The organism is Arthrobacter zhangbolii (assembly GCF_022869865.1).
Classification (GTDB): Bacteria; Actinomycetota; Actinomycetes; order Actinomycetales; family Micrococcaceae; genus Arthrobacter_B; species Arthrobacter_B zhangbolii.
Window position 1 is genome coordinate 1,434,358 of record NZ_CP094984.1, and the last position, 226,879, is coordinate 1,661,236.

The 226,879-nt window shown below is 65.9% G+C and carries 215 protein-coding genes, 7 tRNA genes, 2 pseudogenes and 1 riboswitch (1 of these 225 cut by a window edge); of the genes and pseudogenes, 122 read left to right on the top strand and 102 right to left on the bottom strand.

Annotated features, from left to right (window positions below):
* From ftsW to nrdR, 15 genes are all read left to right on the top strand, one after another.
* Window positions 1–1,111 carry the 3' portion of a putative lipid II flippase FtsW gene (ftsW, locus tag MUK71_RS06635; protein ID WP_227928044.1) on the top strand. It extends 221 nt beyond the left edge of the window, so only the last 1,111 of its 1,332 coding nucleotides appear in the window; its start codon lies beyond the left edge, outside the window; its stop codon occupies window positions 1,109–1,111.
* Window positions 1,108–2,217, top strand: coding sequence for an undecaprenyldiphospho-muramoylpentapeptide beta-N-acetylglucosaminyltransferase (gene murG, locus MUK71_RS06640; protein WP_227928043.1), 1,110 nt, complete (start codon window positions 1,108–1,110; stop codon window positions 2,215–2,217). Before ftsW ends, murG begins: the two co-directional genes overlap by 4 nt.
* Window positions 2,214–3,656, top strand: a complete 1,443-nt coding sequence (gene murC, locus MUK71_RS06645; RefSeq protein WP_227928042.1) for a UDP-N-acetylmuramate--L-alanine ligase — start codon at window positions 2,214–2,216, stop codon at window positions 3,654–3,656. Before murG ends, murC begins: the two co-directional genes overlap by 4 nt.
* Window positions 3,646–4,794 carry a cell division protein FtsQ/DivIB gene (locus tag MUK71_RS06650; RefSeq protein WP_227928041.1) on the top strand — a complete coding sequence of 383 codons (1,149 nt, stop codon included), beginning with the start codon at window positions 3,646–3,648 and terminating at the stop codon, window positions 4,792–4,794. Before murC ends, MUK71_RS06650 begins: the two co-directional genes overlap by 11 nt.
* A 315-nt stretch (window positions 4,795–5,109) precedes the next feature.
* Entirely contained in the window at window positions 5,110–6,306 is a 1,197-nt protein-coding gene (gene ftsZ / locus MUK71_RS06655; protein WP_227902290.1) for a cell division protein FtsZ, read from the top strand.
* Between the two features lie 32 nt (window positions 6,307–6,338).
* On the top strand, window positions 6,339–7,040 hold the full coding sequence (gene pgeF, locus MUK71_RS06660; RefSeq protein ID WP_227928040.1) for a peptidoglycan editing factor PgeF: 702 nt from the start codon (window positions 6,339–6,341) through the stop codon (window positions 7,038–7,040).
* Between the two features lie 58 nt (window positions 7,041–7,098).
* Window positions 7,099–7,857, top strand: a complete 759-nt coding sequence (locus tag MUK71_RS06665; RefSeq protein WP_227902288.1) for a YggS family pyridoxal phosphate-dependent enzyme — start codon at window positions 7,099–7,101, stop codon at window positions 7,855–7,857.
* Window positions 7,858–7,945: 88 nt separating this feature from the next.
* Window positions 7,946–8,476, top strand: a complete 531-nt coding sequence (locus tag MUK71_RS06670; protein WP_227902287.1) for a cell division protein SepF — start codon at window positions 7,946–7,948, stop codon at window positions 8,474–8,476.
* Window positions 8,477–8,533: 57 nt separating this feature from the next.
* Complete coding sequence (locus MUK71_RS06675; protein ID WP_227902286.1) at window positions 8,534–8,824, top strand: YggT family protein; 291 nt, start codon at window positions 8,534–8,536, stop codon at window positions 8,822–8,824.
* Window positions 8,825–8,979: 155 nt separating this feature from the next.
* On the top strand, window positions 8,980–9,648 hold the full coding sequence (locus MUK71_RS06680; protein WP_227902285.1) for a DivIVA domain-containing protein: 669 nt from the start codon (window positions 8,980–8,982) through the stop codon (window positions 9,646–9,648).
* 139 nt (window positions 9,649–9,787) lie between these two features.
* Window positions 9,788–10,480 carry a signal peptidase II gene (lspA, locus tag MUK71_RS06685; RefSeq protein ID WP_423724595.1) on the top strand — a complete coding sequence of 231 codons (693 nt, stop codon included), beginning with the start codon at window positions 9,788–9,790 and terminating at the stop codon, window positions 10,478–10,480.
* Window positions 10,481–10,485: 5 nt separating this feature from the next.
* Window positions 10,486–11,412, top strand: a complete 927-nt coding sequence (locus MUK71_RS06690; protein ID WP_231709818.1) for an RluA family pseudouridine synthase — start codon at window positions 10,486–10,488, stop codon at window positions 11,410–11,412.
* 71 nt (window positions 11,413–11,483) lie between these two features.
* Window positions 11,484–15,023: a DNA polymerase III subunit alpha gene (gene dnaE, locus MUK71_RS06695; RefSeq protein WP_227902265.1), complete on the top strand. Its 3,540-nt coding sequence runs from the start codon at window positions 11,484–11,486 to the stop codon at window positions 15,021–15,023.
* Between the two features lie 86 nt (window positions 15,024–15,109).
* The gene (gene hisD, locus MUK71_RS06700) at window positions 15,110–16,459 is read left to right on the top strand and encodes a histidinol dehydrogenase (protein WP_423724594.1); all 1,350 of its coding nucleotides are present in this window, start codon (window positions 15,110–15,112) and stop codon (window positions 16,457–16,459) included.
* A gap of 129 nt (window positions 16,460–16,588) precedes the next feature.
* Window positions 16,589–17,089, top strand: coding sequence for a transcriptional regulator NrdR (nrdR, locus tag MUK71_RS06705; RefSeq protein WP_227928039.1), 501 nt, complete (start codon window positions 16,589–16,591; stop codon window positions 17,087–17,089).
* Between the two features lie 132 nt (window positions 17,090–17,221).
* Here the strand turns inward: nrdR and ppgK are convergent, their stop codons facing one another.
* Together ppgK and map (MUK71_RS06715) are read right to left on the bottom strand one after the other, a co-directional pair.
* Window positions 17,222–18,025, bottom strand: a complete 804-nt coding sequence (gene ppgK / locus MUK71_RS06710; protein WP_227902263.1) for a polyphosphate--glucose phosphotransferase — start codon at window positions 18,023–18,025, stop codon at window positions 17,222–17,224.
* Between the two features lie 39 nt (window positions 18,026–18,064).
* Entirely contained in the window at window positions 18,065–18,943 is an 879-nt protein-coding gene (map, locus tag MUK71_RS06715; RefSeq protein ID WP_227902262.1) for a type I methionyl aminopeptidase, read from the bottom strand.
* A 102-nt stretch (window positions 18,944–19,045) separates the two neighbouring features.
* On the opposite strand from map (MUK71_RS06715), the gene MUK71_RS06720 reads away from it, so the two are divergent.
* Window positions 19,046–19,207, top strand: coding sequence for an SPOR domain-containing protein (locus MUK71_RS06720; RefSeq protein ID WP_227902261.1), 162 nt, complete (start codon window positions 19,046–19,048; stop codon window positions 19,205–19,207).
* Here the strand turns inward: MUK71_RS06720 and panB are convergent, their stop codons facing one another.
* Complete coding sequence (panB, locus tag MUK71_RS06725; protein ID WP_227902260.1) at window positions 19,208–20,074, bottom strand: 3-methyl-2-oxobutanoate hydroxymethyltransferase; 867 nt, start codon at window positions 20,072–20,074, stop codon at window positions 19,208–19,210.
* Between the two features lie 165 nt (window positions 20,075–20,239).
* On the opposite strand from panB, the gene MUK71_RS06730 reads away from it, so the two are divergent.
* The 7 genes from MUK71_RS06730 to MUK71_RS06760 all read left to right on the top strand — a co-directional run bounded on the left by MUK71_RS06730 (window position 20,240) and on the right by MUK71_RS06760 (window position 29,479).
* The gene (locus tag MUK71_RS06730) at window positions 20,240–21,580 is read left to right on the top strand and encodes a glutamine synthetase family protein (RefSeq protein WP_227902259.1); all 1,341 of its coding nucleotides are present in this window, start codon (window positions 20,240–20,242) and stop codon (window positions 21,578–21,580) included.
* A gap of 16 nt (window positions 21,581–21,596) precedes the next feature.
* Window positions 21,597–24,611, top strand: a complete 3,015-nt coding sequence (locus tag MUK71_RS06735; RefSeq protein ID WP_227902258.1) for a bifunctional [glutamine synthetase] adenylyltransferase/[glutamine synthetase]-adenylyl-L-tyrosine phosphorylase — start codon at window positions 21,597–21,599, stop codon at window positions 24,609–24,611.
* 149 nt (window positions 24,612–24,760) lie between these two features.
* Complete coding sequence (locus MUK71_RS06740; RefSeq protein WP_227928089.1) at window positions 24,761–26,182, top strand: amino acid ABC transporter substrate-binding protein/permease; 1,422 nt, start codon at window positions 24,761–24,763, stop codon at window positions 26,180–26,182.
* Window positions 26,179–26,907 carry an amino acid ABC transporter ATP-binding protein gene (locus MUK71_RS06745; protein ID WP_227902257.1) on the top strand — a complete coding sequence of 243 codons (729 nt, stop codon included), beginning with the start codon at window positions 26,179–26,181 and terminating at the stop codon, window positions 26,905–26,907. The genes MUK71_RS06740 and MUK71_RS06745 overlap by 4 nt, the downstream gene beginning before the upstream one ends.
* 54 nt (window positions 26,908–26,961) lie before the next feature.
* Window positions 26,962–27,639 carry an NUDIX hydrolase gene (locus MUK71_RS06750; RefSeq protein ID WP_227928038.1) on the top strand — a complete coding sequence of 226 codons (678 nt, stop codon included), beginning with the start codon at window positions 26,962–26,964 and terminating at the stop codon, window positions 27,637–27,639.
* A 166-nt stretch (window positions 27,640–27,805) separates the two neighbouring features.
* Window positions 27,806–29,077 (top strand): FAD-binding protein, encoded by a 1,272-nt coding sequence (locus tag MUK71_RS06755; RefSeq protein ID WP_227928037.1) that lies wholly within the window; start codon window positions 27,806–27,808, stop codon window positions 29,075–29,077.
* Between the two features lie 36 nt (window positions 29,078–29,113).
* Window positions 29,114–29,479, top strand: a complete 366-nt coding sequence (locus MUK71_RS06760) for an SdpI family protein (protein ID WP_227928036.1) — start codon at window positions 29,114–29,116, stop codon at window positions 29,477–29,479.
* Window positions 29,480–29,571: 92 nt separating this feature from the next.
* Here MUK71_RS06760 and MUK71_RS06765 read toward each other — a convergent pair whose 3' ends face one another.
* The 6 genes from MUK71_RS06765 to MUK71_RS06790 all read right to left on the bottom strand — a co-directional run bounded on the left by MUK71_RS06765 (window position 29,572) and on the right by MUK71_RS06790 (window position 36,006).
* Window positions 29,572–30,693, bottom strand: coding sequence for an alpha/beta hydrolase (locus MUK71_RS06765; protein ID WP_227928088.1), 1,122 nt, complete (start codon window positions 30,691–30,693; stop codon window positions 29,572–29,574).
* A 185-nt stretch (window positions 30,694–30,878) separates the two neighbouring features.
* On the bottom strand, window positions 30,879–31,682 hold the full coding sequence (locus MUK71_RS06770; RefSeq protein ID WP_227902253.1) for an ABC transporter ATP-binding protein: 804 nt from the start codon (window positions 31,680–31,682) through the stop codon (window positions 30,879–30,881).
* 29 nt (window positions 31,683–31,711) lie between these two features.
* A complete protein-coding gene (locus MUK71_RS06775) occupies window positions 31,712–32,731 on the bottom strand; it encodes a FecCD family ABC transporter permease (protein ID WP_227928035.1) in 1,020 nt (339 codons plus the stop codon).
* A 26-nt stretch (window positions 32,732–32,757) separates the two neighbouring features.
* Window positions 32,758–33,765 (bottom strand): FecCD family ABC transporter permease, encoded by a 1,008-nt coding sequence (locus MUK71_RS06780; protein WP_227902251.1) that lies wholly within the window; start codon window positions 33,763–33,765, stop codon window positions 32,758–32,760.
* A 12-nt stretch (window positions 33,766–33,777) separates the two neighbouring features.
* On the bottom strand, window positions 33,778–34,857 hold the full coding sequence (gene fepB / locus MUK71_RS06785; protein WP_227902250.1) for a Fe2+-enterobactin ABC transporter substrate-binding protein: 1,080 nt from the start codon (window positions 34,855–34,857) through the stop codon (window positions 33,778–33,780).
* Between the two features lie 201 nt (window positions 34,858–35,058).
* Complete coding sequence (locus tag MUK71_RS06790) at window positions 35,059–36,006, bottom strand: alpha/beta hydrolase (protein WP_227928087.1); 948 nt, start codon at window positions 36,004–36,006, stop codon at window positions 35,059–35,061.
* Between the two features lie 138 nt (window positions 36,007–36,144).
* Here MUK71_RS06790 and MUK71_RS06795 point away from each other — a divergent pair, with 138 nt between their 5' ends.
* Window positions 36,145–36,696, top strand: coding sequence for a dihydrofolate reductase family protein (locus MUK71_RS06795; protein ID WP_227902249.1), 552 nt, complete (start codon window positions 36,145–36,147; stop codon window positions 36,694–36,696).
* On the opposite strand, the gene MUK71_RS06800 is transcribed toward MUK71_RS06795, so the two are convergent.
* Window positions 36,671–37,351 (bottom strand): alpha/beta hydrolase family protein, encoded by a 681-nt coding sequence (locus MUK71_RS06800; RefSeq protein WP_227928034.1) that lies wholly within the window; start codon window positions 37,349–37,351, stop codon window positions 36,671–36,673. The genes MUK71_RS06795 and MUK71_RS06800 overlap by 26 nt on opposite strands.
* A gap of 319 nt (window positions 37,352–37,670) precedes the next feature.
* Between MUK71_RS06800 and MUK71_RS16235 the strand changes: the two genes are divergently transcribed.
* Together MUK71_RS16235 and MUK71_RS06805 are read left to right on the top strand one after the other, a co-directional pair.
* The gene (locus MUK71_RS16235) at window positions 37,671–37,799 is read left to right on the top strand and encodes a hypothetical protein (protein WP_269436293.1); all 129 of its coding nucleotides are present in this window, start codon (window positions 37,671–37,673) and stop codon (window positions 37,797–37,799) included.
* Window positions 37,800–37,934: 135 nt separating this feature from the next.
* Window positions 37,935–38,588 (top strand): hypothetical protein, encoded by a 654-nt coding sequence (locus tag MUK71_RS06805; RefSeq protein ID WP_227928033.1) that lies wholly within the window; start codon window positions 37,935–37,937, stop codon window positions 38,586–38,588.
* Between the two features lie 95 nt (window positions 38,589–38,683).
* Here MUK71_RS06805 and glnA read toward each other — a convergent pair whose 3' ends face one another.
* Window positions 38,684–40,108: a type I glutamate--ammonia ligase gene (gene glnA, locus MUK71_RS06810; RefSeq protein WP_227902244.1), complete on the bottom strand. Its 1,425-nt coding sequence runs from the start codon at window positions 40,106–40,108 to the stop codon at window positions 38,684–38,686.
* A 248-nt stretch (window positions 40,109–40,356) separates the two neighbouring features.
* On the opposite strand from glnA, the gene MUK71_RS06815 reads away from it, so the two are divergent.
* Together MUK71_RS06815 and MUK71_RS06820 are read left to right on the top strand one after the other, a co-directional pair.
* Complete coding sequence (locus MUK71_RS06815; RefSeq protein ID WP_227928032.1) at window positions 40,357–40,797, top strand: RDD family protein; 441 nt, start codon at window positions 40,357–40,359, stop codon at window positions 40,795–40,797.
* Window positions 40,798–41,027: 230 nt separating this feature from the next.
* Window positions 41,028–41,939: an NAD-dependent epimerase/dehydratase family protein gene (locus MUK71_RS06820; protein ID WP_227928031.1), complete on the top strand. Its 912-nt coding sequence runs from the start codon at window positions 41,028–41,030 to the stop codon at window positions 41,937–41,939.
* Here MUK71_RS06820 and MUK71_RS06825 read toward each other — a convergent pair.
* The 3 genes from MUK71_RS06825 to lipB all read right to left on the bottom strand — a co-directional run bounded on the left by MUK71_RS06825 (window position 41,936) and on the right by lipB (window position 44,594).
* Window positions 41,936–42,688, bottom strand: a complete 753-nt coding sequence (locus MUK71_RS06825) for a DUF4191 domain-containing protein (RefSeq protein WP_227902241.1) — start codon at window positions 42,686–42,688, stop codon at window positions 41,936–41,938. The two genes, MUK71_RS06820 and MUK71_RS06825, sit on opposite strands and share 4 nt — an antisense overlap.
* Window positions 42,689–42,864: 176 nt before the next feature.
* On the bottom strand, window positions 42,865–43,869 hold the full coding sequence (lipA, locus tag MUK71_RS06830; RefSeq protein WP_227928030.1) for a lipoyl synthase: 1,005 nt from the start codon (window positions 43,867–43,869) through the stop codon (window positions 42,865–42,867).
* Window positions 43,866–44,594 carry a lipoyl(octanoyl) transferase LipB gene (gene lipB / locus MUK71_RS06835; protein WP_227928029.1) on the bottom strand — a complete coding sequence of 243 codons (729 nt, stop codon included), beginning with the start codon at window positions 44,592–44,594 and terminating at the stop codon, window positions 43,866–43,868. Before lipB ends, lipA begins: the two co-directional genes overlap by 4 nt.
* A gap of 123 nt (window positions 44,595–44,717) precedes the next feature.
* Between lipB and MUK71_RS06840 the strand changes: the two genes are divergently transcribed.
* The 4 genes from MUK71_RS06840 (at window position 44,718) to crcB (ending at window position 51,347) form a co-directional block, all read left to right on the top strand.
* Entirely contained in the window at window positions 44,718–46,688 is a 1,971-nt protein-coding gene (locus MUK71_RS06840; RefSeq protein ID WP_227928028.1) for a serine/threonine-protein kinase, read from the top strand.
* 9 nt (window positions 46,689–46,697) lie between these two features.
* Entirely contained in the window at window positions 46,698–50,264 is a 3,567-nt protein-coding gene (locus MUK71_RS06845; protein ID WP_227928027.1) for a S41 family peptidase, read from the top strand.
* Between the two features lie 256 nt (window positions 50,265–50,520).
* On the top strand, window positions 50,521–50,973 hold the full coding sequence (locus MUK71_RS06850; protein ID WP_227928026.1) for a fluoride efflux transporter FluC: 453 nt from the start codon (window positions 50,521–50,523) through the stop codon (window positions 50,971–50,973).
* Window positions 50,970–51,347, top strand: coding sequence for a fluoride efflux transporter CrcB (gene crcB, locus MUK71_RS06855; protein WP_227902235.1), 378 nt, complete (start codon window positions 50,970–50,972; stop codon window positions 51,345–51,347). Before MUK71_RS06850 ends, crcB begins: the two co-directional genes overlap by 4 nt.
* A 39-nt stretch (window positions 51,348–51,386) precedes the next feature.
* On the opposite strand, the gene MUK71_RS06860 is transcribed toward crcB, so the two are convergent.
* The 14 genes from MUK71_RS06860 to MUK71_RS06925 all read right to left on the bottom strand — a co-directional run bounded on the left by MUK71_RS06860 (window position 51,387) and on the right by MUK71_RS06925 (window position 65,752).
* Window positions 51,387–52,319, bottom strand: a complete 933-nt coding sequence (locus tag MUK71_RS06860; protein WP_227928025.1) for an urea transporter — start codon at window positions 52,317–52,319, stop codon at window positions 51,387–51,389.
* Window positions 52,316–53,509 carry a HoxN/HupN/NixA family nickel/cobalt transporter gene (locus MUK71_RS06865; RefSeq protein ID WP_227928024.1) on the bottom strand — a complete coding sequence of 398 codons (1,194 nt, stop codon included), beginning with the start codon at window positions 53,507–53,509 and terminating at the stop codon, window positions 52,316–52,318. Before MUK71_RS06865 ends, MUK71_RS06860 begins: the two co-directional genes overlap by 4 nt.
* Window positions 53,510–53,523: 14 nt before the next feature.
* Window positions 53,524–54,606 carry an urease accessory protein UreD gene (locus MUK71_RS06870; protein WP_244802838.1) on the bottom strand — a complete coding sequence of 361 codons (1,083 nt, stop codon included), beginning with the start codon at window positions 54,604–54,606 and terminating at the stop codon, window positions 53,524–53,526.
* Between the two features lie 2 nt (window positions 54,607–54,608).
* Entirely contained in the window at window positions 54,609–55,241 is a 633-nt protein-coding gene (ureG, locus tag MUK71_RS06875) for an urease accessory protein UreG (RefSeq protein WP_227902231.1), read from the bottom strand.
* Between the two features lie 95 nt (window positions 55,242–55,336).
* Window positions 55,337–56,026: an urease accessory protein UreF gene (locus tag MUK71_RS06880; protein WP_227928022.1), complete on the bottom strand. Its 690-nt coding sequence runs from the start codon at window positions 56,024–56,026 to the stop codon at window positions 55,337–55,339.
* 9 nt (window positions 56,027–56,035) lie between these two features.
* Entirely contained in the window at window positions 56,036–57,760 is a 1,725-nt protein-coding gene (gene ureC, locus MUK71_RS06885; RefSeq protein ID WP_227928021.1) for an urease subunit alpha, read from the bottom strand.
* The gene (locus MUK71_RS06890) at window positions 57,760–58,206 is read right to left on the bottom strand and encodes an urease subunit beta (protein WP_227902228.1); all 447 of its coding nucleotides are present in this window, start codon (window positions 58,204–58,206) and stop codon (window positions 57,760–57,762) included. Before MUK71_RS06890 ends, ureC begins: the two co-directional genes overlap by 1 nt.
* A gap of 64 nt (window positions 58,207–58,270) precedes the next feature.
* Window positions 58,271–59,164 carry a sirohydrochlorin chelatase family protein gene (locus tag MUK71_RS06895; protein WP_227928020.1) on the bottom strand — a complete coding sequence of 298 codons (894 nt, stop codon included), beginning with the start codon at window positions 59,162–59,164 and terminating at the stop codon, window positions 58,271–58,273.
* Between the two features lies 1 nt (window position 59,165).
* Window positions 59,166–59,471, bottom strand: a complete 306-nt coding sequence (locus tag MUK71_RS06900; protein ID WP_227902226.1) for an urease subunit gamma — start codon at window positions 59,469–59,471, stop codon at window positions 59,166–59,168.
* A 233-nt stretch (window positions 59,472–59,704) separates the two neighbouring features.
* Entirely contained in the window at window positions 59,705–60,133 is a 429-nt protein-coding gene (locus tag MUK71_RS06905; RefSeq protein WP_227902225.1) for an OsmC family protein, read from the bottom strand.
* An 80-nt stretch (window positions 60,134–60,213) separates the two neighbouring features.
* Entirely contained in the window at window positions 60,214–60,561 is a 348-nt protein-coding gene (locus tag MUK71_RS06910; protein ID WP_227902224.1) for a hypothetical protein, read from the bottom strand.
* Window positions 60,562–60,725: 164 nt separating this feature from the next.
* Complete coding sequence (gene sucB, locus MUK71_RS06915; protein ID WP_227928019.1) at window positions 60,726–62,534, bottom strand: 2-oxoglutarate dehydrogenase, E2 component, dihydrolipoamide succinyltransferase; 1,809 nt, start codon at window positions 62,532–62,534, stop codon at window positions 60,726–60,728.
* 116 nt (window positions 62,535–62,650) lie between these two features.
* Window positions 62,651–64,033 carry a dihydrolipoyl dehydrogenase gene (gene lpdA, locus MUK71_RS06920; RefSeq protein ID WP_227902222.1) on the bottom strand — a complete coding sequence of 461 codons (1,383 nt, stop codon included), beginning with the start codon at window positions 64,031–64,033 and terminating at the stop codon, window positions 62,651–62,653.
* A gap of 189 nt (window positions 64,034–64,222) precedes the next feature.
* A complete protein-coding gene (locus MUK71_RS06925) occupies window positions 64,223–65,752 on the bottom strand; it encodes a leucyl aminopeptidase (protein WP_227902221.1) in 1,530 nt (509 codons plus the stop codon).
* A 256-nt stretch (window positions 65,753–66,008) separates the two neighbouring features.
* On the opposite strand from MUK71_RS06925, the pseudogene MUK71_RS06930 reads away from it, so the two are divergent.
* The 4 genes and pseudogenes from MUK71_RS06930 to MUK71_RS06945 form a co-directional block, all read left to right on the top strand.
* A pseudogene (locus tag MUK71_RS06930) lies at window positions 66,009–66,902 on the top strand (proteasome assembly chaperone family protein); the annotation flags it as partial.
* Window positions 66,903–67,229: 327 nt separating this feature from the next.
* Window positions 67,230–68,570 (top strand): MFS transporter, encoded by a 1,341-nt coding sequence (locus tag MUK71_RS06935; RefSeq protein ID WP_227928018.1) that lies wholly within the window; start codon window positions 67,230–67,232, stop codon window positions 68,568–68,570.
* Window positions 68,571–68,806: 236 nt separating this feature from the next.
* On the top strand, window positions 68,807–70,237 hold the full coding sequence (locus MUK71_RS06940; RefSeq protein WP_227928017.1) for a DUF4192 family protein: 1,431 nt from the start codon (window positions 68,807–68,809) through the stop codon (window positions 70,235–70,237).
* A gap of 286 nt (window positions 70,238–70,523) precedes the next feature.
* Entirely contained in the window at window positions 70,524–71,801 is a 1,278-nt protein-coding gene (locus tag MUK71_RS06945) for an RNA polymerase sigma factor (protein WP_227902218.1), read from the top strand.
* Between the two features lie 242 nt (window positions 71,802–72,043).
* Here the strand turns inward: MUK71_RS06945 and MUK71_RS06950 are convergent, their stop codons facing one another.
* The gene (locus MUK71_RS06950) at window positions 72,044–72,259 is read right to left on the bottom strand and encodes a DUF7455 domain-containing protein (protein WP_227902217.1); all 216 of its coding nucleotides are present in this window, start codon (window positions 72,257–72,259) and stop codon (window positions 72,044–72,046) included.
* Window positions 72,260–72,538: 279 nt separating this feature from the next.
* On the opposite strand from MUK71_RS06950, the gene MUK71_RS06955 reads away from it, so the two are divergent.
* The gene (locus tag MUK71_RS06955; RefSeq protein ID WP_227928016.1) at window positions 72,539–74,650 is read left to right on the top strand and encodes a DNA gyrase/topoisomerase IV subunit B; all 2,112 of its coding nucleotides are present in this window, start codon (window positions 72,539–72,541) and stop codon (window positions 74,648–74,650) included.
* 148 nt (window positions 74,651–74,798) lie between these two features.
* The gene (bsh, locus tag MUK71_RS06960) at window positions 74,799–75,746 is read left to right on the top strand and encodes a choloylglycine hydrolase (protein WP_227928015.1); all 948 of its coding nucleotides are present in this window, start codon (window positions 74,799–74,801) and stop codon (window positions 75,744–75,746) included.
* A 24-nt stretch (window positions 75,747–75,770) separates the two neighbouring features.
* Here the strand turns inward: bsh and MUK71_RS06965 are convergent, their stop codons facing one another.
* Window positions 75,771–76,754 carry a M56 family metallopeptidase gene (locus MUK71_RS06965; RefSeq protein WP_227928014.1) on the bottom strand — a complete coding sequence of 328 codons (984 nt, stop codon included), beginning with the start codon at window positions 76,752–76,754 and terminating at the stop codon, window positions 75,771–75,773.
* Between the two features lie 7 nt (window positions 76,755–76,761).
* Window positions 76,762–77,124, bottom strand: a complete 363-nt coding sequence (locus tag MUK71_RS06970) for a BlaI/MecI/CopY family transcriptional regulator (RefSeq protein WP_227902213.1) — start codon at window positions 77,122–77,124, stop codon at window positions 76,762–76,764.
* 186 nt (window positions 77,125–77,310) lie between these two features.
* Here MUK71_RS06970 and MUK71_RS06975 point away from each other — a divergent pair, with 186 nt between their 5' ends.
* From MUK71_RS06975 to MUK71_RS06990, 4 genes are all read left to right on the top strand, one after another.
* On the top strand, window positions 77,311–78,918 hold the full coding sequence (locus MUK71_RS06975; protein ID WP_227928013.1) for a cytochrome ubiquinol oxidase subunit I: 1,608 nt from the start codon (window positions 77,311–77,313) through the stop codon (window positions 78,916–78,918).
* A gap of 99 nt (window positions 78,919–79,017) precedes the next feature.
* Entirely contained in the window at window positions 79,018–80,034 is a 1,017-nt protein-coding gene (gene cydB, locus MUK71_RS06980; protein ID WP_227902211.1) for a cytochrome d ubiquinol oxidase subunit II, read from the top strand.
* Window positions 80,031–83,459 carry a thiol reductant ABC exporter subunit CydD gene (cydD, locus tag MUK71_RS06985; RefSeq protein ID WP_227928012.1) on the top strand — a complete coding sequence of 1,143 codons (3,429 nt, stop codon included), beginning with the start codon at window positions 80,031–80,033 and terminating at the stop codon, window positions 83,457–83,459. The genes cydB and cydD overlap by 4 nt, the downstream gene beginning before the upstream one ends.
* A gap of 9 nt (window positions 83,460–83,468) precedes the next feature.
* Complete coding sequence (locus MUK71_RS06990; RefSeq protein ID WP_227902209.1) at window positions 83,469–84,461, top strand: GNAT family N-acetyltransferase; 993 nt, start codon at window positions 83,469–83,471, stop codon at window positions 84,459–84,461.
* Between the two features lie 6 nt (window positions 84,462–84,467).
* On the opposite strand, the gene MUK71_RS06995 is transcribed toward MUK71_RS06990, so the two are convergent.
* A complete protein-coding gene (locus MUK71_RS06995; RefSeq protein WP_227902208.1) occupies window positions 84,468–85,166 on the bottom strand; it encodes a metal-dependent transcriptional regulator in 699 nt (232 codons plus the stop codon).
* 118 nt (window positions 85,167–85,284) lie between these two features.
* On the opposite strand from MUK71_RS06995, the gene MUK71_RS07000 reads away from it, so the two are divergent.
* From MUK71_RS07000 to MUK71_RS07010, 3 genes are all read left to right on the top strand, one after another.
* On the top strand, window positions 85,285–85,665 hold the full coding sequence (locus MUK71_RS07000; RefSeq protein ID WP_227928011.1) for a metal-sensitive transcriptional regulator: 381 nt from the start codon (window positions 85,285–85,287) through the stop codon (window positions 85,663–85,665).
* Window positions 85,666–85,711: 46 nt separating this feature from the next.
* Entirely contained in the window at window positions 85,712–85,936 is a 225-nt protein-coding gene (locus tag MUK71_RS07005) for a heavy-metal-associated domain-containing protein (RefSeq protein ID WP_227902207.1), read from the top strand.
* Between the two features lie 81 nt (window positions 85,937–86,017).
* The gene (locus tag MUK71_RS07010; protein WP_227928010.1) at window positions 86,018–88,366 is read left to right on the top strand and encodes a heavy metal translocating P-type ATPase; all 2,349 of its coding nucleotides are present in this window, start codon (window positions 86,018–86,020) and stop codon (window positions 88,364–88,366) included.
* A 93-nt stretch (window positions 88,367–88,459) separates the two neighbouring features.
* Here the strand turns inward: MUK71_RS07010 and MUK71_RS07015 are convergent, their stop codons facing one another.
* Window positions 88,460–90,970, bottom strand: coding sequence for a DNA gyrase/topoisomerase IV subunit A (locus MUK71_RS07015; protein WP_227928009.1), 2,511 nt, complete (start codon window positions 90,968–90,970; stop codon window positions 88,460–88,462).
* Between the two features lie 110 nt (window positions 90,971–91,080).
* On the opposite strand from MUK71_RS07015, the gene MUK71_RS07020 reads away from it, so the two are divergent.
* Genes MUK71_RS07020 through MUK71_RS07035 form a run of 4 tightly spaced genes read left to right on the top strand, consistent with a single transcriptional unit; the run spans window position 91,081 to window position 96,525 of the window.
* Window positions 91,081–93,768 carry a bifunctional acetate--CoA ligase family protein/GNAT family N-acetyltransferase gene (locus MUK71_RS07020; protein ID WP_227902204.1) on the top strand — a complete coding sequence of 896 codons (2,688 nt, stop codon included), beginning with the start codon at window positions 91,081–91,083 and terminating at the stop codon, window positions 93,766–93,768.
* Between the two features lie 60 nt (window positions 93,769–93,828).
* Window positions 93,829–94,497 (top strand): DUF5998 family protein, encoded by a 669-nt coding sequence (locus tag MUK71_RS07025; protein ID WP_227902203.1) that lies wholly within the window; start codon window positions 93,829–93,831, stop codon window positions 94,495–94,497.
* A gap of 4 nt (window positions 94,498–94,501) precedes the next feature.
* Window positions 94,502–95,719 (top strand): alkaline phosphatase family protein, encoded by a 1,218-nt coding sequence (locus MUK71_RS07030; RefSeq protein WP_227928008.1) that lies wholly within the window; start codon window positions 94,502–94,504, stop codon window positions 95,717–95,719.
* 2 nt (window positions 95,720–95,721) lie between these two features.
* Window positions 95,722–96,525, top strand: coding sequence for a thymidine kinase (locus tag MUK71_RS07035; RefSeq protein WP_227928007.1), 804 nt, complete (start codon window positions 95,722–95,724; stop codon window positions 96,523–96,525).
* A gap of 149 nt (window positions 96,526–96,674) precedes the next feature.
* Here the strand turns inward: MUK71_RS07035 and sepH are convergent, their stop codons facing one another.
* Window positions 96,675–98,072, bottom strand: coding sequence for a septation protein SepH (gene sepH, locus MUK71_RS07040; protein WP_227928006.1), 1,398 nt, complete (start codon window positions 98,070–98,072; stop codon window positions 96,675–96,677).
* Window positions 98,073–98,375: 303 nt separating this feature from the next.
* On the opposite strand from sepH, the gene MUK71_RS07045 reads away from it, so the two are divergent.
* Window positions 98,376–98,675, top strand: a complete 300-nt coding sequence (locus MUK71_RS07045; RefSeq protein WP_227928005.1) for a DUF4193 domain-containing protein — start codon at window positions 98,376–98,378, stop codon at window positions 98,673–98,675.
* A 4-nt stretch (window positions 98,676–98,679) separates the two neighbouring features.
* Here the strand turns inward: MUK71_RS07045 and MUK71_RS07050 are convergent, their stop codons facing one another.
* Window positions 98,680–99,150 (bottom strand): DUF3093 domain-containing protein, encoded by a 471-nt coding sequence (locus MUK71_RS07050; RefSeq protein WP_227902198.1) that lies wholly within the window; start codon window positions 99,148–99,150, stop codon window positions 98,680–98,682.
* Window positions 99,151–99,384: 234 nt separating this feature from the next.
* On the opposite strand from MUK71_RS07050, the gene dut reads away from it, so the two are divergent.
* The 4 genes from dut (at window position 99,385) to MUK71_RS07070 (ending at window position 101,739) form a co-directional block, all read left to right on the top strand.
* Window positions 99,385–99,855: a dUTP diphosphatase gene (gene dut, locus MUK71_RS07055; protein ID WP_341482016.1), complete on the top strand. Its 471-nt coding sequence runs from the start codon at window positions 99,385–99,387 to the stop codon at window positions 99,853–99,855.
* Window positions 99,856–99,919: 64 nt separating this feature from the next.
* Window positions 99,920–100,660: a DUF3710 domain-containing protein gene (locus MUK71_RS07060; protein ID WP_227928003.1), complete on the top strand. Its 741-nt coding sequence runs from the start codon at window positions 99,920–99,922 to the stop codon at window positions 100,658–100,660.
* 3 nt (window positions 100,661–100,663) lie between these two features.
* The gene (locus MUK71_RS07065) at window positions 100,664–101,005 is read left to right on the top strand and encodes a hypothetical protein (protein ID WP_227902195.1); all 342 of its coding nucleotides are present in this window, start codon (window positions 100,664–100,666) and stop codon (window positions 101,003–101,005) included.
* Window positions 101,002–101,739, top strand: a complete 738-nt coding sequence (locus MUK71_RS07070; RefSeq protein WP_227928002.1) for a DUF3159 domain-containing protein — start codon at window positions 101,002–101,004, stop codon at window positions 101,737–101,739. Before MUK71_RS07065 ends, MUK71_RS07070 begins: the two co-directional genes overlap by 4 nt.
* Here the strand turns inward: MUK71_RS07070 and MUK71_RS07075 are convergent.
* Complete coding sequence (locus tag MUK71_RS07075) at window positions 101,628–102,413, bottom strand: potassium channel family protein (protein WP_227928001.1); 786 nt, start codon at window positions 102,411–102,413, stop codon at window positions 101,628–101,630. The genes MUK71_RS07070 and MUK71_RS07075 overlap by 112 nt on opposite strands.
* Window positions 102,410–103,084 carry a potassium channel family protein gene (locus MUK71_RS07080; protein ID WP_227902192.1) on the bottom strand — a complete coding sequence of 225 codons (675 nt, stop codon included), beginning with the start codon at window positions 103,082–103,084 and terminating at the stop codon, window positions 102,410–102,412. Before MUK71_RS07080 ends, MUK71_RS07075 begins: the two co-directional genes overlap by 4 nt.
* Window positions 103,085–103,241: 157 nt before the next feature.
* Between MUK71_RS07080 and MUK71_RS07085 the strand changes: the two genes are divergently transcribed.
* The 6 genes from MUK71_RS07085 (at window position 103,242) to MUK71_RS07110 (ending at window position 112,080) form a co-directional block, all read left to right on the top strand.
* Entirely contained in the window at window positions 103,242–104,531 is a 1,290-nt protein-coding gene (locus tag MUK71_RS07085; RefSeq protein WP_227928000.1) for a class I SAM-dependent RNA methyltransferase, read from the top strand.
* Between the two features lie 287 nt (window positions 104,532–104,818).
* Entirely contained in the window at window positions 104,819–107,644 is a 2,826-nt protein-coding gene (gene acnA, locus MUK71_RS07090) for an aconitate hydratase AcnA (protein ID WP_227927999.1), read from the top strand.
* A 174-nt stretch (window positions 107,645–107,818) separates the two neighbouring features.
* Window positions 107,819–109,792 carry a 1-deoxy-D-xylulose-5-phosphate synthase gene (dxs, locus tag MUK71_RS07095; protein WP_227902189.1) on the top strand — a complete coding sequence of 658 codons (1,974 nt, stop codon included), beginning with the start codon at window positions 107,819–107,821 and terminating at the stop codon, window positions 109,790–109,792.
* A 50-nt stretch (window positions 109,793–109,842) separates the two neighbouring features.
* A complete protein-coding gene (locus MUK71_RS07100; protein WP_227902188.1) occupies window positions 109,843–110,697 on the top strand; it encodes an SDR family oxidoreductase in 855 nt (284 codons plus the stop codon).
* Between the two features lie 48 nt (window positions 110,698–110,745).
* Window positions 110,746–111,063, top strand: a complete 318-nt coding sequence (locus MUK71_RS07105) for a hypothetical protein (protein WP_227902187.1) — start codon at window positions 110,746–110,748, stop codon at window positions 111,061–111,063.
* 39 nt (window positions 111,064–111,102) lie between these two features.
* Window positions 111,103–112,080, top strand: a complete 978-nt coding sequence (locus tag MUK71_RS07110; protein ID WP_227927998.1) for an aldo/keto reductase — start codon at window positions 111,103–111,105, stop codon at window positions 112,078–112,080.
* A gap of 324 nt (window positions 112,081–112,404) precedes the next feature.
* Here the strand turns inward: MUK71_RS07110 and MUK71_RS07115 are convergent, their stop codons facing one another.
* Together MUK71_RS07115 and MUK71_RS07120 are read right to left on the bottom strand one after the other, a co-directional pair.
* The gene (locus MUK71_RS07115) at window positions 112,405–112,638 is read right to left on the bottom strand and encodes a hypothetical protein (protein ID WP_227902185.1); all 234 of its coding nucleotides are present in this window, start codon (window positions 112,636–112,638) and stop codon (window positions 112,405–112,407) included.
* 59 nt (window positions 112,639–112,697) lie between these two features.
* Window positions 112,698–113,363, bottom strand: a complete 666-nt coding sequence (locus MUK71_RS07120) for a TetR/AcrR family transcriptional regulator (protein ID WP_227927997.1) — start codon at window positions 113,361–113,363, stop codon at window positions 112,698–112,700.
* Window positions 113,364–113,464: 101 nt separating this feature from the next.
* Here MUK71_RS07120 and MUK71_RS07125 point away from each other — a divergent pair, with 101 nt between their 5' ends.
* Entirely contained in the window at window positions 113,465–114,376 is a 912-nt protein-coding gene (locus MUK71_RS07125; protein ID WP_227927996.1) for an SDR family NAD(P)-dependent oxidoreductase, read from the top strand.
* Window positions 114,377–114,556: 180 nt separating this feature from the next.
* Here MUK71_RS07125 and MUK71_RS07130 read toward each other — a convergent pair whose 3' ends face one another.
* Both MUK71_RS07130 and MUK71_RS07135 read right to left on the bottom strand, forming a co-directional pair.
* Complete coding sequence (locus tag MUK71_RS07130) at window positions 114,557–116,686, bottom strand: 3-hydroxyacyl-CoA dehydrogenase NAD-binding domain-containing protein (RefSeq protein WP_227902182.1); 2,130 nt, start codon at window positions 116,684–116,686, stop codon at window positions 114,557–114,559.
* Window positions 116,686–117,900 (bottom strand): thiolase family protein, encoded by a 1,215-nt coding sequence (locus MUK71_RS07135; RefSeq protein ID WP_423723495.1) that lies wholly within the window; start codon window positions 117,898–117,900, stop codon window positions 116,686–116,688. Before MUK71_RS07135 ends, MUK71_RS07130 begins: the two co-directional genes overlap by 1 nt.
* Window positions 117,901–118,394: 494 nt before the next feature.
* Here MUK71_RS07135 and MUK71_RS07140 point away from each other — a divergent pair, with 494 nt between their 5' ends.
* The gene (locus tag MUK71_RS07140) at window positions 118,395–119,150 is read left to right on the top strand and encodes an alpha/beta hydrolase fold domain-containing protein (protein WP_269436307.1); all 756 of its coding nucleotides are present in this window, start codon (window positions 118,395–118,397) and stop codon (window positions 119,148–119,150) included.
* Here the strand turns inward: MUK71_RS07140 and MUK71_RS07145 are convergent.
* The 3 genes from MUK71_RS07145 to MUK71_RS07155 form a co-directional block, all read right to left on the bottom strand.
* Complete coding sequence (locus MUK71_RS07145; protein ID WP_227928086.1) at window positions 119,095–119,499, bottom strand: phage holin family protein; 405 nt, start codon at window positions 119,497–119,499, stop codon at window positions 119,095–119,097. The two genes, MUK71_RS07140 and MUK71_RS07145, sit on opposite strands and share 56 nt — an antisense overlap.
* 108 nt (window positions 119,500–119,607) lie before the next feature.
* Complete coding sequence (locus MUK71_RS07150; RefSeq protein WP_227927994.1) at window positions 119,608–122,196, bottom strand: LuxR C-terminal-related transcriptional regulator; 2,589 nt, start codon at window positions 122,194–122,196, stop codon at window positions 119,608–119,610.
* A gap of 92 nt (window positions 122,197–122,288) precedes the next feature.
* Window positions 122,289–122,666 (bottom strand): PLDc N-terminal domain-containing protein, encoded by a 378-nt coding sequence (locus MUK71_RS07155; protein ID WP_227927993.1) that lies wholly within the window; start codon window positions 122,664–122,666, stop codon window positions 122,289–122,291.
* A gap of 312 nt (window positions 122,667–122,978) precedes the next feature.
* Here MUK71_RS07155 and uvrA point away from each other — a divergent pair, with 312 nt between their 5' ends.
* A complete protein-coding gene (gene uvrA / locus MUK71_RS07160; RefSeq protein ID WP_423723457.1) occupies window positions 122,979–125,498 on the top strand; it encodes an excinuclease ABC subunit UvrA in 2,520 nt (839 codons plus the stop codon).
* Here uvrA and MUK71_RS07165 read toward each other — a convergent pair.
* Window positions 125,495–125,896 carry a ClpX C4-type zinc finger protein gene (locus MUK71_RS07165; RefSeq protein ID WP_227902176.1) on the bottom strand — a complete coding sequence of 134 codons (402 nt, stop codon included), beginning with the start codon at window positions 125,894–125,896 and terminating at the stop codon, window positions 125,495–125,497. The genes uvrA and MUK71_RS07165 overlap by 4 nt on opposite strands.
* Window positions 125,897–126,010: 114 nt before the next feature.
* On the opposite strand from MUK71_RS07165, the gene MUK71_RS07170 reads away from it, so the two are divergent.
* Complete coding sequence (locus tag MUK71_RS07170) at window positions 126,011–127,402, top strand: MFS transporter (protein WP_227927992.1); 1,392 nt, start codon at window positions 126,011–126,013, stop codon at window positions 127,400–127,402.
* Window positions 127,403–127,423: 21 nt separating this feature from the next.
* Here MUK71_RS07170 and MUK71_RS07175 read toward each other — a convergent pair whose 3' ends face one another.
* Window positions 127,424–127,933: a PGPGW domain-containing protein gene (locus MUK71_RS07175; RefSeq protein ID WP_227927991.1), complete on the bottom strand. Its 510-nt coding sequence runs from the start codon at window positions 127,931–127,933 to the stop codon at window positions 127,424–127,426.
* Between the two features lie 124 nt (window positions 127,934–128,057).
* Between MUK71_RS07175 and MUK71_RS07180 the strand changes: the two genes are divergently transcribed.
* From MUK71_RS07180 to MUK71_RS07190, 3 genes are all read left to right on the top strand, one after another.
* Window positions 128,058–128,519: an SAM-dependent methyltransferase gene (locus MUK71_RS07180; protein WP_227927990.1), complete on the top strand. Its 462-nt coding sequence runs from the start codon at window positions 128,058–128,060 to the stop codon at window positions 128,517–128,519.
* 87 nt (window positions 128,520–128,606) lie between these two features.
* On the top strand, window positions 128,607–129,119 hold the full coding sequence (locus MUK71_RS07185) for a GNAT family N-acetyltransferase (protein ID WP_227928085.1): 513 nt from the start codon (window positions 128,607–128,609) through the stop codon (window positions 129,117–129,119).
* A complete protein-coding gene (locus MUK71_RS07190) occupies window positions 129,116–129,640 on the top strand; it encodes a GNAT family N-acetyltransferase (protein WP_227927989.1) in 525 nt (174 codons plus the stop codon). Before MUK71_RS07185 ends, MUK71_RS07190 begins: the two co-directional genes overlap by 4 nt.
* Before the next feature lie 136 nt (window positions 129,641–129,776).
* On the opposite strand, the gene MUK71_RS07195 is transcribed toward MUK71_RS07190, so the two are convergent.
* The gene (locus MUK71_RS07195) at window positions 129,777–131,606 is read right to left on the bottom strand and encodes an immune inhibitor A domain-containing protein (protein WP_227927988.1); all 1,830 of its coding nucleotides are present in this window, start codon (window positions 131,604–131,606) and stop codon (window positions 129,777–129,779) included.
* A gap of 193 nt (window positions 131,607–131,799) precedes the next feature.
* Here MUK71_RS07195 and MUK71_RS07200 point away from each other — a divergent pair, with 193 nt between their 5' ends.
* Together MUK71_RS07200 and MUK71_RS07205 are read left to right on the top strand one after the other, a co-directional pair.
* The gene (locus MUK71_RS07200) at window positions 131,800–132,435 is read left to right on the top strand and encodes a hypothetical protein (RefSeq protein WP_227902170.1); all 636 of its coding nucleotides are present in this window, start codon (window positions 131,800–131,802) and stop codon (window positions 132,433–132,435) included.
* Between the two features lie 119 nt (window positions 132,436–132,554).
* Window positions 132,555–132,827, top strand: a complete 273-nt coding sequence (locus MUK71_RS07205; RefSeq protein ID WP_227902169.1) for a GlsB/YeaQ/YmgE family stress response membrane protein — start codon at window positions 132,555–132,557, stop codon at window positions 132,825–132,827.
* A 140-nt stretch (window positions 132,828–132,967) separates the two neighbouring features.
* On the opposite strand, the gene MUK71_RS07210 is transcribed toward MUK71_RS07205, so the two are convergent.
* Entirely contained in the window at window positions 132,968–133,225 is a 258-nt protein-coding gene (locus MUK71_RS07210; RefSeq protein ID WP_227927987.1) for a hypothetical protein, read from the bottom strand.
* 145 nt (window positions 133,226–133,370) lie between these two features.
* Here MUK71_RS07210 and MUK71_RS07215 point away from each other — a divergent pair, with 145 nt between their 5' ends.
* Window positions 133,371–133,871, top strand: a complete 501-nt coding sequence (locus tag MUK71_RS07215; protein ID WP_227927986.1) for a DinB family protein — start codon at window positions 133,371–133,373, stop codon at window positions 133,869–133,871.
* Here MUK71_RS07215 and MUK71_RS07220 read toward each other — a convergent pair.
* The 8 genes from MUK71_RS07220 to MUK71_RS07255 all read right to left on the bottom strand — a co-directional run bounded on the left by MUK71_RS07220 (window position 133,868) and on the right by MUK71_RS07255 (window position 142,414).
* A complete protein-coding gene (locus MUK71_RS07220; RefSeq protein WP_227927985.1) occupies window positions 133,868–134,422 on the bottom strand; it encodes a GNAT family N-acetyltransferase in 555 nt (184 codons plus the stop codon). The genes MUK71_RS07215 and MUK71_RS07220 overlap by 4 nt on opposite strands.
* Window positions 134,423–134,478: 56 nt before the next feature.
* Window positions 134,479–134,904, bottom strand: a complete 426-nt coding sequence (locus tag MUK71_RS07225) for an SRPBCC domain-containing protein (protein WP_227927984.1) — start codon at window positions 134,902–134,904, stop codon at window positions 134,479–134,481.
* Between the two features lie 247 nt (window positions 134,905–135,151).
* On the bottom strand, window positions 135,152–136,483 hold the full coding sequence (locus tag MUK71_RS07230; protein WP_227927983.1) for an HRDC domain-containing protein: 1,332 nt from the start codon (window positions 136,481–136,483) through the stop codon (window positions 135,152–135,154).
* A 51-nt stretch (window positions 136,484–136,534) separates the two neighbouring features.
* Window positions 136,535–137,158, bottom strand: a complete 624-nt coding sequence (locus tag MUK71_RS07235) for a DUF3000 domain-containing protein (protein ID WP_227928084.1) — start codon at window positions 137,156–137,158, stop codon at window positions 136,535–136,537.
* A 123-nt stretch (window positions 137,159–137,281) separates the two neighbouring features.
* Window positions 137,282–138,364: a threonine aldolase family protein gene (locus tag MUK71_RS07240; protein ID WP_227927982.1), complete on the bottom strand. Its 1,083-nt coding sequence runs from the start codon at window positions 138,362–138,364 to the stop codon at window positions 137,282–137,284.
* A 45-nt stretch (window positions 138,365–138,409) separates the two neighbouring features.
* A complete protein-coding gene (locus MUK71_RS07245) occupies window positions 138,410–139,177 on the bottom strand; it encodes an SDR family oxidoreductase (protein WP_227927981.1) in 768 nt (255 codons plus the stop codon).
* Window positions 139,174–140,604, bottom strand: coding sequence for a DUF6421 family protein (locus MUK71_RS07250; RefSeq protein WP_227927980.1), 1,431 nt, complete (start codon window positions 140,602–140,604; stop codon window positions 139,174–139,176). Before MUK71_RS07250 ends, MUK71_RS07245 begins: the two co-directional genes overlap by 4 nt.
* Window positions 140,605–140,785: 181 nt before the next feature.
* Entirely contained in the window at window positions 140,786–142,414 is a 1,629-nt protein-coding gene (locus MUK71_RS07255) for a peptide chain release factor 3 (protein WP_227927979.1), read from the bottom strand.
* Window positions 142,415–142,699: 285 nt separating this feature from the next.
* On the opposite strand from MUK71_RS07255, the gene MUK71_RS07260 reads away from it, so the two are divergent.
* The gene (locus MUK71_RS07260; RefSeq protein ID WP_227927978.1) at window positions 142,700–143,866 is read left to right on the top strand and encodes an acetyl-CoA C-acetyltransferase; all 1,167 of its coding nucleotides are present in this window, start codon (window positions 142,700–142,702) and stop codon (window positions 143,864–143,866) included.
* Between the two features lie 7 nt (window positions 143,867–143,873).
* On the opposite strand, the gene MUK71_RS07265 is transcribed toward MUK71_RS07260, so the two are convergent.
* From MUK71_RS07265 to MUK71_RS07340, 16 genes are all read right to left on the bottom strand, one after another.
* A complete protein-coding gene (locus MUK71_RS07265) occupies window positions 143,874–144,227 on the bottom strand; it encodes a Rossmann-fold NAD(P)-binding domain-containing protein (protein WP_227927977.1) in 354 nt (117 codons plus the stop codon).
* Window positions 144,224–144,649: a DUF2809 domain-containing protein gene (locus MUK71_RS07270; protein ID WP_227927976.1), complete on the bottom strand. Its 426-nt coding sequence runs from the start codon at window positions 144,647–144,649 to the stop codon at window positions 144,224–144,226. Before MUK71_RS07270 ends, MUK71_RS07265 begins: the two co-directional genes overlap by 4 nt.
* Window positions 144,650–145,133: 484 nt before the next feature.
* Window positions 145,134–145,733, bottom strand: a complete 600-nt coding sequence (locus MUK71_RS07275; RefSeq protein WP_227927975.1) for a V-type ATP synthase subunit D — start codon at window positions 145,731–145,733, stop codon at window positions 145,134–145,136.
* 13 nt (window positions 145,734–145,746) lie between these two features.
* Window positions 145,747–147,159 carry a V-type ATP synthase subunit B gene (locus MUK71_RS07280; protein ID WP_227927974.1) on the bottom strand — a complete coding sequence of 471 codons (1,413 nt, stop codon included), beginning with the start codon at window positions 147,157–147,159 and terminating at the stop codon, window positions 145,747–145,749.
* Window positions 147,152–149,059: a V-type ATP synthase subunit A gene (locus MUK71_RS07285; RefSeq protein WP_227927973.1), complete on the bottom strand. Its 1,908-nt coding sequence runs from the start codon at window positions 149,057–149,059 to the stop codon at window positions 147,152–147,154. Before MUK71_RS07285 ends, MUK71_RS07280 begins: the two co-directional genes overlap by 8 nt.
* Complete coding sequence (locus MUK71_RS07290; protein WP_227927972.1) at window positions 149,056–149,583, bottom strand: hypothetical protein; 528 nt, start codon at window positions 149,581–149,583, stop codon at window positions 149,056–149,058. Before MUK71_RS07290 ends, MUK71_RS07285 begins: the two co-directional genes overlap by 4 nt.
* Window positions 149,580–149,813 (bottom strand): hypothetical protein, encoded by a 234-nt coding sequence (locus MUK71_RS07295; protein WP_227927971.1) that lies wholly within the window; start codon window positions 149,811–149,813, stop codon window positions 149,580–149,582. Before MUK71_RS07295 ends, MUK71_RS07290 begins: the two co-directional genes overlap by 4 nt.
* On the bottom strand, window positions 149,810–150,265 hold the full coding sequence (locus tag MUK71_RS07300; protein ID WP_227902152.1) for an ATP synthase subunit C: 456 nt from the start codon (window positions 150,263–150,265) through the stop codon (window positions 149,810–149,812). The genes MUK71_RS07295 and MUK71_RS07300 overlap by 4 nt, the downstream gene beginning before the upstream one ends.
* Window positions 150,262–151,584 (bottom strand): V-type ATPase 116kDa subunit family protein, encoded by a 1,323-nt coding sequence (locus MUK71_RS07305; protein WP_227927970.1) that lies wholly within the window; start codon window positions 151,582–151,584, stop codon window positions 150,262–150,264. The genes MUK71_RS07300 and MUK71_RS07305 overlap by 4 nt, the downstream gene beginning before the upstream one ends.
* Window positions 151,571–152,566, bottom strand: coding sequence for a V-type ATPase subunit (locus tag MUK71_RS07310; RefSeq protein WP_227927969.1), 996 nt, complete (start codon window positions 152,564–152,566; stop codon window positions 151,571–151,573). Before MUK71_RS07310 ends, MUK71_RS07305 begins: the two co-directional genes overlap by 14 nt.
* Window positions 152,566–153,009 (bottom strand): hypothetical protein, encoded by a 444-nt coding sequence (locus MUK71_RS07315; protein ID WP_227927968.1) that lies wholly within the window; start codon window positions 153,007–153,009, stop codon window positions 152,566–152,568. Before MUK71_RS07315 ends, MUK71_RS07310 begins: the two co-directional genes overlap by 1 nt.
* An 88-nt stretch (window positions 153,010–153,097) precedes the next feature.
* Window positions 153,098–153,418: a ferritin family protein gene (locus tag MUK71_RS07320; protein ID WP_227902148.1), complete on the bottom strand. Its 321-nt coding sequence runs from the start codon at window positions 153,416–153,418 to the stop codon at window positions 153,098–153,100.
* Window positions 153,419–153,567: 149 nt separating this feature from the next.
* Window positions 153,568–154,338 (bottom strand): type I methionyl aminopeptidase, encoded by a 771-nt coding sequence (gene map, locus MUK71_RS07325; RefSeq protein WP_227927967.1) that lies wholly within the window; start codon window positions 154,336–154,338, stop codon window positions 153,568–153,570.
* 22 nt (window positions 154,339–154,360) lie between these two features.
* Window positions 154,361–154,909 (bottom strand): flavin reductase family protein, encoded by a 549-nt coding sequence (locus tag MUK71_RS07330; protein ID WP_227927966.1) that lies wholly within the window; start codon window positions 154,907–154,909, stop codon window positions 154,361–154,363.
* A gap of 9 nt (window positions 154,910–154,918) precedes the next feature.
* Complete coding sequence (msrB, locus tag MUK71_RS07335) at window positions 154,919–155,365, bottom strand: peptide-methionine (R)-S-oxide reductase MsrB (RefSeq protein ID WP_227927965.1); 447 nt, start codon at window positions 155,363–155,365, stop codon at window positions 154,919–154,921.
* A gap of 14 nt (window positions 155,366–155,379) precedes the next feature.
* Entirely contained in the window at window positions 155,380–155,871 is a 492-nt protein-coding gene (locus tag MUK71_RS07340; protein WP_227902144.1) for an adenine nucleotide alpha hydrolase family protein, read from the bottom strand.
* A 97-nt stretch (window positions 155,872–155,968) separates the two neighbouring features.
* Here MUK71_RS07340 and MUK71_RS07345 point away from each other — a divergent pair, with 97 nt between their 5' ends.
* Complete coding sequence (locus tag MUK71_RS07345; RefSeq protein ID WP_227902143.1) at window positions 155,969–157,231, top strand: alpha/beta hydrolase family protein; 1,263 nt, start codon at window positions 155,969–155,971, stop codon at window positions 157,229–157,231.
* Window position 157,232: 1 nt separating this feature from the next.
* On the opposite strand, the gene MUK71_RS07350 is transcribed toward MUK71_RS07345, so the two are convergent.
* Window positions 157,233–157,751, bottom strand: a complete 519-nt coding sequence (locus MUK71_RS07350) for a GNAT family N-acetyltransferase (RefSeq protein WP_227927964.1) — start codon at window positions 157,749–157,751, stop codon at window positions 157,233–157,235.
* A gap of 38 nt (window positions 157,752–157,789) precedes the next feature.
* A complete protein-coding gene (locus tag MUK71_RS07355; protein ID WP_227927963.1) occupies window positions 157,790–158,356 on the bottom strand; it encodes an ArsR/SmtB family transcription factor in 567 nt (188 codons plus the stop codon).
* A gap of 77 nt (window positions 158,357–158,433) precedes the next feature.
* Between MUK71_RS07355 and MUK71_RS07360 the strand changes: the two genes are divergently transcribed.
* Together MUK71_RS07360 and MUK71_RS07365 are read left to right on the top strand one after the other, a co-directional pair.
* A complete protein-coding gene (locus tag MUK71_RS07360; protein ID WP_227927962.1) occupies window positions 158,434–159,813 on the top strand; it encodes an MFS transporter in 1,380 nt (459 codons plus the stop codon).
* Window positions 159,814–159,816: 3 nt separating this feature from the next.
* Window positions 159,817–160,602: a class I SAM-dependent methyltransferase gene (locus MUK71_RS07365; RefSeq protein ID WP_227927961.1), complete on the top strand. Its 786-nt coding sequence runs from the start codon at window positions 159,817–159,819 to the stop codon at window positions 160,600–160,602.
* Here the strand turns inward: MUK71_RS07365 and ybaK are convergent.
* From ybaK to MUK71_RS07390, 5 genes are all read right to left on the bottom strand, one after another.
* Complete coding sequence (ybaK, locus tag MUK71_RS07370) at window positions 160,571–161,080, bottom strand: Cys-tRNA(Pro) deacylase (protein WP_227927960.1); 510 nt, start codon at window positions 161,078–161,080, stop codon at window positions 160,571–160,573. The two genes, MUK71_RS07365 and ybaK, sit on opposite strands and share 32 nt — an antisense overlap.
* Before the next feature lie 26 nt (window positions 161,081–161,106).
* On the bottom strand, window positions 161,107–161,571 hold the full coding sequence (locus tag MUK71_RS07375; protein WP_227927959.1) for a SufE family protein: 465 nt from the start codon (window positions 161,569–161,571) through the stop codon (window positions 161,107–161,109).
* A 30-nt stretch (window positions 161,572–161,601) separates the two neighbouring features.
* Entirely contained in the window at window positions 161,602–162,513 is a 912-nt protein-coding gene (locus tag MUK71_RS07380) for a sulfurtransferase (protein WP_227927958.1), read from the bottom strand.
* A 101-nt stretch (window positions 162,514–162,614) separates the two neighbouring features.
* Window positions 162,615–163,004 (bottom strand): hypothetical protein, encoded by a 390-nt coding sequence (locus MUK71_RS07385; protein WP_227927957.1) that lies wholly within the window; start codon window positions 163,002–163,004, stop codon window positions 162,615–162,617.
* 150 nt (window positions 163,005–163,154) lie between these two features.
* Window positions 163,155–163,652: a hypothetical protein gene (locus MUK71_RS07390; RefSeq protein WP_227927956.1), complete on the bottom strand. Its 498-nt coding sequence runs from the start codon at window positions 163,650–163,652 to the stop codon at window positions 163,155–163,157.
* 228 nt (window positions 163,653–163,880) lie between these two features.
* Here MUK71_RS07390 and zapE point away from each other — a divergent pair, with 228 nt between their 5' ends.
* Window positions 163,881–164,918 carry a cell division protein ZapE gene (zapE, locus tag MUK71_RS07395; RefSeq protein WP_227927955.1) on the top strand — a complete coding sequence of 346 codons (1,038 nt, stop codon included), beginning with the start codon at window positions 163,881–163,883 and terminating at the stop codon, window positions 164,916–164,918.
* 103 nt (window positions 164,919–165,021) lie between these two features.
* Here the strand turns inward: zapE and MUK71_RS07400 are convergent, their stop codons facing one another.
* On the bottom strand, window positions 165,022–165,279 hold the full coding sequence (locus tag MUK71_RS07400; RefSeq protein ID WP_227902133.1) for an antitoxin: 258 nt from the start codon (window positions 165,277–165,279) through the stop codon (window positions 165,022–165,024).
* A gap of 121 nt (window positions 165,280–165,400) precedes the next feature.
* Window positions 165,401–166,498: a ScyD/ScyE family protein gene (locus MUK71_RS07405; protein WP_227927954.1), complete on the bottom strand. Its 1,098-nt coding sequence runs from the start codon at window positions 166,496–166,498 to the stop codon at window positions 165,401–165,403.
* A 65-nt stretch (window positions 166,499–166,563) separates the two neighbouring features.
* On the opposite strand from MUK71_RS07405, the gene MUK71_RS07410 reads away from it, so the two are divergent.
* Complete coding sequence (locus tag MUK71_RS07410; protein ID WP_227927953.1) at window positions 166,564–166,887, top strand: hypothetical protein; 324 nt, start codon at window positions 166,564–166,566, stop codon at window positions 166,885–166,887.
* 134 nt (window positions 166,888–167,021) lie between these two features.
* On the opposite strand, the gene MUK71_RS07415 is transcribed toward MUK71_RS07410, so the two are convergent.
* From MUK71_RS07415 to MUK71_RS07440, 6 genes are all read right to left on the bottom strand, one after another.
* Window positions 167,022–167,095, bottom strand: a tRNA-Gly gene (locus MUK71_RS07415).
* Between the two features lie 25 nt (window positions 167,096–167,120).
* A tRNA-Val gene (locus tag MUK71_RS07420) sits at window positions 167,121–167,192 on the bottom strand.
* Window positions 167,193–167,248: 56 nt separating this feature from the next.
* Window positions 167,249–167,322: transfer RNA gene (locus tag MUK71_RS07425), tRNA-Gly, on the bottom strand.
* Window positions 167,323–167,350: 28 nt separating this feature from the next.
* Window positions 167,351–167,422 (bottom strand) — tRNA-Val (locus MUK71_RS07430).
* 37 nt (window positions 167,423–167,459) lie between these two features.
* Window positions 167,460–167,533 (bottom strand) — tRNA-Cys (locus MUK71_RS07435).
* A gap of 71 nt (window positions 167,534–167,604) precedes the next feature.
* Window positions 167,605–167,678, bottom strand: a tRNA-Gly gene (locus tag MUK71_RS07440).
* A 223-nt stretch (window positions 167,679–167,901) separates the two neighbouring features.
* On the opposite strand from MUK71_RS07440, the gene MUK71_RS07445 reads away from it, so the two are divergent.
* From MUK71_RS07445 to MUK71_RS07515, 15 genes are all read left to right on the top strand, one after another.
* Window positions 167,902–167,976, top strand: a tRNA-Val gene (locus tag MUK71_RS07445).
* A gap of 143 nt (window positions 167,977–168,119) precedes the next feature.
* Window positions 168,120–169,034, top strand: coding sequence for a PD-(D/E)XK nuclease family protein (locus MUK71_RS07450; protein WP_227902130.1), 915 nt, complete (start codon window positions 168,120–168,122; stop codon window positions 169,032–169,034).
* A gap of 44 nt (window positions 169,035–169,078) precedes the next feature.
* Entirely contained in the window at window positions 169,079–169,672 is a 594-nt protein-coding gene (gene def / locus MUK71_RS07455) for a peptide deformylase (RefSeq protein ID WP_227902129.1), read from the top strand.
* 5 nt (window positions 169,673–169,677) lie between these two features.
* Entirely contained in the window at window positions 169,678–170,613 is a 936-nt protein-coding gene (fmt, locus tag MUK71_RS07460) for a methionyl-tRNA formyltransferase (RefSeq protein ID WP_227927952.1), read from the top strand.
* The gene (locus MUK71_RS07465) at window positions 170,610–172,103 is read left to right on the top strand and encodes an RsmB/NOP family class I SAM-dependent RNA methyltransferase (RefSeq protein ID WP_227927951.1); all 1,494 of its coding nucleotides are present in this window, start codon (window positions 170,610–170,612) and stop codon (window positions 172,101–172,103) included. The genes fmt and MUK71_RS07465 overlap by 4 nt, the downstream gene beginning before the upstream one ends.
* Window positions 172,104–172,127: 24 nt before the next feature.
* Window positions 172,128–172,796 (top strand): ribulose-phosphate 3-epimerase, encoded by a 669-nt coding sequence (gene rpe, locus MUK71_RS07470; protein ID WP_227927950.1) that lies wholly within the window; start codon window positions 172,128–172,130, stop codon window positions 172,794–172,796.
* A 9-nt stretch (window positions 172,797–172,805) separates the two neighbouring features.
* A riboswitch (FMN riboswitch) is annotated at window positions 172,806–172,951 on the top strand.
* Between the two features lie 168 nt (window positions 172,952–173,119).
* Window positions 173,120–173,803 (top strand): nicotinamide riboside transporter PnuC, encoded by a 684-nt coding sequence (gene pnuC, locus MUK71_RS07475; protein ID WP_227927949.1) that lies wholly within the window; start codon window positions 173,120–173,122, stop codon window positions 173,801–173,803.
* A 2-nt stretch (window positions 173,804–173,805) separates the two neighbouring features.
* The gene (ribD, locus tag MUK71_RS07480; RefSeq protein WP_227927948.1) at window positions 173,806–174,882 is read left to right on the top strand and encodes a bifunctional diaminohydroxyphosphoribosylaminopyrimidine deaminase/5-amino-6-(5-phosphoribosylamino)uracil reductase RibD; all 1,077 of its coding nucleotides are present in this window, start codon (window positions 173,806–173,808) and stop codon (window positions 174,880–174,882) included.
* Window positions 174,883–175,554, top strand: a complete 672-nt coding sequence (locus MUK71_RS07485) for a riboflavin synthase (RefSeq protein ID WP_227927947.1) — start codon at window positions 174,883–174,885, stop codon at window positions 175,552–175,554.
* Entirely contained in the window at window positions 175,551–176,192 is a 642-nt protein-coding gene (gene ribB / locus MUK71_RS07490; RefSeq protein WP_227927946.1) for a 3,4-dihydroxy-2-butanone-4-phosphate synthase, read from the top strand. The genes MUK71_RS07485 and ribB overlap by 4 nt, the downstream gene beginning before the upstream one ends.
* A complete protein-coding gene (gene ribA, locus MUK71_RS07495; RefSeq protein ID WP_227927945.1) occupies window positions 176,189–176,848 on the top strand; it encodes a GTP cyclohydrolase II in 660 nt (219 codons plus the stop codon). Before ribB ends, ribA begins: the two co-directional genes overlap by 4 nt.
* Window positions 176,849–176,879: 31 nt before the next feature.
* Complete coding sequence (ribH, locus tag MUK71_RS07500; RefSeq protein ID WP_227902120.1) at window positions 176,880–177,362, top strand: 6,7-dimethyl-8-ribityllumazine synthase; 483 nt, start codon at window positions 176,880–176,882, stop codon at window positions 177,360–177,362.
* A 3-nt stretch (window positions 177,363–177,365) separates the two neighbouring features.
* A complete protein-coding gene (locus tag MUK71_RS07505; protein WP_227927944.1) occupies window positions 177,366–178,061 on the top strand; it encodes a GNAT family N-acetyltransferase in 696 nt (231 codons plus the stop codon).
* A 226-nt stretch (window positions 178,062–178,287) separates the two neighbouring features.
* Complete coding sequence (locus MUK71_RS07510; protein WP_227927943.1) at window positions 178,288–179,385, top strand: DNA alkylation repair protein; 1,098 nt, start codon at window positions 178,288–178,290, stop codon at window positions 179,383–179,385.
* A 48-nt stretch (window positions 179,386–179,433) separates the two neighbouring features.
* Window positions 179,434–179,793 (top strand): MmcQ/YjbR family DNA-binding protein, encoded by a 360-nt coding sequence (locus MUK71_RS07515; protein ID WP_423724593.1) that lies wholly within the window; start codon window positions 179,434–179,436, stop codon window positions 179,791–179,793.
* A gap of 126 nt (window positions 179,794–179,919) precedes the next feature.
* Here MUK71_RS07515 and MUK71_RS07520 read toward each other — a convergent pair whose 3' ends face one another.
* From MUK71_RS07520 to MUK71_RS07570, 11 genes are all read right to left on the bottom strand, one after another.
* Window positions 179,920–181,488: an HNH endonuclease signature motif containing protein gene (locus tag MUK71_RS07520; protein WP_227927941.1), complete on the bottom strand. Its 1,569-nt coding sequence runs from the start codon at window positions 181,486–181,488 to the stop codon at window positions 179,920–179,922.
* A gap of 487 nt (window positions 181,489–181,975) precedes the next feature.
* Window positions 181,976–183,832 (bottom strand): MFS transporter, encoded by a 1,857-nt coding sequence (locus MUK71_RS07525; RefSeq protein ID WP_227927940.1) that lies wholly within the window; start codon window positions 183,830–183,832, stop codon window positions 181,976–181,978.
* A 126-nt stretch (window positions 183,833–183,958) separates the two neighbouring features.
* Window positions 183,959–184,375, bottom strand: a complete 417-nt coding sequence (locus MUK71_RS07530) for an SRPBCC domain-containing protein (RefSeq protein WP_227902115.1) — start codon at window positions 184,373–184,375, stop codon at window positions 183,959–183,961.
* Between the two features lie 162 nt (window positions 184,376–184,537).
* Entirely contained in the window at window positions 184,538–185,920 is a 1,383-nt protein-coding gene (locus tag MUK71_RS07535) for an MFS transporter (protein WP_227927938.1), read from the bottom strand.
* 118 nt (window positions 185,921–186,038) lie between these two features.
* Window positions 186,039–186,890, bottom strand: coding sequence for an endo alpha-1,4 polygalactosaminidase (locus tag MUK71_RS07540; RefSeq protein ID WP_227927937.1), 852 nt, complete (start codon window positions 186,888–186,890; stop codon window positions 186,039–186,041).
* Window positions 186,887–187,591 (bottom strand): spherulation-specific family 4 protein, encoded by a 705-nt coding sequence (locus MUK71_RS07545; RefSeq protein WP_227927936.1) that lies wholly within the window; start codon window positions 187,589–187,591, stop codon window positions 186,887–186,889. The genes MUK71_RS07540 and MUK71_RS07545 overlap by 4 nt, the downstream gene beginning before the upstream one ends.
* A 47-nt stretch (window positions 187,592–187,638) precedes the next feature.
* Window positions 187,639–188,970 (bottom strand): hypothetical protein, encoded by a 1,332-nt coding sequence (locus MUK71_RS07550; RefSeq protein WP_227927935.1) that lies wholly within the window; start codon window positions 188,968–188,970, stop codon window positions 187,639–187,641.
* Window positions 188,967–190,478 carry a GT4 family glycosyltransferase PelF gene (pelF, locus tag MUK71_RS07555; RefSeq protein WP_227927934.1) on the bottom strand — a complete coding sequence of 504 codons (1,512 nt, stop codon included), beginning with the start codon at window positions 190,476–190,478 and terminating at the stop codon, window positions 188,967–188,969. The genes MUK71_RS07550 and pelF overlap by 4 nt, the downstream gene beginning before the upstream one ends.
* Window positions 190,479–190,783: 305 nt before the next feature.
* Entirely contained in the window at window positions 190,784–191,353 is a 570-nt protein-coding gene (locus MUK71_RS07560) for a hypothetical protein (protein WP_227927933.1), read from the bottom strand.
* A gap of 95 nt (window positions 191,354–191,448) precedes the next feature.
* Window positions 191,449–191,751: an antibiotic biosynthesis monooxygenase family protein gene (locus MUK71_RS07565; RefSeq protein ID WP_227902108.1), complete on the bottom strand. Its 303-nt coding sequence runs from the start codon at window positions 191,749–191,751 to the stop codon at window positions 191,449–191,451.
* Window positions 191,752–192,007: 256 nt separating this feature from the next.
* Window positions 192,008–192,415: a YciI family protein gene (locus MUK71_RS07570; protein WP_227927932.1), complete on the bottom strand. Its 408-nt coding sequence runs from the start codon at window positions 192,413–192,415 to the stop codon at window positions 192,008–192,010.
* A 230-nt stretch (window positions 192,416–192,645) separates the two neighbouring features.
* Here MUK71_RS07570 and MUK71_RS07575 point away from each other — a divergent pair, with 230 nt between their 5' ends.
* From MUK71_RS07575 to MUK71_RS07590, 4 genes are all read left to right on the top strand, one after another.
* Entirely contained in the window at window positions 192,646–192,909 is a 264-nt protein-coding gene (locus MUK71_RS07575; RefSeq protein WP_227902106.1) for a phosphoribosyl-ATP diphosphatase, read from the top strand.
* 82 nt (window positions 192,910–192,991) lie between these two features.
* Window positions 192,992–193,837, top strand: a complete 846-nt coding sequence (gene hisG, locus MUK71_RS07580; RefSeq protein WP_227902105.1) for an ATP phosphoribosyltransferase — start codon at window positions 192,992–192,994, stop codon at window positions 193,835–193,837.
* Between the two features lie 12 nt (window positions 193,838–193,849).
* Window positions 193,850–194,620, top strand: coding sequence for an imidazole glycerol phosphate synthase subunit HisF (gene hisF, locus MUK71_RS07585; RefSeq protein WP_227927931.1), 771 nt, complete (start codon window positions 193,850–193,852; stop codon window positions 194,618–194,620).
* Window positions 194,621–194,715: 95 nt separating this feature from the next.
* Window positions 194,716–195,201: a GNAT family N-acetyltransferase gene (locus MUK71_RS07590; RefSeq protein WP_227927930.1), complete on the top strand. Its 486-nt coding sequence runs from the start codon at window positions 194,716–194,718 to the stop codon at window positions 195,199–195,201.
* A gap of 12 nt (window positions 195,202–195,213) precedes the next feature.
* On the opposite strand, the gene MUK71_RS07595 is transcribed toward MUK71_RS07590, so the two are convergent.
* Window positions 195,214–195,717: a hypothetical protein gene (locus MUK71_RS07595; RefSeq protein WP_227928083.1), complete on the bottom strand. Its 504-nt coding sequence runs from the start codon at window positions 195,715–195,717 to the stop codon at window positions 195,214–195,216.
* A gap of 168 nt (window positions 195,718–195,885) precedes the next feature.
* Here MUK71_RS07595 and MUK71_RS07600 point away from each other — a divergent pair, with 168 nt between their 5' ends.
* From MUK71_RS07600 to MUK71_RS07625, 6 genes are all read left to right on the top strand, one after another.
* Entirely contained in the window at window positions 195,886–197,106 is a 1,221-nt protein-coding gene (locus tag MUK71_RS07600) for an MFS transporter (protein WP_227927929.1), read from the top strand.
* Between the two features lie 67 nt (window positions 197,107–197,173).
* Window positions 197,174–198,214, top strand: a complete 1,041-nt coding sequence (locus MUK71_RS07605; RefSeq protein WP_227927928.1) for an NAD(P)-dependent alcohol dehydrogenase — start codon at window positions 197,174–197,176, stop codon at window positions 198,212–198,214.
* A 251-nt stretch (window positions 198,215–198,465) separates the two neighbouring features.
* Window positions 198,466–198,747 (top strand): pyrophosphorylase, encoded by a 282-nt coding sequence (locus MUK71_RS07610; protein ID WP_227902099.1) that lies wholly within the window; start codon window positions 198,466–198,468, stop codon window positions 198,745–198,747.
* A gap of 253 nt (window positions 198,748–199,000) precedes the next feature.
* Window positions 199,001–204,571: a DUF6531 domain-containing protein gene (locus MUK71_RS07615; protein ID WP_227927927.1), complete on the top strand. Its 5,571-nt coding sequence runs from the start codon at window positions 199,001–199,003 to the stop codon at window positions 204,569–204,571.
* Window positions 204,568–205,077: an Imm26 family immunity protein gene (locus MUK71_RS07620; RefSeq protein WP_227902097.1), complete on the top strand. Its 510-nt coding sequence runs from the start codon at window positions 204,568–204,570 to the stop codon at window positions 205,075–205,077. Before MUK71_RS07615 ends, MUK71_RS07620 begins: the two co-directional genes overlap by 4 nt.
* A 95-nt stretch (window positions 205,078–205,172) precedes the next feature.
* Complete coding sequence (locus tag MUK71_RS07625) at window positions 205,173–205,421, top strand: type II toxin-antitoxin system Phd/YefM family antitoxin (RefSeq protein ID WP_227902096.1); 249 nt, start codon at window positions 205,173–205,175, stop codon at window positions 205,419–205,421.
* 251 nt (window positions 205,422–205,672) lie between these two features.
* On the opposite strand, the gene MUK71_RS07630 is transcribed toward MUK71_RS07625, so the two are convergent.
* Both MUK71_RS07630 and MUK71_RS07635 read right to left on the bottom strand, forming a co-directional pair.
* Window positions 205,673–206,614, bottom strand: a complete 942-nt coding sequence (locus MUK71_RS07630) for a PDDEXK family nuclease (protein ID WP_227927926.1) — start codon at window positions 206,612–206,614, stop codon at window positions 205,673–205,675.
* Between the two features lie 96 nt (window positions 206,615–206,710).
* Complete coding sequence (locus tag MUK71_RS07635; protein WP_227902094.1) at window positions 206,711–207,172, bottom strand: hypothetical protein; 462 nt, start codon at window positions 207,170–207,172, stop codon at window positions 206,711–206,713.
* Between the two features lie 1,010 nt (window positions 207,173–208,182).
* On the opposite strand from MUK71_RS07635, the gene MUK71_RS07640 reads away from it, so the two are divergent.
* The 13 genes and pseudogenes from MUK71_RS07640 (at window position 208,183) to MUK71_RS07695 (ending at window position 218,784) form a co-directional block, all read left to right on the top strand.
* Window positions 208,183–208,524 carry a hypothetical protein gene (locus MUK71_RS07640; protein ID WP_227927925.1) on the top strand — a complete coding sequence of 114 codons (342 nt, stop codon included), beginning with the start codon at window positions 208,183–208,185 and terminating at the stop codon, window positions 208,522–208,524.
* Window positions 208,525–208,631: 107 nt separating this feature from the next.
* Window positions 208,632–209,198, top strand: coding sequence for an RNA 2'-phosphotransferase (locus MUK71_RS07645; RefSeq protein WP_227927924.1), 567 nt, complete (start codon window positions 208,632–208,634; stop codon window positions 209,196–209,198).
* Window positions 209,199–209,769: 571 nt separating this feature from the next.
* Window positions 209,770–210,537: an RHS repeat-associated core domain-containing protein gene (locus tag MUK71_RS07650; protein ID WP_227927923.1), complete on the top strand. Its 768-nt coding sequence runs from the start codon at window positions 209,770–209,772 to the stop codon at window positions 210,535–210,537.
* A gap of 1,381 nt (window positions 210,538–211,918) precedes the next feature.
* Window positions 211,919–212,197, top strand: a complete 279-nt coding sequence (locus MUK71_RS07655) for an RHS repeat-associated core domain-containing protein (RefSeq protein WP_227927922.1) — start codon at window positions 211,919–211,921, stop codon at window positions 212,195–212,197.
* Window positions 212,198–212,509 carry a hypothetical protein gene (locus MUK71_RS07660; protein WP_227927921.1) on the top strand — a complete coding sequence of 104 codons (312 nt, stop codon included), beginning with the start codon at window positions 212,198–212,200 and terminating at the stop codon, window positions 212,507–212,509.
* A 406-nt stretch (window positions 212,510–212,915) separates the two neighbouring features.
* On the top strand, window positions 212,916–213,530 hold the full coding sequence (locus MUK71_RS07665) for a hypothetical protein (protein ID WP_227927920.1): 615 nt from the start codon (window positions 212,916–212,918) through the stop codon (window positions 213,528–213,530).
* A 360-nt stretch (window positions 213,531–213,890) separates the two neighbouring features.
* Complete coding sequence (locus MUK71_RS07670; protein WP_227927919.1) at window positions 213,891–214,286, top strand: hypothetical protein; 396 nt, start codon at window positions 213,891–213,893, stop codon at window positions 214,284–214,286.
* A 105-nt stretch (window positions 214,287–214,391) separates the two neighbouring features.
* Entirely contained in the window at window positions 214,392–214,730 is a 339-nt protein-coding gene (locus MUK71_RS07675; protein WP_227927918.1) for a hypothetical protein, read from the top strand.
* Window positions 214,666–215,316 (top strand): annotated as a pseudogene (locus MUK71_RS16315) (RNA 2'-phosphotransferase). Before MUK71_RS07675 ends, MUK71_RS16315 begins: the two are co-directional and overlap by 65 nt.
* Window positions 215,317–215,346: 30 nt before the next feature.
* Window positions 215,347–215,868 (top strand): Imm26 family immunity protein, encoded by a 522-nt coding sequence (locus MUK71_RS07680; RefSeq protein WP_227927917.1) that lies wholly within the window; start codon window positions 215,347–215,349, stop codon window positions 215,866–215,868.
* The gene (locus tag MUK71_RS07685; protein ID WP_227927916.1) at window positions 215,846–216,130 is read left to right on the top strand and encodes a hypothetical protein; all 285 of its coding nucleotides are present in this window, start codon (window positions 215,846–215,848) and stop codon (window positions 216,128–216,130) included. The genes MUK71_RS07680 and MUK71_RS07685 overlap by 23 nt, the downstream gene beginning before the upstream one ends.
* Window positions 216,131–217,068: 938 nt before the next feature.
* Window positions 217,069–217,590, top strand: coding sequence for an immunity 26/phosphotriesterase HocA family protein (locus MUK71_RS07690; RefSeq protein ID WP_227927915.1), 522 nt, complete (start codon window positions 217,069–217,071; stop codon window positions 217,588–217,590).
* 174 nt (window positions 217,591–217,764) lie between these two features.
* On the top strand, window positions 217,765–218,784 hold the full coding sequence (locus MUK71_RS07695) for a DUF808 domain-containing protein (RefSeq protein ID WP_227927914.1): 1,020 nt from the start codon (window positions 217,765–217,767) through the stop codon (window positions 218,782–218,784).
* A 36-nt stretch (window positions 218,785–218,820) separates the two neighbouring features.
* On the opposite strand, the gene MUK71_RS07700 is transcribed toward MUK71_RS07695, so the two are convergent.
* A complete protein-coding gene (locus MUK71_RS07700; protein WP_227902270.1) occupies window positions 218,821–219,468 on the bottom strand; it encodes a TIGR03085 family metal-binding protein in 648 nt (215 codons plus the stop codon).
* Window positions 219,469–219,567: 99 nt separating this feature from the next.
* Here MUK71_RS07700 and hisI point away from each other — a divergent pair, with 99 nt between their 5' ends.
* The 8 genes from hisI (at window position 219,568) to lgt (ending at window position 226,785) form a co-directional block, all read left to right on the top strand.
* The gene (gene hisI / locus MUK71_RS07705) at window positions 219,568–219,948 is read left to right on the top strand and encodes a phosphoribosyl-AMP cyclohydrolase (RefSeq protein ID WP_227902089.1); all 381 of its coding nucleotides are present in this window, start codon (window positions 219,568–219,570) and stop codon (window positions 219,946–219,948) included.
* Window positions 219,949–220,016: 68 nt separating this feature from the next.
* Window positions 220,017–221,660, top strand: coding sequence for an anthranilate synthase component I (locus MUK71_RS07710; RefSeq protein ID WP_227927913.1), 1,644 nt, complete (start codon window positions 220,017–220,019; stop codon window positions 221,658–221,660).
* Entirely contained in the window at window positions 221,657–222,340 is a 684-nt protein-coding gene (locus tag MUK71_RS07715; RefSeq protein WP_227927912.1) for a Trp biosynthesis-associated membrane protein, read from the top strand. Before MUK71_RS07710 ends, MUK71_RS07715 begins: the two co-directional genes overlap by 4 nt.
* Before the next feature lie 84 nt (window positions 222,341–222,424).
* Entirely contained in the window at window positions 222,425–222,718 is a 294-nt protein-coding gene (locus tag MUK71_RS07720; protein ID WP_227902086.1) for an HGxxPAAW family protein, read from the top strand.
* Window positions 222,719–223,555 (top strand): indole-3-glycerol phosphate synthase TrpC, encoded by an 837-nt coding sequence (gene trpC, locus MUK71_RS07725; RefSeq protein ID WP_227902085.1) that lies wholly within the window; start codon window positions 222,719–222,721, stop codon window positions 223,553–223,555. It begins immediately after the preceding gene.
* Window positions 223,556–223,616: 61 nt separating this feature from the next.
* Complete coding sequence (gene trpB / locus MUK71_RS07730; RefSeq protein ID WP_227902084.1) at window positions 223,617–224,960, top strand: tryptophan synthase subunit beta; 1,344 nt, start codon at window positions 223,617–223,619, stop codon at window positions 224,958–224,960.
* Window positions 224,957–225,763 carry a tryptophan synthase subunit alpha gene (gene trpA, locus MUK71_RS07735; protein WP_227902083.1) on the top strand — a complete coding sequence of 269 codons (807 nt, stop codon included), beginning with the start codon at window positions 224,957–224,959 and terminating at the stop codon, window positions 225,761–225,763. Before trpB ends, trpA begins: the two co-directional genes overlap by 4 nt.
* A complete protein-coding gene (gene lgt, locus MUK71_RS07740; RefSeq protein ID WP_227902082.1) occupies window positions 225,763–226,785 on the top strand; it encodes a prolipoprotein diacylglyceryl transferase in 1,023 nt (340 codons plus the stop codon). Before trpA ends, lgt begins: the two co-directional genes overlap by 1 nt.
* The last annotated feature ends 94 nt before the right edge of the window (window positions 226,786–226,879 follow it).

The window sequence follows — 226,879 nt, forward strand, 5'->3', positions numbered from 1 at the left end:
CAGCTACTACACCATCCTCGGTGCCACCCTGGCCCTGACGGTCATCGGCCTGATGATGGTGCTCTCGGCGTCGTCGGTGGAATCCATCGCCGCTGCCGCGGGAAGCGACGCCGGTGCCGCAACCACCTTTGACCTGTTCCTGAAGCAGTCCATGTTCGCTGCCGCCGGCGTCGTGGCGATGCTGGGCCTGTCGCGGCTCGGGCCGCGGCAATACCGCTGGTTCGCCTGGCCGCTGTATTTCGTGGGCGTTATCCTTCTGGGCCTCGTGCTGGTCATCGGCAAGGAAGTCAACGGCAACAAAAACTGGATCGAGATCGGACCGGTTACCGGCCAGCCCTCGGAAGCAGTCAAGCTGGCGATGGCCATCTGGTTCGCCGCGGTGCTCTCCCGCAAGGGAGCGCTGGTCACGGAATGGAAGCACGCCCTGATTCCGGTTGTGCCCGGCGGCGGCCTCCTGATCATCCTGGTCATGGCGGGAAGCGACCTTGGCACCGTGATCATCATGGGAATGATCATGCTGGCGGCGTTGTTTTTCGCCGGATCACCCATGCGTTTCCTGGGCGCCCTTTTCGCTGTGGCGTCTGCAGGTGCCCTGCTGATGTCGGTGGTCAGCAGCAACCGTTCCAACCGCATCAGCGCCTGGCTGAAACTCGACTGCAGCACCGGTCTCTGCGACCAGTCCAACGCCGGCATGTATGCCTTGGCCTCCGGCGGCTGGCTGGGCGTGGGAATAGGCCAGAGCCGGCAGAAATGGAACTGGATACCGGAAGCGCATAACGACTTTATCTTCGCGATCATCGGCGAGGAGTTCGGCCTGGTGGGCACCCTGGTGGTGGTCAGCCTGTTCGCGGTGCTCGCCGTGGCTACAGTGCGCGTCACCATGCGCCATACCGACCCGTTCATCCGCATTGTCTGCGGCAGCATCCTGGTATGGATTGTGGGCCAGGCATTCGTGAACATTGCCATGGTCACGGGCCTGCTGCCCGTCATCGGCGTCCCCCTGCCCTTTATTTCCTACGGCGGCTCCTCGCTGACCTTCACCCTCGCCGCTGTCGGCGTCCTGCTTTCCTTTGCCCGAAAAATCCCCGAAAGTGAACCAACAGCTCCATGACGCAGCATCCCTTGTCCGTAGTCCTGGCCGGAGGCGGCACAGCCGGGCACATCAGCCCGTTGCTGGCCATTGCCGATGCCCTCAGGGCAGAACGTCCAGACACCCGCATCACCGTGGTGGGAACGGCATCCGGCATGGAAACCCGACTGGTACCGGCGGCCGGCTACGAGCTGGCGACCATCGACCGTGTCCCCATGCCGCGCCGTCCCAGCGGTGACCTGGTCAAGCTTCCGGTACGGCTGGTCCGCGCGGTCCAGCAGGCCGGCGCCATCCTGGACCAGTCCGCGGCCGACGTCGTTGTGGGTGTGGGCGGGTATGTCTCCACCCCCGTGTACCTTGCGGCCCGCCGGCGTTCGATCCCTGTGATCGTTCATGAAGCCAATGCGCGCCCGGGCCTCGCCAACCGGGTGGGCGCCCGGTTCGCAGCCGTCACCGGCGTGGCCTTCGCACAGACCCAGCTGCCCGGCGCCGTCCACGTAGGGATGCCGATGCGCCGGGAAATCTCCGGGCTGGACCGAAGTGCGGCCCGGGCCGCAGCCCGGCAGGCACTTGGCCTGGCCGCGGAGACGCCCACCCTGGTGGTGACCGGCGGCTCCTCCGGCGCAGCCAGCATCAACCGGGCCGTGGAGGCCGCTCTTCCGGCACTGGCGGCAGCCGGCATCCAGACGCTGCACATCACCGGCCGGGGCAAATCCCTGACCGACTCCGCGGGGCAGCGGCTTGCCGCACCCGGCTACACCCAGGTGGAATACGTGGACGGCATGGAAACCGCCTACGCCGGCGCGGACCTGCTGCTGGCCCGCGCCGGAGCCGGTACGGTCTGCGAAATCAGTGCCGTGGGTCTGCCGGCCGTACTGGTTCCGCTGCCGCACGGCAACGGCGAACAGGCCCTGAACGCCGAATCCCTGGTAGCCGCCGGGGGAGCGCTCACTGTTGCGGATTCACTCTTCACAGCCGACTGGATTTCCGGCAGGCTGATACCTTTGCTGGCTGACCCTGCGGCGCTGGACGCAATGTCCAAAGCCTCCGCCTCCCTCGGTATCCGTGACGCGGACCGCCGCATGGCTGCCTTCATCCTCGAAACGAGCGGCAGGTCCAAGGCATGATCAGCAGACTGAATCCGTCCGAACTGGGCCGGGTGCACTTCATCGGACTGGGCGGCGCCGGCATGTCCGCCGTGGCCCGGGTACTGCTTGCGCAGGGAATTCCCGTGTCCGGTTCCGACGCGAAGGATTCCCCCGGGCTGCGTGCCCTCGGCGCCCTTGGCGCCAGGACCTTCGTGGGCCACGACGCCGCGCATGTGGCCGAGGCCGATACCGTGGTGGTTTCCACCGCCATCCGTGAGCAGAACCCTGAGCTGGCCGAGGCCCGGCGCCTCGGGCTGCGGGTCATCCACCGCTCCGTGGCGCTTTCGGCCGCCATGGGCGATAAGGACCTGGTTGCGGTGGCCGGCACACACGGCAAAACCACCACTACCGCCATGGTCACCGTGATGCTGCGCGAAGCCGGCCTGGACCCGTCCTTTGCCATCGGCGGAGACGTCGCCGCCCTTGGCGTTAATGCCGCCTCCGGATCCGGTCCCGTGTTCGTGGCCGAAGCCGATGAGTCCGACGGTTCCTTCCTCAACTACACGCCGCAGATCATCGTGGTGACGAACGTTGAGGCGGACCACCTGGACCACTACGGAACCGAGGACGCCGTTTTTGCGGCGTTCGATGCGTTTACCTCCCTCCTGCCCTCCGACGGCCTGCTCGTCGCCTGTGCCGACGACGCCGGGGCAGCCGCCCTCCTCCGGCGCAACGAAGGGGTGCGGGCTGCGACCTACGGGTACGCGGAGAACGCGGATATCCGAATTTCGGACACCAGTCCGCAGGGATCCGGCTCCTCCAGCACCCTGACTTACACTGCGGACGGCCAGGCCTCCCAGGTCCGGCTTGATCTTCAGGTGCCGGGGGCCCACAACATCCTCAACGCTGCGGCAGCCTTTGCCGTGGCCCTGGAACTCGGGGTTGACCCGAACGTTGCCGCGGCGGGCCTGGGCACGTTTTCCGGTGCCGCGCGGCGCTTCGAGTCCCGCGGAGCGTCCAGGGGAGTGCGGGTCTACGATGACTACGCCCATCACCCGACGGAAGTGAATGCCGCCCTGAAGGCAGCCCGAACCGTCGCGGACGGGCACCGCGTCCACGTGCTCTTCCAGCCGCACCTGTTCAGCCGCACACGGAACTTTGCCGCCGAATTCGCGCAGGCACTGGATCTGGCGGACACTGCCACCGTGCTGGACATTTATCCTGCCCGCGAGGACCCGATTGAAGGGGTCACCAGCGAGCTGATCACCTCCCGGCTCAGTGTCCCGGGCGGGTACGTGGAGGATCCACAAGCCGCCGTGGAACGGGTGGCCGACGGCGCCCGGGACGGCGACGTCATCCTCACCGTGGGTGCAGGGGACGTCACCCGCCTCGGCGCCGATCTGGTGGCCCGCCTGGCCGCCCGCAACGGCGGGGATGCCGCGGACGCCACGGCAGGGAAAACCCCTGATGGCCGGTAGGAAGCGCCGCACGAAGGACGAGGAAACCATTACGGCCACCAAGGCGCTGCCCGGCGCCGGGGACGGGGCGGACCCGTCGGGTCCGGCCGCCCGCGGACCGTCCGCGCGGACACCGGCGTCTGCCGGTACACGGGCGGGATCAGCCGGCATGAAGTCGGGCGGGCGTACGCTCGCGGCCAAGGCCTCCGCCGCCAGGTCCGCCAAAACCTCACGTCCGGAAGCAGCAGGCAGAGCTGCCGGCCAGCGTGAACCCGCTGCTGCACGCACGGCTGCCGGGACCACCTCCGGGACCACTTCGGGGAACCCTGCCGGAAAGGCTTCAGGGAACCCGGCCGGGAACCGGGCAACGGGTTCCGCTCCGGACCCGGCCCGTACCCGGGGCCGGACTCCAACCCCGGAAGCGGGCCGGAAGCCGCCCGCAACCGTCCTGACCTTCCCGGAGCCGCCCCGGCGCAAACGCAGGCGTAATGCCTGGATTGCCGCCGTGTCCGCCCTGCTGCTGACCGGACTGTTCTTCGCGTTCCTGTTTTTCTCCCCTGCCCTGGCACTGAAAACCGTGGTGGTGGAGGGAACCCAGCTGCTGCCGCGCGAACAGGCAGAAGCAGCGCTGGAGCCGCTCAAAGGCCGGACCCTGCCCTCCATCTCGGATGCAGACGTGGAGAGCCTGCTGGCGGACCGGCCGGAAATCGAATCGCTGAAGGTGGCCGCGCAGCCGCCCTCCACGCTGCTGGTCACAGTCACCGAGCGGATGCCCGTTGCCGTCCTGCAGGACGGCGCCCAGCACGTTCTCATTGATGAAGAGGGCCGCCGGCTGGCGGTTGCCGCTGACCGGGCCGCCGTCCCCCTGCCCCTGATTGCGGGCGGAACCGAGGCGGTCAACGCAGAGGTATTCCCCAGCATCACCTCGGTGCTGGCGGCACTGCCGGCGGAGGTCCTGGGCCGGTTGGAGAGTGCCTCGGCGCAAACCGTGGATTCCGTTGAACTGAAACTCAACAGCGGGCAAACGGTATTCTGGGGGAGCGCCGACGCCAGCGCGGCCAAAGCCCGGGTGCTGGAAGCGCTGTTGAAAATGGCGCCCACCGATCCGCCGGTTGAGGTCTATGACGTCAGCGCGCCGGACAGGCCGGTGACCAGGTGAGCGCTACGCGGGAGTGGCGAAAGTTTCCTCCGACACGCGGGCCCGGTAATTGCACATGCACCGCCGGCCCCATAGCGTCTCAAGTACAGGGTTACTTGACATAACTCTAACCTTCAAGTTGAAGGTAAGAGTTTGTCGGTTCAAGGTTTTCGGCCGGACGGACCGCGCGAAACCCACAGGCATTGTGCCGGTGGAGGAGCGCGGCTGTTGGCGGCCGGGGCCGGCTCCGGCCGGCCCGAAGAGACACGCAGCTGCAGCACCCAGGCAGCCGCAGAAAAACATAAGTTGCAGAGATTCGAACAAGGGACACAGGACGTGGCAGCACCGCAGAATTACTTGGCCGTCATCAAGGTCGTCGGCATCGGCGGCGGTGGCGTGAACGCCGTAAACCGAATGATTGATGTTGGCCTCCGCGGCGTGGAGTTCATCGCCATCAATACCGATGCGCAGGCTCTGCTGATGAGTGACGCCGACGTCAAGCTCGACGTCGGACGCGAACTCACCCGCGGTCTGGGCGCCGGTGCGGATCCCGAAGTCGGCCGGAAGGCTGCCGAGGATCATGCAGAGGAAATCGAAGAGGTCCTGCGCGGCGCGGACATGGTCTTCGTTACCGCCGGCGAAGGTGGCGGCACCGGCACCGGCGGCGCTCCCGTCGTCGCCCGTATTGCCCGTTCGCTCGGTGCGCTGACCATCGGCGTCGTCACCCGGCCGTTCACGTTCGAAGGACGCCGGCGCTCCAACCAGGCCGAATCGGGCATCGACACCCTGCGCGATGAGGTCGATACCCTCATCGTCATCCCGAACGACCGCCTGCTCTCCATCAGCGACCGCAACGTGTCCATGCTGGACGCATTCCGCTCCGCCGACCAGGTGCTGCTGTCCGGTGTCCAGGGCATCACCGACCTGATCACCACCCCGGGCCTGATCAACCTCGACTTCGCGGACGTCAAGTCCGTGATGCAGGGTGCCGGTTCGGCCCTTATGGGCATCGGCTCCGCACGCGGTGAGGACCGCGCGGTCAAGGCAGCCGAGCTGGCCATAGCGTCACCGCTGCTCGAAGCCTCCATCGACGGCGCCCACGGCGTGCTGCTCTCCATCCAGGGTGGCTCCGACCTTGGCCTGTTCGAAATCAACGAAGCAGCCCGCCTGGTCCAGGAAGTGGCCCACCCCGAAGCCAACATCATCTTCGGTGCCGTCATTGACGACGCCCTGGGTGACGAAGCACGCGTTACGGTTATCGCAGCCGGCTTCGATCAGGTGGACGTGACTTCCCAGCCCGCTTCGCATAAGCCCGCAGAGCCGGCCACCCCGCCGTCTGCGGCACCTGCCGGCGGAAGCTTCGCAGCTGCCGCTCCGGCATCCGCCGGGCTCTCCGCCTGGTCGCAGCGGTCGCACCAGCACAGTGATGTCCCCGCCGACGCCGGCTTCGACATCGACCTGCCCGCCGTAGTGGAATCGGATCTGTCCACGGGCCGCCCGGATGATCTGGATGTTCCGGACTTCCTGAAGTAGTCGAACTGAGCACTGCAGCGGGGTTGCCCCGGATGTTCTGGTGGCACCGGCAGGTTGAAGAAAACCTGTGGGTGGGATTCACCGACGCTTCCGCGGGCAACCTCGCTTTGCATGTGGGGGATGACCCGGAGGCCGTCCTGCGGCGCCGGGCGGATCTCGAAGCAGCAATGGGTGTGGCGCCGGCGAGCCTGCGGTTTATGAACCAGGTGCATTCCGCCACAGTCCTCCACGCGCAGGAGGCAGGCGAAGCCGCGCCGACCGCCGACGGGCTGATCAGCACGGACGGCCTGGCACCCCTGGCGGTTATGGTTGCCGACTGCGTCCCCGTCCTGCTGGCAGGGCGGACGACGGCGGGCACGGCCGTAACCGCAGCTGTCCACGCCGGGCGCCGCGGCCTGCTCGACGGTATCCTGCCGGAGTCCGTGGAGCGCATGCGCGCCGCCGGTGCCGGGAGCATCCGCGCCTGGATCGGCCCGTGCATCTGCGGATCCTGCTACGAAGTCCCCGCAGCCATGCGGGCAGACGCGGCGGCAGTGCTGCCCGCAGCCGCCGCGAGCACCCGTGAGGGCACCCCTGCCCTGGACCTTCCTGCCGGAGCGCAGGTACAGCTGGAGGATCTGGGCGTAGACGTGGAACGCATCGAGGGGTGTACCCGGGAGAACGCCGAGCTGTACTCCCACCGGCGGGACCCGGGCACCGGACGTATTGCCGGCGTGATCTGGCGCCGGCCCTAAAACCCTCCGGCGCACGGTGCCGGGACAGGCCGGCCGGCGGAGCGAGAATGGAAAGACCATGACAATGACCCCTGAGCAGTCCTCCCGCGCCCGGGAGCTGGCACACCGGCTCCGGAGCGTACGCAACCGGATTGCCGCGGCCACCGCGCCGGACGGGCAGAATGAGCCGCACCTGATTGTGGTCACCAAGTACTTCCCCGCCTCCGACGTCCGGATCCTGAGAGATCTGGGAGTCCGGGATGTCGGCGAGAACAAGGACCAGGAAGCAGCAGCCAAGGCGGCGGAACTGGCGGATCCGGAGCTGAACTGGCACTTCATTGGCCAGCTGCAGTCCAACAAGGCCAAGTCTGTGGTGCGCTACGCCGCCTCGGTTCATTCGGTGGACCGGCTGTCCCTGGTCTCCGCGCTGGGCAAGGCGATGGGCGCCGAGCAGCGCCGCCGGGCGGACGGCGGAGTGCCGCAGCGCCCCGACCTCTCCTGCTTCATCCAGGTGGACCTGCGCCCCGGCCCGGCACGGGAAGCGGATCCGGGACGCGGGGGAGCGGCCCCGGAGGACGTTGCCGGCCTGGCGGATGCCGTTGCGGGCACCACGGGACTGAGGCTGGCCGGGCTGATGGCCGTGGCCCCGCTGGGGGAGGATCCGGATGCCGCCTTTGGCCGTCTGAACAGCCTGTCCCTGCAGCTGCAGCAGAATCACCCGCAGGCACGCAGCATTTCCGCGGGCATGAGCGGGGACCTCGAAGCGGCACTCGCCAACGGGGCGACACACCTGAGAATCGGCTCCGATGTTCTGGGCGCGCGCCCGCCGGTACGGTAGCGTCGAAGTACGAACACCACACAGCCGCCGTACGGCACAGCAGAAACCCCACGGGCAACTACGGCGTTGAAGGATTAGAGGAGCAACCATGGCTGGCGCAATGCGCAAGACAATGATCTACCTTGGGCTCGCCGACGGTGACGAGCACTACGAGTCGGAACAGCGAAACCTGAGGGAAGCTCCCGCCAGGGAAGAAGAGTTTGCCCCGGTCCAGGAAGCCGAGGAAGTGGCGCCGGAGCCGGCCCCCGCCCCGGTTGTCCGCAATGCAGTGGAGGAGTACCGCGCACCCGTGACACCCATCAAGCGTGCCCCCTCATCCCGTGAGGACGTTGCCGGCCTGCGGCAGATCACCACCGTCCACCCGCGCTCCTACAATGATGCCAAGATCATCGGAGAGAGCTTCCGTGACGGCATCCCCGTGATCATGAACGTCACCGACATGGGGGAAGCCGATGCCAAGCGGCTCGTCGACTTCTCTGCGGGCCTGGTCTTTGGCCTGCGCGGTAGCATCGAACGTGTGACCAACAAGGTTTTCCTGCTTTCGCCGTCGTACGTCGAGGTCCTGGGCGATGACAAGAAGGTCAGCGAATCCTCTTCCACATTCTTCAACCAGAGCTAGCCCGCTCCCGCACCGACGGGATGCCTGGGCGGCCGACCAAGAAATGAAACCCTGCGCGTGAATATCATTCTTCCCCTGGTGTACCTGGTGCTGGTCCTGTTCCAGCTCGCGCTGATCCTGCGGATCGTGTACGACGCCGTGCAAATGTTTGCGCGGCAGTGGCGTCCCAAGGGCCCCGCCCTGGTGGTGGCCACCGGTGTTTACGGTGCAACCGACCCGCCGCTGAAGCTCCTGCGCAGGGTCATTCCGCCGCTGCGGCTGGGCGGGATTTCGCTGGACCTGGCCTTCCTGGTGCTCTTTATCCTTGTCTCAATCCTGACCCAGGTGGTAGTGGGCATAGCCGTCTGACCTTGGACGATGCCCGGGGCCGGTTAGTTTTCAGCCCCCAAAAGATATACTGTGAAAATTGATACAACCCCAGATTTTGTATGTCCGTAATTCTCTACGTAGAACCGCCTGCCTGACACGCAGGCGAATCTTATAATCCAGTATGAGGTGACCAGATGGCTCTGACGCCAGAAGATGTTGTCAACAAGCGGTTCCAGCCGACCAAGTTCCGGGAAGGCTATGACCAGGACGAAGTCGATGACTTCCTCGACGAGATCGTGGTGGAGCTGCGCCGGCTGAACGCCGAAAACGAAGACCTCCGCCGCCAGCTGGCCGAGGCCGTTGCCGGCGGTTCGTCCAGCTCGGTTCCCGCGCCGGTCGCTGCAGCCTCCAAGACCGAGCAGGTCGCCGAAGAGCCCAAGCCCGAACCCAAGGTCGAAGCTCCGAAGGCTGAAGAGAAGCCGGCACCGGTCGAGACCAAGCCCGAGCCCGCCCCGGCTCCCGCCGCCGCTCCTGCCGCTGCCAACAACACCGAGACCGCCGCCGGCATCCTGGCCATGGCCCAGAAGATGCACGACGACTACGTCAGCGCCGGTGTTGAGCAGCGCGACAAGATCATCGCCGAAGCGCAGATCGAGGCCAGCGGCCTCGTCACGGACGCCCAGGAGAAGAGCCGCAAGATCCTCAGCACCCTCGAGCAGCAGAAGGCCGTGCTTGAGCGCAAGGTTGAGCAGCTGCGCGGCTTCGAGCGCGATTACCGCTCCCGCCTGAAGGCTTACATCGAAGGCCAGCTGCGTGATCTGGATGCACGCGGTTCGGTTGCTTCGGAAACCGCCGACGCATAATTCCTGCCAGTCCCGGTCCCGTGGGGATCGGTTAAACTGAAGGCAACGGCAGAACCTGACACGGGCCGGCGGCCGGGTAACCCCGGCCGCCGGCCCGTGTCGTTTCCGATGTCCCTCATCCTTAAACAACGAAAGCATCATGACAACATCCTCACCGGAGACCCCCGGCCAAACAGGACTTGGGCACAGCACCGGCCGGAAGCGTCGGGCAGGGCTGCTGATGCTGCTCCTCGCGGCTGCCGCGCTGGCGTTTGACCAGCTCACCAAGCTGTGGGTTGTGCGCACCATGACCGAAGGGCAGATCACCGATGTGGCCGCCCCGCTGCTGCGCTGGCACTTCATCCGCAATCCTGGCGCCGCGTTCTCCATCGGCACCGACTACACCTGGGTCTTTACCATCATCATGGTGCTGGTCTCCGCCTTCCTCATCTACCTGATGTTCCGGGTCCGGTCGCTGGGCTGGGCGACGGCGCTGGGCCTGGTGCTCGGCGGTGCCATGGGCAACCTGATGGACCGTCTCTTCCGCGAACCCTCGTTCGGGCAGGGCCATGTGGTGGACTTCATCGCCTTCCCCAACTTCGCGATCTTCAATATCGCCGATTCCTGCGTGGTCAGCGGTGTCATTCTCGTGTGCCTGCTGACCCTGCGGGGGATCGACCTGGATGGCACGCGCAGCGCGGACAGCGCCGGGATCCGTGCCGGAAAAACAGGTGCCGCTGCCAGGCACGGCGCCGAGGAACCCCGCAGTGGCGAACCCGGTGCTGCGGCGCCCGGCTCCGACGCGGGGGAGCGCAGCGGGAGCAGGCTCAGCGAGCGGGAGGATGAGCGGTGAACGAGCTGCATGCAGTTTTTAGCGTTCCGGAAGAAGCCGATGGAAAGCGCGCGGACGCGGTGGTCGCGTCCCTGCTCGAAGTATCCCGTTCAGTGGCAGCGACCTGGTGCACCGACGGCTACTTCAGCTCCGGCGGCCGGGTACTCTCCAAATCGGACAAGCTGAAGGCCGGCCAGGAAATCACCGCCGACGTGCCGGAACAGCGCGACCCGCTCGCCGTCGTCGTCGAGCCCGTGGAGGACTTGAAGATCCTGGGCGATGACGAGCACTTCGTGGTGATTGACAAGCCGGTAGGCGTGGCAGCCCACCCCTCGCCGGGATGGGTCGGCCCCACAGTGGTGGGTGCCCTGGCAGCCGCCGGCTACCGGATTTCCACCTCCGGTGCGCCCGAGCGCCAGGGCATCGTCCACCGGCTCGACGTCGGCACCTCCGGCGTGATGGTGGTGGCCAAGACCGAGCACGCCTACACGCTGCTGAAACAGGCCTTCAAGGACCGCACCGTGGACAAGATGTACCACGCCGTGGTCCAGGGGCTGCCGGATCCGCTGAAGGGCACCATTGACGCGCCCATCGGCCGGCACCCGGGTTATGACTGGCGCTTCGCCGTTGTCGAAGGAGGACGGCCCTCAGTCACCCATTACGAGGTCCTGGAAGCCTTTGGCAAGGCCTCCCTCGTGGAGGTGCACCTGGAAACCGGACGCACGCATCAGATCCGCGTCCATTTCTCCGCACTGCGACACCCTTGTGCCGGCGACCTGACCTACGGGGCTGACGCCAAACTTGCCGCCGAGCTGGGCCTGACCCGACAGTGGCTGCACGCCCGGAAGCTGGGCTTCACCCATCCGGGTTCCGGTGAATACGTGGAGTTTGTCAGCGAGTACCCGCAGGATCTGCAGTATGCCGTGGACGCACTGCGCAGCGGGCTGATCTAGCCGGAAGTGACATCCGGCGCAGCGGCGCGGCGGGGGTAAATCCCCCGCGCGCCGGGGCCTAGAATGTACTGGTGGCTTCAGCAACTAGTACGTCGAAATCGTTTGTCCATCTTCACAACCACACTGAATACTCGATGCTGGACGGTGCCGCGAGGCTGACCGACCTGTTCAGCCACGCCGACGAACTGGGTATGAATGCCCTGGCGACCACCGACCACGGATTCGTGTTCGGCGCCTTTGATTTCTGGAACAAGGCCCGCAGCGCAGGCATCAAACCCATTGTGGGTGTGGAGGCCTATCTCACCCCCGGCACCGCCCGGGCGGACAAAACCCGTGTGAAGTGGGGCGACGGCGGCCGCAACGACGTTTCCGGCGCCGGTGCCTACACCCACATGACCATGTGGGCCGAAAGCACCGAAGGCATGCACAACCTGTTCCGCATGTCCTCCCTCGCCTCCCTCGAGGGCTACCTCTACAAGCCCCGCATGGACCGGGACCTGCTGCAGACCTACGGCAAGGGCCTCATTGCCACCACCGGCTGCCCCTCCGGCGAAGTGCAGACCAAGCTGCGCCTGGGACTCTACAAGGAAGCCGTGCAGGCAGCCTCGGACTTCCGGGACATCTTCGGCAAGGAGAACTTCTTCTGCGAGCTGATGGACCACGGCCTGGACATTGAACGCAACGTCCAGGCGGACCTGATCAAGCTGGCGCGGGAACTGCAGCTGCCCCTGGTGGCCACCAATGACCTGCACTACACCCACGCCGAGGATGCCTCCGCCCACGCGGCCCTGCTCTGCGTCCAGTCCGGCTCGTCGCTGGCTGACCCCAAGCGCTTCAAGTTCGACGCCGACGAGTTCTACCTGAAGTCCCCGGATGAAATGCGGGCCATCTTCCGCGACCACCCGGACGCCTGCGACAACACCCTGCTTATTGCCGAGCGGTGCGACGTCGAATTCAACACCAAAGCCTCCTACATGCCCCGTTTCCCCTGCCCGCCCGGGGAAAACGAGGAATCCTGGTTCATCAAGGAAGTGGAAACCGGGCTGCACTACCGGTTCCCGAAGGGCATTCCGGACGATGTCCGCAAGCAGGCCGAATACGAAATCGGCATCATCACCCAGATGGGCTTCCCGGGCTACTTCCTGGTGGTGGCCGACTTCATCAACTGGGCCAAGAACAACGGCATCCGGGTGGGCCCCGGCCGCGGCTCCGGCGCCGGTTCCATGGTGGCCTACGCCATGCGCATCACCGACCTGAACCCGCTGAACCACGGGCTGATCTTCGAACGCTTCCTGAACCCGGACCGTGTGTCCATGCCTGACTTCGACGTCGACTTCGATGATCGGCGCCGCTCCGAAGTGATCCACTACGTCACCGAGAAGTACGGCGCGGACCGCGTCTCCATGATCGTCACCTACGGCACCATCAAGGCCAAGCAGGCCCTGAAGGACTCCTCCCGCGTGATGGGCTACCCGTTCTCCGTGGGCGAGCGGCTCACCAAGGCCATGCCGCCGGACGTGATGGGCAAGGGCCTGTCCCTGCAGGACGTGCACAACAAGGAAGCCAAGCGGTACGGCGAAGCCGACGAGCTGCGCGAGCTGCTCAAGACCGATCCGGATTCCCAGCGGGTCTTTGACACCGCACTGGGCCTGGAGGGGCTGAAGCGCCAGTGGGGCGTGCACGCCGCGGGCGTCATCATGTCCTCGGACCCGCTGATCGACATTATCCCGATCATGAAGCGCGAGCAGGACGGGCAGGTAATCACCCAGTTCGATTACCCCACCTGCGAAGGCCTGGGCCTGATCAAGATGGACTTCCTCGGCCTGAGGAACCTGACGATCATTTCCGACGCCATTGAGAACATAAAGCTCAACCAGGACATTGACCTGGACCTGGAGCAGCTTGAACTCGATGACAAGGGCTCCTACGACCTGCTGGCAAGCGGTGACACCCTGGGCGTGTTCCAGCTCGACGGCGGGCCCATGCGGTCCCTGCTCAAGCTCATGCGCCCGGATAACTTCGAAGACATCTCCGCTGTCATCGCGCTGTACCGGCCCGGTCCCATGGGCGCCAACTCGCACACCAACTACGCCCTGCGCAAGACCGGCGTCCAGGAAATCACCCCGATCCATCCCGAGCTGGAAGAGCCGCTGCGGGAAATCCTGGACACCACCTACGGCCTGATTGTGTATCAGGAGCAGGTCATGGCCATCGCCCAGAAGGTCGCCGGCTTCACGCTCGGCCAGGCAGATATCCTCCGCCGCGCCATGGGCAAAAAGAAGAAGTCCGAACTGGACAAGCAGTACGCCGGCTTCCACCAGGGCATGGTGGACCGCGGCTACTCGGAGGCGGCCATCAAGGCCCTCTGGGACATCCTGCTTCCCTTCTCCGACTACGCCTTCAACAAAGCCCACTCCGCTGCCTACGGCCTGGTCTCCTACTGGACCGCCTACCTCAAGGCGCACTACCCGTCCGAGTACATGGCTGCCCTGCTCACCTCCGTCGGTGACGACAAGGACAAGCTCGCCCTGTACCTGAACGAGTGCCGCAAAATGGGCATCACGGTGCTGCCGCCGGACGTCAACGAGTCCTCGGTGAACTTCACCCCTGTGGGCAAGGACATCCGCTTCGGCATGGGCGCCATCCGCAACGTGGGCACCAACGTGGTCCAGGCCATGGTGGCCGCCCGTGAGGAGAAGGGTGCCTACACCAACTTCAAGGACTTCCTGATGAAGGTCCCGGCGGTGGTCTGCAACAAGCGCACCATCGAATCCCTCATCAAGGCCGGCGCCTTCGACTCCATGGGCCATGCCCGCCGGCCGCTGGCGATGATCCATGAAGAGGCCATCGACTCGGTGGTGGTGCTCAAGCGCAACGAGGCCGTGGGACAGTTTGACCTCTTCGCCGCGATCAGCGACCAGGAGCCGGAAGACTCGATCAGCATCGATATTCCGGACCTGCCCGAATGGGAGAAGAAGGACAAACTCTCCTTTGAACGGGACATGCTCGGGCTCTACGTTTCGGACCATCCGCTGCAGGGCCTGGAAGGCATCCTGAGCCAGCACGCGGACTCCACCATCACGAACATCGTGGGGGAGGAAGGCCCGCCCGACGGCGCCATCGTCACCATCGCCGGCATGATCACCTCGCTGCAGCGGCGCATCGCCAAGAACAGCGGCAACGCCTATGCCCGCTGCGAGATTGAGGACCTTGCCGGGTCCATGGAAGTGATGTTCTTCGGGCAGGTGTACGGCCCGATTGCGGCGGTGCTGGCCGAGGACCTGATTGTGGTGGTTCGTGGCCGGCTGCAGCGCCGCGACGACGGCGCCGTCACCCTCAACGCCCAGGAACTGACCGTTCCGGACCTCAGCGAAGGCCATTCCGGCCCCGTGGTGATTTCCATGGCGACCTATAAAGCCACCGAAACAGTGGTGTCGCAGCTGGGCGACGTGCTGCGCACGCACCCGGGCACATCGGAGGTGCAAATCCGGCTCAACGGCTCCCGCACCGTGGAAGTGATGAAGCTGGGAGTCGACATGCGCGTGAACCCCACGCCGTCGCTGTTCGGTGACCTGAAGGTGCTGCTCGGCCCGGCCTGCCTGGACAGCTAGCAGGCGCCCGACGAACAGGAGGGACGGCCCGTAGTGCGGCGACGCGCAGCGGTGCCGGGCCGGCGGGGCTGGGTAGAATAAAAGGCGTGATCTCTTCCAGCCCCGAAGCAGCCTTTGATTCATTCCGCACCATTGACCTGCGCGGGAAGCACCTGAGCCCCGCAGAGCTCAAGGGTGCCATGCCGCGCGCCGAAACCACGTTCGACGCCGCCTCCGACGCGGTTGCCGCCATCATCACCGATGTCCGCACGCGTGGATTTGCGGCCCTGACGGACCTGGCGCAGCGCTTCGACGGCGTGGAGCAGCATTCGGTGCGGGTTCCGGACGAAGCACTGGACACCGCACTGGAGCAGCTGGACCCCGCGGTCCGTTCCGCCCTGGAAACCGCGATTGACCGGACCCGGACCTTCGCCAAAGCCCAGTGCCCTGCGGATGCGGAGGTCGAAATCCGCCCCGGTGCCGTCCTCACGCACAAATGGGTTCCGGTGTCCCGGGTGGGGCTCTACGTGCCCGGCGGTCTGGCCGTCTACCCGTCTTCGGTGATCATGAACGTTGTCCCGGCGCAGGCGGCAGGCGTCCAATCCCTGGCCCTGGCATCCCCGCCGCAGAAGGAATTCGGCGGACTGCCCCACCCCACCATCCTGGCCGCCGCCAAACTCCTGGGCATCACCGAGGTCTACGCAGTGGGCGGGGCGCAGGCCATCGCCGCCTTCGCCTACGGGGTTCCCGCCGATGCGAACAACGGCGAACTTCTTCCCGTGGACGTAGTGACCGGCCCGGGCAACGTGTTTGTCGCGACCGCCAAGCGCCTGGTCAAGGGCGTGGTGGGTATTGACTCCGAAGCCGGACCCACCGAGATTATGGTCCTGGCGGATGACACAGCCAACCCCCGGCTGGTGGCAGCTGACCTCATCAGCCAGGCCGAGCACGATCCCAACGCCGGCTCGGTCCTGGTGACCGCCTCCGAGGAACTTGCCGGGAAGGTCCGGGCCGAACTCGCCCGCCAGGCCGGCACCACAAAGCACGGCGACCGGGTGCGGACCGCCCTGTCCGGTGCGCAGTCCGGTGTGATCCTGGTGGATGGCCTGGAACAGGGGATCGCGGTCTGTGATGCCTATGCAGCTGAACACCTCGAGATCCAGACTGCCGACGCCGAGGCGGTGGCAGCGCGGATCCGCAGCGCGGGTGCCATCTTCGTTGGGGATTACAGCCCCGTCAGCCTTGGGGACTACTGCGCCGGTTCCAACCACGTGCTGCCCACCGGCGGCACTGCAGCGTTCTCCTCCGGCCTGAACGTCACCACCTTTATGCGGGCCATCCAGGTGATCAACTACAACCGTGAGGCACTGCAGGAGGTAAGCGCGGACATTGTGGCCCTCTCGGTCGCCGAAGATCTGCCCGCCCACGGCGACGCGGTCACCGTCCGGTTCAGCTAAGCCGCTCTTTCTCTCCCACCCGCCACATGTAGTGGAACCAACCACTACATGTGGTGGTCCCACTTGGTGCCGAAGGTGCGTGCGCCCTATAGTGAGAGCACCATAAGGCCCATCGCGAAAGGACGGGACATGTACTGTCCGTTTTGCCGCAACGCTGATTCCCGCGTCGTGGACAGCCGCCTGGCGGATGACGGTTCGGCAATCCGCCGCCGCCGGCAGTGCCCCCAGTGCGGACGCCGGTTCTCCACGGTGGAAACCACCAGCCTCAGCGTGATCAAGCGCTCCGGCGTGGGGGAGCCCTTCAGCCGCAGCAAGGTCATTAACGGCGTACGCAAGGCCTGCCAGGGCCGGCCGGTCAGTGAAGATGATCTGGCCATGCTGGCGCAGGAAGTCGAGGAATCCATCCGCGCCAGCGGCGTGGCGGAGATTGATGCCCACGAAGTAGGCCTGGCCATCCTGACGCCGCTGCAGAAGCTGGACCAGGTGGCCTACCTGCGCTTCGCCAGCGTCTACCAGTCCTTCGAATCCCTGGAGGATTTCGAGACCGCCATCGAGAAGCTGCGGACCGAGGGCCGGGACAGTGCGGGCAGGGCGCCCTCCGGCGCCCAGCGTCCGCTTACGGCGCAGTAGCCCGCTTACGTCCCGGTCCAATCACGGCGCAGTAGCCCGCACAAACACGAAAAAGGCGGCGGAAGGGAAATCCCTTCCGCCGCCTTTCTGCCGTCCGCCCGCCTGCACTGGGCGCGGCGGGAGGCTGCGGGCCTACTTGATGTACTTGAAATGCAGGGCTGCCTGCAGGGCCGCGCCCACTATGCCTGCGTTGTTCTTCAGGTTGGCCGTGACCATGGGGGTCCGCAGATCCAGCATGGGCAGGAAGTCCTCGCTGCGCTTGGAGATGCCTCCGCCGATCACGAACAGGTCGGGGGAGAAGAGGAACTCCACGTGGGAGAAGTAGCGCTGCAGCCGCTGGGCATACTCCTCCCAGCCGATGCCGTCACGCTCCCGTGCCGAGGCGGACGCCTTGGACTCCGCGTCGTGGCCGTCAATCTCCAGGTGGCCCAGCTCGGCGTTGGGAACCAGGACACCCTGGTGGATCAGCGCCGAGCCGATGCCGGTGCCGAGGGTGATGACCAGCACCGTGCCCTCCACGCCGCGCCCGGCGCCGTAGCGTGCCTCGGCCAGCCCGGCGGCGTCGGCGTCGTTCATGACCTGCACATCCCGGCCCAGCGCCTTGGTGAGCAGGGCGTCGACGTCGGTGTCCACCCAGCTGTTGTCCACGTTGGCCGCGGAACGGGCAACGCCGTGCTGGATGATGGCAGGGAAGGTGACGCCCACGGGCACATCGGGACCCGGGCCCTCGGGGCGGGAGGACAGCTCCGCCACGATCTGCCCGACGACGCCGGCTACGGCTTCAGGGGTGGCCGGCTGCGGGGTGGGAATACGGAACCGGTCGCCAATCAGCTTGCCCTTGGACAGGTCGACGACGCCGCCCTTGATGCCGGTGCCGCCGATATCAATTCCAATGACGGCGTCGACGTGCTTGTCGGACTTATGCTTCTTGGCCATGGTTCTCCAGTAGTAGTTCTGAGCTCGGGCTTACGCGGATTAGGGAAGGGTCAGAACTTCGGCACCGGTATCAGTGACGAGCAGGGTGTGCTCGAACTGCGCGGTCCGTTTGCGGTCCTTGGTCAGGACGGTCCAGTTGTCATCCCACATGTCCCACTCAATGGTTCCCAGAGTGAGCATAGGTTCAATCGTAAACACCATTCCCGGTTCAATCAGCCTGCTGTACGCCGGTGCGGCGTCGTAATGCGGGATGATCAGGCCGGTATGGAACGCCTCGCCCACGCCGTGGCCGGTGAAGTCCCGGACCACGCCGTAGCCGAAGCGCTTGGCGTAAGACTCGATGGTACGGCCGATGACGTTGATTTCACGTCCCGGCGCGACGGCCTTGATTGCCCGGCGCAGGGACTCCTGGGTGCGTTCCACCAGCAGACGGGAATCCTCGTCCACGTCGCCCACAAGGAAGGTCCAGTTGGTATCGCCGTGCACGCCGTTGATATAGGCAGTGATGTCGATGTTGATGATGTCGCCGTCGGCGAGCACCGTGCTGTCCGGGATGCCGTGGCAGATGACCTCATTGATGGAGGAGCACAGGGACTTGGGGAAGCCCCGGTAACCCAGCGTGGAGGGGTAGGCATGGTGGTCCAGCAGGAACTCGTGGCCCACCCGGTCCAGCTCATCGGTGGTGACGCCCGGAGCAATGTGCCTGCCCACCTCGACGATGGCCTGGGCGGCGATCCGGCTGGCAATCCGGATCTTTTCGATGGTCTCCGCAGACTTAACCTCGGACCCGGTGAACGGTGCCGGTGCCTCCCGGTCCACATATTCGGGGCGGGGGATCGACGCCGGTACCCGCAGCCGGGGGCTCACAATCCCGGGCGAGAGGTGTCCAACAGGTGCAGTGGCAAGATTCTGGGGCATACCATCGATCTTATCGCCAGCGTGCCCGGACAGGGGACGGGGAAGTACCAAACGCACCGGCGGCCGGTACCGCCGGTGCGCACAGTCAACAGGAGGACACCAATGGCCGATTACTGGTTCAACGTAGTGACGCATGAGGTCGAGGAAGGTCCGCAGTCCGACTGGACGAAGCTGCTCGGACCCTACCCCACGCGTGAAGAAGCCGAACTGGCACTGCAGAAGGTCCAGGCCAGGAACAAGGCCTGGGACGCGGAGGAAGACTGACTAGAAGCTGTGCTCCGGGCCGGGGAAGGAGCCGCTGCGGACCTCGTCCGCGTATTCCTTCGCCGCCCGGGACAGCTCGGTGCGCAGGTCCGCGAACGCCTTGACGAAGCGCGGCTGCCGTCCGCCGCGCAGTCCGGCCATGTCCTGCCACACCAGCACCTGCCCGGTGGTGGCGTTGCCCGCACCGATCCCGATGGTGGGCACCCGCACCGCGGCGTCGACCTCGGCTGCGATGTCCGCAGGCACCATTTCCATCAGCACGCAGAACGCACCCGCCTCGGCAAGCGCTACGGCATCCGCCACCACTTCCGCACCGGCTTCGCCGCGGCCCTGGACCTTGTAGCCGCCCAGCGCGTGTTCGGCCTGGGGCGTGAAGCCCACATGCGCCATCACCGGGATGCCGGCGGCCGTCATGGCCCGGACATGGTCCACGTAGTGACGCCCGCCTTCCATCTTGACGGCGTGGACCAGACCTTCCTTCATCAGCCGCACGGAGGATTCGATGGCCTGGGCGGGGGAGACCTCGTAGGAGCCGAAAGGCAGGTCACAGACCACCAGTGCGTGGCTTGCCCCGGCGGTCACCGAGCGGGCAAAAACGATCATTTCGTCCATGGTGATGGGCAGGGTAGTCGCGTGCCCCATGACATTGTTGGCCGCGGAGTCGCCCACCAGCAGCACCTCAATGCCGGCTTCATCGAAAATGCCGGCCGCGTACTGGTCATAGGCGGTCAGCATCGCGAATCTGCCGCCGTTGTCCTTGAGCTGCTGCAGGTGCGAGATACGGATTTTCTTCAGCGCCGGGGCCGCTGAGGCGGCGGGCGTCCCGGGGGCGGCGGCGTACGGGGAAGGCTGTTCGGCACTGGTCATGTATCGAGCCTACTAAAGAACGGGGACGGGGAACCCGCCGTCCCGCCGTCGGCGGTGCCGTAACGCAACGGCTCGAAGAACGCGCTGAGGTGGAAATGGCGCGTACGTAGGTAGAGTGAAGAAGGCTTCACAAGTCTCAAAACGGGAACAGGAAAGAAGGTAAGGATGAACCGCCAGCAGGAATTCGTTCTGCGCACCATCGAGGAGCGCGATGTCCGGTTTGTGCGGTTGTGGTTCACCGACGTCGTGGGCTCACTGAAGTCGGTGGCACTGGCCCCGGCGGAAGTGGAAGGCGCGTTCGAGGAGGGGCTGGGATTCGACGGCTCGTCCATTGAAGGCCTGGCGCGGATTTTCGAGTCCGACATGCTGGCCCAGCCTGATCCGTCCACGTTCCAGATCCTGCCCTGGCGCGGCGACGAAGAGCAGACCTCCCGGATGTTCTGCGACATCCTTACCCCGGACGGCCAGCCCTCCGCCGCGGACCCGCGCAACGTGCTCAAGCGCCAGCTGGCCAAGGCCGCGGACATGGGCTTCACCTGCTACACCCATCCGGAGATCGAGTTCTACCTGCTGAAGTCGGACCAGCTGGGGGATGACGGCGAGCCGGTTCCGGTGGACCAGGCCGGATACTTCGACCACGTTCCCGGCGGCGTTGCCCAGGATTTCCGCCGCACCGCCGTGTCCATGCTGGAAGCAGTGGGCATTTCCGTGGAGTTCAGCCACCACGAGGCCGGTCCGGGCCAGAACGAGATCGACCTGCGCTACGCCGACGCCCTGCAGACCGCGGATAACATCATGACCTTCCGCACCGTCGTCAAGGAAGTTGCCCTGATGACGGACTGCTACGCCAGCTTTATGCCGAAGCCGTTCTCGCACCACCCCGGCTCCGGCATGCACACCCACTTCTCCCTGTTCGAGGGCGACAGCAACGCGTTCTTCGAGGCCGGCGCCGAATTCCAGCTGTCCAAGACCGCCCGGCAGTTCATGGCCGGCATCCTGCGCCACGCCCCGGAGTTCACCGCCGTCACCAACCAGTTCGTGAACTCCTACAAGCGGCTCTGGGGCGGCGGCGAAGCACCGAGCTACCTCTCCTGGGGCCACAACAACCGCTCGGCTCTGCTCCGGGTTCCGCTGTACAAGCCGAACAAGGGACAGTCCGCGCGCATTGAATACCGCGGCATCGACTCGGCGGCCAACCCCTACCTGTCCTACGCGGTGCTGCTAGGCGCCGGCCTGAAGGGCATTGAAGAGGGCTATGACCTGCCGCCCGGTGCCGAGGACGATATTGAAAGCCTGAGCGCCGCCGAACGCCGCGCCATGGGGCACGACCCGCTGCCCGCATCCCTGCATGACGCCGTGCGGGTCATGGAGGACTCCGAGCTGGTCGCCGAAATCCTCGGCGAGCAGGTGTTCGAGAACTTCCTGCGCAACAAGCGCGCGGACTGGAACGAGTACCGCCAGCACGTGACCCGGTTCGAGCTGCAGAAGAACCTGGGCATTCTCTAACGGAGGGCCGGTACCCATGAGCCTGACCCGGCGGATGATTGCCACAGGTTTCCAGGATCTTGAGAAGAGCGCACGCTTCCTGGCGGCCTCCGAACTGGAACGGGTGGATGAGGACGCCCTTTTTGGCGGGTTCAACAATTCCGCGGATCCGGACCTGGCCCTGCAGTCACTGGTGCGGCTGATCGGCCGGATCCCGGAGGTCGTGGAGCTGGTCAACGCCGCGGATGAGCGGAATGAGGCACTGTTCCGGCTGCTGGGAGCTTCGGAGGCGCTGGCGGAATTCCTGATGCGCCACCCCGAAAACATGGATCTGCTCCACCGTCCGCTGCGCGCGGAACCGGGCAGCACCGGGGCGGGCGAGCTGCGCGCCTCACTGCTGGACGCCGTCCGGGCCGGCAGCGGTCCGGCACCGGTGGCGCGGCTGACGGGCACCGAGGCGTATGTTGCCCTGCGTGCCCGCTACCGGCGCCACCTGCTGGATCTTGCGGTCCGGGATCTGGGCGCCGCCTCGCCCACGGATTATCTCCCTTCCGCAGGCCGGGAACTTGCCGACCTGGCCGGCGCCGCGCTGGAAGCTGCCCTGGCCGTCTCGCGCGCGGAACTGGCGGCCAGCTACCCGGCAGAGGAAATCTCGGCAGTAAAGCTCGCCGTCATTGGCATGGGCAAGGCCGGCGCCCGGGAACTGAACTACATCTCCGACGTGGACGTCATCTACGTTATTGAAGCCTCAGGACTGCCGGAGCAGCGGGCCTCCACCATCGGTACGGCCCTCGCGGCGGGGATTTCGCGGGCCATCAACACCGCCGCACCGGAGCCGCCGCTGTGGGAAGTGGATACCAACCTCCGGCCGGAGGGCAAGGACGGTCCGCTGGTCCGCACCCTGGACTCACACATGAACTACTACCAGCGGTGGGCACACAGCTGGGAGTTCCAGGCACTGCTGAAGGCACGGGCCATGGCCGGGGACCCGGAACTGGGGCGGCGCTACGAGGAGGCAGTGGCGCCCCTGATCTGGACCAGCTCGGAACGTGACGGTTTCGTGGAATCGGTGCAGGCCATGCGCCGTCGGGTCACCGAGAACATTCCGGCCAGCGAAGAGGCCCGCCAGCTCAAACTGGGCAGCGGCGGACTGCGGGACGTGGAGTTCACGGTGCAGCTGCTGCAGTTGGTCCACGGCCGCATTGATGAGTCCCTGCGCGTACGCGGCACCACGGCTGCCATCGCCGCACTCAGCGACGCCGGGTATATCGGGCGCGCCGATGCCCGGGAGCTGGACGAGTCCTACCGGTACCTGCGGGTGCTCGAACACCGCATTCAGATGGTGCACATGCGCCGTACCCACCTGATGCCGGAAAACGACGCTGCGCTGCGGGCCCTGGCCAAGGCCAGCGCCGGTGCACTGGCGCCCGGACGCCCCGGCGCCGACCGGCTGCGGGAGCAGTGGCAGCGGACCAAGCGGCTGGTGCGCGGACTCCATGAAAGCATTTTCTACCGCCCGCTGCTCAGCACGGCCGCCAACCTCAGTGCGGATGAGGTCCGGCTCAGCCCGGAGGCCGCCCAGGCCCGGCTCGCGGCCCTGGGCTACGCGGACCCGCGCGGTGCCATGCGCCACATAGAGGCCCTGACGGTGGGCGTCAGCCGGCGGGCCGCACTGCAGCGTCAGCTGCTGCCGGTGCTGCTGGCATGGCTTGCCGACGGCGTGGACCCCGACGCCGGCCTGCTCGGCTTCCGACGGCTCAGCGAGTCCCTGGGGGATACCCACTGGTACCTGGGGATGCTCCGCGATTCCTCGGCCGCGGGGGAGCGGCTGTGCTCCATTCTTTCCTCCAGCCGGTTCATCACCGACCTGCTGGAGGTTTCCCCTGAATCCACTGCCTGGCTCGGCTCCGACAAGGAACTGGTTCCGGTTCCCTTCGAAGCGCAGTGGCAGGAAATCCAGTCCAAGATGTCCCGCCATCCGCGCGCCGGAGAAGCAATGCGGCTGATCCGGCTGATCCGGCGCCGGGAGATGCTGCGCATCGCCATCGCTGACAGTGCCGGCCTGCTCAGCCAGCAGGAGGTCGGCCGTGCGCTGGCCGACGCGGACCGCGCCGCGGTGCTTGGCGCCCTGCATGTGGCAGAGGGCGAAGTATTTGCCGGCAGCGAAAAACTCACCGAACTGCTGGTGGTGGCCATGGGCAGGCAGGGCGGCCGGGAAATCGGCTACGGTTCGGACGCCGACGTGATGTACGTTCACCGTCCGCTGCCGGGTGCGGATGCGGCAGCCGCCCAGGCCCAGGCGGAGAAGATCGTAGCCCAGATATCCACGTTCCTGCAGCAGCCCTGCACCCCGGCGGTCCTTGCCGAACGCACTCTGGTTCTTGACGCGGGGCTGCGGCCTGAAGGCAGGCAGGGGCCGCTGGTGCGCAGCCTCGAGTCCTACCGGGGCTACTACGAGCGGTGGTCCCTGATCTGGGAGGCTCAGGCGCTGCTGCGGGCGCGTCCCATGGCCGGCAGCGATGCCCTGGCCAAGGATTTTATGGCCCTCATCGATCCGGTGCGCTACCCACAGGACGTCTCGCCAAAGGACATCCGGGAAGTCCGGCGGATCAAGGCCCGGGTGGAAGCCGAACGCCTGCCCCGTGGTGCGGATCCGTCCCGCCAGCTCAAGCTGGGACGCGGAGGCCTCAGCGACGTCGAGTGGCTGGTCCAGCTGCTCCAGCTGCAGCACGCCCATGCCATCCCCGAACTTCGGACCACGGCGACCCTGCCGGCCCTGGACGCCATCGAGGCGGCGGGGCTGCTTCCGGCCGCCGATGTGTCCATCCTGCGCCACGCCTGGCTGCTGGCCAGCAGGATCCGAAGCGCAAATGTTATCCGCGGCGGACGCAACCCCGATGTGCTCCCTGCCTCGCGGCGGGAACTGGACGCCGTGGCCCGCTGGTGCGGCTACGGTGCAGGTCAGGGCGGGGTTTTGGAGGAGGACTACCTGCGCGACACCCGGCATGCCCGGGCTGTTTTCGAACGGTATTTCTACGGCTACGGGACGTAGCTCACGTTTCCACGGGCCCCTCCGGTTCGTTGCATTGCCACTGCTCTAGGTAGTCTCTATGGGGGCATTTGCGGCGCCAGCCGCAGTGAAAGAGCTAGGAGACGTTTATTTTGCTTAGTGGCAAACGGGCTACAAAGGGGTTGGCCAGACTGGCCGCACCGCTGACCGCCTTCCTCGCAACCCTGGCTTTGCTGCTTGGGGTACCTGCGGCCGGGGCTTTCGCGGCGGACGGCGTGGAGGGTGAAACCTTCGTTATCGGAACCGACACCACGTTCGCGCCTTTCGAGTTCCGTGAAAACGGCGAACTCGTCGGCATCGACATGGACCTGATCAACGCCATCGCGGAGGAGGAGGGTTTCGATGTTGAAATCCAGTCCCTTGGCTTTGATGCGGCGCTGCAGTCCCTGCAGTCCAACCAGGTGGACGGTGTTATTGCCGGGATGTCCATCACGGACGAGCGGCGGCAGGTGTTCGACTTCTCGGACCCGTACTTCGAGTCCGGCATCCAGATGGCCGTCGCCGAGAACAATGATGACGTCAAGTCCTACGAAGACCTGCGCGGCAAGCGTGTAGCCGTCAAGACCGGTACCGAAGGCCAGACCTTCGCGGAGTCCATTAAGGACGAGTACGGCTTCGAAGTGGTTGCCTTCGCCCAGTCCGCCCAGATGTACGACGACGTCAAGGCCGGCGGTTCGGTGGCGGTCTTCGATGACTACCCCGTGCTCGCCTACGGTGTGAAGTCCGGCAACGGGCTGAAGACGGTCACCGACAAGGAAGCCGGCAGCTCCTACGGATTCGCCGTGAACAAGGGCACCAACCCTGAGCTTCTCGCCGCTTTCAACGAGGGTTTGACCGAGCTGAAGGACAACGGGCAGTACCAGGAAATCCTGGACACCTACCTTGAAGCCGGCGCCACGGACTCCAGCTTCTGGGCCCTGGTGACCGATAACGCCCCGGCGTTCGCCAAGGGCCTGGGCCTGACGCTGCTGGCCACCGCGCTCTCGCTGTTCTTCGCCCTGATCCTGGGCGTGTTCTTCGGGTTCCTGAAGGTCAGCAGCATCAAGGTACTCCGCGGCCTTGCCACCATTTACGTGAGCATCTTCCGCGGCACCCCGGTGCTGGTGCAGGCCTTCTTCTTCTACTTCGGCCTGCCGCAGATTATTGGCCAGCCCGTGGACGTGCTGACCGCCGGCGTGCTGACCCTGAGCCTGAATGCCGGCGCCTACATGACCGAAATTGTCCGCGGCGGCATCCAGTCCGTGGACCCCGGGCAGATGGAAGCGGCACGGAGCCTGGGCCTTGGCTACGGCAAGACCATGCAGAAGGTCATCATTCCGCAGGCCATCAAGATCATGACGCCGTCCTTCATCAACCAGTTCGTCATCACGCTCAAGGACACGTCCCTGCTGGCCGTCATCGGCTTCGCGGAGCTGACCTACCAGGGCCAGCAGGTCTACGCCGTGAACTTCCGCACCGCGGAGGTGCTGATCATTGTGGCCGCCCTGTACTTCATCGTCATTACGCTGCTGACCAAGCTGGCGGACGTCCTGGATAAGAGGTTCAACAAGTGAGCAAGATCCAAACCATCGGACTGCGGAAGTCCTACGGGTCCAACGAGGTCCTCAAGGGCCTGGACGTCAGCGTTGCCGAAGGGGAAGTGGTCTGCGTTATCGGTCCGTCCGGTTCCGGCAAGTCCACCTTCCTGCGGTGCCTGAACAAGCTGGAGGACATCAGCGGAGGAACGGTCAAGGTCAACGGTATTGACCTCACCGATCCGAAGGTGAACCTCAACGAGGTGCGCCAGCACATCGGTATGGTCTTCCAGCACTTCAACCTCTTCCCGCACATGACCGTGCTGGAGAACATCATGCTGGCGCCGGTGCAGCTCAAGAAGGCGTCAAAGGAAGAGGTCCGCAAGACCGCGCTGGCACTGCTGGACCGGGTTGGCCTGGCCGATAAGGCGCACGCACGCCCGGCCCAGCTCTCCGGCGGCCAGAAGCAGCGTGTGGCCATTGCCCGTGCCCTGGCCATGAAGCCTGACGTCATGCTCTTTGATGAAGCGACGTCGGCGCTGGACCCCGAGATGGTGGGCGAAGTGCTGCAGGTCATCCGCGACCTGGCGGAGCAGGGCATGACCATGGTGGTGGTTACGCATGAGATGGGCTTCGCCCGTGAAGTGGCCGACCGTGTGATCTTTATGGCGGATGGTTACATTGTGGAGGAAAACTCCCCGGAGCAGCTGTTCGGTGCCCCGCAGGCTCCGCGCCTGCAGGACTTCCTGGCCAAGGTCCTCTAGACCCGAAAGAGCCTCCCACCGGTGGCCGCCCCCGGATTTCGCTATGCTCAGGGCATGAGCGAACTTACCGGTACGGCGGCCACCGTTGTGCTTCTCCGGGACTCCGACGCCGGTCCCGAGGTGCTGCTGTTGGAGCGGCCGACGGCCGGATCCTTTGGCGGGGCCTGGGTGTTTCCCGGCGGCCGGGTGGATCCCGAAGACCGCCGGGACACGCCCTCCGAAGCAGAGGCGGCCCGGCTGGCAGGGGTTCGGGAAACCGCTGAAGAAACCGGACTGACCCTGCTTCCCGGTGCGCTGGTGCCGCTGTCCTGCTGGATCCCGCCGGAGAACATCCCGCGCCGCTACCAGACGTGGTTCTTTGCCGCTGCCGCTCCCGCGGGCACGATCCGGCTCAATCCGGGGGAACTGCTCAACTACCTCTGGCTGACCCCGGAGAATGCCCTGGAGCGCCACCGCAACGGCCTGATGCAGCTGGTGACACCCACGTGGGTCACCCTGTACACCCTGTGCGGCGGGCCCAATGGTGCCGGGGCCGCCCTTGCCCAAATCGCGGACACCGTACCGGAGACCTTCCGGACCCGGCGGCTGGACGGATATGAACCGGCCACCGTGTTCGCCTGGGAGGGCGACGCGGAGTACGACGGCGCGGTATCCGGCGGCCCGGCACTTTCCCTCTCCCGCCACCGCCTCGTGATGGACGGGACGCACTGGCACTACGAGCGAACCCCCTGAGCCAGCGGACGGGGATGTCCGGCACCACGCCCACGCGCCGGCCCGGCTTGGTGTATCCACCACATAATGCGGGTCTGCAAGTTGTAGGCTGGCGGTCACCCTTCCGGATGACGCCCCGGCAGCTTCCAGTCCTGCTGCCGCGGCACCGGCCAGACTAAGGACGCCCATGCTCGAGGAACAGGTACGCGACAGGCTCAACTGGGCAGGTAATTATGAGTATGCGGCCCGGCGGATTGTGGTGCCGGCGTCGCTTGCCGAACTGCAGCAGACGGTGGCCGGTGCCCGGCAGGTCGGCGTCCTTGGCTCGCGGCACTCCTTCAACGGCATTGCCGATAGTGCCGGGACCCTGGTGTCGCTGGAGGCGCTGCCCCCGGGGATCGATCTCGACACGGATGCGCGCACCGTCACCGTCGGCGCCGCCGTCCGCTACGGGATACTTGCAGAGCACCTGCAGCGACGCGGTTTTGCCCTCCACAACCTGGCATCCCTGCCCCATATCTCGGTGGGCGGGGCCATCGCGACCGCCACCCACGGCTCCGGTAACGGCAACGGGAACCTCGCCACCGCCGTCGTCGGCCTGGAACTTGTCACTGCCGATGGCGAGGTTCGGACCGTACGAAAGGGCGACAGCGATTTCGAGGGTCTGGTGGTGGGCCTCGGTGCCCTCGGCGTGGTGCACCGTGTGACCCTGCGCGTTGAGCCGGCCTTCAACGTGCGCCAGGACGTCTTCACCGGGGTGGCGTGGGACGCGGTGCTGGCCGACTTCGACGCCGCCATGTCCGCTGCCTACAGTGTCAGTCTGTTCACTGACTGGACCGAAGGCAGCATTGGGCAGGCATGGCTCAAGAGCCGCATGGATGATGCACGGGGTGTGCCGGAGGTGTTCTACGGTGGGACCCCGGCGGACCGTGCGCTGCACCCGGTGCCGGGCGTGGCTGCGGATCACTGTACCCGGCAGCTCGGCGTTCCCGGCCCGTGGTCGGACCGGCTGGCGCACTTCCGCCTCGCCTTCACGCCCAGCAACGGCGACGAGCTGCAGTCGGAGTATCTCGTAGGACGTAAACACGCGGTTGCAGCGATTCAGGCGGTCCGCGCACTTGCGCCGAAGATCACGCCCCTGCTGCTGGTGTCCGAGGTGCGCTCGATGGCAGCCGACGGGCTATGGCTCAGCAGCAACTACCACCGGGACGGAATTGGCCTGCACTTCACCTGGAAGCCGCAGCAGGCGGCGGTCGAGGCCGTCCTGCCGGACATCGAGGCCGCCCTGGCTCCGTTCTCGGCGCGACCCCACTGGGGGAAACTGTTTACAACGGGCGCCGCTGCGCTTGCACCGCTCTACCCCCGGTTCGACGATTTCAAGGCCCTGGCCGGACGCATGGACCCCGAGGGGAAGTTCCGCAATCCCTTCCTGGACCGGACGGTCTTCGGGACGGCCTGACGCTTCTCCGGGGAGCCGGCGGCTAGAGTACTGCACATGGGGATCACCGGGGTACTTTTGATAATCTGCGGCGCGGGGCTTTCCTGGGCGGCTGAAGCCACGGCGAGCGGCCGGATGGGCATCAACTCGCTGGTGGGTATCCGGGTGGGATACGTAACGGTGTCGGAGCCCGCCTGGCGCGCCGGGCACCGAGCTGCCCGCCCGCTGACTCATGCCGCTGCCGGCGTATTTGCCGCACTGGGAATTTTTGCGCTGGTTTTCTGTGGTGCTGAAAGCACTTCGGGCGCGGCCATCATCAGCGGTTCCCTGCTGGTTCTGGGCCTCATACTGGCGGCTGCGGTGAAGGCAAACCGGGCTGCCCGTGCGGTGGTCCTGGCTGCTTCGCCACACGGCCGGGCCTAGAGCGCACGGGAACGCTGCCGGGGAATGCAGCCGGGGTAACGGGTTCACGGCGACCCGGCGGCCGGCCAGCGCCGCACACATCAGCCGATGGGTCAGTTGCCGTCCTCCAGGACCTCCGCCAACCCGCGGATCAGCCAGGGAGACCACCAGGCCCAGTCGTGCCCTCCGGTGATGGATCGGAAACCGACGTCCGCTCCCGCCTCCCCAAGGACCTGCGCGAGGTGGGCGGCCGGCTCATGCACGGTGGACTCATATCGTCCGGCCTGCATGCGGATCCGGACCCGGTCTTTGACCGGCATCAGGTAGGCCGCAAGGTCATACCGCCACAACGACGGCGACTGGGCGAGCGCCTTGCCTATCAGGTCCGGGTAGCGGGCCACCTGCCACAGGGCCGCCAGTCCGCCGTAGCTGGCCCCTGAAACCACTGTGTCTTCGGCCCGCGGGCTCACCGGCAGCCTGCCGCGCAGGACCGGCAGGAGATCCCGCCCCAGGAAATCGACTGTGCCAACCGGCCCGGACAGTTCCCGGGACCGGGTTTCCACGTCTGCCGAATCGATCAGTGCCACACATACTGGCGGGAGCGCTCCGCAACGGATCGCAGAGTCAAGGGTCGCCTGCAGGTTCTGGTACCTGGCCCAGACCTGCCCGTCATGCAGCAGGACCAGCGGAAGGCCTTGGACGCTGCCGCCCGTGGCCGGCGGCGCATACAGCCAGACTTTCCGCATCCGTCCCGCAAGGGTATCCGGAACCCACAGCTCCTGAAGCCGTGGAACTGGCCCGGTATGGCCCGGCGTCGGTGCAGCAAGCCACGGTGCCGCGGGTGCCCCGGGTAACCGGAGCACCGACGTCGGTGTGCCGTCCATTGCCGCTCCAACGTGGGGATTCCGCGAATCCCTGCCCCCGGCGTTGGCAGCTATCCGGACGGTGCGGCGGTCTGCGGCGGTCCGCCAGGGTACCGGCAGACCGGCCGGTGAGGACGTGATGCGGTAGCTCGCTTCCCAATCCTGCGGCATCCGCAGGGTCAAGGCCCATAGCCCGGCTCTGGTGGCGGCACTGCCGGATAGAGGAGTGAACTCCGTTGCTGCCGGGTTCCGGTGGTCCACCAGGGCATTGGCCGAGAGAATCACTGCCTCAGGGGGTGCACCGGGCCCATCCTCGCGATACAGGAATGTGGCGGCACGGAACTCCGGACAGCCCTGCGGGTCCGCTTCCACCAAGGGAAGTACCAACGTGTCCCAACGTGCAAGGAAATCCGCCTGTCCTGCAGCGCCCAACCGGCTCCACAAACGCTCGAAGTGTCCCTGCAGGACCTGAATCGGTGCCGGCTCAGGCGGAACGGGGACACGTGGATCGGGAAAACTGCTGGCTGCCGACTCGGTTGTATGCCTCGGTTCCCCACTCATCGCACCGCATCTTCAGGCTCGAGAGGCACCACCAGCGGCCCTCCGGTGGCCGGATCCGGGATGATCACGGCATCGATTCCGTAGATTTCCTTCATCAGTTTCGGCGTGGCGATCTGCTCCGGAGGGCCCTGCGCCAGCACGCGGCCGTCCTTCATGGCAATGATGTGGTCCGCAAACCGGAAGGCCAGGCTCAGTTCGTGAAGCACGGTGACCAGGGTGTAGTCGCCACTGCGGTGCAGATTCCGGCACAGGCGCAGTACGTCCAGCTGATGGGAAATGTCCAGGAACGTGGTGGGTTCATCCAGAAGCAGCACGGGGGTGTCCTGTGCCAGCACCAGGGCAAGCCAGACCCGTTGCCGTTGACCGCCGGAAAGCTCGCCTACGGTCCGGCCGGCCAGGTCCGTCACTCCGGTGGCAGCCATGGCCGCATCAACCGCCTGCCGGTCGGCGTCGGACCAAGGGCGCAACAGGCCCTGATGCGGGAACCGTCCCCGGGCCACCAGATCCGCTACGGTGATGCCGTCCGGCGCCGTGGACGACTGCGGCAGAAGCGCCAGCCGCCGGGCCACCTCCCGGGTGGGGTAGCCGGCGATGTCCTGTCCGTGCAGGAAGACCTGTCCGGCAACCGGCTTGAGGAGCCGTGAGAGGGCACGCAGCAGCGTGGACTTGCCGCATGCATTCGGCCCGATAATGGCAGTAAATGAACCGGGCGGAATGTTCACGTTCAGATACTCGGAGATGGTCCGGCCCTCGTAGCCCAGGGTGAGACCAGCGCCGGAGAGAACATGTTGAGCGGGCATAGCGCCTCTTTCGGTGGGAGTTCGCATAGTCAGACCTGCCTGCTGCGGGTCAGGAGCCAGAGCAGGTAGACGCCGCCCACCAGACCGGTCATCAGGCCGATTGGCAGCGCTGCGCGGACTGGCAGCTGCTGCGACAGCAGATCAGCGCCGGTCACGAGCACTGCACCCATCAGGGCCCCTGTGCCAATCGGAATGGCGGGGGAGCGGGTCAGCCTTGCGGCAAGCTGCGGTGCGGCCAGCGCCACAAAAGCAAGGGGGCCGACGGCGGCCGTCGCCACGGCGGTCAGGCCGACGGCCGCAGCCATCGACGTAATCCGCGTCTGTTCCACACGGACGCCCAAGGCGCGGGCAGCGTCGTCACCCATTTCCATCAGGGTGAGCGACCGTCCCAGGACGAGCAGGACCGGCAGCAGCAGGACCAATGCGCACAGGACCGGTACGGCGTGTTCCCAGGTCCGGGCGGCAAGGGATCCGGACAGCCACAGGTGTGCCTGGGCCGCAAGGTCCGCATCCCCCTTGGCCAGAAGGACCGAGTTCAGCGCCGAGAGCACGGCGCCTACACCTATGCCGATCAGGACCAGCCGGTACCCGCCGGTTAGTCCGCCCTGCAGGGACAATAAGTAGACCAGTGCCGCAGCGAGCAGGCCACCTCCCACTGCCCACAGTGCAGTGGCGGCAGCGCCGGCGTCGAACAGGATGATCTGGGCCACCGCACCGGTAGCCGCGCCGGTGGTGAAGCCGATGATGTCCGGTGATCCCAGGGCGTTGCGGGATACGGATTGGAAAACGGCACCGGCTGCGCCAAGACAGGCGCCCACAGCCAGGGCCGTCACCGCCCGGGGCAAGCGGATACGGTGCACCACCGCGGTGGTCCGCGGCTCCTCACTGAGGCCAAAAACTGCAGCAAGCACATCACTGAACGGCAGTGAAATGCTCCCGGTCTGCATGGCCGCGACACCCAGCATGGTGGCCGTGAAGGCCAGCAGCGTGCCGACGGCTGCCGTGCGGCTGCGGCCCAATGCCCTGCGCTGCCAACGGCGGCTTTTCACCGCCAGTGCCGTGCTTTTGGTTCCCCTCACAGCCTCGCCAGCTTCCGCCGCCGGGCGAGGGCGATAAAGAACGGTGCGCCCACCAGTGCGCTCATCACACCGGCACCGATTTCGTCCGGGGCGGCCACGAGCCGGCCCAGCACATCCGCACAGAGCAGCAGGACCGCCCCCAGCAGCATGGAAAAGGGCAGGAGTCGGCGATGGGCGGGTCCCACGATCAGCCGGGCGGTGTGGGGTGCAGCCAGACCCAGGAAGCCGATAGGTCCCGCTGCGGCTGTGGCGGCGCCGGCGAGTAAGAGGATGGCAGCGGTCCCGATGATCCAGGTGGTGCGCACGCGCACGCCCAGGCTCCGGCCCAGGTCTGCACCCAGGGACAGGGAGTCCAAGCTGCGGGCGGCCGGCAGTGCCATGGCCGCTGCGGCAGCGCCCGCGCCCAGAACCCAGGGCAGCACGTCATACCCGCGGCCCTGCAGCGAACCGGTGGCCCAGTTGGCATAGGAACTGTAGGTTTCCTCGCTGCCAGACAGCAGGAGGATCGATGTAGCGGCGCCGAGCATAACCGACAGTCCCGCACCGGCTAGGACCAGGCGGACGGGGTTGGTGCCGGCGTCGTGCGCCCTGCCCAGCAGGTAGACCACGAGGGAGGTGGCAGCCGCTCCGGTGAAACCGAAGAACATGTACTCCTGGGGGCTGGTAGCCGAGAACATAGTCAGACCGGTTGCGACGGCGAATGCCGCGCCCGCGTTGACTCCCAGAATGCCCGGTTCGGCCAGCGGGTTCCTCGTTAGTGCCTGCATCAGTGCCCCTGCCAAGCCGAGGGCAGCACCCACTGCGACGGCCAGCAGGGTGCGCGGGAGGCGCAGTTCCCGCACCAGCAGGTGGGTGTTTTGGCTCGGATCAAAGCGGGCCATGGCTGCCCAGGTATCGGGGAGCGGAATAGGGCGGCTCCCCATGGTCAGGCTGGCGAAAGTGAGGAACAGGAGCAGGACCAGTCCTACGGCCCAGCCCTGCCCCTGACGGTGTTTGTGCTGCATGGTTGTGGTGGTTTACTTACCGAAAGTCTCCCCGAACCAGTCCACGATTTCAGTAGAGCTGTAGTAGTCCAGGCGGAATGAGGCCAAGCCCAGGGGATACACCTTGTTGTTAACGACTGCGGGGACGTTGGCCAGTGTGGGATCGGCCGTGAATGCGTCAACCTTCTTCTCGTCTGCGCTGATGAGGAAGGTGTAGCTGCCGGTCACGGACTCGGCCAGGCCCTCATAGGAGCTGAAAGAGAAATCCTCGCGCTTCTGGACCGAGGTGTCGTACTGTTCATCGGGTTCGGCGATGCGGAAGCCCAGTGTCTGCAGCAGCTGGGCGTGCGGGCCGGTGGTTTTCCCAACCGGGGACGGCCTGCCAGGGTTGTAGCTGACAATCGAGGCGGTGGCGCCCTCTTCAATGCGTAGGGTTTCAGCAGTTTCAGCCACCTTCGCATCGAACTCTTCGACGACGTCCGCTGCATCCTGTTCGTGTCCCGTTGCTTCGCCCAGCTCTTCGGCCAGGTCCTGCCAGGATTGGTCACCGTAGTTCACCACAACGGTGGGGGCAATGCCGCTGAGGGTCTCATATTGGTCCAGCACGGAGTCATTGCCGGACGTCGAGACAACAATCAGGTCCGGTTCCTGGGCAATAACCGCTTCAAGGTCAAATTCACCAACCGGGTACAGGGGCTCCACGTTGCGCTGGACGGCGACGTCGGCCCATTGGGTAAAGAAGCCGTTTTCATCCGCGGTGCCGCCCTTGGCGGGGGTAAAGGCCGTCGCCGTTACCGGGGCGTCGATGGCCAACAGCGTGCCGGTGACGGACAGGGTGGTGGAAACGATCCTCTCCGGCATCGCATCGATGGTTGTTTCGCCCGCCTCGTGGGTGACGGTGCGAGGCCACTCACCCGAGGCGCCGGTGCCCTCCAGCGGGGTCTCCGATTCGGCAGCGGTGGTGCAGGCAGCCAGGGAAAGGGAAAGAGCAGCCGAAGCGGCAAGGGCAATGCCCCTAGTGAATGTTCGCCGCGGGATGGACCCGGAGGAGTTATGGTTGCGGCGTTTCGCAAGCGGGGTGGGAAGACCTGTTTTGGGCAGGGCGAAGCTCAAAATGACTCCTAGGTGGGCTGCCCGTCCGGGGCGCTACGCTGCTCGCGGTGAAAGCAGCCGTTCCGTGAGGAGCTGGCGTTTCCGTGCTGGTGCGGTCCGGATGCTAGGCAGAAGTGGCTGGAGTTGCGGGAGTGCTCGCCGCAACAACAGTTAGCGTAACCTAAGTGCGCCCTAATTACGCAACATTACTGTGTCCTAATGCTAAGCGTTCTGCCGTACACCCTTTATCGATGCTCCTCGTCCGGAGATTCGCTTCGCACAGGTGCGCCGCGCACGGCCGAGTACCGCCAGGATCCGGTTCCGGGCAGCCCGGCCCTCCGGAACCGGAAGCAGCGGATACACGTGGACGCCGCCCTCCGCTATATGCAGGTTTACCCGGCACCCGCCCGCCAGCATTGCCTTCTCGAGGCGCAGGATGTCCGGGTACGGCAGATCGCTGGTGCCGGAAAACAGCTCAGTGGCCGGCAGCCCGGAGAAGCTGCCGTTCAGCGGACTAACCCGGGGATCATTCAGAGGGTCGCCGGCGGCCCACGCCTCCGCGGACACCCGAAGCCCGGTTCGGCTCAGCCAGGGATCACGCGCTTCCACTTCCGCAAGTTCCGGGTTCTGCATGGCCAGGTCCACCCAGGGAGAGAGCAGCACCAGCCGGCCCGGCGGCGGGAGGGACAGGCCGGCCAGTTGTTGCGCAAAGGCCAGGGCCAGTCCGCCCCCGGAGGAATCACCCATAAAGGCCACCGCACCCGGCGGGCACTCTGACAGGATTTTGCGGTACACGGCAGTAAGGAACGGCGTCGCATCCCGGTGGTTAAACTTCGGCGCCAAACCGTACAGCGGCACCTCCACGCGGTACCCAGCGGCGGCAAGACGGGCGATAAAACGCCAGTGCCAGCCGGTGATCGGGCTGGTGTAGGCCCCGCCGTGCAGATACATCACCAGCGGTGCGGGGGAGGGCCGCGGGGTCCGCGGAAACACGGACCAGCAGGTGAAACCGTTGACCGTGCGTTCCTGAACTCCGTACCTGCCCCGCAGCCGACGCGGAGGAGGCGCCGGGTGCTTATCTGCGGCGAGCCGCTGCCGCGCACGCCGCACCGTTGCGGTCAGGGGTTTCCGGGTCAGCCGCAGGTAGGGGACCAGAAGCCGCATGGGCACACTCGCCAATTGGACACCCTCCCTCGCAACGGAAAACCTGACCGAAGACTATGCGGGTATTCCGGTGATCTGCGCGCGGCACACCGGGGCACCTCCGCACCCGTTGACAGGGCTGGCCGGACCCCGGAACCTGTTGGCATGCGCAAGGTAACCTCAGCACTTTTCAGTTCGGTTGACGGCGTCGTGGAATCACCGAACCTTTGGCAGTTCGACCACTTCGACGAGGAGATGGGCCCGGCCATGGAAGCGGCGCTCTCCGGCATGGATACGGTGCTGATGGGCCGCTCCACCTACGAGCAGTGGGCCGGTTACTGGCCGGACCCGGCGCACGACGACGAGTTCGGACTGTTCATCAATCCCGTCCGCAAATACGTGGCTTCCCGCACCCTTGAGGGACCTCTGGAATGGGAGAACTCTTCCCTGATCGACGGGGATCTGGAGGATTTTGTCGCAGACCTCCGCACCACCGAAGGCGGCACCATCGGGGTCCAGGGCAGCATCTCGGTTGTCCGGCAACTGCTTTTTGCCGGCCTGCTGGATGAGCTCACCCTAATGGTGCATCCCGTGGTCGCCGGCAGCGGGCAGCGGCTCTTCCGGCCCGAAGACCCCACCACCCGGCTGGAGCTGAAAAACTCCCAGGTCACGTCCTCCGGCAATGCCCTGCTTACCTACGGCCTGCGTTCGGACTGAGGAGCACGAATTCAGCCGCCGGGTCCGCCAGCGCTGCACCGATCACCTCTGCCGGACGCTTCTGCCCCCGGACTTCAAAGGAATGGTTCCCGCCGTCGACGTACTGAATACGCGCATTCGTCCCGATCCGGCCGGCTATTGGTTCCAGTTCACCCGGCAGTGCAAACGGATCGCGGGTGCCCTGCAGGAACAGCATGGGCACGGTGATTCCGTACAGGTGTGCATCCCGCAGCTTTTCCGGTTTGCCCGGGGGATGCAGCGGATAGCCCAGGTACACCAGTCCGGCCGCCGGCATGCCCTCGGCAACGGCCATGGAAGCCATCCGACCGCCGAACGATTTCCCACAGGCCCATACCGGCGTATCCCCGCTGCGGGTCAGCGCAGCCTCCATGGCTGTTCTCCACGCCTCAACAGCAACCGGTGCCTTGTCCGGGAATTTCCGGCCGGCCTCCCGGTAGGGAAAGTTGAACCGCAGGGTCGCCAGGCCGGCATGGTTCAAGGCCTCCGAAAACCCGGTCAGGAACGGATGCTCCATGCCGGTGCCGGCTCCGTGCGCCACCACGACGACGGCGGCCGGCTCGGCGGGGCGTGAAAACTCTGCGGAGACCGTTGCCTCACCGACGCGAAGGGACAGCTGTTCGGACGTAACGGGCATGTGTTCAAACATACTGCAGTATCGGGGTGCCGCTCCTTGAGGGCATCCGCTGATCGCCTTAGACTGGGAAGTGGACAGGATCTGAAGGCCAGGCATGTAAATCACCTGATGCCGGCGCGAGTTTGAAGCGCAGTCTCTCCTGATCCCCGCGGTCCGCCTCGGGCGACGAACCGAATGATCACTCCGGCACTGAAGCCATACCACCTTGGAACCCACCGACTTTCGGTGTGCCCGGAGTTCCTCCATGCCTCTTGAAGGGAGCATCAGCTATATGTTGAAGCACGTCGCTGTAACGCGTACCAGAACCACCAACTCACGATTGACCGCACAGATCGCTGCTATCGCTGCAGGATGTGCGCTGGTTGCCGGGGGAGTATCGGCAGCCGAAATCGCGATGCTGAACGCAGCACCGGCCCCGAGCCCGGTTGTCGCCGAAGCCAACGCCTAGCAGCGAAAAGAAAGTCTCCGCCGTCGTTCCCGTTCGAGGGAATGGCGGCGTTTTTGCGTCCGGGGCGGGTTGGGCGGGAGCTGTACCGCCTCCATAGAATGGAGAACCCATCATTTCAATTTCCGCAGGAGCACCGTGCCCAGAGGCAAACACCATCCGCCGCGTCCCAAGCCCGCCAACAGCGAGGGCATGCTTATTGCCAATGACCTGAAGAAGGAACGCGGCTGGACCGACGGGCAGATCAAGACCTTCCTGCCGGAACCGGACAAAACCGCCCGTAATCCGTTCTCCCGCAAGGCCGCGCCCATGAAGCTGTATTCCCTCGAGCGGGTGGAAGCCATCGAGGCGACGCCGGAGTACCGCAGGGCCCGCGAAGCTTCCCGGAACCGGCAGCTGGCGGCCCGCGAACGTGCCCTGGTGAAGAAGAAGGCGGCCGTCGCCGTCGCCGAATCCCTGGACCTGCGAATTACTCCCGAGCCGTGGGACACCGTCCTGCAGAAGGCGATAGCCCACTTCAACGGCCGGCTGCGCGGCAAACAGTCACCGGCCGGCCTCTCGACCGCACCGTCGCGGCTGAACCGGCTCACCGTGAACTACCTCCGCCACCAGCAGACCTCCTACGAAGAGGAACTGAAGGAGTTTAAAGGCGTGGTGGGCGTCGGCGAGGCCTATCTGGTGGTCCGAAACCGGATCCTGGACCTGATTGCAGACACCTACCCGCAGCTGAAAGCCGAATGTGAACGGCAGAAGTTCGATGCGCCGGAGCTGCCCGACGGCGTGACACTGTAGGTGCCGGACTCGCCAACGCATCCGGACGGCGGCAGGGCCGCACCTTCAGAAAGAAGATGCGGCCCTGCCGGTGAGGTCCTGGAAGCCGTAAGGGCCTAGACGCCGTAGTAAAGCTCGAACTCGAACGGGTTCGGGCGCATGGCCAGCGGCAGGATTTCGAACTCGCGCTTGTACGCGATCCAGCTGTCGATCATGTCCTGGGTGAACACGCCGCCTGCCTGGAGGAACTCGTTGTCGTTTTCCAGGGCAACGAGAGCCTCTTCGAGGGAGCCCGGAGCCTTCTGGATGTGCTGTGCCTCTTCGGGCGGCAGCTCGTAAAGGTCCTTGTCGATCGGGTCGGCAGGCTCAATGCGGTTCTTGATGCCGTCCAGGCCGGCCATCAGCTGGGCGGAGAACGCCAGGTACGGGTTGGAGGAGGGATCCGGCGCACGGAATTCGAGGCGCTTGGCCTTCGGGTTGGAACCGGTGATCGGAATGCGGATGGCAGCCGAGCGGTTGCCCTGCGAGTAGACCATGTTCACCGGAGCCTCGAAGCCCTTGACCAGGCGGCGGTAGGAGTTCACCGTCGGGTTGGTGAAGGCCAGCACGGCGGAGGCGTGCTTGAGCAGGCCGCCAATGTACCAGCGGGCCAGGTCCGAAAGGCCGGCGTAACCCTTCTCGTCATAGAACAGCGGCTCGCCCCCGTTCCACAGCGACTGGTGGCAGTGCATGCCCGAACCGTTGTCACCGAAGATCGGTTTCGGCATAAAGGTGGCGGACTTGCCCCAGGCGTCGGCAACGTTCTTCACGATGTACTTGAACTTCTGCAGGTCATCCGCAGCGTGGGTCAGGGTGGTGAACTTGTAGTTGATCTCGGCCTGGCCGGCGCCGCCGACCTCGTGGTGGGCGCGCTCAACTTCGAGGCCCACATTGTCCAGCTCAACGCTGATGGCGTCGCGCAGGTCAGCCTGCTTGTCCACCGGCGCCACGGGGAAGTAGCCGCCCTTGTACGGGGTCTTGTTGCCCAGGTTGCCGCCCTCTTCCTCGCGGCCGCTGTTCCACGGGGCTTCGATCGAGTCCACCTTGTAGAAGCTTCCCTTGGGGGAGGACTCGTACTGGACGTTGTCGAAGATGTAGAACTCGGCCTCGGAGCCGAAGAAGGCCGTGTCGGCGATGCCTGTGGAGGCCAGGTAGGCCTCGGCACGCTCGGCCACGCCGCGGGGATCGCGGTGGTACGGCTCGCCGGTGCGGGGGTTCACGATGGAGAAGTTAAGCGCCAGCGTCTTCTCCATGCGGAAGGGATCGATGAACGCCGTGGTGACGTCCGGGATCAGCTGCATGTCGGACTCGGCGATGCCCTGGAAGCCGCGGATGGATGAGCCGTCGAACAGCTGACCGTTGACGAAGAAATCGGCATCGACGGTTTTGGCCGGCACGTTGAAGTGCTGCTGCACTCCGGGAACGTCGGTGAATCGGATGTCGACGAACTTCACTTGCTCGTCAGCGATGAACTTGAGGACCTCGTCCGCGTTCTTGAACATCGTTTCTGTGCTCCTATACAACTGTTTGGGTGGAAGACCTCGGGCTGCCCCGACCCGGCTGGAGCCGGGTCTCGCGTCCGTCCGGCGCGACACCTTGACCCTAACCGGGCCCGGTTTCCCGGCGGTGACACGCGTGTTTCCGGCACGTTACGCAGTCGATGGTCTCTCTCCTACCCTATCCGCAACCACTAAGGCTGGTGATAATGGGGGGTTTATTTCCCTTCTGCAGGTCCGGGTAGTCTTTAAGGGTGGTCGATAGAAGCGATTTAGGTTCCTGGCTGGAAGGCCCTCCCTCCGATGAGAGCACCTGGCCCGGCAAGCGCCTCGGCCGGCCCAAAACGGGCCCCGGTTCGATAGCGCGGGTTGGCCCGCGCCTGGGCGCGCTGCTCATCGACTGGGCCGTTGCCTCGCTGATTGCCTACTGGCTGTTCGGCGGCGATGACTTTGCGATCCTGGCCGTCTTCGCGGCCGAGCAGATCGTGATGATCGGAATCCTTGGCTGCAGCATCGGGCATCGCGTCTTCAGCCTGCAGGTACAGAAAATGAACGGGCTGCCGGCCGGTATTCCCGCTGCCATTGTGCGCGCAGTGCTGTTGTGCCTGGTGATTCCGCCTGTTGTGTTCGACGCCGACCAGCGCGGCCTGCACGACCGCGCCATGGGCACGGTCCTGGTGAAGGTTAAATACTAGGGTTTGCTTTCCCTGCCCTTTCGGGCAGGCTCGGGGCATGAAGCTGCTTATTCTTGGCGGTACCGCCTGGCTGGGATACCACACTGCGCAGGCGGCTGCCGCCGGGGGACACCTGGTGACGTGCGCTGCGCGCGGCACATCGGACCCCGCCGTCGGGCATCAGGTTCCATCAAACGGACCGGGATGCCGACGACGGCCTGGCGGGGCTGGCCACCGAACACTGGGATGCGGTGATCGATGTGTCCCGCCAGCCCGGACAGGTCCAGCGGGCCGTCCGGGATCTGTCCGCGGTGAGTGGTTTCTACCTGTTTGTCTCCACCGGCAACGTCTATGCCGGACAAAGCGGGCACGGGCAGGATGAAGACGCTCCGCTGCTGGCACCGCTGGCATCCGACGTCATGGAAACCATGGAGAGCTACGGCCCGGCGAAGGTGGCCTGCGAGCAGGCGGTAACCTCCGGGTTCGGCGTATCGAACCGGGCGATCGTGCGGTCCGGGCTGATTGGAGGCCCCGGCGACACATCCGGCCGCAGCGGATACTGGCCGCTGCGCTTCGCGCATCCCGCCGACGCCGGCGGCAGGGTCCTGGTACCCGACGCCGGCACACAGCCCACGCAGCTCATCGACGTCCGCGACCTCGCCCAATGGCTGGTGCAGCTGGCCCGTGAACAAAAGCCGGGGGTCTTCAACGCCGGTGGGGGACAGATGCCCCTCGGGCGCCATCTTGAAACGGCCGCCGCCGTTGCACAGGAGGCCGCAGCAGGGAACGAGGCGGCGGCGTCCGTGCCGGCGCAGCAGGCATGGCTCCTTGGACAGGGGGTTCATGAATGGTCCGGACCCCGCTCGCTGCCGCTATGGCTGGCTGACCCGCAGTGGCACGGGATGAATGCGCGGTCGAACCTGCGCGCGGCGCAGGCGGGTCTTAGCCTGCGCCCCCTGGCCGAAACCCTGGCCGACACACTCGCCTGGGAGGAAGCGGCCGGCGTCGACCGCCCCCGCGGTGCCGGCCTCACCCGCGAGGAAGAGCAGGAGCTGCTGGGCCGGCTCGATGAGGCAGCCGCGCTGGCTGACACAAAGGGAAAAACAAAGCAGGGCAAAACAAAAGGGCCCCTCGAAAGGAGCCCTTCTGCAGAAAACGGCTAACGTCCGCGGGTGGCCTTGCGGTCCGGACGGGCGCGGTACGGGTCAATGCCCTTGGGGATCGGCAGCCGGGTACCCAGTGCGGACAGGCGCTTATTGACCGCGGCAACTTCCTGCTTGGTCAGTTCCTTGGGGAGTTTCTTTGCCGTGGTGGCTACCTTCGCCAGCGGAACCTGGCCCTCGCCGCGGCCGGTCTGGATGATGTGGACCGGAACCTTGGGGGCAATGCGGTTCATCCGGCGGCGTTCGCCGTCGGCCAGTGCCCGGGCACGTGCGGGGGCTCCTTCGGTCACCAGGATGATGCCGGGACGCCCGATGGCGCGGAACACGGCTTCCTGGGTGCGCGGATTCACGGCAACCGGCTGTTCCTCCAGGATCCAGCCGCGGCGCAGCACGCTCAGGGCGGCGCCGGATGCCCCGGGCTGGCCTTCGATCTGCGAGAAAGCGGCCCGCTCAGCACGGCGGGAGAGGATGAACATGGCTGCCAGCAGGCCGATCGGGATGGCAACGATCAGCATGGTGATCCAGTTGTCAATCAGCAGGCCGATCAGCAGCCCCACGGCAATGATGCCGAAGAACGCGCCCACCATCAGCCAGACGACGTTCGGATCATTCCGCCGCGTCATCCTGAAGACTTCGGCGATCTGCTTTAGGCGCCCTTGCTTTTTGGGCTTCTTTTCCCCCTTCGGCTTGCGGGAGAAGAGACCCTTGCGGGCGCTCTGGGGTGCGTCGGGATCAGTGCTTTTGGCCATAGTGAGTCAATTCTACGTGATGCGGGCGTGCGGTGAGGAAGGCGCTCCGGTTGTGACGGCGCCCGTTCGCGTGCGGGACTGAGGGACTGAGGGACTGGGGGACTGGGGGACTGCGGGCATGGGCCATGCCGGGACGCCCGGTCCGTTCAGGGGCTGCCGGCTGCTGCCGGAAGGGATCAGCCGCGGGCGAGGATGGACGAGGCTTCCTGCAGCGTACTGCCGGAATCCTCGATGTGCGCCAACTGCGGAGGCAGTTCCCGGCCCTTACGGCGCATGGCGGTGGCCCACAGACGGCCGGCACGGTAGGAGGAACGGACCAGGGGCCCGCTCATCACACCCAGGAAACCCAGTTCCTCGGCCTCGGTGCTGATGTCCACGAACTCCTGCGGCTTGACCCACCGGTCAACCGGCAGGTGCCGTTCGCTGGGCCGCAGGTACTGCGTGATGGTGAGCAAGTCGCAGCCGGCGTCGCGCAGGTCCTTCAGTGCACCGGACACCTCTTCACGTGTCTCACCCATACCGAGGATCAGGTTGGACTTGGTGACCATGCCCATGTTCTGTCCCTGGGTGATGACATCAAGTGAGCGCTCGTACCGGAAGGCAGGCCGGATCCGCTTAAACAGGCGGGGAACCGTTTCCACGTTGTGCGCGAAAACCTCGGGCTGCGCTTCGCAGATGTCGATAATGTGCTCAACCTTCCCGGAAAAATCGGGAATGAGGATTTCGACGCCGGTGCCGGGGTTCAGCTCATGGATCTTCCTGATGGTCTCGGCGTAGAGCCAGACACCCTCATCCTCAAGGTCGTCGCGGGCCACGCCGGTGACGGTGGCGTAGCGCAGGTTCATCTGCTGGACCGAACGGGCCACCTTGGTGGGTTCCAGCCGGTCAAGCGGGGACGGCTTGCCGGTGTCGATCTGGCAGAAGTCGCACCGCCGCGTGCACTCCGAGCCGCCAATCAGGAACGTGGCTTCGCGGTCTTCCCAGCATTCAAAGATGTTGGGGCAGCCGGCCTCTTCGCAGACCGTGTGCAGGCCTTCTTTCTTCACCTGCTTTTTCAGCTCCACGAACTCAGGCCCCATGTTCACTTTGGCCTTGATCCACTCAGGCTTGCGTTCCACGGGAACGGCTGCATTGCGCTGTTCGATGCGCAGCAGGCGTCGTCCTTCAGGGGCGAGGGTCACAGCAGGGCTCCTTTCGGCCGGCTGGCGGCAGGGATGGCGCCGGAGCCGGGGGTGATTTTCACGGTGGTGGTGCCGGTCAGGTCTGCTTCCCGGGCGGTGAGCTCTTCCTCCACCCGGGCGACGACGTCGGCCGGCGTAACCGTCCGGCCGGTCTCTGCGCTGATGGAGGTGGTGCCGGCGTCGGTAATCCCGCAGGCGATGATCTGGCTGTAGGGGGCGAGGTCGTTGCTGCAGTTCAGTGAGAAGCCGTGCATGGTGACTCCGTGGTCCACCCGGATGCCCACGGCGGCTATCTTCCGGTCCGGGACGCCGAACGGCTGCCCGTCCCCTGGGAGCCAGACGCCGGAGCGCCCCTCGATGCGGGTTCCGGCCAGCCCGTAGTCGCGCAGTACAGCGATCACTGCAGCCTCCAGTGCGTCTACATAAGCCCTGATGTGGGCCGGATCAGCCAGCTTGAGGATGGGGTAGCCCACCAGCTGTCCCGGCCCGTGCCACGTGAGCTTTCCGCCGCGGTCGACATTGACCACGGGTGTCCCGTCGAAGGGACGCTCATGCGGCTCGGTGCGGCGTCCTGCCGTGTACACCGGATGATGCTCCAGGAGCAGGACTCTGTTGGGTGCATTGTCCTCAAGAACTGCCCGGTGAAGCTGCCGCTGGAGGTCCCAGCCTGCCAAATAATCCACGTAGTGCGGAGCCAGGCCTACGCGGGTGAACTCCAAAGCCATGGGGCTAGCCTAATCCCCCTGCGACGTAATGTGGACCACACTCTGACAGGCCGTCCGGCGGGGTGCCGACTACCTTGTGGATAACCGGTCCTGCAGGACAATGGCGTTCCAGACTGGGGTGCCATGGAGAACAGAGCGGAAACCGCAGCAGAGGGCACCGGGGCAGGGAACATCGGTATGGGGGACACCGGTGCGGGGAACGCCGGAGCGGGTGACGCCGGAGTGCGAAACACCGCAGCCCGGGGTACGGAACAGGACGCCCGGGAGGCGGCCGGACCGGCACCGGTGTTGCCGGGCTATACCGCAGTCCGGTTGCTGGGGGTGGGCGGCAGCGGGGCAGTCTGGCTGGTTCGCAATGACGCCGGAGAGCCGTTTGCGCTCAAGGTTGTCCGGGGCGCAGGAGACCGGCCGCCGAATGCCTTTGAGCTTCGGAGGGAAGCGAACGTCCTGGCGCGTCTGGAGCACCCGAACCTGCTGCAGCTGCACGCAGTTGCGGAAACGGACCGGGGGGCCGGGTTGCTCAGCACCTATGCGCCGGGAGGCAGCGTCGCGGCACTCGTGGCCGCCCGGGGCCCGGTGGCTCCCGGCGAGGCAGTGAGCATACTTGTTGGCCTGGCCGCTGCGCTTGGCTACCTGCACGCACGGGGAGCAGCCCACGGAGACATTTCACCGGGCAACATCCTTTTCGCCGCCGACGGCAAACCGCTGCTGGGGGATTTCGGGCAGGCACGGCTGTTGGGGGCACCGGGGGAGGAACGGCTCGGCACCCCCGGCTATGAGCCGCCGGAGAACACCGGAAACCGGGGCGCAAGGCTGGGCACCGCGGGGGATATTTTTGCGCTCTCGGCCGTGGGCTGGTTCCTCCTCACCGGAAAGGCTCCGCCGCCGTTCCGGGAACGCCCGCCGCTGTCCATCCTGGTGCCCGGTGTGGGGAGGCTGCTGCCGGCCCTGCTGGAAGCGGGACTCCACGAGGAACCGGACGAGCGGCCGTCCGCAGACGAATTTGCCGCAGCGGCCTACCGCAGCACGCCGGCCCTGCCTGTGGATCTGGCGGCATCAGTGCACCCGGAGGTCCTGCCGGAACTGCTGACCCGGCGGACCCGCTCGGCAACCGGGCAGGAAAGACGCAGGTTCGGCCTGAGACGGGCCGGCACGAACAGGCGCGCCGGCAGCCGCGGGGCGGACCGGGGCGGTACGGGTATCCGCCGGCGCAGGGCCGGGAGGTCAGGATGGGATGCCGGGAGGAGGGGGAGGAACGCGGGAGCACCCGCCCGGGACCGGAGGCGGACTGCCGCCGAGCCGGGCGGGTCGGGAGCTGAACGGTTCGGCAGGCGGAGCCGGAACCGGCCGGGAACGGCGGGCGATGGACGCAGCCCTGCGGGTACTGAGGGGGACAGGCGGCCACGGCGGCGGCGCCGCGGTGGCCGCAGTACGCTGTGGCCCGCCGCCGCCACCGCGCTGGTGCTTGCGGTACTGGTGCTCGCCGGCGTCGCCCTTGCTGCTCCCGAGGTGCTCCGCCCGGCGGCTGGCGAACCGCCTGCCGGTTCCGGGCAGCTGACGCCACCGCCCGGAGAGGCTCCCGGAACGGGCGGCCCGGTGAAACAGGCCCAGCCGGTGGAAACCCTGCTGGCGGAGGCTTCCGTTCCGGACCCGGCACAGGCCCTGCCCGCGCTCGCAGAACTGCGGGCTCGGGCGTTCGCCACAGCCGATCCCGAGCTGCTGCACCTCGTTAATGCCCCGGGGTCCCAGGCCCTGCGGGAGGACCAGCAGCAGATCAGCCGGCTTGCACGTGACGGCCATACCCTCCGCGGACTGGACATGCAGGCGGCGGTCCTGGCCACGGCGGACGGCGGGGACAGGCAACGGGCGGCAGCAGGGGACGCCCCCGGGGAGACGGCCGGGCTCACTGTACGGCTGGAGGTCTCCGCCTACGAACAGGTGGACGCGGAAGGCAGTGTGGTGCATCAGGCCGACGGGCAGCAGCAACAGGTACAGCTGGTGTTGCTGCGCAGCGACGGAGCATGGAAAATCAGCCGGATTCTCGCAGCCGGCGAAGGCATGGTCCTACACGGGGAAGCCGGTACCGAAAGATAGGATCGTTCCATGAGTCCAACTGCTTACCTTCGTTACCCCGATCTGCACGGCGACCTTGTCACCTTCGTGGCTGAAGACGACGTGTGGATGGCACCTGTATCCGGCGGCCGGGCCTGGCGTATCTCCTCGATGCAACTGCCGGCACGCAGCCCCAAGTTTTCACCGGACGGCACCCGGCTGGCCTGGCAGGTGGTCCAGGGCGGTGCTCCGGAGATTGTCACGGCAGATGTCCAGGGCGGGGATTTCCGTCAGCTGACCTTCTGGGGCAGCCAGAGCACGCGGCTCAAGGGCTTCAACTCAGCCGGAGACGTTATCGCCACCAGTTCCGTGGAACAGGAAGACAACCGGCTCCGGTGGGCCTACACCGTCCCGCTCGACGGCACCGCCCCGGTCAAACTGCCCTACGGGCCGGTGGAAACCATCGCCGAAGGCCCCGCAGTCGGCGACGAACGGCCAATGGTGATCGGCAGCATGCTGACCCGCGAACAGGCCTGGTGGAAGCGCTACCGGGGCGGCACTGCCGGAAAGCTGTGGATCGACGCGGACGGCAACGGCGAATTCGTCCGGCTCGTCCCCGAGCTTGACGGCAACCTGTCCGACCCCATGTGGATTGACGGAAGAGTCGTTTTCCTCTCCGACCATGAGGGTTACGGAAACCTGTATTCCGTCACCCCCCAGGGCACCGATCTGCGCCGCCACACTGATTTTGAAGGCTTCTACGTCCGGCACGCCTCGTCGGACGGCACCCGGATTGTCTTTGAATCCGCAGGACGCATCTGGCTTTTGGCATCACTGGACGCTGATGCGCAGCCGCTGGAGATTTCGCTCGGCTCCGCCGGTACCGCGCGGCGGCCCCGACCGCTCAACGTTGCCAGGCACCTGGCCGCAGCCGTCCCGGACGCCACCGGCACCGCGAGCGTGGTGGAAACGCACGGCACCCTGCACTGGCTGACACACCGCGACGGCCCCTCCCGCGTCATCGAGGCAGACTCCGCCGTGCGTGCCCGCCTGGGCCGTCCGCTGGGAGAGACCCACGCCGTCTTCGTCTCGGACAGCCAGGGCGAGGAAGCGATCTACATCAGGAAAGTCTTTGCCGATGTGGACACCGCTTCCGGCGGCTCCGCCCGGGACGGCGGGCTGCCCGCCGGCAGCCCGGCAAACGAGCCGGCTGCGGACACCGGGCTGGTCCTTCCCAGCCCCGTCTCTGCCTCCAGCACCACCACCCACGGATCCCGGGGACCGCAGGACCGCGCTGCAGTACCCGCAGCTCAGACCGAAGCGCAGGACACCGCTGCCGGAGCATCTCCGGCTGTTCCCGCCACGGAAAGCGGCACCGTACGCATCGGATTCGACCGGCCCACCCGCGTGAGCGAACTGGTTCCGAGCCCGGACGGACAGCGCGTAGGGGTGGCCACGGAATACGGGGAAGTGTTCATCCTTGAAACCTCCACCGCGGAACTGAGCCCGGTTGCCGCATCCGAATTCGGTGCAGTGGACCAGCTGGCGTTCTCACCGGACTCGCAGTGGCTTGCCTGGGCGGAACCGACCACGGGGGAGGGCAGGACCAGGATCCGCCTGCGCTCCGCCGTCGACGCCTCCGCACCGGTCATCGACGTTACGGATGGCCGTTTCGCCGATCACGATCCCTCCTTCACCCGGGACGGCCGCTACCTGGCATTCCTCTCGGAGCGCAGCTTCGACCCCGTCTATGACACGCACCGCTTCGATCTGAGCTTCCCTTCCTCCACCAAGCCCTTCCTGGTGGCGCTGGCGGCGGGCACGCCGTCACCATTCGGCCCGTCGGTCTCCGGCGGTTCGGTTCCCGTGGCCGCAGAAGCAGCGGATGGCGGAACGCCGAAGAAAACAGTCCCTGACGTGCAGGTGGATGCCGAGCGGATCGGCGACCGCATCATCGCCGTTCCCGTGCCGCAGGGCCGCTACACCAAACTCCGGGCCGCCGATTCGGCCCTGCTCTGGCAGGCAAATGACATCTACGGCGTCACCGGCGATGGCCGGGCCACAGCGACCGACCGGGATCCGGCCGCCCGGCTGGAGCGGTTCGACCTGCTGACCAAGGATCTGTCCGTCCTGGTGCCGGCCCTGGAGGGCTACGAGGTCAGCGGCGACGGCAGCAAGGTGGTAGTGCGCCACGAGGGCAGTGTCCGGGTGGTTCCCGCCGCTTCCCGGGTGGAGGAGGATTCCGTAGAAAACATCCGTGTGGACCTGGACCGCATCCGCGTACGCATTGATCCGGTCAAGGTTTGGGGCCAGGCCTTCGACGAGGCCTGGCGGTTGCAGCGCGACTTCTTCTGGGCCCCGGACATGGGCGGCCTGGACTGGGAAGGCGTGCATGCCCGCTACCGGCCCCTGGTAGACAACCTCGGCAGCCACGATGACCTCGTGGACCTGCTCTGGGAGATGCACGGAGAGCTCGGTACCTCCCACGCGTATGTCACCCCGGTTCCGGTCACGGAGCAGGGTGCCGGCGGACAGGGTTTCCTGGGTGCGGATCTGCGGCCGGGAGCCGGCGGTTGGGAAGTGGTTCGGATCCTGGGCGCCGAATCTTCGGACCCGCAGGCCACCTCGCCACTCAGCGCCCCGGGGGCCGACGTTCACCCCGGTGACGTCATTGCCGCCATCGATGGTGTACCCGTCCCGCCCCGCGAAGGTCCTGCGGCACTTCTGACCGGTGCAGCCGGGCGAACGGTGGAGCTGACCATAGTCTCTGCCGACGACGCCGGAGCCCCCTCCCAGCGCCGCATCGCCGTCGTGCCTCTGCGCAGCGAGGAACGGCTCCGCTACCAGAACTGGGTGCACGCCAACCGGCGGATTGTGCGGGAGGCCTCCAACGGAGCGTTCGGTTACCTGCACATACCCGACATGGTGGCCAATGGCTGGTCGCAGCTGCACCGCGACCTGGACCAGGAGGCATCCCGGCAGGCGCTGGTGGTGGATGTCCGCAGGAACCGCGGCGGCCACACCTCCCAGCTCGTTGCCGAACTGATAGGCCGCAAGGTTACGGCCTGGGACATGCCCCGCGGCGGCCAGCCCAGCCCCTACCCGGCCCACGCGCCCCGCGGACCGGTGGTCATCCTGACTGACGAGTTCGCCGGCTCGGACGGTGACATCATCACGCAGGTCTCCAAACTGCGCGGTATCGGCCCGGTGATCGGCACCCGCACTTGGGGCGGCGTCGTCGGCATTGACGGTCGGTTCAATCTGGTGGACGGCACCACCGTCAACCAGCCGCGGTACGCCTACTGGTTCACCGGCGGGGTGGGCTGGGGTGTTGAGAACCGCGGTGTCGAGCCGGACATTGAGGTGACGTTCCCTCCGCACGCCTACGTAGCCGGCGAGGATCCCCAGCTGGAACACGGTGTGGGCATCCTCCGGGAAATGCTCTCGGAACTGCCTACGGACGAGCCGCCCGCGCTCACGGGCTACCCGACTCTGCAGCCGGCACCGCTGCCTCCCCGCCCGCAGGATGGCCAGGCCGGGTCCCGGCAGGAGAACGGTGACCTGTCCATCCCGGCACCGGTTTCCGCCGGCACCGACGCGAAGGACAACCGACACTAGGGCCGAGGCCGCACACGCCCGTCAATAGTGACGGCTGGAGCCGGACTGGGAACACCGGTCCGGCTCCAGCCACGTCTGCGCGTTACCGGGCGTTTCCATCGTTCCGGCACTCAGCCGGGGCAGGGGCTTCGCATGCGTTGTCGGTGCAACCGGGCAGGAGTAATCTCACAAAGATGGGCACTCACCCGGATTCCCCGCAAAATCATCAGCTCGCAGCACGTTGTGTTGCCGGCGGCGCAAACCCCTGGAGCTTGGAATGAATGCCGGCACCCGCCCGGCATACCTGCGCTGGGCGGCGATCGGGCTGGTCGCCGTCGGCGGCGCAGCGGGCGCTGCGAGCCGCGAAGGGCTCTCGCTGGCCATCCCGAATCTCGGTTCGGTGCCGGTGGCCATCCCGCTGATCAACGTGGTCGGCGCGTTTCTGCTCGGTTACCTGTACGAGGCGGTGACGCGGCTCGACAGTTCCCGCCCGACCGGCAAGAACCTGAAGCTGCTCCTGGGCACGGGCTTCTGCGGCGGCTTTACAACGTACAGTTCGCTGGCCACTGACACGGCCGTGCTCTTCCGTGACGGTCTGCCCTGGATAGCGATCGTTTATGCCCTCGGCACGGTGCTCATCGGTGCCTGTGCCACCTGGGCCGGTATCGCCGCCGGCGCCATCAATGCCCGCGGCTCCGGCCGCCGGCACGAACAGGAGGAGGGCTCATGACCCCGGGGATTTTCCTGCTGCTGGCATTGGCCGGCGGAGTAGGCGCCACGGTCCGGTTCATTGTGGACGGATACATCCGTGCCCATATGAAAACCGAGTTTGCGTGGGCTACCACGATCATCAATGTCTCCGGTTCGCTCGTTCTCGGGCTGCTCACGGGACTCACCATCGAGCGCTTTGTGTCCACGGATCTGAGCATCGTGATCGGCACCGGGTTCCTCGGCGGCTACACCACCTTCAGCACCGCCAGCTACGAGACGGTGCAGCTGATCAAGCAGGGCCGCTACGGGGCGTCCTTCATCAGCGGCATTGTCATGCTGGTACTGTCCGTCGCCGCCGCAGTGATCGGCCTCTGGATCGGCGCCTCGATGTAGATTCCACGGGCCGTAGGTGCGCTCGGCCGCAAGGTCCGGTCAGGGACGCTTGGCAGCCGGAATGTAATGGGCGATCACCAGGAAAACCCAGGTGGTGAGGATATAAGGCCACGTGTAGGTGGGAGCGTTCAGATCGTGCATGATCACCGTTACCACGGCAGTCACCACCGTTCCGATCACGGCGAGCACCCACGAAACAGCGCTGCTGCGGAGGAAGACGACGGCGAGGGCTATGGCGGTGAGGACACCCGAGTAGCCCGCCAGCCCGTTGGCCGTCTCGGTAAGGGCTTCACCCATCGCCAGCGCGCACAGGCTTCCCACTACGCTGCCGAGCAGCCCGGCCAGTCCCACTTTCCAGCCCGCCACGAACAACCCCAGCAGGATGAGGGCGCCTGACCAGACGTTGTTGATCAGCACCACTTCGGAGACGTTCGTCAGAAGAGAGCGGGCGAAGGCCAGCGGCTCAGAGTCAATGGTGGCCGACGGCGCCGAAGGCAGGTGCAGTGCCTCCGTGCTGACCAGGATGGCCGTCGCCACGATGCAGAACGGGGCTGTCGTGGACGGCAGGGAGAACACCCTCAGCGGTGTCTTGGTGAACAGGGCAACCACCAGCCAGGTCACCGGGGCGCAAAGTATGCCGCCGACGAGCGGGATGGGATACGCCGCCCACTGGGTCCCGCCCATGATGGAGAAGGTGGCGGCTCCGACAAGGGCGCCGCAAAAGCCCTCCATACCGGATACGACCGACGGGGAATCGGCTTTGAGCAGGCGCCCTCCCACCATGTTTCCTGCGCACCCAATCAGCACGAGGACTGCCATCCGCCAGTCAGCCACGGCAAAGGCGGCCAGGAATAACAGGGCAGTGTAGATATTGCTCTGGAAGAAGATCTGCGACAGTCCCTGTCCCCAGCCCCTCAGCCACTCCGTGCCCGAGATGGCCGGGCCCGGTGTCGCCGCCCCCGCGGTGCTCACGTCAGCCTCTTTCCGGTGGCGTCATCGGGTGGCGTCTCCTTCCCGGGCAGCGGCTCTGCCCCGGGTTGTGGTCCGCCCGGCGCGGCAGCCCCGCTCCCGGAGCCGGCCGTCCCGTTCGCAAGCGCCCAGCGCTCCTCCACATGTCCGAACCGCCAGTAAGCGGTGGAGATCAGCCAGACAAGTATCAGCGTGGCCACCACAATGTAGCCCACGTTTTCCAGGTCGATGGCGGCGACCCATCCGGTGAGCGGATCGCGCAGGCCGAGCTTCTCGTTCAGCAGCCCGACCAGCTCAATGCCGCCAATCATGACGGCAATCATTACCGAAAGCCCGGTGATGGTGAGGTTGTAGTACAGCTTGCGCACCGCATTGACGCTGGCCCATCCGTAGGCTTTCACCATGACGGCGGAATCGAGCGTATCGAACAAACTCATACCGGCTGCGAAGATCAGGGGCAGGCAGAGGATCGCGTACCAGGGCAGCCCCGTCGCTGCCCCTGTTCCGGCCAGCACCAGCAGGGCGATCTCACTGGCGGTATCGAAGCCGAGCCCGAACAGAAAGCCGACGGCGTACATCTTTCCGGGCCGGTCGATTGACCGGAGCATTGGCCGGATGAGACGGCTGATGAAGCCGCGGCCCTGCAGATGCCGCTCCAGTTCCAGCTCATCCAGGTCACCGTTGCGAGAGGCCCGCCAAACCTTGAGGATTCCCATGAACGCGACGGCGTTGATGAGCCCGATCAGGAGAAGGAAGACGCCGGAGACCACCGTCCCGAACACGCCGAGGCCGTTCCGCACACCGTTGCCGTCGTCGCTGAGGCCCACCGCCCAACTCACTCCAAGTGCCAGCAGCGCCGCCATGAGGAAAACGATGGTGGAGTGCCCAAGCGAGAAGAACAGGCCGACGCCGGCGGCCGGTTTGCGCAGATCGACGAGCTTGCGGGTGGTGTTGTCGATAGCGGCAATGTGATCGGCATCGAAGGCGTGCCGCACACCCAGCACATAGGCCACCACGGCTATGCCGACTCCGAATACAGAGGTGCCCAGCTGCAGGTGCAATGGCTCAACCAGGAAGAAAAACAGCCCGAAACCCACAATATGCAGCAGCGCAACCGGAATGAAGGCGAGCACCACCTGCGCCCGGTAGGAGCGCCCCGACTTCGCTGCCTGCTCCTGTATGTTGTTAGGCACTGTCAGACCCCTTTCTAGCTTTTTCGAATGACGGGGGCCCGCAGCCCGGTCAGCAGTTCGTGAACGGCGGCGGCCGCGGCTGTCCCCGCAGCTGCCACGGCCACGGTGTCGTTTCCCACCAGGCGCATCCACACGCCCGTATCGCCGGGTAGCGTGCTCACGCCGAAGATCAGGTCACCTCCGCGCTCTTCAACGGCCCGGTGCAGTGTGTCTGCGAGCAGGGCAACAGGGACGTCTGGTGTGACGACGTAGAGCATGGAAAGCACATCGTGTCCGGCAAGCACGCCGAGCCCGTTCACCCCGGATTCTGCACCGTCTCCACCCTTGCCGGGGATGAGCCGCAACCGGTCCAGGGCGACCAGGCGGCCGTCCGGCCGCCGCACCTCCAGATCCGAGGCGTACACATCGTAGGCATGCCGTTCGCCGCGGGCGAGCCTGCCGGCGTACAGGGTCTCGCCGAGCAACAGCGTGGCCGACTCGTCCACCACCGCCGATGTCTGCTGGTAGAAGCGTGAATCGGCAAAGGGCACCACGGGCTCGGGCAGGTACTCCGCGTAGGCACCTTCTTCGACGGTGATGTTCACAATCGCGGAAGCGTAGTCGTGCTCCATGCGGTAGACCCTGGTCTGGGTCTGAGTGGTCACGTGCGCCGCGGTGCCCGGACCGAAGCGCAAATCGGTACGCAACCGGTCTCCGTGCAGGATGCCGCCGCCGGAGGACATCAGGTAGGTGTACGCCATGTCCGGGCGCAACTCATTAAAGTACAGGGGATGCATGATCTGCAGCGGTGATTTTTGGTAGTGCTGTACCAGTTCGGTACGGCCCCGGTTGCGGTCGAATCCAAGTTGCAGGATGCCCACCTTGCCCGGGCTGCCAACCGGCAGGCCCCGCCAGACCCGGGACTGCTGCAGAACCTCGGGCGGCACCCGCTCCGGTTCATAGAATGCGGGCTCAAGGCGGTAGCCGCCAGTGCTCGGCACCCGGCCACCGGTCTGCTGAACCGCCCGCCGGGACAGGTCGCTCACGCCGGCAAGCCGGCCTGCTCCGGCACCGATCCCTGCGGGCTCCGCAGTGCTTTCAGGGTCTGTTGTCTTCAACCTCATCCGATCAGCTCGGTTCTGGCGCCCCACTGGGACATGATTTCCCGGTGAAGTTCGTCCACTCCGAGCCCCGTCAGCGAGTTCGTCAGTACTACCGGCCTGTCCTCGCGCACCCGGTGGGCATCGGACTCCATTACGTCCAGATCGGTGCGGACATACTGGGCGATGTCGATTTTGTTGATGACCAGGATGTCGCTGTCCGTGATGCCTGGACCCCGCTTGCGGGGCATTTTCTCGCCCTCGGCGGTATCCAGCACGAAGACAAACACATCGGCCAGTGCCGGTGAGAAGGTCAGGGTCAGGTTGTCGCCGCCCGACTCATATATCAGTGTGTCGATCTCAGGAAACCGTTCCAGCATTTCCGCCCCGACGGCCAGGTTCATGGTCGGGTCATCGCGCACCGCCGTATGCGGGCAGGACCCGGTCTCAACGCCCATGACGCGCTCGGGGTCGAGAATGCCTGCCAGCTCCCTTCGGACGTGGTGGGCATCCTCCTGGGTGTAGATGTCATTGGTGATCACGCCGGGGGTGCGGCCGGCCTCGATCAGCAGCGGTACCAGCGCCTCCGTCAGTGCCGTTTTGCCGCTGCCAACGGGTCCGCCAATGCCGATTCTCAACACGTTCTCGCTCATGGTTTCCTCTGTTTCGGTGTGAATGCTGTTTTTTGTCTGCGGTAGCTGCACGAAGGTTCAGGCCCCATACCGTGCGGACATACCGTGTGCCTGCCTTAGCTGGCGAACAGGCGGGCCTCGGCCCGCTCATGCCTGGCCGACATCACATCGGACATGGGTGCGCAACCGCCCAGGTCGGCGAGATCGCGTCCCAAAGCGGCATCCGTGACCTGTTCGATCACGCCGGCGGTTGCCAGCAGCACGGCCTGTGCCTGCCGGTGATCAGTCAGCCGCAAGCGCAGGGCTGCGCCGACAAAGCTGGCCGAAAAAGCGAACAGGTCCGCGGCCACTGCGTGCCTGGTGTCGACTCCGTTTGCCGCGTACACCACTGCTGCGGCAACCGGCTGGCAACCGGGCGTACTGCGCAGCCGCACCCGTTCGCGGTACTCCGCGAGCAGTGGCTGGTCAATCAGCTCGGCGCCCAAATCGATGAGCTGGTGCCCGCTGCGCACGGAGGCGGTGCGCATTTCCGCGTTCAGTTTCGAGGCAAACAGCAGCTGGTCGACCTCCTGAACGCGGTCGACGTCGCCGCCTGCCGCCGCGCGGTGCGCGGTGGCGAGGGCGGTTGCATCCGAGGGTCCGACGGCGTGCAGCAGCAGATCGCCCAGCAGCTGCTGCACGCCGTCCCGGCCTACGAGGTGCGCCTGGCTGTAGCCCTCGAGGCTGTGGGACATCGTGTAAAAGCCGCTGGGAAATGCCGAGTCCGCAAACTGCAGGCTGGTCAGCAACTGGCGTACATCTGTCATGCGTTGCTCCTAGGCGAGGAAGAACAACTGGGTCAGCGGCAGGGACTGGGCAGGAGGGATGCTGGCCAGCGTGCCGTTGTACGTCACGTTGTACGTCTCCGGGTCCACCTCGATGACCGGTGTGGCACTGTTGCGCACCATGTGCTGCTTGCCGATGCCGCGGCAGCGCTGCACCGGCAGCACCTGGCTTTCGAGCCCCAGCTTCTCCGGCACGCCCTTGTCGATGGCTGCCTTGGACATAAAGGTTGCCCGCGTGCTCTGCAGCGCTTTGCCCTGCGCACCGAACATGGGGCGGTAATACACCGGCTGCGGGGTGGGCAGCGAGGCATTTGGATCACCCATCAGCGCCCAGTTGATCAGGCCGCCCTTGACGATCAGCCGCGGTTTTGCGGCGAAGGACTGGATCGGCCAGAGCACGATGTCGGCCATCTTGCCTTCTTCCAGGGAGCCGATGTAATCGGACACGCCCTGGGTGATGGCCGGGTTGATGGTGATTTTGGCCAGGTAGCGCAGGACCCGGAAATTGTCATTGTCCGGGCTGTCCTCGGGCAGCTTCCCGCGCTGGTCCTTGCAGTGGTGGGCTATCTGGAACGTACGCATAAATGACTCGCCGATGCGGCCCATGGCCTGTGAATCGGAGGAGACCATCGAGATGATGCCTTCGTCGTGGAACACGGTCTCCGCGGAAATGGTCTCGGCCCGGACACGGGAATCCGCGAACGCGACGTCTTCCGGAATGTCGTGGGAGAGGTGGTGGCAGACCATCACCATGTCCAGGAGCTCATCGACGGAGTTGACGGTGTAGGGGAGGGTCGGGTTCGTGGATGAGGGGAGGACGTTGGGGTGCCCGGCCACCTTGATAATGTCCGGCGCGTGTCCGCCGCCGGCACCTTCGGTGTGGAAGGTGTGGATGGTGCGGCCGTCGATCGCGTCCAGCGTGTTCTCAACATAACCGGCCTCGTTGAGGCTGTCGGTGTGCACCGAAACCTGCACATCGTAGAGGTCGGCCATGGCGAGGGCATTGCTGAGCGCCGCAGGTGTTGTGCCGTAGTCCTCGTGGACCTTCAACCCTGCCGCCCCGCCTTCGATCTGTTCCATCAGTGCCTCCGGCAGCGAACCGTTGCCTTTGGCCAGGAAGCCCATGTTCACGGGCATGCCCTCCGCGGATTCGAGCATCCGGGCCAGGTTCCACACGCCGGGGGTGGTGGTGACGCCATTGGTCCCGTCGGTAGGTCCGGTGCCGCCACCGAAGATGGTGGTGATGCCGTTGGAGAGGGTCGCCTGTGCCTGTTCCGGCGAGATGTAGTGCACGTGCGAATCGATACCGCCCGCGGTGGCGATAAAGTGTTCGCCGGCCAGCAGCTCGGTGCCCGGCCCCACAACGAGGCGCGGATCCACACCGTCCTGGGTGTGCGGGTTTCCGGACTTGCCGATACCGGCAATCTTGCCGTCGCGTACGCCGATATCGCCCTTAACCACACCCAGCACGGGGTCCAGGATGATGGCGTTGGTGATGACCAGGTCAAGCACGCCCTCAGCGGATGTCGCCTGGGGGTCGGCCGCCATGCCGTCGCGGGCGGTCTTTCCGCCGCCGTAGACAACCTCGTCGCCGTAGTGGCCTTCGTTGTAATCCTTCTCAATCTCGATCACGAGGTTGGTATCGGCCAGGCGTACCCGGTCCCCGGTGGTCGGACCAAAGAGATCGGTGTATTGCTTGCGCGAGATCTTCGCCATCACTTCTTCCCCTCTCCAGCATTGCCCGTTTTCGGCGCCTTGCCGGTGCTGCCGGCACTTGGTTTGGCGCTCGGTTTGCCGTTCTGGAACTTGAGCTCGTTCATGCGGTCAATTGCGCGAATCCTGGTCGCCGTGGAATCGAGCCCGCCATCGACGAGGTTGTTGAAGCCGATAACCCTTCGGTTGCCGGCATAAGCCGTCAGGGTTACCTCTTTGGTATCTCCTGCTTCGATGCGGATACCGGTGCCCGCCGGCACATCGAGGTGCATGCCATAGGCGAGCTCACGCTCAAACAAAAGCGCCTTGTTCGTCTCGAAGAAGTGGAAATGTGACCCGATTTGTATCGCCCGGTCTCCGGTGTTGCTTACCAGCAGAGTGACGCTTGGCCTGCCGGCGTTAATCTCGATCTCTTCGTCCTTGTGGTCATAAGAGGGGGTGCCCAGCATGATGTTTCCTTCCCTTGCGGTGCAGCGTCGCTGCACGGCATGTTTGGGTGGGGGACTTCTGCGGTTAAGTCGAGCCGATGGGGGCGGGGTGGAAATGTGTATGGCCAGCGCTAGCTCCCTGCCCGTGGGTATGGGAGTGGCCGTTGGCTGCGTCAAAGGCGTGTGAGTGTGCGTATCCGTGGCCGTGGTCGGCCTGCAGTCCGGCCTCGATCCCGTTGTGGCCATGCTCGAAGTTGTGCAGTGCATCGAGGACCCGCTCACGGATAACACGCAGCGCTGCCTGCCCGCTGAGCAAAGAACCGTAAAAGCCGGCATCGGCAAGTGCGCCTTCACCGAACGGCAACGGATCGCCATGCAGCGTCGCCGTCTGCCGGAAACCGGCGGGGACAACAACCGTTTCTGTGCTGCCGAGAAGCCGCAGCCGCTTAACAGCGTCCACAACCTCAGCCGGCGACTCAACTGTCGCAGTTTCCACCTGGTTGCCCGCCCCGTGGGTGCGCACAAGGTGGGAGATGCGGTAGAGTTCGGCGTCGTCAAAGGGATTGGCCGCATCGGCCATGATGAGCATGCCCGCCTCCGGCGCGCGGTGGTGCACATTGGTTGCCGCGGCTCGGAGCCACGCCGTGAGGTGGTCGCCCGTGCCGAAAGGATCGGCCAGGACCAGGGGTAAGCCGGAAGCGTCGGCCCCCGCTTCCAGCCATTTGAGCGTTTTTGCCGCATCGGCAATGAGCGTGGGGTTGCGCCCGAACGTCATGGGCAGCACCACCACCGGCGCGGGATCCGATGCGAGGCGTTTGCGCCCGCGTAATTGCGTGAGCAGGTTGTGCAACGGCCGTCCGGCAGGGGTGATGTGAGCGTCGGGAAGATAATCCGCAAGGAAGGAGAGATCCGTCCCGTTGCCGCTCTCATGACCTCCGACCAGTACCACCGTCGCATCCGGCTCGGCCGGCCGCGTCAAGTCAGACTCCGATGGGATCGTGACAGGAGACCAGCTTGCTGCCGTCGACAAAGGTCGCTTCGACCTGCAGGAGAGGCAGCCGCTCACGGACGCCGTCCATGCATTCGGATTCGGAGACGATGGTTTTGCCTAGCTCCATCACCTCGGCGACGGTCCTGCCGTCGCGGGCGCCCTCGAGGATAGCCTCGCAGATGAGCGCGGTTGCCTCGCTGACGCTCAGCTTGGTTCCCCTGTCCCGCCGTTTCCGGGCCAGATCCGCCACTTGATAAATGTAAAGTTTGTCGATTTCTTTGGGAGTGAGGTTCATCTTTTTACCTTCAGACGCAGTTGCGAGCCTATCGAAACCGCTTCCTTGGCATAGGGCCAAGCTCGCGTGGAAACCACGCTACGCGGGCTCTTCAGAGGTCAACACCCTGTCTGGGGACACCGCCGCCGCCGCCCCCCAAATAGGTTGGCGCCCAGCCCATGACGGGACGGAAACGCAAAAAGCCCGGCCCGCAGAAGCGGGCCGGGCCATGCGCCTGTTACTCGACGCGGTTCCTAGGATTCCAGGACAGCGTCCATGGTGATATCGATGCCGGCCAGGGCCTGCGAGACAGGGCATCCGGTCTTTGCTGCCTCTGCAATGTCGTCGAACTGCTCCGCCGTAAGGCCGGGCACCACAGCGGTGACCTTCAGGTGGCTGCCGGTGATGCCGGTTCCGGGCACGAAAGTGACGTCCGCGGAGGTCTCAATCCGATCCGCGGTCTTGCCGGCTTCGGCAAGGGCATTACTGAACGCCATGGAGAAGCAGGCGGAATGCGCCGCGGCGATCAGCTCCTCGGGACTGGTCTTGCCGTTGGCCTCTTCGGCACGCGCCTTCCACGTCACGTCGTAGGTGCCAAGGCCGGAGCTGTCGAGGGTCACGTCACCCTTGCCGTTGAAGAGGTCGCCGTTCCAGACGGTGTGGGCTGATCGGACTGTAGCCATGGGGGTCTCCTTAAAAAGTGACGGGATGGGACCGGCCGTAGCCGGTGCACCATCCCATCCTATTTCCGCTGTGGTGCGGACTACCACATAGTGGCGAGGGCGATGTTGACAATCGTGAGGATGCCGACGCTGTTGGCGAGCCCGGCGGAGACCTTTTCGTCCTTCTTGTAGCGGCGCTGTCCGATGAAGGCGAGCACTGCGATGACCAGGGCGATGAGCAGCTTGATGCCGACCTTCATGTGGTTGACGTCGCCGTCACCCATTTCGTTGACGGCCACCAGAGCAAGGCCCGTGACCAGCTGCAGCAGGGCACCGTGGAACTGGCCGGGCAGGACCGTGGGGTTCTTTATCCGGGCGAACCAGAGGCCGACGATGATCGCGGCGCCGAGGATGTGCAGGAAGACAAGGAAGCTGTGAAGGATATCCATGCCTTAACTTTACCGACAAGCTGTCGGCTCCTTTGACCACACCGGCAGCACGGGCGGTAACTTTTCTACAACATGTAGAGAAAGTTGCCCGGCTCGGAGGCTGCGGCTTAAACAGCGCAGGGCGCCCTCCCATGGGAGGGGCGCCCTGCGGGCGACACGGAGTCCTAGAGGCCCAGGTCTGCCTCGAAGTTGCCTTCTTCCAGACGTGCCTTCAGCGTCTGCAGGAAGCGGCCTGCATCGGCCCCGTCCACCAGGCGGTGGTCGTACGTCAGGGAGAGGTACATCATCGAACGGATGGCAATGTTGTCATTGCCTTCGGCATCGGTGAGGACCATGGGGCGCTTGACGATGGCGCCGGTGCCCAGGATACCCACCTGCGGCTGGTTGATGATCGGCGTGTCGAAGAGGGCTCCGACGCTGCCGATGTTCGTGATGGTGAAGGTGCCGCCGGACAGTTCGTCCGGACCGATCTTGTTGTTGCGCGTCCGGCTGCCGACATCGGCAATCTTCTTCGCGAGACCGGTGATGTTCAGGTCGCCGGCATCGTTGATGACCGGAACCAGCAGGCCCTTCTCCGTGTCCACGGCAATGGCGAGGTGCTCGGAGTCGTGGTACGTGATCTCCTGCGTCTCGTTGTTGTAGGACGCGTTCAGCTTCGGGTGCTGCTTCAGCGCTTCGACAACAGCCTTGGCGATGAACGGCAGGAAGGTGAGCTTTGCACCGTTCTGCTCCTGGAAGCTGCCCTTGGCCTTCTGCCGCAGTGCCGCGATGCGGGTCATGTCGACCTCGTGCACCTGCGTCAGCTGTGCCGATTCCTCCAGGGACTCGCGCATGCGGCGTGCGATGGTCTGGCGGATCCGCGGAGCCTTCACCGTGGTGCCGCGCAGCTTGGCGCTGGCCTCGCTGATCTGGGCCGGAGCTGCCTTATCCGATGCCGGGGATGAAGCCGGTGCGGATGCGGCGGGCTTTTCCGCCTTCTTCGCTTCGGCGGCTTCGAGCACGTCCTGCTTGCGGATGCGCCCGGCCACGCCGGAGCCCTTGACGGTGGAGAGATCCACGCCGTGCTCGTTGGCCAGCTTGCGCACCAGCGGGGTGACATAGGTGCCGCCGTCGTTGGAGCCGGCAGAAGCCTCCTGCTTGGGAGCTTCCTGCTTCGGTGCCTCAGCCTTGGGAGCTTCGGCCTTGGGAGCTTCAGCCTTGGGGGCTTCCTGCTTCGGTGCCTCGGCCTTGGGCTCTTCCTTCTTCTCCGGCTCGGCAGCCGGAGCTTCACGCTCGTCCTTTGACGCCGCCGCTACCGGCTCGGCCTCCTTCGGCTCGGCCTTGGCCGGGGCTGCCGCACCGGAACCGATGACGGCCAGGACGGAACCAACCTCGGCGGTGTCGTCTTCGTTGACCCGGATCTCCAGCAGCTTGCCCGCTACCGGGGAGGGGATCTCGGTGTCAACCTTGTCGGTGGACACCTCCAGCAGCGGCTCGTCCATTTCGACGTCGTCGCCCACGGCCTTCAGCCAGCGGGTGACCGTACCTTCGGTAACGGACTCGCCCAGTGCGGGCAGGGTGACCTCGGTGCCTTCGCCGGAACCGGCGTCGGAACCGGAGTCGGAATCAGAGGAGGCCGGGGCTTCTTCTTCAGCCGCCGGAGCCTCTTCGGCTGCGGGTGCCTCTTCAGCGGGTGCTTCCTCCGCCGGTGCTTCCTGGCTGGCGGCGCTGCCGCCGTCGTCCTGCTGTGAGCCGGAGCCGTCGCCGATGCGAACCAGCGGGGCACCTACTTCAGCGGTTTCGTCTTCGGCTACGAGGATTTCCTCGATAACGCCGGCAACGGGGGAGGGGATCTCGGTGTCAACCTTGTCGGTGGAAACCTCCAGCAGCGGCTCGTCTACCTCTACGGTGTCGCCGACGTTCTTCAGCCAGCGGGTGACGGTGCCTTCGGTGACGCTTTCACCAAGGGCGGGTAAGTTCACGGTTTCAGACATATTGTCCCCGTTTCTCCTTGTTAGATCTTTTGTGACCAGCCGTACCGCTGGTGCCGGTGATGTGTGCTCCGGGGCAGCCGGCGGACCGGCTGCCCCGGAAAGTGAATCCTTTGGGTTTAACCGTGAAGGGGCTTGCCGGCCAAAGCCATGGCAGCCTCGCCCAACGCTTCGTTCTGCGTCGGGTGGGCATGGATCAGGCTGGCAATATCCTCAGGGTACGCCTCCCAGTTGACGATCAGCTGGGCTTCGCCGATCTGCTCGCCGATCCGGGCACCGATCATGTGCACGCCCACAATGGGGCCGTCCTTCTCGCGCACCATCTTGATGAGGCCGGAGGAGCCGAGGATGGAGGTCTTGCCGTTGCCGGCCAGGTTGTATTCCTGGATCTCGACGTTCTCTGCTCCCAGCTTTTCCTTCGCCTTGGCTTCGGTCAGGCCCACGGAGGCAATTTCGGGCTCGCAGTAGGTGACCTTCGGGATGTTGACGTCTTCGACGACTACCGGCTTGAGGCCGGCGATCTCCTCGGCCACGAAGATGCCCTGCTGGAAACCGCGGTGGGCCAGCTGCAGGCCGGGGACAATGTCACCCACGGCGTAGATGTTGCCGACGCCGGTGTGCAGCCGGTCGTTGGTGATCACGAAGCCGCGGTCCATGGTGATACCCGCGTCTTCGTAGCCCAGGTTGGCGGTGACCGGTCCGCGGCCCACGGCCACGAGCATGAGATCCGCTTCGAAGGTCTTGCCGTCGGCGAGCGTGACAACCACGCCGTCGTCGTTCTGCTTGACGTTGTCGAAGAAGATGCCGGTGCTGAACTTGATGCCGCGCTTCTTGTAGGCGCGTTCCAGGTTCTTGATGATCGCGGCGTCCTCGTTCGGGACCAGCGAGGGCAGGCCTTCCACGATGGTGACATCCACGCCGAAGGAGTTCCAGACCGAAGCGAACTCGACGCCGATCACGCCGCCGCCCAGGATGATGGCACTCTTGGGCACGGTGTCCATCTTCAGTGCCTGGTCGGAGGTGATGACCTTGCCGCCGATTTCCAGGCCCGGCAGTGAGCGGGAGTAGGAGCCGGTGGCCAGGATGATGTTCTTGCCGGTGTAGGTCTCGCCGTTGACCTCGATGGTCTTTTCGCTGGTGAGCTTGCCTTCACCCTCAATGACGGTGATGCCCTTGGACTTGATCAGGCCCTGCAGGCCGCGGAACTTGCCCGCAATAATGTTGTCCTTGTAGGAGTTCACTGCCGTCATATCCACGGAGTCAAAGGTGGCGTTGATGCCGTACTTCGAGGCAGTCTTTGCGTTCTCCGCGATTTCCGCGGAGTGCAGCAGGGCCTTGGTGGGGATGCAGCCGTTGTGAAGGCAGGTCCCGCCCAGCTTCCCCTTTTCAATGAGACCTACGGAGAATCCCAGCTCCACGGAGCGCAGTGCTGCGGCGTAGCCGCCGCTGCCTCCGCCGAGGATCAGGATGTCGAACTCTTGCGCAGCTGCCTTATCGGCCACTTGGACGCTCCCTCGCGTAATCGTTGACGCGCCCATGCGCGCCGGTGAGTATTTGGGCGTTTGTGATTAGGTCTCACCCTATCGCCCCCTACCACCGGCATCCACTTGGAGACGGGCGGTAGGGGGCGAAGTGTAATGAGAAACACCAGTCACAACCGTCAGTTCCGTTTCACGGAACCGTTTTAACTGCTAGGAAGCGCGCGAGACCACGTCTTCCGCGTAGGCCACCAGGGTGCGGACGGCGACGCCGGTGCCTTCCTTCGGCACATAGCCGTAAGGAGCGCCTTCGTTGAAGGCGGGGCCGGCGATGTCCAGGTGGGCCCACGGGATCTTGGTGCCGTTGACCTCGCCGACGAATTCACGCAGGAACGTGGCGGCGGTCATCATGCCGCCGAAACGCTCACCGTGGTTGGCAATGTCCGCCACCTGGGAGTCCAGGCTGGCGCGCAGCTCCTCGGGGATGGGCATCGGCCAGAACAGCTCTCCGGCGCGGTCGGCGGCGGCCTTGACTGCGTCACGGACCCCTTCCTCACCCATCACGGCGGAGACCCGGTTGCCCAGGGCGATCATCTGGGCACCGGTGAGGGTGGCGACGTCGATGATCGCGTCCGGTGCTTCCTCACTGGCGGCAACGAGGCCGTCGGCCATGACCAGGCGGCCCTCGGCGTCGGTGTTGAGCACCTCGACGGTGCGGCCGCCGTAGGTGGTCATGACGTCCGAGGGACGCTGGGCGGTACCCGAGGGCATGTTTTCCGCGATGCACAGCCAGGAGGTGACCTTGATCGGCAGGCCCAGCTCGGCGATGGCCAGCAGGGCGTTGAGGACGACGGCGGCTCCGCCCATGTCCGACTTCATGGCCTGCATGCCGGCGGCCGGCTTCAGGGACAGTCCGCCGGAATCAAAGGTGATGCCCTTGCCCACCAGGGCCAGCTTGACCTTGGAGCGCAGCGGCGCGTATTCGAGCTTCACCAGGCGCGGCGGGCGGGAGGAGCCCTTGCCGACGCCGAGGATGCCGCCGAAGCCTTCGCGTTCGAGCTTCTTTTCATCCATGACGGTGACCTTGACCGGCAGGGACTTGGCCAGGTCCTTTGCAGCCGCTGCAAAGGTCTCCGGGTACAGGTGGCTCGGGGGCTGGTTGACCAGGGTGCGGGTGGCGTTGACCGCGCGGCCCAGGATGCGGGCGCGCTCGAGGGCCGGCTTCATGGCCTTCTCGTCGGCTGCGGCAGTAATAACGGTGATCTCAGCGACCGGGGCGGGCACCTTCTCCGCCGTGGCGGCGCTGCGGTGCTCGGTGAAGCTGTAGGCGCCCAGCAGGGCGCCTTCGGCGACGGCGGCGGCGTCGGCTACGCTGCCGGCGGGCAGTGCCAGGGCGACGGAGCCGGTGCCGGCGATCTGCCGGACGGCGGAGCCTGCAGTGCGCCGCAGGGTTTCCTCAGTGAGCGCAACCCCGGGGGAGACCTTCCCGAGTCCGGCGAGGACGAGCATGTCGGCTTCGACCTCAGGCAGGCCCGGCAGGCGGTGCACCTCGTCGGCGGCGCCCGTGACGCCGAGCAGCGGCAGGGACGCGCTCAAAGCGGCGGACGCCTTGGGGGTAAGCGGGCTTTCGATGAGCACGGGACCGTCAGGGGTCTGGCCCACACCGATCACGAGTGCGTTGGCGGATACCTTCCGCCCGTCCTTTGACACTGCCGACAGGCTGGGCTCACTGGCTTTGTTCACGAAGCTGCTTCCTCACGTTTTCTGTGTTGAGTTGCGTTATCACATCGATCGTAGTCCGAAGAAGGCGTGCGGGCTGCCACCGGGGGAGGAGGACGGGGCTGCCGCCGGCATGGGCGGGCCCGGAATGAAACGGGTACTTCGGTGCGTTTACCCTTGAGTAAGGGAACAGGAGTGGCAAATCACGGCCCGTAACGGCGGCCGGGAAACCCTGCTGTACCGAGAAAGCACGCCGACGAGTAGCCGGGAGGGGTAAGACATGCTTGATCCGCTGACCCTGTTTAATCTTAATCCGGAGGTGGCGGATTCCGCCGACCTGCGCGGACGCAAGCTCCTGGTCGGCTTCACCGGCTTTGCGGAGGCGGGCCACGTGGTCAGCCAGATCCGGGATGAACTCTTTGATGCCCTGGACCATGACCTGGTGGCCACCTTCGATGCCGATCAGCTGATTGATTACCGGAACCGCCGGCCGCAGATTTCCTTTATTGAGGACCATCTGAGCGACTATGAGCCGCCGCGGCTTGAACTGCACCGCATGTATGACGGGCTGGGGGAGCCGTTCCTGTTCCTGAGTGGCTTTGAACCGGACCTGCAGTGGGAACGCTTTACCGCTGCAGTGCTGCACCTGGTCCACTCCCTGGAAGTGGAGCTGGTCTGCTGGGTGCATTCAATCCCGATGCCCGTTCCGCACACGCGGCCCATTGGCGTTACCACCCACGGCAACCGCCCGGATCTGGTCGAAGGCATTAGTTCCTGGACTCCGATCGCCCAGGTTCAGGCCGCCGTCGGGCACCTGCTGGAACTGCGGCTGTCCGAGGCCGGCGTCGACGTCGTCGGTCATGTAGTGCACGTTCCGCATTACCTGGCTGAGGCCGAGTTCCCGCCCGCCGCCGTCGCCGGACTGGAGTACCTGGGCGCTGCGGCGTCCCTGGTGCTGCCCACCGACCGGCTGCGCGAGGCAGGCCGGGACGTCGAACGGCAGATCGCCCAGCAGGTCGAAGCTTCCGCCGAAGTCAAGGGCGTGGTCTCGACCCTGGAGAAGCGCTATGACGAGTACACCGAAAGCACCGTCCGACGCTCGCTGCTGGTGAAGGACAATGATGAATTGGCGGACGCCGAGGAAATCGGTGCCGCAGTGGAGGCCTATCTGGCCAGCCCGCAGGCCGAAGAGGAGTCCGAGGCCCTGTGGCCGGAGAACCCGCACGGCCAGGCCGGCGAAGAAACGGATACGGCGCAAGAGTACGAACCGAGCGATAACGCGGATCAGGAGAATGCACCCCATGCCACCGACGGCACGGTTGAGGATCACGGAACCGGCGAACCGAAGGGACGAAACGGCGGGGCATAACCCCCGGCCGCTGCGCACTTCGGCGGAAAAGGCAGAAGGTTGAGCTCCGCTGTTCCGCCCAACCCGGGGCCGGCCGGGGCAACCCCGCCTGAGGGGTCATCCTCTTCGGGCAGGTCCGGGGGTGCTCCTGCGATGAACGGGCGGCGTGCCTGGATTGTCTGGGGCGTCGGCGTTTTCGCCTACATGGTCGCCGTCACCCAGCGGACTACTTTTGGCGTGGCAGGTATCGAAGCCACGGATCGGTTTTCGGCTACCGCATCGGTCCTGTCCGTCTTCACCGTGGTGCAGCTGCTGGTCTATGCCGGGCTGCAGATTCCCGTCGGTGTCCTCGTGGACCGCTTCGGTCCGAGGCTGCTGATTGCCGGCGGTGCGGCGCTGATGCTGGCCGGTCAGTTCCAGCTGGCCACGGCCGAATCAGTCGGCGCCGGCATTCTGGGACGTTCCCTGGTGGGAGCCGGGGATGCGCTGACCTTTATCTCGGTGCTGCGTCTGCTGCCCGCCTGGTTTTCCGGGCGGCGAATTCCGGTCCTGACCCAGTACACGGGCGTGGTGGGGCAGCTGGGGCAGATCGCCAGTGCCATTCCGTTCGCCTTTGTGCTGCACCGGTTCGGTTGGAGCACCGCGTTTATCGCTGCTGCCTCCCTTTCCCTGCTTGCCCTGGTCCTCACCCTTGCCTGCGTGCGCAACCGGCCGGAGGGCGGCGAGGCACCGGTACCCCTGCCGCTGCGCCAGACCGGGACAAGCCTCTCGGAAGCCTTCGCCCAGCCCGGAACCAGGCTGGGTATGTGGACCCACTACACCGTCCAGTTCCCCGGCACGGTGTTTGTGCTGATGTGGGGATTCCCGTATCTGGTCAGTGCCGAAGGGGTAACCCCCGCAGTTGCGTCGTCGCTGATGACCCTGTTCGTGGTGGTAGCCATTCTCTGCGGTCCCTGGATGGGTTCCTGGGTGGGGCGCCACCCGCTGCGCCGTTCCACTATGGTGCTGATAATTGCCGCGTCCATGGCCGCCGGCTGGGCTGCCGTGCTGCTGTATCCCGGACCCGCGCCCCTGTGGCTGCTGGTCCTGCTGGTGATGCTGCTCGCCGTCGGCGGCCCGGGCTCCATGATCGGATTCGATTTTGCCCGGACCTACAACCCCAGCCACCGGCTGGGTACCGCCACGGGCATTGTGAACATTGGCGGTTTCGTTGCCTCGCTGGTGAGCATGTACCTGATTGGACTGGTGCTCGATGTGCTCAATAACAACGGTTTCTCCGACGGCAAACTCTACGCGCTGGATTCATTCCGGATTGCGCTGACCGTTCAGTTCGCTGTGATGGCCGTGGGGGTTGCGGGCATCCTGCGGACCCGCAAAGCAATCCGGCTGCGCCTTGCCGAGAACGGGGCTCCGCTGCCGCCGCTCCGGGCAGCATTGGCGCGGGAACGCCAGCGCCGCAAGGACGAACGCAGCGGCCCCGCCGGCCGCGGGTAGCCCGGGACCCGGCCGGGAAACACCAGGACGGGTCCGGGCATCCGGGCATCCGGGCGCCGGAGGGTCTGGGCGCCGGCGGGTCTGCCCGGATCGCCCGGTCATCCGGGGACGGTGCGCGGGGTCTGCCGGCCTGACCCGGCCTCCACAGGGCAGGTGAGGGGGCTGCTCCGCCGCACGAATGCACAGATTGGCGAACGGTGCGGCCCGCTGCCGGTGCAGCGGGAAAACTGGGGCTCATGAGCACAGAACCTGCAGACGGCACCGCGGAGAATCCCTACCGCGTCAGTGATCCGGCGGATATTCTCAGTCTGATTCCGCACACCCTGGGCTTTGAACCCCGGGAGTCGCTGGTGCTGTTGGCACTGTGCAGCGGCCGCCTCGGAGCCACGCTTCGGCTGGATCTGCCCCCTGTGCGGGCAGCGTCGAAAGCCGGCGCCAACGCGGCCTACGCCGCTGCCGCTGCCCGGTTCCTGGCCGCGGACACCCGTGCAGACGGCGCCCTGCTGGTGCTCTATACCGGCGAGCCGTGGACAGAGCCGGCCCGGCCGCCGTTCCTCGCCCTGATTCGCAGGCTGGAGAAGGAACTGGCCGCGGTGTCGCTCCCGGTGCAGGACGGATGGATGGTCGGACCGGAATACTGGCGGGACTATTTCTGTACGCGGCCGGGCTGCTGCCCCTGGCCGGGAATGCCGCGTTCGCAGATCACGGACAGCACCCTGAACACCGAACTGGTTTACCGGGGCAGCGCCTTTGCCCCCTCGCTGGAGCAGGCGGTTGGCTCCTCCCGTGCCCGGCCGTGGAGCCGGCGGCGCGAGGTGGCGGACGCACAGGCACGCTTCACAAAACTGCTCGGGGGCCGCTGGTGTGAACGGGATCAGTTCGGCGGCACCCTGCGGCTGTGGGCCGCATGTTTTTCTCCGGAAGTGCCGGATTCCGGGCACGATCTGTCCGGCGGAAACCCGGGGTTGCGGGAGGCGCCGGAGACAGCAGGTTTTCTGTTGGCGAGCCTTCAGGACCGGGGAATCCGCGATTCGGTGCTGGTGCTGGCGGCAGTCGGCCTGGAGACAGCCCTGGCGGGAGCCGAAGCCCACGGACTGCTCCGCGGCCAGGGCAGTCCGGCAGTGTTTCCCCGGGATGTTCTTGGTTTCGGCGCACCGTGCGACGGTACACCGGACGCGACAGCCTTATCCGGGGCAGGGGAGCCGCCCGGATCCGGCGTCGCAGGGACGGGGGCAAGGAGCGGACGGGCCAGGACTGGCCGGGCAAGGACCGGACCGGCCGGCCCCGGCGGGTCCATCCCACGCCGGGCAGCCCCCGGACAGGCGGCAGGCTATTTCCGCGGCATCCTGGTTGGACGCGGCGGCGGCACGCCGGACTGGCCCCTCCTGGACCGGGCAAACAATGTCTTTACCGATCTTGCCGCAGTCTCGGAAGGGGAAGCCCGAGCGGCCCTGCTGTCTCTGCTCGCCTGGATTGAATGGGCCCGCGGGCGGGGATCACGGGCCCACGTCTATTTGGAGCAGAGCATCGCCGCCCAACCGGGGTACCGGCTGGCGCTGCTGCTGGGTGAGCTGCTTGGGACGGGGGTGCTGCCTGACTGGGCGCGCTCACGCTCGGAGTCCTGGCCCGGTCCGGGCCCCGATCCGGGGCCTGGCGGGGCGGACTGAGCGCCCCGCCGGCGTGAGCGGCGTCCCACCCGCATCCGGTGTGGCGGGGGAGTGCTGTGGCGGAACGGAAAACGTGCGACAATGGGAACCGAGACCCGGTCGGGTTCGTGTATCAAGTGTCCTTTGAACTGCTAGTCCCTGTGGCAGCGGAACAAAACACCGGCAGCGTCTGTTCCATCAGGAACAGATCAAGCCAAGCACTTGGATTTCAAGCACGGACTTGACAGGGTCATAGTGGTGTTGCCCCCAATGGCGGTGCCACAACCCGCCGTATGAAAGGTTTTCTGTGTCGCCGAGAAAGACAACTGCAGTCGAAGAGACTGACACTGCAAATAAGCGCACTGCCGCAACTGAGGCCCCTGCCGCAGCGGCCACCAAGGAGGCCGCGTCCGGCGATAAGACTGCTGCCAAAACGGCCCGCAAGCCCTCCACCCGGAAGGCGCCGACCAAGGCTGCCACCACGAGGAAGACTTCGGCGAAGGCTGCCAAGGAAGCTGCGGAAGAGCCGCACGACGACTCCGTCGAGGTTGAGCCGGACGCAGAAGCAGTTGAAGCGGCTGACCCCGCCGCGGACGCAGCACCTACGGGCTCGGGATTTGTGTACTCCGATGCCGACGATGATGACGCGCCTGCCCAGCAGGTGGTGTCGGCCGGTGCCACCGCCGACCCCGTCAAGGATTACCTCAAGCAGATCGGCAAGGTTGCCCTGCTGAACGCGGAGCAGGAAGTCGATCTTGCCCTGCGGATCGAAGCCGGCCTGTACGCCGAGGAGAAGCTGGCCGCTGATCCGGACATGGACCCGAAGCTGAAGCGCGAGCTGCAGTGGGTGTCCCACGACGGAAAGCGCGCCAAGAACCACCTGCTTGAAGCAAACCTTCGCCTGGTGGTCTCCCTGGCCAAGCGTTACACCGGCCGCGGCATGCTGTTCCTGGACCTGATCCAGGAAGGCAACCTGGGCCTGATCCGTGCAGTCGAGAAGTTCGACTACACCAAGGGCTTCAAGTTCTCCACCTATGCAACCTGGTGGATCCGCCAGGCAATTACCCGTGCCATGGCGGACCAGGCCCGCACCATCCGTATCCCGGTGCACATGGTGGAAGTCATCAACAAGCTGGCCCGCGTGCAGCGTCAGATGCTTCAGGATCTGGGCCGCGAGCCCGCTCCGGAAGAGCTGGCCCTTGAACTGGATATGACCCCCGAAAAGGTCGTTGAGGTCCAGAAGTACGGCCGCGAGCCGATTTCCCTGCACACCCCGCTGGGCGAAGACGGCGACTCCGAGTTCGGTGACCTCATTGAGGACTCCGAAGCCGTGGTTCCTGCCGACGCCGTCAGCTTCACGCTCCTGCAGGAGCAGCTGCATTCGGTGCTGGACACGCTGTCCGAGCGCGAGGCAGGTGTGGTGGCCATGCGGTTCGGCCTAACCGACGGCCAGCCGAAGACCCTTGACGAGATCGGCAAGGTTTACGGGGTTACCCGTGAGCGCATCCGCCAGATCGAATCCAAGACCATGTCCAAGCTGCGCCACCCGTCGCGGTCCCAGGTCCTCCGGGACTACCTGGACTAATAAGACACAGCACCTCCATCGGCACCCCGTACCGCGCCAGCGGTACGGGGTGCTTTTTTCTGCTGGTTCCGGCACAGGCCCGGGTTCTCCCGGCCCGTTTCGAAGCGGACGTCATAAGAAGCGGACGGATACAAAAAGAAGTCCCCTTCCGGACGGAAGGGGACTTCTTCAAGCTTGGTGCGTAAACGCCGCGACTGCGCGGCCGTTGCGCCGATGGAACCGTGGGTTCTGCCGGCGTGAGACTACGTGACCGGTGCCTTCTCGTTCAGGCGGGACGTTTCGTCCTGCCATTCCGAGGTGAGCGGGCGAAGGTTGGCCTCCACTGCCCGGGCATGGTGTCCGCAGAAAAGCAGTTCCCCGCCGGAGGATTCCAGTACGGCACGTACGTATGCCTGTGCGCCGCAACGGTCGCAGCGGTCCAGGCTGTTCAGCTCACGTGTTGCTACTGCTGCTGTCATGAGTTGCCTCCTCAAGGGTGTTGATACTTCATATAACCACCTTTGCCCGGCCGGTAATCGCAGGCGGGCCCGCCTTTCGCTCTACGCGTACCGATCCGCGGGGTCCGTGTGGCCAGACTCACGGCCGCCGAGTCGCTGGGCGGAAGTGTCACCGGGGGGGATTAACCTTGTAGGAGTCCTGGATTGTTCCCGGACATGCGCACCTGCAAATACCACCTGCACATACCGCACTGCACATCCCACCGGCCCAGCGGCCGACACCAAGGAGTTTCAACACACGTGGCGCCCCCAAGCTCGAACTACACCGCCCGGCACCTGTCCGTCCTGGAAGGACTGGAAGCCGTCCGCAAACGTCCGGGCATGTACATCGGCTCCACCGATTCCCGGGGGCTGATGCATTGCCTTTGGGAAATCATCGACAACTCCGTGGACGAGGCGCTGGCAGGGTACGGCCAGAGCATCAAGATCATCCTGCACCCTGACGGTTCCGTGGAGATCCACGACGACGGCCGCGGCATCCCCGTGGACATTGAACCGAAAACCGGGCTTTCCGGCGTCGAAGTGGTGTTCACCAAGCTGCATGCCGGCGGAAAGTTCGGCGGCGGGTCCTACGCCGCCTCAGGCGGTCTGCACGGTGTGGGTGCCAGCGTGGTCAATGCGCTGTCCTCCCGGCTTGACGTCCAGGTGGACCGGGCGGGGAAGACCTACCAAATGACCTTCCGGCGCGGGGAGCCGGGCCACTTCGCAGACACGGGAAAGAAACCGGGTCCGGACGCCAAGTTCTCCCCGTTCCTGGACAGTTCACGGCTGGAAGTGGTCGGCAAAGCCAAACGGGGCGTGACCGGCACGCGCATCCGCTACTGGGCCGACCGGCAGATCTTCACCCCGGATGCCAAATTCTCCTATACCGAGCTGCAGGCCCGGGCACGCCAGACGGCATTCCTTATCCCCGGTCTGCGCATCACCCTGCGGGACGAGCGCCGGCTGCCCGGCACACCCGGAGAAAACGGCCCCGTGGAGGAGGTTTTCCACCACGACGGCGGCATTACCGAGTTTGTGGAATACCTCGCCGCCGACGCCCCGGTCACCGACATCTGGCGCCTGCACGGCTCGGGTAAGTTCAAGGAGTCCGTGCCGGTCCTGGACGAAACGGGCAACAGCCGGATCACCGAGATTGAGCGCGAATGCGAGGTGGACATCGCGCTTCGCTGGGGGATCGGCTATGAGACCAGCATCCGGTCCTTCGTCAACATCATTGCCACGCCCAAGGGGGGCACACACCAGACCGGTTTCGAGCAGGGACTGCTCAAAACCTTCCGAAAAGTGATCGAAGCCAATGCCCGCAAGCTGAAGGCCGGCAATGACAAGATCGAAAAGGACGACGTGTTCGCAGGCCTGACCGCCGTGCTTACCGTCCGGCTGGCCGAGCCGCAGTTCGAAGGCCAGACGAAGGAAATCCTGGGTACCTCGGCCGTACGTGCCATTGTGAGCAAGGTGGTGGAGAAGGAGATCACCGCCCGGCTCAATTCCACCGCACGGGCGGATAAGGCACAGTCCTCCCAGCTGCTGGAAAAGGTGGTGGCGGAGATGAAGTCCCGGATCTCCGCCCGGGTGCACAAGGAAACCCAGCGGCGGAAGAACGCCCTGGAAACCTCCACCATGCCCGCCAAGCTTGCGGACTGCCGGATCGATGACCAGGAACGCTCGGAGCTCTTCATCGTGGAGGGCGACAGCGCCCTCGGAACGGCCAAGCTGGCCCGGTCCTCGGATTACCAGGCGCTGCTGCCGATCCGGGGCAAAATCCTGAACGTGCAGAAAGCCTCCGTGGCGGACATGCTCAACAACGCGGAGTGCGCCGCCCTGATCCAGGTGGTGGGTGCGGGCTCAGGCCGCAGCTTCCAGCTCGACGCCGCGCGCTACGGGAAGGTCATCTTTATGACCGACGCCGACGTGGACGGGGCGCACATCCGCACCCTGCTGCTCACGCTCTTCTTCCGCTACATGCGGCCCCTGGTGGACGCAGGCAGGGTATATGCCGCCGTGCCGCCCCTGCACCGCGTGGAGGTCATCAACCCCGGCAGCAAGACCAATGAGATGGTCTACACCTACAGCGAAAAAGAACTGCACGAGGTGCTCACCCGCCTGGAAAAGGAAGGGAAGCGCTACAAGGAGCCCATCCAGCGCTACAAGGGCCTGGGTGAAATGGACGCGGGGCAGCTGGCTGAAACTACCATGGATCCGCGGCACCGGACCCTGCGAAGGGTGCGGATCGCCGAGGCGGCCGCGGCCGAGCAGGCATTCGAACTGCTGATGGGCAGTGATGTGGCACCGCGCAAGGATTTCATCATCGCCGGTGCCTCCATGCTGGACCGCGACAGGATTGACGCGTAGCCGGTGCATTGATTGCCGCTTCCGGGGCCGGGTTGGCCGCAGGTACTGCCTAAACGCCAGCCCGGGCCTCACACTGGTAAGGCAGGAACGGGGGCCCGCTGGGCGGGCCAGAATCCTTCGGAGTCCTGCAGACTAGGAAGCGTCAAATATGTGCACAGGCATCAGGTTTACAGACGGTAGCGGCCACCTCTATTTCGCACGCAACCTTGATTGGACCAGCGACTTCGGGGAGCAGGTGGTGCTGACGCCCACCGGGTATGCCACGAAGTCGCCGTTTGGGGCTGTACCGCAAATCCGGCACGCCGTCATGGGGATGGGCATCGTGCAGGAGGACACACCGCTCTACTTCGACTGCGGCAATGACGCAGGCCTCGCCGTCGGCGGCCTTAATTTCCCGGGGTATGCGCAGTACGCGCCGGGGCCGGTTGAGGGTGCGACGAATGTTGCGGCGTTTGAGTTCCCGCTCTGGGTTGCCTCGCAGTTCACCACCGTAGACGAGGTTGAAGCCGCGCTGCAGAACGTCGCGATTGTCGACAGGCCGATCAATGACAAGTATCCGAGTTCTCTGCTGCACTGGCTGATTGCCGATAAGGACCGCGCCATTGTTGTCGAATACACGAGCGAGGGCATGCAGGTCTTCCATGACGACGTCGACGTCCTGGCAAACCAGCCCGGTTTCAACTGGCACCACGAGAACCTCCGCAATTACCTCAACGCGTCTCCCGACTTCCCGGAAGAGGTGGTGCTCAATCAGGCGCATCTGGCGCCGTTTGGGTCCGGCTCGCTCATGCGGGGTATCCCGGGTGACTACTACTCGCCGTCCCGGTTTGTGCGTGCCGCCTACGTCAACGCACATTACCCGCAGAAGACCACCGAGGAGGAGAACGTCAGCCGCGCGTTCCACACCCTGCAGCAGGTCGCGATGGTGGAAGGAAGCGCGGCCATGGGTTCCGGGGAATTCGAGAAGACCACGTACACCGGTCTCTTCTCATCCCGGACCATGACCTACTACTGGAACACCTACGACGATCCGGCGATCCAGAGCGTGGCCATGGCCGACCACAAGGCCCAGGGAACGGACCTGGTGATCGTCTAACCGTTCGGCCGGATCCCGGTGGGGTTAGTCCAGCAGGCCCGGAGCGACCAGCAGGGTGGTCGGCACGGCGAGCAGGAGGATGGCGAGCACGAGGATGCCCACGCGGAGGTAGTAAGGAAGCGGAGGCCGCGGGGTCAACAGCCGGCTGAGCCGTCCGGCGGTACTCAGTGGCTCAAGGTTGTCCGGGCCGCCGAGCGGCATGGGAGACTCCGCGGGAACCCGGTGCTCCGGGTTTCCCGAGGAGGCGTCCGAAGGCTGTGTCCCGGATCCGACAATAGCCACGGCACGAACCAGGACCTCCCGGTCCACCTGCTGCAGCGCCTGGTCATCCGCGAGCATCTCGATGAGTTCGTTGACCGAGCGCTGGGCCAGCAGGGAAGTCGGCAGCCAGGGCAGCGCGGCACGCCAGGCCGCAAAGGCCCACAACAGCAGATGGTGGTGCTGGACCAGGTGTGCCCGCTCGTGTGTCAATACGGCGGAGAGCTCCTGCGGGGAGAGCATGTTCAGCAGTCCGTCAGACAGGACGGTTACGGAGCGTGCGCCGCCGGGAAGGCAGTACGCCACCGGCGTCGGATGCTGGATAACAAGGGTGGCGGGCGTGTCCGCGGAAGGAGAGCTGAGCAGGTTCAGCATGTCGCGGTGTCGCCGGCGGCCGCGCAGGATGCGGTAGTAGGTAAGCCATAGGGTGAACACCAGGTGCACGCTGAGCAGGGCGGCAGCGCTGAGGGCAAAAACATGGACCAGTCCCAGCGTGCTTGCCGGAGCGCGGTCCACCAGGATGTGCCACAGGCCCTGCAGGCCGTCGATCAGGTTGTCACCGAGGGGCTCCAGCCCCCAGGTCAGCATGGCGCCGATCATGGACAGTCCGCCGGCGAGGGCTATTGCCTGCCATAGGACCATGGCAGTGAACGGCGAGCGGGCAGGCCACTTGGCCCGCGAGAGCAGAACCGGCACGGGCCAGGCCAGCAGCAATGCCAGCGCGGCCAGCGCGTACGAGGTCCAGAACACCCGGTGCTCAGGCGCCCAGCAGCCTGCGCAGCATCTCTGCCTCGGTCTCGGAGACGGAGCCGACAAACCGTGCCAGCACGGCCTCGCGGTCATTCGCGGTTCCCAGTGCCTCATGCATCAGTTCCGCCGTATGTTCGGCACGTGTTGTCACTGCCCGGTAGCGGTGCGGGCGGGTGTCCCGTTCACGCTCAACGAGCCCTTTCTTCTCCAGCCGCGAAAGCACGGTCAGCACTGTGGTGACTGCCAGGCCCTTGCTGTCCGTTTCTTCGCGCCGGGCAAGCAGCTCGCGAAGTTCATTGGCGGATGCTGCCTCGGCTGATTCCCAAAGCAGGTCCATCATTGCCCGTTCCAGTTCACCGAGCGTAGCCATGTCTGTCCTTCTTTTTTTCGAGACCCCTGTGGACCCCGGCATTCCGGGTCCAGACTTACTAATGTACCGTGTTTGCGCCGTTGGTTCTACATCACGTAGAAATCTTGTCAGAGTTGTTCTACGCTTTGTAGAAGTCAGTCTTCTACGTCCTGTAGAAGTCATAGCTCTATTGAAGGACGAGATAGCGTGGAAGCACTGGATATTGCCCGGTGGCAGTTCGGCATCACCACCGTTTACCACTTCCTCATGGTGCCGCTCACTATTGGCCTGGGCCTGGTCGTGGCAGCGTTGCAGACCGCCTGGGTGCGTACGGGTAAAGAGGAATACCTCAGGATGACGAAGTTCTGGGGCAAGCTCTTCCTCATCAACTTCATCCTCGGCCTGGCTACCGGGCTCGTGCAGGAATTCCAGTTCGGTATGGCCTGGAGCGAGTACAGCCGGTTCGTCGGCGACGTGTTCGGTGCCCCCCTGGCACTGGAATCCCTGCTGGCCTTCTTCACTGAGTCGGTGTTCCTGGGGCTGTGGATCTTCGGCTGGAAACGGCTGCCGAAGAAGGTTCACCTGGCCACCATCTGGATCACCACCCTGGCCTCGATGCTCTCGGCCTACTTCATCCTGGCCGCGAACTCCTGGATGCAGCACCCCGTGGGCGTGGAGATGGTGGACGGACGTCCGGTCATGAATGACATCTGGGCTGTCCTGACGAACAACACCCTGCTGGTTGCCTTCCCCCACACCATCTTCGGCGCGTTCGCCGTCGCGGGCGGGTTCCTGCTCGGCATCGCCTGGTACCACCTCTGGAAGCGGCGCCGCGACGGCATCGACACCGTGGATGACCGCGGCTACGTGGTGGTGGGGGAGCGCCCCGAAACCGGCCGTGACAAGACCGACCACGCTGTCTGGCTGCGTTCCCTGCGCATTGGTGCCGCCGTCGCCGTAGTGGCCTTTGCCGGCGTCGCGGTCAGCGGTGACCTGCAGGGCAAGCTGATGTTTGAACAGCAGCCGATGAAGATGGCTGCCGCTGAAGCCGCCTGCCATGACGGCACCGGATTCTCCGTCCTGTCCATCGGCGACCCCGGCGCCGTGAACTGCGAAGACGTGGACACGCTGATCGAGATCCCGGGCATGCTTTCCTTCCTTGCCAACGGAGATTTCGATACCGAAATCCGCGGCGTGAACACCCTTCTGGAGGAGTACGCGGACGCCTACGGCACCCATCTGCCGGACGATGAAATGTACGGCACCAACGCCGGCGCCGAAATCGACTACACCCCGAACTTCGCTGTGACCTACTGGGGCTTCCGGATCATGATCGGGTTCGGCGGGATCGCAGCCGTGGCCGCGGCCTTCGCCCTCTGGGTGGTCCGCAAGGGCACCGTGCCCGAGTCCAAGTGGCTCATGCGGCTGGCCGTCTTCGGCATCCTGGCACCCTTCGGCGCCAACTCCGCCGGCTGGATCTTCACCGAAATGGGCCGCCAGCCCTTTGTGGTGGCACCGAACCCCACCGGAGTGGACGGCGTCTTTATGTTCACCGCAGCTGCGGTCTCACCGGGCGTAAACATCGGCGAGCTGCTCTTCTCCGTCAGCGCCTTCACCCTGGTGTACCTGGCACTGCTGATCGTTGAGGTGCGCCTGCTCTTCAAGTTCGTGCGCGGCGGCGTTCCCGCAGCCATGCCGGGCCTGCTGCACGGGGACGACGACGAGGGCAGCAGCGGCGGCCTGGACTCGGCCGGCGGCGATCCCGACGGCGGCCCCGAAAAGAAGAAGGACGATGTCCTCGACTTCGCCTATTGACACCCGCCTCACCCGGACCTTCCCGGCAGCGGCCTGCGGGCCGCTGCCTGATAACACCCCGACCCTGCCGGCTGCCGGCATTTCTGGAGCTCTGAAGTAATGTCGCTACCGTTGTTCTGGTTCATAGTGATCGCCTTTCTTTGGATCGGATACCTCTTCCTCGAGGGATTCGACCTGGGCGTGGGCATGCTCATGAAATTGATGGCCCGCAATGAGAAAGAGCGCCGGGTCCTGCTCAACACCATCGGACCCGTGTGGGACGGCAACGAGGTATGGCTGATCACCGTTGGCGCCATGACCTTTGCCGCCTTCCCCATGTGGTATGCCTCCCTGTTTTCGGCGCTGTACATTCCGCTGGTCCTGGTGCTGATGGGACTGATCTTCCGCGCGGTATCCATCGAGTACCGCGGCAAGCATGACAGCGACTCCTGGCGGAACCGCTGGGACTGGGGCCTGGCACTGGGCTCCCTCGTTGCCGCCTTTGGTGTTGGCGCGGCCCTGGGCCTGACCACTACCGGCCTGCCGCTGAATGAAAACGGTGACCGCGTAGGCGGGGCCTTCGCCTGGCTGACGCCGTATGCCGTCCTCGGCGGCGTCGCCGTGGTGGCGTTCTGCCTCGTACATGCCTGCGCCTTCCTGATGCTGAAGACCGACGGCGAGATCCGCGACCGCGCCCGCAGGGCAGTGCTTCGCTGGCTGCCCCTGGGCATCCTCCCGCTGGCCGCCTGGGCCATCATTGTCCAGTTCATGAATGCCAAGGTGGCAACCCTGCCGCTCCTCGTCGTTGCCGTGGTGGGTGCGCTCCTGGCCTGGATCTTTGCCCGCCGGGGCAAGGACGGGGCAACCTTCGTCAGCCTGGCCCTCTTCCTGGTGGCCGGCGCGGTTACCATCTTCGCGTCCATGTACCCGGTGGTGCTGCCCTCCACCCTGGACGCCGCATGGAACCTGACGGTGGAGAACGCCTCGGCATCCCCGTACGCCCTGAAGGTCATGAGCTGGGTGGCCCTGTTCGGCCTGCCGGTTGTAGTGCTCTACCAGGGCTGGACCTACTGGGTCTTCCGGAAGCGCGTCACCGCCGAGTCCATCCCCGCCCCCCACTCGTTTAACGCCCAGTGAAGCCGGTTCTACCGGTCAGCGCCACCAGCAAACGGGCGCTGTATCTCCTCGGACTGCTCGCCGCGCTCAAAGCGGCGGGGCTGGTACTGCTGGCAGACGCCGTCGCGGGAGGAATTGCCGGCCTGGCCGCAGATGGACCCGATTGGAACCGCATGCTGGTCCTGGGCGCCGCCGGTGCCGTCCTGCGCTCCCTCGCAGTCTGGGGCCAGGACACCGTGGCCCAGCGCGCGGCAGCCGGAGTCAAGGACGAACTGCGCGGACAGCTGTCCGCCCGGGTCCTGGCCGACGGCGGTTCCGTACCGGGAATGGGCAGCGGGGCACTGAGCGTGCTGCTCACCCGGGGGCTCGACGGGCTGGACAACTACTACTCCAAGTACCTGCCCGCCCTGGTGACCTGCGCCGTCGTGCCCCTGCTGGTGGGCATCCGCATCCTGTCCGCGGACTGGGTCAGCGCCCTCATCATTGTGCTCACCGTCCCCCTCATCCCGGTGTTCATGATCCTCATCGGCCTGCACACGGAGGATAAGACTGCCACCGCAGTGGACGCCCTGAACCGGCTCTCCGACAACATGCTGGAACTGGCCAAGGGCCTGCCCGTGCTGGTGGGACTGGGCCGGGCCAAGGCCCAGACCCGCGCCCTGCGCGACGTCGCCGACCGTTACCGCACCACCACGCTGGCAACCCTGCGGGTGGCCTTTATGTCCTCCCTGGCACTGGAACTCATTGCCACCATTTCGGTGGCGCTCGTGGCCGTGTTCATCGGCGTCCGGCTTGTGCACGGAGGCATGCCGCTGGAAGTGGGCCTGCTGGCCCTGATCCTGGCTCCCGAGTGCTACCAGCCGCTGCGCGATCTGGGTACCGCGCACCATTCCAGCGAAGACGGACTGGAAGCGCTGAACCGTACCAACGCCGTGCTGAAGGCACCGGCTGCCCGGCCGCTGATCGGCGGAGCGGAGACGGCCCCGGGCCCGTTCGAAGTCCGCGACCTGTCCATCAGCTATGCCGGCCGGCCGCACCCGGCCGTGGACTCTCTCAGCTTTACCGTGCCCGCAGGCAGCATTGCAGCGCTTACCGGTCCGAGCGGATCCGGCAAAACCTCGGTGCTGGAAGTACTGGCGGGCTTGCGCCGGGACGGTGGGGACACCCGCATTACCGGCACGGTGCACGGCGTGGACCGGCCATCGCTGGCCTGGATCCCGCAGCATCCGGTACTGGTGGAAGACACCGTCGCCGAGGAGATAGCGCTGTATGCCGGTGTGCCGGGGACCGCGTCGGATCCCGACTGGACAGGCCGGGCCGCAGCGCTCTCCGCCCTGGAACTGATTGGCGCCGCACATCTGGTCGATGCCGCCACTGCGGATCTGAGTCCGGGCGAACAGCGGCGCGTGGCGGTGGCCCGCGCCCTCGCCAGGATCCACGGCTGCCCCGGTGTGCACGTGCTGCTCGCGGACGAGCCGACGGCGCACCTGGATGCCGGCAGTGCAGCCGCTGTCCGTACCGCCCTGGCGGGGCTGCGCGGACAGGCGACAGTGCTGCTGGTGGCTCACGACGCCGAAACCGCCGCCATTGCGCAGACGGTCATCCCGGTCTCTCCGGCTGCCGGCGGTCCGGCCGCCCGGCGGCCTGCCCCCGGATACGCAGACCCCGAATACGCAGACCCCGCACTGTCTGCTGTCCCCTCAGGCCAGGCCGCGCCCCAGGCTCCGGCCCCCGTAGGCCGGCTGCGCTCCGCAGCAGACTCCGCATCAGACTCCGCTGCCGAGGGCGCGCCTGTTCACCAGCCGCTGTGGAAGAACCTGCTGGTGTTGCGTCCCTGGAGCCGGCAGTTCCTGCTGGCCCTGGTGCTGGGTACCGGGGCAACCCTATTCGCCGTGACCCTCACTGCCCTGTCCGGGTGGCTGATTGTCCGGGCCAGCGAGCAGCCGCCCATCCTGTACCTGTTGACCGCCATTGTGGGTGTCCGCTTCTTTGGGATCGGCCGGGCTCTGCTCCGTTATCTCGAGCGGCTGAGCCTGCATGACGCGGTTTTCCGGGCCACCAATGAATTGCGCGTCCGGCTCTGGAACGGGCTGCTTCAGCGCCCGGAGGGCTGGCGCCGTGTTGCCCGCGGGTCAGGTGCCCTCGAACGGCTGGTGGGTGATGTTGATGAGCTGCGCGATATTGCGCCGCGGGTGGTTTTTGCCCCGCTGACCGGTTTCCTGACCGCCCTTGCTGCATGCCTGGCAACCTGGCTGCTGGTTCCCGAGGGGCTGGCTGTTCAGGCGGCCCTGTGCCTGGTGGGCCTGGTAGTGGCACCGCTGCTCGCGCTGCTGGCTGACCGGGCGGCGCGGGCCGCTACGGTGAACCTGCAGGCCCGGTCCATGTCCGCGATGGCCCGGCTGCTTGCGGCGGCACGGGACCTGGAAGCCAACTCCAGCACCGCCCCGGTCCTTGCCCGTCAGCAACGGCTGGAAGCCGCGGCTGGCCAGGCGGTCCGCCGGAGCGCCTGGGCGCAGGGCCTGGCCAACGCACTGACCGCCCTGGCCTGCTCCCTCAGCGCGCTGTACATGATTGGCGCCGCCCGGGAGCACCCCGCGACCGTTGCCGCCGTCGTCGTGCTGATGCAGCTGGCGCTGATCGAGCCGTTTATTGCCGTCAACGGTTCCATCCAGCAGTTCGCCGCCTGGCGCACGCTGGGCGACAAGGTCCTGCCGGATCTGGGCACCGACGAGGTCGACGACGGCGTCCCGGCGGATGTGTTGGCCGCGGAGCCCGGCACGGTGACGAGGCTCCAGCTGAAGGACATCCGCTACCGCTACCCGGATGCAGCCGCAGATGTCCTGTCCGGTGTCAGCCTCTCAGTGTCCGCCGGGGAGTGGGTAGCAGTGACCGGACCCTCCGGCAGCGGCAAATCCACCCTGTTGGGTGTGCTGCTGGGGTTCCTGACACCGCGAAGCGGGTCCTACCTGATCAATGGGACGCCGGCGCAGTCGATGCCGCCCGCGGCCCGGCGAATGGCCTGGTGCCCGCAGGAGGCTCATCTGTTCGACTCGACCCTGCGCGGGAATCTGCTCCTTGCCCGGGACCGGACGCTGGCTCCGTCGGAGGCGGAAATGATCGGGGCTCTCCAGGCGGTGGGTCTGGGGCCGCTGTTCGAGACCCTGCCGGACGGGCTGGATACCCCCATCGGGGCCGGCGGGCATTTCCTCTCCGGAGGCCAGCGCCAGCGGCTCGCCGTGGCACGGGCGCTCCTTGCCTCCGCCGACGTCGTGCTGCTGGACGAGCCCACCGCGCACCTTGACGCCGAGGCCGGGGAACAGCTGATGGCTGATCTGAAGTCCGGGCTGCGGGGCAAGGCGGTGGTGGTGGTCACGCACAACCGCGCGGACGCTGCCTGGTGCGAACGGGAGGTCACGCTGGATGCGGAGCCGGTGCATCTGTCCTAGGGTGGATGGATGCAGACTCCCACCCCGCCCGTGTTCCCTGGCCCGGAGACAGGTCTCCGCTGGCGCTCCATCGACGTCGAGGATGTGGACGCCTGGTATGCGTTGATCCGCAGAATGGCCGACGCTGACAAGCCCGGCTGGGTGGAGGACCGCAGGGACCTGGAGCAGGCCTTGGAAACCACATCCGGGGATCCGGCCCGGGATACGCTCATCGGCCTGGACAGGGACGGGACGGCGCGCGCCTACGGTCGGATCGCGCTCAACCCCGGCTCCGAGATCGGGTCCGGTTTCGGGGGAGTGGATCCGCAGTGGCGTCGCCGGGGCATCGGCGCGGCCATTGTCCGCTGGCAGGAATCCCGGCTGCGGGAGCGCCTGCTGACCGAGCACCGGAAGCACGGTGTGCTGCGGACCTATGCCGAGGAAGCCAACGCATCACAGGTGGCGCTCCTGGAGTCCTCCGGTGCACAGGTGGTCCGGTACTTCACCGAGATGAGCCGTCCGCTGGACGCCGGGCTTCCCGACGCCGAGCTGCCCGAAGGCATGGAGTTCGCTACTTTCAGCGAGGAAAACTCCGATGCCATCCGGCGCGCCCACAACGAGGCGTTCCGGGATCATTGGGGCAGCGAACCGCGCAACAAGGAGCGTTGGGGATTCACCGTCAGCCACCCCGAGTTCCGTCCGCAGTGGAGCTTCGCGGTGCTGGACGCCGGATCCGGCGAAGTGGCGGCGTACCAGCTGGCCAGTTTTGACCCCGAAAGCAAGGAAATCCACGGGTACACCGAGGGGTACACCATGCTCCTGGGCGTGCGGCGGGACTGGCGCGGACGGAAACTGGCGCCGGCGATGCTGCGCGAGGCCATGCGGCGCTTCCGGGAGGACGGAATGGAGCACGCCGGGTTGGGTGTGGATACCGAGAATCCCTCCGGGGCGCTGGGGCTATACGAAAGCCTGGGATATCAGCCGACGCACCGCGAAGTGGTGTTCGACAAAACCGTCCTCTAGCGGGGGTCAGGCTTCGGGTGCGCTTCCGGCGGCCTCATCCGGTGCCAGAATCCAAATGGCCTCCGCCGCGGGCAGGCCCAGATCCAGTGTCCGGCCAGCGGCTTCCACAGTGAGCGTTCCCGCATAGGGCTGGCGGCTCAGCACCGAGAGTTCGGTGTCCAGATGCAGTCCGAGTCCGGCGATGTACCGGAGCAGTTCCGGTTCGTTATCCGATACGCGGGCCACGGTGCCGTGGGTTCCCGGCTCGCAGCGGCTCAGCCGCAGTGCATCAAGGACCGGGAACCTGCCGTCCCGGGCAGGGATGGGATCCCCGTGCGGATCCCGAACAGGGTTGCCCAGGCGGTCGGCCAGGGCATCCACCATCTTGTCCGAGACCGCATGCTCAAGGTGCTCGGCTTCGTCGTGCACCTCATCCCAGCCGTAGCCGAGATAATCCACCAGAAACGTTTCGATGAGGCGGTGCCGGCGCACCATGGCGACGGCCGCCTTTTCGCCGGCGTCCGTGAGGGCAATGGAGCCGTAGCGGGCATGCGTCAGCAGCCCCTTTTTGGTCAGTTTCTTGACCGCCTCGGAGACCGACGACGGCGAAAACCCCATGTGCAGGGACAGCGCGGACACCGTCAGCGGCTCATCCGTCCATTCCTGCGCGGTCCAGATGACCTTCAGGTAGTCCTGGGTTGCTGTTGAAAGTTCGCCGTGTGCCACGCCCACCACCTTACGGGACCGCCCCGACAAGTGGTTCGGGGATACCCCCTGGGGGTACTTGAATTGATACCCCTTGGGGGTATACGTTGGGGAACAGGCCTGCGAAAAGGAGATCATTATGGGCGACACCTCAAGCATCCTCGCCGAAGCTGCCGTGACCGGGCCCGCCGCCGCAGGATCCGTGGAAGCAGGATCCGTGGGCAGCGCCCACGGCTACACCTCGGACAAAGATGCCTACCTGCGCCGGCTGCGCCGGATCGAAGGCCAGGTCCGCGGCATCGCCCGCATGGTTGAGGAGGATAAGTACTGCATCGACATCCTCACCCAGGTGGCTGCCATCAATAAGGCCCTGCACGCGGTCAGCCTCGGGCTGGTCCAGGACCACATGTCACACTGCGTTGTCGGCGCCGCACGGGAATCCGAGCGGACCGGCAACCCGGAAATCGTCCAGGCAAAGGTCCAGGAAGCAGCCGACGCCATCGGCCGGCTTCTGCGCTGACGCCCAAGAGTCCATCAGCGATCGAATCCACGGAAAGAAGCAAAACATGGAAACCACCACACTGAACATTTCCGGCATGACCTGCGGCCACTGCGTGGCGTCCGTCACCGAGGAACTGAAAGCCATCAGCGGCGTCGATGACGTGCAAGTTGACCTGAATGCCGGCGGCGTCTCCACAGCCACCGTCACCTCGGAGCGTGCCATTGCACCGGCCGAGTTCGGCGAAGCAGTTGCCGAAGCGGGCTACACCGTGGTTGACGCGGGAGTCTGAGCGCCCGTCGCCGGATAAGGACGCGGGCGGCCTGCGCACCTGCCGTTGCAGGAGCGCTTATTTTCCAGGAAGGGACGGATCATGGACACTCAGCATTTGCTGAACTCCAACACCAGGGCAGTGGAACTGGATATCCAGGGCATGACGTGCGCGTCCTGCGTGGCACGGGTGGAACGCAAGCTGGGGAAGATCGAGGGTGTTGAAGCGTCGGTCAACCTGCCGCTGGAGAGCGCGCGGGTGACGGTCCCGGAAACGGTAACCGACCAGCAGATCCTCGACGCGGTCAACGCAGCCGGGTATACCGCCCGGCTCAAGGCGCTCCCGGTGCGGCCCGGCGGTGCGTCGGCCGCCCATCAGCACGCGCACACCACAGCCGGGCAAGGCGGCAGCGAAGCAGCCCCGGATGTTCACGATGCCGCGGGCAATACCGCTGACAACAGCGGAGACCACGCGGACCACATGGCCCACGGCGGAACGGCCGCCTCGCTGCGCCCCCGGCTCATTCTGGCCGCCGTACTCAGCGTTCCCGTACTGCTGATTTCCATGGTGCCCGCGCTCGGGTTCCCGCACTGGGGCTGGGTGACTGCTTTGCTGGCCCTGCCCGTGGTGACCTGGTCCGCCTGGCCCTTCCACCGGGCCGCAGCGATCAACGCCCGGCACCTTGCCTCCACAATGGACACACTCGTCTCCATTGGCGTGGCAGCGTCATTCCTGTTTTCGGTAGGGGAGCTGATCGCGAATCCCGGCCTGACCGCGGATCCCGGCATGGGCTCCGAACCGCACCTGTACTTTGAGGTGGCCGCCGTTGTGGTCACCTTCCTCCTGCTGGGACGCTACCTGGAGGCCAACGCCAAGACCAAGGCCTCGGATGCGCTGAAAGCCCTGTTGAACCTGGGTGCCAGGGACGCGGCCGTGCTGCGCAACGGCGAGGAAATCCGCGTACCGGCGGACCAGCTCGCCGTCGGTGACGTGATTGTGGTCCGCCCGGGGGAGAAGATTCCCACGGACGGCGTGGTGGTGGAAGGCCGTTCGGCCGTCGACGCCTCTCTGATCACCGGGGAATCGGTGCCCGTGGAAGTGGACGCGGACAGCCAGGTGACCGGGGCCACCATCAACACCTCGGGCCGGCTCCTGGTCCGGGCCACCCGCGTGGGCAGCGAGACGACGCTGGCGCAGATGGGCCGGCTTGTCAGCGAAGCCCAGTCCGGCAAGGCACCGATTGCCCGCCTCGCGGACCGGATCAGTGCGGTGTTTGTGCCGGTGGTCCTGGGCATTGCCGTCCTGACCTTTGTGCTGTGGCTGGTGTTCACCGGTGATCTGCAGGCAGCCTTTACAGCTGCCGTGGCCGTTCTGGTGATTGCCTGCCCGTGCGCCCTGGGCCTGGCCACACCCGTGGGGCTGCTGACCGGAACCGGGCGGGGTGCCCAGCTGGGCATCCTGATTAAGGGCCCGCAGGTCCTGGAAGATACACGCACCGTGGACACCATCGTCCTGGATAAAACCGGCACCGTCACCACCGGTGCCCTGTCCGTGGCCCGGCTGAGCCTTTTGGACACCGCCCCGGAGGGGCTGACCGACGCCGGACTCCTGCGCCTGGCGGGCTCCGTGGAAGCCGCCGGCGAACACCCGATTGCCCGAGCCATCGCCGCAGCGGCATCCTCCGGTCCGGGGACGACGCCGGTCACCGACTTCGACTCAGCACCCGGAGGGGGAGTGCGGGGCAGCGTGGACGGCCGCCGGATTGTGGCGGGCCGGCCCGCCTGGCTGGATGAAAACGGCATTGACCTCGACGATGCCGCCTATGCGGCGCTGCGCGGGGAACAGGAGGCCGGGTCCACCGCGGTACTGGTCGCAGTGGACGGCAGGGCAGCCGGGATCATCAGCCTGCAGGACACCGTCAAGGACGGCTCGGCTGCCGCCATTGCCCGGTTCCGCAGCCTGGGCCTGCGTCCGGTGCTGCTCACCGGCGACAATGCCGTAGTGGCCGCCCATGTGGCGGAACAGGTGGGCATTCCCGCCGAAGATGTCCTGGCCGACGTCCGGCCGCAGGGCAAAGTGGACGCTGTGCGGCGCTTCCAGGAACAGGGCCGGACCGTGGCCATGGCCGGAGACGGCGTCAACGACGCCGCGGCCCTGGCCCAGGCCGACCTCGGGATCGCCATGGGCTCGGGTACCGACGTAGCCATGGAAGCGGCGGACCTGACCGTGATGGGCAGCGACCTGGGCCAGGTGGCGACGGCCATTGAGCTCTCCCGCCGCACGCTGCGGACCATCAGGACCAACCTGTTCTGGGCCTTCTTCTACAACGCGGTGGGCATCCCGGTAGCTGCCTTCGGGCTGCTGAACCCCATGATTGCCGGCGCGGCCATGGCGGCAAGTTCGGTACTGGTGGTTGCCAACTCGCTTCGGCTGCGCAGCTTCGGCAAATAAGACGGACGCAGTACAGCCGGGCACGCAGTACAGCCGGGCACAAAGAACGGCAGGCAGGCTCACTGAGCCTGCCTGCCGTTTCGCTTTCCGGGCTTAGCCTTCAGCCCCGCCCTGGCTGGGGCCCACCGCGTCCACGGCATTGGCCAGCGGAACACCGGAACCGTCCCGGCGCCCATGTTCGGTGGGAAGCGCACGGGCCACGCCGTTGGCGGCGGCCGCCTTGGCCGGTCCGTGCCCGGCCCACGCCACGGCGAGGCTGTCTTCGCCCTTCAGGAAGCGGTGCGCCCGGACCCCGGCGGTAGCCCTGCCCTTGGCGGGGTACTCCGCAAACGGGGTAACCTTCACCGATCCGCCGGGTGTTCCCGGCAGGGTTTCAGCTGCGGTGGAAACGGTAACGACGACGGCGTCGGGATCCTCGCCGGCCACCACGCCGAAGAACACCACGGCATCATCGGCGGCAAGCTTGATGCCGGCCACGCCGCCGGCCGTCCGGCCCTGCGGGCGGACCGCCGAAGCCGGGAAATGCAGCAGCTGGGCCGAACGGGTCACGAAGACCAGCTCGTCATTTTCGTTGGCGGCAACCGCCGCTCCCACCACTTCGTCCTTGGGCTTGAGCGTAATGGCCTCCCAGTCATCACGGTTGAGCGGATAATCGGGATTAACCCGCTTCACCACGCCGTTACGGGTTCCCAGTGCCACCACCTCGTTCAGCGGTACCAGGCCGATCAGGCTTTCGCCCTTGCCCAGGGTCATGAATTCCTTCACCGGCACGCCGCCGGCCAGGTTGGGCAGGCCGGCCGTGGACGGCAGCGCGGGCAGGTCCAGTACCTGGATCCGGACCATTCGGCCCGAGGAGGTCAGCGCACCGATCTCGCCGCGGGCGGTGGTCTTCACCACGGAGCGGAAGACATCGTGGCGCACACGCTGGCCGCCCTCCACCAGCGGTTCCTGGTCCGAGGTGCGGGCCACCTGGCCGGAGGTGGTCAGGATGGCCCAGCACGGGTCATCCGGAATCTCCAGCGGCAGCACCGCCTTGGCGCCCTTGCCCGTGGTGCCGGCAGCAGCGGCAACCGCAGCGCCCTTCAGCGGGGACGCGGCTTCGGATTCCAGCAGCACGGTACGCCGCGGGGTGGCGTACTTGGCGGCAACCTCGCCCAGCTCATCGGAAACCAGGGCGCGCAGGCGCTCTTCGGAGTTCAGGATGGCCTCGAGTTCCTCGATGGCCCTGCGCAGTTCCTCCTGCTCCATCTCCAGCTCGATCCGGGAGTATTTGGTCAGCTGGCGCAGGCGGAGTTCCAGGATGTGGTTGGCCTGGACCTCGGTCAGGTCATAGATGGCCATCAGCCGTTCGCGTGCCTGCGCGGTTTCATCCGAGGACCTGATGATCTGGATAACCTCGTCAATATCCACGATCGCGATGAGCAGGCCCTCGACCAGGTGCAGGCGGTCCTTCTTGCGGCCCAGCCGGTAGGCGGTGCGCCGCCGGACCACGCCGATCCGGTGGGCAATGTAGACCTGCAGCAGTTCCACCAGGCCCAGGGTCCGGGGCTGGCCGTCCACCAGGGTCACATTGTTGATGCCGAAGGAATCCTCCATGGGTGTGAACTTGTACAGCTGGGCCAGCACGGCGTTGGGGTTGAACCCGTTCTTCAGCTCGATCACCAGGCGGAGTCCGTGGGCACGGTCCGTGAGGTCCACAATGTCGGAGATGCCCTGCAGCTTCTTGGACGTGACCGCATCCTTGATCTTTTCGATCACCTTCTCCGGGCCCACCATGTAGGGCAGCTCGGTGACCACCAGGCCGGTGCGCCGGGCGGTCAGCTGTTCAACTTCCACCTTGGCCCGTGTCTTGAACGACCCGCGGCCGGTGGCGTAGGCATCCCGGATGCCGTCCAGGCCGACAATCCGTCCGCCGGAAGGAAGATCGGGCCCGGGGATAAAGCGCATGACCTCATCGAGCCCGGCGTCCGGGTTGGCAATGAGGTGCTGGGTGGCGGCAATGACCTCGCCCAGGTTGTGCGGGGCCATGTTCGTGGCCATGCCCACGGCAATACCCGTGGCGCCGTTGACGAGCAGGTTCGGGAACGCCGCCGGAAGGACTTCGGGCTGCTGGAGCTGGTTGTCATAGTTGGGCACGAAGTCCACTACGTCTTCGTCCAGGTGATCCGTCAGCGTCAGGGCCGGAGCCGCCAGCCGGGCCTCGGTGTACCGCGCGGCGGCCGGGCCGTCGTCGAGCGAGCCGAAGTTGCCGTGCCCGTCGATGAGGGGGAGCCGCAGCGCCCAGTCCTGCGCCATGCGCACCATGGCGTCATAAATGGCGGTGTCGCCGTGCGGGTGGAGCTTGCCCATGACCTCGCCCACCACGCGCGCGGACTTCACATGGCCACGGTCCGGGCGCAGGCCCATGTCCGACATCATGTACAGGATGCGCCGCTGGACGGGCTTGAGGCCGTCACGTGCATCGGGCAGCGCACGCGAATAGATCACCGAATAGGCGTACTCGAGGAAGGAACCTTCCATCTCGGTGGTGACATCAATATCAATGATGTTCTCGGCGATCTTTTCGCCGGGTACGGACTTGGAGACGGGTTGGCGCCGGGCCATGCTGTTGTCGAATCCTTGCAGTGGTAGGGGGTGGATGTTTTCCATGCGGCCGCAAAACCATGCGGTGCGGGATAAATGCGGTGGGGGAGAATGCCCACTACTCTGAGTCTATGGTGGAGCAGGGACATTACCCCGAATATTGGGAAGCGGACGTCGTGTTGCGTGACGGAGGAACCGGCCATCTGCGGCCGGTGTCCCCGGCTGATGCAGATGCCCTCCAGGCGTTCCACATGCGGCAGTCGCAAAGCTCCATCTACCTCCGGTTCTTCACTTACAAGGCTAAGCTCAGCAGCAAGGAGCTGGAGCGCTTCACCAATGTGGACTACCGCAACCGGGTGGCGTTTGTGATCACCATCGGCGACGAGATCATCGGCATTGGCCGCTATGACCGCCTGGATGATCCCACCGAGGCCGAGGTGGCGTTTAACATAGCGGACGAGCACCAGGGCCGCGGGCTCGGCTCCATCCTGCTCGAACACCTCGCCGCCGCGGCCCGGGAAAACGGCATCCGGCGGTTCTCGGCCGAGGTCCTGCCGGAGAACCGAAAGATGATCGGTGTGTTCGCCGACGCCGGGTATGAAGTCAGCAGGCACTTTGACGATGGCGTGATTGCCCTGGACTTCAACATTGACCCCACCGAGAAATCGCTGGCAGTGATGGAGGCACGCGAACACCGGGCCGAGGCCCGCAGCGTTGCTGACCTGCTCTCACCGTCCTCCATTGCGGTCATCGGGGCCAGCCGGGAATGGGGCTCGGTGGGCCAGCAGCTGCTGGAACACATTATTGAGGGCGGCTTCAAGGGATCCGTCTATGCCATCAATCCCGAGGCGTTCGAGCTCGCCGGGATGATTTCCTACAGCCGGATTGCCGAAGTCCCCGAAACCGTGCAGCTCGCCGTCATCGCAGTGCCGTACGAGCAGGTCCTGGAAGTGGCCGATGAATGCGCAGCGGCAGGCGTCAAGGCGTTGCTGGTGGTCACCGCCGGTTTCGGCCCGAAGGGGCCCGAGGGCCTGGCCCGGCAGCGCGCCCTGGTGCGCCGGGCGCGCGCCCACGGCATGCGCGTGGTGGGTCCGGCCTCCCTGGGACTGATCAACACCCGGCCGGAGGTTTCGCTGAATGCCTCCATGGCGCCGGCCCTGCCCCGGCGCGGCGGCCTGGGGCTTTTCAGCCAGTCGGCGGCCATCGGCGTCCTCCTCTACGCCACCGCGCAGCGCCGTGCGCTGGGGCTCTCCTCCACCATCTCCGCCGGCAACCGTGCCGACGTATCCGGCAACGACGCCATGCAGTACTGGGAGGACGACGCCGATACCCGCGTGGTGGCGATGTACCTGGAGTCGGTGGGCAACCCGCGTAAGTTCTCACGCCTGGCCCGGCGGCTGGCGCGCACCAAACCCGTCATTGTGGCCAAATCGGATGTCACCGGGCAGCAGCTGCCGCCGGGCCACGCCGTGCGGACCACGCAGGCACCTCCGGGGGCACTGGATGCGATGCTGCGCCAGTCCGGCGTTATCCGGGTCAGTACCAACGAGCAGCTGATCGATGTGGCCCAGATAGCGGTCAGCCAGCCGCTTCCGCGCGGACGCCGGATAGCAGTTTTCAGCAACTCCGTCGCGCTGGGCCGGGTGCTGGCCGACGCCTGCACCGGCATGGACCTGGACATTGCCCGGCTGGAAACGGAACTGGCGCTGGACACCGGCATGAGCGTTGCGCTGCCGCAGCTGCGCCGGACCGTCACCGAGGTGCTCTCCGCCGATGACGTCGACGCCGGCGTCGTCGCTGTCCTGCCTGCCCCCGGGCTGGGCACCGAGGCGATCGCCGCGGCGCTGGCCGAATGCGTACAGGCAACCGGCAAGCCGCTTGTTGCCGCGTTCACGGGGATCGTGGATCCCCGCGCACATGTGGAAGGACTTCTGGCCGCCGATACCGCCGGGCCGGGGGAGGGCCTTCCCTGCTTCAGCAGCCCCGGGGCTGCGGTCAGTGCCCTGGCCTCGGTGGTCCGCTACACCGAATGGGCAGCCCGGGACCACGGTACTTTCGTGGAACCGGAGGGCGTGGACACCGAAGGAGCAGCCGCGTATATCGACTCGCTGATGGATCAGGTGGAAGGGGACCGGCTGACCCGCCTGGATCAGGCCCAGACAGCCCGGCTGCTGGAGTTCTACGGCATTTCCGTACTGCCTGCCAAAAGTTTCACTACCGAGGATGAGGCCGTGCAGGCGGCGGAAGAACTCGGCTGGCCGGTGGTGGTCAAGACCCGCGAAGGACACCTGCGGCACCGCCTGGACCTGGGGGGAGTGCGGCTGAACATCTTCACTCCGGAAGCACTGCGGACCAACATCGTGCAGATGCGGGAGGCCCTGGCGCGGTACGGCACTTTCGAAATGGAAGTGCAGTCCATGGCAGCCAGCGGCCAGGGCTGCCTGATCCGTGCCATTGAGGATCCCCTGCTGGGACCGGTACTCTCCTTCGGGCTGGCTGGAGACGCCACCTCCCTCCTGGATGACTGGGCCCACGCCGTACCGCCGCTGACGGACCGCGATATTTCCGATCTCGTGCGGACACCGCGGGCCTCGGTGAAACTTTTTGGCTATCAGGGCCTGCCGGTGGCCGACACTGCCGCGCTCGAGGACCTGATTGCCCGGATAGCGGCGCTGAAGGACGAGCACGCCCAGATCGGGCTGATCGAAATCAACCCGGTGCTGGTATCGGCCGAAGGGGTCACCGTGCTCAGCGCCGACATCCGTCTGGGCCACCCGCAGCGGCGTGCCGACAGTGCACGGCGGGCGATGCGGGACTGATCTTCCCGCCGCCCGCGCGCCATTTAGGCACTGGAGGCCGATCTGGGGGAAACTGGAGACATGTCGCCGTTACTTTCCGCTGAACGCCGCAGCCTTGATGCCTCCATGGAACGTGCGGGCTTCTACCCGACGCTCCTGGCCGACGTCGTCCACGACGCCCTCGACGGCCGGGAACCGCTGTCCCACCTCATCCACCTCGAAACGCACTTTGAGCGCACCGAGGTGCACCGGCACATCACCGTGCTGGTCCTCACCGAGGACATGCTGGTTATCACCCACGTGGATGATCAGCAGCTGGATGAGGCCGGCGAGCAGATGATGGCCCAGGTATCCACCGAATCGGTTCCGGTCACCCAGATCCGGTCCGTGGTGCTGGGTTACATGTATGCCCAGCCGCAGAACTACAAGCCTTCCGATCCGGTCCGCGAAATGACCCTGGCCATCGCCTGGTCCGGCGGGCAGCGGCTGGACATGGGTCCGGCAGGCTGTGCCGACCCGCAGTGCGAGGCGGACCACGGTTACACGGGCACCATTGCCCAGGAGGACATTGTGCTGCGCGTGAGCTCCGAAGCCGACGGCGCGCAGGCAGTGCAGAACGCCAAGGCCTTCGCGCGCGCGCTGCGCAAGGTCAACACGGACACCACCACCGCGCCCCGTCCCCTGGACACCGACACACGGCGTGTTCCCGGCATTGGCGGACGCTTCAACCGCGCCCACCCGCAGCGGTAGCTCCGTGGGATCCGACTCCGCCGTTCCCTCGCCCCTGCCCGCGGCACCGGCTTACGGCAGCCGCTCCGTAAGCGATGTCCTCGCCAGCGCAGCTGCCGTCCTGGGTGTGCCCGGATACACCAACCGGCTGAACCTGCCGGCCGCCAAACGCGTTTGTGTTGTCATGGTGGACGGCCTCGGCCTGTCCCTGCTGAAGAAGCGCGGCGGACACGCCCCCTTCCTGCGGAGCTTCCTGCCCGGTGCCCGCAGCCTGGATGCCTCTTTCCCCACCACGACGGCGGCCTCGCTGGCCTCCCTGGGCACCGGACTGCCGCCCGGACGGCACGGACTCGTAGGCTACGACGTGCTGGATCCGGAGCAGGACAAGGTGGTGAACATGCTCGGCTCCTGGGACGCCGGCGTGGATCCGCTGCGCTGGCAGCCGTATCCCACCGTCCTGGAAGAGGCAGCCGGGCATGTTTCCGTTGCCACCGTCAGCCTGCCGCGCTTTGCCGATTCCGCCCTGACCCGCGCGGCGCTGCGGGGCGGCACGTTCATCCCGGCCTCCGGTGTCCATGCGAGGGTTTCCGCTGCGGTGGATGCCCTCGCCGGAGCGGACCGGATGCTGATGTACCTGTACTGGAACGAGCTGGATAAGGCCGGGCACCGCTACGGGTCCGCCTCCGCCGAGTGGGGCAACGAACTTGAAGAGCTGGACAGCGCACTCAAACGCCTCGTGGCCAGGGTGCCCGCCGGTACCCTGGTGCTGCTGACGGCGGACCACGGAATGGTGGATGTTCCCGCCGGCGCACGTTTCGATTTCAGTACGCAGCCTGAACTTATCGACGGCGTCCGGCACACTGCGGGCGAGCCGCGCATGGTGCACCTGTACCTGGAGCCCGACGCCGGCAGCGCCGCACTGGAGCGGCTGCGGTCCGCCTGGCAGAAAGCCTATGGCAACCGGGCCTGGATCTTCACCCGGAACGAGGCGGTGCAGGCCGGGTATTTCGGGCCGGACGTGGATCCGGCCGTACTGCCGCGCATCGGTGACCTCCTGGTAGCCGCCCGCGAACCCATCGCCCTCTACGACCTGCGGCGTGTGCCCGCCTCTGCCTTCGATGTGGTCGGCCAGCACGGCTCACTGACACGGGCTGAGTGCGAAGTGCCGCTCCTGGTCCTGGCCCGCCCGGAAACCCCCACCCGCTCACACGCCCGGCCCCGTGCGGCCAGCGGCGGAAAGTAGTCATGGCAGAACTGGTCTTTTTTTCGGGCACCATGGATTGCGGGAAATCAACCCTCGCGCTCCAGATGGACTACAACCACAGCGCCCGCGGACGCGGGGGAATCCTGTTCAGCCGCAATGACCGCGCCGGTGAATCCATGATCTCCAGCCGGCTCGGACTGCAGACTCCCGCCGTCGAAGTCCGTGACGACACGGATTTCTGGGCCGAGGTGCTCAACTGCCGCGCGGCGGGACACAACGTGGACTACCTGATCTGCGACGAAGCGCAGTTCTACAGTGCCGACCAGGTGGAACAGCTGGCCTGTGTGGTTGATGAAATGGGCATTGACGTGTTCGCCTTCGGCATCACCTCGGACTTCCGCACCCGTTTGTTTCCCGGGTCCCAGCGCCTGGTGGAGCTGGCCGACCGCATGGAGGTCCTCCAGGTTCGGGCCCTGTGCTGGTGCGGCCGCCGCGCCACCCATAATGCGCGAACGGTCGACGGCGTGATGGTTACGGAGGGGGACCAGGTGGTAGTGGGTGACGTTGAGGCCCGTGCCTCCGCCGCAGCTCCGGACGCGCGCCGGGACGGGCAGGCGGATGCCGCGCCCCTGTTTGACGATCAGCCGCTCTTTGACGCCGATGACCTGCTGGAGGCCGCTTCCACCGGTACCGCCCCGGCGGTTGGCTACGAAACCCTGTGCCGCCGGCATTACATGCGGCGGGTCACCGCGCATCAGGCGGCCTTGCTGACAGACGAGGGCGAACCCGCCTCGGCGGATATCTGCTCCGTGGAACCGGCTGCGGGACGGCGCCGGCGCCACTAAACCCCACCGACTGTCCGGCGGGACTACCTGGTCAACCAGCAACCCGTCCCAACTCACTACCGGCCCCAACCAGCAACGCAGAAGGGCTGCCCGCGGCGGGCAGCCCTTCTGCGTTCGTGTTTCCGGTGGTGGCCGGAGGCGCCGGAGGGCTAATCGCCCTTGGTGCCGAAGACTATCTCGTCCCAGGACGGTACCGAGGAACGCTTGGGCTTAATCACCCTGCGTTCGGAGCCGTCCTCCGGCTTGGCGTCCTTGGAGCTGTCCGACTCGTCCACGCGCTGGCCCCGGCCGCCGTTGGGCAGCCGGTCCCAGGGGAAGTCCCGTCCGGCATTCTTCCGTGCTGCAGCCGCAGTGTCTGCCGCGTCCTCGGCCGGCTCGGAAACAGCTGGCGTGTTGTCCGCTGCGGGGTCTGCCTGGGATGCCGAAGCGTCCTGCGTGTCCGCCGGCCCGGAGTCAGGGGAGTCCCCGGTGCGGGCCGCACGGCGGCGGAACGGGCGGGCCAGGACACTGATTTCCCGGGTCTGGGTCACCCCGCCCGGCAGCGTGATGGGATCAATGGTGCCCTCGCCGTCGGCCGCATCAGCAGTGGACGGGTCCTCCGCCGACGGTGCGCTGATGGACGGAGCCAGGGTAAGCCGGCCTGTACGCGGCCGCTTTCCTGCGTCGTCGTCCTCTTCGGCATCGGCACGCCCGTCCCGCGGGTGGGCAGCGGGAACACTGCCCTTGGCGAGCAGCGTGGCAAGGGCGTCATCCCCTTCTTCGTCGCTGCCCAGACGCTGCCCGCGGCGCGAACGGAGGACTTCGAGGATGCTGTCGGTGTCCGTGGACGGCTCCTCCGGTCCGCTCTCGGCTTCGAAGTCGAAGACACGGTCCGCGACGGCGGCCAGGCGCCGGGTGGGAACGGGGGAGTCCAGCGGCTCGAGTTCGCTAAGGACCTGGGCCCACCTGTTGGTATTGGTGACGCTCTTGCGCAGCGGACTGAAAATCCAGCGCGCGGGGGGCTCCTCACCCACGGCTACGCGGGACTTTTCGCTGAGGTCGAACCGGGCAACAACCTCCCAGGTGCCGTCCGGCCGCCGCCAGGCATCCCACTGCACGGAATCAGGGTCCACACCGAAGGAACGCAGGCGGTGCAGGACCATATCGCCGAGGTTGACCGGGTTCTCGCCAAAGGCGCTCCGGTAACCGTCGTGCGTGGCGGACATCGGGGCCGCAACTTCAACGGCCTGGGCCTGCCGGGCCACATACTCGCGTTCGGCGAGCACCGGACCTTCGTAGCGGCGGATATGCGCCAGGTCGTGGCCGGACAACTCAGCCACTTCCTCGGCGCTGGCGCCGGAGCGGATCCGGGCCTGGATGTCCCGGGGCGTCATGCTGGGGCCGGACCCGGTGGAGGCGTCCGCCTGTGGTGCGGACCGGTGCGTGGGGCGTGAAGCTGCCACACGCAGTGCTTCATCGATCCGCAGACGGAACGTTTCGCCACCCTTGCCGCTTAACAGCAGATGTTCGCCACCTTCATGGACACCCACCAGCCGTAGATCCTGCATCAAAAAATCCTCCACCCGATAGCAATTCCTTCTTGAAACAATGCCATCACCCGAGGCGAAAACCTAAGGTTTGGCCGGGTGTGGCGCGATTGGGAAGGGGCCGAAAGCCGGCCCCCGGCCCGCCCGGGAGACACCGGTTGGCTTTTTGTCCGCCGTTACGCAAAAATCTCTGCTTTACGGGCACAAAACAGGTATCCGTGGCGTTGATATCTCCGAGTCGCTGACACGGGTCCGGACAGCCGGTCCTGCGCGGACTCAGGGAACGGCGAACACCACTCAACCGGACGGTGAGAAGAAAACATTATGGCGACAGATTATGACGCCCCCCGCAAGACCGAAGAGGACGCCGGCGAGGAGTCGATAGAAGAATTCAAGACCCGGCGGGTGGATCCGCAGTCGGCTGTGGTGGACGAGGACGAGGCAGAGGCCGCCGAGGGCTTCGAACTGCCCGGCGCCGACCTTTCCAGCGAAGAGCTGCTTGTCCGGGTCATGCCGGCGCAGGCAGACGAATTCACCTGTGCCTCCTGCTTCCTGGTCCGCCACCGCTCCCAGATTGCCTTGGAGAAGGACGGAATGTACTACTGCGTGGACTGCGAAGGCTGATGCCCTAGCGGCCCTCGGTCAGTGCCTGAACCAGCTTCTCGGGGTGCCGGGTGGAGGTGAGCCAGTACGGCGTGCGGTCCGCCGGGTCGGTGATTTCAATCCGGACCACCGGCGAGATCCATCCCCGGATGCACATGTAGGCAGTGGCGTTCAGCGCCGGTCCCCGCTGGAGCGTGGCGTCATCTCCGCGGAAGCCTTCCACCCGGCCGATGAAACGGCGTTCAATCTGGGCGCGTCCCACCTGCAGGGAGTCCGGCGTGACCCGGATGGCAGGGGTGGAGAGGATCAGCAGGACGGCAAGGATGATGGCGGCAATCACCGCGCCGGTGATGCCGGCAAAAACACTGATGGGCATAAAAACGAGGATGCAGGCGGAGGCAAGGCCGGCGGCGATAAGCCAGATCCAGATGGAGGGCGTGAGCCGTTCGGAGTACAGCACTGTGTTCGCGGGGCTCTTGGCAGAAGGGGATGACATACCAACAGCTTTTCACCTTTGCCGAGGCATTTCATCCCGCGCCGTGCCGTCAGTGCGGAGCCGGGGAACCGTACAGGAAAACGCGCTAAAGTGTGGTGGGTTGACCCGGGCGGACGCCCGCGAAGCAACCGGCCCCGCCAAAGCGGGGCACCATTCATATTTGTCCATTCACTTCCGTGTGGCCGCTCCGGCCGCAGGACAGCGGATGCAGGTCTATTGAAACCGGAGAAACTGGTGCCAGAGGAAGCGACCACCCTGAAGGTGCAGCTCAAGATGCTTGACGAAGGCCTGGAAGCGCCCTCGTATGCCCATCCCGGCGACGCCGGGGCGGACCTTCGCTCGCGGATCGATTTCACGCTGGAGCCGGGGGAGCGGAAGCTCATTCCCACCGGTGTTGCCCTGGCGCTGCCGCACGGCTATGCCGCCTTTGTGCACCCCCGCTCCGGACTTGCCACCAAACACGGCATCAGCATTGTCAATGCACCCGGGACCGTCGATGCAGGCTACCGGGGGGAAATCTCCGTCACACTGATCAATACCGACACCACTGAGGCAGTCAGCCTGCGGCGGGGTGACCGGATTGCGCAACTGGTGATCCAGCGGGTGGAAACCGCAGGGTTTGTTGTCGTTGACGAACTGCCGGACTCCGTTCGCGGCGCCGGCGGGTTTGGCTCCACCGGGGGCTTCAGCGCCGTACCGGCCTGAGCCCGTGCCCGGCTGCCGTGCCGGGAAATTTGAACTTCGCAGATGAGAGAGAAGGAACCTGGTTATGGCATTTGGGCGCCGTAAGAAAACCAAGGCAGAGGAACCGGCAGCTGCCGGCGTTGCCGCCGAGACGGCAGGCGACGTGCAGGACGCAGGTGCGCAGGATTCCGCGGCGGCGCAGGCCGGCACACCGGAGGCCGCCGGCCCCTATGACCTGAGCGACCGGCCTTCGGAGGAAGGCTACATTGATCTCGGTGCCCTGCGGATCGCTGCTTCCCAGGGGCTGCAGCTGCGCCTGGAGGTCGAGGAGAAGACCCAGCGCGTGGTCGCCGTGACGCTGGATCTTGAAGGCTCCAGCCTGCAGCTCCAGGCCTTCGCTGCTCCCCGCTCGGAAACTCTCTGGGACGACATCCGTGAGCAGATCGGCAAGTCGGTCAGTTCCCAGGGCGGAACCGTGGATGAACTTACCGGCACCTTCGGCACCGAGCTGCTGGCCAAGGTCCCGGCCCAGGCACAGGATGGCTCCAAGGGCTACCGGGTGGCCCGTTTCGTCGGTGTTGACGGGCCCCGCTGGTTCCTTCGCGGCGTCTTCGGCGGTCCGGCAGCCATGAACCCCGAAGCTGCACGCCCCCTGGAGGATGTCTTCCGTAACGTGGTGGTTGTCCGCGGCGAGCAGCCGCTGCCGCCCAGGGATTTGCTGCAGCTGCGCCTGCCGCGCGACGCATCCCCGCTGCCGCGGCCGGCTGCAGGCCCTGCCCGGCCTTCCGCACCTAAGCGTGGCCCGGAAATCACGACGATCGGCTAATCGGTGCCAACAGCCTACGGTTCCCCCCACTTCGTCAGCGTCAAGTCCCTGCCGCCACGCGGCAGGGCCTACTGCCGCGGTTACGTATCAGCCATCACGGTTGCGCCGGCCACCGAGCCGCCGCGTTTCACGGCGATGGTGGAGGATTCCATGGCGGCGTACCGCAGCTCCCCGCTGAAGCCCCGCCCCAAGGTGCGGCTCATCTGGGTTGGCCAGCGCCGCGTTCCCGGCGTCGAGGCAGGGACCTCCCTCGCCTTCGAGGGTATGGTCTCGACGGTGGACGGCTATCCCACAATCTTCAACCCGAGATACGAAATCATTGGACGCCCGGAGGCCGACGCATGAGCACCCAGAAGGACCCCGGTGAAGGCCAGCCGGATTTGAACCAGCTCGCGGGACAGTATGCCGCCCGGGCAGGCATGGAACGCCGCGAAGACGGCCAGATTGACGTCCTGAAATCCGTGGGCGGAATCCGCGGACTGGCTGAAGCAATTGTCCCGGGCCTGCTGTTTACGCTCCTCTACACCGTGGGTGCCGCGCTGAACCTTGCCCTGGGTGCAGCAGTGGCAGCCGCGGCGGTCTTTTCCATTGCCAACCTGATCCAGCGCCGTCCGCTGATGCAGTCCCTGACCGGGGTGGCCGGCGTCGCGATCTGCGCGTTTGTTGCCCTTCGCAGCGGTGAGGGCGCCACCTACTTCGTGCCCGGGTTCTACCTCAACGCGGCGTACATCCTGGCCTTCCTGGTTTCCATCGCCGTGAAGTGGCCCGTGGCCGGCCTGCTCTTCGGATTCATCCGGGGCGAGAACCTCGACTGGCGGGCCGTGCCGGTGCGGATGAAGGCCTACATCTGGGCCAGCTGGATCATCGTGGCGGTCTTCGCGCTGCGGCTGGCAGTCCAGCTGCCGCTGTACCTTGCGGACAACGTTGCCGCCCTGGGCACCATGCGACTGGCCATGGGCGTACCGCTCTATGCGCTGGGATTGTGGCTGGCCTGGGTGGTTTCCCGTCCCGCGGCCATTGTTTCGGACGGCTCCGGATCCGATGCCCCGCCGGAAACAGGGTCCGCGTCCGCTCCCTGACCGGCACGCTGATCGGCGCCGGGGGCCAGTACGGCACGCAGATCATCCTCCGCCGCGATGGTGGTGATGAAGAACAGTTCGTCGCCGGGTTCGACGACGTCGTCGTTGCTGGGGGTGATGGGCACGTCGTCGCGCAGGATGGCCACCACCGTGGCATCCAGCGGCCAGTCGATGGAGCCAAGGGTCCGTCCGGTCAGGTGCGAATCCGCGGGGACGGTGAATTCCACCATCGAGGAGACACCGGTCTGCAGCGTCAGCAGCCGGACCAGGTCACCGATCTCCACTGCCTCCTCCACCAGGGCCGTCATCAGCCGCGGGGTGTTAACGGCTACGTCCACACCCCAGGAGTCATCAAACATCCAGTCGTTCTTGGGGTTGTTGACCCGGCCGACCGTCCGCGCCACCCCGAACTCGCTTTTGGCCAGCAGCGAGACCACCAGGTTCACCTTGTCGTCACCCGTGGCCGAGACCACGACGTCGGCATCTTCCAGCTGGGCGTCCTTGAGGGTGGTAAGTTCGCAGGCGTCGCCAATGAGCCAGCGCGCACCGCGCAGCCCGCTGCGGCCCACGCACTCGGGCTTCTCATCAATGAGCAGCACATCGTGCCCGTGCGAGAGCAGTTCCTTGGCAATGGAGCTGCCCACGCTGCCGGCACCGGCAATCACAACTTTCACGGGGACTCCCTGATCGGTTCCTTGGAGAGGATTTTGCTGATTTCCGCCGTCCGGTCCACGGACATCATGGCGTGCAGGACGTCGCCCTGCTGGTAACTGCTGTCCGGGCGGGGGAGTATTCCCTCCCCGAAACGCGTGACGTAGGCGATGCGGACTCCTGCTGCGGCTTCGATACCGGAGAGTGAGCGGCCCAGCCAGGCCTCGTGCAGCGCCAGTTCGCCCAGGATCAGCCGGCCGGAAGACTCCCTGAAATCACCGTTGATGCTCTGCTCGGGCAGGATCCGACGCAGCACCTGGTCAGCGCTCCAGCGCACCGCGGCCACCGTGGGGATACCCAGCCGCTGGTAAATCTCCGCGCGTCCGGGATCATAGATACGGGCAACCACGTGCCCGACATGAAAGGTCTCGCGGGCAACCCGGGTGGCCAGGATGTTGGAATTATCACCACTGGATACGGCGGCGAAGGCATAGGCTTCCTCGATGCCGGCAGCCTTCAGCGTGTCACGGTCAAACCCGACGCCGGTAACCTTGCGGCCGGTGAAGGTGTGCCGCAGGCGCCGGAAGGCCCGCTCGTCCTGGTCGATAATGGCGACCGAATGGCCGGCATTGTCCAGGGTGTGCGCCAGGCTGACGCCCACGCGCCCGCACCCCATGATCACGTAATGGGCCAACTGCCCTACCTCGGTTTCGGTTCGGTCCTTGGTGACTGTTCCACAGATGAAAAACAATCAACGCCAGCTTAGTCCTGCCCGGGGCCCAAATAGCACAGCGCCCGGCCCTCGTGGTGAGATGGACTTTTAGGCCCCTTGAAGGAAGTACAGCCACACCATGTCGATTGAACTCACCGTAGAAGCACCTGCCCACGGCGGCCATTTTGTTGCCCGCCACGAGGGCCGCGTTGTTTTTGTCCGGCATGCCCTGCCGGGGGAGCGGGTCAGGGTCCGGCTGACGGAGTCCGGCGAGGACGCCAAATTCTGGCGTGCCGACGTCGTTGAGGTCCTCGAAGCAGCCGAGGGACGCCGCGAGCATTTTTGGAAGGAAGCGGACGCCCTGCGGGCCGCGGCGCGGGGAAAGCTGCCGGTGGGCGGGGCCGAGTTTGGCCACATTGACCTGGCCGTCCAGCGCCGGCTGAAGGCGGAGATCTTCGCCGAGCAGCTGCGCCGCCTCGGTGGAACCGAGCTGGCACCGGAGGTGGAGCCGGCGCTGGATGAAAGCAGCGACGGACTGGGCTGGCGGACCAGGGTCAGCTTTTCCGTGGCACCGGGCGGGCGCCTGGCCATGCACGCCCACCGTTCCGATGAACTGATTCCGGTTCAGGACATGCCCCTCGCCGCGGAGGCCATCAACAGCCTGCACCTCTGGGAGACCGACTTCTCCGGCGTCGAACGTGTGGAGGTTGCCGCCCCTGCCGCTGGCGGCCAGCCGCTGGTCCTGCTCATCCCGGCCGCGGGAACCCACCCGCGCACCCTGGGCCGCATCGCCGGCAGCCTGCCCGACGGCGTGTCCGTGGCGGCGTGGAACCCGGAAAGCCATGAACTGACACGGCTCAAGGGACGGACCTGGGTACAGGAGACCGTGCTGGGACAGGACTACCGGGTCACCGGTGCCGGGTTCTGGCAGATTCACCGGTCAGCCCCGGAAACCCTGACGAAGGCGGTCCTGGCCGGCCTCGATGTGCAGCCAGGGGACGCCGTCGCGGACCTGTACGCCGGAGCCGGACTGTTTACCGCTCCGCTGGCGGGAGCTGCCGGGGAATCCGGGCGCGTCCTGTCCGTGGAAGGCTCCCCGGGCACCAGCCGGGATGCCCGCAAGAACCTCTTCGCCGCGCCCCAGGTCCAGATTCACCAGGGCCGGGTGGACAAGGTGCTCCGGGACGCCGGAAAGCTCGACGTCGTCCTGCTGGATCCGCCGCGCGCCGGAGCCGGAAAAACCGTGGTCCGGCAGATTGACGCAGCCGCCCCCCGGGTAGTTGGCTACGTATCCTGCGACCCGGCGTCGTTCGCCCGGGACCTGGGCTACTTCCGCAGCGCCGGGTGGGAACCCGAAACCCTGCGGGTATTCGACCTGTACCCGCACACCCACCACATGGAGTCCTTCGCGGTCCTCCGCAAGGCCTGAAACAGGCGCCCGCAGGGGGAATGGAAAATACGTCACGCCGCGTCGTGGCCTATATCTCCTGCGGGCGTCCCTGTAAAGGCTAGGATGGGAGGCAGTTGTCCAGTCCTGCGCCATTAAGGAAGTTTCCCGTTGTTGGGGGAAGCCGATACCCGGGCAGGGGGCCGTTCGGCAGGGAAATGAACCACCGGTTTCCCTCGCAGGTCCCTTTGAGTCGCTGTTAGGAATACCTAACTGGCGGGCAGTAGTGAGCTGGACAAAGATAACAAGGTGGCGAGAGGAGTCCTGTTATGACTAATGTGGACAGCTTCGGATCCAAAGGCGTCCTGGACGTTAATGGTTCCGAGTATGAAATTTTCCGGCTGAATTCCGTCGAAGGCGCCCAGAGCCTTCCGTTCAGCCTCAAGGTCCTGCTGGAGAACCTGCTCCGCACCGAAGACGGTGCAAACATCACTGCGGACCACGTACGTGCCCTGGCGCAGTGGGATGCAGAAGCAGAGCCCAGCACCGAAATCCAGTTCACCCCCGCCCGGGTGATCATGCAGGACTTCACCGGCGTTCCCTGCATCGTGGACCTGGCGACCATGCGCGAGGCCGTTGCCGATCTAGGTGGCGACCCCAAGCGCGTGAACCCGCTGGCACCGGCCGAAATGGTCATTGACCACTCGGTGCAGATCGATGCCTTCGGCAACGCCGGCGCCCTGGAGCGCAACATGGAAATCGAGTACCAGCGCAACGGCGAGCGGTACCAGTTCCTGCGCTGGGGCCAGACGGCATTCGATGACTTCAAGGTTGTTCCCCCGGGAATGGGCATTGTGCACCAGGTCAACATTGAATACCTGGCCCGCACCGTGATGACGCGTGAAGTTGACGGCGTCCTGCGCGCCTACCCCGACACCTGCGTCGGCACCGACTCCCACACCACCATGGTCAACGGCCTGGGCGTCCTGGGTTGGGGTGTTGGCGGCATCGAGGCCGAGGCAGCCATGCTCGGGCAGCCCGTCTCCATGCTCATCCCGCGCGTTGTCGGCTTCAAGCTCACCGGTGAGATCCCCGCCGGCGCCACCGCCACCGACGTCGTCCTGACCATCACCGAAATGCTGCGCAAGCACGGTGTTGTCGGCAAGTTCGTGGAGTTCTACGGCGAGGGTGTCGGCGCTGTGCCGCTGGCCAACCGCGCCACCATCGGCAACATGAGCCCGGAGTTCGGTTCCACGGCCGCGATCTTCCCGATCGACGACGTGACCCTGGATTACCTGCGCCTGACCGGCCGCTCCGAGGAGAACGTAGCCCTCGTGGAGGCCTACGCCAAGGAACAGGGCCTCTGGCACGATCCGTCCAGGGAGATCAAGTACTCCGAGTACCTGGAACTGGACCTGTCCACCGTTGTCTCCTCCATCGCCGGACCGAAGCGTCCGCAGGACCGCGTGGAGCTGACCAACGCCAAGACGCAGTTCCGCAATGACCTGAAGAACTACGTCCACGAGACCGTTGAGGCGGAAAACGGCACTGTAGACGAGACCCTGGAAGAAACCTTCCCGGCCTCGGATGCTCCGTCCTTCAACGCCAACGCCACGCACGTCGAGGATCACCAGCACGACCTGGTTGCCGAAGCCGATGCCCCGGCCAAGCGCGCCAGCAACTCCGTGCCGGTCACCATGGCGGATGGCCGCAGCTTCGAGCTGGACCACGGTGCCGTGACGATCGCCTCGATCACCTCCTGCACCAACACGTCCAACCCCTCCGTGATGATGGCCGCCGCCGTGCTGGCCCGCAACGCGGTGGACAAGGGCCTGGTCTCCAAGCCGTGGGTCAAGACCTCCGTGGCCCCGGGCTCGAAGGTTGTCACGGACTACTACGAGAAGTCCGGACTGATCCCGTACCTCGAGAAGCTGGGCTTCTTCGTGGTCGGCTACGGCTGCGCCACCTGCATCGGCAACTCCGGTCCGCTCGAAGAGGAAATCTCCGACGCGATCAATGAAGCCGACCTGGCCGTCACCGCGGTGCTCTCCGGTAACCGCAACTTCGAAGGCCGCATCAACCCGGACGTGAAGATGAACTACCTGGCCTCCCCGCCGCTGGTAGTCGCCTACGCCCTGGCCGGCACCATGGACTTCGACTTCGAGAATGACCCGCTGGGCCAGGACGAAGCCGGAAACGACATCTTCCTGAAGGACATCTGGCCGAACCCGGTTGAGGTCCAGCAGATCATCGATGCCTCCATCGATAAGGAAATGTTCTCCAACAGCTACGACACCATCTTCGAAGGTGACGAGCGCTGGCAGTCCCTGCCCACTCCCGAAGGTGCAACCTTCGAGTGGGATACGGAGTCCACGTACGTCCGGAAGCCCCCGTACTTCGAGGGCATGAAGGCACAGCCGGAGCCCGTCTCCGACATCGAGGGCGCCCGCGTCCTGCTGAAGCTGGGCGATTCGGTCACCACCGATCACATCTCCCCGGCCGGCTCCTTCAAGTCCGACACCCCGGCAGGCAAGTACCTGCTGGAGCACGGTGTGGCCCGCAAGGACTTCAACTCCTACGGCTCCCGCCGCGGCAACCACGAAGTCATGATCCGCGGTACCTTCGCCAACATCCGCATCAAGAACCAGCTGCTCGACGGCGTTGAAGGCGGTTTCACCCGTGACTTCAGCCAGGCCGACGCTCCGCAGGCTGCCGTTTACGATGCCGCGATGAACTACCAGGCTGCCGGCACCCCGCTGGTCGTCCTGGCCGGCAAGGAATACGGTTCCGGCTCCTCGCGTGACTGGGCCGCCAAGGGCACCGCACTGCTGGGTGTCAAGGCTGTCATCGCCGAGAGCTACGAGCGCATCCACCGCTCCAATCTCATCGGCATGGGCGTCCTTCCCCTGCAGTACCCGGCCGGCGTCAACGCCGAGTCCCTGGGCCTGACGGGTACGGAAACCTTCGCGGTTGAGGGTGTCACCGAGCTGAACAACGGGAACACTCCCAAGACTGTTCGCGTCACGGCCACCCCCGAAAACGGCGAAGCCATCACCTTCGATGCGGTCCTGCGCATTGATACCCCGGGTGAAGCCGACTACTACCGCAACGGCGGCATCCTGCAGTACGTGCTGCGGCAGATCTCCGCTAAGTAGCAGCAACCAGCACCATTGTCAGGACCCCGCGTCCCCGATCCGTCCAACGGGCGGTCAGGGCACGCGGGGTCCTGATGCGTTGGTGGGGGAACCGCGCAGTGCACACTGGGCGTTAGAGTTAACCATTGCGACGGTGTGCAGTGCCGCCGACTACGACTCAAGGGAGGCACCCTGTTGGGACTTCTGGAAACAATCCGGGACCCTCGGGACCTCAGCAGGCTTTCGCTGACACAGCTGAAGCGGCTTGCTGAAGAGATCCGTTCGTTCCTGATCACCAACGTGGCACAGACCGGCGGCCACCTCGGCCCGAACCTGGGCGTGGTGGAACTGACCATGGGCATCCACCGGGTCTTCGATTCGCCGCGGGACAGCATCGTCTTTGACACCGGCCATCAGTCCTACGTGCACAAAATCCTTACCGGCCGCCAGGACTTCGGAACGCTGCGGCAGCAGCACGGGCTTTCCGGCTATCCGTCCCGCGCGGAATCCGTGCATGACATTGTGGAAAGCTCGCACGCCTCCTCGTCCCTGTCCTGGGCAGACGGTATTTCCCGGGCCCGGCAGCTGAACGGCGAGAGCGATCGCTACACCGTGGTGATGGTGGGCGACGGCGCCCTGACCGGCGGCATGGCCTGGGAGGCACTGAACAACATTGCGGCGGACCAGCGGCGCCGCGTGGTGATTGTGGTCAATGACAACGGCCGATCCTACGCGCCGACCATCGGCGGCCTGGCTGACTACCTGGCCTCGCTGCGCCCCACCATTGACGCCGTGCGCACGCACCACGCCTACGAGAACACCCTGGGCTGGTGGCGGGACCGGCTGCAGCAGGGCGGCCCCGTGGGCCGTTTCACCTACCGCAGCCTGCATGCCGCCAAGAAGGGCATCAAGGACTGGTGGTCCCCCCAGGGCCTCTTCGAGGATCTGGGCATGAAGTACGTGGGCCCCATCGACGGACACGACCTCGACGCCGTCGAACGCGCACTGCTCAAGGCCAAGAACTATGCCGGTCCCGTGATTGTGCACGCCATGACGGAGAAGGGCCGCGGCTACGCGCCTGCCCGCGCCCACGAAGCTGACCAGTTCCACGCCGTCGGCATTATCGATCCCGAGACCGGCGCACCGGTGGAACCGGGCGGCAAGGAATCCTGGACCTCCGTCTTTGCGACGGAGATTGCCCAGATAGCCGACGAGCGTCCGGACATTGTCGGTATCACCGGCGCCATGCTGATCCCCGTGGGCCTGCACCGTTTCGCGGCAAAGCATCCGGACCGCGTGTTCGACGTCGGCATCGCCGAACAGCATGCCCTCACCTCGGCGGCCGGCATGGCCTTCGGCGGACTGCACCCCGTCGTCGCCCTGTACGCCACGTTCCTGAACCGTGCCTTCGACCAGCTGCTGATGGACGTTGCCCTGCACAAGGCCGGCGTCACCATTGTGCTGGACCGTGCCGGGGTGACCGGACCGGACGGCGCCAGCCATCACGGCATGTGGGACATGTCCATGCTGCAGATTGTGCCCGGCCTGCATCTGTCCGCACCCCGGGACGCCACCCGCCTGAAGGAGGAACTGCGCGAAGCCGTGGCCATCTCGGATGCGCCCAGCGTGGTGCGGTTCTCCAAGGGCACCGTGGGCCGCGATATCGACGCAGTGGAGCGAACCGCCGACGGCGTGGACATCCTGGCCCGCCGGCACAGCGGCGACAGCTCGAACGACGTCCTGATTGTGAGTGTGGGGGCCATGGCCGGTATGGCCCTGGACGTAGCCGAGCGGCTGGACGCGCAGGGCATCAGCTCCACAGTGGTGGATCCGCGCTGGGTCTTGCCGGTGCCGCGGTCAATCATCCGCCTGGCCGGGGAGCACCGGATCGTCACAGTGATCGAGGACGGCGTGCGGGCAGGCGGGGTCGGTTCGCGGATCCGGCAGGAAATGCGTGCCGCCGGGGTGGACACCGCCCTGAACGAAGTCGGCCTGCCGGTCGAGTTCCTGGACCATGGCAGCCGCGGTGAGGTGCTTGAGCGGGTGGGACTGACGGCCCGGCAGGTTGCCAATGACATTGTCGCCCAGGTCCTGGGCACGAAGGTCCCGTTTGCCCGGCCCCTCCCGGGGCAGGAAATGCCCACAGGGCAGGTGCCCAAAATCCAGTAGCCGTGCAGGGACCCGTTAGCCGGGTCAACGGAAAAAGGGGTGTGAAAGCCATGGCTGATAACGTTCCGGCCCTCGCCGTCACGGGCGCTACTGGCGCCCTGGGCGGCGCCGTTGCCCGCCTGCTGGCCGAGTCAGGGGTGCGCCAGCGGCTGCTGGCCAGGCACACCGCCCGGCTGCCCGAGCTGCCGGACACTCCGGTCTTTGCCGTTTCCTATCTGGACCGCGCGCAGGCGGTGAGCGCGCTGCGCGGCGTCCATACGCTCTTTATGGTGTCCGCAGCCGAAAGCCCGCACCGGGTTGAAGACCAGCAGACCTTCGTCGACGCCGCGGCGGAGGCCGGGGTGGACCACATTGTGTACACCTCCTTTATGGGTGCCGCGCCGGACGCAGTGTTTTCCCTGGCCCGGGACCATGCGGCCACCGAGGAGCACATCCAGGGCAGCGGCATGTCCTGGACGTTCCTGCGGAACTGCCTGTACCAGGATGTCCTGCCCACCTTCATCCAGCCGGACGGCGTCATCCGGGGACCCGCCGGAGACGGCCGGTTCGCCCCGGTAGCCAGGACCGACATTGCACGCACCGCCGCCACAATCCTCCTTGCCCCGGGGGAGCACCGGAACCGCACCTACACGCTCACCGGACCAACGGAGCTCAGCATGGCCGAAGTTGCGGAGGTCCTGACCCGCGTCTCCGGCAGCCATGTCGGGTATGAGAACGAAACCTATGAGCAGGCGATGGCCAGCCGGATGCAGGGGCATGCCGCCCGCTGGCAGGCGGAGGCCTGGACCAGCAGTTACCAGGCCATCGCCGCCGGCGCGCTCGGCCCGGCGAGCCCGGACATCGAGCGCCTCACCGGTACGGCTCCGCTGGCCTTTCAGGATTACCTGCTGGCCGGCCGTTACTGAGCGTAAGGAGACTGGGTGGCACAGCTCTCAGCGGATAGTCTTGGAGGCATGACTGATGGATCTGCGCCGGACATCCGCCGCTTTCTTGCCGAATGCACGGTAAGTGACCTGGACGAGGATGAAGCAACCCCCGTAGCCGATCTGTACGGCATGTACATCATCTGGAGTGAGCAGCAGGGTACGGACCCGCTGGCAGTGCAGGCCTTTTCCGCTGCTGTCCGCGAGGAAGGCATCGAAGCGGAGCGCCGGCGCAGCGAGCAGGTCTACACCGGCCTGCTGCCCACGGGAGCCATCCCCATCCAGTACATCCTCGAAACCGACAAGGCGCCCGGTCCCAACAGCGGCCTGGACATCTTCCCGGCATAGGACGCGGGCTCCGTCCCGGGCGGGTATAGCGTAGCTTCCATGACTTCTTACAACAGACTCGGAAACTCCGGCCTGACCGTGTCCACGGTAGGGCTGGGCTGCAACAACCTCGGCCGTCCGGGAACGCCCACGGAATCGCAGGAGGGGACCGACGCCGTCATCAGCGCCGCGATCGACGCCGGTATTACGCTTTTTGACGTTGCCGATACGTATGGCCGGACACCGGGGCTCAGCGAGGAAATGCTTGGCAGGGCCCTGGGCTCCCGGCGCGAGGACGTGGTCCTTGCTACCAAGTTCGGCATGGACATGCAGGGAGCCAACGGTGCCGACTTCGGTGCCCGCGGATCGCGCCGCTACATCGTGAAAGCAGCGGAGGCATCGCTCCGCCGGCTGAACACGGACTGGATCGATCTCTACCAGTTCCACACCCCGGACCCGCTGACGCCGATCGAGGAAACCCTCGCTGCCCTGGATGATCTGGTCACCAGTGGCAAGGTGCGGTACATCGGACACTCCAACCGTGCCGGCTGGCAGATTGCCGAGGCGGAATTCGTGGCCCGGATGGGCGGCTACACGCCGTTCATTTCCTCGCAGAACCACTACAACCTGCTGGACCGCCGGGCCGAGCTGGAAGTTACTCCGGCGGCTGAGGCGTATGGTTTGGGCGTGCTGCCCTATTTCCCACTGGCCAACGGCCTCCTCACCGGAAAGTACAGCAGCGGCCAGGCACCCGAGGGGAGCCGGCTCACGCACTCCCGGACCAATCTCCTCGAGAACGCCGATTTTGAGCAGCTGCGGGAGTTCGGCCGGTTCGCCGCCGAGCGCGGCCTCACCGAGGTGCAGGTGGCCTTCTCCTGGCTCGCAGCGCAGCCATCCGTGGCCTCCGTCATTGCCGGTGCCACCAAGGTGGAGCAGGTGCAGCAGAACGCCCAGGCCGCGGATTGGGTGCCCTCGGAGAAGGATTTGGAAGAACTGGACCGGATCTTCCCGAAGACGCCGAAGGTTGCTTTGTTCTAGGCGCTTCTCGTCACCTTGTGCGGCCGGAGGGTCCGGAACGGCGGCAACGAAAATTCTTGCTCGCAGAGCTCGCAGAAATTATTAAAGCCGCCTAACCCGGCCCCTCCGGCCCTTGCGGACGCCTACTCCGGGCCCTCCTGCCCCTGCCGCGCGCCTACTCCGGCCCCTTGCGCACGCCTACTCCGGGCCCTCCTGCCCCTGCCGCGCGCCTACTCCGGCCACTTCGGGCAGCCCCGGTGGTGGCGGGGCGTTAGTCCGGTTTTCACTTCGGTGGCGTCTAGGTAGGCCTGGAAAGACATGCTCTTGCCCCTGGGACTCTGATGGCTAACGGTCAGTGTTCCTTTGCCCGCGCCAATAATCGTCACGCTGCCGTAGGGCAAGGCGTGCCAGCAGGGTGACGAAGGCCCCTGCCAGTGCCAGCGACAGACCGGCCATCAGCCAGTTCCAGGGCTCGTCAAAGGGTAGGAGAATAACCAGCCAGAAAGAAACACAGGCACTAAGCAGCAGCGCAACCATCCGTTTGGCACGCTTCTGCGACCATGCCGGCTCCTGGCTCATGGAGCGAGATTAGCGCCGGGGCTGTGTCCTGACCAGAGCAAACCGCGCGCCTTGCAGGCTCACGCGCGCGGCAATACCCCAACGAGCGCGGAGGTGAAAGCCATCTGCAGCGCGTCCTGCAAATCCACGTTCAAAACACCCAGGGCGGGCTCCTCGGCGTAGGCGGCAAGCAGGGTGGGCGGGGCAGGTACGTAGGACGAGAGGGCGCCGGCCGTGATGAGGCTCGTCAGGCAGAATTGTTGCGCAGCGTCACCAAGCTCGGGCAGGTGGCGACGGATCAGGCCCGTCATGGTTTCCAACCGGGCCAGGGATGACCGCTTATGCCGCTTCGCCACCTCCACCGAGATGTTGCGTTCCAGGACACCGCCCTGCGCACCGAAGAGGTCGCACAGCACCGGACGTGCGCCCAGGGAACGGCTGAGGATGTCCGCCAGCTGATCCGCGCGGGTCTCCGGTGCCGCCGACGGCTCAATCGCTGCTGTCAGTTCCTCTGCCAACCCGGCAAGCCACGTCCCCAGGAAATCATCGAGCAGTTCGAGCAGCACCGCTTCGCGGGACTCGAAATAGCGCAGGACATTCGACTTGGCCAGCCCCACCCGCCGGCTTAGCTCGTTGAGGCTCACCTCGGCTACCGGCATTTCCTCCAGCATGGCAGCCGTGGTGTCCAGGATCGCCCGACGGCGGGCTTCCTTCTGTTCTTCGCTGCGTGCCCGTTGGAAAGTCACGGCCCCAGCCTAACTTATAGACCGGCGGTCTATTGACTTTAGACCACCGGTCTTTTAGCGTCGTCACCACGTAACAGACCTACGGTGTTTGAGGAGCTGGAATGAACGGCACATGGGATGAACAAAACGTCCCCGATCAGCGGGGGCGGGTGGCGGTAGTGACCGGCGCCAACACCGGGCTGGGCTTCGAAACTGCCAAGGTGCTTGCTGAGCACGGTGCCACGGTGGTCCTGGCGGTGCGCGACCTGCAGAAAGGCAAACAGGCGGCCGCGGGCATTGCCGGCGACGTGACGGTCCAGGCGCTGGACCTGACGTCCCTGGATTCCATCCGGTCCGCTGCCGAGAGCATCAGGGCTGCCCACCCGCGCATAGACCTGCTGATTAACAATGCCGGGGTGATGTACACACCCAAGCGGACCACGGCGGACGGCTTCGAGCAGCAGTTCGGTACCAACCACCTTGGGCACTTCGCCCTGACCGGGCTGCTGCTGGACCGGCTGCTGCCGGTGCCCGGCTCGCGCGTGGTGACGGTCAGCAGCACGGGCCACCGGATCCGTGCAGCCATCCATTTCGACGATCTCCAGTGGGAACGCTCGTATAACCGTGTGGCGGCCTACGGCCAGGCCAAGCTCGCCAACCTCATGTTCACCTATGAACTGCAGCGACGGCTGGCTTCCTACGGCACAACCATTGCGGTGGCCGCCCATCCCGGCGTGTCCAACACCGAACTCATCAGGAACACACCTGCAGCGCTCCGGATTCCGGTCTCCTGGCTCGCTCCTGTGCTCACCCAGACGCCGGCGATGGGCGCCCTCCCGACCCTGCGTGCGGCTACCGACCCGAACGTCACCGGCGGCCAGTACTACGGTCCGGGCAACCGCTCCCAGACGCGCGGCTTCCCAAAGCCGGTCACGTCCAGCCCTGCCTCCCACGACCAAGCGATCCAGCAACGCCTCTGGACCATCTCGGAGGAACTCACCGGAGTAACCTTCCCTCTGGCACCACGGACCTGACCCGGCGAGCGTTACAGACCCGCCCGGTCGCTCACGGGACGATTAAAACGAGAGCGCCGGACGGACCGGGTTAGGCGGCTTTAATAATTCCTGCGAGCTCTGCGAGCAGGGATTTTCGTTGCCGCCGTTCCGGTCCGCCCGGCGCGGACGCTAGGCGCGGGCGATACCTAAGGCGAAAGGCTAAGCAGCCACAGCCGCCTCATGGAACTTCTTGCCGTTGACCCGCTCGGACGCACCGACGCGGTCCAGGTACGGCGTGATGCCGCCCAGATGCATCGGCCACCCGGCGCCGAGGATCATGCACAGGTCGATGTCTTCGGGACCTGCCACGACACCCTCTTCGAGCATGAGTCCGATCTCCTCGGCCAGGGCGTCCTGCGTGCGGCGCAGGACTTCCTCGGACGTCGAGGGGGTGGTGCCGAAGTCCAGCATCGCCAGGGTTTCCTCCGGGATGTAGGCGTTGCCGTCTTCATCCTTCTGCCACAGGGACTTGATGCCGGCGTCGATGATCTTCTGCGAGTTCTTCGAGAGCCAGAACCGTTCGCCGAAGGCGCTGTGCAGGGATTCCTGCACGTGCTGACCCACCGGCAGGCCTACCAGGGCCAGCAGGGTGAACGGCGACATCGGCAGGCCCATGGGGCGCAGGGCGTTGTCTGCCGTGGCGGCGTCCGTACCCTCATCGAAGACGCGGGTGATCTCACCGAACATGCGGCCCAAAATACGGTTCACCACAAAGGCGGCGGCATCCTTGACCAGCACAGCGGTCTTCTTCAGCTGCTTGGCGAGGACAAACGCAGTGGCCAGGACGGCGTCGTCGGTCTTCGGAGCACGGACAATCTCCAGCAGCGGCATCACTGCCACCGGGTTGAAGAAGTGGAAGCCCACCACGCGCTCGGGGTGCTTGAGGTCTGCTGCCATTTCCGTCACCGAGAGCGAGGAGGTGTTGGTTGCCAGGATGCACTCGGGGGAGACCACGGCCTCCACCTCGGCGAAGACCTGCTTCTTGACCGACATCTCCTCGAAGACGGCTTCAATGACGAAGTCGGCGTCGGAGAAGGCCTCCTTGGACACCGAGCCGGTGACCAGTGCCTTGGTGCGGTTGGCGGCGTCGGGGGAGATGCGCTTCTTGGCAAGGAGCTTGTCCACCTCGGCGTGCACGTAGCCCACACCCTTGTCCACGCGCTCCTGGTCGATGTCCGTCATCACCACGGGCACCTTCAGCTGGCGTGCGAAAAGCAGGGCCAGCTGGCTGGCCATCAGGCCTGCGCCAACCACGCCCACCTTGGTGACCGGGCGGGCAAGCTTTTTGTCCGGAGCGCCGGCGGGACGCTTGCCGCGCTTCTGGACCAGGTCCAGGAACGCGTAGACGGTGGAGCTGAACTGCGGCGTCTGCATCAGTTCGGCCAGGGCGTCGCACTCGGCTTCGCGGGATTCCTCGCGCGTCCAGGTTTTGCCGTTCTCCAGCAGGTCCAGGACCTTGGCCGGCGCCGGTGCGGCGTTGGAGGTCTTGGCCTCCACAAAGGCGCGGCCCTTGGCGACGGCGGCGTCCCATGCCTCGCCCACGGCAGCCGGCTCGACGGCATTGGGCCGCTGTACCTGCTCCTCGCCGGTGATGACGCGGGCGGCCCAGGTGAGGGACTGCTCCAGGAAGTCGGCCGGTTCGAACAGGGCGTCGGCGATGCCCAGGTCATAGGCAGCCTTGCCGTTCAGGGTGCGGTTGTTGCTCAGCGGGTTCTCGATCATCACCTTGACGGCGTTCTCGGGCCCGATCAGGCGCGGCAGCAGGTAAACCCCGCCCCAGCCCGGAACCAGGCCGATGAAGGCCTCGGGCAGGGAGATCGCACCGGCGCCGGTGGACACCGTGCGGTAATCGGACTGCAGGGCAATTTCCAGCCCGCCGCCCAGTGCCACACCGTTGATGAAGGCGAAGCTGGGCACACCCAGGCTGCCCAGCTTGGCGTACACGTCGTGTCCCAGGCGGGCCATGGCGTAGCCGGCTTCGAAGTCGGAGATGCCCTTTACCGCGGACAGGTCGGCACCGGCCACCAGGTAGAACGGTTTGCCGGTGACGCCGACGCCGACAATCTCGCCGGCCTCGGCGCGCACCTTGAGCTCGTCCAGCTTTTCACCGAGTTCGAGCAGGGTGTTCGGGCCCAGCGTGGTGGGGCGGGAGTGGTCGACGTCGTTGTCCAGGGTGATCAGCGCGAAGGTGCCGGCGTTGCCGGGCAGCTGGACGTCCGAGACATACGAGTGGGTGACAACCTCGGTGGGGAAGAGGCCCGCGAGGCGCTGGTAATCGGGAGCTGACATTACTTCGTTGCCTCCGTGGAATCGGTGTTGTAGTCGGGGTGGTTCGGGTTTTCCCAGATCACGGTGGCACCCATGCCCAGGCCGATGCACATGGTGGTCATGCCGTAGCGGACGCTCGGATCTTCCTCGAACTGGCGGGCCAGCTGGTTCATCAGGCGCACGCCCGAGGATGCCAGCGGGTGCCCGACGGCGATGGCTCCGCCGTAGCGGTTAACCCGGGGATCATCATCTGCAATGCCGAAGTGGTCCAGGAAGGAGAGCACCTGGATGGCGAAGGCCTCGTTGATTTCGAACAGGCCGATGTCCTCGATGGACAGGCCGGTCTGCTTCAGCACCTTTTCGGTTGCGGGAACCGGTCCGTAGCCCATGACCTCGGGCTCGACGCCGGCGAACGCGAAGCCGACCAGGCGCATCTTCACGCCCAGGCCGAGTTCCTCGGCAGCTTCGGCTGAGGCGAGCAGGGCGGTGGTGGCGCCGTCGTTCAGGCCGGCGGCGTTACCTGCCGTGACGCGGCCGTGGGCGCGGAACGGGGTGCGCAGCTCGGCCAGGTCCTCAACTGTGGTGCCCGGGCGCGGCGGCTCGTCCACAGTGTTCAGGGTCCAGCCGGTGCCGGGCTTCTTGGTGGCAACCGGTACCAGGTCAGGCTGGATCTCGTTGTTGGCGTAGGCCTTGGCGAGCTTCTCCTGGCTGGCGGCGGCGTACGCGTCAGTGCGTTCCTTGGTGATGTTCGGGAACCGGTCGTGCAGGTTTTCTGCGGTATTGCCCATGTTCAGGGCGGCCGGATCCACCAGCCGCTCGGTCATAAAGCGGGGATTCGGATCGGCGTCCTTGCCCATCGGGTGGTTGCCCATGTGCTCCACGCCGCCGGCGATGACGACGTCGTAGGCGCCGAAGCCGATGCCCGAGGCAGTGGTGGTTACGGCGGTCATGGCGCCGGCGCACATGCGGTCGATGGCGAAGCCGGGCACTGTGCGGGGCAGCCCCGCGAGCAGGGCGGCGGTGCGGCCGATGGTCATGCCCTGGTCACCGGACTGGGTGGTGGCGGCAATGGCTACTTCGTCGATCCGTTCCGCGGGGAGGGAGGGGTTGCGGCGCATCAGTTCGCGGATGCACTTGACCACCAGGTCGTCTGCACGCATTCCGGCGTAGATGCCCTTTTCACCGGCCTTGCCGAACGGAGTCCGTACTCCGTCTACGAAAACTACGTCCCTGATCTGCCGTGATCGGCTTTGTGGGCTCACGTACTTACTCCTCTTTGAGATATGAAACGGAACAACGTCCGACTCGATGTTACTCGTGAGTAACATAGGCCGCAAGGACCGCGGGCGCCACTCAGGGAGCGAATCCGCTATGACGTGGATCATGCAGGTCCCGCCACCGACCCTACCCACATACCGCCGGAAACCGCAGCAGGATTTCCGCTGCTACCGTGGTCCGATGGATGCCGTTGCCGATCCCGCGCTGGCGGCGTGGCTGACCGAAGTGCGCGCCGCTCCCGCCATCGCTTGCGCAGATACGCCGACTGCGCGCCCCGCGACCGCGGGAAGCGGGCCCGGGACTGTCCGAGGTACGCGGGATCGAAATCCCCGCCCGGGAGGACCCGATCGGCGAACGCCGCGGCGGCGGAACGCGGGCGGGGACCGGAAGTATTACGGACCATGTCCCGCTCCGGGCACGGCTGTACCGCTCCGGCCCCGACGCGCTGCCACTGACGGTTTTTGTGCATGGCGGGGGATTTGTCTTTGGTGGCTTGGAGTCCCACGACCGGCTGTGCCGCAGGCTCGCACTGCTGGCCGGCACCGCGGTTCTGGCAGTGGACTACCGGCTGGCGCCGGAGCATCCTGCTCCCGCCGCGGTGGACGACGTCATGCGGGCATTGGAATGGGTGGCGTCCCGGCCGAAGGAGCTGGGGCAGCTGCTGCCGGGGACAGGCCTGGCAGGAGACAGCGCCGGCGGGCTGATTGCCTATCTGGCGGCCTGCGGGCTGGCCGGCACGCCGGCACTGCCTGATGTGTTGTTTCTGGCCTACCCGAATGCCGATCTCAGTCTGAGTCTGCAGAGCGTCTCTGAGAAGGGGGAAGGCTGGGGGTTGTCCGTGCAGGACCTGGCGTTCTACATTGCCCAATGGGTTCCGGACGCGTCGCTGCTGGGGAAGTTCAGTCCTGTGGAAGTGGCCCGGGCGCAGCCGTTGCCGGTCCGGACGCTGCTCGCGACCGCCGGACACGATCCCCTGCGGGATGAAGGGAAGCTGCTGGCCGAAGAACTGGCCCGGGGCGGCACCGACGTCGAGTATCGGCCGCATCCTGACCTGGTGCACGGGTTCCTGACCCTCGACGCCGTCTCGCCTGCTGCCCGCCATGCCGGCGACTCCCTGCTCGCTGCCTACGGTTCGCTACTGTCGCACACCGCTATGCTGCGGCGGGACCGGAACGCCCCGCCGGATGCGCCGAACGGCGCGACGTAAGCCGTTGATCCACCAATGCACCCACAGCGCTGGCGACCCACAGGATCAGAGCGGATAAAAGCCAGTCGCCAATTCCGGTGACCGTCACACCGCCCGGGAAAAGGCCCGCTATCAGCAGGGCAAGAAGAGCCGCAATCAGCCCGGTTCCACCCAGGAACGCCGGTGCGTAGCGGTGCGCCGCCTTGGAAACCAGCGGGGTCAGGACCGCCTGGGCCAGGACAACAACCACCACCGCCACCAGGAAACCGGGCAACTGGATGTCGAAACCGGACACCCACCACAGGCTCAGCAGCAAGCCTGCGCAGGCAGCCAGAATCTGGATCCCTACGGTGCTCAGGATGTTTTTCATGGTGTTCACCCGCCTGCCGAAAAGGCTGTTTGTGCCATTCCCACAAGGCTAGGGCTGCAGGGCGGGTCCGGGACCACCCTCATGGGGTGAGCCGCCGGGCTGCGGAAACTAGGCGACATGGCCGTGCCTGAACGCTGCTTCCACTGCGTCATGACGGTTGGTCACACCGAGTTTTGAATACAGGATACGGACATGGGTTTTGACCGTATTGACTGACAGCTGCAGGTCTTCTGCCACTTGTCTGAGCGAAAGGTGAGAGGGGAGAAGCGTAAGGATTTCCAGTTCACGTGGTGTGAGTGCGCTGATATTCTCCGGCGTCCGCTGCTGCAGCACCGTGCGTACCGCCGCCGCTTCCGGCCCGTGACCGCCCACCCGCTCCATCAGCAGGGACCTTACCTCCGGTCCCGCCCCCGCCAGGGGCCGCAGGACGTCCAGGTCCACAGCCTTCCGCAGTGCCAGGGACAGATGCCCGACGGCGCGGGCCCGCTGCCCGTTGCGCAAAGCGGTTAGACACTCCAGCAGGGGAACTTCCACTGCAGTCCAGGCCAGCAACGCGGGAAGGCTTTCCTCCCGAAGCTGGCGCAGGTGATGCGCCGCTGACTCCGCCCTGCCGGCGGAGTCAGCGGCGGCAGCACGGAGCAGGCAGAGTTCCGCGGTTCCGCCGAGCGGCCGTTGCGCCCAGTCCAGGACTTCGCCGGCCCGCCGGGGATAGCCGTGGGACAGAGCTGCAGAATGCTCGATAAGAGCAGTCCAGGCACTCAGTGCACCGGCGAAGGGCGCCTCGGGGTCGAGCATAAGCCGGGCGGCGAGCAGGCCGTCCAGCCCCCGCTGCACCTCACCGAGGTCAAAAAGGGCGCCCGCTTCCAGCAAGGCGGCAGCAGAACGCATCGCTGCGCCGAGCCCGGCGGGGGTGGGCTCAAGTGCGTCGAGGTTCCCCGCCGCATCGACTGCCAGGTTATGGGCTGAGACGGGCTCCAAACGGAGGAGCGCCTGGCCGGCGTACACCAGGCTGACGGCTGCATGCCGGGGACCGGGCTGCCGGACGCGGGCCGGGGATCGGGCGCGGGCATCCCGCAGCAGGCCGGCCGCCCTGCGGTTGTTTCCCTGCAGCTGGGCCCCGATGGCCTGATCAAACAGGCTCCTGCCGGCCAGATAACCGTTGTGGACAGCAGCTGCCTCGGATAAGGCTTTCGCAGCGGACTCCTGGGCAGCGGAATAGCGTCCGCTGCCGAGCAACGCCACAGCATTCGCCAGTGTCGCCTCGATCCGGATGCCCGGAAGGGCGGCGGCGGAAAGCGCTGCCGGGCGGACCCCGGATCCGGGGAATGGCCGGGACCAGCCGGAGCTGAATAAGGTGCTCCGCGCCTGTACGAGTTCACGAAGTGCCTCCGACTCGCGAGGCATTGCCGACCGCCAGGCAAGGTCTGCCGCCTGCAGGTACCGGGAAGCCGCCGTCGGCTCCAACTGCACCGAGTGGGCCAGCGACGCGATCAGGCTGAGTCTGCCATCCGAGGTGACTTCGGCGTCGCCCAGCAGCGACAGTGCAGCGAGCACGGCATCCGATTCCCCGGAGTGGACCAGATCGGCGCCGTGGTGGGCCAGGACGGCTGCGAGGTGGGGCCCCTCACCGGACGCTGCCGCATGGCGCAGGCATGCCGCGGCGCTGCCTGCGGTGCTGTGCCAGGATGAGGCTCGGCGGTGTAGCCGGCGAAGCCCGGCGGGATCGGCCCGCCAGAGCATTTGCAGCAAATGCTGCCGCAGAACCGGACGCAGCACGAACGCCTGCTGCCCGCGGCGCTGAATCAGGCCCTGCGTGGCGAGTCGGCCCAGAATGGTCCCGGCGTCCGGAACCCCGCAGAGCGCAGCCGCCTGGGCAGGCTCACTCGTGCCGCAAATACACGCAGCCGCGATCACCCGGATTTCCGTCAGCGTCAGCGCGGGCAGTACCGTCCGGTCCAGGTAGGCAGCAATCGTCCCGCTCCGGTCCTCCACGGCGGGGCGGGCAGGGGATCGGTCGCCTTGCAGGTATCCCAGTGCGAGGGCGGTGCACGCAGGCCAGCCGCCACAGTCCGAATGGATCTGCCGGACGGTGCGTTGCCCTGCACCGGGAACCGCCAGGGCGGCCAGAGCGGAGGTCTCCGCAGCGGAGAAGGCAAGGTCCTCGGCCCGCAGGTCCAGGAGGCGGAAGGCAAGGCGGGCATCGGTCGCGTCTATGGCGGTGCTGTCCCGCGTGGCAACAATGACTTGGAACGGGACGGGGTCCCGGTTCAGCAGGGCGCGGAACCACGACTCTCTTTCAGCCGCCCTGAAACCCTCAACGGCGTCGAACACCAGGCGGATCCGGGACCCGGTGAGTTTCCGGGTGAGGAATGCCAGGGCATCATCCAGGCCGCCGGGCGGCTGAAGTGCGCCCGCATTCCCTTCCGGCACAACCCGTGCCGCCTGCAGGCCGGCCATAATGGCCGGCCACACCGTGCCGCCGTCCCGCGGAACCACCCACACCGGCTGTGGCCTCAGTGTGCCGGACCATTGCCGCAGCAGCGTGGTTTTGCCGTATCCGGGCGGGGCCGCGATGAGAACCGGACCTGTGGTGCCGCCCAGGCGTTCGAGAAGGTGTGGGCGGGGGATAAGCGCCGGAAGCGTTCCCCTGGCGGAAGGTGCTGCCGCGGGCTGGGGGTGGGCCGCTGAAGTCTCCACCGTGCGATTCTAGGTCCCTCCGGACCAGTTTGACCCGGCGGACTGCGATCGGGTGCCGGTACTTCGGGTGCCTGTACTTCGGATGCCGGTACTCAGGACAAGGCCAGGGATTTCAGCCGCTCGAACTCCGGCTCAGTGATCTGTCCTTCTTCCAGCAGATCGTGTGCGGACGCAATCTGCTGTGCCGGCGACGTGCTGTCAGCTACCCGCCGGATATAGCTTTCGTTTTGCTCGGTAACTTCCCGGGCCCTTTGTTCGCTGCGCAGGGCCATGCCCCGGCCCCGGGCGATGATGTAGGCCAGCGCTGTAATAAACGGCGCGAAAAAGAGGAAGAAAACCCATACCGCCTTCGCGAATCCGCCCAACTCCCTGTCACGGAACAGATCGGAAATGATCTGAAACAACAGGATCAGGTAGGCCACGAAGAGGAACGCAACAACAATGCTCCAGATCGATTCCCAAAAAGTCATGGCTCAGCTCTCCTTTAGGTTCACCTATGGCGGGACCGGAGGTGCGGGGGTGGGATGCAGCGGCCGGACAATGCCACGGAGGTGATGCTCCATTGTGGAGCCGGTTTACAGGCGGATGAAACGGTTCCGGAAAACCGAAAAGGCAGGCGCGCGGAATTCACCCGGTCCAGGTGAGGCGTCAGTCCGGAGTCCAAAGCCTGGAAGTCCCGCCCAAGGCTGCCGCCGCAGGCCCGGTAACCGACGTTGACGCTCTTGGCTGAAAGCATGCTTAGCGTTTAGTCCCCTGCCTCGGTCCTCGCTAACCTGAGAATGATGAGCAGCGTGAAATCCAACCCAGTACAGGCATCCACCCGCAACGGCATGGTCAGCGTCCGCGGAGCGCAGGAGAACAACCTGCGCAACGTCGACGTCGACGTTCCGCGTGACGCGATCGTCGCTTTTACGGGGGTGTCGGGATCCGGGAAATCCTCCCTCGCGTTCGGCACCATTTACGCCGAAGCCCAGCGGCGCTACTTCGAATCAGTGGCGCCGTACGCGCGCCGGCTGCTCTCCCAGGGGCACAACCCCAAGGTCGAGGAAATCACCGGGCTGCCCCCGGCCGTTGCCCTGCAGCAGCGCCGCGGCGCACCCAGTTCCCGCTCCACCGTGGGCACCCTGACGACGCTCTCAAACTCCATGCGTATGCTCTTCTCCCGCGGCGGCACCTACCCGGCGGACGCGGAACCGGGCAGCCTTGACTCGGATGCCTTCTCCCCGAACACCGCCGCCGGGGCCTGCCGGGAATGCTCCGGGTTGGGCATTGCCCATACCGTGACCGAGGATTCCCTGGTACCGGATCCGTCACTGACCATCCGTGAGGGTGCCATTGCCGCCTGGCCCGGGGCATGGCAGGGCAAGAACCTGCGTGACATCCTCATCCAGCTGGGCTACGACGTCGACGTGCCGTGGAAAAAGCTGCCGAAAAAGGATCGCGACTGGATCCTGTTCACCGACGAACAGCCTGTGGTCATGATTACCCCGCAGCGGGACCGCGTGGCCAAACCGTACAAGGGCCGCTTCTGGAGCGCCAAAAGCTACGTGATGCATACCCTGGCTGATTCCGGCAGTGCACAGATGCGCGAGCGGGTCCTGGCCTACATGGTTTCCGGACCGTGCCCGGTCTGCGGCGGCGCGGGCCTGCGCCCCGAAGCGCTCGCCGTTACCTTCGCCGGCCGGAACATCGCCGAGCTGAACGGTGCAACGCTGGCCGAACTGGCCGAGATCATCCGGCCGACGGCGGAGCTGAAGTCCGCCGGCACGGCCTCCCGTGCGGCTGCCTCCAATGAAGACACCGAAGTGGCCGTGACCATTACCAGGGACCTGCTGGGCCGGCTGGAAATACTGACCGGCCTGGGCCTGGGCTACCTTAGCCTCTCCCGCGCCACCCCCACCCTGTCGCCCGGGGAGATGCAGCGCCTGCGGATTGCCACCCAGCTGCGCTCCGGGCTTTTCGGCGTCATTTATGTCCTGGACGAACCGTCCGCGGGCCTGCACCCGGCGGACGCGGAACCGCTGCTCACCGTCCTCCAGGAACTGAAGGACGCGGGTAACTCGGTGTTCGTCGTTGAACACAACATGGACGTAGTGCGCAGCGCGGAGTGGATTGTCGACGTCGGCCCGCAGGCCGGCGACGGCGGCGGAACGGTCCTGTACAGCGGACCCGTGGAAGGGCTGGCCAAGGTCAGGGACAGCGCCACGCGCCCGTTCCTGTTCGGCGAAGCCCGGGACGTCCGGCCGCCCCGCCGGGTCCCCGAGCAATGGCTGAGCCTGAAAGGCATTACCCGGCACAACCTGCGCGAGCTGGATGCGGAAATCCCCCTGGGGGTGCTGACGGCGGTGACCGGTGTCTCCGGCTCGGGTAAGTCCACCCTGGTCAGCCAGGTGCTGGCCGAAACGGTGGGCAGCAAGGTCAACGGTGCCGCGCCGGAGCCCGCTGACGGTGAGGAAGCCGAGGACAACGATCCCGGCGCCAAGGTCCGCGGCATCGCCGGCCTGGAGCACCTGGACCGGCTGGTCCGGGTGGACCAGCGGCCCATCGGCCGCACGCCGCGCTCCAACCTCGCCACCTATACCGGCCTGTTCGACGCGGTACGGAAGCTTTACGCCTCAACGGATGAGGCACGGGCCCGGGGGTACACCGCAGGGCGGTTCTCCTTCAACGTGGCCGGCGGCCGCTGCGAGACCTGTCAGGGTGAAGGCTTCCTCGCCGTCGAGCTGCTGTTCCTTCCCGGCACCTACGGGCCGTGTCCGGTCTGCCACGGCGCCCGCTACAACGAGGAAACCCTGGAAGTCACCTACCGGGGCAAGTCCATCGCTGATGTGCTGGGCATGCGGGTGGAATCCGCCGCCGAGTTCCTCGCCGATGTGCCCGCAGCCGCCCGCAGCCTGCGTACCCTGCTCGACGTCGGCCTGGGCTACCTGCGCCTGGGTCAGCCGGCCACGGAGCTCTCCGGCGGCGAGGCACAGCGCATCAAACTGGCTACCGAGCTGCAGCGCGCCCGGCGCGGACACACTCTCTACCTGTTGGATGAGCCCACTACCGGGCTGCATCCGCAGGACGTACAGCTGCTGCTGGCCCAGCTGAACCGGCTCGTGGATGCAGGCAACACCGTGGTGGTGGTGGAGCACTCCATGAATGTGGTGGCCTCAGCCGACTGGGTGATCGACATGGGCCCGTCCGGCGGCGAGGAAGGCGGCCGGATCATTTGTGCCGGCACCGCTGCGGACGTGGCCGGCTGCGATGCGAGCCGGACAGCCCCGTACCTTGCCGCGGCGCTGAAGACGCTGGGTTAGGCTCCCGGCCCGCTCCGGAAGCGTTCCCAGGCGGACTGCCGCGACATGCCCAGGGCAGTGCCGATGGCGGCCCAGCTGATGTTGCGCTCCCGGGCCACCGCCACCCAGCGCTGAAGGTGCTGCTCGACCTGGTCCCGGGCCTCGGCGACCCGGGGCAGGCGTATGAGCAGTTCCTCGTTGTTCAGCGCCTCCCAGGGTGTTCCGGGCAGCGGGTCCGACGCCGAGGTGTGGTGCGCGTCCAGCATCCGCAGCGCCTTGGCTGCACAGTCACGGCAGACAGCGGCAGTGGGTGCTGCCGCCAGCACGCCGGTCTCCTCGCGGCCGCGCAGGCAGAATGAACACATAAACGGCTGGTGCAAAGGCTCGGCGTGGCCCGCTGCGGGCTGCTCGGGAGGCATGCGGCCATCCTATCCAGCCCGATAGCCGGTCGCGTACCTCTTGTGGTGTCAGGTAATACCTGACAGGATGTCCGCAGTTTCGGGAAGTCCCCGGACAGTGCGGGGGGATCTCTGATGGCGGCCAAGGACATTACCGGCACGGCCGGGCCGGAGGGCACGCAGCGCAGCGCAGCCGTGGCCCAGCAGAAGAGCAGCCGCGGGCTCGGTTTCCTGCTGGCCACTGCCGCGGCCGAGGGGTTCGGGGACGCTGTCAGCCGTGCAGTGCTTCCCATCCTGGCCGTGTCGGTGCTGGGTCTGGGGGCCGGGTTCGTCGGGGTTCTCAACGCGATCGGGATTGCAGCGTTTGTGCTCCTCGGCGTACAGGTGGGCGCTGCGGTGGACCGGCGGGGGCAGCCGCACAGCGCCATGGGCGCCGCCTCGCTGCTGCGGTGCCTGGCACTTCTGGGTCTCGCAGCCGCAGCTGTCGGCGGATGGCTCTCACCCACGATGCTCGCCGCGGCAGCCGTTCTCGTCGGCGTGGCCGACGTCGTGTTCACCACTGCCCAGACCGTGCTCATTCCCGCCGTCGCCGGCAGGCGGGGCCTGAAGCATGCATACTCACGCCTGGCCATCACCGGACAGACGGCGTCGGCCACAGCGGCCGCAGCGGCAGGGGCGTTCCTGGCGCTGCTCGGCATGCCGCTGCTGCTCGCGGCAGCGGCAGTTGCCTACGCCGCCTCACGGCTGTTCCAGCTTGGCCTGCCCAGGAGCGTGCGCAGCGGCGCGCTTGGCACAGAGCGTCAACCTGCCACAAAGCGTGAACCCGGCGCAGAGCGTGAACCCGGCGCAGACAGGCAACCCGGCAACAGCGGGCTCGCCGGCACGGGCGCAGACGGCCATCAGCCTCAGGTGAGGCCGCGGCGGGCCGGCAGGGAAGGTTTTGCCATCCTCCGGAAGTCACCAGCCCTGCGGGCACTGACCCTCAGCGCCTGCCTGACCAACGCGGCGGCCATGGTCGGTAACACGATCCTGCCTGTCTACGTGCTGCGGGATCTTTCCCTGCCGCCAGCTGCGTACGCCGTGCTTGGCGCGTTTGGTGCGCTGGGGGCGGTCCTGGGTGCTGCTGCGGCGCCGTCCATCAGCAGCAGGCTGGGGTTGCGGGTTTCGCGTGCGGGTGCGGCGGTGCTTTCCGTCCCTGCCATCCTGCTGGCCGTGGCCTGCACCAGGCTCCCCGGCCCGGAACTGGTGTGGCTCGGCCTGGAGTTCCTGCTCTGGGCCTTTCTGGTGGCCGTTGCCGGAGTAGCCGGGTCGGAGGTCCTGCCCGGAACAGTGCCGCCTGACCGCCTGGCCACCGTCGGTGCGGCACAGCGGACGCTGACACTTGGCGTTATGCCCGTCGCCGCCCTCGCAGCCGGTCTGCTTGGGGCAACTGCCGGAACACCGCCCGTCTTCTGGCTGTGGGTCCTGCTGGCGGCAGCAGCTGCCGTGCCCATTGTGGGTACACGTTCCCTCGACCGTTTCCGCTGACCCGCGTTGCCGCTGCTGCGGCTACTCTGCCGGGGGAGTGGAGGGATCTGCGGTATCCGGGGGAGGTGCCTGCCGTGAGGCCCGTGGGCCACCGTTCGGGCGGAAACGGATGTAACTGTAAACAATGAGTGCCAGCCCGATACATCCCGAGGCGATCAGGGTTCCGCCGGTGACCCAGCCACCGGGCAGCCACCAGGAATCCCGGAACTGCCACCATTGCGGCACCTGCCGCCAGAGCCCCCAGACCACGCCTGCGGCCATCACCGCAAAGGCAGCGCACACAGACCCGGCGATCCGGGGCCAGGTCTGCACGCCCTGCGCCGCAGCACGGAAGGCATGAATGCGCACCGGGTGCAGCCACCGGTGTGCCCACGCATAACGCAGTGACAAAACGGCCAGGCCGGCCACGATCATCAGCAGGCCCGGCCCGGGGAGCACCAATGCGGCCAGTCCCAGGACAACAAGGGTCCAGCCGGCCACCTCAATACCGGTGCGGCGCAGCCAGGCCGGGATCCGTTCCGTGCGCGTCATCCACCAAGCTTTGCATACAGCCGGACCTTGATGCAGGCCCGCCGGGACCCGTCACCGATTCCGCAGGCTCCCGTACCGGGTGCCAGAATGCTGCCTAAGAACCGGCGGACGGGAAGGCAAAACAATGGAATTGCTTATGGAGGCCATAGGGGCGGTGTCATCCAGCCGGAGCGAGGTGCTCGACGACGACTGGGACAGCGAGAACGCAGTCATCTCGCTGGACCCGGCCCGGTTCACGAAGGAAGCGCTGTGGGGGCTGGCGGAGTTCAGCCATGCAGAAATCCTGTTCGTCTTCGACCAGGTCCCCGAGAGCAAGATTGAGCGCGGTGCCCGGCGGCCGCGCGGCAACACAGACTGGCCGCTGGTGGGCATTTTCGCCCAGCGCGGGAAGAACCGGCCAAACCGGATCGGAAGCACCGTTGTGCGGATCGAATCAGTGGACGGGCTGTCCATGAAGGTTTCCGGACTGGATGCCGTCGACGGCACGCCGGTGTTGGACATCAAGCCCTTTATGGCTGAATTCGGTCCGCGCGGCGCGGTGATCCAGCCCCGGTGGGCCACGGAGCTTATGCGCGGCTACTGGTAGCCTTCCGGGGAACCGGGCCCGCATGGGTTAGGTTGGGGCGTGCTTACTGAACCGCTTTCCGCGACCACGCTGCTGCACGGCATCCGGATGGAGGTCATGGACGCATCCCACGCCGATGCGCTCGCAGCGGGCTACCGGCGCAACCGCACCTATCTTGCCCCGTGGGAGCCGTTACGCGAGGAATCCTTTTACAGCTCCGACGGGCAGAAGGCCGTGATTGAGGCAAAACTCTTGCTGTTCCGGGCCGGTACGGAAGTGCCCTGGGTTCTGGCTGCAGGGGAGCGCATCATCGGTACTGTCACGCTGGCCGGTATTGTCCGTGGTCCGTTCCAGTCCGCGAATCTGGGCTACTGGATAGACGGAGAATACGCCGGGCGGGGGATCGGAACTGCGGCCGTTGCCGCGGTCCTGGAGGCAGCCCGGGAACGCCTGGGCCTGCACCGCGTCCAGGCGGCGACGCTGCCGCACAACGTCCCGTCGCAGCGGATTCTGGAACGGCTGGACTTTGAACGTATCGGTCTGGCTCCGCGGTACCTGAGGATCGCCGGCCAATGGCAGGATCACGTGCTTTTCCAGCGGATCCTGCAGGGTCCGCTGTGAACGGGGTACCGCGGGCCGAACTGATCGCCACGGAACGCCTGAGGCTGGAACCGCTGTCCGTGCACCATGCCCGGGAAATGGTTCCGGTGCTGGCGGGCACTGCCATCTACCGGCATATCGGGGGTACAGCACCCACCGCGCAGGAATTGGCTGCCCGGTACGCTGGCCAATCGGTCGGGGCGTCACCGGACGGCAGGGAGGCATGGCTGAACTGGATCATCCGGGAGCAGGGCGCCGCCGTCGGCTTTGTGCAGGCTACCGTCGCCGTTGGCGCACCGTGCCCGACGGCGTACGTGGCGTGGGTGGTAGGCGAGGACTTCCAAGGCCGCGGCATTGCCACGGAAGCGGCCCGGGCCCTGCTCGGCTGGCTGCTGCCCCGTACCGGAGGACCGGTTGCTGCTTATATCGCTCCTGGGAATCTGGCCTCCACCGGCGTCGCACGGAAACTGGGGCTGGCGGGCAGCGGTCAGCTGGACGAGGACGGCGAGGAGCTCTGGCGCAGCGCCACGCCGGCTGGGTAGCCCGGGCGTGCCGGTGTAACAGTGCCGGTGTAACAGCGCCGGTGTGGCCCCGCCGGTGTAGCAGTGCCGGCGCAGCAGAAGGGCGGGGATCGGAGCGTCCTGCTCCGATCCCCGCCCTTTGGGGGTCGAAAAGCTGCTACTTGACCTTGACGGTCATCATGCCCTTCGGATTGCTCTGGATAACCTCAATGGTGGTTCCGGTGCCGGCCACTACTACGCTGCCCTGCGGGTTTGCCGGGTCGTAGTACGCATTCGGGTTGCTGTCGTTGAAGACGGCGATGCCGGGTTTGGAAGGCACATTGAGCGTTGTCATCCCGGCAGCCGTTTCGCGGTGCAGGAGAATCGGATCGGTGGCTTCCTTGCTGAACGTCGCATCAAAGCTCTGGATGCGGTTCCGTGCCAGTGCGCCGTCAGTCCAGCGCAGGGCCTGCGGGCGGGCATCCACGGGAAGGACCAGGCCGGCGCCGGGATGCTGGCTGGTGTTGTTGTTGCGCTGCCCTGCGTTCCAGTACGTCACCAGCAGTCCGTTCTGGTAGGGGAAGTGTTCCACCTTGTCCGGTGCGCTGACGGCCCAGCCGAAGTTGTACGGGCCGGTCTGGAGGGTGGCATCGTAGCCGGCGTATTGCCGGTTCTCGGCAATGTAATACCTGCCGTTGCCGTTGGCGTCCTTGGGGAGGGTCACCACTACGGCCTGCTGCTTTTTGGTGGCGTGGTAGGACGGGCCAAGCATGTGCGTGGACTTTACGCCCGCCGTTGCCACGTCATAGTCCAGCCAGCCCATCTGCAGCTTTTCCCAGGCGCCCATGTGGTTGGGTGTGGTGCCGATGGAGTCTTCGCCGCGGCCCAGCCAGGAGCCGGAACTCATCAGGGTCCAGAAACCGGTTCCGTTGTCTCCGCCTGCCGTGTCGTACAGGTCCGGCAGGCCCAGGTCGTGACCGTATTCGTGGGCAAAGACACCGAGTCCGCCGTTCTCCGGTTCGGTGGTGTAGTCGCGGATCCAGACCTTGGAATCGCCAATCCGGATACCGCCAAACGGGTTGCTGGCCGGGCCCTCGATTCCGCGTCCGGCCTGGCCCACGGACCAGCGGTGCGACCAGATGGCCGACGACGCAGCACCGGCTTCCTCGCCCTCGCCGGAATGGATGGCCTGGAAGTGGTCGATGTACCCGTCCGGCTCGTCGAAGTTGCCGTTGTTGTTGTAGTCATAACGGTCCCACTGGTCGAAACCGGCAAGGTAGGCGTCGATATCCGCGGCACTCTTACCGGCGGCGATCTGCCCGTCGTACCAGGCGTCGGCCGCGTCCTGTACGAACCGGGTCATATCCGTCTGGGATTCCGTTTCGCCGTAGCTGGCCGAATTATAAGGGACGGTTACCCAGTCGCTCACGTCGCCGTCGACCGTGTAGCGGCCGCTGGACATTTCCTCATAGAGGGTCTTCAACGATTCGCCCTGCGGGTTAAAGAACATATCCATGTAATGTTCCCGGTCAAACTCGGGGAGCCAGTATGTGGAGTTGTCCATGCTGCGGTTGGGTGCGGGGATCCGGTTATGTTCCGGACCCGGAGCGGAGCCGGGGAAGCGGGGATCCACCTGGTCCCCGAACTCAATCAGGAAGGACAGGATCTGGTCGCTGTCCTCCAGCCCGTATTCTGCCCACTGGCCGGGAGCCACCTGGACAGCCTTGGAGCCGCCGCGGTTCTGGACCGGGGCTTCGCCGCGCACTACCTTCTCCACCGCCTGCTGGTTCAGCGTCCGGCGCTCATCAGCGGCGGCGTCGGGGCGGTCGTCGGTTTTCGCGGTGCTGCCGTTGGCCCCGGGGGCGCCGGAAGCGCCGTTGCTCCCGCCGCCCGGGGGCTGGGGGGACGGGGCGGCGACGGCGGACACGGCCACCACCGGCGAGAGCAGAAGGGCGCTGCTGAAAGCCAGCACGGCAGCCTTCCGCGCAACGTTGTTTATTGAACTCAATTGTTCCCCTTAGAAAGTGCGTGGTGCGTAAGTGAGGTGGAATCAAGCTACTGGAGCGCCGGTTCCCGGAAGGACCGTAAATCGGATAGGAAATGAATTGGCATCAAAGTGGCACGGGTTTATACGCAGCCTCTTCCAAAAACGCTTCCTAAGCAGTAAAAGGTCTTCCTAACGTGCGGCTACACTGCGGTTGATGACACACGCTGGGGAACGCATGGGGGAGAACACCGCGGACGGCACGGGCAAAGGAACTGCACTGCCTGAACCCGAATACCGGATTGATCCGCGAACCCTGCGGGAAATACCACTGGATCCCGGCAGCGCCGAGGCGTGGCTGGCAACGACGGCGGGTGATGGACGCCCCGCGTCCGCCCGGATCGCCTGGCTGCGGATCCTGGGACGGCTTCCCGAAGCCGAAGCGGCCGCCCGGGAAGCACTCAATGCCGTAACCCCTGCGTTCCTGCATGCCGGCGCCCTGCATTCCGGCGCCCGTATCGGTGCCGGCATGCTGTCCGCAGGAGTCCGCCCGGCCATCCGCCTGGCCCAAGTGCTGCAGTGGAAAGGGCAGCTCAGCGACGCCCTGCGCCTGCTGGCGGCCGTGGACCGGTTCCTGGCCGCGCCCGGCCACGGGAAGCCCGGTGACGCGCTGGTCAGCCGGGCGTTCCTGCACCAGCATCGCGGCAAGGTACTCCTGGACGCTGGACATCCCGTCTGGGCACTAACTGAGTTCCGGCGGGCGCTGCATCTTCGCATTGCTGCGGGAGCGCCCGGGGACCAACTGCAATCGGCCGAGATGGCTGTCAGTGAGGCCCTGAGACGCCTGAAATAGACAGCAGGCTTAGGAGACTGGCGGCTTCCAGTCTAGGATTGAAGGCAGAATAGCTCTCCGGAAGCCTGGACAACCGCTTGGACTTCCGTTGTGTACACCGTTACGAAGGGATCAGGATCATGATCGGATTCATCATCGCAGGGCTAATCATCGGAGCGCTGGCGCGGCTGATCAAGCCCGGCAAGCAGAACCTGGGTATCCTGGCAACCCTGCTGCTCGGCCTGGCAGGTTCCGTCATCGGTGGCGTGATCGCCAATCTGCTGGGTACGGGTGACATTTTTGAACTCAATGTCTTCGGCTTCATCATCGCAGTTGTTGCAGCTGTACTGCTCGTGGGGACCGCTGAAGCTATTGCCGGCCGGAACAAGGGCAACTCCCAGATCCGCCGGTAAACCCGGCCGCACCCCGGGGGACAAACCCCGGAGACCTCAGCCCCAAAAACAAGCCGTCCCGGCTCCACCGCATCATGCTGTGGGGCCGGGACGGTTTTTTATCTGACGTTTCTTTCCAAGTGTGTGCGCCGGCGGCCGGATCAGGCAGGCAGCGATTCCGGAGCCGGGTAACCGCCAGCGGCTTCGGCCGGGGCAGTGCCGGGAGTGATGTCTGCGGGGCGCATGCTGCGCTCCTCAAGCTCAGCGGAGAGGGAGAGATAGAAGCCGAAGAGGCCCTCGATGAGCGGCCCTTCTTCCAACTGGTTGAACGCCTGGTCACACAGTGCTTCGAGGCTGCTGGTGTTCATGGCGGCGAAATCGGGAAACAGGTCGACGTGGGTGATCGGGGCATGGGTCATAAAGTGTCCTCACAAAAGAACCAATGGTCCACGTCTTAAACCACAGAGGTTTCCACCGTATCGGGTTCCCCGGTTCCTGTAAATGCCGGTCAAAGGGCACGGCGCGTATCCGGCTCCGGCCGGCATTCGGCGCTAGATTGAGGGCATGCAAACCGATAACCGGGTCGACCCGCCCGAGACAGCCGGGGAACTCGAGACCCTGACCGGATTCCTGGACTACTTTCGGGACACCGTGGTGATGAAGGCCTCCGGGCTGACCGACGCGCAGGGCGCAAAGCAGCTGCTGCCCTCCATCACCACCGTCTCCGGGCTGGTCCGCCATCTTGCCGACGTGGAACGTTTTTGGTTTCAGGGGCGAATCGACGGACAGCCGGACGTACGCACCAGATGGTCCGATGAAGATCCGGACGGCGAATTCCGGGTCAGCGACGAGGACAGCCTGGCCGGCATTATCGCCGACTACGAATCGGCCTGTGCCGGGTCACGAGCCGTGCTGTTGAACTATGCCCTGGAGGACCGCTGCCGCGGCGGCGAAGGCCGGCAGACAGTCCGCTGGGTACTGGTCCACATGATCGAGGAAACCGGCCGGCACTGCGGCCATCTGGACATCCTGCGCGAGTTGCTGGACGGCTCCACCGGAGACTAGCCGGCGGTGATCCCGCTCCGCGGACCGCCTCCGCGGGACCGCGTCCAGAAGAGCATCTCGACCGGGTGCCTGCGCTGGGACTGGCGTTCGGTACGGATGGGGCGGAATCCCGCCCGGCGGGCCACGGCTTCACTTTGGACGTTGCCCACGATGGTCCGCAGGACAACGGTCGGGAAGCCTCCCGCCAGCGCCCAGTCACTAAGTCCCCGGGCCGCTGCCGTGGCGGCTCCGCGCCCCCGCCCGGCCGGCAACAGCGCATACATGATTTCGGGGGTATCGTGCACAGTGCTGGAAATGCCTGCAGTACCGAGCACCTGGTCGCCGTCGCAGAGGGCGTAGCGTGCCAGCAGGTTCTCCCGGCGGGCTGCCGCTGCCCGCTCCACCCGCCGTCGGGCGTTATCTGCGCTGAGGTATGCGGGAAACAAAGTCCAGCGGATGACGTCCTCGTCCCGGGACAGCTCCTGCTCCAGGTGCCAGTCTGACGCCGTGAGGATCCGAAGCGTGAATCGCCCCAGTTGGAGTGAGTCCGGCGTCGCCGTAATTAGGGGCATCCGCCATTATTGCGCCGTCCTCAGCGGCTCCCCAACCCCTCACCGGTTCAGCGGTGTCACGCCACCGGAAATGATTCCAGCATGGCCTTCAACCCGGCATAAATCCCCGGGGTGTCGTGGTCAACCGAGATGGCCGACGCCCCGTAGAGCCCGGTGATTCGGACGGTGAGTTCGCAGCCTTCTCCGGCATGTTCCAAGGTGTATTCCAGGACACCCGGGGACTCGGTGGCCACTGTACCGTTCCACTGCGGATTGAAGGTCAGGGCCAGCCGGACCGGTTGCTCCACCGCCAGAACGGTGCCACTGATCAGGTCCTCACCGTCGTAGGCCATGGTGTACGTGCTGCCCTCCGACAAGGGTCCGGAGAGCGTTGAGTCCCACATCCAGGGGCGGGGAACCCCGGTTGCAGTGAGCTCTGCCCACACCCGCTCGGATGGACAGGCAATGAGGGTCCGGTAAAGAGTCTCCGATATGTTGCCCATGGCCTGCCTCCTGTGCCGGTGCCGCGCGTCTACAGCATGTCTGCGGCGACGATAAACCAGGCAGCACCTGGACCGCTATCCCGAGGTGCTGCCTGTGGATAGCACTCAGTTCCCTCTGCTGGGCGGATCCACCGGATGCAGTTCGGTACGGACGGCGTCCAAGTACCGCACCGGCGCAACCAATTAGATGACCGCGACGCCGATCCCGGCAAGCGCTGCCCGCCTAGTCAACGGATAGGCTGCCGGCTTACCGCTGCCGTGCGGAAGTACGGGCTCCGGCCGCGGATTTCTCCTCGGACGGCTTCTCCACCAGGGGATCAGGGTCCAGGAAGGCGACGGTCAGTACCGCAGCGGTCTCCCGGATCTGCCACTCCCTGGCACCCAGCCCGCGCAGCGCGGCGCTGATGGTGTCCAGGTTGATCTCCGCCGGCGGACGCCAGGCCAGCCGGCGCAGGTGATCCGGGGTAAGCAGGTTTTCCAGCGGCAGATTCAGTTTTTCCGCCAGTGCGGTCAGCCGCGGCTTGGCGGTCTGCAGCCGGGCAGCGGCCGCCGGGTCGTTTTTCGCCCAGACGCGCGGGGGTGGCGGGGCGTGGGTAGGGATGTGCAGCGGGGGAAGGTCGGTGGTGGAGCGGGCAGCGGAAATGCAGCGCAGCCAGCGCGGGGCTTCCTTCTGCGCTGCACGGCCGTGGAATCCCGGGGTCTTCAGCAGCTGGGGGACCGTGGCGGGCATGGCGCGGGCGGCGGCCACAATAGCCGAGTCCGGTATCAGCCGGCCCGGCGCGGTGTCGCGCAGTTCGGCCAGGTGTTCGCGCTCGGTCCACAGTTCGCGGACGGCGGCGAGCTGGCGGCGGTCCCGGAGCTGGTGCATGCCGGAGGTGCGGCGCCAGGGATCGACCCGGGGCGGGGCCGGCGGAGCGGTGCGGATGGCTTCAAACTCTTCCTCGGCCAGTTCGAGCTTGCCTGCCTCGTCCAGCACACGGATCAGTTCCACCCGCAGCTCTGCGAGGACTTCGACGTCGAGCGCCGCGTAACGCAGCCACGGCTCGGGCAGGGGCCGGGTGGACCAGTCAGCAGCGGAGTGCTCCTTGGCCAGGGAGAAGCCCAGAAGGGTTTCGATCACTGCGGCCAGGCCCACACGGGGCAGTCCGGCCAGCCGGGCGGCAAGTTCGGTGTCGAAGAGCTTGTCCGGCCACATGCCCAGCGCAGACAGGCAGGGCAGGTCTTGGGTGGCGGCGTGCAGTATCCACTCCACCCCGCTCAGGGCCTCGTTGATAATCCGCAGGTCCCCGAAGGCTTCGGGGTCGATCAGCCAGGTTCCGGCGCCTTCACGGCGGATCTGGACGAGAAAGGCGCGCTGTCCGTAGCGGAACCCGGAAGCCCGTTCGGCATCCACACCGGCGGGGCCGGTGCCGGCGGCCAGGGCTGCCGCAGCCCGTTCCAATCCGCGGGGAGAGTCGATGACCAGCGGCACACCGTCCCGGGGGGTTTCAAGTACCGGAAGCGGCTCCGGCGGTTCCCCGGCCTCGGCTGGTGCGGAGCTGGACGGGTCTGCGGCCTTGCCGGATATATGCGCGGTCATAAGGATTCCATTCTACCGACGAAGCCGGGGGCAGCGGACAGGACGGCGGCCCTAGCTGCGCCGGCGGCCCGGAAGGGGAGTGACGCCGTCGGGCAGCGGGGGCAGCCCGGCGAAGGTGCAAACCATGTCCGACCACGCTTCCAGATGGGACTGCACATCGGCACCAGCCGGCGTCCAGGACGCCCGCAGCTCAATATCGATCGAGTCGTCCCTGCCCTCGAGGGTGCCGTAGCTTTCCGAAAGCACCCGGGTGGCTGTGCCGCCGGCCAGTGAATAGGGCGCTCCGTGTTCCTCCAGCGCTTCCACCAGCCAGGTCCAGGCCACCGAGCCCAGCAGCTGGTCATTGCCCATGTCCGGCTCCAGTTCGGCGCGGATGTAGGTCACAATCCGGAAGGTTCCGTTCCAGACGGGTGAGCCGGCCGGATCATGGAGCAGGATGAACCGCCCCGTGGCCAGCTCCAGCTGTTCGGGGATCTGCAGGGCGGCCGGGCCATGCAGGCTGGTGGGCCCGGCGGGACCCGGCGCCAGCACCTCTGCGCCCAGCGAAACAGCGTACGGGGCCAGGCGCGTGGGGGCGGGGATTTCCTCGAGTTTCAGTTCCGCCCGGCAGGTGGCCCGGCGCAGCGCGCCGAGGGCCGTCAGGAAATCCGGGGGCACCTGGGAAAGGTCACCTATTGCACTCACCTCCGCAGACTATGGCCTGCGGAACATTGCCGCCGACGCAGGCTCGCCGGTGTGGCCGTTTCGTTACCTGCCGTCCGCGGCGCAAATGCGGACGGACGGCAGGCTGAAGCGGATTTAGTGCGTGCCCAGCGGTGCCGGATCGGCGGCAACTTCACGGGCGATGGCTTCGGCAAAGGCATCGATATCGTCCTCGGAAGTATCGAAGGTGCACATCCAGCGCACCTCGCCGGTGGACTGGTCCCAGTCATAGAACCGGAAGTCGCTGCGCAGCCGGTCGGCGACGCCGGCGGGCAGCTTGGCGAACACGGCATTGGACTGCGTGGCCTGGGTGATCTCCACGCCGTCGATCTTCTCCACCGCGGCACGCAGGCGCTGCGCCATGGCGTTGGCGTGCGACGCCGAGCGGTGCCACAGATCCGTGCCGTACAGGGTGACGAACTGGGCGGAGATGAAGCGCATCTTAGAGGCCAGCTGCATGTTCATCTTGCGCAGGTAGTCCAGGCCCGGGGAGGCCTCCGGGTCGAAGGTGATGATGCATTCGCCGTACATCATGCCGTTCTTGGTGCCGCCCAGGGACAGGATGTCCACACCGGCGTCGGCCGTCATTTCCTTGAAGGAGACCCCAAGGCTGGCTGCGGCGTTGCCCAGGCGGGCGCCGTCCATGTGCAGCTTCATGCCGCGGGCGTGGATGTGCTCGGCAATGGCGGTGATTTCCTCCACGGTGTAGAGGGTGCCAAGCTCGGTGGACTGGGTGATGGACACGGCCAGCGGCTGGGCGCGGTGCTCATCGCCCCAGCCCCAGGCCTCGCGGTCGATCAGTTCGGGGGTGAGCTTGCCGTCATCGGTGGGGATGCCCAGCAGCTTCATCCCGCCGATGCGTTCGGGGGCGCCGTTTTCATCCACGTTGATGTGCGCCGTCGTCGGGCAGATCACCGCGCCCCAGCGGGGCAGCAGGGACTGCAGCGCGGTCACGTTGGCGCCGGTGCCGTTGAAGACGGGGAAGGCACGGATGCGGCTGCCGAACTGGTCCGTCATGACCTCGCGGAGTTTGGCCGTGTAGACGTCTTCGCCGTAGGCCACCTGGTGGCCCTGGTTGGCGGCAGTCAGTGCTGCCAGGATTTCCGGATGGACACCGGAGTAGTTGTCGGAGGCGAAGGCCCGGATGGTGGTGTCGTGCAGGGGGAGAATGTCAGTCACGGTTCCTAGTATCTCTTACGTTGGTGTTGCGCAGGTTACTTTTTCCTAGCCGGTGAGGTAGATCCGCTGTCCGTTGATGTCGCCGGCTTCCTGACCAAAGAGCCGGACGACGGCGCCGGCCAGGTCTGCGACGTCGGTGGCGCCTTTGAAGGTCCGTTCCGGGGAGGACCGCCGCTGCCCGTCATCCACCAGCGATTTCACCACAAACACCACGGCGGCGGAACGCTGGGGTTCGGGGTTTTCCCTGCGCCCCGACTGGGCCCGCCGGAACCCGGCGGCAATGGCCCGCACCCAGGCATCCGCTGCTGCCTTGGCCGCGGCATAGCCGGCACCGCCGGCGGTGGGGGTGTCCACCGCGGTGGCTGACACGATGGCCAGCCGGCCGTTCGGGGAAGCGGCCAGCTGGTCATAAAAGCTGCGGCTGACGTTGCGCAGGGTGCCCAGGATGTTCGTTTCCAGGAAATCCCAGTCCTCCTCGGACTGCGTGGTGATCCCCGCGCCGGCACGCCAGCCGCCCACCAGGTGGATCAGGCCGTCGATCCCGCCGTAGCTCTCCTGCATGTCCGAGGCCAGGGCCGCGACCTCCCCGGCGTCGGCGAGGTCGCAGGTGCGCAGATCGGCGTTGTTGAGCCCGAACAGCGTGTTTTCCAGCCGGGCCGCGTCGCGGCCAACGGCCACCACCTTGGCACCGGCGGCGTCGAGCGCCTGGCACACCGCGGTGCCGGAGGCACTCCCGGCACCGGCCACGAGGACGGTCAGGCCCTTCGCGGACGCGGTGTCCCGGCCTGGCGCGGTGCCCCGTTCGGAGCTCATGCGGTGTGCTCTCCTGCGGGTGCGCCGGACGGGGTGGCCGTGGCTCCGGTGATCCCGGAGGTGGACTCGATAACCGGAGCCATTTTCTTGGACAGGGCCTCATAGAACATGGACAGCGGGAACTCGTCATCGAGCACCTGGTCGGTGAGGCCGCGCGGCGGTCCGTCCAGCGGCAGCGCCTGCGGACCCTGTGCCCAGACGGACGCCGGGTGCGGCGTCAGGGTTGCCGACACCAGGTCGTAGGCCGCGAGCCAGTGCGCGGTCTTGGGGCGGTCGATGGAACGCCAGTAGAGTTCCTCGATCCGGGCGCCAAGCCGGACAACGACGTCGGCGGCATCTTCCCAGTCGATGCTCAGTTTGCCGTCGGTCCAGTGCAGTACATGGTTCTGGTGCATCCAGGCGAAGAGCAGCTGGCCGCCGAGGCCGTCATAGTTGCGCACCCGGCTGCCGGTGATGGCGAAGCGGAAGATGCGGTCGAAGATCACTGCGTACTGGACCAGGCGGGCGTGCCGGCGGGTCTCCGCGGGTGCCTCCTCGTCGCGCTGGATTTTTACCGCTTCACGGAACGCGGTCAGGTCGCAGCGCAGTTCCTCCAGCGAGTACAGGAAGTAGGGCATGCGCTGCTTGATCATGAACGGGTCAAAGGGAAGGTCGCCGCGCATGTGGGTGCGGTCGTGGATGAGGTCCCACATGATGAAGGTTTCCTCGGTCAGCTTCTGGTCCTCCAGAAGTTCCGCGGCTTCGGCCGGCAGCTGCAGGGAGGTGATGTCCGCTGCCGCGGCAAGGACGCGGCGGAAACGGGCGGCTTCCCGGTCCGCGAAGATGGCGCCCCAGGTGAAGGACGGGGTTTCCCGCACTGCTACGGTTTCCGGGAACAGGACAGCGGAATTGGTGTCATAGCCCGGGGTGAAGTCCAGGAACCGAATCGGGACGAAGAGTCCGTTGGAGTACTCACCGGCCTCGAGTTCGGCCACGAACTCCGGCCAGATGACCTCGATCAGCACAGCCTCCACGAGGCGGTTGGAGCTGCCGTTCTGCGTGTACATGGGAAAGACCACCAGGTGCGCCAGGCCGTCAACACGCTCGCGCTGCGGCTGGAAGGCCATCAGCGAGTCCAGGAAATCCGGCTCGGTCTCCAGGCCGGCAGCAACCCAGCGTTCGAAGTCGGCGACAACGAGGCGGAGGTACTCCTCATCATGCGGGAAGGCGGGGGCCAGGGCGGTGATGGCTGCGCAGATGGTGCCGATCAGCTCCACGGCCCGGTCATGGTGCGGGGCGTCCACGGAACCGTTTTTGTTCTGCAGCGGCTGCAGATCGGTGGCAGCCTGTTTCAGGGTCAGCCAGGCGTCGGTTCCGGCGGGGGCGGTGCCCGCCGGAACTGCGTCGATGTCGGGGCGGTTGAGCGCGGAAAATGCTGGGGAGGACATGGCTGTGACCTTCCGGGGGAGGGGCCGTCCCGTGGGGGTGGGGTGGCAGCTGGACTGATTAGCCGCCAGCATACTCACGTATTCCTAACGCTTACCGAAGAACAGCCCACACGTAAGTACCTCTTATGCTCGTGTGGTGCCCGTCACGCCAAAGCTTTAGTACCTCTTCGCCTGCAGACGGCTAGTAGCCGCGGCTGTTCGGGGATTCGGTGCCGATGACGGTCAGCGAAACCTCGGGGTGGTTCTTCTCCACCCGGCGCAGCGCCCATACGTCATTGAAAACGGCCACGTACGCGCCGTCGGTCCGCTCCAGCACCTCGGCGCCGTGCACGTTGGAGAGAATCTCCGCAGCATCGGGCGTGGTGAGCCGGGCCAGTGAGTAGGAAAGCTGCTCGTAGCGCATGGGGGCGTTGAAGTCCTGCGTCATGCGGTCCTCCACCACCTCGAACTGCATGGGGCCGACGGCGGCAAGCACCGGCGCCTGGTCGCCGCGGCGGTCCGAGCGCAGCACCTGGATGATGCCCTCGTGCTCGAGCTGGTCGATGCCCCGGCGGAACTGCTTGTAACGGCTGGGATCCTGGGAACGGGCCACGCGGAAGTGCTCGGGGGAGAAGAACGGGATGGGCGGGTATTCCACCGGTTCCTCCACGTACAGGCTGTCGCCCACCCGCAGTGCGGAGGCGTTGACCAGCCCGACGACGTCGCCCGGGTAGGCCTGGTCGATCACTTCGCGTTCGCGGCCAAAGAGGTGCTGGGCGTACTTGGTGGCGAAGGTCTTGCCGGTGTTGGAATGCGTGACCACCATGCCGCGCTCGAAGATGCCGGAGCAGACCCGGATGAAAGCCACGTGGTCACGGTGCGCGCGGTTCATGCCGGCCTGGACCTTGAAGACGAACCCGGAGAAGGGTGCGTCCACGGGGCGAAGTCCGCCGTCCTTGTCCTCGCGGGCGGAGGCCGAGGGGGCCAGGTCCACCAGGGTGTCCAGGATCTGCTTGACGCCGAAGTTCAGGGCAGCCGAGGAGAAGAGGATGGGGGTGGCCTTGGCGTTCAGGAAAGCGTCACGGTCGAAGTCGCGGCCGTCGATGACCAGTTCGGCCTCGTCCAGCGAATCGGTCCACACATCGCCTTCACGCTCGAGCGCCTGTTCCGGGGTGAAGTGTTCTTCCTTGGCCAGGGAGGCACCGGAGTTCTGCCGTTCAAAGTGGACGTATTCGTCCTTCTGCAGGTCCCAGACACCGCGGAAATCGCCGGCGATGCCCACGGCCCAGGTCAGGGGCATGGGGGCCAGGCCGGTGCGTTCGGTGATTTCATCCATCAGGGCCAGCGGATCCAGTCCGGGGCGGTCCCACTTGTTGATCACGGTGATGATGGGCAGGTTCCGGGCGCGGCAGACTTCGAACAGCTTCATGGTCTGGGTTTCCAGGCCCTTGGCGGCGTCCACGAGCATTACGGCGCAGTCCACGGCGGCGAGGACGCGGTAGGTGTCCTCGGAGAAGTCGGCGTGGCCGGGGGTGTCCAGCAGGTTGATCACGGTGTCGCGGTAGGCGAACTGCAGGGCCGTGGAGCTGATGGAGATGCCGCGGTCCTTTTCCATCTGCATCCAGTCGGAGACCGTCTCGCGGCGGTTTTCCTTGCCGTTGGTGGCGCCGGCGGTGCCGATCACCCGGGCGTGCAGGGCCAGCGCCTCGGTGAGCGTGGACTTACCGGCGTCGGGGTGCGAGATGACGGCAAAGGTGCGCCGCCGGGCGGACTCCCGAACGATCTCTTTGGTGGCGGTGGCGCTGACGGTGGTGGAAACCTGTTGTGACACTCCGCTGCTTTCAGACTCTGTGGGTTGGAACTGCTGGGGGACTGCATGTTGTCCGCGCCCGGCAGCCGGCTGCTCAGAACACAGCTTTCTCATTCTACCTGCTGGCTTCCTGCCGCCCGGACAGGGCAGGGATCCTGCCCGGCGGCTGTCCCACACGGACACCGGTGCGCTGGGCCGCGGAGGCATACCGGTGGTCGGGTGCCCGAACCCGCGGTATCGCCTACTGTGGTGCTCAGCACACACCTGGCAACCATCTGCCTTACAACGACGAAAGGCCCTCCCATCATGGCTGAAGCGTTCATTATCGACGCCGTCCGCACACCCGTTGGCAAGCGCAAGGGGGGACTGAGCAGCATCCACCCCGCTGATCTTGCCGCCCATGTCATCGCCGAGACGGTCCGCCGCAGCGGCGTCGATTCCGAGGAATATGACGAGGTGATCCTCGGCGCCATTGACCAGGTCGGTCCTCAGGCCATGGATATTGCCCGCACCTCCTGGCTGGCTGCCGGCCTGTCGGAGCGTGTTCCCGGGACCACCGTGGAGCGGCAGTGCGGCTCCGGCCAGCAGGCGGTTTCCTATGCCGCGCAGGCCGTGATGAGCGGCACCAGCGACCTGGTGATTGCCGGCGGTGTGCAGAGCATGTCCTCCGTGCCCATCGGTTACGCGAATACCGCTGCCAGGGAGCTGGGTTTCCCGGATCCGTTTGCGGGCTCGGTTGGGTGGGAAAAGCGCTACGGCGGTCAGCAGGTTTCACAGTTCATCGGTGCGGAGATGATGGTGAAGCAGTGGGGGCTCAGCCGTGAAGAGATGGAGGACTTCGCCGTCGAGTCCCATGTCCGGGCCATCGCCGCCCAGACAGCGGGACGCTTTGACCGGGAAATCCTCCCGATGAACGGCGTGAGCGCCGATGAAGGGCCGCGGGATCCGGACCGGGCCAAGATCGCCACCCTTGCCCCGCTGGCCGAGGGCGGCTCCCTGACTGCCGCCACGTCGTCGCAGATTTCCGACGCCGCAGCGGTCCTGCTGGTCGCCTCGGAAGACGCGGTGCGGCGGTACGGGCTGAAGCCCCGAGCCCGGATCCACTCAATCTCCGCCCGCGGCGATGATCCGATCATGATGCTGAGTGCGCCCATCGAGGCCACCCGCCATGCCCTGAAGCGCACCGGCATGAGCGTGGAGGACATCGATCTGTTCGAGATCAACGAGGCCTTCGCTTCCGTGGTCCTGGCCTGGCAGCGGGAGATTGGCGTGGATATGGCCAAGGTCAACGTCAACGGCGGCGGCATTTCCCTGGGCCACCCCATCGGGGCCACCGGTGCGAGGATCATGACCACGCTGCTGCACGAACTCGAGCGGACCGGCGGACGCTTCGGGCTGCAGACCATGTGCGAGGGCGGCGGCCAGGCCAATGTCACCATCATTGAACGTCTGGACGAGGGCTTCCGGCTCTAACCGGGTTTCAGCTGTAGAGCCGGGCCGGGTCGCCGGCCAGGGCCGCCTTGACGAACCGCGCCGGGTCATCCGCGAGGACTTCGATCATGCCGGATTCCACGCCCGCGAGGCTTGCTCTCGCTACGTCGTCCGGGTGGATCATGGGCCCGTCGGCACCGGCCATCATGTCCGTGTCGGCTGCGCCGAGGTGTACCCCCTGTACCAGGATGTTCCGGCCCGCCAGCTCGACCCGCACAGCCAGCTGTTCGGCTCCTCCTTCCCGGCCACATTGGACGAAGCCGTCAATATGCAGGGCGCCCCGGCCGCCTAGGCAGCCTACCGGGGCCAGGGTGTCCTGTCCTCGTAACTTTGCGGCTGTCACTTCCCACCGGATTGCGCCCGGCGGGACAGCCCGTGCCCGGCCGTCCGCGCAATCAGCTCGTCGGCCAGGCACGCAGCCCCAGCGCCGGCCAGATATGCGGGCAGGTCCCAGGCATTGAAGGTGGTGCCCAGCACCAGCCGCAACGGCGGCCAGGATTCGCCGAGCCGGGCGGGGTACGGGGTGAGCTGGAACAACTCGATCAGCAAACACAGTGCGACGGCGGCAGCCGCCATCCTCAATCGCTTCGCCCCGGGCAGGGCAAAGGCCAGCAGCAGGTAGATCAGGGCGGCGTACAGGAAGCCCCCGGCGGCGTCGCCCGGGACTCCCGGCAGCCCTGTCCGGACGAACAGGCCCAGCATCAGGACAACGACGGCGGCGCCGGCCAGCGCGGCGCGGCGGCGGGCCGTCCGGCGGGATGGCACGCCAGGGCCTGACCTGGTGCTGCGCGGGACGGCGGGAATCCGGTTGTTCTCCGAGCGGGGCTGTGAAGTATCGATGCGGTCACTGTAGCCCGCCGGGAACCAGGCAGGATCCCGGCGGGGAGTGTCCGGGCAGTCGGGATGGGAAGCAGGCGGGAGCTCGGCTGGGAGTGTCCGGGAAGTCCGCGCAGGAGCACCGGCTCCAATCGAGAAGGCACAAATTACCGATTTTTCGGCGGATAACGGTAATTTGTGCCTTTTCGATCCCGCCAACGGTAATTTGTGCCTTCTCGATCCGGGCCGATCCGGGCCAGGCAATTGCACCTCACCTCGGACCGGGCAGCGGTACCCCGACGGCCGGGCCGGTGTCGACTCTGCACTAGTTACGGGTTTTCGGCCGCGAACGGTAAGAACTGCGGACTCGATGCCTCCCACGGGCTCCACATCTCCGCACCGTCACATCTCCCTGCCCCACATCTCCGCACCGTCACATCAGCCCGGCAGCCCAGCGCAACCGCAGGCTTTCCTCCAGCTCCTGCTCCGCTATGCGCTGCTCGATCGCCTTCAGCTGGTCCTCGAGCAGCGGAATCCACCGGTTCTCCACGGCCCGCTGCCGGGTCCGGGTAGTTGCCAGTTCCTCCGAGACCAGCAGCAGTGCCCGCTGGACGGCCGCAGCGGAGACTGCCGCCTCCAGCGCTTCCCGGTGGGCTGCGGCTGCATATGCCAGGGCCGAACTGCCCCCGGCCGGCGGCGCAGACGGGACGGTACACGTGGCTTCCTCGGGATAGGAGATGCCCATGGCCCCGCCCCACAGCACGCTGACCCGGGCGTCCTGCAGCGGGGCCGCAGCCAGCAGGCGGTCCGCGCCGTCCAGTGCCGTGGTCCGCCGCAGCCACACAGATGCTTCACGGGCCGCTGCTTCCCAGGCCAGCCGTGCGGCGTCGGCCCGCTCAGCCATCCCCTCGATGGAGCGCTGCAGGATCCGCTGCTTGCGGTCCAGCAATTCGGCCCCGCGCCGGGCGGTCGCGAGCCGTCGCTGCACCTCGGACCGTTCGGCCCGGCTGCCTCCGGAGCGGAACCCGCTCACCGCGCCGGTCCCGTCACAGCCGCGCCCCGCCCTCAGGCCCGGGCAGGTACCGGTCAAGGAACTCCGCCGAAAGCATGGTCAGCTCCCGGCGTGGCAGCAGCGACAGTGCCTGCCACGCCAGGTCCAGGGTCTGCTGCAGGGTGCGCAGCTCGTCCCGGCCCTGGTTGAGCAGCTCCCGTTCCACCACGGTCCGGAACTCGATGTAGGCCTTGTCGGTTTCGCTGAGCGCCGCAGCTCCCACCAGTTCGGCCAGTTCGGAGGCGGAGCGCGCGCGGGACATGGCGGAGAGGATCTGGGCGGCGACGTCGAGGTGGTCCTCACGGGTACGCCCCTTCCCGGCACCGCTGCGCATCAGCCGGGACAGGGAGGACAGGACATCCACGGGCGGGTAAATACCGCGGGCGTCAATGTCGCCGTCGAGCACTACCTGCCCCTCGGTGATGTAACCGGTGAGGTCCGGCACCGGATGGGTGATGTCCCCGGCGGGCATGGTCAGCACCGGCACAATGGTGACCGAGCCTTCGCGGCCCTTAACCCGCCCGCAGCGTTCGTACAGGGTGGCCAGGTCACTGTAGAGGTAGCCGGGGTAGCCGCGGCGGGCCGGTATTTCCCGCCGCGCGGCGGAGACCTCGCGGACTGCCTCCGCGTAGCTGGTCATGTCCGACATCACCACCAGCACATCCGAGCCGTGGTCATAGGCCAGGGACTCCGCGACCGTCAGCGCGATCCGCGGGGTGAGAATGCGTTCAATCACCGGATCATCAGCGGCGTTGAGCAGCAGCACCAGCTCTCCTGCGGCGGAGCGTTCCTCCAGCCGGTCGCGGATGTAGGCAATGTCCGCATGGGTCATGCCCATGGCCGCGAACACCACCCGGAAGGCCCGCCCCGAGGAGGTGGCGGCCTGGGCGGCGATCTGCGTAGCCAGGGTCAGGTGCGGCAGGCCCGGGATGGAGAAGATCGGCAGTTTCTGTCCGCGGACCAGGGTGGTCAGGGCATCCACCACGGAAATGCCGGTGATGACCGGATCCTGCGGCGGTTCCCGGAAAACGGGGTTCAGCGGCCAGCCGCCCACTGGAGCGGTTTCCTCGGCTGTAACGGGAGGGCCGCCGTCGAGCGGTTCCCCCCGGCCGTTGCAGACCCTGCCGAGCCACCCGTCTCCCACGGGCACGGAAAGCGGGCGGCCCTGGAAGCGCACTTCCACCCCGCCCAGCGCCATGCCCTCGGTGCCTTCGAACACCTGCAGGGTGGTTTCATCCCCGTCGATCTCCAGTACCAGGCCGTGCCGCTGCGCCCCGCCGTCCACCGAGACGGTGGCAAACTCGTCCCAGCCCACGCCGTCGGTGTCGCCCAGGACCAGCAGCGGGCCCCGGAGCTCGCGTACGTCGCTGTGTCCCACCCGGGCCGTGGGGCCGGTGTTGTTAGCCATGGGCTGCTCCCGCCGCTGGTTGCACTGTGGATGGCTGGTCAAGATCCGCTGTTAGCCGGCGCAGGAACTCCCGGGCGCGCTGCCGGACTCCCTCGGCGTCGGTGGGGCCCGTGTCCTCGCGCAGGCGGAGGATGGGGGAGAAATCGTAGCGCTCGACGTCGGCCGGCGGCACTCCGCGTCCCACCATGGCCTGGCAGGTATCCACCACATCCAGCACCGTCTGCAGCAGGGCGGCACCCTTGTCCGCGGAGCTGTACCCGTCATTGGGACTGAGCGCATTCTGCAGCAGCACCCCGTCGCGCAGCAGGCGCCCGCCCAGCAGGACCATCTGCTCATGGCCGGGCAGCGAGGAGGCGCCGATGATTTCCGCGAGCGCGGTCAACCGGTCCGCCTCGGCCAGCAACAGCGAGGCCCGGGCCCGCCGCGCGGTCCACTGCGGGTCTCCGTGGGCGGAGTACCAGCGGCCCAGCGACTCGGCGTCCCGGGAGAAGGAACCGCGCCAGGAGACGGCGGGGTAGTGCCGTGAGTAGGCCAGGTCCCGGTCCAGCAGCCAGAGGGTACGGACAAAACGCTGGGTACCGGTGGTCACCGGTTCGCTCATGTCCCCGCCGGGAGGGGAGACGGCGCCAATCACGGTAACCGACGCCGTCGCCCCGCCCAGGGTCCGAACCCGGGCGGCCCGCTCGTAGAATGCCGCCAGTTCGCTGGCCAGGGAGGCGGGATAGCCCTCCTCGGCGGGCAGGTCCCCGTTGCGGTTGGCGAATTCGCGCAGGGCTTCCGCCCAGCGGGAGGTGGAATCGGCAATCACCACGGCGTCGTAGCCCATGTCGCGGAAGAACTCGGCAACGGTAACCCCGGAGGCAATGGACGCCTCCCGGGCCATCATCGGCATGTTGGACGTATTGGCAATGATGACCGTACGGTCAATGAGCTTGCCGCCGGTACGCGGATCATCCAGACCCGAGAGCCCGTCCAGCACGTCCGCCATCTCATTGCCGCGCTCGCCGCAGCCCACGTAGACAATCACGTCCGCGTCCGACCATTTGGCAATCTGCTGCAGCGTCAGCGTTTTGCCGGTACCGAATCCGCCGGGGACGGCTGCCGCCGCACCGCGCGGAACCGGGAAGAGCAGATCCAGCACACGCTGTCCGGTCTGCAGTGGGACGAGATCGGTAATGCGCTCGCCGAAGGGGCGGGGCCGGTGCACCGGCCAGCGCTGGGCCAGGGTAACCTCCACTCCGCCCACCCGGGCCACCGGGTCCAACGGTCGGACTTTTCCCTGCGCCAGCCAGGTGATTTCCCCGGAGACCGACGGCGGCGCCATCACCCGGAATTCAACTGTGCCTGCCGTGGGGACAATACCCAGGACCTGCCCTGCCCGGACCGTGTCCCCGACCGCCACGGAGGGGGTGAAGTCCCATTCGGTTTCCAGCACCGTCGGATCTTCAGTGGAACTCTGCCGCTGCTGGGTGAGCCAGAGCGGGGCGGACGAGAGCGGGCGGAGCAGCCCGTCAAAAACGGTGCCGAGCAGTCCGGGCCCCAGCAGGCCCGCAAGCTGGTGCCCGGTCCGTTCCACCGGGTCACCGTTTTTCAGCCCGCCGGTGTACTCATACGCCTGGACAGTGGCAGTATCCCCGTTGATGGACACCGCCTGGGCGGCAATACCTTCGGGACCCACATTGACCACTTCAAGCATGGTCAGGCCGGGCAGGCCGCGGATTTCAACCAGCGGTCCGCTGACCCGTGTGACCACACCCGTTTCGCCCCGTGCCTGCCCGGCTGCCGCTCCTCCCGCCGCCGACGCCCCGGTCCCCGCCCCCGCCGCCGCCCCCGCCGACGTCGCCCCGGTCCCGGCAATGTCCCTGGCCGTACCGGCGCTGCCGGTACCCGGTGTCCTCACACGTCTTCCCATAGTCTGCGCACCTCCCGCGCGTTTTCTTCCAGGGCCTGTTCGGCCAGGGAGGGCAATGACAGGTCAATCCGGCGTGATCCGGCCGTGCCGGTGACGCCGCCCCTGGGGCTTTCCGTCACCGAAGCCATCGGCCCCAGCAACCGGTCCGCCTGTGCCGTCAGCCGCCGCAGGATCTGCGGATAGCGCGGGTCCCGGCGAATTTCGCGGGCCTGCTGCATCACTTCGGCAGTGAGTAGGGAGTGCAGGTGCTCCTGCTCGGCCAGGACGCTCCGCCGTGCTGCCCGGCGGGCCCGGGCCGAGGACGCCACGGCATCCGCCCGCGCCGCCTCGGCGCCCTCGCGCGAGGCAGTGGCCCGGATGTCCGCGGCTTCGGCGCGGGCGGCGGCGAGGATCTCCTCCGCCTGCCTCCGTGCTTCTGCCTCTGTGCGGGCGGCGTTTTGTGCGGCCTCACGGTCCAGCGCCCGGCGAACCGGTTCCAGTGCGGTTTCGGCGCCGCGCGGCAGCCGGGTCATACCGGCAGCACCACTGTCAGCGGGGCCAGCGGGTCGGCGAGTTCGACGGCGAGGTCCGCCGCGGCGTCGGGCGTCAGCAGCACTACGCACACCGATTCGGGCAGCGCTGCCCATACGGCGCGAACATCAGCTGCCCCGGCAGCCGGATACAGCGCCGCCCCGGCAAGCCTGAACCCCTGCAGCAGCGTGGTGCTGCCCAGGGCAGCGACGGTTCCTTCGCGAGCGCTCATGCCTGGCCGATGAGGATGATGGAGATGATCAGCCCGTAGATGGCTATGCCTTCGGCCAGGCCCACCACCACCATGGCGCGGCCGAAGATTTCCGGGCGCTCACTCATGGCGGCCAGCGCTGCGGATCCGGTGTAGGCCACGGCAATGGCCGCGCCGATGGAGGACCCGGCCACGGCAATCGCCGCACCGAGCAGGGCAGCACTGCTGCTGTCGCTGCCGTCGGTGGCCATGGCCACGGAAGCGGCGGCAGCCCCGCCGTCGCCCGCCGTGGCGGGAACCGCGTTGAAGGCCGCAACCAGCAGGGCAAGGGCCCCGCCCATCAGGACGGCGTTGAGGCCCAGCAGCGCCCGGACGCCGGTGCGGCGCCGCCGGCGCATCAGCATCACGGCACCCACGGTCAGTAGGACGGTCAGGATCAGGACCAGCGGAATGCTGGCAAACCAGGGATTCACGGCAGGTGCCTTTCAGCAGGGGCGGTAGGGGTAACAGCGGCGTTGGCAGCCGGTCCCGTGGCGGGGGTCCACGGCCGGAACCGGCGCCCCTCCTCGAGGAAAATGCGGGAAAAGAGTTCGTAGTACTCCAGCCGCAGCGCCTGGATGCCGGCCACCAGACCCTCCAGGGCGAAGGTGAGAATGTTGCCCACCAGAAACATCAGGATGGCCGGGATGATCCGCCAGTTCGGCTCCCAGATGGCCGTTGTAGCCTGCCAGACCACCATCATGAGTGCGGCGTGGGTGAGTCCGAAGGCGGCCAGACGGGTGAAGGACACCAGGTTGGAACCCAGCTGCACCACCGTGTCCATCAGCTCCACCGAGGCCTGCAGTCCGCCGGTGGGACCGCCGCCGGCTTCGACGAACAGGCCGATGAAAATGAACACCAGCGCCACCAGTGCGGCTGCACCGGCAAATACCAGCACAATCGTGTTCCCGGTCAGCAGCCCCCAGGCGGCCAGTCCAACGGCAACAAAGAGCAGGGACCCGGCCAGCCCGGAGCGGGCGTAGAGCGCGTATCCCCAGCCGCCCTCCCGCACCCGGTTGATGGTGCCCAGCACGTAGGAACCCGCCAGCAGCACCGCGCCGAAGGCCAGCGCCGCGATGATCAGTGTGATGGGTTCCTCCAGCGGCTCCAGCCAGAGCACCGGGAGCACGCCGGTAGGGCCGAAGAACTCCCCGTACAGGAAACCGAAGACCACCGCAGCCAACCCGGCTCCGGCGATGAACAGCCACGTCCGCCGGTAGCGGTCCAGCCAGGGGACCTTCAGGAAACGGATCAGCAGCCCGGCGATCAGCAGCAGCGCCCCCTGGCCGGCGTCGCCGAACATCATCCCGAACATCACCACGTACGCGACGCCGGCTATCCGCGCCGGATCGAGGTTGGAGTACGGGACGGTGGTGTAGGTATCCACCAGCAGGCGGGAAAGCCGGGGCACCTGCCGTGACCGGTCCTCACCGGTGAGCCGGGTGGGCGGCTGGACACCGCGCGGCCGCCGCAGCGGGACCGCTGAGGCGCCGTGCGGTTCCAGGGCCTTCCGCAGGGCGGGAAGCTCGGCGGTGGGTGCCCAGCCGGCGAGGGCGGCTACCGGGCCGTGGACGACGGCGGCTTCGGCCGCACGCTGAACCTCCTCGGGTCCGTCGCCGGGCTCGTAGGGCAGATCCAGTTCGACGGCGGCGCTGGCCGCAACTTCAGCGAGCATGGGTTCGCGGGCATCCAGCGGGCAGACCAGGGCGATGCGCTCCATCCGGACCGGGCTCAGGCTCTCACGCCACGGCATCGAGCACCTCGCTTCCGCCACCGCCGGAGCCCGCCGCAGCCAAGGCGGCCCGCACCCGCCAGGCATCAGCGGCAAGCACTGCCGCCGCGCCCAGCACCACTCCGGGTCCGGGGAGACCGGCGCGCAGCAGGGAGAAGCCGTCCGTTTCCACGCGGCCTGCCAGGGCAGCTTCGGCCCGCCATAATTCCCGGGGATCCTGAACTCCCGCCAATGCCTGCCCGGCCGCCGGGCTGAGGGCCAGGAGAAGTTCCGGCAGGGAGGACGCTTCCGCCCACCCGGTGCCGATCAGCGGACGCAGCAGGGATACCTGGCGCTCGGTTGGCCGGCCACCGTCCACCAGCAGCAGCCGGGCCGCCAGCAGGACGGCAGCGGCAACTGCCCACGGCCGCGCCGCCGGGGCAGCGGAGGCCACCCGGCGCAGCCACACTGCCGCCAGGGTGTCCGGCAGGGTCACGCTCAGGCTGTCGGCCGGTCCCGGACTGCCCCAGGGTGAGGCGGCGAGCATGGGTTGGAGGGTATCCAGGGATTCGGCGGTCCTAAGCCGTGGCCAGGCCGTGGCGAGGCCGCCAAGGTCAAAAGGGGTAGAGGCGCTGGTGCCGGAATGCCCGGAATGCCCGGAAGGTCCGGGCGTCCGGTCCGGTGCCTCGTCCGGCGGGGTGCCTGCGGAGAGCGCGGCGGCAAGGGCCACGATGTTATCCGCTTCGAACCGCGCTGCGACGGCGCGGACAAGCGGGGTGCCGCTGGCCGGCAGCCAGCCCGCCAGCACACGCAGCTGCCACAGCACGGTACGCCGGGTAGCCAGCTGGGCCTCCTGCAGGGTCCGGGCGGCAGCCAGCTCCCCGGCGTAGACGGACCCGGCGAGGGCCTCCACTGCAGCGGGCAGGTTCGGCAGGGTGGACAGGCTGCGGCAGGCACCGGCGCCGAGCCGGCGCTGTGCCATGGACCGTCCCCGGACCGTCGCCGCCACCCAGTCCGCCTGCATCAGCCGCTGTCCGTTCCGCGTCCCAGCAGGACCTGAACCAGGTCCGCCACGATGGCGGAAGCGAGTTCGGGCACCCTGGATTCACCCCTGCGCCGCAACTCGGCGGCTTCCTGCCTCGCCTCGGAAAGCAGAGCCTCGTCCTGCCGGGACACCTCGGCCGAGACCTGGGCAGCGGCCTCGGCACGGGCCGCGGCACTGTCCATCCGTGCCTGTTCCAGAAGGGCGGCGGCCTGGCGGCGGGCCGCAGCGACGCTCTCGCGTGCCTGTTCGGCCGCGTTCCCGGCGGTAGCCTGCGCTGCCTCAATCTGCGGGTCGAGGGCTTCGAAGACGGGAATCAGTTCAGCGGCCGGACCCTCGTCATCCTGGGCCGGAACACCGGCAGGGCCGGCGGGCCCCGGTGCCCCGACGGGCCGGAAGCGGTCCAGCAGGCTGTTGCGTGCCATGCGGTACCTCCCTGTTGTAAAGGAGTGACTTGTACAGGAATGGACGTGTGCAGGATCCGATTTATGCAGCAGCGGACGGGTACAGGACTCAGTCCCCGGTGGCCCGGGCCTCGGAATCCTCGCCGTGCTGCACTATGTCCCCGTCGGTGAACAGAATGCCCCGCGCAATTTCCCGCCAGAGCGGGGTGCGGCGCAGCAGGAATTCCAGTTCCATGCTGAAGTGCTTGAATTCCTCGCCGAGGGAATCGTGCATGATGGCGCGCGACTCGGCGTCGGGTTCCACGGCCATCCGCTGTACGTACCAGCCAATGGCTTCGGCTTCCTCGCTGAGGCTGGCGCACATGCGTGCGAAGGTTCGGGTTTCGGCGGGAAGTTCGGACGGTGGCTCGTGGTACTGCTCGGTGCCCATACGTGTCTCCTGACGGACCGGTGGTTCCGCAGCCGCTGAGGGCCGGAACGGTTTTCCCCGTTCCTCGAGGTTACGTTTGGGCCGGGAGCGGCACAATGGTCCCCGGACCCAACGGCGCCGGGAGGGCTGAGCTCTTTGGGGGAGCGGTACTAGCGGCGGGGCAGGGTCAGGATCTCGGCGCCGTCGTCGGTGATGGCAATGGTGTGCTCGCTGTGCGCGGTCCGGCTGCCGGTGGCGCTGCGCAGGGTCCAGCCGTCAGGATCCATGGCCAGTTCCGCGGTGTCGGCCATAATCCACGGTTCAAGGGCGAGGAGCAGCCCGGGGCGCAGCTTGTATCCTCGACCGGCGCGGCCGGTGTTGGGGATGTGCGGGTCCTGGTGCATGGTGGAGCCGATACCGTGTCCGCCGAAGTCGGTGTTGACCGGGTAGCCGGCAGCGCTCAGGCTGGCGCCGATGGCATGGGAAATGTCGCCGATCCTGGCACCCGGACCGGCGGCTGCGATGCCGGCTTGGAGCGCCTGTTCGGTAGCGCGGATCATGGCGGTACTCGCCGGATCCGGTGTTCCGACCACAAAGCTGATGGCCGAATCCGCGGCGATGCCGTTTTTGATGACGGCCAGATCCAGGCTCACCAGGTCGCCGTCGTCCAGCGCATAGTCGTGCGGGAGGCCGTGCAGGACGGCGTCGTTGACGGAGGTGCAGATGTAGTGGCCGAAGGGCCCGCGCCCGAAGGACGGTGCGTAGTCCACATAGCAGGACTGCGCTCCGGCGTCCCGGATCATTTCCGCCACCCAGCGGTCAATCTCGAGCAGGTTCGTGCCCACCGTGCTGCGCTGCTTCATGGTCTGCAGGATCTCGGCCACCAGTGCTCCGGTAACCCTGGCTCGCGCGATTTCGTCCGGGGTCAGAATCTCGATCATGGTGCCTTCCTACCGCAGTTGTTCAACGGGCCAGCCTCCCGTACGCCGAGGCAAAGTGGATCAGGGGGTCCGATTCGTCGTCGGCGGAAGCCCGGCGTCCCATCGACACTACCTCTCCGACGATCAGTTCATGCGTAGCCGCCGTGGTTACCGAGGTGGTACGGACCTCAAACCAGGCGATGGCGCCGTCAATAACGGCAGCACCTGTTTCCGGGCCCCTGCCGTAGTCCACCTGGTTCAGTAGTCCCTCCAGGGGCGAGCCGGGGCTTGCCAGCCAGTTCGCGGTGCCGCGCAGCCGCGCCGGCAGCAGGCTCAGCGCCCAGCTGCCGGCGTCGAGCACCGCCTCCGCGATGCGTGCCTCGGCGTACAGGCTGACCAGGAGGGTGGGCGGATCATAGGAGACGGAGAGGAAACCGCTGACCGTGGCCGCGTAGTCACGCCCGCGCAGCCGGGTGGAGACCACGCCGACGCCGGAGGCAATGTCCGCGCTCAGCTCGCGGTAGCGGTCAACCACCTCGTCCGGGACGTCCGGTCCTTCGACGGCGTCTCCCGGGAATACCCCGTGCTCCAAGGGGATCCGTTATTCCGCAGCGGCGCCGGCGGTTTCGCCGGGAACCAGCTTCACGGAAATGGAGTTGATGCAGAACCGCTGGTCGGTAGGGGTGTCGAAACCCTCGCCCTCGAACAGGTGTCCCATATGCGAATCACAGTTGGCGCAGCGGACCTCAATGCGGTCCATGCCCATGCTGCGGTCGTGCAGGTAACGCACCTTTCCCTCGGCCAGCGGCGCAAAGAAGGACGGCCAGCCGCAATGCGAGTCGAACTTCTCGTTGCTGGTGAACAGCTCGCTGCCGCAGGCGCGGCACTGGTAGACGCCGGCGGTCTTGGTGTCCCAGTATTCACCGGTGTACGGGCGTTCGGTGCCGGCCTGGCGCAGCACGGCGAACTCCTGCGGTGTCAGTTCTTCACGCCACTGCTCATCGGACTTCTGGACAGGGATGGTTCCGGCATTCTCTTCGGTAGTCATATCCGCCTCAACGCTTAAGAGCCGCCAATAAATCCCGAGCCGCTGTACAGGTGCAGCACCGGCACACCGAGCCGGTCCTGCGCCTCATTGGCCCAGTCGGTGCGGAACGTATCCTCGATGGCGTGCGGAGTGGTGATGACCACCACCTGGCTGGCACCGGTGCGCTTGGCGGTTTCGACGACGGCGGCCACCGGGTCCTCGCCGGTCACGCTGCCGGTGGCTTCCAGCCCGGCTGCCTGCAGTGCTTCCAGGGATTCGGCGAGCTCGGTGACGGCTTCCTTCACGCCTTCGGCCTTGGTCTGCCGTCCGCCCGTCAGGTCCTTGAAGGCCGCGGAAAAGTCCAGCAGGCTCAGGTTGTCCAGCACGTCCACCAGCAGGTTCCGGCCGGTGTCTGCCGGCACCAGGATGTCAAAGCGGGTGGGCTCCTCACCCATCAGTGCCCGCAGGTTCTCCACGTCGCCGCTGCCCAGCGATTCTTCCGTCAGCACCACAATTGTCGAAGTCATGTGTCCCAGCCTAATATGTCTGCCGTCACGGTGCCGATCGGCGCGGCGCGGACGGCCGGTGCCCGGGGCACGCGCCTGCGTCGGTAAGAATGGTCTTATGGCTATTTCCGTTCCCACCGACGTTTCCACCGGTTCCACTGCAGTCCGTTCCGCCGCTCCCTGGGTCCGCTGGACCGCGTTCGGGGCCGGCATAGGCGCGGCGGCGTCCACCGCGGTAGTGGCTGCGGCATCGGGACTGGGCATTTACTTTGCCCGGCAGGTGGTGACCCCGGTACGCACCCGGGATGAAAACCTGGAAATCCTGGCAGTGACTGAGAGCGAGTTCGGGCGCCAGGTGATCCTCCCGGCAAACGCGGACACCACGGTGGACGGGACCTACAGCCTGTACTTCGACGACGGCGCAGGCCACGCCCGGATCGGAGCGATCCGCTCCTATGTGCCGCGTGAAGGCACGGTGCAGCGGGACGTGGAAGAGGTGTACAGCGGAGACCTGGGCAAGGCGCTGCGTGGCTGGTGGAGCGGCTCCATCTATCCCACTCCCGCCGCCGTCGGCATGCCCCAGGAAGACGTGGAGATTCCGGTGGAGAACGGAACCGCCCCTGCCTGGCTGGTGCGTACCCCCGGCGCGGAAACCTGGGCCATCATGGTTCACGGCCGCGGTGCACGGCGCACCGAATGCCTGCGCGCGGTGCGCACGGCGCGCGAGGCCGGACTGACCAGCCTCCTCATTTCCTACCGGAACGACGGCGAGGCTCCCTACGCGTCCGACGGCCGCTACGGGCTGGGACTGACGGAGTGGCAGGACGTCGAGGCAGCCATTCGTTTTGCGCTCGAGAACGGTGCCAAGGACGTAGTGCTGTTCGGCTGGTCCATGGGCGGAGCCATCAGCCTGCAGACAGCGGACCGCTCTCCGCTGCGCCGCTACATCCGTGCCATGGTGCTGGACGGTCCGGTGATCGACTGGGTGAACGTGCTTTCCCACCACGCCAAGGTGAACCGGATTCCCGCGCAGGCGGGCCGGCTGGGTCAGTGGTTGATTTCCAACGCGGCCGGGCGTGCACTGACCGGGCTGGCCGCACCACTGGACCTGAAGAGCATGGACTGGGTGACCCGTGCCGAGGAGATCCGTATTCCCACGCTGATTCTGCACAGCAAGGATGATGACTTTGTGCCCTACGGTCCGTCAGCGGAGCTGGCGGATAAAAACCCGGACGTCATCACCTTCGAGCCGTTTACCGAGGCAGGGCACACGAAGGAATACAACGTGGATCCCGAACGCTGGGAGCGTGTGGTGCTGAACTGGCTCGGTAACGCTCTGGGACGCACACGGCACCCCTCGGAGCACCGTACCGGGGAATAGCTCAGCCAAGGGCCGCCCGGTACCGGACTTCGGTCAGCGGAAACCCGTCGAGCGTTTCGGTTTTCGCTGCCCCGTCCAGGGTCAACCCCATCCGTTCGTAGAACGCCCGTCCCCGTTGGTTGGTGTCCAGCACCCAGACGCTCACCTCGGTGTGGCCGCTGCGCTCCAGCTGGTCCAGAGCAGCCTCCCACAGGCGGCGTCCGAGCCCTGTGCCTACGTGCTGTTCCCGCAGGTAGAGCGCGGTGACCTCACCGACCTGCGCACCGGCGTCGTCGTCGCGGCTGGTGCCGGCGTGTGAAAACCCGACCACGTCCGCGCCCGCCACAGCCACGTGCGGTGCCGGAACAGTCCCTTCCCGCACCATGCGGGTCCAGCCGTCGGCCCGCCGGCCGGCGTCCATCGTGTCCAGCACGGTGTCCGGCATCTGCCCGCGGTATGCCCACTGCCAGGCGGCCACATGCACCCGCCCGAGAGCCGGCATGTCCTTTTCGGTGGCGCGGCGTATGTCAACGGTAGGCATGGGCGTAGTCAACACGGGAGCACGGATCCGCGCCAGAGCTATGCCTGCGAGTGGCGGGGCTGGCCGGGCTGGCCCGGCTGACTCTCCGGATGCACGGCCAGGAAGATCGAATACCTGGTGCTGTCCGCTTCCTCATCCGTTTCCTCTGCCTTGATCTCCTCCAGGATGCCCATCACCCGTTCCAGGAACCGGTCGTGTCCTTCCTTAGTCAGCTGCACCGCCAGGCGGGAGATCAGGACCTCGTCCGAGGCCGGGACCTGCCCCATTTCATCGACAAAGGCACCGATCACGGCTTGGCGGACATCCAGGTCATGCCCGTCCTGTTCCAGCCGCCATGATTTTTCGGTGGCCAGATAGGGGACCTCGTAGGCTCCGCTGGGGCCGGACCGGGCTTCCTGCGCCTCAAGGAAACCGGTGGAGACGAGTTTGCGGACGTGGTAGAGCACCGTGGCGGGGTTGGCCCCCAGCCGGGTGGCGATCTCCTTGTTGGTGAGCTGCTCCTTGAAACAAAGCCGAAGGATCCGGAGGCGGATTGCGGAGGCGAGGGCCTTGGCTTCCTCCTCCGTGGGCGCCCGCCGCGGGGCCGGGCGGCTCTCTTGCGTCATGAGTGGCAGAATACCAGAGGCCCATTGACAAAACTCAATCGATTGTTCAAAGTCAATCGCATGACGACGGACACGGCATGACATCGGGTGGGGCTGCGGCAAATACGAATACGGGTAGCCCGGAAAAGCCAAGCCGCGGGGTGCTGCGGGAGCACGATTTCCGCAACCTCTTTTACTCCACGGCACTGAGCAGATTCGGGCAGGAGGTCTCCGGCCTTGCCCTTCCGCTGGTGGCCGTGCTCTCGCTGAACGCCGGCGAACTGGAAGTGGGACTGCTGGCTGCCATGAGCAGCGTGGCGTTCCTGCTGGTCGGCCTGCCGGCCGGTGTCTGGGTGGACCGGCTGAGGTACCGGCATGTCCTGGTTCTCTCCGACGTCATCCGGGCAGTGGTCCTGCTGACGATTCCACTGGCCTGGTGGCTGGGAGCGCTGTCCATCTGGCAGCTCTACGCGGTGGCGCTGGTCACCGGCATCTTCAGCGTGTTCTTCGACGTGGCGTACCAGAGCTGCCTTCCGCACCTCATCGGCCGCAGCCGGCTGGTGGACGGCAATGCCAGCCTGGAAACCGTGCGGTCCGTAGCCCAGCTGGGCGGCCCCGCCGTGGCCGGCCAGCTCATTGCCTGGCTCACCGCGCCCATCGCCCTGGTTCTGGATGCCCTGGCCATGGGCCTGTCAGCACTTTTCGTCTTCCGGATCCGGAAATCGCAGGCCCAACCTGAGCGGGAACCCGGGTCGAAGCTTTTCGCGGACGTCGCCGAGGGCCTGCGATTTGTCCTGGCCAACCCCCTGCTGCGCGCCATCGTCGGGTCCAGCGGCCTCTTTAACCTGGCATTCTCCGCCTACATGGCGATGCTGATCTTTTTTCTTCCCCGCGACCTTGGGCTCGGATCGGGGCAGATGGGGGTCGTCTTTTCCGTGCTGGGAATCGGCGGGCTGCTGGGGGCCCTGGCCGCGAAGCGGATAACCGCGTGGTTGGGTGAGGGTCCGGCCATCTGGATCACAGTGGCGGCAACGGCGCCTTTCGCCCTGCTCTGGCCCGCGGCTACGAACGGCTGGTTGGTCTGGCTTGGGGCGGCAGGCCTGGGGGTCGCCAGTTTCGGTGTCGTGATCTACAACATCGCGCAGGTCAGCTTCCGGCAGCGGGTGACCCCCGACAGGCTGCTCGGGCGGATGAATGCCACCATGCGGTTCCTGGTCTGGGGCACCCAGCCTGTCGGCGCGGTCCTCGGCGGAGTGCTGGGGCAGGCCTACGGAGCACGGGCTGCGCTCTGGATTGCCGGCGCCCTGGCCTGCCTGGCCTTCCTTCCGGTGCTCCTGTCACCGCTGCGCGGGATGCGGCACCTCCCGGACGGTGAGCCCGCCGGGCCGGTATCGGCCAAGGAACCGGTTTCCCCCGATGAACCGGTATCTTCGGTGAAGCAAAGCCGTACCAATGGGGGAACCAATGCTGACGAGTAACCGATGCTGAACCATGACCAGGCCGGAATGCCGGCAGACTTCTTCCGCGCCTGGAACCAGGGGCTGCACCCGGACCTGTATGAGATCGAGAACCCTGCCCTGGACCGTGAAGGGCTGGTGTGGGCTGCCCTTGCCCGGCTGGCTCCGTGGGCCGGCCGCGTCATTCTGGACCTGGGCTGCGGCACCGGGTTCTGGCTGCCGCGCTATGCGGAGCTGGCGGCCTCGGTGATCGGCGTTGAACCGGATCCCGAACTGCTGGCCGCAGCACGGGCCCGCCCCGGCGGCGCCTCCGTGCTGCAGGGCTCCGCGGAGCACATTCCGCTGCCGGATCATTCGGTGGACCTGGTGCACGCCAGATTCGCGTACTTCTTTCCGTCGCCGCAGAACGACTGCTCCGCCGGACTGGCCGAGGTCCAGCGGGTTCTGCGCCCCGGCGGATCCCTGGTGGTGATCGATAATGACCAGCACGACGGCGAGTTCGCGGAGCTGCTCGAGGCTGCCAACGCGTCGGCAGGCCAGGGCGATGGCGGTGGAAGGCCCGCGGTGCATCAACGAACACGTGATGAGCAGCTGGACCTTCGACAGCGCACAGGACCTGGCCGACGTCGTGCGGATGGAATTCCCCAACGGTGCCGCGGAGGCCTGGCTGGCCGCCGGCCCGGAACGCGTCCGGCTCAGCTACGGCTACGCGCTGCACCATCTGAGGAAGCCCTGAACGTGCCTGGCGGGTGGTACCGGACGTTCGTGAAGCCGGGCTCTAGGCCGGCACCGCTGCAATCGGTGCCGTGACAGCGTGCGTCAGCCGGATCAGGTCAAAGGGCGACAAGCCGATCTGCAGTCCCCGCCGCCCACCGGACACGTAGACGGTGTCCAGCAGTTCCACCCGGTTGTCGATGCCGGCCGGTGAGGAATGTTTCTGGCCGAGCGGCGAAATCCCGCCCACCACGTAGCCGGTGCGTTTTTCCGCCTCGTGCCGGTCCGCCATCACGGCCTTGCGGGCACCCATCAGGGCGGCGAACTTCTTCAGATCCAGGTTCAGGGCCACGGGCACCATGGCTACGGCCAGATGCCCGCCCAGATCCACCATCAGCGTTTTATAGACCGCTTCCGGCGGAAGCTCCAGCTTTTCTGCCGCCTCCAGCCCGTAGGAGGGAGCGCCGGCGTCGTGCTCGTAGTGCCGCACGGTATAGCGGACCTTGTGCTGATCCAGCAGCCGCGTGGCCGGCGTCGCGCCCCTGCCCGCATGCTTGTCCCGGTTCCCTGCCATCGCTGGAGCCTTCCGCCTTGGTGCGTCTACGCCTGGCGAAGCTTCTCGTGCTCGGCCAGGCGGCGTTTGATACGTCCCAGCATGGCGGACATCCCGCGCATGCGCAGCGGGGTGATGGCACGGGTGAGGCCCAAACGGTCAGGAACATCGGCGGGGACGGCGAGGATCTGCTCCGCCGGCAGACCGTTCAGTCCCTCGTAGAGCACGCCGGCGAAACCGCGGGTGGTGGGGGCCTCTTTGGGTGCCTTGAAGAACAGGGTCACGAGGTGCTCGGGGGAGTCATCCACATCCAGGCTGAGGAACACCGGTGACTGGCACTCCACCACCTGCTCGAGCAGTTCGGGCCGGTCCGCTATTTCGGCCGGGAGGTCAGGCAGGTCGCGGGAAAATTCCAGCAGCAGTTCAAGCCGCTCGGCTTCCTCCAGTGCCTGGAAGTCGTCGACAATCTCGGCCAGGGAGTCCGGGACGGCGGTTTCGGGGGTGGCAGTCATCAGGGAATTCTTTCGTTATGCAGTGGTGGATCAGCGGGGTGCGTTGCCGGGCTCTTCGCCGCGCGCAATGGGAACGCGCACCGCGTTGCCCCACTCAGTCCAGGATCCGTCATAGTTGCGGACGGAATCGAAGCCCAGCAGGTGCTTGAGCACAAACCATGTGTGGCTGGAACGTTCGCCGATGCGGCAGTAGGCAACGACGTCGTCGCCCTCCTGCAGTCCGGCGCCGTCCTTGTAGAGGGCCTCGAGTTCCTCGCGGCTGCGGAAGGTGCCGTCTTCCGCGGCAGCCTTGCCCCAGGGCACCGACTTGGCGGTGGGGATATGCCCGCCCTTCATGGCGCCCTCGTCCATGTAGTCCGGCATGTGGGTGCGTTCACCAGTGTATTCGGCGGGGGAGCGGACATCGATCAGCGGTCCCTTGCCCAGGTGGCCGACGACGTCGGGCAGGAACGCACGGATCTTCTCGTCGTTGCGCTCCACTACCGGGTAATCGGTGGCCTCCACGGTGACCTTGTCCGTGGTCATGGGGCGGCCCTCGGCAACCCACTTGTCCCGGCCGCCGTCGAGCAGGCGGACGTCCTCGTGGCCGAAGAGGGTGAAAACCCACAGGGCGTAGGCAGCCCACCAGTTGGACTTATCGCCGTACAGCACCACGGTGGAGTCGCGGGTAATGCCCTTGCGGGACATCAGCTGCGCGAAGGCTTCGCCGTCCACGAAATCGCGGGTATCGGCATCGTTCAGGTCCGTGTGCCAGTCAATCTTGCGGGCGCCGGGGATGTGGCCCGTTTCGTACAGCAGGATGTCCTCGTTGGATTCCAGGACCACCAGATTGTTCTCCGGGTTCCCGGTTTCGAGCTGATCGGCCAGCCATTGAGTGGAGACCAGACGTTCCGGGTGGGCATAGGCGGCGAACTTGGGGTTGCTGTCAGCGGCGATCGACATACGCGAAACTTCTTTCCTCGGCTTTTTGCTTGCGGGCTTCTACTAAGCCTAACGACGCCGGGAGGTGAAAACTTCCTGCGGGGTAATCCGCGGTGGCGGGCTCAGTCCGAAGTCCACGTTCCGTCCACTTGGGTTGCATACGAGGCCTTGGCCTCATCGGTGTCTGCGGCAGCGTTGTCGTATTCGAGCACAATCCAGTCGGACTGGTACCCGTTGCGCCCCAGCGAGCGGGCAAAAGCTGCCGCGTCCTCCTTCTTAGCGAAGCCGTACACCGTGAGTTCGTCCGCCTGGACGGCTTCCTCGCAGCCAACGTCGTCACCGCCGTCACCGCACCGTTCGGAGGTGACATCCCGGGGATTTGTGGCGGGCAGGTCCGGAGTGGCTGCGAAGCCCTCGATTACCTGCCGGGGTGTCAGGCCCGACCTCGGGTCACATCCGGCCAGCGCGGGGGCCGCAACGGCGGCCAGGCAGAGCAGTCCTGCGGTAATCATGGCTCGCCGGATGGGCGGAGCGCCCCGGCCTGGTCTGTCCGTACCTGCCATGGGTCAACTCCGTCCATAAGGTCCGCGCGGGGAGATACATGCTTCCACAGGACACAATCACAGAGAACGCAGCGCATGACCGTCTCGGGGCAGCGAGATTTATCGTGTCGCCGGGGATTCAGGGTCGGGGAAGCCGGAGTCGGGGGAGCGGGGGTCGGGGAAGCAGGGATCCGGAGATTGGGGCTCGGGGAAGCGGGGGAGGCGCAGGGCCAGCACCACGACGGCGGCACCGACGCCGGCGAACATCGCCTCCAGCGGCTGGAACTCGACAAAAGCGACTTCCCACGCCTCGAGACCGATCAATGCCGTGCCGGCCGCAACGGCAACCGGGCGTGCGGCACGGTGCCTGCCCAGGGTCAGCACGCCGGCTGCCAGGAATCCGCCGCCGCAGCCCGCGGCCAGGAGAAGACCGGGCACCCGCCAGTTCGTGAACGGGGTGCGCTGCAGCACGTGCGGATCCGCGTGCAGGAAAGCACCGTCGGGACGAAGGGCCAGCAGGATCCCGCCGCCAAGGGCTGAGGCGGCAGTGCCGAATTCCAGCCCGAGCAGGGTCCGTTCCGTGCGGGTGCGCCGCGCCCTTGCTACATGCCGTGCCATGTCCCCGAGTATTCGCGGTGCCGGTACGTCCGTCCAGAGCCGCGATGTGTTTAGCGGCGTGTTTCGCGGCGGGAACCGTGCAGTGCCGGTTGGCGGGCGGGTTGGCGTATCGTTTGCAGGGCGGCAAAATGCCGCAGCAAGCAGCAAAGCAACAGGCAGTAAAGAAACAGCATCAGAGCCCGGCAGGTCCCTGCCGGCCGCAGGCATGGAACGGACGGACAGCGCGCAGTGGCACAACTGGAGCACCTGACAGAACGGACTCCCCAGGTATCCGTGGACGAACTGCTGCAGGGATTCTTTCCCTCGCCCCGCTTCGGCAGCGTGTCCTTTGATTCCTACCGTCCAGACCCGCAGCAGCCCTCCCAGGCGCAGGCTGTGGAAGCGATGCGCGGATTCGCAGCCAGCGTGGATACGCCGGAACCGAGCGGACTGCGGAAGCTTTTCGGCGGGAAAAAGCCCCAGGGCAAGGCGGGGTTCTATCTGGACGGCGGCTTCGGCGTCGGTAAGACCCACCTGCTTGCCTCGCTCTGGCATGCCGTGGAGGGCCCCAAGGCTTTCGGCACGTTCGTGGAGTACACCAACCTGGTTGGAGCCATGTCCTTCCGCAAGACGGTGGACGCCCTGAGCACCTACAAACTGGTCTGCATTGATGAATTCGAGCTCGACGATCCGGGGGACACCGTGCTGATGTCCCGGTTGATGCGCGAACTGGCCGACGCCGGCGTCAAGCTCGCTGCCACGTCCAACACCCTGCCGGGATCCCTGGGCGAGGGCCGCTTTGCCGCCGTCGACTTCCAGCGCGAAATCCAGGTTCTGGCGGACCAGTTCGACGTCGTGCGGATCGACGGCGAGGACTACCGTCACCGCGGGCTGCCCGAATCCCCGGCACCGCTGGAGGACGACGAGCTGGAATCCCGGATGGAAGCGGAGTTCAGCGGCAAGACGGTTGCTGCCGATGACTTCTCCGAGCTGATTGCCCATCTGTCCAGCGTCCACCCCAGCCGTTACCGGCAGCTCATTGACGGTGTGGATGCCGTGGTCTGGCACAACGTGCAGACGATTACCGAGCAGTCGGTCGCGCTGCGGTTCGTAGTCCTGGCTGACCGGCTCTATGACAAGGACGTGCCGATCCTGGCCAGCGGCGTGCCGTTCGACCAGCTGTTCACCAAGGAAATGATGGGCGGCGGTTACATGAAGAAGTATTTCCGCGCCGTCTCGCGCCTGACTGCCCTGGCCCGTGAAGGCCAGACCGGCGAGGAATCCTAGTTTCCTGACTACCAGCCCGGCACATAAACACGAGCGCTTAAACGACGAAAGCGCCGGTGCCGCCTCTCGGCGGGACCGGCGCTTCTTGTCGTGCCCGGCAGGCTTACTGGGCCGGAGGGGTCTGCCCGGGACCGTCACCGGTTCCGGGTTCCTTGCCGCGGTTGGTCTTATCCACCGCTTCGGAAACCTTGTTCTGGAGGCCATCAATCTTGCTGGAGTACTTGTGGCCCGTCTTCTGGTCCACGAAGTTGCCGGCCTGATCGATTCCGCCCTTGATCTTGTCGGCGTTCTCGCCCACAAATCCGGCGGCCTTGTCCTTCAGCTCTCCGGCCCTGCCCTTGAGCTCGTCAAATACAGACACGGATCACCTCCTTTCACAGGGGAAACCCGCTCGTTTCCCGTTCGCGTCCATCCTAGATCCGGCAAGGGGGCGGAGGAAAGGACTTTTCTCTTATGGCATATCCCGGCTTTCGTTGGGATACTCAGTCCTCTGCCCCGTCGTCGAGGACACCGTAATCGGCGTGCCCGCCATATCCGCCGCCATGTCCGCCGCGGTGATGGTGGCCGCGGCAGTTGTTGTCCAGATCGATCCGGATGATGCTGCTGGTTTCCGGTGCTGGTTCCGGTTCCGGTTCCGCCGGAGGTTCCGGGGCCGGCGGCTGCTGTGGGCCCGCTTGCCGTGCACCCGGCTCAACTGGTGCTCCACCGGCCAGGGCATCCACCGCTACGTACAAACCGTCCCCGCGCAGTTCAACCGCAGCAGGCTGGTTGGCCTCCAGGAACAGCTCGGGGGTATCTGACCCGGATGGCACCACGGAAACCCGGTTGCCGAAGAGTTCCGCTACGAAGATGTCCCCTTTCCTGTTCAGCGCCAGTCCCGTGGCCCCGACGAATCCCGAGGCCACCAGCTCCGGCACGCCCGTCACCGGATTGATTCGGTAGACCGATCCGGGGACTCCGGCGTCAAAGAATCCCGGCAGCGAAGTCACATACAGGGCGCCGTCAGGTCCGCGTTCGACGTCGGTCGGGACACCTTCGGCCCGGTAGGTGAGTCCGACAATGCAGTCGGGGTACCCGGCGCCGGCCGGGAAGGTAAACGGGATCGCCGGCAACACGCCCAGACTGACTCGATGGCTGCCCCGACAGCCACCGCAGCGGGCTACTGTCGCCAGAAACGCGCCGCCGCCCCATCGAAGCCAGCCGGGTGAACGTTCCACAAAGGTGACACTGCCTGCCGGTGCCTTCGACGCCACGCCCTTCCCCCTCTTCGTTTCCGAGCGGTGCTCGTTAGCCCGCGGCAGCAGGACACACGGGATCCGGCTGGCCACGGTGGAAACACTCCCGTTGTAGCGTGCCAGCACCAGGGCGTTCATCCCGGCGTCGGCGACCACTATCCCGTTCCGGCCCGGCACGGAGGCCACCGGGTTGGAATCGGGCAGTCCGGTGTACGGAGCCGGAGCGATGCCTTCCGGCAATTGCGCCGCGCATTCAGCCGGGAGCGCTTCCTCAAAGCCGTAGGTGTTGATGCCGTCCGGGTTGGCAGCGTATTCATAGCCGGCAATGTCGGCGACGGTTTCCACGTTGCCGTTCCGGTCAACTGACTTGAGCAGCCCAATGTTGGTCGCTGTACATAACCGCTGCTGCCTTGTTGCTGGCGGCTGTCTGGTGGTGCTTCCTCGTACGGATTACCGTCGAGGTGGACGGGCAGGAGATTATCCTCAGGGGACCGCTGTGGAAGCGCTCCGTCCAGCAGGGAAGCGTGCACAACGTCGCTGTGGCCAAAGACACCGGGTTGAACACCGGGCTGGTCAACTGGCCGGTGACCCGGCACGAACGCGGTTCGCTGACGAGGCTGAACATGGGTGGTGGAGGCGCCGTGACATTTTCGGACGCGCACGGTCACCGCTACCAGGTGGTGCTGGCCGACCTTCCCTCCGCTGAACAGATGGCACAGGCCATCGAAAGCTAGCCGGCGGTGCGGTCGGCCATCAAAGCGATCAGCCCCGCGCCATTGGTCCGGGCCAAAACAAAAGGCAGCTTAAACAAAAGAAGGAACAGGCGAGAACCTGTTCCTTCCTTTTCCGGCCGAATGGACCGGGGGAGAGCGGACGACGGGATTCGAACCCGCGACATCCACCTTGGCAAGGTGGTGCTCTAGCCAGCTGAGCTACGTCCGCAAATGTAAACAGCCGAAACTGTTCGTGCGCGATACTGGGATCGAACCAGTGACCTCTTCCGTGTCAGGGAAGCGCGCTACCGCTGCGCCAATCGCGCCCTATACTGCCCGGCCCGTTCAGGATTACTCCTGGAAAACCATAAGCAGCAGGGAGAGCGGACGACGGGATTCGAACCCGCGACATCCACCTTGGCAAGGTGGTGCTCTAGCCAGCTGAGCTACGTCCGCAAGAAAGCACCGAAAAACAGTACTGTCGTGCGCGATACTGGGATCGAACCAGTGACCTCTTCCGTGTCAGGGAAGCGCGCTACCGCTGCGCCAATCGCGCCCATAAATGGGTCTTGGTGTTGCTTTACATATCACCGTGGAGGTGGGGACGGGATTCGAACCCGCGTATACGGCTTTGCAGGCCGCTGCCTCGCCTCTCGGCCACCCCACCGTAACCGCAGCATAAGCTTTGGCTGGCCGATCCATGAAACATCCAGGGAACAGCTTGTACAGTGACTTGCGAGCGGACGACGGGATTCGAACCCGCGACATCCACCTTGGCAAGGTGGTGCTCTAGCCAGCTGAGCTACGTCCGCATGTTGAAGAACTTAGGGGTTATTTGCCTCGGAATGCTTGCGCTTTCCGCGGCGAACCCCCGCTTTCCAACGAAGAAAAACTCTATAGGACGTTTGCGGGTTCGTCCAATCGGCCCGGGTTGCGACGCCGTTGACCTGCCGGTTTGGACTCCCGCCGGATCTGGGCTAGCATCTTTACTCGTTGGAGTGCTTCCGGGCACACCGGCTGGCAACAGCAAAAGCTGGGCGATTGGCGCAGTGGTAGCGCGCTTCGTTCACACCGAAGAGGTCACTGGTTCGAACCCAGTATCGCCCACCAGCTAAAAGGCCGTTACTTTCCCCTTCGGGAAGGTGGCGGCCTTTTTTGTGCCCGGAGCGCTTGCACTTCCGGCGTCCTGCTGCCTGCACCGGCCCGGGCAGGTCAGCACGCGGACTGTCACCGCCGGGTGGCAGACTGGAGACATGACTGAACCAGCATTGGCACACGCTACCGAATATGGACGGATGTACTCGCGGTCGCTTTCCGAACCGCCCACGGTGCCCTCCATAACTACGGTGATTGCCCAGGGCTCCACGTCCCTGGACGGCTGGCACAGCTACATGGCAGCCACCGCCGTCGTGAAGGATCCCAAGCTGAGCGCCGCCCTGGGAAACCCGTCCGCGCTGCGCAGCGTCGTAAAGGACGCATCGTCGGCGTCCGAACGCTACCGCGACGCCGCCGCGGAACGGGGAACGCGCGTCCACTTCTATGCGGAGCAGGTGGCACTGCGCGCACTGGACCGGCCGCATGAACTCGAACGTGCCCGCGAGGACCTGGCTGCCCGCGGTGAACACCAGTTCGCGGACCGGTTCGATGAATGGTGGAAGCTCTACGAAGTCCAGCCCATTGCCCCGGAGATCACCGTCTGGAATGCCGAGGTCGGTTACGCCGGCACCCTGGACCTGGTGGCCCGGATTGGCGGCCGGCTGTGCCTGATCGACTACAAAACCAAAAAAACGGACCGCGACGGACAGGTGAAGCCGCTCGATGACAAAGTGGTCATGCAGCTGGTTGCCGGGATGAAGGCCCAGGAATCCCTGGTCGACGCAGGTGCCGGGACCTGGGAACCGTGGGCCTACGGGCAGGAGCCGCTGCTGCTCGGCGTCGCCGTCGGGCAGACCGAGGTACGGCCCATGCGCGCCAACCCTGCTGTCCTGCCGCAGCACTGGTACAAGTTCTGCGCCCTGCGCCGGGTCTGGCAGACCAGCATGGACGCAGTGTCTGCGGGCCGGGCACTGCTGCCCGTGCCGCCGCCTCCGGTGGGTGCCCATGCCGCTCCGGGATCTGAGACCCCCATCCAGCCGCCAGCCGTCCCGGTGAGCGGCGGAGCCAACTAGACTGGATTCGATCCCAAGCAGCAACAGTAAGGAACGAACACCCGATGGCCATCCTCACTATCCGCACCCTCGGCGACCCGGTTCTGCGGACCCGGGCCGAAGACGTCACCGAGTTCGGGCCCGAACTGGCCAAGCTGGTAGCGGACATGGAGGAGACCATGGAGGACGTCGACGGCGCCGGGCTGGCGGCCCCGCAGGTCGGCGTCAGCCTCCGGGTTTTCACCTATCGGATTGACGGTCAGTCCGGCCACGTGGTGAACCCGGTGCTGGAACTAAGCGAGGACCGCCAGGAGGACCACCTCGAGGGCTGCCTGTCCATCCCCGGACTCGGCTACACGACACCGCGCTTCCGCTGGGCCCGCGTCACGGGGGTAGACCTGCACGGCAACCCGATCAGCATTGAGGGCGAAGGCATGCTCGCGCGCTGTTTCCAGCATGAAACCGACCACCTGAACGGTTCGCTCTATATTGACCGGCTCGAAGGCGAGGACCGCAAGGCCGCGCTGCGTGCCATCCGCCAACGCGAGTATGACGCGGTTGCCGCCCGCACCGTCAGCGAGCGGGCGCAGAGCGTGGGCTCCAGCTTCGGCTCGTTCGGCGGCGGTTCCTTCGGCGCCCGCAACAAGGCAGGGGCCTAGTCCGCGTGGCGCTTCGAGTTCTTTTTGCCGGTACCCCCTCGGTTGCCGTTCCGTCCCTGGACGCCCTCGTTCGCGCCGGGTTCGACGTCGTCGGCGTCCTGACCCGTCCCGATGCTCCGCTGGGCCGGAAGAAGGTCTTAACCCCGTCACCGGTGGCGGCCCGCGCCGAGGAACTGGGATTTCCCGTGATCCGAGCAGCCAAAGTCGACGATGAAGCCATTACCGCCATCGCCGCCCTGGCGCCCGACGTCGCCGCGATCGTGGCGTACGGCGCACTGGTTCCGGCCCGTGCCCTCACCGTCCCGAAGCACGGCTGGATCAACCTGCACTTCTCCCTGCTGCCCGCCTGGCGAGGTGCAGCTCCGGTGCAGCATGCGGTCATTGCCGGCGACGATGTCACCGGTGCCTCCACATTCCTGCTGGAGGCGGGGCTGGATACCGGTCCCGTCTACGGCACGCTGACCGAAACCGTACAGCCCGATGACACCAGCGGGGACCTGCTGGAACGGCTCTCGCATTCCGGTGCCGTGCTGCTGACCCAGACGCTCAGCGCCGTGGAATCCGGTGCCGCGGTGGCCGTACCCCAGCAGGGCGAGGTGTCTCTGGCCCCCAAGCTCACCATCGAGGATGCCCGGGTGGACTGGACCCAGCCCGCCCTGGCCATCCGCCGCCGTATCAACGGGGTCACCCCCGAGCCCGGTGCCTGGACCTCATGGGACGGCGCCCGGTTCAAGATCGGCGCCGCAGCCCTGCGCCCGGACATCACCGACCTGCGCCCCGGCCAGGTCCGCTTCAGCGGAGGCGGCAGCGCAGCCGCACTGGTGGGCACCGGCTCCCATGCCCTGGAACTGCTGCGCGTGCAGCCTGCCGGCAAGAAAATGATGCCGGGGGCCGACTGGGCCCGCGGCCTCGCCAACCGTGAGGACGTGGTCTTCGAATGACCTCCCAGCCCGAAAAGAAACGCAACGAAAAGGGCCACGAACGCCGCCGCGCCGCCGTGAAAACCCGCACCGCCGTTGCTCCCGGCCAGCGCACCCGCGCGGCCGATCCCGCCCGCCTGGTGGCGTTCGAGGTGCTCCGCGCCGTCTCCGGCGAGGACGCGTACGCCAACCTGGTGCTGCCCAAGAGCATCCGCAAACACCGGCTGGATAAGCGCGACGCCGGCTTCGCCACGGAACTGGCCTACGGTGCGCTGCGCGGCCAGGGCACCTATGACGCCATCCTGGCCAAGTGCGTGGACCGTCCCCTGGAGCGTCTGGACCCGGCGGTGCTGGATGCGCTGCGGATCGGTGCGCACCAGCTGCTGGCCATGCGCGTGCCCGCCCACGCGGCCCTGGACCAGACCGTGGGCCTGGCCCGCGCCGTCATCGGGGCCGGACCCTCGGCGCTGATCAATGCAGTGCTGCGCAAGGTTTCGGCCCGCAGCCTGGAGGACTGGGTGGAGATCCTCACCGCCGGGGAAACCGATGCGGTTAAGCGTGCCGCCATTGAGCACAGCCATCCCGAATGGATTGTCCGCGCACTGCGGCAGTCCCTGGTGGCCCACGGCCGCAGTGTCGAGGAAATCACCGACCTGCTCCGCGCCGACAACGACGCACCCGTGGTGAACCTGGTGGCGCTGCCCGGTCTGGGTGATCTGGACGAAGCCAGGAAAGCCGGTGCAACCGACGGTGAACTGGTGAAGGATTCCGCACTGTTCGCGGCCGGCGACGTCGGCCGGCTGGACTCCGTGCGCGCCGGCACCACCCGGGTGCAGGACGCCGGTTCGCAGCTGGTGGCCCGTGCCCTGGCTGAAGTGGAGCTGGACGGGTCCTCCATCGATGAGGACGGCGTGGAAAAGTGGCTGGACATGTGCGCCGGTCCCGGCGGGAAGGCCACGCTGCTGGCCGCACTGGCCCATGAGCAGGGCGCCGTGCTGCTGGCCAACGAGCCGGCTCCGCACCGGGCCCAGCTGGTCCGCCAAGCCCTGGACGCGGTCCCCGGGGAAACCTGGAACGTTCGCACCGGCGACGGACGCACCATTGCCGAGGACTATCCGGAGACCTTTGACCGGATCCTCGTGGACGCCCCCTGTACCGGCCTTGGCGCCCTGCGCCGCCGCCCCGAATCGCGCTGGCGCCGCCAGCCCGGCGACGTCGGCGATCTGGGCATCCTGCAGCGCGAACTGCTGACCACCGCCGTTGACGCCGTAAAGCCCGGCGGCGTGGTGGCGTACGTGACGTGCTCGCCGCACCCTGCCGAGACCACCGCCGTCGTCGCCGACGTGCTGCGCAAGCGCAACGACCTGGAGCTGCTGGATGCCGGTGCGGCACTGGATGCGGCCAGCCTGCCCGGTGCGCTGGAGGCCGGACACGAGTCCACCGCCCAGCTGTGGCCGCACATCCACTCCACCGACGCCATGTTCCTGGCGCTCATCCGCCGCAAGATCTGATCCGCCCAACCCACGGAGACCCAAGTGAGCAAGTGCTGCATCAACCCGAGCATCCTCTCGGCAGATTTCGTCAACCTTGAAGCCGAACTGGAGCGGATCAGCGCTGCCGACGCGGTGCACGTAGACGTTATGGACAACCACTTTGTGCCCAACCTGACCATCGGGCTGCCCGTAGTGGAGCGGATCCAGCAGGTCTCCAAGCTGCCGCTGGATGCGCACCTGATGATTTCCGACGCCGACCGGTGGGCTCCGCTCTACGCCGAGGCGGGCCTGGCTTCGGTCACCTTCCATGTGGAGGCCGCGACGGCGCCGATCAAGCTGGCGCGTGACCTGCGGGACCGCGGTGCCAAGGCCGGTATGGCGCTGCGCCCGGCCACTCCGGTGGAGCCGTACCTGGACATGCTCTCCGAGCTGGACATGCTGCTGATCATGACGGTGGAGCCGGGCTTCGGCGGACAGAAGTTCCTGGACGTGACGCTGCCCAAGATCCGCCGGGCCGCCGAAGCGGTCCGCGGGTCCGGGCTGCCGCTGGCGATCCAGGTGGACGGCGGAATTTCTGCCGAGACCATTGAACGGGCCGCGGAAGCCGGCGCGAACGTCTTTGTGGCCGGGTCCGCGGTTTACGGATCGGGTGATCCTAATGACGCTATACGTAAACTCCGCGCGTCCGCGGAAGCGGCTGTGCAAGAATAGTTCCTAACAAACGTGCTCCGGGGTCGGTGTAATTCCGAACCGGCGGTTATAGTCCGCGACCCGCACTGCTGATCCGAGAACCTCGGGGAAGCGGTTCGGTTGAATCGGTGAAATTCCGATACCGACAGTTAAAGTCTGGATGGGAGAAGCACGTGCAGTTTGTTGTTCCGCCGGCTTTGCCAACCCTGCCGCGGGTCCCTTAACCGGGAATCCGCCGGGGTTTCACCGGGTCCGTTAAGGACCCCTGGCTGCCGGCGACGCACCCACTGCCGTACGCCTGTCGTACCCCGCCCCGGAGCAGCAGCTTAGGGATAAAGGACGACATGGATTTTCTGCGGTGGCTCTTTGACGCACAGCTACCGGTGGGCTCAAGCTCGCTGCTGGTGCGCGAACTTCTCGGCAACATCTTCGGACTGCTCAGCGCCCTCGGCGGTATGCGCCGCAAGGTCTGGGCCTGGCCTGTGGGCATCCTGGGCAACTTGCTTTTGCTGACCGTTTTCCTCGGGTCCATCTTCGGCTCGGCCGACACTGCCACCCTGCTGGGCCAGGCCGGACGCCAGATCATGTTCATTGCAGTGTCCATCTACGGCTGGCGGCGCTGGCAGCAGAGCAAAACCAACGGCGACGCCGCCGTGACACCGCAGTGGGCGACCGGCCGGCAGCGGATCGGCCTGGTCACGGTGATGCTGCTGGGCACCGTGGCACTGACCCCGGTCTTCGCCCGGCTGGGGTCCTACGAACCCGTGTGGGCCGACGCCTGGACCTTCGTTGGCTCGCTGCTTGCCACGTACGGCATGGCCAAGGGCTGGGTGGAATTCTGGCTGATCTGGGTGGCCGTGGACATTGTCGGCGTCCCGCTGCTCTTCAGCGCCGGCTACTACGCCACCGCCTTTATGTACCTCTTCTACGGCTGCTTCACCCTCGCCGGGTTCTTTGTCTGGTGGAAGGCGAAGAAGAATGAAAAACCGCAGGTGGAAGTCCTAATGCCGGACATCCGGACCCGCTGACCATGCCTGCTGATCCCTTCACCCCGGGTGAAGTCTCCGCGATGGACAGGGCACTTGACCTGGCCGCCAGAGGAGTGCGGGGCGCGAACCCGCTGGTCGGCGCGGTGATTCTCGACGCCGACGGCGCGACCCTCGCCACCGGGTACCACCGCGGCGCCGGCACACCGCATGCCGAAGCCGATGCCCTGGCCAACGCCCGCGCAGCCGGCGCGGACGTCACCGGCGCCACCATGGTGGTGACCCTGGAACCGTGCAACCACACCGGCCGTACCGGACCCTGCTCCCAGGCGATCATCAACGCCGGGCTGGGCCGGGTGGTGTTTGCCGTAGGAGATCCCAACGATGCCGCTGCCGGGGGAGCCGCGGCCCTGCGGGCCGCAGGAATCGACGTAGCCTCGGGGCTGGGTGCCGGGCCGGCAGCGGAGCTGAACGCCCGCTGGACCGCGGCCACCGCGGAACGCCGCCCCTTCATCACGCTGAAGCTGGCCTCCAGCCTGGACGGCCGGATTGCCGCGGAGGACGGCAGCAGCCAATGGATCACCGGCCCCGAGGCGCGCCGGGACGGGCAGCGGCTCCGCGCCCGGGTGGACGCCATCCTGGCAGGCACCGGCACGGTCATCGCAGACAACCCGCGTCTGACCGCCCGGGACGCAGACGGCGGTGAGTCCCGGCGACAGCCGCTGCGCGTCGTCGTCGGACGCCGCCAGATTCCTGAGGATGCTGCGGTACGCGGCAGCGACGGACGGTTCCTGCAGCTGGCCGGGCATGATCCGGCCGGTGTCGCCGCCGACCTGTACGGCCGCGGCGTGCGGCACGTGCTGGTGGAAGGCGGCGCCACCGTGGCCGGCGCTTTCCTGCAGGCCGGGCTGGTGGACGAACTGGTGGTGTACACCGCTCCGCTGCTACTCGGTGCGGGCACCGGCTCCGTGACCGGCCTCGGTGTCCACACACTGGCTGACGCTTCACGCTGGCGGTGGGATCACGCCGCAGGCGGTGCCACCGCAATGGTCGGGGATGACCTGCGGCTGCGGCTGGAACCGGAACCTGCTTTGATACGAAACAACGCAAAGGACGCATGAATGTTTACCGGCATAGTTGCTGAACAGGGCAGCGTGGTTTCCCTGGCACCGAACACTGACGGCGACGGTGCCGTCCTGGTGATTACCGCCCCCGAAACCGGCAGGGGCCTGGAGCCGGGCGGCTCGATTGCCGTCAACGGAGTCTGCCTCACCGCCACCGACATCCGCGACGGAGCGGTCAGCGTGGACGTTATGGGTGAAACCCTCACCCGCACCACCACCGGCGACCTGGCGCCCGGTGCCACGGTCAACCTGGAACGCTGTGTCCCTGCCGGCGGGCGCCTGGACGGTCATGTGGTCCAGGGCCATGTGGATGGTGTCGGCCGGTTGCTCGAACGCGAAAACCTGGGCAGCTGGGACCGGCTGCGGTTCAGTGTCCCTGCCGACCTGGCGAAGTACATTGCCGAGAAAGGGTCCATCGCCGTGGACGGCGTGTCCCTGACCGTCACCGCTGTCAGTCCCGCCGGCGCGGAGGAGCAGTGGTTCGAGGTGGGCCTGATTCCCACCACACTGGCCGAAACGGGTTTGGGGAAACTGCGGGCCGGGGGACGGGTGAACCTGGAAGTGGATGTGTTGGCCAAGTACGCCGAACGCCTGCTGTCCTTCGCAAATCCCCGCAAACCGGCGCACTCTGCCGCTGAAACCGGGCACGGCATGCAGGAGACGTCATGAGCGCACCCGCCACGCACATTGTGCTGAACCCCGTGACTGAGGCCGTGGAAGCCATCGCTGCCGGCCGCGCCGTCGTGGTGGTGGACGATGCCGACCGCGAGAACGAAGGAGACATCATCTTCGCCGCGCAGCACGCCACTCCCGAACTGATGGGCTGGACCGTTAGGTACAGTTCCGGCGTCGTGTGCGTGCCGCTGCCCGGCAGCTATGCGGACCGGCTGGACCTGCCGCCCATGACGGTGGTGAACCAGGATGCAAAGGGCACCGCCTACACAGTCTCCTGCGATGCCGCCGAGGGCACCACTACCGGCATCAGCGCCTCCGACCGTGCCCGCACCGCCCGGGTGCTCTCGGACCCCGCCGCAACGCCCGCCCAGCTGCACCGGCCCGGACACATTTTTCCGCTGCGTGCCGCCGACGGCGGTGTGCGCGAACGCCGCGGGCATACCGAAGCTGCCGTGGAACTCGCGGAGCTGGCGGGATGCACTCCGGTGGGCGTGATTGCCGAACTGGTGCACGACGACGGCGACATGATGCGCCTGCCGGCGCTGCGGGACTTCGCGGATGCCCACCGAATCCCGCTGATCTCAATTGAGGACCTGGTGCAGTACGTCCAGCTGAGGAGGGCCGGAGCATGAGTGAAGCCGTAGCCAGTCCGCCCGTCCTGCCCGGCCCCGAGGTCCATCTGCCCACCGCGTTCGGGGACTTCACCGCCACCGCGTGGACGGACACGCGTACCGGCGTCGAGCACATGACCCTCTCCGCACCCGGGACCGAAACTGAACGCGCCGGCACTCTGGGCGAGGGTGCACCGCTGGTCCGGCTGCATTCGGAATGCCTCACCGGAGACGTCTTTGGCTCCTACCGTTGCGACTGTGGTGAACAGCTGGAACAGGCCATGGAACTGATTGCACTGTACGGCGGAACCATCGTGTACCTGCGCGGCCAGGAAGGCCGCGGAATCGGCCTGGCCAACAAGCTGCGGGCCTACGCCTTGCAGGAAGCCGGTGCGGACACGGTAGAGGCGAACGAGCAGCTCGGCCTGCCGGTGGATGCCCGCGACTACCAGGCCGCCGCTGACATCCTGCACCAGCTGGGCCTGCACCGGATCCGGCTGCTGACCAACAACCCGGCCAAACAGGACTGGATGCGTCGCTTTGATATTGAGGTGGAGGCCATGGTGCCTTCCGAAGTGCCCATCCGTGCCGAGAACGAGCGGTACCTGCAGACCAAGCGGGACCGGATGGACCATCACCTGACCCTGCTGCGCACCAAGCCGGTGCAGCAAAGCTGAACCACTTTCCCTAACTAAGGAGCATCATCACATGAGCGGACACGGCGCACCTGCCACTGACCTCAGCGGTATCCGGCTGGCCGGAGTACCGGTGAAGCTGGCCATTGTGGCTGCCAGCTGGCATACCGAAATCATGGACGGGCTTATTGCCGGCGCCCTGCGTGCTGCCGAGGAGGCCGGGTTGCGGCCGAAGCTGATCCGGGTTCCCGGCAGCTTCGAGCTTCCGGTTGCCGCTGCCCGGCTGGCACCGCACTATGATGCTGTGGTGGCTCTCGGCGTCGTCATCCGGGGCGGGACCCCGCACTTTGATTACGTCTGCTCGGCGGCGACCACCGGCCTGACCGATGTCAGCGTGTCTACCGGAACGCCTGTAGGTTTTGGAGTGCTGACTTGCGACACGGAGCAGCAGGGTTTGGACCGTGCCGGGCTGCCGGGCTCGTCCGAGGACAAGGGCTATGAGGCAACGGCGGCTGCGGTGCTGACCGTGGCCGAGCTGCGCGGCGCCGGGGTGTAAACCATGAGCGGGATTACCGTCCGGCCGTTGGCTGGCAGCGATGTGGCTGACGCGCTGGAGATTCTTGTGGACGTTTTTGTAGCCGATCCCAGCTGGCAGCGTGTGTTCCGTGGCCGACGGATCCGTCCGGCGCTGACGCGCTACTACCGGCGCTGTCTCCAGGACCTGGTTCCGGCTGGCAACGCCGACGGCGCCTGGGATGCCAGGCGGTTGGTGGGAGTGGCGTTGTGGTATCCGCCGGGGCAGCGTCCCGGCGGGCTGATCGGCCGGATCACCCGGTTGTTTTCCCGTCGTCAGCGGGAGCATCTTCGTGGATGGCTTCTGGAAGGTATTGCGGTGGCTCCGGACGGGCGGGGACAGGGAACCGGAGGAAAACTGCTCACGCACCGGTTGGCCGGTTGCACTGATGTGGTCCATCTTGAGGCGACTACCGAGGCCAGTGCCCGGCTGTATGCCCGGTTCGGTTTTGTTGCCGAGCCGGGGCAAGGCGAAGGGGATCGCGAAGGGGATCGGGTGCGGGACCGCGTGCGGGATCGCGTGGGTGACCGGGTGCGGGACCGCGGACGGGATCGCGTGGGTGACCGGGTGCGGGACCGCGGACGGGATCGCGTGGGTGACCGCGGCGCAGAGCATGGGGGAGCGCCCGGGGCAGAACACACGGGGGACCTCTGGATGACGCGGCTTCCTGCGGCACCGTAACGGCGGGCGAGGCTGCGACCTCTGGATGACGCGGCTTCCTCCGGCACCGTAACGGCGCACCTGCGAGACTGGTCCTTCACGCATCACGTCTTCTCCAGGCATCACAAGGTTGGAGCGCTCCGGAGCTATGCGGACCCGTTGCTGTCGGGCTGCGGAGCCGAGCCGCTCCGTGGAAGCCGTGGGTCGGGATGCCGTGCATCAGGAAAGGGGAAATACCATCGGCGCAATGGATGACATGCTCGGGCCTAAAGAGGTTACGGAGCTGTACAACGTACTGAGTGCTGCAGCTGCGGGTAATGTGCCGGGGGCCGACCTTGGCTCTGTCCTTGCAACGCGTGACCGGTTGGATCCCTTATCGCTTCGCGGCCGGACTGACCTGGTTGCCGGAGCCCTGGTCCGGGCCCTGGGTTCATATTCGGCGGCTGCTTCAGTATTTCGTGCGGCTCTGGCCGACCCGGCGTTTAAGGGGTGGGCGCTCTGGCCGGTTACTGAGGCTGCTGTGTCTTTAGCGCTGGAATCCGGCGGTGAGGCTGAGTTTGATGACGCTCTGGCCCTGCTGGCGGAGCTGACACCTCGGCTGACCAGCGAATTCGCTATTCGGCGCCTGCTCCAGGCCAGGCCGGACCGCGCGCTGGCGATCATCCAGGAGTGGACCTGGCATCCGGATCAGCACGTTCGAAGGTTGGCGAGTGAGGGGACCAGGCCATATCTGCCCTGGGCCGTTCGGGTGCCGCAGCTAATGGGCCGGCCGGAAGCTACGCTGCCGATTCTTGATGCCTTGCACAATGACCCCGAGGACTACGTTCGCCGCTCGGTGGCCAACCATGCCAACGATCTGGCGCGGCATGCTCCCGACATGGTGCTTGCGATGGCAGGGCAGTGGCAGCAGACCGGTACTTCGGAAAGCACATGGGTGGTACGACATGCTCTGCGGACGCTGGTGAAAAAGGGCAATCCCGGGGCACTGGCGCTGATGGGTTTCGCTCCGGCGCAGGTCAGCGTCACGGACCTGCATGCCGAGGGCGGGATGCTCACGCTTCCTGCGAAGCTGGCGTTCGGATTCCTTCTCACCAATATGGGAGATGCTCCGGTGAAGTTGGCGGTGGATTATGCCGTGCACTTTGTGAAGGCTCGGGGGTCCACTGCGGAGAAAGTCTTTAAGCTGGCCACCGTGGAACTGGCACCGGGGGAGTCGCGGAAACTCTCCGGCAGGCACGCCTTCCGGCAGATGACCACGAGGCGGCACTATGCGGGGTTGCATGCTTTGGAGTTGCAGATCAACGGTGTCCGGCACGGGCGCCTGGAGTTTGAGGTCCGTGTCTAAAGCCCGAGGCGAATGAGAGGGCGGGGTCTCTTGCAGGGAACAGCGTTATTGGAACGAGCCGCAGCACGGACCGAGGAGTTGCCGGGTGCCGGACTGGTGCATCCCTTCGGGCCGGACTGGGAAGTGTTTAAGGTTCGGGGAAAGGTCTTTATGCTGCTTACGGAAACCACCGGAACCCCGATGGTGATCCTGAAAGCGGCGCCCGATGATGGGCGGACACTCCAAGAGGCCTATGAGCACGTCACGCCCGGCTACCACATGAATAAGAAGCACTGGATCACGCTGACTCCGGGAAGGGACATCGATGCAGGTTTGGTGGATGATCTGGTGACGGAGTCCTACCTGTTGGTTGTCGAAAAGCTGCCCAGAGACATCCGGCCTGTAGACCCGGGGCGGTTCGGCAAATAGCAGCCGGCGGGTCGGCGCGTGGGGCTACTGATTCGTCAATTGCTGGAAGAGCGGTATGGTGTCCAGCCCGAATGAGGACTGCGAATGAGGTGTTGAACGGGCTGGTGTCCTTCGGGACGAACCTCGTCAGAACGGGGGTACCTCTTCCGGTCCTGGGACGGAGCGTGCGTTTGGATCCGCGTCCGCCAGTTCCAGGAAGGGCTCGGTCCGGTAGACCCGGCCGGTGGGCGAGGTCCATTCCAACACCCCCGGCGAAGGTTGGCAGGCCTTCCAATAACCCAGCGTTTTGAACCGGTGATGCCGTCGGCACAGGTGAGCCAGGTTCGAATGCTCGGTGTTCCCGCCCTTGGCCCAGTCTTTGGTGTGGTCAATCTCGGTCACCCCGGTACTGACCCTGCAGCCGGGGAACCGGCAGGTCCCGTCCCGTGCCCGTAACCAGCGGGCGAGCCCGGCGGGGACTTTCCGGCGCCTGCCCACACCCAGGATCTCTCCGGTGTGCGGATCCCGGACAAGTCCGGTCCAGCGGGTAGCGTTGCGGGCCAGCCGGCGGGCGGCTTCGGCACTGATGGGTCCGTAGCCGTGGAGTTCGGCGGGTTCCTCGTTAGCGCCGAAGAGGGTTTCAGCGCTGATCAGCACCATGATCTCGGCGCGCGGGATGCTGCCAATATCGTCCGGATCGGTGAGCCCGGCACCGGTTTTATCCGCGTGCCCAACACCTTCGACCGCGTGGCCCCCACCACCGGCTGCGTCCGCGGGACCCCCGTGATCGGTAGTGTCGGGGTACCTGCCACCGTCGATCGTGCGCGTGCGACCTCCGCTGTCAGCCGTCCCCTTGCGACCCCGGTGGCCTGTGTTGCCCGCGGCACCGCTGCGGGCTGATCCCATGCCGCCCATGAGCAGTTGGGCGAGGATGTCGGCACGCAACTGGTCCCTGGTCCGGGGATCCCCGGCCAGCTGTTCTCCCTGGGCGGAGGTGCTCAGGGCGGTGTAGATCTGCTGGGCTTCCGGTGCCGGCAAAAGGGCCGAGAGCCAGGACATGCCGTCCTCAACCGGATCCAGGGTGACCTTCCGTTTCTCGAAGGCGCTTTGGTGCCGAGCAGGAATGGTTTGCGGATATTTATTCTCCCGCAGTCTGCGGGCTTTGGCGGAGAACTGTGCCCGGGTCTGTCCTGTGGCAGCGGCCAGCAGGTCCGCTTCAAGTTCCGGCAGGTCAGCGGCGGGAACGTTCTCGCACTGGTCCAGAAGGACCTGCGCATGCCCGTAACTGAGCTTTCCCTCTTCCAGCGCGGTGAGGGTCGCGGCGTGCGGACCGCAGAGGCTGCCGGCCTCGTCCATCAGCCGCTGTGCCGTCATTTGCGGGACTCTCAGGATGGCCGCACACTCTGCGGAGGCGAGGCTGAACGCCATACCCGGTTCCAGCCGGCCGGTGGCGTCATGGTAGCTGTCCCGGAAGATCTCCTGCATGCGGTTCATCAGCCGGGCCTGCTGGGCCTGCGCCCAGGAGATCAGATGTCCCATCCGGCCCAAGGCTTCGCCCGTGGTTACTTCGTCGAAGGACTCAAGATTCGCCAGGGCCAGGGTTCCGGTAAATCCGTCCGGATAACCGTTGCCTGAGCATTCCGCATTGCCGGGGGCGCCCGCGGGACTGGTGGAAGCAGAGGCACTGGCTGTACGCGTGGAACTTGCCGCGGGCATGGCATCTGAAGCTAAGGGACTGGCTGCACGCATGGGACTCGCGGCGGGCACGGCGTCCGCGGACCGTGCGACAGCTTCGCCTGCAGGGTCGGCACGATATACCGCAAGGCTCGGAGACACGACAGACGGTTTCGAAGGCGCATCCGGACCGCCGGCTGCCCCTTCCCGTGGAAGGTCTTCGCCGGCCGGTATTCCGGTTCCGCACCCGGTATTCCCGTCCTGATCCATGCTTTCAGCATTTCATCCGGCACTGACATTTCAGAGCCAAAAACAGGCGCAAAACGGCACCCCGTAAAACTCGAAATACCCGTCTTTTGGGGCCAAACTACCTATCCGCGCTAGCCCCTGAAACATGTTCCAGCAGCATGTCCCTGCAGCGCGGAAAAGAGGGTCGTTCCCGCCCACTGGATTGAGAGGCCCGCGCCCGAAAGCGCTGACCGGCAGACTGTCACCGTCTTTGCACCGGCCAACCTGATTCTGATGAGGGCTACTTCTCCTCTGTCGAGGCCTCCGAGGCCGGCACATCCGAAGCAGGGGCCTCCGAAACCAACGATTTCCGAGCCGATGCTCCCGAAGTCGAGGCCTCCGAGCCCGACAATTCCCGTCCCGGGCCCTCCCGATCCGCGTTCCCACCTGCGCCCCCGCCGTCGCTCCCGCCGTTGCCCCCGCCGTCGCTCCCGCCGTCGTTCACGCCCGCGCTCCCGCCGTTGCCCCCGCCGTTGCCCCCGCCGTTGCCCCCGCCGTCGCTCCCACCCGCGCCCCCGCCGTCGCTCCCGCCGTCGTTTACACCCGCGCCCCCGCCGTCGTTCACGCCCGCACCCCCACTGTGGGAACCGTCGTTGGTTTCCAGCCGGACGGGAATTACCCGCCAGGCGATGATGCCGGCAACTGCCAGGATGAGTGCGGCAATCAGGGATGTCACCTGCATGGCATCCGTGAAAGCATTCTGGGCGTCCGCAATCAGCTGTGTGGCGCCGTCGTCGAGCACCTGCAGCCCGGAGGCCAGAGAATCTGTCACCGCAGCGCGTGTGCCGGCGTCGAGCTCCGACATGGCTGGAAGATTCGTACGGTACAGGGCGCTCAGGGCGGATCCGAGGACAGCGATTCCCAGGGCGACACCAAGCTCGTACGCAGTTTCCGAGATGGAGGACGCCGCTCCCGCACGTTCCCTCGGAGCCGAAGCGACTACCGCATCCGTTGACAGCGTCATCGCCAGACCAATACCCAGTCCGGTCACGACCAGTGCAACAGCAATCCCGAGGTAGCCGCCAAGTTCCTCCGCACCGGCAAGCAAAACAAGGCCCGCAGCTCCCAGAAGCAGACCGCCGCCCACTGAGCGCCCGACGCCGAACCGGGCCACAGCGAACCCAATGACAAACACCACCGCCATCATGGCAATAGTGACGGGGAGCTCGGCCAGACCGGCCTTCAGCGGACCATAACCACGCACCAGCTGCAGGTACTGGGAAAAGAAAAAGAGCAGGCCACTGAGGGCAAAGATGGACAGCCCGTTGGCGACGACGGCACCGCGGAACGCAGGCAGGCGGAACAGTTCAATGTCCAGCATCGGGTTGCTGGAGAGCCGCTGCCGGCGGATGAATACCCACCCGGTCAGGAGGCCCAGAACCAATGCCGCGAAGCCGATGGCGTCGACCCCGCTGCTGAACGTGTGTTTGACCGCGTAGACAACGGCAACAATCGATGCGATGGAGAGCAGCGCGGAAAGCAGATCCAACTTACCCGGACGCGGGTTACGCGACTCCGGCAGCAAAACGGCGCCGCTGATCAGCAAAAGGAGCATAACCGGGATGTTGATGAGGAACACAGATCCCCACCAGAAGTTCTCCAGCAGGATGCCGCCCACCAGCGGTCCCAGGGCGGCACCGCCGCCGGCTCCAACGGACCACACGGCAATGGCGCGGGTGCGCTGAGCCGGGATGGTGAAGACGTGCCGGATGATGGACAGGGTGGACGGCATAATGGTGGCACCGCTGACGCCCAACAGGGCCCGGGCTGCGATCAGCACTTCGGGGGATGGGGCAAATGCGGCAATCGCTGACGCGATGCCGAAACCCGCCGAGCCGATAAGGAGCAGTTTCTTGCGGCCGATACGGTCGGCAACGTTACCCATGGTGACCAGCAGGCCTGCCAGCGCGAAGGAATAGATGTCGCCGATCCAGAGCAGCTGGGTCGATGTGGGTTCGAGCGATGCGCTCAGCGACGGCACGGCCAGGGCCAGGACGGTGCCATCTACCGCCAGCAGCATGACCGCAAGCGTAAGGACACCGAGGGACGCCCATTCACGGGGTCCGGCCGGTGAGGGGGCAGGGGACTGAAGGGTCATGCCTTCACCGTAATAGACCATCTGGTCGGTTCTGAGTTCGCCGTGGTCTGTGACACGCGGGGGCCCGTCTGTACAACTTACCCGACAGTCCGGTCCGCCAGCTACAAGCCAGGTACCCCGTGGCGGCTACCCGGCGGAGTCGGCGTCCAAGCCGGCATACGTGGACCAGAATGAGGCAGGATCTCGAGGCCGGTTAGTCAACAGGCCTTCAAGATACAACAGGTGGGTATGCCATCCGGGAAGGTAGCCGCCGGCTTCGGCGCCCAGACCGTCGTGTGCCAATTCCAGGTGCGTCCCGTCGCCGTCGGCCGCGAGGGAGATCCGAAGGTGGGACAACGGCTCGTCCGGAAATTCCCACGTCATGGACAGTATGCTGCCCGGCTCGCAGGTGAGGACTTTGCTGGTGCTCGAGTAGTCCTCGGCGTGTCTGATGATCACCACATCGCCGGCTGCGAAGCGGCCGGAGGATAACGTGCCCAACCAATGAGGCAATGCCTCGGAATCGGTGAGGCCCCACCAGACCCGGGCGGGCGGAGCCGGCATGGACCATTCCAGCACAACGCGGTCAGGCCCAGGTTCGATACAACGGCTGATCAGCGGCATGCCCGGAGCCTACCGCAGCAGTGTCATTCCCGGCACCGCGCGCCGCACCGGCCCTGCCACTGGCATGCCCCACGTACGTACGCAGAATGCCGCCTGTACGGCTTACCCGACAGTCCGGTCCGCGTTCGGATTGCGAATGCCCAGCACCGCTATCAGGGCAGCAGCAAAAAACAGCCCCGCCGCCGTCAGTGCCGTTTGCCGGAAACCGGGATAGCCCAGCGCACCGCCGGACACCGTCCCCACCAGTGCCACCGCAATCAGCCCGGCCACCCGGGAGACGGCGTTGTTCACTGCCGAACCGATCCCCGCCTCCTCTTCGCGCAGGGCGCCGAGGACGGCAGTGGTCAGCGGAGCGACCATAACACTGAGCCCGAACCCGAAAAGCAGCAACCCGGGAAGCAGTTCGGTGACCAGGTCCACCGGCGGCTGAACGGTCAGCAGCAGCAGGAAGCCGGTCCCGCAGATCGCCGGACCGGCGGCCATAAAAGCCCGAGGCCCGTACCGGCCGGACATCCTGCCGAAATACGTGGAGAACAGCAGCATGGCCACAGGCAGCGGCAGCGAAATGAAACCGGCCTCAATGGCGCTGTACCCGGCGGCCTTCTGTACAAACACGGTCACGGCAAAGGACCCCAGCGAAATTCCCGCGTAGGCCGCCGCGGTGACCAGATTGCCGTAGCGGAAGTTCCGCGCCCGGAACAGGGACAACGGCATCATGGGAGCCGGAGTGCGTGCCTCGCGCAGGAAGAAGAACACCAGCGCCGCAACGCCACCGACCAGGGGCACGACGACGCCGGGGTGGCCCCAGCCGCGGCGCTCCTGTTCAATGAGCGCGTAAACGGAACCGGCAAGCCCCGCGACGGCCAGCGCCGCCCCCGGAATGTCCAGGGACATGCGGCGCAGCGTGCCGCGGTCCCGGAGGCCCGCGCTGAGCAGGAGGGTCACCGCCACGGGCAGCACATTCACCGCGAAGATCCACCGCCAGCTGGCCCAGTCCACCAGCACGCCGCCCAGCAGCGGGCCGATGATCGCCGCCGTCCCGGTCCAGGCCGTCCACTGCCCGACGGCGCGTCCGCGTGCCTCGTCCCGGTACGCCGTCGTAATAAGCGCCAGGGAGCCGGGCACAAGCAGTGCGCCCGCCATTCCCTGGAGGGCCCGGGCAATGATCAGAACCTCCGGACTCCAGGCCAGGGCGCAGGCCAGGGATGCGGCGCCGAAACCCAGGAGACCGAGGCGCAGGACCCGCAGGCGGCCGAACATGTCCGAAAGGGAGCCCGCGAGCAGGATCAGGGCGCCGAGAGTGAGCAGATATGCGTTGACGGTCCATTGCTGGGTCGCCAGCCCGCCGCCGAGTTCCGTGCCGATTGCAGGCAGCGCCACGGTAACGATGGACCCGTCCAGGAAGGCGATAAAGGAGGCGAGGATGGCGACGGCGAGAAGGCGGGCGTTTCCGGCGGGAACCGGCGCGGGTGCGGTGTCCGGCATATCGGGTGGTCCCTTTCTTCAGGTGCTGCCGTTCGCCAGCGGGCCGCCGGTCAGCAGGCAGCCCAGCTCAGCAGGCAGCTCCGGTCAGCAGAGAACCCGGCTCAGCAGAGAACCCGGCTCAGCAGGGCTCCCGGGCGGCTCCAAGGTCCAGCGGCTTGAGCATGGAAGACAACCCGAGCCGCGCGGACTCGGAGCAGAAGTCCAGCGTGCCCTCGTATTCGACATGCAGCACTGCCTTGCCCGCCTCGGTGAAGGGTGCATAGCTGTCGCATTCGCTGTACCGGACGCATTCCTCATTAATCGCGAAATCAAAGTGCTCCACAAGGTCCGGAATCTGATCCAGGTCATTCTTCAGTGCAACGGACAGGCCGCGGTCCCGGGCGAGTGCGGCCACGGCACGGTTGTAGGCCAGCTGGTCCTCTGCGGTCAGAGGGAAACCGGATTCATTGACGTAGCCGTCCACGTTGTCCGGTTCCACCGCATCGAACCCCTTGGCCACACATGTGTCCATCCGGTCCGCCATGATGGGCAGCAGGATGTCCATCCGGCGGATGTCCAGCCAGCGTTCATCCGGCCAGCCGTCGAGGACGGTGCCAAGGACGGAATCCGGGAACTGGCCGGCGTCGCCGCGGTATTCCTCCCAGGATCCTGCGGAAAGGTAGCAGATGACGCCGCTTCCGGCCCGGTGCAGGGTGTCGACGTCGGCCGCCGTGGTGGTTTCGTAGTCGACGTCAAAGCTGTCGGCGGCCACGTCCAGGTCCAGGGGGCCGGAGAGCTGCCACTGCCAGCTGCCGCCGGGTGACGGCGCCCAGTTACCGCCCGACGACGGCGCGCCGCCGGGCGAGGGCGGGGAAGGGGCACCGGCGCCAGTGCCCGCCGTGTGGGCGGCCGGGGACCCGCCGCCGTCGGCCGTTGCACACCCGGCCAGAAGCAGCAGCAGTGCGGCAGCTGCCGGAAGGCGCGCCTTCACCGGTCCGCCGGGTGGCCGGCCGCCAGCTGGTCCGATACCGCAGTGGGCGGGCCGAGCCACGGATTGGGCAGGTGCCGGTCAGTAGCGAAAAGATGGCCGGCACCGTGGCGGGCGGCTGCCAGCCGGAGAGCAGGCAGTTGTCCCGGGGCGCCGGTGTGGACGAGGTGCCACAACCGTGCCGGGGGTACCCGGCGCGCCCAGGCGGGGTGCCGGAAGCCGGCGTAGGCCTCGGCGGTTCCCTCGAAGACTGAGGTGACATCAAAAAGTTCCAGATGAGCAGGCGAGGGAAACACTCCCGGGTTGGCAGCGAGCAGGGACACCCCGGCGTCCCGGGCCACACCTGCGTATTGCCGGCAGCGGCGCACGGTCCCGGTGGTGGAGGGGACTTCATCGAACATTATGCCGTCCACGTGGTAGAGACGCTGCCATGCCCGGATTTCGCGGATGACCTCCGCGGTGCGCCGGTGTCCGTAAGCCAGGGTGACGTATCCGAGCAGGCGGATGCGGCGCAGCCGGGCCACGGCCTGCGGATAGTAGGGATCCTCATCCCCGCCGGGGCCGTTGTGGACGTTGAGCACGGCAAAGGACACCTCCTGCGCGGCGAGCCATGCCCAGTCCTGCGGTGCTGCTGCGGGGTGGATATACCAGGGGATCGCCAGCCTGGGCGGGGTGATGGGCGGTGCCGTCAGGGGGGCCTTCACAGCCGGGACTTCCTCACTGCCCGGACCTCCTCACGGCCGGGACACCCTCATGCGTACGTCCGCGGATCGGCGACGCGTGTGAGCAGGACGGTGAGGCCGATGGCCAGGAATCCCAGGGCCACCAGAAGCCCGGCAAGGTTGCCCACCACAATCCAAACCGCTGCCGAGAGTGATGCCGCCGCGGCAAAGCCCACTGCACCGCGCGGCAGGCCGAAAGCGTTGAGGGTAGTGGAGGTGGTGGCCAGGGAGCTGAAGGTGGCGGCAACAATGATTGTGGTGGCCACCCGGTTTTCCTCCACCAGGAAAAGGACAACCAGAGCGGATACCACGGCGGAAATCACCACGATCGCAGCGGATATGGCCATGGTCAGCAGCCAGGCGTTCCGGGCGGCATGCCGCAGCAGGGGAGTGCGCTGGGAGGACCACTGGAGGCGTTGGCGCATCAGGACAAGCGCCGGGTCTGTTGCCGCAGCGGCGACCACGGTGGCTGCGACCAGCGCCGTGCCCTCCCAGGCCGGCAGCCGGGTCAGGGCCATCGATAGCGCGGCGGCCAGGAAGCCGGCCTGGGCTGCCGGCGGGATGGCGGCTTTCCAGTCACCGCTGTTCAGCACCCGCCGTTCCTTAATGGTGCGCTGCTGGGCGATGAAGAGCGCGGTCACGGACACGATCACTGCTACGGCCACGGTCGCCACGATAAGGGGAGCCCCACGGTAACCGAGCAGGATCTGCAGGGTGACGACGCCCGTCCCGACGGCCAGGACGGCCAGTAGGAAACGGGACCGGCCAAGAATCACGAGCATGGACACAATGCAGGAGTACCAGCACCAGGCCATGAGCAGTGCGGCCGCGGAGCCGTCGTGGCCGGGCAGCAGGAGGGAAACCACCAGATAACAGGCCAGGACCGAGGTCACCAGCAGCGTGGCGGCGGTTCCGCGGGCAATGCCGCGTTTGAGCTGTCCCGCGCCCGCGTAGGCCCAGACAATTCCGGACACTGACTGGCCGATCACCCAGGCGCCGATACCGGCTATCAGGATTTCGCGCGTGTTGGCCGCCAGCATGGTGGCGGTGAGGCCGCCAAGGACAGCACCGAGGATCAGGATGATGGCCCGCCGCGCGGCTTCCATCAGGGCGCCCTTGCCGAGCCAGCCCCGGGGACCGTGGGGAACCCGGGTAGCGCCGCGGACCTGCACCATCGTCTGCGCATAGGCGAAAACGTCGGCAGCACCGTGGCGCTGACGGACCAGGCGGTCGCTGAGCCCGGATGCCTCCAGTCGTGCCGTAATTTCAAACGTATCCACGGCGTCATAGGAAATGCCGTTTTCGTCAAAATTCGGCAGGGGGTTGCCGGAGGCGGGCAGGGTAACGCTGTCGGCGCTCATACCGAGAGTCCCAACGCGGCTTTGTCCACGCTGAACGGCGCGGTGGCGGGCAGCGGGCCGGGATGCTCAAAGAGGACCCGATCCCTGGCAGCGGCATAGGCCTCGCGGTAACGGGCGAGGCAGCGTTCCAGCGTGAACTCGGCGAGGGCACGACGTCGTGCGGCCGCTCCCATGGCGGCCCGCAGTTTGGGGTCCGTCAGCAGCGTGATGCAGGCGTCTGCGAATGCCGCAGCATCCCTGGCGTCCACGAGCATGCCCGCCGTGTGCTCGTCATCGAGGCATTCGGCCACACCGCCGACGTCTGTATTAACCGTGGCACGTCCGCACATCATGGCCTCGATCAGGGTGAACGGCAGCCCCTCGGAAACACTGGACAGTGCCACCACGTGGCCGGCGGCGATGGCGGGGCGGCTGCCCTTGGTCGGGCCTTCCCAATGCACGGCGTCGGTAATCCCGAGCGTTTCCGTCTGGCGTATCAGACCGGCACGGTAGCCCACGTTCTCGGCCGGGGTGGGGCCGAAGATGCGCAGCTGCGCGTTGGGTATCCGCTGGCGCACCAAGGCAAAGGCGGAGATGAGGGTCCCCAGGTCCTTTAGCGGATCTATCCGTCCCACAAAGCTGATGGTGGGGAGTTCGGGCTCCGTGGTGACGGGCTCGAACTTCGCCGGGTCCACGCCGTTGGTGATGGTGTGGATACGTTCCGGGCGGGCCCCGAGGCGCCGCTCCCAGCGTGCGTTGAACCGGTTCACCGGCAGCACCATGTGCGCGCTGGTGACCGCCACCTGGCACAGGCGGCGCAGGAACGCCGTCACTGCCCGCCGTACCGGCCAGGAGAAATCGGCGCCGTAGAGCGCCAGGTACCGCTCACGCAGATATACCCCGTGTTCAGTGAGCAGTATGGGAGTGCCGTGCCGCCAGGACTGGGACAGGGCGATCAGTGACGACGGTCCGTTGCTGGAGGCGTGGATGACGTCCATTCCGGACAGCCGGCGGTCTACGAGGGCCAGCGCGCGGTCCACAATACTGGCGGTCATCACCGCGTCCGCGACGGACATGGGCTCTTCGCCGGTGCTGACCAGATGCCGCGTCCAGGCGGTGAGAATGGGCTCCACCGATCCGCGGGTGGCCAGGGCACGGGCCAGTCCTACCCTGTTGCTGATGTCCACCAGATGCCGGAGGGCGTTTTCGGTCCTCCCCACCGGGTCCGCCGTATCGGACCCCAGCGCGGCGTCCCAGAGGCGGGTGAGTTCATATTGGACGGCTTCGAGCGCGTACCGGCGCCGGTTGCCGTGCCGCAGCGGTGACACGGCAGGCCCCCATACCGGGACCAGGCTGACTGACCGTACATTTGGCGGCAGTTTCCAAATGGGCCGACCGGCGTCGCCCCCGGTCAGCGCCACCAGGTGAAACTCGTGCTCCGGCATGCCGGTTACCAGCTGGTCACACCAGGTGCTGACGCCGCCGGTTGCTACGGGATACGTGCCCTCAGTGATCAGCGCTATCTTCAACGGGTCATCCGTTCGGTGCGCCGAGGGTGCCGGGGCGCCCGCGGGTCACCGGACTGGACGGGATGGATCACATGCGGCATGTTGAGGCCTTCTCCTGGACGGATACCGTCACCTGGCGGCGGTATCGGCTTCCAGTAGACAGCTTCCGGCGGCGCCAGACATAAGTACCGGCTACGTGCGCACTACGTGTGCGGCGCTGATGTGCCAGCGGTGGGCGGCCGCCCGGCTCGGCGTCGCCGTCCTCCTCAACCCCGGGCGTCGGTACACCGGCCCGCCGGCGAGAGTTCCGCGTGCTGCTGCCGGAACTACTCGACGTCGTAGACGGCGGCCGGATCGCGCTCGAGAATGCGATCGCGCATCTGGAGCTTCAGGACCTCCAGATGGGCCAGCTCGGCGGCCGTCTTATCCGGTTTGCCCGTCAGCTCGATGAACTCGTCCGCGACGATGCCGTCATTCCGGAGCACGCAGGTCACCGTGGCATCCCCGGTGCTGAGCTCAAAGACGTAGCGGGCCAGTGTGTTGCCGCGCTCGGTGCGCGACAGTTCGGGAAGCACGTTGTAGCGGTTTTCGGTGACTGCCCGTGTGACCAGCTCGAAGGTATCCCGGGCTCCGGGGCCGCCGAACGGGGTACTCACGGTGATATCGCGGCGCTCAACCCGGCCGCCGGCACTACTTGCCGCCAGCACCGGCAGCGCCCGGCCGAGCGCGGCGAAGGCATGCGCCACACCGCCGGGGAAACCCGGTCCGTGGTACTTCATGCAGTCAGAGAACGTGAAGGTCAGCTCGACGCCGTCCTCCCATACGGTGAGGGTCCGGTCCGGATGGGGGACGGGCGTCTGTTCGGGACGTTCGGGTGTTGCTGCATGCTTGCTCATGAGGGTTCTTCCGGGGTTTCGTCTCTCGGACCGGCGGGTAACCGGCGGTCGCTTCAGGGTGGTCGCTTCAGGGCGCGGGCGCTCGGCGCGTTTCGCTAGGCGGCGGTGTCCTTGATGACCGTGTAGGAGGCAACCGTGTTGGGTGCCTGCATGCCGGGTGCCTGGTCATCGGAGTGCGAAGCCTTGAAGGAATCCGACTTCAGCCACGCAAAGAAATCTTCCTTGGAGTCGAACTCCATTGTGGAGAGGTACGTGTTGCTCTTTCCCTCCGGACGCATGAGGGTGCTGCGGCCCAGGCCGGGGACGCCTTCCAGATTGGCCATGCTGTCGATGAAGGCCTTCTCAAAGGCTTCGGCCGTTTCCGGCCCGACTTCCAGGGTGTTGACCACTACGTACATTTTTGATCCTTCACGGTGTTCTGCGGACAAGGGATTTGTCCCGGGGACATTATATCGACGTGGTGTCGGGAAAACGCATGCGGCGTTCGCCCCATGGTGTTCATTGACGGCGATACTCTGTCCCCGCGGCATTCAACCGGGCCGCCTGCAGCGTCACTGATCCGCTGCGCATGGTTGCCTCGCCCAGCAGATAGGCGGCCGGGAGGTGATCACCTGCGGTGTTAACCCCTGACCTGGCTCTCGTCCACGGGAAGGGTTATTCCGTGATGGTCATCGGCGAAGACAGGAACGGGCGAAGCTCGATCCATTCGCGCAGCGGTTTTCCTCCGGCGGCCGGTGCCGCGGAGAGTTCCCCGGCGAGTTCGACGGCGCGGTCATAGTCGTCCACGTCGATCACCATCCAGCCGGCGATCAGGTCCTTGGTTTCCGCGAACGGCCCGTCGGTGACCGGAGGCCTGCCCTCGCCGTCGTAACGCACGAAGGTGCCCTCGGGAGCGAGAGCCTGCCCGTCGATGTACTCGCCGCTGGCCCGAAGCCCGTCGGCGAAGTCCTGCATGAACTGGATGTGGGCGCTGACCTCGTCCGGAGTCCACTGGTCCATCGGGGTGTCATCCAACGGCCGCGGACCCCCGCGGTAGTGCTTAAGCAGCAAATACTTGGCCATTATGGTCTCCTTGTTTCTCCTGCGTCTTTTTCTCCAGCGACACGGCCATTGTGGCGGTGCCATACAGGGGGACGGAATGGGGGAGGGAAACTCGTTCTAAGAACGGCGCGTCGTCCGATCCCGGTGGTTTTGCGCACGGAGACGGCATCGCGGGTCGAGACGGTGTCCAAACGTCACGCCCCACACCCCCGATTCCGTCACACACCGCGCCACAGCGTACCCTTGAGCATGTGAAAACCTTCGAAGACCTCTTTGCCGAGCTGAGTCAGAAAGTTCAGGACCGCCCCGCCGGGTCACGCACCGTGACCGAATTCGAGTCGGGCGTGCATGGCATCGGTAAGAAGGTTGTTGAGGAGGCCGCCGAAGTGTGGATGGCCGCCGAATACGAATCTGATGCCGAATGCGCCGAAGAAATCTCCCAGCTGCTGTACCACCTCCAGGTCCTGATGCTCGCCAAAGGCCTGACCCTGCAGGACGTTTACAAGCATCTCTAGCCGCGCGCTGACCTTGCGTCAGTGTGTGGCCCGCCGGTCGAACCTTCTCAGTAAAACGAACTTCCAGCGAAAGATGCTTCCCATGCTCCGTGTAGCCGTACCCAATAAGGGTGCCCTGTCCGAATCCGCCTCCGCCATGCTCAACGAGGCGGGCTACCGCCAGCGCCGCGACTCCCGCGAACTGGTCATGGTGGACCCCGATAACGAGGTTGAGTTCTTCTTCCTCCGCCCCCGCGATATTGCCGTGTACGTCGGTGCCGGCACGCTCGACGTCGGCCTCACCGGCCGCGACCTGTTCCTGGATGCCCAGGTGGACGCCGAGGAACTGATGAGCCTCGGCTTTGGTGCCTCCACGTTCCGCTTCGCCGGCCCGGTGGGGGACTTCACCTCCATCGAGCAGCTCGAAGGCAAGCGCGTGGCCACCAGCTACGACGGCCTGCTGCGCGCCTACCTGGCCGAACGCGGCATCAGCGCCTCCGTGGTCCGGCTCGACGGCGCCGTGGAATCCTCCGTACGCCTCGGCGTCGCGGACGCGATCGCCGACGTCGTCGAAACCGGCACCACCCTGCGCGCCGCCGGCATGGAAATCTTCGGCGAGCCGATCCTGAAGTCCGAAGCCGTGCTGATTGGACGCAGGAACGCGGAACACCCGGCCGGCCTGGACGTGCTGATCCGCCGCCTGCGCGGCGTCCTGGTGGCACGCCAGTACGTGATGATGGATTACGACGTGCGCCGCGACCTGCTGGAGGAAGCCGCCGCACGCACCCCGGGCCTGGAATCGCCCACCGTTTCCCCGCTGCGCGACACGGACTGGGTGGCCGTCCGCTCCATGGTCAAGCGCACGGACACCAACCGGATCATGGACGAGCTGTACGACATCGGCGCCCGCGCCATCCTCGTCAGCACCATCCACGCCTGCCGGATCTAGGGGAGACGCACCATGAGTGTTGCCATCCGCGTCATCCCCTGCCTGGACGTCGACGCCGGCCGCGTGGTCAAGGGCATCAACTTCGAAGGCCTGCGCGACGCCGGTGACCCGGTGGAACTCGCGCACCGGTATGACAAGGCCGGGGCTGACGAGCTGACCTTCCTCGACGTCACCGCGTCCTCGGGCAACCGGGACACCACCTTCGACGTCGTCGCGCGCACCGCCGAAGAGGTCTTTATTCCACTGACCGTCGGCGGCGGAGTCCGCTCCATTGCGGACGTGGATAAGCTGCTGCGCTATGGCGCGGACAAGGCCTCCATCAACACCGCCGCCGTCGCCCGGCCGGACGTGATTGATGAGATCACCCGGCACTTCGGCTCGCAGGTGCTGGTGCTGTCCGTGGACGCACGGCGCACGCACGACGGCGCCACGCCGTCGGGCTTCGAGGTCACCACCCACGGCGGGCGCACGGGAACCGGAATCGACGCCGTCGCCTGGGCGAAGGAGGCCGCCGACCGCGGTGTGGGGGAGATCCTGCTGAACTCCATCGACGCCGACGGCACCCGCGAGGGCTTCGACATCGAAATGATTCGAGCGGTCCGCGCCGCCGTGGACGTGCCGCTGATCGCCTCCGGCGGGGCGGGCAAGCCGGAGCATTTCCCGGCTGCCGTGATCGCCGGGGCCGACGCCGTCCTGGCCGCCTCGGTGTTCCACTTCGGCCCGGATGACGCGATCCACCAGGTGAAGCAGGCCATCCGCGACGCCGGCTACCCGGTCCGCTAGCGGCTTTCCCCTCACGGCCGCACCGGCCGTGAGGGCGGGCTCGGCCGCGCCGGACTTGCGCGGCGAACACCGACGTATGTGGCATGCTTCGCTCCATGACTATGCCAACACGCGTCCGGCGCGCTGAAGTAAGCGACCTGCCCTTCATCCTGCGCCAGGAGCGCGAATACATGGAAACCATCGAGCCGCATGCGCTCCTGGGGTGGCTGACAGTTCTCGACCAGAACCTGGAACTGTGGATCGATTGCCTTCCCCATACGTTCGTCTGCCCTGATGCAGATGGTCGTCCTCTTGGGTATGTGATGGGGAGCCTCGACGGCGACAAAGCCACTCTGGTCTCAATCAGTGTCCTCGCCGGTCGTCGCCGCCGAGGCCTCGGCAGGCTCCTCCTGGAGGCGTTTGAGCAGGACGCCGGCTCAAGCGGAGCCCGCGTGCTGGAAATCGCCGTGTACCCAGGCAACCAGGCCCATCTGCTGTACCGGGCTGCGGGTTATGAAGCCACGGGCCAGGACGGCGAGTTTGTGCTGTTCAGCAAGACCCTCGGCGCTGCCACAGGGGGAAACCGGGCAGTGCTGCGGTAACCCGGCAGGGTCCTAGGCCCCGCGGGTCTGGACGAGATTGGCGAAGGGGAGCCGGCCGTACTGCCGGACAAACTCCGCCTGATACTCCGCGAGGGCAGGGGTGAGCTCTTCGGGCGGCAGCTCCTTCCACGCCACGAGAAGGCTCTCCGCGTCCGCCAGCTGCCAGATCAGCCGGCCGTCCCAGTGGCCCGGCGGCTTGCCCCGGCCGAAGTCCACAAATTCGGAGATCTGGCGCCGCAGCCCCCGGTTGCCCTTGCTGCCCGCCCCGGCCTTGCCAAGAAACAGGACGTCCGCGTCATCCACCCACTCGGCGGCGAGGTCTGCCTGGGACAGGGAAGGATCCTTCTTCTTGAAGATCCCGGCCGTGCTTTTGGCCAGGAACCGCGGTTCCATCCCCGGGGAGCGCAACACGGCGAAGATCCCCTGCCGCTGTGGAATCCGGTTGGTATCCAGGTCCCTAAGCGGCCGGAAGCCGGTGAATCCGTGCTCTTTGAGTGATTTTCGATTCAACGGGATCGGATTCCTTGCAGTGTGAAGTATGGGCGCCGCCGGCCGGGCGCCTTCAATGCTATCCGGACCGGGCCACGGACATAGGGGGACATCGGGCTGCCGCCGATAACGGTACGGTGGTTTTCGTCGCTTAGGCGGGACCATCCGTTTCCGCCACTGCCCGAAGGGAAAAGCTTGCGTTCTGCCACCGGACCCGGCCTGCTGTTTGTCCTGGTGTGCGCCATGGGTGCCGGACCGATGATGAACTACGGTATCTCCGCCACCAGCACCCTCATCATGGCGGACCTGGGCATCAGCGAAGCGCAGTTCGGCCTGCTCGCCGCCACCTGCTTCGCCGGAGCCGCCCTGTCCTCGATGTCCCTGGGCCGGCTCAGCGACCGGATCAGTTCCCGCACCCAGCTGCTGATCATCTTCGGCGGAACCGCCCTCGCCCTGGGACTGATGGCGGTGTCCGGGAATTACCTGTGGCTGCTGGCCGCCGTCCTGCTCTCCGGCCCGGCCCAGGCCATCTCCAACCCCACCACCAACCGGATCATCAGCCATGACGTGGAACCCGGCAAACGCCCGGGCTGGATGGGCATCAAGCAGTCCGGCGTGCAGGCCAGCCAGCTCTTCTCCAGCCTGTTCTTCCCGGCTGCCGCACTCATCGCGGGATGGCGAGGAGCCGCCGTCGGGGCAGCGCTGGTCCTCGGCCTGCTGCTGGCCTACGCGTGGCACCGGCTGCCCGCCGAACCACGGCGTAGAACAACGACGGCGGCGGCGCCCACCAACCGGAGGTTCCCCGCCCCGGTCTGGCTGCTGGCAGCCTTCGCCCTGTTTTCCGGGGCGGGGATGCAGGCCACGAATGTTTATCTGCCACTGTTCGCCCAGCGGGAGATCGGATTCACCCTGCTGATGGGCGGCGCCACCGCAGCCGCGGCCGGCGTGGTCGGCGTGGCCTCGCGCGTGCTCTGGGGCCGGCGGATGGCCGCCGGCGTCCGTGCCTCCACCCTGCTGCTGCTTCTGGCCGCAGGCGCCGTCTGCGGCGCAGTGCTGTTGCTGGTGGCTGGCCAAAGCGGCGCGCAGGGATGGCTATGGGCCGGCGTCGTGTTCCATGGGGCCTCAGCGCTGGGCGTGAACGTGGTGGTGATGGCCGGGGTGCTGCGGGAGGTACCCAAAGAACGGGTGGGTGCCGCCTCCGGTGCCGTGTCGCTGGGCATGTACACCGGGTTCGCGCTGGGGCCGCTCGCGATGGGTGTGCTGCTGGAAGCCTCCGGGGGTTTCCTGGCGGGCTGGCTGTGCATCGGGGCCGCATATCTGGTCTGCGCCGGCATCGGCCTGGCCTACCGGGTACGGGATGGCCGGGCCCGGTCCGCCGTCGCCCGCGGGAGTGGCGGGAAGGTGCCCGGGAAATAAACGACGCCGGATCCGCCTTGTGCTCTAAGTGCCCTACGGCACTGATTCCCCCACAGTTTGGAGAAGTATGACCACCGCACGCGCTTACGCCGCCACTTCCGCCACGGATCCGCTGGTTCCCACCACCATTGAACGCCGCGAAGTCGGCCCGCATGACGTGCTCATCGACATTGCCTATGCCGGCATCTGCCACTCCGACATCCACACCGTCCGCGGCGAATGGGGTCCCATTGCCTACCCGCAGGTGGTGGGCCACGAAATCGTCGGGACCGTTGCCGAAATCGGCTCCGAGGTCACCAAGCACCAGGTCGGCGACCGCGTGGGCGTAGGCTGCATGGTCAACTCCTGCCGCGAGTGTGAGAACTGCAAGGCCGGCATGGAGAACTACTGCCTCAACGGCAACATCGGGACCTACGCCAGCAAGGACGTGGACGGCACCATCACCCAGGGGGGCTACGCCACCTCGGTAGTGGTCAATGACGACTTTGTGCTCCGCGTCCCGGAGAGCATCTCCTACGAGGCTGCCGCCCCGCTGCTCTGCGCCGGCATCACCACCTACTCGCCGCTTTCCCACTGGAACGCGGGACCGGGCAAGCGCGTCGCCGTCGTCGGCATGGGCGGACTGGGCCACATGGGAGTGAAGATCGCCGTCGCCATGGGAGCGGAGGTAACCGTCCTGTCCCAGACCCTCAGCAAGCAGGAGGACGGGCTCCGCTTCGGTGCGAAGGACTACTACGCCACCAGTGACGAGAGCACCTTCGAGAAGCTGGCCAACACGTTCGACCTGATCATCAACACGGTGAGTGCACCGATCGACCTGCAGCAGTACCTCTCCCTGCTGCGCCTGGACGGCACCATGGTCAGCGTCGGAGCCCCGCCCGAGGCGCTGCCGATCTCCGTGTTCGCCCTGATGGGCAACCGGCGATCCTACGCTGCCTCAGGCATCGGCAGCATTGGGGAGACCCAGGAAATGCTGGACTTCTGCGCCGAGCACGGTATCGCCCCCGAGGTGGAGCTGATCGAGGCCAAGGACATCAATACCGCGTACGAGCGCGTGCTGAAATCCGACGTGCGCTACCGCTTCGTCATTGACACGGCCACCATCTAAACCTGCCTAGTCAGCAGAGGCGCCTCACCGGCTGGTGGGGCGCCTCTGCTGTGCTTACGGGTCATTACTTGCGTCTCAGGCCCGGGAATCTGATCTCTTGTTTTTAGGGCCTAAAACAGGTGTCGGGTCTGGAATTTACAAGTAGTTTTGGGTAAGTCATTGGCTTAATTGGCCTGTGTTGGTAAGTTCTCCCACGACCGGTCGCCGGCATTAAGCGCTCGGCGGGTAAATGTCATTAGAGGGGGAATTCCATGTCACGCGTGTTGTCCACCGAGCAGGCGAAGTCTGCTATCAACCAGGTGCAGTCCATCATTAACGGCGGTTTCACCGACCAGATCTCGGCATTGGATGCGCAGGGCAAGATCCTGTCTGATCCGAATACCTGGGACGGCCCGCTGGCTGCCCAGTTCCGCGGATCCACGTGGCCGGAAACCAAGGCCGCCCTGGACAAAGCCCGCCAGGAGCTCGAAGAGCTCCGCACCCAGCTCCAGAAGATCTCCCAGGACATCTTCTCCGCAGGCGGCGGCGCCTAGTTTCCGTCACCTGCAGGTGACGGGAACGGTGGGTAGCCGCCGGCTCACGCGAGCCGCCGGTTACCCACCGTTTTATCGTTCTTACGTTTCCCGACGGCCCTGAACGCTGCCGGCAAGGACCAGGAGTCCCTGCCTCTGGTTTTCGGCGGCGATTCCATGCCTGGCCTGTGCTTATTCCGGGTCAGGCCCTGCCGGGGTTGATGAATTCTACTTTTGCTTTTTCTTCCGGTTCATTCAGTGGGGGGCCCTGATTATGTCTGACACCAAGTTTGTTGAAGTGCCGTTGTTGCCGGAAGATTCCCGGGGACGGTTTGTCTATTCCGTGGCAGAGGAACTTAAATCAGCGTTCGAACAGGCGGCGTCACGGCTCGACGGCCAGGCAGGGGCGCGTGCCTCCTATGTCGCAACCGGCAAAGAGGACTTCGACGGAAACTTCGCCACCAAGTTCCAGGACAATGCCTTGGTGGCAGCCAATGACGCCCGGAACCTTGCTGCCGCGCTGCGGGATGTGGCGCGCTACGCCGGGCAGATGATCGAGGCCGGGCATGAGGAAGATGACCGGCGCCGGGAAAACAACGAGTGGGTGTGGCGGCACAACAACCGCTCCTGGCTGGAGGAAATCGGCGACTGGTTCGGCGGTGAGGAACCGAGGCCCAACCAGGACCGCGGATCCGCCCCAACCTTCCCTGCGGCGACGGCAGCGACCGGCCAGCGGGACACGCCCCCGCCGGGCAGCGGAGGATACGGGGGCGGCACATCCTCGGCCCGGCCGTCGAACCTGCGCTCCTTCGCCGTCGGCTCCCGCGGCCTGGACACGGACTTGTCCGCCACGCCGGGAACCCTGAGCCAGCACCTTTCCTCCTTCGCTGCGCAATGCAACTGGGGCGGAATAGACGCTCAGGGCGTCCTCAATGCCTATAAGGACTATCTGGACGCCAACGAGAACGACGCCCGGTGGGCCACCGTCGTGGCGGATGCCTTCGCTGCGGCCGGCGGGGAAGGGAACGTCTCGACGGTGTCGGATGCGGCCCTGGAAGCTGCGCTGGCCGCTGCCGGCGTGGACGTCACCAGGGACAGCCTGCAGATCGATCCGCCCCAGGCCTACGGCGCGGTTCCGACCACCGGGTATGCCAATGACCCGGTGAACACGGCAACCGGTAACTTCGTCGAACCCGAAACGGACCTCGGGTTCCCCGGAGCCGCGTCCAACCTCGTGCTGTCCCGGATGTACAACTCGCTGGCGCCGCAGGAGGTTTCCGGGGTATTTGGTCCGGGCTGGTCCTCGGTGCTGGACCAGGAGCTGGTGCTCTCGGACGAGGGCTGCCGGTGGATAGTGGCTGACGGCCGGGCCGTGGATTTCCCCCGCGAGGGGGAGGCCTGGTCACGGGCAGTGGGGGAGAACTACTGGCTGACCCGCGAGCCGGACGCAGGCTTTGCCGAACTTACCTCTCGTCCCGGCGGCACTACGGAACTGCTGGTGGTCCGGAACAACGAGGGCGCATGGTGGGCCTACAGCTTGGCCGGTCTCTGGCTCGGTGCCGGGTCCGGCCCGGGCCGGACGGTGTCCGTTCACCGGGAAGACACCGATGAGGACGGCCGCCCGGGACTGGTGACCCGCCTGTCCCATGTGCGGGGCCGGTTCCTGGAGATTGACTACGTGGGCGGCCGTGCCGCCGTCGTCCGGGCCTCGGACGGGCGCCGGGCCGAGTACGGGTACGACGACGCCGGCCGCCTGGTCTCAGTGACGACGGAGACCGGCACCCGTTCCTACCGGTGGAACGACGCCGGGCTGATCGACGCCGTTTACTCCGCCGCCGGTGTGCTGGAAGCAGAGAACACCTATGACGAGCAGGGCCGCGTGGTTCTGCAGGTCACCCAGCACGGCCGCCGGACCCGTTTCGCGTACCTGCCCGGCAGAGTCACTGCTGTTTCGGACGAGGACGGGACCCGCTCGAACTCCTGGATTGCCGATGCGAAGGGCCGGCTGGTCGGGGTGCTGGACTCCCATGACCAGCGCCAGTCCATGGCGTACGACCGGCACGGCAATCTGGTCTCCTTCACCGAACGCGACGGGTCCGTCACCGTCCACGCCTATGACGACCGCGGACGGAAGATCCGCACCGTCACGCCCGAGGGTGCGGACCTGACCTACGGCTGGGACGAGCAGGACCGCATCACCACCCTGGTCACCGAATCCGGGTCCGTCGTCACCTATGAGTACGCGGACGATCTATCCCGTGACCCCTCGGTGATTGTCGATCCGCTCGGCGGACGCACCGAGCTGATCTGGGACCAAGGGCTCCTGACCCGCGTGACGGACCCCGCCGGGGTAACGGTCGAGTTCGACTATGACGACTTCGGTGACCTGGTCGCCACCCGCAACGCCCTCGGCGACACCGCACGGATTGTGCGCGATGCCGCCGGCCGCCCGGTCGCCTCGATCACCCCGTCCGGCGCGGAAACCCGCTTCAGCTATAACACTGCGGGCCTGCTCGTCCGGCGCGAAGACCCGGATGGCGCCGTCTGGTCCTTCGAGTACGACGCCGCCGGACGGCTCACCGCCTCCGTCGCCCGCGATGGCGGCCGGACCGCACTGGAATACGCCGCCAACGGGGAACTGGTCCGCACCATCGACCCCCTGGGCCGGGCCATCGAGCGCGTCTTTGATGAACTGGGCAACGTCACCGCGGCCATCCTGCCGGACGGCGCCCGCTGGGGCTTCGCCCACGACACGCTCTCCCGGCTCACCGGCGTCACCGACCCGGCCGGGCACGACTGGATCCGTGAGTACGACAAGGTCGGCAACCTCACCGCCGTCGTCGACCCGACCGGCGTCCGCTCCGAGGCCGCCACCGACCGTGGGGCCGGCACGGCCACCGTGGCCGATGCGTTCTCCTCCTCGACCTACAGCTTCGACGAATACGGCCGTCCCGTGCGGGCCGAAGCCGCGGATGGTTCCGCGGAACTGACCACCTATGACGCGGCCGGCAACCCGGTGGAACTGCTCGACGGCGATTGCGGACTGACCCGCCTGGAACGGGACGTGTCCGGGAAGATCATCTCTGTCACCTCTCCGTCCGGGGCGGTGACCCGGTATGAGTACGACGTCTGCGGCCGGCCGTGGAAGACCATCGACCCGCTCGGCGCCGAGACTGAGCTGGTGTATGACGTCGATCAACGCGTCACGGCCCGGGTTCTTCCCACGGGGGAGACGGAGACGTTCGAGTACGACTCCTGCGGCCGGCTCATCCTGCGGGTGACCCCAGGGCGCGGTAATGCCCGGTACGGGTATGACAAGGCGGGACGGCTGAGTTTCTCGCAGGATTCCTGGTACGGGACCCGTCGTTTCCGCTACAACGTGGCCGGGGAACTGACCGAGACCGTCAACGGTGTGGGCGGACGGACCCGGTTTGAGTACGACGTCCGCGGCCGGCTGATCCGCATCACCGACCCGCTGGGCGGGGTCACCACCCGCACCTATACCGCAACGGACAAAGTCGAGTCGGTCAGCGATCCGTTGGGTCGGGTCACCACCGCCACATATGACCCGGCGGGCCGGCAGTTGTCCCAGACCGATCCGGACGGGAACACCACCCGCTGGACGTATGATGCGGCCGGACGGGAGCAGAGCACCTCCCGGAACGGGAAGCTGCTGGCGTCGGTGGACCGCGACCGGATGAACCGGCGGGTGGTGGTCACCGACTTCACCGGGGACGACGGGCTGACGGTCGAGCATGAACTCGGCTTCAACCGCCGGGGCCAGCTGACCTCCCGCACCCGCGGAGCCGAGGGCATGTCATGGTCCTATGACGCGGACGGGAACCGTACGTCCTTCACTGACACTGCCGGTACCACCACCACCTATGCCCGGGACGCAGCCGGGCGGGTGAAATCCGTGCACAACCCCCGGCTCGGGGAAGCGCAGTTCACGCATGACGCCTCCGGCCGGCTGACCGCGGTCACCGCCGGGGACCTGGTGCAGGAATGGGCGTACCGCAACGGGTACCTGGCCGAGCACACCCGCAGGATGGGCTCCGCTTCGGACGCTTCCGCGGACATCACCCTGATGGGCCGTGACGAGGACGGCCGGATCACCTGCCTGACCCGTGCCGGTGCCGTCACCCGGTACGGGTACGACGGGGCGGGACAGCTCGTGGCTGCCGCCACGACGCCCTTGGGTGAGTCCGGTGCTGCCGCTACGGTGCGGTCTCAGGTTTCGGAGTGGGAGTACGACGCTGGCGGGCGTCTGGTCCGCGAACACACCCCGGCCGGGTCGCGGCTGTATGCCTATGACGTGGCCGGTGAACTGACCTCCGTCACCGAGCCGGACGGGTCCCGGACGGAATATGTCTACGACGGGCTCGGCCGGAGGTCCCGGCTGATTCGCCCGGACGGGTCCTGGACCGAATACGCCTGGGGGCAGACCGGGTACCTGCAGGAAACTGTGGACCGTACCCCGGACGGGGCCGAGACCGCCCGGCACCGCTTGTGGGTGGATGCCCTCGGTGAGCTGGCGTCGGTGGATGGCTGCCCGGTGTGGTGGGACAGTGCCAGTGCAGTGCCCAGGCTGGCCGGTGTCGGCGGGGAGCAGGTGGTAAACCTGCCCGGCGGGGTGACCGGGGTAGGGGAGGCCTGGATCGCACCGGGATGGCGTGCTGCCCGGGCCACTAATGAAACTGATCCTTGGGCGGTGCTGGGGACATCGGTCATTCCGGAACCGGGTGCGGTATCCGGAACGGGTGCTATGCCCGGGGCGGGTGTGGTGGCCGGTGGTTTGCCGGCCGGTATCAGTCTGACCGGTGACGGTGGCCTGGATATTGCCGGCCTGGAATGGCTCGGTGTCCGGGCGTACGATCCGGGAGCCAGGGGCTTCCTCTCCACCGACCCGTTGGCCCCGGTGCTCGGTGCCGGTTGGGACGGCAACCCGTACTCCTACGCGGGAAACAACCCGCTGAACGCCAGCGATCCCACGGGTCTGCGTCCGCTGACCGATGAAGACCTGAAAGCCTACGACGCCTCCAGCCGCGGTGCGCTGGCAGCTGCCGGGGACTGGGTTAAGGACAACTGGGAATACATTGTCGGCGGTGCCGCGATCATCGGCGGGGCGGCACTGATGTTCGTGCCCGGCGGACAGGTCTTCGGTGCGGGGCTGATCAGCTTCGGTGCCGACGTCGTGATCCAGAAAGCCACCACTGGTGAGGTGAACTGGGTCCAAGCCGGGATTTCCGGAGGCCTAGGCATGACCGGCGCCGGCGTGGGAATGATCGCGGGCAGGATGGTCAACAATCCCGTGATCCGTGCGGCCGTAGAAGCAGGTGTCGACGGCGCGATCACTGGGGGCGGCGAATACCTGGCTCAGACAAAAGACCCGAGCCTTGCCGGGCTCGCCCGTGCTGCGGGAATTGGTGCCGGATCGGGATTGATACCTGGTCCTGGTACTGGCGCTGGCCGGGGCGAACTAATGCCGCCCGCCAAACCAAGGCTAGGCGAGATTCCGCCGGTACCGGATGGTGTGGTCTATAAACGAGTCGACACATTAGGGGGCATAGATGACTACGTTGGGCAGGCAGAGAGCGAACAGCGGTTCCTCAAGCGACAGCGGGAACACTACAGGAAGTATCCTGATGCAGTGTTTATATTCCCCGTCTTGGACCGTGCAGAGCCAGGAGTCGAGCTAGATCGACTCGAGGAGTACTGGATTCGAAAGCTGGGCGGACCTACGAATAAGGGGAATCCGGACGGTTTGCTGTCGAACAAGCGACATCAAATGCGGGACAGTAGATACCAAGAGGCCGGAGGAGATCCATCACGGTACAGCGAATGAAGTTTCCAAAGCTGAAAGACGGAGATGTCTTTAAAGTTCCCCTAGGCGATGGACGAGCGGCGGTTGGGCAAGTTATATCGACCTATTTTTCGGCACATTATGTGGTGATTTTTGACTTTGTCGCACAGGAAGATGACATCGAGCTGAACGTTACGAGTGCCCTCCAATCTCGTCCAGCATTTGGCGGTCTGACTTTCGATGCCCTCTTCCGCCCAGGACGCTGGCAGGTGCTTGGGAATAGTGTAGTGGACGGCAGGAAATTCCTCCCCGCATACAAAACCGGGGCAAGTGAGATTGGAAATTGCGTCATCGAGGATTTCAAGGGAACGCGGAGACGGCCCGCTACCGAGGTGGAAGAGGCGATAGTTCCCTTTCGGACGACCATCTCCCCAATTATTCTTGAACGCGCTATGAAGGCTCACGTAGGCATGGAACCCTGGCTTGACGCCTTCGACGAAGTTCGTTTGGGGCAAACGGTTAAGAGTGCGGACATTTTTGACGATTGAAGAGCTCAACTCATTTTAGTGTTGGTGAAATCACTGGTTGCGCTTGATGGTGTGTGCGGGCTCCCAGGGAGCGGGTTTAGGTTTAGGAGGCAGTAATGGCTATAACAGCAACGGAAGCCCGCCGGGATCTGGCTCGTCTCATCGAACGGGTAAACGATGACCGCATCGAAATCGAGATCGTGTCTAAGCGGGGGTCGGCCGTATTGATGTCGAAAGACGAGTATGACTCGTGGATGGAAACAAACTATCTGCTTAGCTCACCGCAAAACGCGCAGCGGCTCCTGGCGTCACTCACGTCTGCACGGAAAGACGACACGGCCGAGTATGAGCATTGTGAACAGTGAGCCGGCAACACAGTGACCACTCGACCTGTTCCGCTATCAGCTCGGCGCGGAAGAAGACGCATAACAGATTGTTCCGCATCCTCGTCTCAGTTAGGCGGACGGACACCGTTTGGCTCGGAACAAAGCAAACGTCACGCCAAGTGCATGATCAAGCGAGGTCTTACGCGGCCTATCCGACATGGATGTCCCAGACAGGCATCGACTCAATCAGCTCAACAGGACCAATGAGGTCCGATGCGCCGTCAGCTTGATTATGGATCTGAAACCGGGCCGATCGGGTTAAGCCGGTATGCCACACGAGTGTGGCCCATGGCACGGTATGGCTGGGCAGACACCTGGGACCTAGGCATGTCGTAGGCAGCCAAATTGTCTTGAGGCGCGATGTAAACGCGCGTCCACTCGCCGCGTTCGGCTGTGATTGCAGACAGTTGACGGGCAAATAGTCCGTCCTGGTACAGGTGAACACCTTCGTCGGCCCGTGCATGAACCCAGTCGCTGTATCGGTCATACACGAACCTGAAGGTCACGAAAGGCGTGAAGTCCTGGGCATTGGTTAGCCAAAAGCGTCGAACGTTCTCGTCAATGGGTACCCGACAGGCAGGTCGACGCGATCCCGCAACGGTGCTTCCAGGTCGCACAGAACGACTTTTCTTTTTGTGCGTGCCTTCGATCATGTCCTGGTCGGAGCGACAGCACGGGACAAGACTGAGGACCCCGGTGAATTTGTCGATCTCGTACCTGAACGCCGTGACCGAGCATCCCCAATCTCGCAGCTCCAGGATGCTGCCAGCGGTCTGAGGATGGATGGATTCTCCGATGATCATGAGAGCCGGAGATTCATTCACGGTTTCTGGAAGCGGGTGGCCGAAGCGCTGTTGGAAAGCCACCGCCAGGTCGATACGGTCACCGTGACCAACGACGTGGATGAGCTCCTCTCTTTTCAGCTGCTTGAGAGAGTGCCGATAGTGGAGAATCTGGCCAATGACGGAGGGTTTGGCTTCGTCCCGCTTCAGCTCAACGATGTGTAGGAGGCCAGTCGAGTCGATCGCGAGTAAATCAACCTCGCCTCCGGATATCTTCACCTGTCTTCCGATGACCAATAGGTCCTGCCCGGTAAGCCATAGCCGGGTTTCCAGATAGTCCTCTAAGTCCTTCTCATAACGGAATCCCAGCAGTTTCATGAGTTGGGTCACCACCAGTCGCCCTATTCTTTGTGGAGTGCGTGGGAAGGTGCTGTGTGGTGGATGGGGCTTACACTTACCCGGACGCAACGGAAAACTGCGCGCGATTCAGGTAACGCTGTTGACTTGCAGACCCGCGAGCTCACACACAAGGGAGGAGGTCTGGCGGCCGAGCTCCTGATCCAGGACGACTTTCAGGCGAGCAGCGAGGACCTCTCGGTAGAGAGAACCTGAACCTTCCCTAATACGCTCTGGACGCTCCGGCGGAGAATTGTCACCGGACGCAGAAAGTGTGCTGTCAGCAAGGAGACGGCGTATCGCCGAGTCCCACATCTGGGTGCCGGTCGTTTTCCAGACTGTGTCAAGAAGGGCCTTCTCCTCGTTGCTGGCGGCACCGCTCTGAGCAAGCACGGTCAGCATCGCAGCACCATATCCAAACTTGAGGTCGCTAGGGGAAGAAATCGCCTCAAAGGCCCACATGGCCCGCGTCCACCATTCCCTATTGGAATAGAAGTTTCTCGGACCACAGAACGAGGGCACCATACCGTTCATGTTCACATGGCGTTCCATGCATCACCTCGAATCAGCAGCACATCATTCATTACGGAAGTCCCGGAGTGCAATCCTGACGCGGTAATCAGCATCCGACGTCGGATGCCTAAATAATAAACTAACGATGCGACTTTTGCGAGTTCTTCGAAAGTAGGCGAAATGGGCATATCTTTCGCCGTGATAATCCATTGATAAATGAGGATATATTGCATATTTAGCTATATCGTCTGGATGGGCCGGCCGTCGTTTGCTGAGGCCGTGACCTTTCGAAGGGAAGCTCAGGGCGACGAGCATCCGGTCAAGGCTGGACAAACGAGCATCGTCCGCGCACTCCTCGCAGCAGCGCTACCTCATCCACCCCCCGTCTTCGGACCCAGTTTTTCAAGCCGGAGGGAACGCCGTTGCACAATGCTTGCACCCCCCAATAGTTTCGTCGTCGCGATTCCGCGGTGTCAGCCATCCCGGTCGCGCGCCCTGGACAACCACACCGTCGATCCCCGGGAGCTGAGGCCGGTGTGTTCGTTGCTAACGGGTGGAGCTCAGCGGGGACCTAGGCCGAGGCCACATCCCGGATCCCAACGATGGTTCTTCAGCCCGCGTTTTCTTGCTTTCTGGCGGACATCAAAATAACTGAATGGACCGGAACCAGCCCGGTTCTGGTCCGGTTCGGGGCCAGAACCGGGATATCGATAGAGGCCGCCCTGCACTGTGTCCATTTGTGGGCCGGACGTGGGCCATTGTTGGACCACGAAAGCGCTGTTGATCGCACTGGGTCAAATTAGGGTCCGATTCGTCCGGATCGTGCCGAGATCTGGCCCAAAAAGGGCCAGATCCCTTTTGATGATCCCACGACGGGAGACCGCTTTCCAGCCACGCGTGGGCCAAATAAGGGCTTGCCTGCCAGCAACTGGGGTGAAGCGGTTGAAAATAGAATTGGAAAACAGGGGGCAGCCTTCCGCAACGCGTATCCGCAGGGGTCACCGTTCATCGGATGGTCCGGGGACTAACATTTCGAAGGAACTAATGCAATGAAAGAGATAGAATCGCTCCCCGCTTTGTATGAGCACATGATTGAGTGCGGGATTATCGATCTGGATCCATGGGCGGTGTTACGGGGAGAAATGCAGCTGCGGCGGGCTCAACATATTGAGAAGGTACTCCCAGGCTGGGGGATCATTCCTTTTGCGCGGAGGACTGATAACGATGATGTGGCGTGCTGGACCGGCAGCAAGGTTGTAGTGATCGATGACTGGGATGTCTGGCCGGACGAGAATGGCGCGCCTTGGCGCAAGGTGGAACGGGAATACGCCTCCATGGAGGAATGGTTCCTTGCTGCCGCCCGGGACTTCATCGAGTTCGACTGGAGTTGACCTGGGCCCCCAGAAGGGTCTGATAGGGGGATTGGCCCTTGTACCCGGATTGCTCCCAGGGGAGAAAATGAACAGTTCCGCCCGGCACACCGAAAGGCACCACGCAATTGACGAGTACTCCGCGCCGGTCAGCGATCAGCAGGGTGTTATCCCACGCGCTTCGCCATGCCCCGGGTGAATATGGACTGGTGCTGGATCCGGAAGGGTGGGCGCCGGTTCCTCAGGTGCTCGCTGCCCTGCATCGGTTAGGTCCGGAGTGGGAAGCCGTTGACGAGGAGATGCTTCACGGGGTGCTTGAGGCTGCTGGAAAAAAGCGCCATCAGATAAGCGATGGACGAATCCGGGCCGTGCACGGACATTCCGTGCCTGTGCGCCCGGCGGAGGAACCCATTGAGCCGCCCGCGGTGCTTTTCCACGGGACCGCGCGAGATACTGTCCCGGTCATTCGGGTTGCCGGGATCCTGCCGATGGGGCGCCGGTATGTCCACCTGGCGGAGACCGCGGAGCAGGCGAGGGAAGTCGGGCAGCGTAAGGACAGCTCCCCGGTGATTCTTGCCATTGATACCGGTCTGGCCGTCTCGCGCGGTGTTTCCTTCTATCGGTCGGAGTCCGGAGTCTGGCTGTCCGGTCCCATCCCTGCGGCCGCGGTAAACATACTGGACGTTAGCGACTGACAACTAGGTATACGGGCGGCAGAAGGTATGGGAGTAAGGGGGGTACGAGTAAACCATGCAAAACAAGACTGGTCTGCTAACTGGAGATATGTCCCGCTTCGCCTTCATTCTGCGGGTGATGGGCCTATCGGATTTGGCACAGGGGTATGACGAAGTCGCCGGGAAGCTTCGAAAAGATCAGTCACCCGAGACTGTGTTGGAGGCTAAGGCTTGGGGTCGCGAGAAGTTTCGGAAACGGCAGCGGCAGTCTTAGCGATCGTTACGTTTACAGCGATGGAGTAATCGATGAGTCATTGAATGCCGAATACGAAGCTCTCCTTTACAAACTGACTAACTTTGCGAATGGCGCCTAGGCCGTCCGGTGCGCCCTGCAGTCCTGCGTCGGGCTAGGTCCCTGCGGCGGACAAGCAGCGTCCCGGGCCACCGACGACGTCGTATGTCACCGCTCCAACGAGCGGCTCGATTCTCGCAAGCGCATTCAGAAGACAATCAGCAGAGAGATTGACGGAGGTGTGTCTAGGGCGGTGCCTTAGAACACACCCCGGCCGGGTCGCGGCTGTATGCCTATGACGTGGCCGGTGAACTGACCTCCGTCACCGAGCCGGACGGGTCCCGGACGGAATATGTCTACGACGGGCTCGGCCGGAGGTCCCGGCTGATTCGCCCGGACGGGTCCTGGACCGAATACGCCTGGGGGCAGACCGGGTACCTGCAGGAAACTGTGGACCGTACCCCGGACGGGGCCGAGACTGCCCGGCACCGCTTGTGGGTGGATGCCCTCGGTGAGCTGGCGTCGGTGGATGGCTGCCCGGTGTGGTGGGACAGTGCCAGTGTAGTGCCCAGGCTGGCTGGCGTTGGTGACGAGCAGGTGTTGAGCCTGCCCGGCGGGGTGACCGGGGTAGGGGAGGCCTGGATCGCACCGGGATGGCGTGCTGCCTGGGCCACGGACCAGGACGATCCGTGGGCGGTGCTGGGTGCCTCGGTCATTCCGGAACCGGGCGCCGTCTCCACCGGGTCCGCTCTGGGCGCCACCCCCGGAACAGCCGGTGGGTTGCCGGCCGGTATCGGTCTGACCGGTGACGGTGGCCTGGATGTTGCGGGCTTGGAATGGTTTGGTGCCCGCGCGTATGATCCGGGAGCCAGGGGCTTCCTCTCCACCGACCCGCTGTCCCCGGTGCTCGGTGCAGGCTGGGACGGCAACCCGTACTCCTATGCGGGCAACAACCCGCTGAACGTTTGCCGGTCCCGATTTATGACTTCACCAGAAAGCACCTGTCAGAACGGCATCACGTCGGCTTGCACGTATGGGCGAATGAGAAGTGGATTAATAATCAAATAATGCAGGGCAAGGATCTTGTGGACATTGGAGCGCCGATGGGTCCTCGGGTCGGGGGATAACGCCAATGGATCCGAGCCCCTACTACGACGAGGAACTAGAGCGCGTAGCAGGTTATCCTGGCTATAGTCAGGATCCGCAGGCATCTTGGGACCTGAAACTCTAGGAGATGCACATATTATGCCGCCGAATAATCCCTCATACTTCCGGCTCGTGTCTTCACCGCGACGTAGGCTGTTTGGGTTTGTAGCCGACCCTGAGTACCTTGTCTTGTCACCTGAAAACGAGCCCAAACGTGTTCGGTTGAGGGATCTTCCTGCGGCGCTGGGTGTCCCTCCCGGAGGATCGCGCCGCGACTGGCTGGAGTGCGAGATGATTGCGACTGCCTTATACGAGGAAGGAGGGACAACAAAGTGGGTGGAATATCCCACCGGGAGGGTTTATAACGATTCCCAATTGCAGCGGTAAATTGCTTCGCATGCCGGCGGGGCCAGCTGGTCTCCCGCACCCGCGGAGCCGAGGGCATGGCCTGGTGTTATTACGCGGACGGTTACCGTACGTCCTTCACTGACACCGCCGGCACCACCACGACCTATTCCCGAAACGCTGCGGGCCGGATTAGGACCGTGCACAACCCCCGGCTGAGGGAAGCGCAGTTCACGCCGCAGGTACACATTCCCAAGTCGCACACACAGGGCAGAATCATCAACGATTGGGAGCTGAAATTGACTGAACCACGACTAGATGTGGGTATTCGACTCTTGTTGAAGCTCTCGACCTATCTTGAAGAATATGGGAAGGGTACAGCAGCTAATAGGTTTCAACGATGGGCAGATGAACTCAAAACGAATCCTTCAAAGAAGGATCTGTACGAGGTGTGCCGCGGCATCATTGAGGCCTTAGGCGCTGGATCGGGCCGGGTTACGGACATATATTTTGCTCACCCTGATGGGAGACCGAACATTGAACGCACGAATGATTACATGGAGACAATTCAGGCTGTGCGGCGGTTCGCGAGACGGGCTGTACCGCCTCGGTCGTACTTTCTTCGGTAGCCACGCAGTAGTGGGAACGTGGGGGACGCCAGCTCTCCCAGACTGATCCGGACGGGAATGCCACCCATTGGACGGACGCCGCTGGACGCGAGAAAAAGCACCTGCCATAACGGGAACGGTGCGGCCCAGGTGTTGAACCTGCCCGACGGGGTGACCGGGGTAGGGGATGCCTGGATCGCACCGGGATGGCGTGCTGCCCGGGCCACGGATCAGGACGATCCGTGGGCGGTGCTGGGTGCCTCTGTGATCCCGGAACCGGGTGCCATGTCCGGAAGCGCCGGGCCCGGCCCGGGCCCGGCCCGGGCGCAATCCGCGGAATGGCCGGTGGTTTGCCAGCCGGTATCGGTCTGACCGGTGACGGTGGCCTGGATATTGCCGGCCTGGAATGGCTCGGCGCCCGCGCGTATGATCCGGCGGCCCGGGGCTTCCTCTCCACCGACCCGCTGTCTCCGGTCCTGGGTGCCGGTTGGGACGGCAACCCGTACTCCTATGGGGGCAACAACCCGCTGAACGCCAGCGACCCCACGGGTCTGCGTCCGCTGACCGATGAGGATTTGAAGGCGTATGACGCCTCCAGTCGCGGTGCGCTGGCTGCTGCGGGGGACTAGGTGAAGGGCAACTGGGAATACATTGTCGGCGGTGCCGCGATCGTCGGCGGGGCGGCAGTGATGTTCGTTCCCGGCGGCCAGGTCTTCGGCGCCGGTCTGATCAGCTTTGGTGCCGACGTCGTCATCCAGAAAGCCACTACGGGGGAAGTGAACTGGGTCCAGACCGGAATCTCCGGGGGCCTGGGCATCCTTGGTTTCGGCGCCGGCGCGGCGGTGGGCAGGGCCGTTCAACAACCCTGTGGTGCGTGCGGCGGTAGAAGCAGGTGTGGACTGGGCGATCACCGGGGGCGGCGAATACCTGGCCCAGACTAAAGACCCGAGCCTTGCCGGGCTCGCCCGTGCTGCCCCGAAACGCGGTGGCGCCGAGCTGGTAGCTAAGGGGCAGAGAGGTGTAGATGCATCGATTGACGCCCTCTTACAGTGCGGCGACAAACTGCTTGGTACGGAAGTTACGTTTGACGTGGGCGGTGTCCGGACACAATTGGACATTGTGGCTGAACGACCCGACGGTACTGTTTACCTTATTGAGGCAAAAACGGCCCGCACGCGGGCCCAACGAAAAACCAGAAGATTGCGTATCCCATTCTTCGTGAAATGCGTGGCATACCTGTAGGGGAACATGCCCACGAGGCCCAGTTTGAGCCCGGAGTGCCTATCGGCCCGATAGAAGTGCAAGTGGATAAGTACGTCCCGGCCATATAAGTGAAACGGAGCTTGGATGTCGTTGCAGGATGAGGTGCTTGCCGCTTGGGCAGGCTTGTTGAAAGAGCATGGTTTTCGCAAGGTCCGTGGTTTGAGCACGATACCTTTCGGAAAAGATTGGCTTGGCGTGGTAGGCGTGAATCTGGCGACGTACAACGGTGCGGGGCCGGTGGATGCACTGCCGGTGGTGGGAGTGCGGTGGAAGCCTCTGGGTACGATATTTGAAGAACTGAATCCGAAGGTTCCCAAGAGTACGACGTCCACTCTGTCCAGGCCGCTTTATACCCTCGTTCCAGGTCACGACGGGGCGCAATGGCGTGTACGGGCCGACAAAGATGCGCCGGTGCATCTGGAAGAGGCTGTTGACGCCGTGCTTCGTTGGGGTGTTCCGTTTATGGAATCTCTCTGCGATCCGTCGGTGGTTGTCGAAAGACTTCGTCCGCCTTCGCAGTTCGCGGTTAACCCTGCGGCCTCCTGGATGACCTATCCAATTGCTTTGGTATTGACTGACCGCCGATCAGAGGCCGTAAAGGTGGTGACTCAGCACTTACAGGAAGTTGCTGATAAACCGGACCTGGCTTCTAAATTCTATGTTGAATACGCCGACCGTTTCCTGGAGAAGTACGCCTGAGAGCGCAGCCGACGTACGTCAGGGCAACCAAGGTGACCCGAAGGCGCCTATCCCTGTTGTGTGGGAGGACATAATTCTTCCTAGGACGTTCGCTTTAGAGTCGGTCGGGTCCAAGAGCATGTGAACCTGGACGGTATGTTGCGAGGTGCCCGCTATCCAGCTGATTATCATACGGTGAAAGAAGGTGCGCAGGGGTGGTTGCTTATTATCGCTGTGCGACTGGGGGTACTAGGTGATTTAGTAACACCAAGATTGGAAATAGTTGGCCTCATTGAGCAGAAGATAGAGAGACAACCGATCTCTTGAGAAACGTCCGTGTATCAAGGATCAAGACACCGACGGAAAGGTAGTCTCCACGTTATGACTTACGATATTTTAGCGTTCGAATCCGACAGTGTGGTTGAAGCAGATTTCCCCGCATGGTGGGCTGAACAGTCGCGTTGGGCAGAGAATCATTCATACGATGACGTAGCCGTAACAAGTCCCTCGTTGAACAGGTTTTACAAGGAGCTAATTCAAACCTTTCCTCCCATGAACGGACCTGATTCTCCGACGGATGTGGAGCTCGACCAGGATCCCGGCTTGGAAGATCGTCTTGCTGACTACTCGATCGGAACCACAGTGGTCTACGGGGCGTTCGCGTGGAGTCAGGAGCCGGAAGCGCGGGAGCTTTTCACTTCTTTGGCTTCCAAGCATGGTGTTGCTGTTGCTTTGGTCAGCGACCGTGGAGAAATTCTTCGACCACCCGGACACTGAGGGGACGACGCCCCTGCGGAGACCCCGATGTTCGACGCGTTAGCGGCGCTGAATTGTAATGTTTTTGCATGCGTGGGCCCATGCAGCGACGCCTAAGATGACGCGATGAGAGAAATTCAATCGCTGCCTGCTCTTTATGCCCACATGATTGAGTGTGGCATTACCGATCTGGATCCGTGGGCGGTATTACAGGGAGAGATGCAGCTGCGGCGGGCTCAACATATTGAGCAGGTATTCCCGGGGTGGGGGATCATTCCCTTTGCCCGTCGGACCGATAACGACGACGTGGCGTGCTGGACCGGCAGCAAGGTTGTAGTGATCGATGACTGGGATCTTATTTGGGATGAGAACGGCCCCCGACGTTTGGTGGCACGTGAGTATGGCTCGATGGAGGAATGGTTCCTTGCTGCCGCCCGAGACTTCATCGAGTTCGACTGGAGTTGACCTGGGCCCCCAGAAGGGTCCGGTAAGGGGATTGGCCCTCGAACAGTTCCGCCCGGCACACCGAAAGACCACGCAATTGACGAGTACTCCGAGCCGGTCCGAGATCAGCAGGGTGTTGTCCCATGCGCTTCGTCATGCCCCGGGTGAGTATGGGCTGGTGCTGGATCCGGAGGGATGGGCGCCGGTTGCTCGAGTGCTTGCTGCCCTGCATCGGTTAGGTCCGGAGTGGGAGGCCGTTGACGAGGTGATGCTTCACGGGGTGCTTTAGGCTGCTGGGAAAAAGCGCCATCAGATAAGTGATGGACGGATTCGTGCGGTGCACGGCCATTCCGTGCCGGTTCGGCCGGCGGAGGAACCCATTGAGCCGCCCGCGGTGCTTTTCCACGGGACCGCGCGAGATACTGTCCCGGTCATTCGGGTTGCCGGGATCCTGCCGATGGGGCGCCGGAATGTTCACCTGGCGGAGACCGTGGAGCAGGCGAGGGAAGTCGGGCAGCGTAAGGACAGCTCCCTGGTGTTATGGCGGGCCAACAAACAAGGGGAATCCGGATGGTCTGCTTTCGAACAAGCGACACCAGATGAATGATAAGCGATATGCAGATGCCGGAGGAGATCTATGGTAAGGGCTCAAAAATGGGCTTCTTTGAAAGACGGTGACGTCTTCAAGATTCCTCTAGGCGATGGCAGGGCGGCGGTTGGCCAAGTTGTTTCTTCATACTTGTCCGCCTATTACGTGGTTATTTTCGATTTCGTGGCATCGGAGGAAGAAGTGCCTCCGCTGGTCACGGAGGCGCTCCAGTCTGAGCCAGTCTTTGCTGGATTGTCGAGGGATGCTCTGTTCCGACCAGGGCGATGGCAGGTACTCGAGAACAGGACCGTAGACAGTCGAAAATACCTCCCGGCATACAAAGTCGGGTGGCAGGCCCCAGGAGAGTACATGGTGGTGGACTTTTCTGGTGAGAGAATGCGCCCTGCCACTGAATTGGAAAAGGAGATACTGCCCAACAGGACTACATTATCTGCTGCGATCTTTGAAGATGCTCTCCGAGCCCACGTTGGTTTGGAACCTTGGAGAGACTCCTTTGATGACCTCCGAGCAGAAAAGAATGTTAAGAGTGCAGATCTCTTCCGAGACTGAAAAGGTTGGAGAGGCCCAGACGCAGCGCGCACAGCATATCGACAAGGTACTCCCCGGCTGGGAAATCATTCCTTTTGCCCGAAGGACCGATGATGACGACGTGGCGTGCTGGACCGGCAGCAAAGTCGTAGTGATTGATGACTGGGATCTTTGGCCGGACGAGAACGGGATGCCGATACGCCGTGTGGGGCGGGAGTACTCCACTATGGAGGAATGGTTCCTAGCAGCGGCTCGAGACTTCATCGAGTTCGACTGGAGTTGATCCACGGCGAGTTCAGATCCGTAGGTACGATCCCGCGATATAACCGATAGGAGTGCTGCGTGTCAGTAGAGGACGAATTGTTCGGCGCGTGGGACGTTCTCGTCAGGGAGCACGGGTTTCGTAAGTCGGGATTCATTCATACGCTGCCTTTGGGGAAAGACTGGCAGGGTTGGCTGGGATTGAACTCGGCGGGCTATCGCGGTGCGGGGCCGGTGGATGTGTTGCCTGTGGTGGGGGTGCGCTGGAAGCCGCTTGAAAAAGTTTTTCGGGAGCTGAATCCTCAACTCCCGAAGAGCGTGTCGCCGGCGCTGTCCCAGCCGTTGAGTTACGAGCTTGTGAAGGGCCGCATAACGGCGCCCAATGGCGTGTGCGGGACGCAGCAGGGGAACCTTTTCAGCTGGAAGGTGTCCTGGACGATGTGGTCCGTTGGGGAATCCCGTTTATGGAGTCCCTCTGTGATCCTGAGGGAGTGGTCGAGAGGTTGCGGCCGCCCGCGCAGTTCAGCGCCCACCCGGGTTTACCGCGGAAGACTTACCCCATAGCCCTGGCACTGACAGGCCGACGCGAGGAGGCTGTGGACTTCGTGAGGGAGCAGCAGCGGGAAGCGGCGAATAAGACGGATGCTGCCTCTCGGGATTACGTGGCATATGCAGACCGTTTTTTGGAGAAGTACGCCTGAGAGTGAAGGTCCGTACGACGGCGGCTCACCTGGTTACTGCAACGACCACGCCGTAGGGCGAGTCGGATGCTGCCGCAGAACTGCGGGCGTGGGATTCTGAGCGTCATGGAAGAGCGACTAACCTTTCCCACGCTGAAAGACGGGGATGTCTTCAAGGTTCCCTTGGGAGATGATCTGAGAGCAGGGGATATTGTCACCAGTGCAGACCTCTTCGGCGACTAACGTGAGCGATGGAAGAGGCGAAAGGATGAGAGGAGCCATGGGCAATCGTCAAAGAGCAGCGACCCCGAGGGACGGTGACATCTTTACGATCCCGCTGGGCGACGGAAGGGTCAGCGTGGGACAGGTTATCTCGTCCTTCCATAGCGCGTATTACATAGTTGTACGGGACTTCGCTGTGCGGGTGGACGAACTTCCCTTGCGGCTTCCGGAAGCCCTTGGTGCTGAGCCGGTCCTCGCGGGATTGACCTTTGATGCACTGATTGGTCACGGGCATTGGAAGGTAGTGGACAACGGGCCAGTGGATGGAAAGAAGTATCTGCCTGCCTACAAAACCGGCACTGCTGAGATGGGAAACTGCATGATTGAAGACTTCAAAGGCGAAGTCTGGCGTCCCGCCACAGCCGTAGAGGCCGAGATCATCCCGTTCAGGGAGAACACGGCACCCATCCGCTTCGAAAAGGCGATGAAGGCCCATATGGGGTTGGAACCCTGGGATGATTCCTATGAACGTATCCGCGTTGGAGACGTTGTCACCAGCGCAGATATTTTCGGCTGGTGAGCTCAAGGAGGATTCGCCTGGACAGAGATCGTGGACGTACTTCCTTTGGCGATAGGTCCTGTTGAGCCGGGAACCTGCTGCCCGCCGGTTCTATAATTCCGGTATGCCAATTTTGCGCCTCGAGGGCGCTCTCCATGACCAACCGCCCGGATCACATCAGCACGGAGCCGGCCTGTGAGCGGCGGGCTCGTCGCCCTGCTGGATGACGTCGCCGCCCTGGCACGCATCGCGGCCGCATCCGTGGATGACATCGCAGCGGGAGCAGCGAAAGCCGGAGCCAAGGCCGCCGGCGTCGTCATAGACGATGCAGCGGTGACGCCGCAGTACGTCTCCGGTGCCGACCCGTCCCGCGAACTCCCGATGATCAAAAAGATCTTCTGGGGTTCGCTGCGGAACAAGCTGCTCATCATCCTGCCGGCCCTGCTGCTGATCAGCGCCTTCATCCCGGGCGTGATTCCGTTCATCCTGATGCTCGGCGGCACGTACCTCTGCTACGAGGGCGCAGAGAAGGTCTGGCACCAGTTCTTCGGCCACCATGAGGACAAGGAGGCCCCGGCGGTAGAGCGGGGGCCCGACGCCGAGTCCAAGGTGGTCAAGGGAGCCATCACCACGGACTTCATCCTCTCCTGCGAGATCATGGTCATCTCCATGAACGAGGTGGGCGATGCGTCCATCTGGGTCCGTGCGGTCATCCTCGTGGTCGTCGCCATTGCGATCACCATCCTGGTGTACGGAGCTGTGGGGCTGATCGTCAAAATGGACGACATAGGCATGCACCTGGCGAAGAAGGAGTCAGCCGGCTCGCAGCGCCTCGGCGGCCTGCTGGTGAAGGGTATGCCTGCTGTACTGGCGGCGATCACCTTCGTGGGAACCATCGCGATGCTCTGGGTGGGCGGGCACATCATGCTGGTAGGGGCGTCCGACCTTGGTTGGCACGCACCCTATGACCTGGTCCATACCCTGGAGCATCCGTTCGCCGGAGTTGCAGTGGTGGGCGGTTTCCTGGCCTGGCTGGTGAACACTCTGTGCTCAGCCGTCGTTGGACTCGCCTGGGGCCTGGTAGTCATGGCGGTGTTGATCCCCGTGAAAAAGGTGCTGCCCTTTGGTAAGAAGGACGCGCACACCAGCGGTGACACGAGGGCGGCAGCCGCCGGACACGCACCGGACAAAGCGGACACTGATCCCGCAGGGTAGGCGCCGGAGCTAACGGCGCCGTGCGGGGGTCGGAACCTAGATTCCGATCTCCGCACTTTCCAGCAGTGCAACCGCATCCGGCTGGCCCTCGAACATCACCAGGGCATGGCGGGTGCGGCCGTGGGCATGCATCAGCAGCTCGCCGGGCTCGCCGACAATCGCCACCGACACGGGCGCCCGCTTGGCCACATGCCGGGGGCCGTCCGGGCGAACCAGGACGATTCCCAGGTCCACGCCGCGGTAGAGGATGGCAGCACGCTTGATCAGCTCGGCCCAGAGGGCATCCGAATAGTCGTTGTCCAGGGCCCGCGGCGCCCACCGGTCGGTGCCGGCACGGCGGATGTCCTCGGTGTGGACAAAGTACTCGCTGAGGTTGGCGCTGTTGTCCACGGACTTGATCTTCATGGGGGAGAGCAGCGGCGGTCCGGACCGGAACTGGCGGACAAGCCTGGCATAGCTCTCCGTGGTGGAGGCTTTCTGCGCGACTTCTTCGAGGGCACGGTCAGCCCGCCCGGCCAGCGGCTTCACGAACAGGCCCACGGCGGAACTGATTTTGTGCTCGCGCAGGTACAGGTGTGCGGCCAGCTGCCGGGTCTGCCATCCGTTGCAGAGCGTGGGCGCATCAGGACCCGCCGCGAGCAAGGTCTCGGCAAGGACTTCACGGGACGGTTCTACGTAATGCATCACTGCTGAAACTAGCATGGAACGCCGGAAATGGGCGGCGTGGCGGCACATTACCCCGGGTTGGGCAGTGAGATGGCAGCGGGCAGTAGAATCAGTACGATGTCCTCCACACCTTCTCCCCAGACTCCGCAGCTTGCCCCCGAGCTCCGCGCCGCCCTGAAGCGCGACGACGCCGGGCTGGTGGCCGCCATCGTTCAGCAGTACGACACCAACGAGGTCCTGATGCTCGGCTGGATGGATGAGGAAGCCCTGCACCGTACGCTGACCAGCGGACGCGTCACCTTCTGGTCCCGCTCCCGGCAGGAATACTGGCGCAAGGGCGACACCTCCGGACATGTGCAGTGGGTAAAGTCCGTGGCGCTGGACTGCGACGGCGACGCCCTGCTGGTCCGTGTGGATCAGGTCGGGGCTGCGTGCCACACCGGCACCCGGACCTGCTTTGACGGCCGCGAACTCGATGCCGCCGTCGGCACCCGCTGACCGGACCTCCCGCAACGCCGCACCATCATCACCAGCCGTACCCGAACCCGATAGGGAAGCAGAACACCATGCGCGATCTTGGAGCCATCCGCCCCGGCCTGGAGGAATTCCGGTCCCTGGCCGCCGACCGCCGGGTCATCCCGGTCCGCCTGACGGTCCTGGCGGACGCACACACCCCTATCGGGATCTACCGCAAGCTCACCAACGGCGAGCCGGGAACCTTCCTGATGGAATCCGCCGCGTCCGGCGGCGTCTGGTCCCGGTACTCCTTCATCGGCGCCCGCTCCCGGGCCACCCTGACCACCCTGGATGGAAAAGCGCACTGGCTCGGCCAGCCGCCGGCAGGTGTTCCCGTGGATGGCAGCCCGGTGGAAGCCCTGGCCCGGACCGTGGAGCTGCTGGCCACTGACCGCTTCGACGAGGTTCCCCCGTTCACCTCCGGCATGGTGGGTTTTGTCGGCTGGGAAACCGTGCGGCACTGGGAAAAGCTGCCCAACCCGCCCGCGGATGACCTGGACCTGCCGGAAATCGCCATGAACCTGGTCTCGGACATGGCCATCCATGACAACAGTGACGGCACGGTGACGCTGGTTGCCAATGCCATTAACTTCGACGGTTCGGACGAGCGGGTCGATGAGGCGTGGCATGACGCCGTCGGCCGCCTGCGCTCCATGCTCGACCGCCTCGCGGCACCCACACCACAGGCAGTGTCCGTGCTGCCCGCAGGCGGAGTCGACGCCGCCGACCTGACCGCCAACGTCAAGGAAAGCTGGCCGAAACCCGACTACACCCGGGCAGTACAGCGGGGCAAACAGGCCATCGTGGACGGTGAAGTGTTCCAAGTGGTCATTTCACGCCGCTTCGAGGCCGAGTGCCGTGCTGCGGCGTTGGACGTCTACCGGGTCCTGCGCACCACCAACCCCAGCCCCTACATGTACCTCTTCAACTTCGAAGACGCCCACGGCAACCCGTTCAACGTGGTGGGATCCTCGCCGGAGGCCCTGGTGACAGTCACCGGCCGCGATGTCATCACCCACCCGATTGCCGGCTCCCGCCCCCGCGGCCGGACCTCCGAATTGGACCGGGCACTGGCCGAGGAACTGCTGGAAGACGAAAAGGAACGCGCCGAGCACCTGATGCTGGTGGACCTGGCCCGCAACGACCTTTCCAAGGTCTGCCGCCCCGGCAGCATCGACGTCACCCAGTTCATGGAAGTGGAACGGTTCAGCCACATCATGCACCTGGTCTCCACCGTCGTCGGGCGCCTGGCCGACACCTCCACGGCCTACGACGTCCTCGCGGCCACCTTCCCAGCGGGCACCCTCTCCGGTGCGCCGAAGCCGCGGGCCCTGCGCCTGCTCGACGAAGTTGAGCCGCACCGCCGCGGCATCTACGGCGGCGTGGTCGGATACCTGGACTTCGCCGGAGACATGGATATGGCCATCGCCATCCGCTCGGCGCTGCTGCGGGATGGAAAGGCCTACGTGCAGGCCGGCGGCGGAATCGTCAACGACTCTGATCTGGAAGCCGAAGCACAGGAAACCGTCAACAAGGCGGCCGCACCCCTCCGGGCGGCGCTCATCGCCGGCTCGCTGAAGACTGTCGCCGCACCGGGTGAAACCGGACCGGGTAAACCGGCGGACCGCACATCCGCGCCCTCCGCACCCACCACCCGCCCGCAGGAATCCGTACCCCAGGAAGCAGACAAGTGAGCACCACGCCCGCCGCATCATCCCGCTCCACCCCGCCGGCACCCCGCTGGCGGCGCAAGGCAACCGTTGTGATGGGAACCGTCCTGCTGGCGGCCCTCGCCTTCGGCACCACAACCCGCACCTGGCTGAACGTCACACTCCCGGCCACCGACGTCGTGACCCCGGATGTGGCTGTCGCCGGCAGTGACGCGGCCACCGCAGTCACCGCCTTCGCCGTCGTGGCCGTGGCCGCCGCCCTGGCAGCCGCCATTGCCGGACGGATTGCCCGCTGGATCATCGGCGTGATCCTGGTGATCTCCGGCATCGGAGTGGCGGTGGCCAGCTACCGGATCATCAGCGACCCGCTCCAGGGCGCCGCCGGCGCCATTGGCAAGGCCATCGGCGTCAGCTCCGCCGAGGGCACCGCGGTGGAAGTGACCGCCATGCCGTATGTGGCACTGGTGATCGGCATCCTCATTGCCCTGGCCGGTGTCTGGCTCTCCCTCGCGGGACGGCACTGGAGCACCCCGCGCCGCTATGCTGCGCCGGCGGCAGGTGCCGCGGGGGACCGCGAGGGCGGAACCGGCGCGAACACCCCCGGAGACGCCGCAGCCGGCAGCAATGACCGGGACGCGGAACCCGTGGACGAGATTGACGGCTGGGACCAGCTCTCCCGCGGCGAAGACCCGACCGACAAATAGACCCGCACCAAAGCTACATATAAGAGGGTTTCCGTCCAGCTAATGGCAGAATGGAACCCAGATTCGTTAATGAGGAGATTCACCATGAGCACAAACACCACTGACCAGCGCCTCGAAGCCGGCCAGGAAAACGAGGGCGAAGCCCACGCCAGCATCCACGACGAGACCATTGGGCACGGCAACACCCCCGCCGCCTGGACCTGCGTCCTCATCATGATCGTTGGTGCCGCTGTTTCATCCGTCGCCTACATCATGGCCAGCTTCGTCGGCTTCTTCGCCGGCATCGCCGTGATGCTCATCGGCCTGGTTGTGGGCTTCATCATGCGCAAGGCAGGCTACGGCGTCAACGGATCAAAGCTGAAGAACAGCAGCCACTAGGTGAGCGTTCTCGACGACATCATTGCCGGCGTCCGGGAAGATCTCTCCCGGCGCCGGCAGGGCGTATCGCTGGAGCAGGTGCGCGACGCCGCTGCCCTGGCTCCGGCGCCGCTTGATGCCTTCGCGGCGCTCGGCGGAAACGCTGATCCGCGTACCGAGCTGCGGGTCATCGCCGAGGTCAAGCGCAGCAGCCCCTCAAAGGGCGCCCTGGCCGACATTGCGGACCCGGCTGCCCTCGCTGCCAGCTACGAGCGCGGGGGAGCGGCCGTTATCAGCGTCCTCACCGAGGAGCGCCGGTTCGGCGGCTCGCTGGCGGACCTGGACGCCGTCCGCGCCGCGGTAGGAATTCCGGTCCTGCGCAAGGACTTCACCGTTGACGAGTACCAGATCTGGGAGGCGCGGGCACACGGCGCGGACCTGATCCTGCTGATCGTGGCGGCGCTGGACGACGCGCAGCTGCGCAGTTTCCTCGACCTCACCCACGAGCTGGGCATGAACGCCCTCGTGGAGACGCACACCCCTGAGGAAGTCGAGCGCGCCGTGGCGCTGGGTGCCCGGATCATCGGCATCAACGTCCGCAACCTCAAGACGCTCGACGTCGACCGTTCGGTGTTCGCCTCGCTCGCCGGCAGCATTCCCGCCGGGCCCGTGGTGATTGCCGAGTCCGGTGTCCGTGACGCCGCCGACGTCGAACACTATGCCTCCCACGGGGCAAACGCGGTGCTGGTGGGTGAGGCGCTGGTAAAGCACGCCACCCCGGCACAGACCATCGGCGAATTCACCGCAGCGGGGGCAGGCGCCATTGCCGCGCGCGGCGCCGTGGAAGCCAACCCATAGCTCCAAACTCCCTGTCCGGGCAGCGATAGCCCGGGCTCAAGCAGGACAGGACAGAAACCCCATGATCGGGAAGTCGGAACAGGCACAGGCAGCGGGCGCTGCCGCAGAGACCGGATCAGGAAGCGTCACCGAGGCCTTCCTCAGCGGGGGAGCCTCCCTCCGCCATGCCTCCGGTCCGTATTTCGGCGAGTACGGCGGCCGATGGATGCCCGAATCCCTGATTGCGGCCCTCGACGAGCTGGAAGAGACCTTCGAGAAGGCCAAGGCCGACCCGGAGTTCACTGCCCAGGTTGCGGACCTGAACAAGAACTACTCCGGCCGTCCGTCCCTGCTCACGGAGGCCAAACGCTTTGCGGAGCATGCCGGCGGGGTGCGGATCTTCCTCAAGCGCGAGGACCTCAACCACACCGGTTCACACAAGATCAACAACGTCCTGGGCCAGGCCTTGCTCGCCAAGCGGATGGGCAAGACCCGGGTGATTGCCGAGACCGGTGCCGGCCAGCACGGTGTCGCCAGCGCCACCGCCGCAGCCCTGCTGGGGCTGGAGTGTGTGGTCTACATGGGGGCAGAGGACTGCCGCCGCCAGGCCCTGAACGTTGCCCGGATGGAACTGCTCGGCGCGAAGGTCATTCCGGTGACCAACGGCTCCGAAACCCTGAAGGACGCCATCAACGAGGCCCTGCGGGACTGGGTGGCCAACGTGGACAACACTCATTACCTGCTCGGCACCGCCGCGGGGGCGCACCCGTTCCCGGCCATGGTGCGGTACTTCCACGAAGTCATCGGCGAGGAAGCCCGCGCCCAGATGCTGGAGCAGACCGGCCGGCTGCCGGATGCAGTCTGCGCATGCATTGGCGGCGGCTCCAACGCCATCGGCATCTTCCACGGGTTCCTGGATGATCCGTCAGTGAAAATCTACGGCTTCGAGGCCGGCGGCGACGGGGTTGAAACCGGCCGCCACGCCGCCACCATCACCCTGGGCCGCCCGGGTGTGCTGCACGGCGCGCGGTCCTACCTGATGCAGGATGAGGACGGCCAGACCGTCGAATCGCATTCCATCTCCGCCGGCCTGGACTACCCCGGCGTAGGTCCGGAGCATTCCTACCTCTCCGACATCGGCCGGGTCAGCTATGAACCCATCACCGACGCCGAAGCCATGGACGCCTTCCAGCTGCTGTGCCGCACGGAGGGGATCATTCCCGCCATCGAATCCGCGCACGCCCTGGCCGGGGCCATCAAGGTGGGCCGCAGGCTCGCGGAAGAAGGCGACGCGTCCGAAAAGATCGTGCTGGTTAACCTCTCCGGCCGCGGCGACAAGGACGTGGCCACCGCCGCTGAATGGTTCAACCTGCTGGATGACCAGTCAGCCGAAGCCGAGATCGGCAAAGAAGGGGAACAGCTGTGAGCACCGAAGTCCGGCAGAGCAAGGCCGCGGCCGCCATTGACCGGGCGGCTGCCGAAGGCCGCGCCGCGCTGATCGGCTACCTGCCCGCCGGATACCCCACCGTGGCGGAAACCATCGCCGCGGGTATTGCCCTGGCGGAGAACGGTGCCGACCTGATTGAAATCGGCATTCCGTACTCGGACCCGGTCATGGACGGCCACGTCATCCAGGCCGCCACCACCCAGGCCCTGGCCGACGGTTTCCGCGTGGCCGAGGTATTCGACGTCGTTGCCGGTATTACGGCGGCCACCGACGCAGCCGTGCTGGTTATGACGTACTGGAACCCCGTGGTGCGGATGGGCGTGGATGAGTTTTCCCGCCGCCTGGCCGAGGCCGGGGGAGCCGGACTCATCACTCCGGACCTGGTGCCGGACGAGGCCACCGAATGGTTCGCGGCCTCGGATAAGTACGGCCTGGACCGGGTGTTCCTGGTGGCACCGTCCTCTACCGAGGCCCGTATGAAGAGCACCGTCGCAGCGAGCCGCGGCTTTGTCTATGCCGTTTCCATCATGGGTGTCACCGGCGCCCGGGACAGCGTCAGCGACGCCGCCCGGGACGTAGTCAGCGCCGCCCGTGCCGCCGGCGCGGAGCGGGTATGCGTAGGCCTGGGCGTTTCGCGGGCCGGGCATGTCCGCGAAATCGGCGCCTACGCCGACGGTGTCATTGTGGGCACTGCCCTGGTGGCCGCCCTGCGCGACGGCGGCGTCCCGGCCGTGGCCGAGCTAACCCGTGAACTGCACTCCGGAACCCCGAAGGCCCGTTAATGAACCTGATGCCGGTGCCTGCGGGCATCCCCAGCCCCTCCTCCGACTTCAGCAGCTTTTCGCTGGGGCCGCTGACCATCCATGTCTACGCCCTGTGCATCCTGGCCGGCATCGTCGCGGGTCTGTGGCTGACCTCCCGGCGCTGGAAGGCCCGTGGCCTGAACACGGACGATGTCTGGGACATTGCCATCTGGGCCATTCCCTTCGGCATCATCGGCGGGCGGCTCTACCACGTCATTTCCTCTCCGGACGCCTACTTCGGGGCGGACGGGGACCTTGCCCTCATTCCGCAGATCTGGCGGGGCGGGCTGGGGATCTGGGGTGCCGTGGCACTGGGCGCTGTGGGTGCCTGGATCGGGTGCCGGCGGGCGGGCATCAAGCTCTCCACCTTCGCCGACGCCGCTGCTCCGGGCCTGCTCCTGGCCCAGGCTGTGGGACGGTGGGGAAACTGGTTCAACCAGGAACTCTTCGGCGCGGAAACAGACCTGCCCTGGGGCTTGGAAATTGACGCGGACAACCCCAACTTCCCCGCCGACGCCGCACCCGGCACCCTGTTCCACCCGACCTTCCTTTATGAATCGCTGTGGAACCTGGCCGGCGTGGCACTGCTACTGCTTCTGGACCGCCGGTTCAGGCTCCGTGGCGGACGGCTGGTCTGGCTCTACGTGGCCTTCTACACCCTGGGGCGCCTCTGGATTGAGCTGCTGCGCATTGATGACGCCGAAATGATTACGCTTTTTGGCGTCACACAACGGCTTAATGTGTGGACCAGTGCAGCCCTGCTCATTGCCTCCCTGGCCATGTTTGTTTACCTGACAATCAAGGCACGCAAGGGCGGTGAGGGTTCCCTGTACCTTCCCGGCCGCGAACCAGCCGCTGAGCTCCCGGATAACAAGAACGAAACAGAAGCCGCGAAATCGGAATCGGCGTCATCCGGGCGCCCCGTGCGTGCTAATCTCGCAGAGACAAAAACCGAGGAGTCCCATCCTCACCGGTCCAAGGACAACGGACCTCCCGCCTAAGAACTCCGGGTTACCTCCCGGTGCTGCAGGCGGTAGCCACATTGAAGTGGCGCCAACGGCTGCAGCCCGGGAGACCCATCCGGAAAGCGCCGGT

What these genes read in the sequence shown, in the direction of transcription:
- murG (WP_227928043.1), top strand. Translation starts at nt 1,108, where the DNA reads ATGACGCAGCATCCCTTGTCCGTAGTCCTGGCCGGAGGCGGCACAGCC.
- murC (WP_227928042.1), top strand. Translation starts at nt 2,214, where the DNA reads ATGATCAGCAGACTGAATCCGTCCGAACTGGGCCGGGTGCACTTCATC.
- MUK71_RS06650 (WP_227928041.1), top strand. Translation starts at nt 3,646, where the DNA reads ATGGCCGGTAGGAAGCGCCGCACGAAGGACGAGGAAACCATTACGGCC.
- pgeF (WP_227928040.1), top strand. Translation starts at nt 6,339, where the DNA reads ATGTTCTGGTGGCACCGGCAGGTTGAAGAAAACCTGTGGGTGGGATTC.
- MUK71_RS06665 (WP_227902288.1), top strand. Translation starts at nt 7,099, where the DNA reads ATGACAATGACCCCTGAGCAGTCCTCCCGCGCCCGGGAGCTGGCACAC.
- MUK71_RS06670 (WP_227902287.1), top strand. Translation starts at nt 7,946, where the DNA reads ATGGCTGGCGCAATGCGCAAGACAATGATCTACCTTGGGCTCGCCGAC.
- MUK71_RS06680 (WP_227902285.1), top strand. Translation starts at nt 8,980, where the DNA reads ATGGCTCTGACGCCAGAAGATGTTGTCAACAAGCGGTTCCAGCCGACC.
- lspA (WP_423724595.1), top strand. Translation starts at nt 9,788, where the DNA reads ATGACAACATCCTCACCGGAGACCCCCGGCCAAACAGGACTTGGGCAC.
- nrdR (WP_227928039.1), top strand. Translation starts at nt 16,589, where the DNA reads ATGTACTGTCCGTTTTGCCGCAACGCTGATTCCCGCGTCGTGGACAGC.
- ppgK (WP_227902263.1), bottom strand. Translation starts at nt 18,025, where the DNA reads ATGGCCAAGAAGCATAAGTCCGACAAGCACGTCGACGCCGTCATTGGA.
- map (WP_227902262.1), bottom strand. Translation starts at nt 18,943, where the DNA reads ATGCCCCAGAATCTTGCCACTGCACCTGTTGGACACCTCTCGCCCGGG.
- MUK71_RS06720 (WP_227902261.1), top strand. Translation starts at nt 19,046, where the DNA reads ATGGCCGATTACTGGTTCAACGTAGTGACGCATGAGGTCGAGGAAGGT.
- panB (WP_227902260.1), bottom strand. Translation starts at nt 20,074, where the DNA reads ATGACCAGTGCCGAACAGCCTTCCCCGTACGCCGCCGCCCCCGGGACG.
- MUK71_RS06730 (WP_227902259.1), top strand. Translation starts at nt 20,240, where the DNA reads ATGAACCGCCAGCAGGAATTCGTTCTGCGCACCATCGAGGAGCGCGAT.
- MUK71_RS06735 (WP_227902258.1), top strand. Translation starts at nt 21,597, where the DNA reads ATGAGCCTGACCCGGCGGATGATTGCCACAGGTTTCCAGGATCTTGAG.
- MUK71_RS06750 (WP_227928038.1), top strand. Translation starts at nt 26,962, where the DNA reads ATGAGCGAACTTACCGGTACGGCGGCCACCGTTGTGCTTCTCCGGGAC.
- MUK71_RS06755 (WP_227928037.1), top strand. Translation starts at nt 27,806, where the DNA reads ATGCTCGAGGAACAGGTACGCGACAGGCTCAACTGGGCAGGTAATTAT.
- MUK71_RS06760 (WP_227928036.1), top strand. Translation starts at nt 29,114, where the DNA reads ATGGGGATCACCGGGGTACTTTTGATAATCTGCGGCGCGGGGCTTTCC.
- MUK71_RS06770 (WP_227902253.1), bottom strand. Translation starts at nt 31,682, where the DNA reads ATGCCCGCTCAACATGTTCTCTCCGGCGCTGGTCTCACCCTGGGCTAC.
- MUK71_RS06780 (WP_227902251.1), bottom strand. Translation starts at nt 33,765, where the DNA reads ATGCAGCACAAACACCGTCAGGGGCAGGGCTGGGCCGTAGGACTGGTC.
- MUK71_RS06795 (WP_227902249.1), top strand. Translation starts at nt 36,145, where the DNA reads ATGCGCAAGGTAACCTCAGCACTTTTCAGTTCGGTTGACGGCGTCGTG.
- MUK71_RS06800 (WP_227928034.1), bottom strand. Translation starts at nt 37,351, where the DNA reads ATGCCCGTTACGTCCGAACAGCTGTCCCTTCGCGTCGGTGAGGCAACG.
- glnA (WP_227902244.1), bottom strand. Translation starts at nt 40,108, where the DNA reads ATGTTCAAGAACGCGGACGAGGTCCTCAAGTTCATCGCTGACGAGCAA.
- MUK71_RS06825 (WP_227902241.1), bottom strand. Translation starts at nt 42,688, where the DNA reads ATGGCCAAAAGCACTGATCCCGACGCACCCCAGAGCGCCCGCAAGGGT.
- lipB (WP_227928029.1), bottom strand. Translation starts at nt 44,594, where the DNA reads ATGGCTTTGGAGTTCACCCGCGTAGGCCTGGCTCCGCACTACGTGGAT.
- MUK71_RS06840 (WP_227928028.1), top strand. Translation starts at nt 44,718, where the DNA reads ATGGAGAACAGAGCGGAAACCGCAGCAGAGGGCACCGGGGCAGGGAAC.
- MUK71_RS06845 (WP_227928027.1), top strand. Translation starts at nt 46,698, where the DNA reads ATGAGTCCAACTGCTTACCTTCGTTACCCCGATCTGCACGGCGACCTT.
- MUK71_RS06850 (WP_227928026.1), top strand. Translation starts at nt 50,521, where the DNA reads ATGAATGCCGGCACCCGCCCGGCATACCTGCGCTGGGCGGCGATCGGG.
- crcB (WP_227902235.1), top strand. Translation starts at nt 50,970, where the DNA reads ATGACCCCGGGGATTTTCCTGCTGCTGGCATTGGCCGGCGGAGTAGGC.
- ureG (WP_227902231.1), bottom strand. Translation starts at nt 55,241, where the DNA reads ATGAGCGAGAACGTGTTGAGAATCGGCATTGGCGGACCCGTTGGCAGC.
- MUK71_RS06880 (WP_227928022.1), bottom strand. Translation starts at nt 56,026, where the DNA reads ATGACAGATGTACGCCAGTTGCTGACCAGCCTGCAGTTTGCGGACTCG.
- ureC (WP_227928021.1), bottom strand. Translation starts at nt 57,760, where the DNA reads ATGGCGAAGATCTCGCGCAAGCAATACACCGATCTCTTTGGTCCGACC.
- MUK71_RS06890 (WP_227902228.1), bottom strand. Translation starts at nt 58,206, where the DNA reads ATGCTGGGCACCCCCTCTTATGACCACAAGGACGAAGAGATCGAGATT.
- MUK71_RS06900 (WP_227902226.1), bottom strand. Translation starts at nt 59,471, where the DNA reads ATGAACCTCACTCCCAAAGAAATCGACAAACTTTACATTTATCAAGTG.
- MUK71_RS06905 (WP_227902225.1), bottom strand. Translation starts at nt 60,133, where the DNA reads ATGGCTACAGTCCGATCAGCCCACACCGTCTGGAACGGCGACCTCTTC.
- MUK71_RS06910 (WP_227902224.1), bottom strand. Translation starts at nt 60,561, where the DNA reads ATGGATATCCTTCACAGCTTCCTTGTCTTCCTGCACATCCTCGGCGCC.
- sucB (WP_227928019.1), bottom strand. Translation starts at nt 62,534, where the DNA reads ATGTCTGAAACCGTGAACTTACCCGCCCTTGGTGAAAGCGTCACCGAA.
- MUK71_RS06935 (WP_227928018.1), top strand. Translation starts at nt 67,230, where the DNA reads ATGAACGGGCGGCGTGCCTGGATTGTCTGGGGCGTCGGCGTTTTCGCC.
- MUK71_RS06940 (WP_227928017.1), top strand. Translation starts at nt 68,807, where the DNA reads ATGAGCACAGAACCTGCAGACGGCACCGCGGAGAATCCCTACCGCGTC.
- MUK71_RS06950 (WP_227902217.1), bottom strand. Translation starts at nt 72,259, where the DNA reads ATGACAGCAGCAGTAGCAACACGTGAGCTGAACAGCCTGGACCGCTGC.
- bsh (WP_227928015.1), top strand. Translation starts at nt 74,799, where the DNA reads ATGTGCACAGGCATCAGGTTTACAGACGGTAGCGGCCACCTCTATTTC.
- MUK71_RS06970 (WP_227902213.1), bottom strand. Translation starts at nt 77,124, where the DNA reads ATGGCTACGCTCGGTGAACTGGAACGGGCAATGATGGACCTGCTTTGG.
- cydB (WP_227902211.1), top strand. Translation starts at nt 79,018, where the DNA reads ATGTCGCTACCGTTGTTCTGGTTCATAGTGATCGCCTTTCTTTGGATC.
- MUK71_RS06990 (WP_227902209.1), top strand. Translation starts at nt 83,469, where the DNA reads ATGCAGACTCCCACCCCGCCCGTGTTCCCTGGCCCGGAGACAGGTCTC.
- MUK71_RS07000 (WP_227928011.1), top strand. Translation starts at nt 85,285, where the DNA reads ATGGGCGACACCTCAAGCATCCTCGCCGAAGCTGCCGTGACCGGGCCC.
- MUK71_RS07005 (WP_227902207.1), top strand. Translation starts at nt 85,712, where the DNA reads ATGGAAACCACCACACTGAACATTTCCGGCATGACCTGCGGCCACTGC.
- MUK71_RS07010 (WP_227928010.1), top strand. Translation starts at nt 86,018, where the DNA reads ATGGACACTCAGCATTTGCTGAACTCCAACACCAGGGCAGTGGAACTG.
- MUK71_RS07015 (WP_227928009.1), bottom strand. Translation starts at nt 90,970, where the DNA reads ATGGCCCGGCGCCAACCCGTCTCCAAGTCCGTACCCGGCGAAAAGATC.
- MUK71_RS07020 (WP_227902204.1), top strand. Translation starts at nt 91,081, where the DNA reads ATGGTGGAGCAGGGACATTACCCCGAATATTGGGAAGCGGACGTCGTG.
- MUK71_RS07025 (WP_227902203.1), top strand. Translation starts at nt 93,829, where the DNA reads ATGTCGCCGTTACTTTCCGCTGAACGCCGCAGCCTTGATGCCTCCATG.
- MUK71_RS07035 (WP_227928007.1), top strand. Translation starts at nt 95,722, where the DNA reads ATGGCAGAACTGGTCTTTTTTTCGGGCACCATGGATTGCGGGAAATCA.
- sepH (WP_227928006.1), bottom strand. Translation starts at nt 98,072, where the DNA reads ATGCAGGATCTACGGCTGGTGGGTGTCCATGAAGGTGGCGAACATCTG.
- MUK71_RS07045 (WP_227928005.1), top strand. Translation starts at nt 98,376, where the DNA reads ATGGCGACAGATTATGACGCCCCCCGCAAGACCGAAGAGGACGCCGGC.
- MUK71_RS07050 (WP_227902198.1), bottom strand. Translation starts at nt 99,150, where the DNA reads ATGTCATCCCCTTCTGCCAAGAGCCCCGCGAACACAGTGCTGTACTCC.
- MUK71_RS07060 (WP_227928003.1), top strand. Translation starts at nt 99,920, where the DNA reads ATGGCATTTGGGCGCCGTAAGAAAACCAAGGCAGAGGAACCGGCAGCT.
- MUK71_RS07070 (WP_227928002.1), top strand. Translation starts at nt 101,002, where the DNA reads ATGAGCACCCAGAAGGACCCCGGTGAAGGCCAGCCGGATTTGAACCAG.
- MUK71_RS07085 (WP_227928000.1), top strand. Translation starts at nt 103,242, where the DNA reads ATGTCGATTGAACTCACCGTAGAAGCACCTGCCCACGGCGGCCATTTT.
- acnA (WP_227927999.1), top strand. Translation starts at nt 104,819, where the DNA reads ATGACTAATGTGGACAGCTTCGGATCCAAAGGCGTCCTGGACGTTAAT.
- MUK71_RS07100 (WP_227902188.1), top strand. Translation starts at nt 109,843, where the DNA reads ATGGCTGATAACGTTCCGGCCCTCGCCGTCACGGGCGCTACTGGCGCC.
- MUK71_RS07105 (WP_227902187.1), top strand. Translation starts at nt 110,746, where the DNA reads ATGACTGATGGATCTGCGCCGGACATCCGCCGCTTTCTTGCCGAATGC.
- MUK71_RS07110 (WP_227927998.1), top strand. Translation starts at nt 111,103, where the DNA reads ATGACTTCTTACAACAGACTCGGAAACTCCGGCCTGACCGTGTCCACG.
- MUK71_RS07115 (WP_227902185.1), bottom strand. Translation starts at nt 112,638, where the DNA reads ATGAGCCAGGAGCCGGCATGGTCGCAGAAGCGTGCCAAACGGATGGTT.
- MUK71_RS07125 (WP_227927996.1), top strand. Translation starts at nt 113,465, where the DNA reads ATGAACGGCACATGGGATGAACAAAACGTCCCCGATCAGCGGGGGCGG.
- MUK71_RS07130 (WP_227902182.1), bottom strand. Translation starts at nt 116,686, where the DNA reads ATGTCAGCTCCCGATTACCAGCGCCTCGCGGGCCTCTTCCCCACCGAG.
- MUK71_RS07145 (WP_227928086.1), bottom strand. Translation starts at nt 119,499, where the DNA reads ATGAAAAACATCCTGAGCACCGTAGGGATCCAGATTCTGGCTGCCTGC.
- MUK71_RS07155 (WP_227927993.1), bottom strand. Translation starts at nt 122,666, where the DNA reads ATGACTTTTTGGGAATCGATCTGGAGCATTGTTGTTGCGTTCCTCTTC.
- uvrA (WP_423723457.1), top strand. Translation starts at nt 122,979, where the DNA reads ATGAGCAGCGTGAAATCCAACCCAGTACAGGCATCCACCCGCAACGGC.
- MUK71_RS07165 (WP_227902176.1), bottom strand. Translation starts at nt 125,896, where the DNA reads ATGCCTCCCGAGCAGCCCGCAGCGGGCCACGCCGAGCCTTTGCACCAG.
- MUK71_RS07170 (WP_227927992.1), top strand. Translation starts at nt 126,011, where the DNA reads ATGGCGGCCAAGGACATTACCGGCACGGCCGGGCCGGAGGGCACGCAG.
- MUK71_RS07175 (WP_227927991.1), bottom strand. Translation starts at nt 127,933, where the DNA reads ATGACGCGCACGGAACGGATCCCGGCCTGGCTGCGCCGCACCGGTATT.
- MUK71_RS07180 (WP_227927990.1), top strand. Translation starts at nt 128,058, where the DNA reads ATGGAATTGCTTATGGAGGCCATAGGGGCGGTGTCATCCAGCCGGAGC.
- MUK71_RS07185 (WP_227928085.1), top strand. Translation starts at nt 128,607, where the DNA reads ATGGAGGTCATGGACGCATCCCACGCCGATGCGCTCGCAGCGGGCTAC.
- MUK71_RS07200 (WP_227902170.1), top strand. Translation starts at nt 131,800, where the DNA reads ATGACACACGCTGGGGAACGCATGGGGGAGAACACCGCGGACGGCACG.
- MUK71_RS07205 (WP_227902169.1), top strand. Translation starts at nt 132,555, where the DNA reads ATGATCGGATTCATCATCGCAGGGCTAATCATCGGAGCGCTGGCGCGG.
- MUK71_RS07210 (WP_227927987.1), bottom strand. Translation starts at nt 133,225, where the DNA reads ATGACCCATGCCCCGATCACCCACGTCGACCTGTTTCCCGATTTCGCC.
- MUK71_RS07215 (WP_227927986.1), top strand. Translation starts at nt 133,371, where the DNA reads ATGCAAACCGATAACCGGGTCGACCCGCCCGAGACAGCCGGGGAACTC.
- MUK71_RS07220 (WP_227927985.1), bottom strand. Translation starts at nt 134,422, where the DNA reads ATGCCCCTAATTACGGCGACGCCGGACTCACTCCAACTGGGGCGATTC.
- MUK71_RS07225 (WP_227927984.1), bottom strand. Translation starts at nt 134,904, where the DNA reads ATGGGCAACATATCGGAGACTCTTTACCGGACCCTCATTGCCTGTCCA.
- MUK71_RS07230 (WP_227927983.1), bottom strand. Translation starts at nt 136,483, where the DNA reads ATGACCGCGCATATATCCGGCAAGGCCGCAGACCCGTCCAGCTCCGCA.
- MUK71_RS07245 (WP_227927981.1), bottom strand. Translation starts at nt 139,177, where the DNA reads ATGAGCTCCGAACGGGGCACCGCGCCAGGCCGGGACACCGCGTCCGCG.
- MUK71_RS07250 (WP_227927980.1), bottom strand. Translation starts at nt 140,604, where the DNA reads ATGTCCTCCCCAGCATTTTCCGCGCTCAACCGCCCCGACATCGACGCA.
- MUK71_RS07260 (WP_227927978.1), top strand. Translation starts at nt 142,700, where the DNA reads ATGGCTGAAGCGTTCATTATCGACGCCGTCCGCACACCCGTTGGCAAG.
- MUK71_RS07280 (WP_227927974.1), bottom strand. Translation starts at nt 147,159, where the DNA reads ATGGCTAACAACACCGGCCCCACGGCCCGGGTGGGACACAGCGACGTA.
- MUK71_RS07290 (WP_227927972.1), bottom strand. Translation starts at nt 149,583, where the DNA reads ATGACCCGGCTGCCGCGCGGCGCCGAAACCGCACTGGAACCGGTTCGC.
- MUK71_RS07295 (WP_227927971.1), bottom strand. Translation starts at nt 149,813, where the DNA reads ATGAGCGCTCGCGAAGGAACCGTCGCTGCCCTGGGCAGCACCACGCTG.
- MUK71_RS07305 (WP_227927970.1), bottom strand. Translation starts at nt 151,584, where the DNA reads ATGCCGTGGCGTGAGAGCCTGAGCCCGGTCCGGATGGAGCGCATCGCC.
- MUK71_RS07310 (WP_227927969.1), bottom strand. Translation starts at nt 152,566, where the DNA reads ATGCAGGCGGACTGGGTGGCGGCGACGGTCCGGGGACGGTCCATGGCA.
- MUK71_RS07315 (WP_227927968.1), bottom strand. Translation starts at nt 153,009, where the DNA reads ATGGCACGCAACAGCCTGCTGGACCGCTTCCGGCCCGTCGGGGCACCG.
- MUK71_RS07320 (WP_227902148.1), bottom strand. Translation starts at nt 153,418, where the DNA reads ATGGGCACCGAGCAGTACCACGAGCCACCGTCCGAACTTCCCGCCGAA.
- map (WP_227927967.1), bottom strand. Translation starts at nt 154,338, where the DNA reads ATGATCGAGATTCTGACCCCGGACGAAATCGCGCGAGCCAGGGTTACC.
- msrB (WP_227927965.1), bottom strand. Translation starts at nt 155,365, where the DNA reads ATGACTACCGAAGAGAATGCCGGAACCATCCCTGTCCAGAAGTCCGAT.
- MUK71_RS07340 (WP_227902144.1), bottom strand. Translation starts at nt 155,871, where the DNA reads ATGACTTCGACAATTGTGGTGCTGACGGAAGAATCGCTGGGCAGCGGC.
- MUK71_RS07345 (WP_227902143.1), top strand. Translation starts at nt 155,969, where the DNA reads ATGGCTATTTCCGTTCCCACCGACGTTTCCACCGGTTCCACTGCAGTC.
- MUK71_RS07350 (WP_227927964.1), bottom strand. Translation starts at nt 157,751, where the DNA reads ATGCCTACCGTTGACATACGCCGCGCCACCGAAAAGGACATGCCGGCT.
- MUK71_RS07355 (WP_227927963.1), bottom strand. Translation starts at nt 158,356, where the DNA reads ATGACGCAAGAGAGCCGCCCGGCCCCGCGGCGGGCGCCCACGGAGGAG.
- MUK71_RS07360 (WP_227927962.1), top strand. Translation starts at nt 158,434, where the DNA reads ATGACATCGGGTGGGGCTGCGGCAAATACGAATACGGGTAGCCCGGAA.
- MUK71_RS07365 (WP_227927961.1), top strand. Translation starts at nt 159,817, where the DNA reads ATGCTGAACCATGACCAGGCCGGAATGCCGGCAGACTTCTTCCGCGCC.
- ybaK (WP_227927960.1), bottom strand. Translation starts at nt 161,080, where the DNA reads ATGGCAGGGAACCGGGACAAGCATGCGGGCAGGGGCGCGACGCCGGCC.
- MUK71_RS07375 (WP_227927959.1), bottom strand. Translation starts at nt 161,571, where the DNA reads ATGACTGCCACCCCCGAAACCGCCGTCCCGGACTCCCTGGCCGAGATT.
- MUK71_RS07380 (WP_227927958.1), bottom strand. Translation starts at nt 162,513, where the DNA reads ATGTCGATCGCCGCTGACAGCAACCCCAAGTTCGCCGCCTATGCCCAC.
- MUK71_RS07385 (WP_227927957.1), bottom strand. Translation starts at nt 163,004, where the DNA reads ATGATTACCGCAGGACTGCTCTGCCTGGCCGCCGTTGCGGCCCCCGCG.
- MUK71_RS07390 (WP_227927956.1), bottom strand. Translation starts at nt 163,652, where the DNA reads ATGGCACGGCATGTAGCAAGGGCGCGGCGCACCCGCACGGAACGGACC.
- MUK71_RS07450 (WP_227902130.1), top strand. Translation starts at nt 168,120, where the DNA reads ATGACTGAACCAGCATTGGCACACGCTACCGAATATGGACGGATGTAC.
- def (WP_227902129.1), top strand. Translation starts at nt 169,079, where the DNA reads ATGGCCATCCTCACTATCCGCACCCTCGGCGACCCGGTTCTGCGGACC.
- MUK71_RS07465 (WP_227927951.1), top strand. Translation starts at nt 170,610, where the DNA reads ATGACCTCCCAGCCCGAAAAGAAACGCAACGAAAAGGGCCACGAACGC.
- pnuC (WP_227927949.1), top strand. Translation starts at nt 173,120, where the DNA reads ATGGATTTTCTGCGGTGGCTCTTTGACGCACAGCTACCGGTGGGCTCA.
- ribD (WP_227927948.1), top strand. Translation starts at nt 173,806, where the DNA reads ATGCCTGCTGATCCCTTCACCCCGGGTGAAGTCTCCGCGATGGACAGG.
- MUK71_RS07485 (WP_227927947.1), top strand. Translation starts at nt 174,883, where the DNA reads ATGTTTACCGGCATAGTTGCTGAACAGGGCAGCGTGGTTTCCCTGGCA.
- ribB (WP_227927946.1), top strand. Translation starts at nt 175,551, where the DNA reads ATGAGCGCACCCGCCACGCACATTGTGCTGAACCCCGTGACTGAGGCC.
- ribA (WP_227927945.1), top strand. Translation starts at nt 176,189, where the DNA reads ATGAGTGAAGCCGTAGCCAGTCCGCCCGTCCTGCCCGGCCCCGAGGTC.
- ribH (WP_227902120.1), top strand. Translation starts at nt 176,880, where the DNA reads ATGAGCGGACACGGCGCACCTGCCACTGACCTCAGCGGTATCCGGCTG.
- MUK71_RS07505 (WP_227927944.1), top strand. Translation starts at nt 177,366, where the DNA reads ATGAGCGGGATTACCGTCCGGCCGTTGGCTGGCAGCGATGTGGCTGAC.
- MUK71_RS07510 (WP_227927943.1), top strand. Translation starts at nt 178,288, where the DNA reads ATGGATGACATGCTCGGGCCTAAAGAGGTTACGGAGCTGTACAACGTA.
- MUK71_RS07520 (WP_227927941.1), bottom strand. Translation starts at nt 181,488, where the DNA reads ATGCCCGCGGCAAGTTCCACGCGTACAGCCAGTGCCTCTGCTTCCACC.
- MUK71_RS07525 (WP_227927940.1), bottom strand. Translation starts at nt 183,832, where the DNA reads ATGACCCTTCAGTCCCCTGCCCCCTCACCGGCCGGACCCCGTGAATGG.
- MUK71_RS07530 (WP_227902115.1), bottom strand. Translation starts at nt 184,375, where the DNA reads ATGCCGGCTCCGCCCGCCCGGGTCTGGTGGGGCCTCACCGATTCCGAG.
- MUK71_RS07535 (WP_227927938.1), bottom strand. Translation starts at nt 185,920, where the DNA reads ATGCCGGACACCGCACCCGCGCCGGTTCCCGCCGGAAACGCCCGCCTT.
- MUK71_RS07550 (WP_227927935.1), bottom strand. Translation starts at nt 188,970, where the DNA reads ATGAGCGCCGACAGCGTTACCCTGCCCGCCTCCGGCAACCCCCTGCCG.
- MUK71_RS07560 (WP_227927933.1), bottom strand. Translation starts at nt 191,353, where the DNA reads ATGAGCAAGCATGCAGCAACACCCGAACGTCCCGAACAGACGCCCGTC.
- MUK71_RS07565 (WP_227902108.1), bottom strand. Translation starts at nt 191,751, where the DNA reads ATGTACGTAGTGGTCAACACCCTGGAAGTCGGGCCGGAAACGGCCGAA.
- MUK71_RS07570 (WP_227927932.1), bottom strand. Translation starts at nt 192,415, where the DNA reads ATGGCCAAGTATTTGCTGCTTAAGCACTACCGCGGGGGTCCGCGGCCG.
- hisG (WP_227902105.1), top strand. Translation starts at nt 192,992, where the DNA reads ATGCTCCGTGTAGCCGTACCCAATAAGGGTGCCCTGTCCGAATCCGCC.
- hisF (WP_227927931.1), top strand. Translation starts at nt 193,850, where the DNA reads ATGAGTGTTGCCATCCGCGTCATCCCCTGCCTGGACGTCGACGCCGGC.
- MUK71_RS07590 (WP_227927930.1), top strand. Translation starts at nt 194,716, where the DNA reads ATGACTATGCCAACACGCGTCCGGCGCGCTGAAGTAAGCGACCTGCCC.
- MUK71_RS07605 (WP_227927928.1), top strand. Translation starts at nt 197,174, where the DNA reads ATGACCACCGCACGCGCTTACGCCGCCACTTCCGCCACGGATCCGCTG.
- MUK71_RS07610 (WP_227902099.1), top strand. Translation starts at nt 198,466, where the DNA reads ATGTCACGCGTGTTGTCCACCGAGCAGGCGAAGTCTGCTATCAACCAG.
- MUK71_RS07615 (WP_227927927.1), top strand. Translation starts at nt 199,001, where the DNA reads ATGTCTGACACCAAGTTTGTTGAAGTGCCGTTGTTGCCGGAAGATTCC.
- MUK71_RS07620 (WP_227902097.1), top strand. Translation starts at nt 204,568, where the DNA reads ATGAAGTTTCCAAAGCTGAAAGACGGAGATGTCTTTAAAGTTCCCCTA.
- MUK71_RS07625 (WP_227902096.1), top strand. Translation starts at nt 205,173, where the DNA reads ATGGCTATAACAGCAACGGAAGCCCGCCGGGATCTGGCTCGTCTCATC.
- MUK71_RS07635 (WP_227902094.1), bottom strand. Translation starts at nt 207,172, where the DNA reads ATGGAACGCCATGTGAACATGAACGGTATGGTGCCCTCGTTCTGTGGT.
- MUK71_RS07640 (WP_227927925.1), top strand. Translation starts at nt 208,183, where the DNA reads ATGAAAGAGATAGAATCGCTCCCCGCTTTGTATGAGCACATGATTGAG.
- MUK71_RS07665 (WP_227927920.1), top strand. Translation starts at nt 212,916, where the DNA reads ATGTCGTTGCAGGATGAGGTGCTTGCCGCTTGGGCAGGCTTGTTGAAA.
- MUK71_RS07670 (WP_227927919.1), top strand. Translation starts at nt 213,891, where the DNA reads ATGACTTACGATATTTTAGCGTTCGAATCCGACAGTGTGGTTGAAGCA.
- MUK71_RS07675 (WP_227927918.1), top strand. Translation starts at nt 214,392, where the DNA reads ATGAGAGAAATTCAATCGCTGCCTGCTCTTTATGCCCACATGATTGAG.
- MUK71_RS07680 (WP_227927917.1), top strand. Translation starts at nt 215,347, where the DNA reads ATGGTAAGGGCTCAAAAATGGGCTTCTTTGAAAGACGGTGACGTCTTC.
- MUK71_RS07690 (WP_227927915.1), top strand. Translation starts at nt 217,069, where the DNA reads ATGGGCAATCGTCAAAGAGCAGCGACCCCGAGGGACGGTGACATCTTT.
- MUK71_RS07700 (WP_227902270.1), bottom strand. Translation starts at nt 219,468, where the DNA reads ATGCATTACGTAGAACCGTCCCGTGAAGTCCTTGCCGAGACCTTGCTC.
- hisI (WP_227902089.1), top strand. Translation starts at nt 219,568, where the DNA reads ATGTCCTCCACACCTTCTCCCCAGACTCCGCAGCTTGCCCCCGAGCTC.
- MUK71_RS07710 (WP_227927913.1), top strand. Translation starts at nt 220,017, where the DNA reads ATGCGCGATCTTGGAGCCATCCGCCCCGGCCTGGAGGAATTCCGGTCC.
- MUK71_RS07720 (WP_227902086.1), top strand. Translation starts at nt 222,425, where the DNA reads ATGAGCACAAACACCACTGACCAGCGCCTCGAAGCCGGCCAGGAAAAC.
- trpB (WP_227902084.1), top strand. Translation starts at nt 223,617, where the DNA reads ATGATCGGGAAGTCGGAACAGGCACAGGCAGCGGGCGCTGCCGCAGAG.
- lgt (WP_227902082.1), top strand. Translation starts at nt 225,763, where the DNA reads ATGAACCTGATGCCGGTGCCTGCGGGCATCCCCAGCCCCTCCTCCGAC.